Raw genomic sequence first — 230,686 nt, forward strand, 5'->3', positions numbered from 1 at the left:
GAGAAGCTGGATCGCACGTGAGGCAAGCGGTGCGGGATCAACAGCTGGAACAGCAGCAGCGCGCCTGGACAGCGCTGCGGAACCCACGGATGTGGGGCGCTCGGTGCGCTGCGGTCACTGACATGCGATCCAGGAGACCGAACCGGTGGGGGTGTTGTCAACCCAATGACCGATTTGGCGGCAATGTTTCACCTTATCCGGTTACTGGGGCCGGAGAAAGGTTTGTGCAGTCGCGGGGAGGGAGATGTGGCGCAGCAGGTGTGCAATCAAACACCGCTGCCTTCTCGTGATCTGAATGTGATCCGGGCCGCTTTCTGGGTACGGGCGCAACAAGATCCATATTCGTCTCGTCCTCCTCTGTGATCGGACCGTGATCACAGTCGAGCGGGAGTCGAGTGGATCTGTGCGGAGAGGCGGTGGCGTGAGCCAGTGGCATGTGTCAGCTTTTTGGCGATTTGAACACTTTCCGCATAGCCTTGGTTCCGCAGAGTGAATACGGGGCCCAATAGCAGATCTCGGCTTGACTGGCCCGGATCCACGCACTTGTAATTTCACTCGTGTCGTTCGGCCGGATTCGGTAACGGCAACATCACGGGGCAGCAAAGACAGACGAGGGGCGCACATGACCGAGCTGTTTCAGGAACTGCTGGTCGACGAGGCCGAAGAGGAGCTCGGCTGGCAGGAGCGGGCCCTCTGCGCCCAGACCGACCCCGAGTCCTTCTTCCCCGAGAAGGGCGGCTCCACCAGAGAGGCCAAGAAGGTCTGTCTCGCCTGCGAAGTCCGTTCCGAATGCCTTGAGTACGCACTCGCCAACGACGAGCGGTTCGGCATCTGGGGCGGCCTCTCCGAGCGTGAGCGCCGCCGTTTGAAGAAGGCGGCCATCTAGAGGCCATCTGGAGCGCGAAGACGGGCCCGAGCGGAGAGCCGGGCCTGCCGCTGGAGCCCGCGGGAGGGCTCACCCTCCGAGTCTGCGCGGACCCCCCGTTCGAGCCCAAGACGCAGGCATTCGAGCCCGTTCCGTAGAGGCAGGCGTTCGAGCCCCTGGAGGCAGGCGCTCTGGCCCGTTCCGTTGACGCGGGCGTTCGTGCCCTGGAGGCAGGCGTTCGAGCCCGCGGACGTTCGCCGTTCGTGTTCGACGAGGCCGTCGCCCGACCCCCGGCGGCCGGTGGGCGCTCAAACCGCCCAACTCCGTACACAACCAACGGTCCGCCGCCCGCGCCCCGTCCGCGGGCGGCGGACCGTCTGTGTGGCAGCCGTTAGTGTGGGGCGCTGTCCACGGCACTCCGGTCACGTCAGAGCCCGTCTCGCACCACCGGCCGCGCCGACCGCAGTTCGCACAGCAGCCTTCCGGGGCGGAGGGGCCCGTACCTCGATGTCCGTGCACAGCCAGTCGACGGCCCCGTACGAGGCGGCCGCGACACCCGAGTTCCCCCGGCACGTCGTCACCGCCGTCGTCGTCTCGCACGACGGCGCACGCTGGCTCCCCGACGTCCTGTCCGGCCTCCTGGGCCAGGAACGCCCCGTACAGAACGCGTACGCCGCCGACACCGGCAGCGCCGACGACTCCGCGCGCCTGGTCACCGAGGCGCTCGGCGCCGACCGTGTCCTGCACCTCGCCCGCCGCACCGGCTTCGGCGCCGCCGTCGAGGAGGCCGCCCGCACGGCGCCCGTGCTCGGCCCCGAGGAACTGACCTACCTCAAGCGCCCGAGCGGCTGGGACCCGGTCTCGCGCAGCTGGCGCGACGACAGCTACGACCTGCCCGAACTCCCGCACGGCGAGCCCGTGCAGTGGCTCTGGCTGCTCCACGACGACAGCGCGCCCGACGCCGGCGCGCTCGCCGAACTGCTCCGCGTCGCCGACTCCAACGCGCACGCCGCGATCGTGGGGCCCAAACTCCGCGGCTGGTACGACCGCAAACAGCTCCTCGAAGTCGGCGTCTCCATCGCCCACAGCGGACGCCGCTGGACCGGCCTCGACCGGCGCGAACAGGACCAGGGCCAGCACGACCAGGTCAGGCCCGTCCTGTCGGTGTCGTCGGCGGGCATGCTCATCCGCCGCGACGTGTGGGACGAACTCGGCGGCTTCGACCGCAGACTGCCCCTGATGCGCGACGACGTCGACCTGTGCTGGCGCGCCCACGCCGCCGGTCACACCGTCCTCGTCGCCCCCGACGCCACGGTCCGCCACGCCGAGGCGGCCGCCCGCGAACGCCGCACCGTCGACTGCGCGGGACGTTCCGTCGTCAACCCCCACCGGGTCGACAAGGCCGGCGCCGTCTACACCATGCTCGTCAACTCGCGTCCCGCGCTGCTCCCTTACGTGGTGCTGCGCATCGTGATCGGCACCCTGCTGCGCACCGTCGCCTACCTCGTGGGCAAGGTGCCGGGCCAGGCCGTCGACGAAGTCATGGGCCTCTTCGGCACCCTGCTGAGGCCCGGCCGGATCCTCGCCGGACGCAAGAAGCGAGGCAAGAGCGGCATCGAGGCGAGCGAGCTGCGTCCGCTCTTCCCGCCGCCCGGCGCCACCATCCGCGCCACCGTCGAATCGGTCGCCGCGAGCCTCGGCGCGGGCACCGAGGACACCGGCGGCTCCCGGCACGGCGCCGTCGAGTCGGGACCCGGCGGCGACGACGCCGACTTCCTGGAGATCGAGCAGTTCGCCCGCCTCAAGAAGGTCGCGCGCAAACCCGCTCCGGTCCTCTTCGCCCTCCTGCTCGTCGTCTCGCTGGTCGCCTGCCGCAACCTGCTCGGCTCCGGCTCGCTCATGGGCGGCGCCCTGCTGCCCGCGCCCGACCACATCGGCGACCTGTGGGGCCGCTACGCGGACGCCTGGCACCCCATCGGCGTAGGCGGCACCCAGACCGCGCCGCCCTACCTCGCGATCATCGCCGTGCTGTCCGCGCTCTGCTTCGGCTCCACCGGCTCCGCACTGACGCTGCTGCTCGTCTGCTCGGTCCCGCTGGCGGGGCTCACCGCCTACTTCGCCGCCCGCCCCCTCATCGCATCGCGCCAGCTGCGCTCCTGGGTGGCCATCGCCTACGCCTTCCTGCCCGCCGTCACCGGCGCGCTCGCCGCCGGCCGGGTCGGCACCGCCGTCCTCGCGGTCCTGCTGCCGCTGATCGCGCGGGCCGGGGCGTCCGCCGCCGGGTTCCGCGGCGACGGGGCCCGCGGCAGCTGGCGTGCCACCTGGACGTACGCGCTGCTCCTGACCGTCGCCATGGCGTTCACCCCCGTCGTGTGGCCCCTCGCCGCGCTGCTCGGCCTCGGCGTGCTCGCGCTGCGCCGCGCCGACATCACGGCGTACGGGCTGCGCTTCCTGGCCGCCGTCGGCACCCCGCTCCTGATGCTCGCGCCCTGGTCGCTCACCCTGCTCACCGGCCCGTCCGGCTTCCTGAAGGAAGCGGGCCTGGAGTACGGGGACGGCTCGGCCGGCGCGCTCGACCTGCTCGGCGCCGGGCCCGGCGGCCCCAAGACGGTCGGCGGGCTCGTGCTCATCGGGTTCGTTGGCGCGGCGCTCGCGGCCCTGCTGCGCTCGGAGCGCACCTTCGCGATCCGCACCGCCTGGGTGGTCGCGCTCACCGGGTTCTTCTTCGCGGCCCTGTCCAACCACAGCGCCTGGGCGGGCCCGGCGACCCTCGTGTACGGGCTCGCGCTGCTCGCCGCGGCCGCGCTCGGCGCCGAGTACGGCCGCACCCGGGTCGCGGGCCACGGCTTCGGATGGCGCCAGCCGGTCGCCGCCCTGATCGCGCTCGCCGCCGTGCTCGGCCCCGTGTACTCCGCCGCCCACTGGATGATCGGCGGCGCCGACGGCCCGCTGGAGCTGCGTGACCCGGTGCAGGTGCCGGCGTTCGTCGCCGAGGAGAGCGGCACCCGCGACCAGGCCCGCACCCTCGTCCTCGGCGGCACCTCGCCCGCCAAGGTCGCGTACACGCTGGTACGCGGCTCGGGCGGGCAGCTCGGTGACGCCGAACTCGCCGCGTCCGGCGGCGACGACACCCGGCTCGGCAAGGTCGTCTCCAACCTCGTCGCCGGCTCCGGCGCCGACCAGTCGAGCCAGCTCAGCGGATTCGCCGTGCGCTACGTACTGGTCCGTGACGGCGCCCCCCGCGCGTTCGCCCGCACCCTGGACTCCACGCCGGGCCTCAGCCGCCTCAGCCAGCTCGACGGCAGCGCGCTGTGGCGGGTGGACCGCCAGGTCGCCCGCGCCGTGATCGTGCCGGCGAAGGGCGGCGAGAGCCTCCCGGTCGCCGCCGACCCCGTCGACATCCACACCAAGGTCCCGGCCGGCGCGGCGGGCCGCGTCCTGCGCATCGCGGACGAGGCCGCCCCGGGCTGGACCGCGACGCTGGACGGCAGGACGCTCAAGAAGACCACCGTCGACGGCTGGGCCCAGGGGTTCGAACTCCCCGCCGACGCGGGCAGGCTCGACGTCACCTACGACGCGCCCTTCGTCCACACCCTGTGGATCTGGACCCAGTCCGCGCTCGCCGTCGTCCTGCTGGTGCTCGCCCTTCCGGGCCGCCGCCGCGAGATCGACGACGACCTGCCCGAGGCCGAGGCGGCGGCCGTCCCCGTCCCCGCGCAGGCCGTCGCGGGCGAAGGCCGCCGGGCCCGTAGGCTCCGCGCGCAGGCGGAGGCGGACCCCGAAACCCCGGCCGACGAGCAGCCCGGCCGGGCGGACCTCCCGCGGCAGCCGGCATACGGGGAGTGGGACGCGGCGCACTACGCCACCACCACCCCCTCCGACGCCGCGCAGCACGACGAGCAGGCGCAGCAGCAGTACGACCCGTACCAGCAGCAGTACGGCGCCTACCAGCAGTACCCGGAGAGCCAGTACCCGGAGGGCGGGTACCCGGAGGGCCAGTACCCCGAGGGTCAGTCCGCGCAGGACCCCTACCCCGGCCAGGGGTACCCCGAGCAGCCCTACCCCGGGCAGCCCTACCCTGAGGCCCCGCACGCCCAAGTGCCGGGCGCGGAAGGCCAGTTCGGCGCGGGGCAGTACGGCGAGGGCCAGTACGGCGAGGGCCAGTACGGTGACGGCCAGTACGGTGACGGCCGCCTCGGTGAGGGGCAGCACGCCGAGGCTCCGTACGCCGACGGGTCGTACGCCGAAGGGCCGTACCGTGACGGGCGGTTCAGCGAAGGCCAGTTCGGCGAGGGGCAGGCGCGGCCCCCCTACGACGCCTTCCACCAACCCCACGCCCACCAGCAACCGCACGCCCAACAGCAGCCGCAGGACGGCCCGTACGACCCGTACGGGTACGGATATCCGACCGAGCCGACCGAGCCGACCGAGCCGCCTGAGCAGCCCGAGCGGCCCGAGCGTCAGCCGCACCGCCCCGACGGGAGCCAGCAGTGAAGCGCACCACCCTCTCCCTCGCCGCGGGAGCGGTCGCGCTCGCCGCGCTGACCGGCTTCGCCTCGCTCACCGCGCCCGCGGGCACGGCGGACACCGGCGCCAAGACCCCGGCACGGCTGCCCGTCGAACGCTCCAGCCTGCTGTGCCCGGCGCCCAGCAACTCCGATCTCGCCCAGACCACGTACACGGCGTACACCCCCAAGGGCGCTGCGCAGGGCGCCTCGCAGGGCAAGCCGGGCACGGCGGTGCTGACCCCGGCGGTGCCGACACCGGCCGACGACGGTGGCACCCCGTCCGCCGACCCCGGCAAGGCCGGCAAGGACGGCAAGGGCAAGCAGCCGTCCGGCAAGCCCGCTTCCGGCAAGCCGGTCCTCGCCCTGAAGGAGCCCGGCACGCCGGCCGCCGCCACCGCGTCAGGCGCCGACGCGCCCGCGCTCACGGGCTCCGCCGACGGCCTCCTCGCCCCGGGCTGGGCCGCCCAGCAGACCACCCAGATCACCGGCGGGGTCGCACGCGCACTGCTCGGCACCAACTGCACCGCTCCGGACGCCGACTTCTGGTTCCCCGGCGCCTCCACGGCCAAGGACCGCCAGGACTACGTCCACCTGACCAACCCGGACGACACCGCGGCCGTCGCCGACATCGACCTCTTCGGCAAGGACGGCCCCGTCAAGGCCGACATCGGCGAGGGCATCACGATCCCCGCCAGGTCGAGCGTTCCCGTTCTCCTCTCCACTCTGACCGGCACGGTGGCCGACGATCTGACGGTGCACGTCACCACCCGGGCGGGGCGGGTCGGCGCGGTGGTCCAGGCCACGGACGCGAAGGCGGGCGCGGACTGGCTGCCCGCATCGGCGGAGCCGGCCGCATCCCAGGTGTTTCCCGGCATCCCGGGCGATGCCACCGACGTACGCCTGATCGTCCACGCCAAGGGCGCCGACGACGCGGACCTCAAGGTGAAGCTGGCGAGCAAGGGGGGCAGCTTCGCTCCTGCCGAACTCGACACCGTGCACGTGAAGTCGGGGATGACGGCGTCCTTCGATTTGAAGAACGTCACGAGAGGTGAGGCGGGTTCCCTGGTCCTCACACCAGATGCGGACGACGGCACTCCGGTCGTCGCTGCGCTCCGCGTGGTCCGCGGCACCGGCGACAAGCAGGAGATCGCCTTCATCCCGGCCGCAGGACCCGTCGGCACCCGGGCCACGGTCACCGACAACCGCGACAAGGCGTCCACCCTCGCCCTGACGGCCCCGGGCGCGAAGGACGCCACCGTGAAGGTCACCTCCTCCGCGGGTACCGAGGGCGGCGAGCCGCAGTCCAAGACGTACACGGTGAAGGCCGGCACCACGCTCGCCGTCGACCCGCCGGCCCCGGCCGGCCTCAAGGGGTCGTACGCGCTGACCGTGGAGCCCGATCCGGACGGCGGCCCGGTCTACGCCTCGCGCACGCTGGCCATCGCCCAGGACGGCGTTCCGATGTTCACGGTGCAGACGCTGACCGACGACAAGGGCACGGTCGCCGTGCCGGCCGCGTCCCAGGACCTCAGGGTCCTGGGCAAGTAGCGCGGGCGGGTCGGGCGGCCGGGTCAGGCAGGAGCAGCGGGAAGCAGGGCCGGTGAGAAGGGCGGGGCGGCGCGGCGGAAGCGGCACAGGGGCCGCGCCGGGTCACTCCTGGCCGTACCGCGGGTCGACCGACTCCGGCGCCAGACCGAGGAGTTCGGCCACCTGCTCGACGACGACCTCGTGGACGAGCAGGGCCCGCTCGTCCCGGTTCTTCGTACGGATCTCGACCGGCCTGCGATAGACCAGGATCCGGGCGGGCCGGTCCTTCCCCGCGGCGACGGCACGCCCGAGCGGCACCGCCTCGTCGCTCCACGCCGCCGAGTCCCCGTCGTCGTTCCCCGCGCCGGGAGACTCCTTGAACGGCACGTCGGTGACCAGGAACTCCACCTCCTGGAGCTGCGGCCAGCGGCGCTCCAGGCGCTCCACGGAGTCGAGCACGAGATCGCGGAACGTCTCAGCCCTGCTGACCGAGAGCGGCACCTGGGGCGGCGCCACGGGTCCGCGCATGCCGCGGCCGTGCCGGTCGCGGCGCCGGGGGCCCGAGCGGGAACCAGTGGCTTCGCCGGTCCCTTCGCCAGTGCCTTCGCCAGTACCTACGCCGGTGCCTTCGGCCGAGTGGGAGCTGTCCATCACTGACGCAGCGTAGCCCTCCGGGGCAGGTTGCGATCGCGGTGACGGCCGGGAAGGCGCCATGTCGCGGGATGACGGTTCCGGTCCCGCATGAGAGCGGTTACCGGCCCGGCCAAGGCTGAGATTTCACCTACTTTGACCGAATCGTTCCCAAGTGGCGCCCGCCAGAAGGCCGGTCACCACCGGCCACCCCCTGTTCCCCTGCAGGTCAGCGCAGTTGCTCAGCGGGCCCCTGTGCCCGAGCTCACACCGCGACACGGGGGAGTGAGCTGGGGGAGAGTCGTCGCGGCCCGGTCAAGAGTGAGGTACCGTCCAACGTCGTGAGCCCTGTACGTCGCTGTTCGCGCACCGCGTGCGGTCGCCCTGCCGTCGCGACGCTGACGTACGTCTACGCGGACTCGACCGCAGTCCTCGGTCCGCTCGCCACCTACGCCGAACCCCACTGCTACGACCTGTGCGCCGAGCACAGCGAGCGCCTGACCGCGCCCCGAGGCTGGGAGGTCGTCCGCCTGACGGACGGCTCCGCTCCGGCGCGCCCCAGCGGCGACGATCTGGAAGCGCTTGCCAACGCCGTACGGGAAGCGGCCCGCCCCCAGGAGCGTGCCGCGGAGGCCGGGGGCCGTTCGGCCGACCCGGTCGAGGTCGGCCGCCGCGGGCACCTGCGCGTCCTGCGCTCGCCGGAATCCTGACGACGCATCCCGGCCATCCCGGCCATCGCAGCAGCCGCTCATCCCGGCACACCCTCGCGCACCTCGGCACATCGCGGTACCCGCTCATCCCGGTACGCCCCTCATCCCGGTATCCCGGTACTCCTCGATGCGCCGAACGTGGCCCGGCCGTCGGTCCGGCCTTGCTCCAACCCCACAGGGGCGGCGGCCGAGTTGGCGAGGTCGTGCCCGCCGGGTCTCCGGAAGTCCACCGAAGCTGTGTTCGGCGCCCTGGTGGTGACCGGTAGTTTGGGAATCCGGCCGGCGCCCCGCGGAGGGCACCGGCGACGACATCAGGGAAGGTTGCCGTGGCTGCTGATCTGTCGCAGATCGTGAAGGCGTACGACGTCCGCGGAGTGGTGCCGGATCAGTGGGACGAGTCCCTCGCCGAACTGTTCGGCGCCGCGTTCGTCACCGTGACGCAGGCCGACGCCATCGTCGTGGGCCACGACATGCGGCCCTCGTCGCCCGGCCTCTCCACGGCCTTCGCGCGCGGCGCGGCCGCCCTGGGCGCCGACGTCACCCTCATCGGCCTGTGCTCCACCGACCAGCTGTACTACGCGTCCGGCGCGCTCGACCTGCCGGGCGCGATGTTCACCGCCTCGCACAACCCGGCGCAGTACAACGGCATCAAGATGTGCCGCAAGGGCGCCGCCCCGGTCGGCCAGGACACCGGCCTCGCCGAGATCCGCGCCCTGGTCGAGCGATGGTCCGAGCAGGGCGCCCCGGCCGTCGCGGCGAAGGCGGGCACGATCACCGAGCGCGAGACGTTGACGGACTACGCGGCCCATCTCAAGGCCCTCGTCGACCTCTCGGCCATCCGCCCCCTGAAGGTCGTGGTCGACGCGGGCAACGGCATGGGTGGGCACACCGTGCCCACCGTCTTCGACGGCCTGCCCCTCGACCTGGTGCCGATGTACTTCGAGCTCGACGGCACCTTCCCCAACCACGAGGCCAACCCGCTCGACCCGGCGAACATCGTCGACCTCCAGGCCCGCGTCATCGCGGAGGGCGCCGACCTCGGCCTCGCCTTCGACGGCGACGCCGACCGCTGCTTCGTCGTCGACGAGCGGGGCGAGCCCGTGTCGCCCTCCGCGATCACGGCCCTGGTCGCCGCCCGCGAGCTCGCCCGCCACCCCGGCGGCACCGTGATCCACAACCTGATCACGTCCTGGTCCGTCCCCGAGGTCGTCCGCGAGAACGGGGGCACCCCCGTGCGCACCCGGGTCGGCCACTCCTTCATCAAGCAGGAGATGGCGGCCACCGGAGCGATCTTCGGCGGCGAGCACTCCGCGCACTACTACTTCGCCGACTTCTGGAACGCGGACACCGGCATGCTCGCCGCGCTCCACGTCCTGGCTGCGCTGGGCGGCCAGGAGGGCACGCTCTCCGGGCTCGTCGCCCAGTACGACCGCTACGCCGGCTCGGGCGAGATCAACTCCACCGTCGACGACCAGGCGGCCCGTGCGGCCGCGGTCCGCGCCGCGTACGAGGGCCACGCCGGTCTCACCCTGGACGAGCTCGACGGGCTGACCGTGACCGCCCAGGACTGGTGGTTCAACCTGCGCGCCTCCAACACCGAGCCCCTGCTCCGCCTCAACGTCGAAGCGCGGGACGCCGTGACCATGGCCAAGGTGCGCGACGAGGTCCTCGCGATCGTGCGCAGCTGACGGGCGCGGGGCGGGGTTCTCGCGGTTGTGCGCGGCCGACGGCGCGGGCGGGGTTCTCGCGGTTGTGCGCGGCCGACGGGTGCGGGACCGGGAGCCCCGTGATCGTCCGCGGCCGGTGCATGCGCGGCGGGCTCGGCGCGATCGTGCGCGGCGCCGCATCCGCAGCGGTCCCGTACGTACGGGACCGAAGACGCCCGCCCCGGCCGCCGGGGCGGGCTCCCGCGGCTGCCGAACGGCGTCCGCGGGCCTCCCTCCCCAGTAGGCACGCACCCCACCCACCCCAGCGGTAGGCTGACCTGGCCCCACTCGTGCGCACCCGTTGGCGCACAACAACGCAGCACGCCGAAGGGAATCTCATGCCGCTCGAAGCCGGCCTCCTCCAGATCCTCGCCTGCCCGGCGTGCCACGCCCCGCTCACCGACGAGACCGCGGCGGACGAGCCGGAGCTGATCTGCACCGGCAAGGCCTGCGGTCTCGCCTACCCCGTACGCGACGGCATCCCGGTCCTCCTGGTGGACGAGGCCCGCCGCCCCGCGTAAACGGGCCGCGAGACCCCGCGCCCTCAGCCCCGGTCAATCCAGGGCCCCGGTCACCCCAGGGCTCGGGTCAATCCAGGGCCCCGTCACCCCAGGGCTCCGGTCAATCCCAGTGCCGGTGCCCCCAGTTCCCGTACATCCCGCGCCCCAGTCCCGGTAACCCGTCCCTGCAGAGCCGGAGGCCGACCCCCATGCTCGACGAGTCGTTGCTCGATGCACCGGAAGCCCTCGCGAGGGCGGACCGCCGAGGGCTGTTGCGCGGCGCGGCGGAGGCGGGCGCCCGCGTCCGTACCGCGGCCCGGCACGCGGCGGAGGCGGGCATCGCCGAGCTGAAACCGGAGGGCCGCCCCCGCTCCGTACTGATCGCGGGCCCCGGCACCGCCGCGGCCGGCGTCGCCGACCTGATCACGGCGCTCGCGGGCGCCTCCGCGCCGGTCACCCGCCTGGAATCGAGCGGCGTCGCACCCGCCGCGGGCGCCCTGCGCTGGACCCTTCCCGGCTGGGCGGGCTCCGTCGACCTGTTGCTCATCACCACCACCGACGGCTCCGAGCCCGGCCTCGCCCTCCTCGCCGAACAGGCGTACCGCAGGGGCTGCAACGTCGTCGCGGTCGCCCCGCAGCGCTCCCCGCTCGCCGAGGCCGTCGACGGGGTGCACGGCCTGGTCGTGCCGATGGCGTCGGGCCCCTTCGAGCCCGACGAGGCGGAGATGTCCGCCGCGAGCCCGGGTGCCCTGTGGTCCCTGTTCACCCCGCTGCTCGCGCTGCTCGACCGGGTCGGCCTGCTCAGCGCGCCTCCCGAGATCATCGAGAAGGTCGCGGCGCGCCTGGACCGCACCGCCGAGCGGTGCGGCCCGGCCATCGCGACCTACGGCAATCCGGCCAAGACCCTCGCCTCCGAGCTGGCCGAATCGCTCCCGCTCATCTGGACCGAGGGCGTGGGCGCGGCCCCCGCGGGGCGCCGGTTCGCCGCCGTGCTCAGCGAGTTGTCGGGTCACCCGGCGCTCGCCGCCGAACTCCCCGAGGCGCTGCCCGCCCACGGCGTGCTGCTCGCGGGCTCGCTCGCGGCGGGCGCCGACCCCGACGACTTCTTCCGCGACCGGGTCGACGAGCCGGAGCGGCTGCACGCGCGGGTCGTCCTCCTGCGCGACCGGCCCGCCGGCGGACTCTCCGCCGCCCCCGCCGCCCGTGAACTGGCCCTGAGCCACGACGCCCCGATCAGCGAGCTCGAACCCGAGGAGGGCAGCGAGCTCGAATGCCTCGCCGAGCTCCTGGCCATCGCCGACTTCGCGACCGTCTACCTCACGATCGCGTCCGCCTGACCCCGTCCGTCCGGAGCACATCCCGTCCGGAGCACATCCCGTCCGGAGCACATCCCGGCCGGAAACAGACCCCCACCCCCGCACGCCGGCCGGAGCAGACCCCGGCCGGAAACGGCCCCGGCCCGCAGGCCCGCCCGGCCGCCTCAGATCCCAGCAACCGAACCGCCCGGGTCCGCTCCCGGCAGCCGAAAGAGAACACAGGACCATGGACCGTCTCACCAACCCCATCCGTCCCTACGCCTGGGGCTCCACCACCCTCATCCCGGGTCTCCTCGGCACCGCGCCCACCGACGAGCCGCAGGCCGAGATGTGGATGGGAGCCCACCCCATGGCCCCTTCCCGCCTCGACCGGGGCGCGGGTACGACATCGTTGTCAGACGTGATCGCGGCGGATCCCGCGGGTGAACTGGGCCGTGCCTCCGTGGCCCGGTTCGGCCCCCGCCTGCCCTTCCTCCTGAAGCTGCTCGCCGCCGACGCACCCCTCTCGCTCCAGGTCCACCCCGACCTCGCGCAGGCGAAGGAGGGGTACGAGGCTGAGGAGCGGGCCGGGATCCCGCTCGACGCACCGCACCGCAACTACAAGGACACCAACCACAAGCCCGAACTGCTCTGCGCGCTCACGCCGTTCGAGGGCCTGTGCGGCTTCCGCACCCCCGAAGACGCCGCGCGGACACTGGCCGTCCTTGAGGTCGACTCCCTCAAGCCGTACGTCGACCTGCTGAGCGCCCACCCCGTGGAGGCCGCCCTGCGCGAGGTTCTCACCGCCGTCCTGGCCGCCGACCGCGAGGAGATGGCGGAGACCGTCACCGAGACGGCCGCCGCCTGTGCGCGACTCGGGGGCGCGCAGTACGCCGCGTACGCCTCGCTCGCGCACCACTACCCCGGCGACCCCGGCGTCATCGCGGCGATGCTCCTCAGCCATGTCCAACTCCAGCCCGGCGAAGCCCTGTTCCTCGGTGCGGGAGTGCCGCACGCCTACCTCGGCGGCCTGGGCGTGGAGATCATGGCCAATTCCGACAACGTCCTGCGCTGCGGCCTCACCCCCAAGCACGTCGACGTCCCCGAACTGCTCAAGGTCGTACGGTTCGAGCCGACCGACCCCGGGGTGCTGCGCCCCGAGGCCTCGGTGACGGGGGAGGAGCTGTACGAGACCCCGACCGATGAGTTCCGCCTGTCCCGCTTCGTGCGGGCCGAGGGCGCGGCCCCCACCCGGCTCACCGCGGCGACCCCGCAGATCCTCCTGTGCACCGCGGGCCGCCCCTCGGTCGGAGACCAGACGCTGACCCCGGGCGCGGCCGTCTTCGTACCGGCCGATGAAATGACCGAACTGTCCGGTACGGGAACGGTTTTCCGCGCCACCGTCGTTGCCTGATGTAACAATGTGCCGCCGCGGGGTCCGGGCACCGGCCGGCTCCCGCCGATGGCAACCGACGAAGGGAAGACGGCACCTCCATGAGCGCGTCAGGCGGAACCAAGGCCATCGTGGCGGCATTGAGCGCCAACCTCGCCATCGCGGCGGCGAAGTTCGTGGCGTTCCTGTTCAGCGGTTCGTCGTCGATGCTCGCGGAGAGCGTCCACTCGCTCGCCGACTCGGGCAACCAGGGCCTGCTGCTGCTCGGCGGCAAGAAGGCCAAGCGCGAGGCGACACCCCAACACCCCTTCGGCTACGGGCGCGAGCGCTACATCTACGCGTTCCTGGTCTCCATCGTGCTGTTCTCCGTGGGCGGCATGTTCGCCGTCTACGAGGGCTACGAGAAGATCAAGCACCCGCACGCGATCGAGGCCTGGTACTGGCCCATCGGCGTCCTGGTCTTCGCGATCATCGCCGAGGGCTACTCCTTCCGTACGGCGATCAAGGAATCCAACGTCACCAGGGGCCAGCTCTCCTGGAAGGAATTCATCCGCCGCGCCAAGGCTCCCGAACTCCCCGTCGTCCTGCTCGAAGACTTCGGCGCCCTGATCGGCCTGGTCCTGGCCCTCGCGGGTGTCGGCCTCGCGCTGGCCACGGGCAATGGCGTCTGGGACGGCATCGGCACGCTGTGCATCGGCATCCTGCTCATCCTGATCGCCCTCATCCTCGCCGCGGAGACCAAGTCGCTGCTGCTCGGGGAGTCGGCGGGCACGGACGAGCTGGAGAAGATCAAGACCGCGATCGTGGACGGCGCCGCGGTGACCTCCGTCATCCACATGCGCACGCTCCACCTGGGTCCCGAGGAACTCCTGGTGGCCGCCAAGATCGCCGTCCAGCACGACGACACCGCCCAGGAGATCGCCACGGCCATCAACGCCGCCGAGGCCCGCATCCGCGCGGCGGTCCCGATCGCCAGGGTCATCTACCTGGAACCGGACATCTACAGCGCCGAGGAAGCAGCGGCGGGCCCCGACCCGGCCGCCACCCCGGGCGGCCGCTGAGCCGGGCACCCCGGAGGCCGCTGATCCGGGCACCCCGGGGGCCGGAGCCCCGGAACGAGCCAAGCTTTGGCTGGGGACGCTGGGGTCCGCTGGGCCGATCGGTGTAGATTCGTGACCAGAGCCAGACGTCGCTGCTGATGGCGGTCGGTCGGTCGCCCCTTGCGGGCCCGGCCGAGGGAGAGAGGGCCTCCGACGGACTGCGCTGCGAGCGCGTTCGGGCACTCCCATGCCCGCTGCCGCCCGCAGACCAGCCGTACCCACCCTCGACCCCGATCCACGAGGAGCAGCTCACCATGACGACTGACGCCAACGGCGCCGGCCAGGACTTCAAGGTCGCCGACCTCTCCCTCGCCGCCTTCGGCCGCAAGGAGATCACCCTCGCCGAGCACGAGATGCCCGGCCTGATGTCCATCCGCAAGGAGTACGCCGCCACGCAGCCGCTGGCCGGCGCCCGCATCACCGGCTCCCTGCACATGACCGTGCAGACCGCCGTCCTGATCGAGACCCTGGTCGCCCTCGGCGCCGAGGTCCGCTGGGCCTCCTGCAACATCTTCTCCACCCAGGACCACGCCGCCGCGGCCATCGCGGTGGGTCCCAAGGGCACCCCGGACGCCCCCGCCGGCGTCCCGGTCTACGCCTGGAAGGGCGAGACCCTCGAGGAGTACTGGTGGTGCACGGAGCAGGCGCTGACCTGGCCGAACACCCCCACCGGCGGCCCGAACATGATCCTGGACGACGGCGGCGACGCCACCCTCCTGGTGCACAAGGGCGTCGAGTTCGAGAAGGCCGGCGCGGCCCCGGACCCCTCGACGGCGGACTCCGAGGAGTACGCCCACATCCTCACCCTGCTGAACCGCACCCTGGGCGAGAACCCCCAGAAGTGGACCCAGCTCGCCTCCGAGATCCGCGGTGTGACGGAGGAGACCACCACCGGTGTCCACCGCCTCTACGAGATGATGCGCGACGGCGACCTCCTCTTCCCGGCGATCAACGTGAACGATGCCGTGACGAAGTCGAAGTTCGACAACAAGTACGGCTGCCGCCACTCGCTGATCGATGGCATCAACCGCGCCACCGATGTCCTCATCGGTGGCAAGACCGCTGTCGTCTGCGGCTACGGCGACGTCGGCAAGGGCTGTGCCGAGTCGCTGCGCGGCCAGGGCGCCCGGGTGATCATCACGGAGATCGACCCGATCTGCGCGCTGCAGGCGGCGATGGACGGCTACCAGGTCACGACCCTGGACGAGGTCGTCGACAAGGCCGACATCTTCATCACCACGACCGGCAACAAGGACATCATCATGGCCGCCGACATGGCCAGGATGAAGCACCAGGCCATCGTCGGGAACATCGGCCACTTCGACAACGAGATCGACATGGCCGGCCTGGCCAGGATCCCGGGCATCGTCAAGGACGAGGTCAAGCCCCAGGTGCACACCTGGACGCACGCGGACGGCAAGGTCCTGATCGTGCTGTCCGAGGGCCGTCTGCTGAACCTCGGCAACGCGACGGGTCACCCGTCCTTCGTCATGTCGAACTCCTTCGCGGACCAGACGCTGGCCCAGATCGAGCTGTTCACCAAGCCGTCGGAGTACCCGACGGACGTGTACGTGCTGCCCAAGCACCTCGACGAGAAGGTCGCCCGCCTCCACCTGGACTCGCTCGGTGTGAAGCTGACCGAGCTCCGTCCGGAGCAGGCGGCGTACATCGGCGTCGAGATCGAGGGCCCGTACAAGCCCGACCACTACCGCTACTGACCGAAGGCGGGCCGCAGGCACCCCCTTCCACGCCATCCAGGTTCAGACGGTGGCGCCTGCGAACCCCACCCAGCTCCGGAAACGGCCTCCACCGCCTCGCCCCTCCACGAAGGATCGCGGGGCGGCGTGTGGCCTTCGCCCCCGGAACGTCCGAGCCGCGGCGCGTCGCGGCCCCAGGCCGTTCAAGTGGGCGGCCCGGCACAGGCGGCCCGGCCCCGGGGTGCCTGTGCCGACCCAGCCGACCTCCGGACAACGCGCCTTCGGCCTTTGAGCCGAGGGGCGTTGCAGCTTCGGTGCTTCGGTGCTTCGGTGCTTCGGTGCTCGGCGTTCCGCGGCCGCGAGACCTCGCGGTTTCGCGGCCCCGGAGCGCCAGGCCACCGCGGCCGGGATGGATTTCCTCGGCGTTTCAGACGAAGACATCGTCGCCCCAGGCGGACAGGCAGGGGACAGGCAGGGGACAGGCAGGCGGACAGACGGACAGACGGACAGACGGGCTGACAGGTGGGCGGAGAGGTGGCCGGGTGGCACATTGACCACTGGGCGCTGCCGGCCAGTCGGCATCCTGCCGGTCGTCGGGAACGGTCGTCCGGAATCCGAGTGGATCGCGGGGCATCGGGAACGGTCGTCCGGAACCCGACTGGACCGCCGGTCGTCCGGAACCCGGGCAGCCCCCCGCACCCCCGTGCCGGGGGCCTGCCCGTACCGCTACCGCTACCGCCCCCCACCGAGTCGGCGCCCGACTCCCGAGGACCTCGAGACCCCATGCCCCGCGGCCGTTATTCGCTTCACGATCCCCACGACCACACCTTTCTCGGCGAAGAACACTTCCACTGCGCCCCCGGCCCTTCAGGCTGGCGCTACGTCTCCCAGCTCACCACTCCCTCCGGAGATCCATCGGGCTCCGTAGACCTCGCGCTCGACGAACTCGGCCGCCCCATCCGCCTCGAACTCCACGCCGGCGGCTGGCAGGTTCGAGGCGCCGCGCTGGACGGCGTCACCTGGGTCCGTACGGACCCGTCCGGGATCCACGCGACCGAAGGCAATGTCCGCGCCCACACCTTCGCCGCCGGTTCCCCGTCATTTCTCGTCGCCACCTCCCGTCTGCTGCGGCTCACCCCCCAGTCCCCGACGACGCGCGTCCGCCTCGTCCTCTTCACGGACCCGGTCCTCGCCCCCCGCACGATCGACCAGTCCTGGGCCCTGATGAAGAGTGAAGCGCACGCCACTGACAACGGCCCCCTGACCGTGGACGAATACCAGGTCAACGCCCTGGACACGGGCGAGCAGCACACCGTCCACATCGCCGGAGACGTGGTGCTCGCGGCCCCCGGGATCGAGTTGGAAGCCCTGGAGTCCCCGCCGTCGACGTTCCCGGCGCTCTAGCCGTCAGCCGCGCGCCCCGGACACGGCATCGACGCCCGGAGCAGACCGAGCAGGCTGTACGCCCGCTAGGCACCCGCTGGTTGAGGCACGGGCCCCTCGGGCCTCTGGCGCAGGAGACGCAACGGCCCCCTCCGAGCCGAGCGAACGAGGCCGCAGCCGCGCAGCGTGGCGCCGACGCAACCCGGCTCCGCGCCAGAGCCCCGCCGAACGGACCCGCAGCCCCGGGCCAGACGGGTGCACAGCACCAATCTCCGCCCGCGGAGCGCTACTTCAGGACCTGACGACGCCCCGGGTCCCGGCGGCCCCGCGAGGGGCGTCGCAGCCTGGTGAGGGTGGCCCTTCGAGAGCTTTGAAGACGCCGCCTTCAGCCCGGGGCAGCCCAACTCCCCGCTGACGTCGGCCCCATGAGGCGATGAACACCCAGGCCCTGAATGGATGGGCCCTGCCTTTCGCTGACGCCCACGGGCGGGAGTCGACACCCACCCGATGTCCGGCCCCGATACCCGGCCCCCGACATCCGCCGACCCGGCATCCCCAACCCGTCACCCGCCGCTAGGCAGGCGGCGCAAACCCGGTCGAACGTCTCGGCGCCCCGCCCTCGCCCGTTCCCGTTCCCATTCCCACGCCACCCTGCGCCTCCGAGCCGCCCCGCCCGACAGCACCGGTCGAAGCCGAGAACCCGACCGGCTGGTCAGCCGGAGGGTGAGCGGTAGTGGGAGCCGGAGCCGAAACCGAAGCCGAGGCAGGTGCCGGAGCCGAACCCCGGACCGGACCGGAAACGGAACCCCAGGCCGACCCAGGAACAGAACCCGAGGGCGGCCCAGGAACAGTGCCCCAGGTCGGCGCCGCAGCCGGCGCCACGTATCCGGCAGGAACCCCCGCACCACCCGGCCCCGCACGACCAGGCCCTGCCACACCCGGCCCCGCCACCACCCCGGAACCCGAAGCGGAAGCGCCCGCCGTCATGCCGCCGTTCACGGCCCCGCGCTCGGCGAACGCCCTCCGGGAGTCCCGAGCCTGGCGTTCGCTCACCACGGCGGCCAGGTACGCGGCCGGCGGCACCCCCTCCGGACGCGGCACCCCGGTGCGGGCCGACATGTCCTCGGCCAAACGCGTAGCCATCGTCCAGCTCACCTGCGGATCGAGCTGCCGCATACGCGTCAGGTACTGCCGTACCGCGAGCCAGAGCTCGTCCGGCACCCGCGAGAGATCAAGTGCCCCGAAGCGTCCCACCAGCCACGGCGGCGGAGGCGGAACAGCCCGTGCCCACCCCGACGACACCCGCTCCCGCACGACCAGCGTCCCCGCGAACACGTCACCGATCCGCCGCCCGCGCTCGGACACGAGCGAGGCGACGCACGCCACGACACCAAAGGTCATGAGGATCTCGACCACACCCATGGCCCCGCGCATCAGCGCGTGCCGGAACCGGATCGGCCCGCCGTCGTCCCGCACGACCCGCAGCCCACAGGCGAGCTTCCCCAGGGACCTCCCACGACTCAGCGTCTCGACGGCGATGGGCGCCCCGACCAGTACAAGCAGGAACAGGGTCACACCGATTGCGGCGCGGGCAGCGGAATCCATGGAGGCGGTTGCGAACAACATCACCAACGAGATCAATATGTAAGCCGCCCACACCACCGCCAGGTCGATCACCAAGGCAAGTGCCCGACTCGGCAACCGCGCGGGCCGCAACCCCAATACGACCGCATCTCCCGTGACCAGCGCGCTCACCGATACCCCACCCTCCGCAGACGACGACCTTCCACACCCCTTGGCGCCCCCAGTCTGCCAAGCTGGCCCGCAGCGCGCCGCAGTAGTACGGACCGTCCGCACCCAGTGCCTGGAGCATCAGCAGAACATGGACCTCGACGTCTTCGTGACCGCCCACCACGCGGAGTGGGACCGCCTCGAACACCTCCTGCACCGAAATCGCCGCCTCGCGGGTGCCGAGGTGGACGAACTGGTGACGCTCTACCAGCGCACGTCCACCCATCTGTCCCTCATACAGTCCACCGCCCCGGACCCCGTCCTCACGGCCCGGCTGACGCAATTGGTGGCACGGGCGCGCTCCACCGTCACCGGCACCCGGCGTGCGACCTGGCGCGACGCCGCACGCTTCCTTACCGAGGGCTTTCCCGCAGCGGTCTACCGCTCGCGAAGCTGGTGGATACCCGCAGCCCTGATCTCGGTAGCGGTCTCCGTGGTCATCGGCTGGTGGATCGGCACCCACCCCGAGGTGCAGTCCGCCATCGCGGCCCCCGACACCCTGCGCCAGATGACCAGGCCGGGCGGCGAGTACGAGACGTACTACTCGAGCCACCCGGCCGGCTCCTTTGCCGCACAGGTATGGACGAACAATGCTCAGGCGGCGGCCACGTGCCTGGTCCTGGGCGCCTTCCTCGGCATCCCGGTCCTGTGGATCCTCTTCCTCAACATGCTGAACCTGGGCGTAGGCATCGGACTCATGTCCTCGGCCGGCCGCCTCGACACCTTCCTCGGCCTGATCCTTCCGCACGGCCTCCTGGAACTGACCGCGGTGTTCGTCGCCGCCGGTACGGGCATGCGCCTCGGCTGGACGGTCATCGACCCGGGCCCGCGTACCCGCCGTGCCGCCCTCGCAGAACGAGGCCGCGCAGCGGTGGGCATGGCCATCGGCCTGGCACTCGTCCTGTTCATCTCCGGCCTCATCGAAGGCTTCGTCACCCCCTCGGGCCTTCCGACCTGGGCCCGCATCACCCTGGGCGTCGCCGCCGAAGGGGCCTTCCTCACGTACGTGTACGTCCTCGGCGGCCGAGCCGTCCGCGCGGGCGAGCTGGGCGACGTCGAGGCGGGTGCCCGCAGCGCCGAGCTCCCGACGGCCGCGTGATGTGCGGGCGCCCCCTCTGACCTGCTAGTGTCCTCCTCGCCCACAAAAACCGTTGACACGGTTCGCGTGGGGAGGTAGATTCAAACGGTTGCCTCGAACTGGACAAGTTCGGGATCACTGACTAACATCTCTCTCGCTCTCACCGGAAATAATCTTCCCCGTGATGAGCCATTTCGATCGACTATTCGAACCAGCGAAGCCGATTCAATCGGTGGAAATGCTTCTGATAGAGTCGGAATCGCCGAAAAGGAAAACGCGAAAGCGAAGAATTCAAGGCGAACCCCAATTCGACGGGAAATCGGACACGAAAGTGTCTGGTAGAGTCGGAAACACGAAATACCGAAGGGAAGCGCCCGGAGGAAAGCCCGAGAGGGTGAGTACAAAGGAAGCGTCCGTTCCTTGAGAACTCAACAGCGTGCCAAAAGTCAACGCCAGATTGACAACCCCGACTCCATTTCGGTGGAGCGAGGTTCCTTTGAAAAGTCCTGTCGGTCCTTGTGGCCGGCAGGCGATTACACAGCGAGGACGCTGTGGACGGGCCGCCTTATTCCGGTGGTTCCGTCCCGCTCTTACGTGATGTGTGCACCCGATTACGGGTAAACATTCATGGAGAGTTTGATCCTGGCTCAGGACGAACGCTGGCGGCGTGCTTAACACATGCAAGTCGAACGATGAAGCCCTTCGGGGTGGATTAGTGGCGAACGGGTGAGTAACACGTGGGCAATCTGCCCTTCACTCTGGGACAAGCCCTGGAAACGGGGTCTAATACCGGATAACACTCCTCAAAGCATTTTGAGGGGTTAAAAGCTCCGGCGGTGAAGGATGAGCCCGCGGCCTATCAGCTTGTTGGTGGGGTAATGGCCTACCAAGGCGACGACGGGTAGCCGGCCTGAGAGGGCGACCGGCCACACTGGGACTGAGACACGGCCCAGACTCCTACGGGAGGCAGCAGTGGGGAATATTGCACAATGGGCGAAAGCCTGATGCAGCGACGCCGCGTGAGGGATGACGGCCTTCGGGTTGTAAACCTCTTTCAGCAGGGAAGAAGCGAAAGTGACGGTACCTGCAGAAGAAGCGCCGGCTAACTACGTGCCAGCAGCCGCGGTAATACGTAGGGCGCAAGCGTTGTCCGGAATTATTGGGCGTAAAGAGCTCGTAGGCGGCTTGTCACGTCGGATGTGAAAGCCCGGGGCTTAACCCCGGGTCTGCATTCGATACGGGCTAGCTAGAGTGTGGTAGGGGAGATCGGAATTCCTGGTGTAGCGGTGAAATGCGCAGATATCAGGAGGAACACCGGTGGCGAAGGCGGATCTCTGGGCCATTACTGACGCTGAGGAGCGAAAGCGTGGGGAGCGAACAGGATTAGATACCCTGGTAGTCCACGCCGTAAACGTTGGGAACTAGGTGTTGGCGACATTCCACGTCGTCGGTGCCGCAGCTAACGCATTAAGTTCCCCGCCTGGGGAGTACGGCCGCAAGGCTAAAACTCAAAGGAATTGACGGGGGCCCGCACAAGCAGCGGAGCATGTGGCTTAATTCGACGCAACGCGAAGAACCTTACCAAGGCTTGACATATACCGGAAAGCATCAGAGATGGTGCCCCCCTTGTGGTCGGTATACAGGTGGTGCATGGCTGTCGTCAGCTCGTGTCGTGAGATGTTGGGTTAAGTCCCGCAACGAGCGCAACCCTTGTTCTGTGTTGCCAGCATGCCCTTCGGGGTGATGGGGACTCACAGGAGACTGCCGGGGTCAACTCGGAGGAAGGTGGGGACGACGTCAAGTCATCATGCCCCTTATGTCTTGGGCTGCACACGTGCTACAATGGCCGGTACAAAGAGCTGCGATGCCGCGAGGCGGAGCGAATCTCAAAAAGCCGGTCTCAGTTCGGATTGGGGTCTGCAACTCGACCCCATGAAGTCGGAGTTGCTAGTAATCGCAGATCAGCATTGCTGCGGTGAATACGTTCCCGGGCCTTGTACACACCGCCCGTCACGTCACGAAAGTCGGTAACACCCGAAGCCGGTGGCCCAACCCCTTGTGGGAGGGAGCTGTCGAAGGTGGGACTGGCGATTGGGACGAAGTCGTAACAAGGTAGCCGTACCGGAAGGTGCGGCTGGATCACCTCCTTTCTAAGGAGCACAGCACCGTCTGCAGACAAATGTTCTGCACGGTCAGCTCATGGGTGGAACGTTGACTATTCGGCACTCTTGGTCAATTCGGGCCGCTAGTACTGCTCTTCGGAGCGTGGAATGCGGGTCGGTGCGACGGAGAGGGCCGGGCACGCTGTTGGGTATCTGAAGGCACGGGCTTTGCCCGCTGGTCTTCGGTCGCCGGCCCCAGTGCACTCACCAGGTTCTGGTGGGGTGATGGGTGGTTGGTCGTTGTTTGAGAACTGCACAGTGGACGCGAGCATCTGTGGCCAAGTTTTTAAGGGCGCACGGTGGATGCCTTGGCACCAGGAACCGATGAAGGACGTGGGAGGCCACGATAGTCCCCGGGGAGCCGTCAACCAGGCTTTGATCCGGGGGTTTCCGAATGGGGAAACCCGGCAGTCGTCATGGGCTGTCACCCATACCTGAACACATAGGGTATGTGGAGGGAACGAGGGGAAGTGAAACATCTCAGTACCCTCAGGAAGAGAAAACAACCGTGATTCCGGGAGTAGTGGCGAGCGAAACCGGATGAGGCCAAACCGTATGCGTGTGATACCCGGCAGGGGTTGCGCATGCGGGGTTGTGGGATCTCTCTTTCACAGTCTGCCGGCTGTGAGGCGAGTCAGAAACCGTATGGATAGGCGAAGGACATGCGAAAGGTCCGGCGTAGAGGGTAAGACCCCCGTAGCTGAAATTCATACGGCTCGTTTGAGAGACACCCAAGTAGCACGGGGCCCGAGAAATCCCGTGTGAATCTGGCGGGACCACCCGCTAAGCCTAAATATTCCCTGGTGACCGATAGCGGATAGTACCGTGAGGGAATGGTGAAAAGTACCGCGGGAGCGGAGTGAAATAGTACCTGAAACCGTGTGCCTACAAGCCGTGGGAGCGTCGCTGTATGTGCTTGCACATACAGTCGTGACTGCGTGCCTTTTGAAGAATGAGCCTGCGAGTTAGCGGTGTGTAGCGAGGTTAACCCGTGTGGGGAAGCCGTAGCGAAAGCGAGTCCGAACAGGGCGATTGAGTTGCACGCTCTAGACCCGAAGCGGAGTGATCTAGCCATGGGCAGGTTGAAGCGGCTGTAAGAGGTCGTGGAGGACCGAACCCACCAGGGTTGAAAACCTGGGGGATGACCTGTGGTTAGGGGTGAAAGGCCAATCAAACTCCGTGATAGCTGGTTCTCCCCGAAATGCATTTAGGTGCAGCGTCGTGTGTTTCTTGCCGGAGGTAGAGCACTGGATAGGCGATGGGCCCTACCGGGTTACTGACCTTAGCCAAACTCCGAATGCCGGTAAGTGAGAGCACGGCAGTGAGACTGTGGGGGATAAGCTCCATGGTCGAGAGGGAAACAGCCCAGAGCATCGACTAAGGCCCCTAAGCGTACGCTAAGTGGGAAAGGATGTGGAGTCGCAGAGACAACCAGGAGGTTGGCTTAGAAGCAGCCACCCTTGAAAGAGTGCGTAATAGCTCACTGGTCAAGTGATTCCGCGCCGACAATGTAGCGGGGCTCAAGTGTACCGCCGAAGTCGTGTCATTCCAGCACATACCCCCAACGGGGGCTGGGATGGGTAGGGGAGCGTCGTGTGCCGGGTGAAGCTGCAGCGGAAGCTAGTGGTGGACGGTTCACGAGTGAGAATGCAGGCATGAGTAGCGATACACACGTGAGAAACGTGTGCGCCGATTGACTAAGGGTTCCTGGGTCAAGCTGATCTGCCCAGGGTAAGTCGGGACCTAAGGCGAGGCCGACAGGCGTAGTCGATGGACAACCGGTTGATATTCCGGTACCCGCTTTGAAACGCCCAATATCGAGCCCATTAATGCTAAGGCCGTGAAGCCGCCCTGATCTCTTCGGAGTTGAGGGGAGTGGTGGAGCCGCTGATCCAAGGTGGTAGTAGGTAAGCGATGGGGTGACGCAGGAAGGTAGTCCAACCCGGGCGGTGGTTGTCCCGGGGTAAGGGTGTAGGCCGTGCGGTAGGCAAATCCGTCGCACATTAAGGCTGAGACCTGATGCCGAGCCGATTGTGGTGAAGTGGATGATCCTATGCTGTCGAGAAAAGCCTCTAGCGAGTTTCATGGCGGCCCGTACCCTAAACCGACTCAGGTGGTCAGGTAGAGAATACCGAGGCGTTCGGGTGAACTATGGTTAAGGAACTCGGCAAAATGCCCCCGTAACTTCGGGAGAAGGGGGGCCATCACCGGTGATGAGATTTACTCTCTGAGCTGGGGGTGGCCGCAGAGACCAGCGAGAAGCGACTGTTTACTAAAAACACAGGTCCGTGCGAAGCCGTAAGGCGATGTATACGGACTGACGCCTGCCCGGTGCTGGAACGTTAAGGGGACCGGTTAGTGACCTTTCGGGGTTGCGAAGCTGAGAACTTAAGCGCCAGTAAACGGCGGTGGTAACTATAACCATCCTAAGGTAGCGAAATTCCTTGTCGGGTAAGTTCCGACCTGCACGAATGGCGTAACGACTTCTCGACTGTCTCAACCATAGGCCCGGTGAAATTGCACTACGAGTAAAGATGCTCGTTTCGCGCAGCAGGACGGAAAGACCCCGGGACCTTTACTACAGTTTGATATTGGTGTTCGGTTCGGCTTGTGTAGGATAGGTGGGAGACTTTGAAGCGGCCACGCCAGTGGTTGTGGAGTCGTCGTTGAAATACCACTCTGGTCGTGCTGGATGTCTAACCTCGGTCCGTGATCCGGATCAGGGACAGTGTCTGATGGGTAGTTTAACTGGGGCGGTTGCCTCCTAAAGAGTAACGGAGGCGCCCAAAGGTTCCCTCAGCCTGGTTGGCAATCAGGTGTTGAGTGTAAGTGCACAAGGGAGCTTGACTGTGAGACCGACGGGTCGAGCAGGGACGAAAGTCGGGACTAGTGATCCGGCGGTGGCTTGTGGAAGCGCCGTCGCTCAACGGATAAAAGGTACCCCGGGGATAACAGGCTGATCTTCCCCAAGAGTCCATATCGACGGGATGGTTTGGCACCTCGATGTCGGCTCGTCGCATCCTGGGGCTGGAGTCGGTCCCAAGGGTTGGGCTGTTCGCCCATTAAAGCGGTACGCGAGCTGGGTTTAGAACGTCGTGAGACAGTTCGGTCCCTATCCGCTGCGCGCGCAGGAACATTGAGAAGGGCTGTCCCTAGTACGAGAGGACCGGGACGGACGAACCTCTGGTGTGCCAGTTGTCCTGCCAAGGGCATGGCTGGTTGGCTACGTTCGGAAAGGATAACCGCTGAAAGCATCTAAGCGGGAAGCCTGCTTCGAGATGAGTGTTCCCACCTCCTTGAGAGGGTAAGGCTCCCAGTAGACGACTGGGTTGATAGGCCAGATGTGGAAGCCCGGTAACGGGTGGAGCTGACTGGTACTAATAGGCCGAGGGCTTGTCCTCAGTTGCTCGCGTCCACTGTGTTTGTTCTGAAGCAATGAACTCCCGCATGCCTCTTTGGGTGTGTGCTGGTCGAGTTCAACTTCATAGTGTTTCGGTGGTCATAGCGTTAGGGAAACGCCCGGTTACATTCCGAACCCGGAAGCTAAGCCTTTCAGCGCCGATGGTACTGCAGGGGGGACCCTGTGGGAGAGTAGGACGCCGCCGAACAAATTTTAGGGGAAAGCCCCGCACCAGATCGTAGAAATACGGTCACGGTGCGGGGCTTTTTCGCGTTTTCGGGCCGGCACCAAGTGGAGCCTGTCCTGTTGGACTTGGAGAAGGGCCGCCTGCCCTCCCGGGTCGGCGGCCCCTCCCGTAAACCGTTCTCCTACAACCTGCCCGCCGCCTTCAGTTCGAGATAGGCATCGGCCAGGGCCGGGGCCAGTTCCTCGGGAATGGCGTCGACGACAGTGACCCCGTGCCGCATCAGCTTCTCCGCCGTGCGACGGCGCTGTTGCTGGGTCTGGCCGGCCGCGGCGGACTCGTAGACCGCATCGACATCGCCCCGGCCCGCCGCCATCTGCTGAATATGGGGATCCGCGACCGAAGCCACCAGCACGGTGTGCCGCTGGGTCAGTTGAGGCAGGACGGGAAGCAGCCCCTCCTCCGTCGCTGCCGTGTCCAGGCCGGTCAGCAGGACGATCAGAGACCTGCGGGGGGCGTGGGTGAGGGCCGCTGTGGTGAGGCCGCGCGCATCCGTCTCGACCAGCGAGGGCTCGAGCGGGGCCATCGTGTTGACGAGGGCGGCCAGAAGTTCGCCCGCGGACCGGCCCTGGACCTGGGCGCGGACCCGGCGGTCGTAGGCGAGAAGGTCGACTCGATCGCCGGCTCGTGATGCGAGGGCGGCGAGAAGCAACCCGGCGTCCATGGCCGCGTCGAGCCGGGGCACGTCGCCGACGCGGCCGGCCGATGTGCGGCCCGTGTCGAGGACGATCAGGACGTGGCGGTCGCGCTCCGGGCGCCAGGTGCGCACGGCGACATTGCCTTGGCGGGCGGTGGCGCGCCAGTCGATCGAGCGGGTGTCGTCGCCCGGCACGTACGCACGGAGGCTGTCGAACTCGGTTCCTTCGCCACGGGTCAACACGCTGGTGCGGCCGTCGAGTTCACGGAGCCTGGCCAAGCGGGAGGGCAGGTGTTTGCGGCTGGTGAACGGCGGCAGCGCGCGAACGGACCAGGGCACCTCGTGGCTGCCCTGGCGGGCGGCGAGGCCGAGGGGGCCGTACGAGCGGACCGTGACACGGTCAGCGTGGCGGTCGCCGCGTCGCGTGGGCCGCAGCACCGTGGTCAGGCGGTTGCGTTCGCCGGCGGGAATCGTCAACTGGTGCCGGGACACGGCCTCTTCGGCGCCTGCGGGCCAGCTGCTGGGCGGCCAGGCGTCTCTGAGCTGGGCGCGGAGGCGGCGGGGCGAAGGGTTGGTGACGGTGAGGCTGACTTCGGCCTTGTCACCGAGTCGAACTGACGTATCACCAGTTCGAGTGAACTGGAGCTTTCGCACTGGCGCGGCGCAGGCGTAGTCGCACAGAATTGCGAGTGCAAGGGGGGCGTTGACCGCCAGCATTCCGGTCCAGCCCGGGGCGAAGACGCCGACCGGGATGGACCCGAGGGCGGCCAGGAGTGCTGAGCGTCCGGTGAGGGCCATGGTGTCGCCTCAGCGGGGCACGGGGACGTGGGCGAGGACCGAGGTGATGACGGAGTCGGCGGTGACGCCCTCCATCTCGGCCTCGGGGCGAAGTTGGATGCGATGGCGAAGCGTGGGGAGTGCCAAGGCCTTCACATCGTCCGGGATGACGTAGTCCCGGCCGGTGAGCCAGGCCCAGGCACGGGCGGTGGACAGCAGGGCGGTGGCGCCTCGGGGAGAGACACCGAGGCTGAGCGAGGGGGATTCACGCGTGGCACGACAGATATCGACGACGTAGCCGGTGATCTCGGCCGAGACCGAGGTCTTGGCGACGGCGGCACGGGCGGCTTCGAGGTCGGCGGGGCCGGCCACCGGGCGTATGCCCGCTGCTGCGAGATCGCGCGGGTTGAAGCCGCTCGCGTGACGGGAGAGCACGTCTATCTCGTCCTGCCGTGAGGGCAGCGGGACCGTCAACTTCAGCAGGAAGCGGTCCAGTTGTGCCTCGGGCAGCGGGTACGTGCCCTCGTATTCGACCGGGTTCTGTGTGGCGGCCACCAGGAACGGGTCGGGCAGCAGGCGCGGGGTTCCGTCGACCGTGACCTGGCGCTCCTCCATCGCTTCGAGGAGGGAGGACTGGGTCTTGGGCGGGGTGCGGTTGATCTCGTCCGCGAGCAGCAGATTGGTGAAGACCGGACCGGGCTGGAAGGAGAACTCCGAGGTACGGGCGTCGTAGATCAGCGAGCCGGTGACGTCGCTCGGCATGAGATCGGGGGTGAACTGCACGCGCTTGGTGTCGAGTTCGAGGGACGCGGCCAGGGCGCGCACCAAGAGGGTCTTGGCGACGCCGGGCACGCCTTCGAGCAGCACGTGGCCGCGGCAGAGGAGGGCGACGACGAGGCCCGTTACGGCGGAGTCCTGGCCGACCACGGCCTTGGAGATCTCGGCGCGCAGGGCTTCGAGGGAAGCGCGGGCGCTGTCCGGGTTCGCTGCGGTCTCCGGGGTGCGGTCGCTCATGAAGTGCGTACCTCTCTTTCGAGGGCGTCCAGTTCGTCCGCGAGGCGGACAAGTGCGGTGTCGTCGGCCGGTGTCGGGCCGAAGAGCAGGGAAAGGGGGTCACGGCCTGCCGCGGGGAGCCGGGCGGAGACGGCCGGCACGAGGACCTCGCGAGAGTGCGCCGCAGAAGCGGCCACACCGAGGAGGGGAGCAAGCCGGGCGCGGGCGGCCGCACGCAGGGTGTCGGCGGCGCGGTCGCGTGCGTTGGCCTTGCGGTAGAGCCGGGCGCGTCCCTCCGTCGCCTCGGACGCGCGGATGGCGACCGGGAGTTGTTCGGTGACGAGGCGGCCCAGGCGCCGGGCTCGCCAGAGTGCGGCGAGTACGGCGGCGAGGGCCAGTTGGAGGGTGGCCCAGTGCCATCCGGACGGGATCAGATCGAAGAAGGAGCGTCGGCCGCCGTCGGAGGCCGATGTGTCACTCAGCGAGGGGAGGTACCAGACCAGATGCTGACGAGTGCCGAGGAGGTGGAGGGCGAGCGAGGCGTTGCCCTCGTCGTCGAGACGGTGGTTGAAGAGGATGTCGGGGGCACCGAGCAGGACGGTGTCGCCCCGGTCCTGAGCGGGGAGGGTCAGCAGGGTGGGGAGGCCGCCGGCCGGGTAGCAGCCGTCGCTGTTCTCGTCCGGGGCGATGTAGCGGATCCCGCCGGCGTCGGCGCGGCCCGCTAGTTCGGCGGCGGGCTGGGCGCAGCCGGGTTCGCGCGGCTTGACCGGCGTGGGGCTCTCGGAGCGGACGCCGGGGGCGAGGACGCGCAGGGAAGGCGATTCGGGGGCGATGAGGACAGTGCGGCCGCCGGAGTCGGCGGTCGCGCCGCGCAGGCGGCGCTGCTGGCCCTCGGTGAGGAGGTCGGGGACCGTGATCAGGAGGGTGGTGTCGGGGCCGGCCGCGGCTGCCGCCTCGTCGAGCGTGGTCACCACGCGCGTGGAGACGCCCTGGTCCTTGAGGAGTTGGGCGACGGCGCGGCTGCCGTAGTCGTCGGCGGAGCGCGGGTCGAGACTGCCGTGCTGGGAGTCGGAGTGCATCGCGGCGAGTGTGATGCCGCCCGCGATCAGGACGGCGAGGGCGAGCAGCAGCCCGCGGGTGCGGGTCCACAGGTGCAGGGGCGTGGCCGATGCGGAGGTGGGGGCGGCCGTGGTGGTGCTCATCCGGCGGCTCCCTGGGCCGCGTCGCTCAGCGCGGGCTTGGTGCGTTCGAGGTCGAGGTCCAGATCGCGCAGCCGGAGATACGCGCTCTCGTCGGCGGTGCGGCCGCCGTATGCGACGTCGTCGAACGTCCGGGCGGCCGCGCGCAGCCGGTCCGCGTGGCCGGGCAGGGGGCGGCCGGCTTCGGCTGCGGCTTCGTCGGCGGTGCGGCCGGGGCGCGGGTCGAGCAGGGCGCGTTCCTCAAGTGAGCGGACGATGGCGCGCATCCGTTCCTGGACGGCGTCGTTCCAGCGGCGTGCGGCGGCGTGCGTCTCGGCCGTGGCACGGTGGTCGGCGGCGCTTCGCGGGCGGTCGTCGAAGATGGTGCCGCCGGTGGTGAAGGTCCGCTGGGGTGTGCCGAGCCGCCACCACAGGGCGCCGATCAGCGCGAGGACGGCCACCGCGATGACGACGAGGCCGAGCGGGCCGCCGGGGGTGGCTCCGGACGCCGAGTCGAAGAGCGAACCGATCCAGTCCCAGAACTTGTTCAGGGCCCGCTGGAGGAGGCTCGGGTCGTGCTGGTGGTACGCCGGATCGGACAGTTCGCGGCGTGCGGCCTCGCGGGCCGCATCACGCGGAGTGTCCACCGGCGGGCCGCCGGATGCTCCGTTGAGCAGTCGTGCCGTTATGAAGCCCCCCGCTTCGGACACTGCATCAGCTCCCGGGATTCGCGTGGCCGGGGACGCCTGCGGCGCGGGCCAGTTCGAGGTCGAGGGCCTCGCGGCGGATGCGCTGGTCGATGTAGAGCAGAGCGGTGACGCCGCCGACGAGGGAGTAGGTGACCGCCGACGCGATCACACCTCCGAGGCCGGAGATGATCAGGTAGGACCAGCCGAAATCGGGGGTGCTGCCGTTGAGGATGGAGTCGAAGGAGGTGCTGTCCACGGCCATCGCGATGGCCGTGAAGGGCAACGCGATGATCATCGCGACGATCACCGCGAGGAGCCACGCCAGCGCGCTGATGCCGAAGATGCGCCACCAAGAGCCGTTGGTCAGCTTGGCGGAGCGGCGCAGGGACTGGCGGATGCCCTGCCGCTCCAGCATCAGGGCCTGGCCGGCGAAGATGAAGCGGACGTACAGCCAGAGGGTGACGGCACAGGCGGCGAGGCCGCCGAGCGCGGCGAGTGCGGCGCCGCCGCCTCCGCCCAGGAGCACCCCCGGGAGGACACCGACGGCGGTGACCGCGCTGAACATGACGATCAGCAGGCCGAGCAGACCGAACAGGCTCAGCAGCCGCGGGCGCGCCTCGGTCCAGACCTCACCGGAGCTCACCGGGCGCCCCAGTACGGAACGGCTCGCCACCAGGGCGAGCACGGCCGTCGTGAACAGGGTGGCGAACTGGCCGATGATCACGGAAGGCATCAGGGCGAGCAGGCTGGATTGCAGCGAGTCCAGGGCCTGGCTGAGGGCTTCGGGGCCGGTGGCACCCGGGTCGATCGTGGCGGGCTCGGGGAGGAGGAACCGGGTCGCGGCGAGCTGGGCGACCTGGGAGACCACCGCGACGGCCAGCGTCAGGCCGAGGACGGTGCGCCAGTGGGCGCGCGCCGTGGAGACGGCACCGTCGAGGATCTCGCCGACGCCCAGCGGGCGCAGCGGGATGACGCCCGGCTTGGCGGCGGGGAGGCGGCCGTAGTTCTGGTTCCAGTTGCCGCCCGGAGGCTGTCCCGGCACCTGTCCCCAGCCGCCGTGCCCCTGCTGGGGCCCGGCCCAGCCGGGGGGCGGAGGCGACTGGCCGGCGCCGGGAGAGGACCACTGGGCGGCCGGTGGCTGGTCCTGGGACCACTTCGAGGAGGCGTGGGCCCGCTCCGGCGGCTCGGACACCGGGGGTGTGCCGGAGTTGTCGCCGTCGGAAGGGGCAGATCCGGGCGAGGCCCAGCCCGGAGAGTCGTTCACGGTCGTCCACCTCGTGGATTGGTCGCGGGACCGGCCGTGCGAGCCGGTTCCTTCGGGTTGGCTGCCATCGTGCCATGTGGATCCCGGCCATGGTCGGGCCCCTGTATCTCGTTCGCACCTTCATTTGTCGGTGGCTCACGGGGCAGACTGGGCGGATGGCTGATCAGGACGTGCGAACGACCATGGGGCCCGGACCTTCGGGGATACCTTCGCTGCGCTGGGACGAGCCGCCGGAGGGCCCCGTGCTGGTCCTCCTGGACCAGACCCGGCTGCCCACCGAGGAGGTGGAGCTGGTCTGCACGGATGTGCCGGGCCTGGTGCGGGCCATCCAGACACTCGCGGTCCGCGGCGCCCCGCTGCTCGGTCTCGCGGGCGCCTACGGGGTGGCGCTCGCCGCGGCGCGTGGCTACGACGTGGACGAGGCCGCGGTGCACCTCGCCGGGGCGCGGCCCACCGCGGTCAACCTCGGATACGGGGTGCGGTTGGCAGCAGGGGCGTACCGGGCGGCCGTCGAGAAGGGCGCCGAACCGGCGGAGGCCGGGGCGGCGGCGCTGGCCGCGGCCAAGGAGCTGCACAGGTCGGACGCCGAGGGCAGCGTGCGGATGGCCCGGAACGGGCTGGCGCTGCTCGACGAGCTGCTGCCGGGCGGCAGCCATCGCATCCTCACCCACTGCAACACCGGCCGGCTCGTCTCCGGCGGCGAGGGGACGGCGTTCGCGGTGGCGCTGGCCGCGCACCGGGCGGGACGGCTGCGGCGGCTGTGGGTCGACGAGACGAGGCCGCTGCTGCAGGGCGCGCGGCTGACGGCGTACGAGGCGGCGGGCAGCGGAATGGCGTACAGCCTGCTGAGCGACAATGCGGCCGGCTCGCTGTTCGCGGCCGGTGAGGTGGATGCTGTCCTCATCGGAGCCGACCGGATAGCCGCCGACGGCTCGGTGGCGAACAAGGTGGGAAGCTATCCGCTCGCCGTGGTCGCCAAGTACCACCACGTGCCGTTCATCGTGGTCGCACCGGTCACCACGGTGGATCTGCGCACCCCCGACGGCGCTTCGATCGAGGTCGAGCAGCGTCCCGGCCAGGAGGTGACAGAGTTCACTGCCCCGCAGATCCCAGGGGGCGGCTGGGGGTCCGGAACCGGGCTCCCGGTGGCACCGCTGGGGACGCAGGCGTACAACCCCGCCTTCGATGTGACACCGCCGGAACTGGTCACGGCGATCGTCACAGAGGAGGGTGTCCTGTCCCCCGTGACAGGCGGCGGGCTGAGGGAGCTGTGTGCCAGGTCACGCCAGGTAACGATTAGCTAATGGGATGATGACGTTTATGAAGGGACGCGTCCTTGTCGTCGACGACGACACCGCACTGGCCGAGATGCTCGGCATTGTGTTGCGTGGAGAAGGTTTTGAGCCGTCGTTCGTAGCGGATGGCGACAAGGCACTGGCGGCATTCCGTGACGCCAAGCCCGACCTGGTGCTGCTCGATCTCATGCTGCCCGGACGGGACGGCATCGAGGTCTGCAGGCTGATCAGGGCCGAGTCGGGTGTGCCGATCGTCATGCTCACCGCCAAGAGCGACACCGTGGACGTGGTGGTCGGCCTGGAGTCGGGCGCCGACGACTACATCGTGAAGCCGTTCAAGCCGAAGGAGCTGGTCGCCAGGATCCGGGCCCGGCTGCGCAGGTCGGAGGAGCCGGCGCCGGAGCAGCTCGCCATCGGTGACCTGGTCATCGACGTGGCCGGCCACTCGGTGAAGCGGGACGGGCAGTCGATCGCGCTGACCCCGCTGGAGTTCGACCTCCTGGTCGCGCTCGCCCGCAAGCCGTGGCAGGTGTTCACTCGAGAGGTGCTCCTGGAACAGGTCTGGGGCTACCGCCACGCGGCGGACACCCGCCTGGTCAATGTGCATGTCCAGCGGCTTCGCTCGAAGGTCGAGAAGGACCCCGAGCGGCCGGAGATCGTGGTGACCGTCCGTGGCGTCGGTTACAAGGCAGGACCGAGCTGAGATGACCCAAGTGGCTGGGCGCAAGACGTCCTGGGGCGGCCGGTTGCTCCAGGACGGAGCGCCCGGCGGTCCGGTGCTGCGGCTCGTCGTGCGCTGGCTGCGGCGCCCGCTGCTGCCCGCCGCGCGGCTCTGGCGGCGCAACATTCAGCTGAGGGTGGTCGCCACGACCCTGCTGATGTCGGTCGGCGTGGTCGTGCTGCTCGGCTTCGTCGTCATCGGAGCGGTGCGCAACGGCCTTCTCGAAACCAAGGAGAAGGCGGCGGAGAGCCAGTCCGCCGGCGGGTTCGCGGTGGCGAAGGACAAGGTGGGCACGCCCGTCTCGTCCGGCTCCGACGACCCCGCATCGGGCGGGCGCGGCTCCGGCTCCTCGGTGAGCTGGCGCAACGACCTGGTGACCCAGCTCGCCAGCAGCGGCCAGGGCGCCTTCTACGTCGTCGCCCTCGGCTCGGCCTCCTCCGACTCGGCGTCCAGCAACCGCGGGCCGCGCGCCTCCGGGTACGTCGATCCCCGGGCGAGCGTTCCGCAGAGCCTGCGGGACGACGTCGACGCCGGCACCGGCGCGTTCAAGACGTACACCTCGATCAAGTTCACCGATGGCCAGGAGGCCGAACCCGGACTCGTGGTGGGCACCCGGCTCAAGGACGTCGACGGGCAGTCCTACCAGCTGTACTACCTCTTCCCGCTGGCGCAGGAGGAGAAGTCGCTCACGCTGGTCAAGACGACGCTGGCGACCGCCGGGCTGTTCGTCGTGGTGCTGCTCGGGGCGATCGCGTGGCTCGTGGTGCGGCAGGTGGTGACGCCGGTCCGGATGGCGGCCGGCGTGGCCGAGCGCCTGTCCACGGGCGTCCTCAGAGAGCGCATGAAGGTGACCGGTGAGGACGACATCGCCCGGCTCGGCGAGGCCTTCAACAAGATGGCGCAGAACCTCCAGATCAAGATCAACCAGCTGGAGGAGCTGTCGCGGATGCAGCGGCGCTTCGTCTCCGACGTGTCGCACGAGCTGCGCACCCCCCTGACGACCGTGCGGATGGCGGCCGACGTCATCCATGAGGCGCGCGTCGACTTCGACCCCGTCACGGCGCGCTCGGCCGAGCTGCTCGCCGGGCAGCTGGACCGGTTCGAGTCGCTGCTCGCCGACCTCCTGGAGATCAGCCGGTTCGACGCGGGCGCGGCGGCCCTGGAGGCCGAACCGATAGACCTGCGCGAGGTGGTGCGCCGGGTGATCTACGGCGCCGAGCCGCTCGCCGAGCGCAAGGGCACCCGGATACGCGTGTCCGGCGACGAACAGCCCGTGGTGGCCGAGGCCGACGCCCGCCGGGTCGAGCGAGTACTGCGCAACCTGGTCGTCAACGCGGTGGAGCACGGCGAGGGCCGGGACGTCGTGGTGCGCCTCGCGGCGGCGGGCGGCGCCGTCGCCGTCGCCGTGCGGGACTACGGCGTGGGGCTCAAGCCGGGCGAGGCGACCCGGGTGTTCAACCGCTTCTGGCGGGCCGACCCGGCCCGCGCCCGCACCACCGGTGGCACCGGGCTCGGCCTCTCGATCGCCGTCGAGGACGCCCGGCTGCACGGCGGATGGCTGCAGGCCTGGGGCGAGCCCGGCGGCGGATCCCAGTTCCGGCTGACGCTGCCGCGTACCGCCGACGAGCCGTTGCGCGGCTCGCCGATACCGCTGGAACCGGAGGATTCGCGGGCCGCCCGCGAACGCGCCAAGACCGAGGCGGGCGCGGGACAGGCGCAGGGAAACCGGCTGTCCACCGTGCCCACACCGCGCCTCGACCGTTCGACCCTCCCGGTGCCGCCGACGGCCCCGGCGCGCCCGCGCACCACGGGCCCGGCGGCCAGCCCGGCTGGTCTCCCCGGAGGCGGCGGGGCGCGGGTGGTGGCCCGCTTCGGCGACGCGGAACCGGGCGAGCGGCCGGGCGGGGAGCGTGCGGACGACAGGGCGGACGACAGGGCGGACGGCGGGACGGACGACAGGGCGGGCGAGCGGCTCGCGAAAGCCAGTGAGCAGGAGGGATCGGCCCGTGGGCGCTGACCGGGGGAGGGCCCGCGGCAAGCTGCTGGGGCCGGTGGTGGCGCTGGGCTGCGGCTCGCTGCTGGTGTCGGGATGTGCGTCCATGCCGAGCAGCGGCGACGTCCATTCGGTCTCGGCGTCCCAGCGGGCCGACTCGCAGGTGCAGGTGTACGCCGTGCCGCCGCGGCCCGGCGCCGAGCCCAACGAGATAGTCGCCGGCTTCCTCGAAGCGATGACCAGCGATGATCCGCAGTTCGCGATGGCCCGCCAGTACCTGACCGTGAAGGCGGCGAAGGACTGGCAGGCCGACCAGGTCACGGTCCTGGCCGAAGGCCCCGACCCGCAGCCGAACCGGTCGGGGGACCGGGGTGCGGACGCGACCGGCTTCACCTTCACGCTCTCCGGCAAGACCGTCGCGACCGTCGACAAGCAGCGCGCCTACCAGCCGGCCAAGCCGCAGGAGACGTACAGCCAGAGCATCCACCTGGTGCGGCAGAGCGGTCCTGACGGCACCGGCAAGGAGTGGCGCATCGACGCGCTGCCGGAGGGGCTGCTCCTCGGGCAGTCCGACTTCCAGCGCATCTACCGCTCCGTCAACAAGTACTACTTCGCGGCGGGCCAGGACCGCCTGGTCGCGGACCCGGTGTATGTGCGCCAGCGCACCGATCCCGAGACGCAGATGAACCTCATCACGCAGACCGTGCAGTCGGTCCTCGACGGACCGACCAGATGGCTGGAACCCGTCGTCACATCGAAGTTTCCGTCGGGAACGGCGCTGAAGGGCGACACCAAGACCCTGACGTTCGACGACCGCAACGCCCTGAAGATCCCGTTGAACGAGCGGGCCTCCAACGCCGGTGAGGCGCTGTGCAAGCGGATGGCGGCGCAGCTCCTGTTCACGTTGCGGGACCTGACGGCGACCCGGGTCGGCTCGGTGGAGCTCGACCGGGCCAACGGCTCCCAGCTCTGTGTGCTCAGCGGTGACCAGGCCGAGACGTACGCCCCCGACCGGATGTCGACCAGTCCCGGCCAGTACTTCGTGGACGCCGGCGGCCATGTGGAGCGCATGCGCGCCGACGCGGGCTCGGACGGGTCGGGCGGTCCCGCGCACGGGGCGAGCGGCCCGGAGGACGGCTCCGACGATGCGGACGACTCGGTGGTGACGGAGCCGGTGCAGGGCCCGTTCGGCAAGGGCGCGCAGCAGGTGCGTACGGTCGCGGTGTCGCGGGACGAGAAGCGTGCGGCCGGGGTGTCGACGGACGGCAAGTCGCTGTCCGTGGCCCCCCTCACGGCCGGTGGCGAACTGGTGCGTACGGCGGTGACCAGCGCCGACAAGGACGTGAACGGTGGCCTTTCGGCGCCGAGTTGGGACGGTCGCGGCGACTTGTGGGTCGCCGACCGTGATCCGGCCGCGCCGCGGCTGCTGCGCCTCGTGCAGGGCGCGGGGCAGCCCCAGGTGGTCGACGTGGCGGGTCTTGGCGACGGGCGCATCCAGCAGGTGCGCATGTCGGCGGACGGGGTGCGGGCCGCGCTGCTCGTCCTCCAGGGCGGACGTACGACGCTGCAGATCGGCCGGGTCGAGCGCAGTGGCGACGGCGCCGACAGCGTGCTCTCGGTGGTCGGACTGCGGCCCGCCGCGCCCCAGATGGAGGACGTGGCGGCGGTGTCCTGGGCGGGGCGCAGCCGTCTGGTGGTGGTCGGCAAGGAGATCGGCGGGGTGTCGCAGCAGCTGCGCTACGTACAGACGGACGGCTCGACCTCCGCGGCCGGCACCTTGCCGAGCGTCAACAAGGTCACGGACGTCGCCGCCACGGACGACGACCGGATGCCTCTGGTGGCGCACTCGCAGGAGGACGGCATCGTCCGGTTGCCGCCGGGCGCGAACTGGAAGACCGCGGTCAAGAAGGGCTCGGCGCCCGCCTACCCGGGCTGACGGGCCCAACCGGCCCCGCGCGTGGGCCGGTTGCCCGTACGTGAGGGCGGCGCGGCCCTGGCGCGTGCCCCTCGGGGCCCCCGGGGTTGCCCCCCTCAGGTTGTCCGCAGGGCGCCCCGGCTCGGCCCCGGGTTGTCCACAGGGGTGGCCCGTCCCGATTCCCGTTGGCACAGTGGAGGTCATGCGGGGGTGGTGGCGGGAGTTCTCCGGCCTTGTGCTGCCGACCGCCTGCGGCGGCTGCGGCAGGCAGCGTACGGCCCTGTGCGAGCGGTGCCGGGCGGCGCTGCTCGGCGCCAGGGTCCGGCGGGTGCGCCCGGCGCCCGAGCCCGCCGGGCTGCCCACGGTGTTCGCGGCGGCGCGCTACGAGGACGCCGTGCGCGCGGTGCTGCTCGATCACAAGGAGCGGGGCGCCCTCGGTCTTGCCGGGGTGCTCGGGCAGGCGCTCGCGGGCGCGGTGCGGGCGGCCGCGGGGCCCGGCGGGCAGGGGCGGCTCGTGCTGGTCCCGGTGCCGTCGTCGCGGCGCGCGGTGCGCTCGCGGGGGCACGACGCGACCCGCCGGATGGCGTTCGCCGCGGCCGCGGAACTGAGGCGGACGGGGACGGACGCGCGGGTGGCCGCGGTCCTGCGCCAGCGCCACGGGGTGGCCGACCAGACAGGCCTGAGCGCCCCGGAGAGGCTCGCGAACCTCTCCGGAGCCCTGACGGTGGCGGGCGGTGGCGTGGGCCTGCTGACGGGCGGCCAGGTGGTCCTGGTGGACGATCTGATGACCACGGGTGCGTCGCTCGTGGAAGCGGCGCGGGCGGTCCGTGGAGCGGGGGTACGGGAACCCCGTACGGGTTTCCCCGCGCGAGATGGATGCCTCAGGCAGGGAATTGCGGGATTTTCACTGCGGGAACCCGCGCATCATCTGCGGAGAACCGGGGAGGCGCAGAGCGATGCAGGACAACCGCCGCTCGTGGCAGCGGTTGTCGCGGCCACTCCGGAATCGTTCGCGATAAACCGGAACTGACCGAGAATCTGCATCGTTGCAGGTAGTGAGAGGACGGAAACACCTGACTGGGGGTACGTGCCAGTAGCGGGTGCCGACATCGCGTCGGGCGAGCTATGTTCGGTTGTGAGGAATGGCGAAAGCCCGTTCACTTAATGCACGACTGAGCTTCGGCGCGTTTTCACTTACCCCCGACGTGGTGGGGTGGGGATCTTCTCGACGGGGGAGGAGGAGGTGATACGTCACCGAGTCCGAGGCTCCGGCACTCACCGGGGCCTGGTGCAAAAGGGAGCAGCTCCGCGTTGAGGCGGGGCGATCCGGGAACGGAGTTCTGCGTGGACATCGTCGTCAAGGGCCGCAAGACCGAGGTGCCCGAGCGGTTCCGCAAGCACGTGGCCGAGAAGCTGAAGCTGGAGAAGATCCAGAAGCTCGACGGCAAGGTAATCAGCCTCGACGTCGAGGTGTCCAAGGAACACAACCCGCGGCAGGCGGACCGTTCGGACCGAGTGGAGATCACCCTCCACTCGCGGGGGCCGGTCATCCGCGCGGAGGCTGCGGCAGCGGACCCGTACGCGGCGCTCGACCTGGCGACGGGCAAGCTGGAGGCGCGGCTGCGCAAGCAGCACGACAAGCGGTACACGCGCCGCGGCAACGGCCGGCTCTCGGCCGCCGAAGTCGTCGACGCCGTACCGGGTGTGGCGGAGTTGAACGGAAACGGTGAGCTCGTGGCCATGGCCGACGAGCCCGTCCCCACCACCAGGATCGGCTCGCTCGAAGTGCAGGGCGAAGGACCGCTGGTGGTGCGCGAGAAGACGCACACCGCAGCCCCCGTCACGCTCGACCAGGCGCTCTACGAGATGGAGCTGGTCGGGCACGACTTCTATCTGTTCGTCGACGCGGAGACCAAGCAGCCCAGTGTCGTCTACCGGCGACACGCCTACGACTACGGCGTCATCCACCTGGAGACCGACCCGCTCGCCGGCGAGGACGCGGGCGGCGCGGGCGGTGCCCTGGGCGGCTGACCCCGGCCGGCGAAGCGCGCGACCGGAACGGCCGGCCCGCGCGCTGAACGGTCGCGGCCCGCGTGCCGTACCAACGAGTGGTGGTGCCCCTGGAGAGCGCTTGTGCGCCCCCAGGGGCATCATCGTGCGACCACTGGATCACCTTTCTGCGGGCCGGGCATGAAATCATGGCGTCGCACGCCAACCAAAGCTCCCTGGAGCGTGGTTGGTGCAGCACACCAACGCGGGCCACGGCCTTCAGGGGGAGGAACGATGGCGGACAGCTTCGGGCCGGTGCATGACGGTTCCCGTGCCGACAGCCCGAACGGTGGGGAGTTCGAGAACGGCACGGGCCCGGGGGGTTCCCGCAAGGAGCCGATCCGGGTCCTCGTGGTGGACGACCACGCCCTCTTCCGCCGCGGCCTGGAGATCGTGCTGGCCGCCGAGGAGGACATCCAGGTCGTCGGTGAGGCCGGGGACGGCGCGGAGGCGGTGGACAAGGCGGCCGACCTGCTGCCGGACATCGTCCTCATGGATGTGCGGATGCCCCGGCGCGGCGGCATCGAAGCCTGCACCTCCATCAAGGAGGTGGCCCCCAGCGCGAAGATCATCATGTTGACGATCAGCGACGAGGAGGCCGACCTCTACGACGCGATCAAGGCCGGCGCGACCGGCTACCTCCTCAAGGAGATCTCCACCGACGAGGTGGCCACCGCGATCCGGGCGGTCGCCGACGGGCAGTCGCAGATCAGCCCCTCGATGGCCTCCAAGCTGCTCACCGAGTTCAAGTCGATGATCCAGCGCACCGACGAGCGCCGCCTGGTGCCCGCGCCCCGGCTCACCGACCGTGAACTCGAAGTCCTCAAGCTCGTCGCGACGGGGATGAACAACCGCGACATCGCCAAGCAGCTGTTCATCTCCGAGAACACCGTGAAGAACCATGTGCGCAACATCCTGGAGAAGCTCCAGTTGCACTCCAGGATGGAAGCGGTGGTCTACGCGATGCGCGAGAAGATCCTGGAGATCAGGTAGCGAGCGCCGCAGTCAGCGCGGCTGCCTCCTGAGGCGTCCCGGCCCGCTCGATCCGTACGGCGTCGCAGTCCACCCACCGGGCCGCTTCCACCAGGGCCTGGGCCATGGGCAGGACGGCCTTCGGCGAGGCCAGCGAGACCTGCCGCGCGACCAGGGTGCGGCCCTCGCGCGCCGGGTCGACCCGGCCGACCAGCCGGCCGCCGGAGAGCAGCGGCATCGCGAAGTACCCGTGGATCCGCCGGGGTTTGGGGACGTACGCCTCCAGACGGTGGGTGAAGCCGAAGATCCGCTCGGTGCGGGCGCGCTCCCAGACCAGCGAGTCGAACGGCGACAGCAAAGTGGTGCGGTGGCGGCCGCGCGGCGGAGCGGCCAGCGCCTCGGGATCCGCCCAGGCCGGCTTGGACCAGCCCTGCACGGTGACCGGAACGAGCCCGGATTCGGCGACCACCGCGTCGAACTGCTCGCCCTTGATGCGGTGGTAGTCGGCGATGTCCGACCGGGTGCCGACGCCGAGCGACTGCCCGGCGAGCCGCACCAGACGGCGTACGCACTCCGCGTCGTCCAGGTCGTCGTGGAGCAGCGCGTCCGGAATGGCACGCTCCGCAAGGTCGTAGACCCGCTTCCAGCCGCGCCGTTCGGTGCACACCACCTCGCCGTACATCAGCGCGCGCTCGACGGCGACCTTGGAGGCCGACCAGTCCCACCACTCGCCCTTGTTCTTGGCGCCGCCCAAGTCCGTTGCCGTGAGGGGGCCTTCGGCGCGCAGCTGCTTGATCACCTGCTCGTAGGTGCCGTCCGGCAGGTCGTGGTGCCAGTGCGGCCGCGAGCGGTAGGCGCGGCGGCGGAAGGCGAAGTGCGGCCACTCCTCGACGGGCAGGACGCACGCCGCGTGCGACCAGTATTCGAAGGCGTGGCCGCCGCTCCAGTACGCCTCTTCGACGGTGGCACGGCCGACGGCGCCGAGGCGGGCGTAGGCGACGAGTTCGTGCGAGCGGGCGAGCACGGAGATGGTGTCGAGCTGGACGGCGCCGAGATGGCGCAGCACCCCGCGCACCCCGCCCTTGCGGTCGGCCGCGCCCAGGAGGCCCTGCGCGCGCAGGGCGATCCGGCGGGCCTCGTCGGCGGACAGTTCCACGGCGGGAGGCGGCTGGCTGGTCATGCTCCGCACGATAGTGGCCGCCACTGACAGCGCCCCCGGGTGCCGGGGCCGCGCCCGCGCGGCCCGCGTCGCTCACGGCCGCGCGGGCGCCGGCAGATGGGGAAGCGTGGCGGGCAGGCCCAGGTCGGAGGGGAGAAGGGAGCCGATCCAGGCGTCACGGCGGGTGCCCTTGTTGACCAGACCCGCGCGCAAGGTGCCCTCGATGGTGAACCCGGCCCGTTCGGCGACGGCCCGCGAGGCCGTGTTGCCGACCTCGGCCCGCCACTCGAGGCGGTCGATGCCGGCCTGGGTGAACGCCCAGCGGGCGAGCCGAAGCAGGCCCTCCGTCACGAAGCCGTGGCCGCGGTGCTCGGCCACCGCCCAGAAGCCGATCTCGGCGGCGCCCTGGCCGCGCGCCATGACGCCCATGACGGCGAGCAGCGGACCGGGTTCCCGGCCGAGCGCGTTCCTGGGGAAGATCGCGAAGCAGTACTCGGTGCCCGCCTTCCAGGACTGGGGCGCGATCTGTCCGGCGAAGGTCTCGGCGTCGGAGCGCGCGTAGGGGGAGGGGATGGTCGTCCAGCGCTGGATCGCCGGGTCCTGCGCGGCCGCGTGGACCGCGTCGGTGTCCTGGGGGCCGAGCGGACGCAGCAGCAGGCGCTCGGAGGTGAGCGTGACGGGTTCCATCGCCCGATTCTGCGGGGCCCCCGCCCGTCGGGCCATCCCATTTCGTCCTCAGCCCGGCACCTTCGGACAGTCCTGTCCGTTGTCGTAACAGCAGACCTCCCGGCGCGGCCGGGTCCTCGCATACGATGACCGTTGCTGTACCCCTACCCATAGCCACTCGACCGCGCCAGGCCCGACCGGCAAGGAGACCAACCCCCGTGTCCGTCCTCTCAAAGATCATGCGTGCAGGCGAAGGCAAGATCCTGCGCAAGCTGCACCGCATCGCGGACCAGGTCAACTCCATCGAAGAGGACTTCGTCAACCTCTCCGACGCCGAGCTGCGTGCCCTCACCGACGAGTACAAGCAGCGGTACACGGACGGCGAGAGCCTGGACGACCTGCTCCCCGAAGCCTTCGCGACCGTGCGCGAGGCCGCCAAGCGCGTCCTCGGCCAGCGTCACTACGACGTCCAGATGATGGGTGGCGCCGCGCTGCACCTCGGCTATGTCGCCGAGATGAAGACCGGTGAGGGCAAGACCCTCGTCGGCACGCTGCCGGCCTACCTGAACGCGCTGTCCGGCAAGGGCGTCCACCTGATCACGGTGAACGACTACCTGGCCGAGCGCGACTCCGAGATGATGGGCCGGGTGCACAAGTTCCTCGGCCTCGAGGTCGGCTGCATCCTCGCCAACATGTCGCCCGCCGAGCGCCGCGCGCAGTACGCCGCGGACATCACGTACGGCACGAACAACGAGTTCGGCTTCGACTACCTGCGCGACAACATGGCGTGGTCCCAGGACGAGCTCGTCCAGCGCGGCCACAACTTCGCGATCGTCGACGAGGTCGACTCGATCCTGGTCGACGAGGCCCGTACGCCGCTGATCATCTCCGGTCCGGCCGACCAGGCCACCAAGTGGTACGGCGACTTCGCCAAGCTGGTCACGCGCCTGACCAAGGGCGAGGCGGGCAACCCGCTGAAGGGCATCGAGGAGACCGGCGACTACGAGGTCGACGAGAAGAAGCGCACCGTCGCCATCCACGAGCCGGGCGTCGCCAAGGTCGAGGACTGGCTGGGCATCGACAACCTCTACGAGTCGGTGAACACCCCGCTCGTCGGTTACCTGAACAACGCCATCAAGGCGAAGGAACTGTTCAAGAACGACAAGGACTACGTCGTCATCGACGGCGAAGTCATGATCGTCGACGAGCACACCGGCCGTATCCTCGCCGGCCGCCGCTACAACGAGGGCATGCACCAGGCGATCGAGGCGAAGGAAGGGGTGGACATCAAGGACGAGAACCAGACGCTCGCCACGATCACCCTGCAGAACTTCTTCCGCCTCTACAAGCGGCACGACCAGGAGGGCAAGGAAGAGCCGGGCCTGTCCGGCATGACCGGTACGGCGATGACCGAGGCCGCGGAGTTCCACCAGATCTACAAGCTGGGCGTCGTGCCGATCCCGACCAACCGGCCCATGGTCCGCAAGGACCAGTCCGACCTGATCTACCGCACCGAGGTCGCCAAGTTCGAGGCGGTCGTCGACGACATCGCCGAGAAGCACGAGAAGGGCCAGCCGATCCTGGTCGGCACCACCTCGGTCGAGAAGTCCGAGTACCTCTCGCAGCAGCTCTCCAAGCGCGGCATCCAGCACGAGGTGCTCAACGCCAAGCAGCACGACCGTGAGGCGACCATCGTCGCCCAGGCCGGCCGCAAGGGCGCCGTGACCGTCGCCACCAACATGGCCGGCCGAGGCACCGACATCAAGCTCGGCGGCAACCCGGACGACCTCGCCGAGGCCGAGCTGCGCCAGGCGGGCCTCGACCCGGTGGAGCACGTCGAGGAGTGGGCCGCGGCGCTGCCCGCCGCCCTGGAGAAGGCCGAGCAGGCCGTCAAGGCCGAGTTCGAAGAGGTCAAGGACCTCGGCGGCCTGTACGTGCTCGGTACCGAGCGCCACGAGTCGCGGCGCATCGACAACCAGCTGCGCGGCCGTTCCGGCCGTCAGGGCGACCCGGGTGAGTCCCGCTTCTACCTGTCGCTCGGCGACGACCTGATGCGCCTGTTCAAGGCCCAGATGGTCGAGCGCGTCATGGCGATGGCGAACGTGCCGGACGACGTGCCGATCGAGAACAAGATGGTGACGCGGGCGATCGCGTCCGCCCAGTCGCAGGTCGAGCAGCAGAACTTCGAGACCCGCAAGAACGTCCTCAAGTACGACGAGGTGCTCAACCGCCAGCGCGAGGTCATCTACGGCGAGCGCCGCCGCGTCCTGGAGGGCGAGGACCTGCACGAGCAGGTCAGGCACTTCATGGACGACACGATCGACGCCTACATCCAGGCCGAGACCGTCGAGGGCTTCGCCGAGGAGTGGGACCTGGACCGGCTGTGGGGCGCCTTCAAGCAGCTCTACCCGGTGAAGGTCACCGTGGAGGAGCTGGAGGAAGCGGCGGGCGACCGGGCGGGCATCACGGCCGAGTTCATCGCCGAGTCCGTCAAGGACGACATCTACGAGCAGTACGCCTCCCGTGAGGAGCAGCTCGGCTCCGACATCATGCGCGAGCTGGAGCGGCGCGTGGTCCTCTCGGTCCTCGACCGCAAGTGGCGCGAGCACCTCTACGAGATGGACTACCTCCAGGAGGGCATCGGCCTGCGGGCCATGGCGCAGAAGGACCCGCTGGTCGAGTACCAGCGCGAGGGCTTCGACATGTTCAACGCCATGATGGAGGGCATCAAGGAGGAGTCGGTCGGCTACCTGTTCAACCTGGAGGTCCAGGTCGAGCAGCAGGTCGAGGAGGTCCCGGTCGCGGACGCCGCGCCCGCCGACGCCCCCTCGCTCACCAAGGAGGACACCATCCCGGCCGCGCGTCCGGAGATCCGCGCCAAGGGCCTCGACGCCCCGCAGCGCCCGGACCGGCTGCACTTCTCGGCGCCGACGGTGGACGGCGAGGGCGGCATCGTCGAGGGCGACTTCGACAACGGTGACGACGACCCGGCCCGCTCCGAGGGTGACGGCCTGACCCGCGCCGAGCGCCGCAAGGCGCAGAAGACGACGGGCGGCCGCCGCCGCAAGAAGTAGCGGACGCTACGTCGTCGAGGGGTATGTCGTCGAGGGGCCCGGCACCGGGAAGGTGCCGGGCCCCTCGCTATGCCGGGACGCGTTCGCCGCCCAGCTCCACCGCGGCGCACCGCCAGCGCAGGTCGGCGCCCCGCTCCAGCCGGAAGGCCATGGCCCGCACCTGCTCGCCCGCCGCGATGCAGGCGGCCGCCTCGACGATCCCGCGGTCCAGCGGGGCCGCGCGGCAGGACCGCACGACGGGCCGGGCGCCGCGGGTGCGGAAGGGGGTGCGCGGGGCGAGCCGCACCAGCTGCTCGTACGCCTCGCCGACGGTCAGGCCCAGCATCCAGTGCACCGGCCGCTCGCCGCTGAGCACCGCGAGCAGTTTCTGCGCGAACAGCTCGTGCGGGGTCAGCCGCTGGGGCCTTCGGCTCCCGGTGCCGCCGGGCCTGCGCTGATCGTCGCGTCCCGCCGGCCCGGTCGTGGTCCTGCTCATGGCTGCCGCCCCCTTCGATACCAGTGGGTCAATACCAGTGGGTCAATACCAGTGGGTAACCTCTGTTGGGGATCTTGTACGGGGACGGCGGCGGCGGCCGCAAGGAGCGTGCCCGGGGTGGGCGAGGGCGTACGGGTTCACCTATCCGGATGAGTGGTCCGCGCGTCATCCCAGGTGGAGGCGGGTGCGGTCGGCTCCGGAGGGGAGCGGCGCCGAGGAGGCACCGGCAGCTCGAAGGGGGACTCCCGCGCGTATCCTGAAGCCCGTCTCCCGACCCGATGAGACGACGAGAAGAGAGCGGTCTGTCATGCGCGTGTACGTACCCCTGACCATCTCCGGTCTCGCGACGGCGCACGGTGCCGGAGAGCTCGGCCCCGGGCCGCTCACCGCCTACGCCGTCACACCGGGCCTGCGCGAGTGGTACGTCTCGGACGACATCGAGGAGCTGGAGTACGCGGCGCTCAGCCGGGCCGCGGCCGCCTCGCTGCGCCTGCTCGCCGGCGAGCCCGGCACGGTCAGGCGCCGCGTCGTGATCGCAGCCGACGTGCCGGACGACGCCGCGACCGCCGACCCGGACAGCGCCCTGGACGCGAGCTCGCTCGGCGAGGTCAGGATCGCTTCCGCCGTGGCACTGGCCAAGGCGGCCGCCGTGCACGTGGACGCCGAGGACGCCGTGGCCGACGTGACGGCCGCGGCGGACGCCCTCGGCGCCGCCGACCACGGCGACGACGACGCCCAGTTCACGGTGGACGGGGCCGAGGACCACGAGCTGCTGTGGTTCGGGGTGCAGGAGATCCCCAACCTGATCGCCTGACCCCTGTCTCCCCCCTGTCTCCCCCTGCCTCGGCCATCCGCGGCCCTGACCAGGCGGTATACCGGCCCGCGGTCGATTGTCAGTCGGGGTGGGTACCGTTTGGGCATGGGGAACGGCAGGCAGGAAACGGGGAAGCGCCCGGCGCATCTCGTCTGGGACTGGAACGGCACGCTGCTCGACGACATCGCGACGGTCATCGAGGCGACCAACGCCGCGTTCGCGCAGCTCGGCATCGCGCCGATCACGCTGGAGCGCTACCGCGACCTGTACTGCGTGCCGATCCCCCGGTTCTACCAGCGGCTGATGGGCCGGCTGCCCACGGACGCCGAGTGGCTGGTCATGGACGCGGCCTTCCACGAGCAGTACTGGTCGCGGGCCGACGGCTGCGGGCTCACCGAGGGCGCCGCGGAGCTGCTCGCCGGACGCCGGGCGGCCGGTCTCGGCCAGTCGCTGCTGTCCATGGCCCCCCACGAACACCTGGTGCCGATCGTGCGCCGGCACGGCATCACCGAACACTTCCTGCGGGTGGACGGACGCACCGGGCCCTCGCACGGCAGCAAGGCCGAGCACATGGTGCGTCACCTGACCGCGCTGCGCGCGGCCGATCCCCAGATATCCGGCGAGCGGCTCGTCGTGATCGGGGACGCGGTGGACGACGCGGTGGCCGCGGCCGCGGTGGGCGCACGGGCCGTGCTGTTCACCGGCGGCTCGCACAGCCGGACCAGCCTCGCGGCCGCCGGGGTCCCCGTCGTCGACACCCTCGCGGAGGCGGTGGCGGTCGCCGAGGAACTCGTGGGCTGAGAAGCCTCGGGCTCGTGGGCCCGGCAGCCTCCGACCGGCCGGCCCGACACGGTGTGCCACCCGGGGGGCCGGCGGCCGGATCGTGCCGCCACACCGCCTCTGTCCAGAGTGTCCAACTACGGGCCCGGCTTTTGTACACAAGAGGCTCATGACGAGCCGGGGTGCAGGAGCGATAGCCTTGTCCCGTGATCAGCGCGATATGTCGCGGAGGCACTGCCGCCTCTGCCCTGCGCCCGGAGCGCCACGGCGTCCGGGCAGTCGCTGATTGCCTCCACCCGGAATCAAGGCCCGAGGCCACAAAATTGGCCGGTATGCGCCCGGGTATCTCTCATCGCGGCATAGCGTCGACACCGACCGGACACCCCGCGTCGTGGCGTTGCGTCGCTTCTTTCCCCTACGTCACGCAACGGCGCGCGACAGGAGCCAGAGGACATGCAGACCAAGCTGGACGAAGCCAAGGCCGAGCTGCTCGCACGGGCGGCCCGGGTAGCTGAGAACAGCCCGGCCGGGGGGCCCGGAGCCCTGGGGGACACCCCCAGGAGCGACCGGGCGGCCACGACCGAGGCCACGAGCGAGGAAGGTCCCGACCAGGGCGTCCTCCTCGGATACCTCCAGCGCTACTACCTGCACACCGCACCCGAGGACCTCGCCGACCGCGACCCGGTCGATGTCTTCGGCGCGGCGCTCTCCCACTACCGCCTCGCGGAGAACCGGCCACAGGGCACCGCCAACGTCCGGGTGCACACCCCGACCGTCGAGGAGAACGGCTGGACCTGCAGCCACTCCGTGGTCGAGGTCGTCACCGACGACATGCCCTTCCTGGTCGACTCGGTCACCAACGAGCTGTCCCGGCAGAGCCGCGGCATCCACGTGGTGATCCACCCGCAGGTCGTCGTGCGCCGTGACGTGACCGGCAAGCTCATCGAGGTGCTCGACACCGCGGCCCTGACCGCCGAGCTGCCGCACGACGCGCTCACCGAGTCCTGGATCCACGTCGAGATCGACCGCGAGACGGACCGGGCCGACCTGAAGCAGATCACCGCCGATCTGCTGCGCGTCCTGTCCGACGTGCGGGAGGCCGTCGAGGACTGGGAGAAGATGCGCGACGCCGCGCTGCGCATCGCCGACGAGCTGCCCAAGGAGCCGAAGGCCGGCGACCTCCTCGACGAGGACATCGACGAGGCCCGCGAGCTGCTGCGCTGGCTGTCCACCGACCACTTCACCTTCCTCGGCTACCGCGAGTACCAGCTCACCGACGACGACTCGCTGTCCGCCGTACCCGGCACCGGCCTCGGCATCCTGCGCTCCGACCCCAAGCACGGCGAGGACGACGCCCACCCCGTCTCCCCGTCCTTCAGCCGGCTGCCCGCCGACGCCCGCGCCAAGGCCCGCGAGCACAAGCTGCTCGTGCTGACCAAGGCCAACAGCCGCGCCACCGTGCACCGCCCGTCCTACCTCGACTACGTCGGCGTGAAGAAGTTCGACGAGCAGGGCAACGTGATCGGCGAGCGCCGCTTCCTCGGCCTGTTCTCCTCGGCCGCGTACACCGAGTCGGTGCGCCGGGTTCCCGTGGTGCGCCGCAAGGTCCAGGAGGTCCTCAAGGGCGCGGGCTTCTCGCCCAACAGCCACGACGGCCGCGACCTGCTCCAGATCATGGAGACCTACCCGCGCGACGAGCTGTTCCAGACCCCCGCCGACCAGCTGCGCTCCATCGTGACGTCCGTCCTGTACCTCCAGGAGCGCCGCCGGCTGCGGCTCTACCTGCGCCAGGACGAGTACGGCCGCTACTACTCGGCGCTGATCTACCTGCCGCGCGACCGCTACACCACGGGCGTGCGGCTGCGGCTGATCGACATCCTCAAGGAGGAGCTCGGCGGCACCAGCGTCGACTTCACCGCCTGGAACACCGAGTCGATCCTGTCCCGGCTCCACTTCGTGGTCCGCGTCCCGGCCGGCACCGAGCTCACCGCGCTCACCGACGCCGACTCCGAGCGCATCGAGACCCGCCTGGTCGAGGCCGCCCGCTCCTGGGCCGACGGCTTCTCCGACGCGCTGAACGCCGAGTGCGGCGAGGAGCGCGCCGCCGAGCTGCTGCGCCGCTACGGGCACGCGTTCCCCGAGGGCTACAAGGCCGACCACTCGCCGCGCGCGGCCGTCGCCGACCTCGTCCACCTGGAGCAACTCACCCACGGGCGCCGCGACTTCGCGCTCTCCCTGTACGAGCCGGTCGGCGCAGCCCCCGGCGAGCGCCGCTTCAAGATCTACCGGATCGGCGAGCAGGTCTCGCTGTCCGCGGTGCTCCCGGTGCTCCAGCGCCTGGGCGTCGAGGTCACCGACGAGCGCCCCTACGAGCTGCGCTGCGCCGACCGTACGCACGCCTGGATCTACGACTTCGGCCTGCGCATGCCGAAGCGGACCAACGGCGCCGGCGACTACCTGGCCGACGACGCCCGCGAGCGCTTCCAGGAGGCCTTCTCCGCCACCTGGACCGGCGCCGCCGAGAACGACGGCTTCAACTCCCTGGTGCTGCGCGCCGGCCTCAACTGGCGCCAGGCGATGGTGCTCCGCGCCTACGCCAAGTACCTGCGCCAGGCCGGCTCCACCTTCAGCCAGGACTACATGGAGGACACCCTCCGCGACAACGTCCACACCACCCGGCTGCTGGTCTCGCTCTTCGAGGCGCGGCTCTCGCCGGAGCGCCAGAAGGCCGGCACCGAGCTCATCGACGGCCTGCTGGAAGAGCTCGACGGCGCCCTCGACCAGGTCGCGAGCCTGGACGAGGACCGCATCCTGCGCTCCTTCCTCACCGTCATCAAGGCGACGCTGCGGACCAACTACTGGCAGAAGAACGCGGAGGGCAACCCCCACGCGTACGTCTCGATGAAGTTCGACCCGCAGGCGATCCCCGATCTGCCCGCCCCCCGCCCGCAGTTCGAGATCTGGGTGTACTCGCCGCGCGTCGAGGGCGTCCACCTGCGCTTCGGCAAGGTCGCCCGAGGCGGCCTGCGCTGGTCCGACCGGCGTGAGGACTTCCGTACCGAGATCCTCGGCCTGGTCAAGGCGCAGATGGTGAAGAACACCGTCATCGTGCCGGTCGGCGCCAAGGGCGGCTTCGTCGCCAAGCAGCTGCCCGACCCGTCCGTGGACCGCGACGCGTGGCTGGCGGAGGGCATCGCCAGCTACAAGATGTTCATCTCGGCGCTGCTCGACATCACCGACAACCTGGTCGCGGGCGAGGTCGTCCCGCCGGCCGACGTGGTCCGCCACGACGAGGACGACACCTACCTGGTGGTCGCCGCCGACAAGGGCACCGCGACGTTCTCGGACATCGCCAACGACGTGGCGATCAGCTACGACTTCTGGCTCGGCGACGCCTTCGCCTCCGGCGGCTCCGCCGGATACGACCACAAGGGCATGGGCATCACCGCCCGCGGCGCCTGGGAGTCCGTCAAGCGGCACTTCCGCGAGCTGGGCCACGACAGCCAGAGCGAGGACTTCACGGTCGTCGGCGTCGGCGACATGTCGGGCGACGTGTTCGGCAACGGCATGCTGCTCTCCGAGCACATCCGCTTGGTCGCCGCCTTCGACCACCGCCACATCTTCATCGACCCGAAGCCCGACGCGGCCACCTCCTACGCCGAGCGCCGCCGCCTGTTCGACCTGCCGCGCTCCAGCTGGGCCGACTACGACACGAAGCTGCTCTCGGCGGGTGGCGGCATCCACCCCCGCACCGCCAAGTCGATCCCGCTGAACGCCCACGTCCGTGAGGCCCTCGGCATCCCGGCCGGCATCACGAAGCTGACCCCGGCCGACCTGATGCAGGCCATCCTCAAGGCCCCGGTCGACCTGCTGTGGAACGGCGGCATCGGTACGTACGTGAAGTCCTCGGCGGAGTCCAACACGGACGTCGGCGACAAGGCCAACGACGCGATCCGCGTCAACGGCGAGGACCTGCGGGTCAAGGTCGTCGGCGAGGGCGGCAATCTGGGCCTGACCCAGCTCGGCCGCATCGAGTTCGACCGCAAGGGCGGCCCCGACGGCGAGGGCGGCAAGGTCAACACCGACGCCATCGACAACAGCGCGGGCGTGGACACCTCCGACCACGAGGTGAACATCAAGATCCTGCTCAACGGGCTCGTCACCGACGGCGACATGACCGTCAAGCAGCGCAACAAGATCCTCGCGGCGATGACCGACGAGGTCGGCCACCTGGTGCTGCGCAACAACTACGCGCAGAACGTGGCGCTGGCCAACGCGGTCGCGCAGTCGCCCTCGCTGCTCCACGCCCACCAGCGGTTCATGCGCCGCCTGGGCCGCGACGGCCACCTCGACCGGGCCCTGGAGTTCCTGCCCAACGACCGCCAGATCCGCGAGCTGCTCAACAGCGGCAAGGGGCTCAGCCAGCCCGAGCTCGCCGTGCTCCTCGCGTACACCAAGATCACGGTGGCGGACGAGCTGATCCACACGGACCTGCCGGACGCCCCCTACCTCGCCAAGCTGCTGCACGCCTACTTCCCCGAGCAGCTCCGCGAGAAGTTCACCGAGGCCGTCGACGGGCACGCGCTGCGCCGCGAGATCATCACCACGGTGCTGGTCAACGACACCGTCAACATCGGTGGTTCGACCTTCCTGCACCGGCTCCGCGAGGAGACCGGGGCCTCCCTTGAGGAGATCGTGCGGGCGCATGTCGCGGCCCGCGAGATCTTCGGCGTGAACAAGGTGTGGGACGCCGTCGAGGCGCTCGACAACAAGGTCGACGCCGACGTCCAGACGCGCATCCGGCTGCACTCGCGCCGCCTGGTGGAGCGCGGCACCCGCTGGCTGCTCAACAACCGGCCGCAGCCGCTCCAGATGGCCGAGACGATCGAGGACTTCTCGGCCGGCGTGGCCCAGGTGTGGGACGCGCTCGCGGGTCTGCTCAAGGGCGCCGACACGGAGTGGCACCAGAGCATCCTGGACGAGCTGACCGGCGCGGGCGTGCCGGAGGAGCTCGCGCGGCGGGTCGCCGGGTTCTCCTCGGCCTTCCCGGCGCTCGACATCGTGGCCATCGCGGCCCGCACCGGCAAGGAGCCGCTCGAGGTCGCCGAGGTCTACTACGACCTGGCCGACCGGCTGCGGATCACCCAGCTGCTCGACCGGATCATCGAGCTGCCGCGGGCCGACCGCTGGCAGTCGATGGCCCGCGCCGCCATCCGCGAGGACCTGTTCGCGGCCCACGCCGGGCTGACGCAGGACGTGCTGTCGGCCGGCAATGGCGCGGGCTCTCCGGAGGAGCGCTTCAAGGAGTGGGAGGAGAAGAACGCGGCGATCCTTGGGCGTGCGCGCACGACCCTGGAGGAGATCCAGTCCTCCGACGCGTTCGACCTGGCCAACCTCTCGGTCGCCATGCGCACCATGCGGACGCTGCTGCGCACGCACGTCTGAGCATCCGCACGCGGCTCGCTCTCCGCGCGCCGCGTGTGTCCGGCCGTGGAGTTCCCCGCCCTTTCAGGGGGTGCGGGTATCGCAGGTGAAGGGGCGCCCACCCTCCGGTGGGCGCCCCTTCACCGTAGTGGCCGACTCCGTCACCGTGGACGTCCACAACCGGCGGCAGGACACCAGCGCCGCAGCCACGAGCAGCGTGTTGCGGGCGGCCATGACGGCCGTGCCCAGGGCGCTCCCCGCGATGACCTCGTCGTACAGACAAGGGAAGGCCAGCGCGCTCAACGCGGCTGCCGGGAGCAGGAGTTGGGCCACCGGTCGCTGGGTGGTGCGGCCGGAGGTGAGGCAGACGGCGGCGAGGCCGAGGAGCCAGACGAGGTACTGGGGGCTGATCACCCGGCTCGTCACGGTGAACAGGAGGACCGCGCACAGCGCCGCGTCCAGCGGCACCGCCACCGTCCGGCGACGGGCCCGCACCCGCCAGAACAGCAGCCAGCAGACGGCGAGACCGGTCAGGGCGAGGCTGAGGGTGGCGAGCGCGGAGGCGTACGCCCCGGTGAACTCCATGGCGCCGTAGCGGTAGACGACCCGGCCGGGGTGGCCCGTCGCGAGGTGGGCGAGCTGGAGGGCGGTGCCGCCGAGGGACTCGATCTGGAGTCCCCGCCCGCCCTGTTGGCGCGCGAAGTCCAGGGAGTGGTCGAAGGCGAGAACGAGCACGGTGAGCAGCGCCGACACCGATCCCAGCGCGCCGAGCAGGGCGCGGCGGGTGCCGCGGCCGGGCGGGGCACCGACGAGGGCGAGCAGGGGCCACACCTTGACCAGCGCGCCCAGGCCCGCGAGGACACCGCCGAGCCCCGGCCTGCGGCGCAACGCGAGCAGCGCGCCCACCGCGAGGGCGGTGACCTGTACGTCGTAGCGGGCGTACGGGATGTGGAGCAGGAGCGGGAGCCCGCCGACCCACAGCCAGGCCCCGGCCGCGCTGCCACCGGGCCGCGCGCCGGCCCGCACCAGGGCGAGGGCGATCAGCGCGTCGCAGCCGAGGGTGACGGCGGTGAAGGCCTGGAAGAACGTGAGGAAGGGGAACAGGGAGGGGGTCAGCAGCACCGCGCCCGCGCCCGGCGGGTACTGCCAGGTGGGGTCCGCGAAGGGGAAGGCACCGGTGGTGAGCTGGTCGTACCAGCGGCGGTAGAGCACGTACACCTCGCCGCTCACGCCCCCGACGCCGAGCCGGTCGGTGACCAGGAGGTGGAGCATCAAGGCGCGGGTGGCGAGCCAGCCGACGGCGAGCGCGGCGTACCGGGTACGGCGGCCGATGGCACCCGGGTCGGGCGCGGTCGCGGGGGCCGGGATGCGGACCCGGGCGGGCGGCGGGGGCATCTGAGAGGGCGTCATCGCGCGAAGTTTATGCGCGCTATGTCCAGATTGCCGGGGGCGCCGCGAGGGCGATACGCGGCGCGGGGCGGGGGCGATACGCGGCGCGGGGCGGGGGCTGTGGTGCGGGCGTGGTGGGGCGGGCCGGGACGGCCTGGTGGGGGGGCGCCCCCGCACCAGGGGGAATTGCCCGGTCCTTCTGCTTGCGCCCGCTTCCGCCTACGTCACCTGCTACTTCTTCTTCTACTTCTTCTTCGTGTACTGCTCGTACGCCGCGAGCACCTCGGACGTGGGGCCGTCCATCCGCAGCGTGCCCGACTCCAGCCAGAGCGTCCGCTCGCAGGTCTCCCTGATCGAGGCGTTGCTGTGGCTGACGAGGAAGACCGTTCCGGCCTCCTTGCGCAGCTCGTTGATGCGCTCCTGGCTGCGGCGCTGGAACCGGGCGTCGCCCGTGGCCAGGGCCTCGTCGATGAGCAGCACGTCGTGGTTCTTGGCGGCGGCGATGGAGAAGCGGAGACGGGCGCCCATGCCGGAGGAGTAGGTGCGCATGGGGAGCGAGATGAAGTCGTCCTTCTCGTTGATCCCGGAGAAGTCGACGATGTCGTCGTAGCGCTCGCGCACCTCCTCGCGGGACATGCCCATGGCGAGCCCGCCGAGGGTGACGTTGCGTTCGCCGGTCAGGTCGTTCATCAGCGCCGCGTTGACGCCGAGCAGCGACGGCTGGCCCTGCGTGTAGATCTTGCCCCGGGCCGTCGGGAGGAGGCCCGCGACCGCCTTGAGCAGGGTCGACTTGCCCGAGCCGTTGGAGCCGATGAGGCCGATCGCCTCGCCGCGCCGGGCCACGAAGCTCACGCCCTTGACGGCGTGCACCTCGCGCATGCCGGGGCTCTCCTTGCGGGAGACGATCCGGTTGAGCGCGGCGGTGGCGCTGCCTCTGCCCTTGGAGCCCGCCCCGTTGACCTTGTAGACGATGTGTACGTCGTCGGCGATCACGGTCGGCGCGCCGAGCGGGTCGCCCGTGCCGGACGGGTCCGTCGCGGTGCCCAGGCCCGGAGCTTCGGTGTCCGCCATCTTGGTATCAGCCACGGCCGTACTGCTCCTCTGCCTTCCAGAAGTAGATGAAGCCCGCCGCCAGCGCGAGGACCGCCCAGCCGCCGGCCACCGCCCACACGTGCGGGGGTAGCTGCTTGGCGTGGAAGCTCTTGATCATCGAGAACCGGATCAGGTCGATGTAGACCGCGACCGGGTTGAGGCCGAGCAGCCTGCCCACGACGTGCGGCAGCTTGTGGAGCTGCGGCGCGAGGTTCCACATCACGCCGGACATGTACATCCACGTCCGCAGGACGAACGGCATCACCTGGGCGATGTCCGGGGTCTTCGCGGTGACCCGGGCCATCACCAGGGCGAGGCCCGTGTTGAACATCGACTGCAGGAGCAGGGCCGGGACGAGCATCAGCCAGGAGACGCTGGGCAGCTGGCCGAAGCTCATGATGATGATCGCCAGCGCGGCCAGCGAGAAGAGCAGCTGCTGGAGCTGCTGGAGGGCGAGCGATACGGGCAGCGAGGCGCGCGGGAAGTGCAGCGCCCGGACGAGGCCGATGTTGCCGGTGATCGCACGGGTGCCCGACATGATCGAGTTGGCCGTGAAGGTCCAGATGAACACGCCCGTGACCAGCCACGGGATGTAGTCCGGGGTGCTGGACTTGTTGCCCATCAGGATGCCGAAGATGAAGTAGTACACCGCCGCGTTGAGGAGCGGTGTCATCAGCTGCCAGATCTGGCCCAGCTTCGCCTCGCTGTACTGCGCGGTCAGCTTGGCGGTGGCGAACGCGGTGATGAAGTGGCGCCGGGCCCACAGCTGGCGCACGTAGTCGGGCAGCGTCGGGCGGGCGCCGCTCACCTTGAGGCCGTACTTGGCGGCCAGCTCGGCCGGGGTGAGGGCCTGGTCGCCGCCGGTGCGGCGGCCGGACTGCATCGGAATGGAGGCCGGTGCGGCCGGTGGTGCTGCGGTCGGGCGCGCAGCTGCGGTCTGGCTCACTACGGTCGCTTTCGCCGGGGCCCGGGAGGCTTCCCGGGGCGGAGGGATCACCCGCGACCGGGAGGATTCCCGGGGCGGGGGACGGGGGCGACGGGACGGAACCGTATCGTCGCTACGGCGAGAGTAGGACGCCTTGACGTCGCAACGCAACCGTCTCGTCGCAACGCTATGCTCAAGCCATGACCAAGACGGACCCGGAGACCGCCGCCACCAGCCGCCCGACGTCGCGCCGCGCACCCGCCGGCGCCGCCGTGCTGCGCGAGGACGTGACGGTCGCGATCCGGGGGGCCGTCTTCGAGGAACTCGCCGCGGTCGGCTTCGCCCGCATGTCCATCGAGGGCATCGCGCGGCGCGCGGGCGTCGGTAAGACGGCGGTCTACCGGCGCTGGAAGTCCAAGCTCGCCATGGTCCTCGATCTGGTGTCGGTCTTCGCGGAGCAGGGGCTTCCGGTGCCGCACACGGGGTCGCTGTACGGGGACATCCGGGCGCTGCTCGCGGTGGCCTCGATGGCCCTGCGCCACCCGATCGCCTCGCAGGTCATCCCGGACCTGCTCGTCGAGTCGGTGCGGCATCCGGAGATCGCCGACGCGATCAAGGCCGCGCTGCTGGACGGGCAGCAGGGGGTTGCGGTCGTGGTCGTACGGGAGGCGGTCGAGCGGGGGGAGCTGCCGGCCGGGGCGGATCCGGACCGGGCGCTGGATCTGATCGTGGGGCCGTTGTACTGGCGGCTCGTGGTGGTTAAGGGTGGGCTTCCCAAGGGGTATCTGGACGACTTGGCCAAGTCGGCCGTGGCCGCGCTGAAGGCCACGGCCTAGCCCTTGGGGGGGCCCACCCACCCGCCCGTGCGGCGACTTGAGGGCCTCAGCTCCCTGGGGCTGCGCCCCAGACCCCGGGGGGTTTTCCCACCCTCCCGCCCGTGCAAGGGGTTGAAGGGTTCGGCTCCCTGGGGCTGCGCCCCAGACCCCCTGAGGGGCTCCGCCCCTCGAACCCCGGCGGGGGCTCCGCCCCCTGCACCCCCGTTCGCGCCTGAAGGGCGCTCGTCCTCAATCTCCCCCAAGGCCTTAAGGGCCAGGGGGGACCCCCATGACGGGCTGAGGTTGCCTTGACTGGGCACCCTGCCAAGATCAGCCCCGTCAGGGGCGCGGGGAACTGCGCGAGAAGCGGGCACGGTTCGCAGGTGAACCGGGTTTTAAGGGGCGCGGGGAACTGCCGTCCGATCGGGCGGGCAAGTCCGTGGCGCGTGGCCCCCGTTCGCTTCCGCCCGGACCGCCGCGCCCGCGTCCTCGCCACTCACTTCACCGCGCCGGCCATCACCCCCGTCACGAACTGCCGCTGGAAGGCGAAGAAGACGGCGAGCGGGATGACCATCGAGACGAACGCGCCCGGCGCGAGCACGTCGATGTTGTTGCCGAACTGGCGGACCTGCTGCTGCAACGCCACCGTGATCGGCGGGTGCTTGGAGTCCGCGAAGATCAGCGCGACCAGCATGTCGTTCCAGACCCACAGGAACTGGAAGATGCCGAGCGAGGCGATCGCCGGGCCGCCGAGCGGCATCACCACGCGGGTGAACAGCCGGATCTCGCCCGCCCCGTCGAGCCGGGCCGCCTCGAGGAGCTCCCTGGGGATCTCCGCGAAGAAGTTGCGGAGCAGGAAGATCGCGAAGGGCAGGCCGAAGGCGACGTGGAAGATGATCACGCCGATCGTCGTCTCAAAGATCCCGATCTGCCCGAAGAGTTTGGCGACGGGCACGAGGGCGACCTGCACCGGCACCACGAGCAGGCTCACGACGACCATGAACCACCAGTCGCGCCCGGGGAAGTCCATCCACGCGAACGCGTAGCCGGCGAACGAGCCGATGACGACGACCAGGAGGGTGGCCGGGACCGTGATCGCGACCGTGGAGAGGAGGGAGTTGGTGATCGTGCTGTTGTCGAGCAGGTTCGCGTAGTTGTGGACGGTGAACTGGGACGGGTCGGCGAACGTCTTCCACCAGCCGGTCGAGGCGATGTCGGCGGGGCTGCGCACGGAGGAGAGCAGCAGCCCGATGGTCGGCATCAGCCAGAAGAGGCCCACCAGGATGAGGAACACCCGCAGGACACCGCCGCCCGCGCGCGACGCGATCCGCGCGGGCAGCGACTGCCGGGCCTTGACGATCCCTTCGACAGCGGTCATCCCTTGGCCTCCCTGCGCATGCGCCGGATGTTGCTGTGCTGTCCCGGGGGCCGACCCCCGGACCCCCGGCCGGAGGCGGTTGCCGTGCGGGCGGTCATCGCTTGGCCTCCCTGCGCATGCGCCGGATGTTGAAGAGCATCACCGGGATCACGAGGAGCAGCAGCAGGACCGCGATCGCGCTGCCGATGCCGAGGTCGGCCTCGGTGCCGAAGGACGAGCGGTAGAGCTGCAGGGCCAGGACGTTCGCGTCGGCCTGGCTGGAGCCTGGCGCGATGATGAAGACCAGGTCGAAGATCTTCAGGACGTTGATCATCAGAGTGACGAGGACGACCGCGAGCACCGGCGCGAGCAGCGGGACGGTGACCCGGCGGAAGACCTGCCACTCGTTGGCCCCGTCCACCCGTGCCGCTTCGAGGAGTTCGCGAGGCAGCCCGGCGAGGCCCGCCGCGATGAGGACCATCGCGAATCCGGCCCACATCCAGATGTACGAGCCGATGATGGCCGGGGTGACGAGCCCCGGGCCCAGCCATTCCACGCCGTTGTAGGGGGCGTGGAAGTTGCTTTCGGGGAGCCGGAGTTGGGCCCCGTCGGCCGAGGCGGGCAGCGCGAACGTGCCGTCGGCGGCGGCGGTCGCCGACGCGACCACCTTGCCGTTCCGCACGGCTTCGACCTTCATGCCCTTGAGGCCGAGCTCCTTGGGGTCGATGACGGTCGGATGCCCGCCGCCGCCCTTGGTGAAGTCGAGCCAGACCGTGCCGGTGACCTTGCCCGGGGTGCTCGGAGCGGCCTTCGCGGGCGTGGCCGATGACGGCATCGCGTCGGCGGCCACCCCCACCAGGGGCAGCAGCACGGGGGAGCCCGCACGCACCTGGCCCCGGGTGACGAACGTGCCGCCGCCGCCGTCCTTCAGCGGCGCGGTGGGCAGCGGATGCGCCTTGGGGTAGCCCGCCGCGTCGGTGAACGTGTCGTGCACGCCCACCACCACCGCGTTCGCGACCCCGCGCGCCGGGTCCTGCTCGTACACCAGGCGGAAGATGATGCCCGCGGCGAGCATGGAGATCGCCATCGGCATGAAGACGACGAGCTTGAACGCCGTTCCCCAGCGCACCCGTTCGGTCAGCACGGCGAAGATCAGACCGAGTGCGGTGGCGATGGTCGGGGCGCAGACGACCCAGATCGCGTTGTTCTTCACCGCGGTGCGGATGGTGTGGTCGGTGAACAGGGTCTTGTAGTTGTCGAATCCGGCGAACGAGTTCCCCGACTGGTCGAAGAACGACCGGTAGACGGAGAAGCCGATCGGATAGACGACGAGCGCACCGAGCAGCACGAGCGCGGGCAGCAGGAACACGGCCGCGATCCACTTGCGCGTGGCGGTGACGCTCTTGAGGGTCCTGGGCGCGGGAGGCGTGGCGGGAGGCGGGGCGCCTCCCGCCGTGGCGGTGGTCATCGCCGGATCAGTTCTTGAACGCCGCGGCCGCGTCGGCCTCCAGCTTGGACTGGGTGCCCGCGATGTCGGACGGGTTCTTCAGGAAGTCCTGAAGGTCCTTCCACTCACCCTTGCCGGGGGTGCCGCCGAAGGACTGCGGGGCCTGGTCCGACATGTCGAAGCGCACGTTGTCGCCCGCGCCGATCAGCGCCTTGGCGATGCCGCGCTGCACGTCGTTGGGGTACGCGCCGAGGTCCAGGGCCTTGTTCGGCGAGATGAAGCCGCCCGACCCGGCCGCGATCTTCGCGGCGTCCGTGGACCCCAGCCACGTCAGGAGCGCCTGCGCGCCCTTGGTGTCCTTCAGGGCCACCGCCGCGTCGCCGCCGGTGACGACCGGGGCCTTGTCGCCCACGGCCGGGAACGGGAACGCCTTGGCGTCGGTGCCGAGCTTGGCGGAGGTCTCCGCGATGTTGACCGCCGCGAAGTCGCCCTCGAAGACCATGCCCGCCTTGGGCTGGTCGCCGCCGGTGAAGGTCTGGGTGACGGAGGCGGGGAACTCGGTCTGGAGCGCCCCGTTGGCGCCGCCCGCGATCAGGTTCGGCTTGCCGAAGAGCTGGGCGAGCGTGGTGAGCGCGTCCTTGACGGACGGATCGGTCCACTTGATCGCGTGCTTGGCCAGCTGGTCGTACTTGTCGGGGCCGGCCTGGGAGAGATCGACGTTCTCGAACCAGTCGGTGAGGGTCCAGCCGTCCGCGCCGCCCACCGACACCGGGGTCACACCCGAGGCGGAGATCGTGTCGGCGGTGGCCAGGAAGTCCTTCCACGTCGCGGGCGGGGTGGCGCCCGCGTTGTCGAAGACCTTGGTGTTGTACCAGACGAGGGACTTGTTGGCGGCCTTGAAGTACACCCCGTACTGGGTGCCGTCGACCGAGCCCAGGTCCTGCCACACCTTCGAATAGTTCGCGGCGAGCTGCGCCTTGGCCTCGGGCCCGGCCGGCTTGGCCCACTTCTTCGCCACGGCCTGCTGGATCGCGCCGACCTGGGGGAGCATCGCCACATCGGGCGGACTGCCACCGGCGATCTTGGTGCCGAGGAAGTTGACGATCGGGTCCTGGGCGGGGACGAAGGTGACGGTGGCGCCGGTGCGCTTCTCGAACTCCTTGAGCACCTTGACGAAGTTGGTCTGCTCGGCCCCCGTCCACACCGCGGCGACCTCGATCTTCTCCCCGTCGAGCTTGGGGAGTTGGACGCCGCCCGCCGATGTCGTGGCGCCGCCGCTCGCGGACGGCGTGCTCTTCTTGCCGTCGTCGCTGCCGCCGCACGCGGCGGCACCGAGCGCGAGACCGCCGACGGCCAGGACGGCCACCAAGGTGCGGCCCGTCGTGGTGCGGCCTGTCGTGCCGGTGCGTGTGGTGGTGCGGCCTGTGCGAGTGGTGCGCATGCGTGCCCCGTCTCTCCCGTGCGCGTACGAACCGCCGCGCCCGGTGACGCAGGCGCCGCCGCTCTCGTCCCGTGCGACAGTCCTACGCCGGGTGCGGGGGCGCCGCAATACCGCCTTCGCCGTCACCCTGATGATCGTGATGGGCTTGTGACGTTGGGTGTTGCGGGATGTCCCAACTACCCTCCATTACTGCCGTGTTGATCACCGGAGCGGCCGGCGCCGGCCGCTCGCCCTCAGGACAGCGGCGCCACGGGGGCGGCGTTGACCAAGGACGCGGCACGGTCGAGGGCGCTCGCCAGCAGGGCGAGGTCGGTCGGGCCGTTGCCGAGCTCGCGGACCGGCCGGCGGGCCGGGGGGTCGCCCATCCGCTCCCACTCCAGGACCACGACCGTCGGCCGCTGCGTCGCCGTGCGCGGTATGCGCCCGGTGACCCGGCCGCCCTGGAACGGAACGGACACCCCGTCCGCCTGATGGAGCCGGCCACGGCCCGGGGACGGCTCGTCGGGCGACGGGGTGGCGGGCGGCGCGTCGAGGACCACCCGGTGCCGGGCGCCGCGCGCCAGCTCCGTGTCGGCCGTGCGCTCGGGCCGGGCCGAGGACGCCACGAGGTGCACCCCGAGCCGCTCGCCGTCCCTGGCCACCGCCTCAAGGGCCCGCACCACCGACCCCGCGGCCGGTCGGCCGGGGCTGCCGAGGGCGGGCGCGACCAGCGCGTCCAGATCGTCGACCAGGACCACGAGGCGGGGCAGCGAGGGGCCCTCCTCGGTGCGGCCGCGCGTGACCGGACGCAGCCGCAGGGTGCTGCTGCCCGGCGGGTCGAGGTCGCCGCGGGTCTCCGCCGCGGGCGCCTGCCGCTGGCCCACCAGGCGTCCCGCGACCTCGCGCTGGGACTGCCACTGGGCGAAGCCGAGCCCGCCGAGCAGCTCGGCCCGGCGCTTCAGCTCGGCCCCGAGCGCCTGGGCGAACTCCCGCATCCGGACCGGATCGGAGGCGATCAAGTGGGTGGACACATGCGGCAGTTCGGTACAGGGACGCAGTCCCTCGCCGCGCTCGCCGCCCGCGCCGTCGACCAGGATCATGCCGAGCCGGTCGGGCCGCGCACCTGCCGCGAGCGAGGCGGCGACGGCCCGGAGCAGCTCCGTACGGCCGCTGCCGGGCGGCCCTTCGATCAGGAGGTGGGGGCCGTCGGACGCGAGGTCCGCACCGAGTGGGCCGCGCGGCCCGGTGCCGAGCACGACCGCTCCGTCGGGCGCCGACTCCCAACGGGCCATCAGGGACGCGGGGGTGGCCCGCGCGAGCCCCAACTCGTCAAGGAGGCGGGAGGTGGCGGGCAGTGAGGAGGCGATGCGGCCGGCCGACGCGGCGGAGCCGTCCCCGCTGCGCAGCGGGGCGAGCGCGCGGGCGAACCGCTCGGCCCAGGGGCGCGACACCCCGTCCACCCGCGCCACCGTGCCGTGCCCCGCGGGGCGCCCGCCCGCGATGCGGACCAGGCGCAGGGCGGTGGCCACATCCCCGCTGAGCAGGGCGACCGCCCCGCACTCCCGGAAGGCGAGCGAGGCCGCGCACGCCGTCTCGTACGTGGCGTCGACGGGGGACGCGGCGGACGCGGCCGGGGTCTCGGCCAGGCACAGCAGATGGATGCCGGCGGCGGCGCCGGCCGCGGCGAGCCGCGCGGTGGTCTCGCGCAGCGGCGCCGAGCCGGGGTCGCCGTCCACCACGACCACCGTGAACGGGCCGGTGTGGCCCGCGGCCGCCTCGGCCACCGCCGCCCGGTCCGCCGAGGCCCAGCCCGGCCCGAGCGGGCCCGCGTCGAGCCGTCTGACCAGCTCGGAGGTGCGGGCCGTCGCCTGGTCGCGGTCGTAGGCGAGGAGCAGCCGGCAGTCCTGACCGTGGGCGGGGCGCGCCTGGGGGAGCCAGCCGAGCCACTCCCATTCGGCGGTGCGCGCCTGGAGGCCTCGCGCCCGGTCCGTGCTGATGAGGACGATCTCCAGGGTGGCCGGCGCGTGCAGCGCGGCGAGCTGGGCGATCACCGAGCGGGCCAGGCCGGACAGCCGCTCGCGCGGCCCCGCCAGGCCCAGCGAGCCCGCTTCGCGCAGCCCCACCGTGACCGGCACGGCCGCCAGTTCGCCCCGGTCGGCGGTGCCGACCCGGACCGCGAGCGCCTCCGGATGGCCGGGCTCGCGCTCCCACAGCCGGGGGCCGGGGCCGAGCGCGGTCAGCAGCAGCGCCGCCGGATCGGGCCAGCTCTCCGGGGCGGGCTCGGCCGGACGGTGCCGCCGTTCCGCGGGCGCCGGCTCGGGCAGCGGCTCGCCGCGGCCGCCGGTCAGCCGCCGCGCCCAGGCCCCTATCCCGCCCCGCCTGCGCCCGCCGTCCGGCAGGTCCGCGCGGGCGTGCTCGGCCTCGTCCGTCCCCGGCAGGCGCTCGGGCAGCCGGGTGCCGCGCAGCGGAGTGCCCTGGCGTGCGCTGGGCCGCGCATCGCGCCGGCCGTCCTCGCCGTCGTGCCCATGACCCTGCCGCGCCCCGGACGTGTCGGCGGGGCCTCCGTACGAGGGGTCGTACGGGCTCTCGTCCGTGATCCCGTACGCGCTCTCGTGCGACGGCTCCCCGTACGGCGGCCTCTCGTGCGGGCCGGCGGACGGCTCGCCGTGGAGCGGGGGCGGGGGCGTGGCCGAGGGAGGGAGGGCTTCGGGCCGCGGGGCGCCCAACTGGGCTGCGGAGCGCGCCTGTTGAACGCCCGGTGTGCCCCGTGTGCCCGGTGTGCGCGGGGCCGCCGGGGCCGGGGTGACGCGCAGATGACCCTCGCCGTCCGGCGTGGCCGCGAGCGACGGCTCCGCATCGGGGCCGCCCGGCGCGAGCCGCAGCGCCGACTCGCCGATCCGCAGCAGCGCCCCGGGGGCGAGCCGCACCGGGCGGGAGCCGATCTCCCTGCCATCGACACGGGTGCCGTTGGTGGAGTCGAGGTCGGCGACGGCCACGCCGCCGTCCTCGCCGATCGTCACCGTGCAGTGCCGGCGCGACACGTCCGGATCGTCGAGCGCGACGTCGGACTCGGTGGAGCGGCCGATGGTGACCCGGCCGCCGTGCAGCAGGTGGACGCCGCCCGCGTCGGGCCCCGCCACGACGTGGAGCCGGGCCGGCGCCGAGCCGTCGTGGGCCGGCTCGTCCTCGGCGGGTGCCGCGAGCGAGAGCACCGCGCCATCGACCAGGGGTGGCTCGCCCAGGACGCGGCGTTGGGCGTCGAGCCGCTCGCGGCCCGCGTACAGCACCACGGAGGCGCCCGAGACCTCGGCGCCGGACGCGGCCGACGCCAGGCCGGAGGCGACGGCCGCGAGTGCCGTCCCCGCCGGGGCGGTGACGAGCACGTCGCAGGCGCGCGCCACAGCGTGGCCGCTGCGCGGCGCGAGGACGGTCAGCCGGATCTGCATCGCCTCGGCGGTCCCTTCTGCGCGGGGGTGCCCAGAAGGGGGACCGGACCAGCCCTGTGATTCCCCCCACCCGGCACACAATTCGTGCTGAGGGCATCCTCGCACCTGCCACTGACAACACGCCCGTCGCCCGCCTCGAATTGATCTTGAATGGTCGGCTCGCGACGCAAATGTGGACGGAAAAGTGGCTGGTTGCGACCGAGTGAGGCATTCGCAGGAGATGCCGCGCACGACCGTTCGGCAACCTTCTGTGCGAGGACCGCGTCTTAGCGGATCCCCGGAGAAGCATGAGAAGACGGTGAACAACCTGGTGGCGCCGGAGCCACGACCCGTCGCCGCTCTGGGGAGCGGCACTAGAGTGGGCCGGAAACCCACAGCAATCGACGCGAGCAGCAGGGAGCGCATGACGTGCGGCCGGTAGGCAGTAAATACCTGCTTGAGGAGCCGCTCGGACGCGGCGCCACGGGCACGGTCTGGCGAGCCCGCCAGCGAGAGACCGCCGGCTCCGAGGCGTCCGTCGCGGGCCAGCCGGGCGAGACCGTGGCGATCAAGGTCCTCAAGGAGGAGCTCGCCGGCGACGCGGACGTGGTGATGCGCTTCCTGCGCGAACGCTCCGTGCTGCTGAGGCTGCGCCACGACAACATCGTGCGTACCCGCGACCTGGTGGTCGAGGGCGATCTGCTCGCCCTGGTCATGGACCTGGTCGACGGCCCGGACCTGCACCGCTACCTCCGCGAGAACGGCCCGCTCACCCCGGTCGCCGCGTCCCTGCTGACCGCGCAGATCGCGGACGCCCTCGCCGCCAGTCACGCCGACGGCGTCGTGCACCGCGACCTGAAGCCCGCCAACGTCCTCCTGGACGAGCGCGACGGCGCGATGCACCCGATGCTGACCGACTTCGGCATCGCCCGCCTCGCCGACTCCCCGGGCCTGACCCGCACGCACGAGTTCGTGGGCACCCCCGCCTATGTCGCACCGGAGTCCGCCGAGGGCCGCCCGCAGACCTCCGCCGTCGACATCTACGGCGCGGGCATCCTGCTGTACGAGCTGGTCACGGGCCGCCCGCCGTTCGCCGGCGGCACCGCGCTCGAAGTGCTGCACCGCCACCTGAGCGAGGAACCGCGCCGGCCCACCACCGTGCCGGCCCCGCTGTGGACGGTCATCGAGCGCTGCCTCAGCAAGGACCCCGAGCGGCGCCCCAGCGCGCAGAACCTGGCGCGCGGGCTGCGCGTCGTCGCCTCCGGCATCGGGGTGCACTCCACCCCGGCCCAGGTCGAGGCGGCCGACGGGGTGGGCGCGCTGCTCGCCCCCGACCCGGCGCCCGCCCCGGTCCCGGACGCGCCGGGCGCGGCCGACCCGACCCAGGTGCTGCCGAGCAACGCGGCCTCGTACGACCCGGCGGCGCGCACCTCGGTGCTGCCCCAGACCGGCCAGGGCGGCCACGCCGACCCGACGGCCGTCATGCCGCCGGTCCCGCCGGGGCAGCCCGCGCCGCAGGACCCGCACCCCTGGCAGTCCCAGCTCCAGGCGGCGCGCGACCGCAACGAGCAGACGCAGGTCGGCTACCTCTCGCCCGACGAGGACCCGCTGCGCCGCCGCCCGCACCGCCAGCAGCAGCCCCCGCAGGGCTACGGCCAGCAGGGCCGGCAGGGTCAGCAGGGCTATGACCAGCAGGGCCGGCGGCCCCAGCAGGGCTACGGGCAGCAGCCGCAGCAGGGTCAGCAGCGGCCGCCCCAGCACCAGCGGTACGCCCCGCCGCCGCAGCCCTACCAGCAGCAGCCGCAGCAGCACGTGCCGCAGCGTCAGCAGTACGCGCCCCCGCAGCAGCCCCAGCAGCCGCAGGCCCCGGCGCGGGAGCCGAGGGAGCCCCGCGAGCCTCGCCGGCGCAGCCCGAACCGGATGCGGATCCCCGGCCTCGGCTGTCTGAAGGGCTGTCTGTTCACGTTCGTGCTGCTCTTCGTGGCGGGCTGGCTGATCTGGGAGCTGACACCGCTCCAGGACTGGGTCGCCCAGGGCAAGAGCTACTGGCAGGCGATCGGTGACGGGATTTCGACGGTATCCGGCTGGATCAAGAGCATCGGCGACTCGACGGGCCAGTGATCACCGGGCCGTACGCGGGCCGCGCACGGGCCGCGAACACCCCGGCCAGGACGCGACTTCGGGGATTTGTCGACTTCCAGAGGGTGATTTCGGCGCCGGAAGTGAAGGTTGCCGTCCCGGCCGCGTAGCCTCAGCGTGCACAGCCAGCCGCTGAGGGAGCAGTCTTGGCACGGAATATCGGCAGCCGGTACACCGCCCACCAGATCCTGGGCCGGGGGAGCGCCGGCACGGTGTGGCTCGGCGAGGGGCCCGAGGGCCCCGTCGCCATCAAGCTGCTGCGCGAAGACCTCGCGGCCGATCAGGAGCTGGTCGGACGCTTCGTCCAGGAGCGCACCGCCCTGCTCGGCCTCGACCACCCGCACGTGGTGGGCGTCCGCGACCTGGTGGTGGACGGCAACGACCTCGCCCTCGTCATGGACCTGATCCGCGGCACCGACGTCCGCACCCGCCTCGACCGCGAGCGCAGGCTCGCCCCCGAAGCCGCCGTGGCCATCGCGGCCGACGTGGCGGACGGGCTCGCCGCCGCCCACGCCGCGGGCATCGTGCACCGCGACGTCAAGCCCGAGAACATCCTCCTGGACATGCAGGGACCGCTCGGCCCCGGCGGCGCCCACCCCGCGCTGCTCACCGACTTCGGCGTGGCCAAGCTCATCGACACCCCGCGCCGCACCAAGGCCACCCGCATCATCGGCACCCCGGACTATCTGGCACCCGAGATCGTCGAGGGCCTCCCGCCGCGCGCCGCGGTCGACATCTACGCGCTCGCGACCGTCCTGTACGAGCTGCTCGCCGGCTTCACGCCCTTCGGCGGCGGCCACCCCGGTGCCGTCCTGCGCCGTCACGTGACCGAGACCGTGGTCCCGCTGCCCGGCATCCCCGACGAGCTGTGGCAGCTGATCGTCCAGTGCCTCGCCAAGGCTCCGGCGTCCCGCCTGCGCGCCTCCGAGCTCTCGGTCCGGCTGCGCGAACTGCTTCCCCTGGTCGCGGGCATGCCCCCGCTCGACGTGGACGAGCCGGACGCCGAGGGCGCGGAGGACGAGGAGACGTACGAGGACCCGTACCCGAGCGCCCCCACCACCCCCCGCCGCGGTGCGGTCCCGCTGGTGCCCGGGGCGCCGCACGACTCCGCGAACCGCGACACCCACACCAGCATGCGCGTGCCCGCCCCCGACGAACTGGCCGGCGGCCCGCTCGGCACCGCCCGCGCGCCGCGCTCGGCCGGCGCCCCCCGGCCCGGCTCCGCCCGGCACCGGGCCGAGCAGGTGCGCAAGCGCCGCCTCGTCCTGACGACGACGGCGGTCGTCCTCGCCGCGGCGGTCGGCGTCGGCGGCTGGCTGGCCCTGAGCGACGACTCGGGGCCGCAGTCGCCCCCGCAGGACACCAAGAACTCGGCGCCCGTCCTTCCCTAGGGGTCCCGCGATCCGATGGCCCGGGGAACGCCGGAGCGCGCAGCCGTTACGCTGGACCCGTGGCAGTCGTCGATGTATCCGAAGAGCTGAAGTCCCTCTCCTCGACCATGGGGTCGATCGAGGCCGTCCTGGACCTCGACACGATGCGGGCGGACATCGCCGTGCTCGAGGAGCAGGCGGCCGCCCCGTCCCTGTGGGACGACCCGGAGGCCGCGCAGAAGATCACCAGCAAGCTTTCCCACCTCCAGGCGGAACTGCGCAAGACCGAGGCCCTGCGCTCCCGGATCGACGATCTCGCGGTGCTCTTCGAGCTCGCCGAGGAGATGGACGACCCGGACACCCGCACCGAGGCCCAGGCCGAGCTGGAGTCCGTGCGCAAGGCGCTGGACGAGATGGAGGTCCGTACCCTTCTGTCCGGCGAGTACGACTCCCGTGAGGCGCTGGTCAACATCCGCGCCGAGGCCGGTGGCGTCGACGCCTCCGACTTCGCCGAGCGCCTCCAGCGCATGTACCTGCGCTGGGCCGAGCGGCACGGCTACAAGACCGAGGTGTACGAGACCTCGTTCGCGGAAGAGGCCGGCATCAAGTCGACCACCTTCGTGGTCAGCGCGCCCTACGCCTACGGCACGCTCTCCGTGGAGCAGGGCACGCACCGCCTGGTCCGCATCTCGCCCTTCGACAACCAGGGCCGCCGCCAGACGTCCTTCGCGGGCGTCGAGGTGCTGCCGGTCGTCGAGCAGTCCGACCACGTCGAGATCGACGAGTCCGAGCTGCGCATCGACGTCTACCGTGCGTCGGGCCCCGGCGGTCAGGGCGTCAACACCACGGACTCCGCGGTCCGCATCACCCACCTCCCGACCGGCATCGTGGTCTCCTGCCAGAACGAGCGCTCGCAGATCCAGAACAAGGCGAGCGCCATGAACGTCCTGCAGGCCAAGCTCCTCGAGCGCCGCCGCCAGGAGGAGCAGGCGCTGATGGACTCGCTCAAGGGCGACGGCGGCAACTCCTGGGGCAACCAGATGCGTTCGTACGTCCTGCACCCGTACCAGATGGTGAAGGACCTGCGCACCGAGTTCGAGGTCGGCAACCCGCAGGCGGTCCTCGACGGCGAGATCGACGGCTTCCTCGAAGCGGGCATCCGCTGGCGCAAGCAGCAGGAGAAGTAGACCCCGCGCAGACCCCACGCACCCGAAGGCGCCGGCCCCCTCCTCAGGGGAACGGCGCCTTCGAGTTGTGCGGGTCGTGTGAACGGCAGCGGCGCGACCTGCTTCGCCGGTGCAAGCGGGAATTGAGCCGCGCGGCGCTTTGTCGACATGGGAACTCGCCTGTGGGATACGTCAGTTCGGGGTTTCTGTCACAGTCGTATTCCCGTACGCCCGGCAAGTGGGTCGATGTCGGACATTGCGTACGCAACGACCTTGACGCCCTCTTTAAAACTGGCAAAGCTAACGCGCGGCATGCGTAACTCTGGGGCGCGTGCGACGGGGGAGGGGCTTCATGGCCCGCCCGGTGTTGCCGCCCCGGGCGCTGCTCCATGACGAGATCGGCTACTGGGGGTAGCAAGCAGATGACCAAGAACACGCGGGTCCGCTTCGCGCGGATAGCTGCCGGTGCGGTGATTGCCGCCGGCGCGTCCTTGACCGCCGCGGGGGCGGCCCAGGCCGTCGGCTCCGACGCCGGCGACAGCAATACGCCCGCGATCACCCTGGGCGGCACGTGCGCCCCGACCGACCCGCTGTGCACCACGACGGGCGGTTCCGGTTCCACGGGCTCGACGACGGACGGCACGACCGGTTCGACGACGGACGGTTCGACCGGTTCGACGACGGCGGGCTCGACGGGCTCGACGACGGACGGTTCGACGGGCTCCACCACGGCGGGTTCGACCGGTTCGACGACGGACGGTTCGACCGGTTCGACGACGGCGGGCTCGACCGGTTCGACGACGGACGGTTCGACGGGCTCCACCACGGCGGGTTCGACCGGTTCGACGACGGACGGTTCGACCGGTTCGACGACGGCGGGCTCGACGGGCTCCACCACGGCCGGTTCGACCGGTTCGACGACGGACGGTTCGACCGGTTCGACCACGTCCGGCACCTCGGGTACGGCGGGTACGTCCGGGACCTCGGGCACGTCGGGCACCTCGGGCACGTCGGGCACCTCGGGTACGTCCGGCACCTCGGGCACCTCGGGTACGTCCGGCACCTCGGGCACCTCGGGTACGTCCGGCACCTCGGGCTCGACCGGCACCTCGGGTACCTCCGGCACTACCGGAACCACTGGTACCACCGGCGCCACCACCGGCTCGACCGGAACCACCGGCACCACGGGTAACACCGGCACCACCCCCGACAACGTCGGGTCGCAGCCCGTCGAGCAGGGGCAGCAGAAGGAGGAGCTGGCCGCCACCGGTGCGGGCGGGACCACCTTCCTGATCATCGGCGCCGCGACCATGATCGCGGGCGGCATCGGCTTCCGCTTCATGCCGCGCCTGGTCAACGGCCGTAACGTCGCGTAACCGCCAGCGGTAGCGACCGCCACGCAAGAGGGCCCCGGGTGCGATCACGCACTCGGGGCCCTCTTCGCGTACGAACGACGTGAGGACCGTCTCAGACGGTCTGGTGGGCCAGCAGGGCCAGGGCCCCGACCAGCACGATCAGCAGGGTGATCAGCGTGGCGGGGGTGAGGCCACCCCACTGGTTCTCCTGCTGGAGGCGCTCCCGGTTCGCCCGGCAGACGCTACAGCGGCCCTCGCTCACGGGCGCCGCGCAGTTGGCGCACACCAATCGGTCATAGGTCATGCGCTGTCCTCCTCCCGCGCGGCGGAGCCGACGCATCCAGCAGTCAAACCGCTATCTCTCCGCTCAACGCTCAGGGAAACGCAACCGTTCCCCCTACCACTGTGCCAGCTCCCGCGCGTTTCGGCGCGCCCCGCCGGATTCACGCCGTCCCCCACCCCGAGACCCGGGGGACATAAGGGGCATCCCCGGACGGGGCCTGCGCGGGCTCGTTCCGTTCGCGTAAGGTCACGCACACCTATACTCCCGGCCGACCCGTGGTGCACCCGTGATCCGATTCGACAATGTCTCCAAGACCTATCCCAAGCAGAACCGACCAGCCCTGCGGGATGTCTCCCTCGACATCGAGAAGGGCGAGTTCGTCTTCCTCGTCGGCTCGTCCGGTTCCGGGAAGTCGACCTTCCTGAGGCTCGTCCTGCGTGAAGAGCGCGCCAGCCAGGGGCAGGTGCACGTGCTCGGCAAGGACCTGGCCCGGCTCTCCAACTGGAAGGTGCCGCACATGCGGCGCCAACTGGGCACCGTCTTCCAGGACTTCCGACTGCTCCCCAACAAGACCGTCGCGGAGAACGTCGCGTTCGCCCAGGAGGTCATCGGAAAGCCGCGCGGCGAGATCCGCAAGGCCGTGCCGCAAGTCCTCGACCTGGTCGGACTCGGTGGCAAGGAGGACCGCAGGCCCGGTGAGCTCTCCGGTGGTGAGCAGCAGCGCGTGGCCATTGCCCGCGCCTTCGTCAACCGGCCCATGCTGCTCATCGCGGACGAGCCGACCGGCAACCTCGACCCGCAGACCTCCGTCGGCATCATGAAACTGCTCGACCGGATCAACCGGACCGGCACGACCGTAATCATGGCGACCCACGACCAGAACATCGTCGACCAGATGCGCAAGCGCGTCATCGAGCTGGAATCCGGCCGTCTCGTACGCGACCAGGCGCGCGGCGTCTACGGCTACCAGCACTGAGCGCCGTAGAGCACTCGTCGAGCACTGAAAGGCTGAAATAGTCGCCATGCGCGCCCAGTTCGTACTCTCGGAGATCGGGGTCGGTCTCCGCCGCAACCTGACCATGACGATCGCCGTCGTCGTGTCCGTGGCCCTCTCGCTCGCCCTGTTCGGCGGCACGCTGCTGATGCGGGACCAGGTCAACAGCATGAAGGACTACTGGTACGACAAGGTCAACGTCTCCCTCTTCCTGTGCAACAAGGCGGACGCCGAGACCGTCTCGCAGTGCGCCAAGGGCGCGGTGACGGCGCAGCAGAAGAAGGACATAGAGGCCGACCTCAAGAAGCTCGACATCGTGCAGAGCGTGGTGTACGAGTCGCAGGACGAGGCGTACAAGCACTACAAGGACCAGTACGGCTCCACCCCGATGGCCAGCTCCATCACCCCCGACCAGATGCCGGAGTCCTTCCGGGTCAAGCTCAAGGACCCGCAGAAGTACAAGGTCGTGGCGACCGCCTTCGCCGGCCGGGACGGCATCGAGTCGGTGCAGGACCAGCGCGGCACCCTGGACACCCTCTTCAAGATCCTCAACGGCATGAACGCGGCGGCCCTCGCGGTCATGGCGATCATGCTGATCGTCGCCGTGATGCTGATCGTCAACACGGTGCGGGTGTCGGCGTTCAGCCGCCGCCGCGAGACCGGCATCATGCGCCTAGTGGGCGCGTCCAGCTTCTACATCCAGGCCCCGTTCATCATGGAGGCCGCCTTCGCCGGGCTGCTCGGCGGCATCGGGGCGGCCGGACTCCTCGTCATGGCGCGCTACTTCATAATCGATCACGGCATGTCGCTGGCGCAGAACCTGAGCCTCATCAAGTTCATCGGATGGGACGCCGTGCTCGCCAAGCTGCCGCTGGTGCTCGCCTCCAGCGTCCTGATGCCCGCGGTGGCGGCCTTCCTGGCCCTGCGCAAGTACCTCAAGGTCTGACCGCGGCTCGACCCCGTGTGTGACGTACGCCCCGGGCGCCATAGGAGCAACACCCCCTATGGCGCCCGACGCTTGTCCTAGACTCGGCGCCATGCTCGGCCCGGACCTCTGTCCCAGGCCCCGCGGCGTGCGCCGCGGGGCTGCTCTGGCGTTGGTCTTCGTGACCGTTCTGGCGACCGCGGCCGCCACCAACTGCCTGCCGGGCGCCGAGCGCGAGCCCGTCGCGTTACCGGCCGGGGCCTCCGCCGCCCAGGGCGTGGACGCGCGGCAGGGGCACACGACGCGCGGCGGCGACCGCACCGCCGAGGACGTGGCGCGCGCGGCCGCCGAGGCCGAGGCCGACGGCAAGTCGGGCACCCGGGCCGCCGAGGAGGCGGTCGGGCGCAGCGGGGACCGGTGGGGCGCGGTCTACGACAAGGCGGAGTACGAGCAGTACGCGGACGCCCTCGAAGGCCGCTACACCGGTGTCGGCCTCTGGCTCGCCCTGACCGGCGACGGACGGACCCAGGTGACCCGGGTCGAGGCCGGCGGGCCCGCCGCCCGCGCCGGGATCGAGCCCGGGGACTTCCTGCACAGCGTCGACCAGTGGTCCGCGGACGGCCGCCCCGTCACCGACGCCGTCGCCCGGCTCCGCGGGGACGCGGCCGGCAGCAAGGTCGTGGTCGGCCTGAGCCGGGGCTCGCGCAGCTGGACCCGGACGCTGGACCGGGCGGTCCTCGGCACTCACGACGTGTCCGTCACCGACCTCTCCGCCAAGGCCGTGGTGATCAAGGTGGCCGCCTTCTCCAAGGGCTCGGGCGCGCTGGTGCGCGACGCGGTGCGCCGGGCCCCGAAGGGCGCCGGGATCCTGCTCGACCTGCGGGGCAACAGCGGCGGCCTGGTCACCGAGGCCACCGCCGCCGCCTCCGCCTTCCTCGACGGCGGCCTGGTCGCCACGTACGACGTGCACGGCCGTCAGCGCGCTCTGTACGCGCAGGGCGGCGGCGACGGCGCGAGGCCCCTGGTCGTGCTGATCGACGGCGGCACCATGAGCGCGGCCGAGCTGCTGACCGGCGCGCTCCAGGACCGCGGCCGGGCGGTCACCGTCGGCTCGCGCACCTTTGGCAAGGGCTCGGTCCAGATGCCCACCGGGCTGCCGGGCGGATCGGTGGCCGAGCTGACCGTGGGCCACTACCGCACCCCGGCCGGGCACGGCCTCGACGGCTCGGGCATCACCCCGGACCTGCCCGTCACCGAGCACGCCCTCGAACACGCCGAGACGGTTCTGAGCGGCCTCGGCGGCGCGACGTAAACCGCTTGCGCGGGGGTGAGAAAATGGCCGCACTATGGCTAAGAACACGGGCAAGGACAAAGAGAAGGACAGCAAGCGCAAGATCGTCGCGCAGAACAAGAAGGCACGGCACGACTACCTCGTCATCGACACCTACGAGTGCGGTCTCGTGCTCACCGGCACCGAGGTGAAGTCGCTGCGGCAGGGCCGGGCGTCGCTGGTCGACGGGTTCGTGCAGATCGACGGTGGCGAGGCGTGGCTGCACAACGTGCACGTGCCGGAGTACGCGCAGGGCACGTGGACCAACCACAGCGCGCGGCGCAAGCGGAAGCTGCTGCTGCACCGTGCCGAGATCGACAAGCTGGAGTCGAAGTCGGGGGAGTCGGGTCACACGATCGTGCCCCTCGCGCTCTACTTCAAGGACGGCCGCGCCAAGATCGAGATCGCGCTGGCCAAGGGCAAGAAGGAGTACGACAAGCGGCAGACCCTGCGCGAGAAGCAGGACCGGCGCGAGACGGACCGCGCCATCTCGGCGGTCAAGCGCAAGGAGCGGGCGAGCCTTCGCCAGGCCCGCCCGGAATAAGCTGGCACCGTCGGCCGTTGGTCACGTACGATGGGCCGTGCACCTCACAGCGGGTGCGCGTTTTGGAAACACCACATGGGGATGATCGGTTTCGACAGCGGATGTCGAAGCAGGGGAAGCGTGTCGAGGAAGCGACAATGATCTCGTAAACCATATGTCGCAAACAATAATCGCCAACACCAAGCGCGATTCCTTCGCCCTCGCTGCCTAAGTAGCGACTTGCGAAGTGTCAGCCCGGGGCTGTTCCCGACCCGGATCCTGGCATCAGCTAGGGAACTAAACTTCTAGACCCGGTCACGGGGTTTAGAAGGAAATCAAACAGTGGCTGGGCCCGTCGGCGACTTGTTCGCGTGATTGCCGGGGCCGAGAAAATCGCAGCGAACTGCACACGGAGAAGCCCTGTTTTTGCACCGTTGGACGCGGGTTCGATTCCCGCCATCTCCACCGTCGAGGAGAATCCGGATGATGTCCGGACCCCCTCGCCCCATGTAGGCAGAGGCCCGGTCGCTTTCGAGCGGCCGGGCCTTTGTCGTCGCTCCTGCCGGTCAGACGGTCGGCTGCCCGGTCAGCATGCCGAGGAGCTGGTCCATTTCGTTGCGCCATATGCGGTGCACGTTCATGCGGATCGGCTTCGGCTGGCCGGGCAGCTGGCAGCGGAACGAGCTCCACAGCGTGTTCCGGCGGACGTCGCTGATCATCTGCATCGCCTCGTGCGGCGGAATCGCGGTGACGATCTCCTGCGGGCGGTTGCTCATCCGGCTGGCCCGGTGCAGCAGCACGGCCTGCTGGGTCACGGTGACGAAGTAGTACGTCAGGAAGGCCTGGCCTATGACGCCGATGAGGCTCATCAGCCACACGCTCGGGCCGGCTATCGCCTGGATCGTGACGATCGGGCGGTCCTGGGGATTGGCCTGCGCGATCGCCTCGGCGACCTGCCGCTGAATCGTCGACTTCTTCATGGCCATGGGGATAGGCCTTTCCTGACACACGGTCATACTCAAGGGGGGACGTCCCGCTCATCAGCGGGGCGGTGCAGCGTACCGCCCGCGTCCGGCGGCGCTCACCACCAGGGCGAGGGCCGCCGCGCAGACCGGGACCACGTAGCCCACCCCGGGGCCCGCTCGCTCCACGACCTGCCCGCCGACGGCCGAGCCGGCCGCGATGCCGCCGAGGATCGCGGTGACGGCGAGGGTCATGCCCTCGTTCAACTGCCCCGGCGGGGTGAGCCGCTGCACCAGCGTCATGGCGGTGACCATGGTGGGCGCGGTGGCGGCGCCCGCGCACAGCAGCGCCGCCGCGAGCAGGGGCAGCGGTCCGCCGGAGCGCGCCGTGAGCAGCGGCAGCCACATCAGGAGGCTCATGGCGCCGACGCACCCGACGAGCCGGCCCGCCACGTCGCGCGCGGGCCGCGCCGCGCCATAGGCGAGTCCCGCGGCGCACGAGCCGGCCGCCTGGAGCGCGAGCACCGCGCCCGCGGCGGAGCGGTGGCCGAGACCGTCGGCGTACGCGATGGTCGTGATCTCCAGCGCGCCGAACACCGCGCCCGTGGCGAGGAAAACGGCCAGCAGCGGCGCGAACCCCCGTGCACGCACAGGGGAGTTGGAGCCGGCCGTACGCGGCGATGCGGGCGGCTCGGTCGTGCGCTGGGCGGCGAACAGCAGCACGCCCGTCATCAGCAGGACCGCCCCGACAAGGGTGCCGGCCTCGGGGAACAGTGCCGAGCACAGGAACGCGGCGGCGACCGGGCCGACCATGAAGCACAGTTCGTCGGCGGCCTGCTCGAAGGAATTGGCCGTGTGCAGGGCTGCCGCGTCGAGGGGCGAGGGGCCCCGGTGCAGATGGGCCCAGCGGGCGCGGGACATGCCGCCGGTGTTGGGGGTGGTGGCGGTCGCGGCGTAGGAGGCGAACAGGGTCCAGTCCGGGGCGCCGAAGCGCACGCACAGGAGCAGGGAGAGCGAGCCGAGTACCGCGACCGCCGTGGCGGGCACGGCGATCCTGGCCTGGCCGTGCCGGTCCACGAGCCGGGCCGTCCAGGGGGCGACCAGCGCGGTCGCGGCGAGCCCGGTCGCGGTGACCGCGCCCGCGAGGCCGTACGAACCGCGGGCCCCCGCGATCATGATCACGGCGCTGACGCCGAACATGCCCATGGGGAGCCGGGCGACGAGGTTGGGCAGGGTGAAGGCGCGGGCGCCGGGGGTGCGGAACAGGCATATGTACGGGTTCGGGCGGCGGGGGAGGAGGGTCGGATGCGGCATGCGCCAATCCTTTCCGGCGCGGCGCGAAGCGGTCCAACACCTGATCGGCGCCCATTCACGCACTCTTGTTGTCAACGCCCGCGGTGCGGTTGACTGCCCGCGTGCCCCGCGATGCCGACCCCCGCCTGCTGCGCTGCTTCGTCGCCGTCGCCGAAGAGCTGCACTTCACCCGCGCCGCCGCCCGGCTCTTCGTCGCCCAGCAGGCGCTGAGCCGCGATGTCCGGCGCCTGGAGCGGGAGTTGGGCGCCGAGCTCCTCATCCGCACCACCCGCGCCGTGGCGCTCACCCCCGACGGGGAGCGGCTCCTTCCGTACGCCCGCCGGGTGCTCGCCGCGCACGACGAACTGCGCGACGCCTGGACGGATCAGGGCCGGGAGCGGCCGCTCCTGGTCGACGTCTCGGCGCCCGTGGGCACCGGCGCGCGGGTGCTCGCCGCGGCCCGCGCGGCGGCTCCGGGCGCCGAGTTCGTGGCCCGGTTCATCAGCGGCCTCACCGGCGCGGCCGCCGAGATCCTCGCCGGGCGGCTCGACGTCTCGTTCGGCCGGGTGGCCGGCCTCGACCCGGCCGTCCGCGCGGCCCTCGGCCACCAGGCGGTGCGCTTCGAGCGGATGGCGGTGCTGCTCGACGCGGACCACCGGCTCGCGCGCCTCGCCGAGGTGGCGCTGGAGGCGCTGGCCGGCGAGACGCTGTACGTGGCGGCGGGCAACCCGGCCACCCTGGAGTGGACCGACCTGGCCGGGCGGCTCTTCGCGGGCCGCGGCATCGAGGCGGCCGCTCCGTTCCCGGAGATCGCGGGCGAGGAGGAGTTCGTACGGGTGGTGCGCAAGCGGGGCTGGTCGGTGCTTGCCAGTACCGACTTCATGGAAGTGCCCGGCATGGTCGTGCGTCCGCTGACCGCGCCCGTGCCGCTCTCGCCGGTGTCGATGGTGTGGCGCAAGGGGATCACCCATCCCGGAGTCCGCGTCCTGCGCAGGGCCGCGGCCGAGGCGTCGGCCGCGCACGGATGGCTGACGCGCCCCGCCGGCAGCTGGCTCCCCGAGCCCGACTTGTCCCTGATGATGGCCGATGCCCCGGATGTGGGCCGCCTAAGGCGAACATCACGCGATACGTGAACACATGTCCACAGCGGCGTGCGCTACATTCAACGCCCGGGTGCGGCGGGATGGTGGGGGCGCGAGGAACGGGTGGGGTTTCCCTGTTCCGGATGTGGCGCCCGGGAGTCGTGCGCGCAACCCGCGAAACACATCAGGGAGTGCGTACGAACATGGACAGTCGGATAGAGAACGGGCCGGGCGGTCAGACCCGCACCGGTCACACCGCCAAGGGACACCCGCAGCACGACGCGACGATGCAACTCGGCGTCTTCGCGGAGCAGTTGATCAAGCCCGGGGCGACGGAACGGGCCACCGAGCGGGCCACCGACCGGACGCCCGAACGGGCGACGGCGGGGCGCGAGCCGGCGGTCCTGCCGGTCAGGACCGAGTCGGTCAGGGCCGAGACGGTCAGGACCGAGACGCTGGACCGGATGGTCAAGCCCGCGCAGGCGGAACGGGCGGCCGAGCCCGAGCCGGTGGAGCGGTCCGCGACCCAGAAGATCCCCATCTTCCGGCCGCTCGCCGCCATCCCGAGCCAGCGGGGCCACGACCGGCCCGTATTCGTCGACTCCAGCGGGCGCCGGGGCAAGAAGCTGCGCTGGCTCGGCTGGATCTTCGGGCTCGCCGCGACCGGCTTCGCCGTGGCGCTCGTCGGATCGCTGCTCGGCGGAAGCGCCAGCGCCCCCGGCCTGACCATCCCCGACGGCAAGGCCGACGCCGTGACGGCCCCGCCCAAGGCGACCGCGACCGCGTCGCAGGCCGCCAAGTCCCCGCGGCCCAAAGCGTCCCCGAAGGAGATCGTGGCCCCCACGCACAGCGCCCCCAAGGCGCCGTCGCCCAAGGCCTCCAAGTCCTCCCGGTCCGCCGCGAGCTCGCACAGCGCGACCCCCGTCACGGGGCACAGCCCGGTGAACACCAAGGCCTCCCCGTCCGTCGGCGCCTCGACCAGGCCGACCGGCCACGTCGTCTCGCCCTCCGGCGGCGCGACCGGCGCCTGACGGGCGCCCGACGCGCCGTCGTCGCCGCCCCGCCCCGCCCACGGCGGCCGGGACCGCACCCCCAGCACTCCACCTCGCCGGCCCGTCCGGCGCAGCACCGCCGGCTCGTCCGGCGTCCGAACACCGCCCTTCAGGACCGCCCGCAGCGGTCCGGACCGGCGGCCCTGTGCACCAACCCCGTACGGCCTCCACGGCGTACCGGCCCGAAGGCGTAACGACACCTGCCATGAGAACCACCCAGGCCAAGCCGCGGCCGACGCGGCGCAAGCGGCTGCCCATGCGCTACCTGCTGCCGCTCCTGCTGCTCGTCGCGCTCGTCGCGATGCTGATGCTGCGCGGCTATGTGCACAGCGAGATCTCCGCGGACCACCGCGTGCGCGACCCCGCACCCACCGACCGGGTGCCGGACAAGATCATCGACGGCGGTCCGGTCATCGACGCGCGCGACCCCGCCAAGCCGGTCAGCCTCCAGATCCCGGACCACAAGATCGTCATCACCTTCGACGACGGCCCGGACCCCACGTGGACCCCGAAGGTCCTCGACGAGCTGAAGAAGTACCACGCGCACGCCGTCTTCTTCGTCACCGGAACCAACGCCTCGCGCTACCCGGACCTCATCAAGCGCATGGTCGCCGAGGGCCACGAGGTGGGGCTGCACACCTTCAACCACCCCGACCTGTCCTACCAGTCCAAGTCGCGCATCGACCGGGAGCTCTCCGAGAACCAGCTCGCGCTCGCGGGCGCCGCCGGCGTGCACAGCTCGCTCTTCCGGCCGCCGTACTCCTCCTTCGCCGACGCCATGGACAACGACACCTGGCCGATCGTCCAGTACGTCGGCAGCAAGGGCTACGTCGTGGCGCTCGACTCCACCGACAGCGAGGACTGGCAGCGCCCCGGCGTCAAGAAGATCATCCACAATGCCACCCCGGAGGACGACAAGGGCGCCATCGTGCTCATGCACGACTTCGGCGGCGACCGCTCGCAGACCGTGGCCGCGCTCGACAAGTTCCTGCCGGACATGCAGGAGTCGGGGTACACCTTCGTCAACCTCACCACCGCGCTCGGCGCGCCCAGTGCGCTGACTCCGGTCAGCGGGATGGACCTGTGGAAGGGCGAGGCGTTCGTCGGCGCCGTCCAGGTCGCCGAGCACACCACCGACTTCCTCGTCGTCGGCCTCGCCATCATCGGTGTGCTGGTCTTCGCCCGCTTCGGCCTGATGCTGGTGCTCTCCTTCGTGCACGCCCGCAGGGTCCGCAGGAAGGACTTCCAGTGGGGGCCGCCGGTCACCGAACCGGTCTCGGTGCTCGTGCCCGCGTACAACGAACGCGAATGCATCGCCAACACCGTCCGTTCGCTCATGGAGAGCGATCATCCGATCGAAGTGATCGTGATCGACGACGGTTCGAGCGACGGCACCGCCGACATCGTCGAGGCGCTCGGCCACCCCAATGTGCGCGTGGTGCGCCAGGAGAACGCCGGCAAGCCCGCGGCCCTCAACAACGGCATCGCGCACGCCCGTTACGAGATCGTCGTGATGATGGACGGCGACACCGTCTTCGAGCCGTCGACCGTACGCGAACTCGTGCAGCCCTTCGGCAACACGCGCGTCGGCGCCGTGGCCGGCAACGCCAAGGTCGGCAACCGCAACTCGCTGATCGGCGCCTGGCAGCACATCGAGTACGTGATGGGCTTCAACCTCGACCGCCGCATGTACGACCTGATGGGCATCATGCCCACCATCCCCGGCGCGGTCGGCGCCTTCCGCCGCCAGGCCCTGGAACGGGTCGGCGGCATGAGCGAGGACACCCTCGCCGAGGACACCGACATCACCATGGCCATCCACCGCGACGGCTGGCGCGTGGTCTACTCCGAGAACGCCCGCGCCTGGACCGAGGCGCCCGAGTCCGTCCAGCAGCTGTGGTCGCAGCGCTACCGCTGGTCGTACGGCACCATGCAGGCGATCTGGAAGCACCGCGGCGCCATCAAGGACCGCGGCGCGTCCGGCCGCTTCGGCCGCGTCGGCCTCCCGCTGGTCGCCCTGTTCATGGTGGTGGCGCCGCTGCTCGCGCCGCTCATCGACATCTTCCTGCTCTACGGCATCGTCTTCGGCAAGACCGAACAGACCATCGTGGCCTGGCTCGTCGTCCTCGCGATCCAGGGGGTGTGCGCGGCGTACGCCTTCCGGCTCGACAAGGAACGCCTCACCCACCTCCTCTCGCTCCCCCTCCAGCAGGTCCTCTACCGGCAGTTGATGTACGTCGTGCTGCTCCAGTCCTGGATCACCGCGGTGACCGGCGGCCGGCTGCGCTGGCAGAAGCTGCGCCGCACCGGCGTCGTCGAGGCGCCGGGCAACCCGGCCGAGCGGAAGGCCGCACGATGACCTCCTACGTGGAGGTGCCGGAGGCGGCGGCGACCCCGCCCGCCCCGGCACCCCGGACGCCCGTGCGCGACCGGTACTTCGACTTCCTGCGCGCCCTGGCCCTGTTCCGGGTGGTGCTCTACCACCTGATGGGCTGGGCCTGGCTGCCGCTCGCCTTCCCCTCCATGGGCGTGATGTTCGCGCTCGCCGGCAACCTGATGGCCCGCTCCCTCAAGCGTCCCGCCGTCCAGGTCGTACGCGGCCGGCTGCGCCGGCTCCTGCCGCCGATGTGGCTGCTCGGCGCCGTCGGCATCACCGGCATGCTCGCCCAGGGCTGGGGCCCCGACTCCGAAGGGCACCCCGCCTGGTGGTGGGGGCACCTGCTGTTCTGGGTGGTCCCGCTCAGCGATCCGCCGTACGCCGCAGGCCTGCCCGGCATCCACCACGTGCTCGGCGACGACTGGGGCGCCAACCTCGCCGAACCGCTCTGGTACCTGCGCGCCTACCTGTGGTTCGTGCTGCTCTCGCCGCTGTTCCGGGCCATGCTCCGCCGCGCCGCGTGGCCGACGATCCTGGCGCCGGTCGCGCTCTCCGCGCTCCTGGAGTTCGTCGACCTCGGGCTTCCCGAGCGCATCGACTCCGCGCTCACCGACTTCGCCACCTTCGGCGCCTGCTGGATCCTCGGCATGGCCCACCAGGCCGGAGTCCTGCGGAAGCTGCCCGGCTATCTCGTGCCGTCACTCGCGCCCATCGTGATGGCCGTCGGCTACGGGTGGGCGGTGCACGGCGGGTTCTCGATCACCGGCTCCACCGAACTCGACTCGATCCCGCTCGCCCAGGCCCTGTGGTCGCTCGGGTCGGTGCTCCTGCTGCTCCACATCAGCCCCTCGTGGGCCCAGTGGCCGGCCGCGCTGCGCCGCTGGGACCGGCTGATCACCCTGCTCAACTCCCGAGCCGTCACGGTCTACCTGTGGCACAACCTGTGCATCCTGGTCGCCGCCACCGTCTGGGACGACCTGTGGAGCATCGACGCGCTCGCGGGCGCGGGCGAGTTCCTCAACAGCTCGTGGCCGGTGCTCGCCGTGACCTGGGTCCTCATCGGCCTGTGCGTGCTGTGCTTCGGCTGGGTCGAGGACGTGGCGGCCAAGCGCCGCCCACGGCTCTGGCCCGTCTGACCCGAGGGCAGGGCGGCGGTCTCACCGCCGCCGCCCGCCCCGCGTGAACACACGGTTGCACCCCGGTCACCGGGCGGCACGCGGCCGAAACCCGCCCTTCCTACGGTCGCTCCCACGAGAGGCGAACCGACCGTGGAGGCAAGATGACCGGCCGCTGGATCGAACGGTGGGACCCGGAGGACGACACCTTCTGGCGCGAGGGCGGCGCACGCGTCGCCCGGCGCAACCTCGTCCTGTCCGTGTTCTGCGAACACATCGGGTTCTCCCTGTGGAGCCTGTGGTCGGTCATGGTCCTGTTCATGGGCCCGGCCTACGGCGTGGATCCGGCGGGCAAGTTCTTCCTCATCTCGCTCGCGACCCTCGTCGGCGCCCTCGCCCGCATCCCCTACACCTTCGCCGTCGCCCGTTTCGGCGGCCGCAACTGGAGCGTCTTCAGCTCCCTGCTGCTCCTGGTCCCGGCCGGCGCCGCCTGGTTCGCGATGGAGCCCGGCACCTCCTACGCCACGTTCCTGCTCGTCGCGGCCCTGGCCGGCGTCGGCGGAGGCAACTTCGCCTCCTCGATGACCAACATCAACGCCTTCTTCCCGCTGCGCGAGAAGGGCTGGGCGCTCGGCCTCAACGCGGGCGGCGGCAACATCGGCGTACCGGTCGTACAACTCGTCGGGCTGCTCGTCATCGCGACGGCGGGCGCCGCACACCCGCGCCTCGTGCTCGCCGTGTACCTGCCGCTCATCGTGGCCGCCGGGCTCGGCGCCGCCCTCGGAATGGACAACCTGGCGCCGGTGCGCAACGACACCGGGGCCGTCCGGGAGGCGCTGCGCGACGCGCACACCTGGATCATGGCCCTCCTCTACCTCGGCACGTTCGGCTCGTTCATCGGCTACAGCTTCGCCTTCGGCCTGGTGCTCCAGACCCAGTTCGGGCGCACCCCGCTGGGGGCCGCCTCGCTCACCTTCATCGGGCCGCTGATCGGCTCGGTGATCCGGCCGCTCGGCGGCCGCCTCGCCGACCGCTACGGCGGCGCCCGCATCACCCTGGGCACCTTCGCCGCCATGGCCGCCGCCACCGGCGTCGTCCTGTACGCCTCCGTCCACACCTCGCTGCCCGTCTTCCTCACCGGGTTCATCGCCCTGTTCGCGCTGAGCGGGCTCGGCAACGGCTCCACGTACAAGATGATCCCCGCCATCTTCCAGGCGAAGGCGTACGCCCGCGGCCTGACGGGTGAGACGGCCGCGGCGCACGGGCGGCGCCTTTCGGGGGCGGCCATGGGCCTGGTCGGGGCGGTCGGCGCGCTCGGCGGCCTCGCCGTCAACCTCGCCTTCCGCCAGTCCTTCCAGAGCTCGGGCACCGGCACCGCCGCCTTCACCGCCTTCCTCGGCTGCTACGCGGCGTGCTCAGCGGTGACCTGGGCCGTATACGTGCGCAGGCCCGCACCGGCCCCCTCCCGCGCCGAACCCGCGCCCGCAGGCGCCAAGGTGTGATCCTGGTCGGCGGGGCGGGACGTAACAGCGGGGAAACCGAGGTGAACCGCGCACGTCACGCCCCGTTGGCAGGCTCGGCCGTCACCGCACCACCTGGAGAGTCATGACCGCAGCACCACCAGCGGCCGCACCCCACGGGCCGCTCGCCGGGTTCACCGTCGGGGTCACCGCCGCCCGCCGCGCCGACGAACTCGCCGCGCTGCTCACCCGGCGCGGCGCCGCCGTCCTCCACGCGCCCGCACTGCGCATCGTGCCGCTCGCCGACGACAGCGAACTCCTCGCCACCACACGCCAGTTGATCGCCGACACCCCCGACACGGTGGTGGCCACCACCGCCATCGGATTCCGCGGCTGGATCGAGGCCGCCGACGGCTGGGGCATGGGCGACGCACTCCTCGACACTCTCAGGGGCGTCGAACTCCTCGCCCGCGGCCCCAAGGTGAAGGGCGCGGTACGGGCGGCGGGGCTCACCGAACGCTGGTCGCCCGCCTCCGAGTCGATGGCCGAGGTCCTGGACCGGCTGCTCGACGAGGGCGTGGCGGGCCGGCGCATCGCGATCCAGCTGCACGGCGAACCCCTGCCGGGGTTCGTGGAATCGCTGCGCGCGGGCGGCGCGCAGGTCGTCGGAGTACCGGTCTACCGGTGGATGCCGCCGCAGGACATGGCGCCGCTCGACCGGCTCCTGGACGCCACCGTCTCGCGCGGCCTGGACGCGCTCACCTTCACCAGCGCCCCCGCCGCGGCCTCGCTCCTGAAGCGGGCCGAGGAACGCGGCCTGCTCGACGCGCTGCTCGCCGCCCTGCACGACGACGTCCTCACGGTCTGCGTCGGCCCCGTCACCGCACTCCCGCTCCAGGCGCGCGGCGTGACCACGCTCGCCCCCGAACGCTTCCGCCTGGGACCCCTTGTCCAGCTCCTGTGCGCCGAACTCCCGGCGCGGGCACCGGTGTTGCCCCTGGCGGGAAGCCGCGTCGAGATCCGCGGCCAAGCGGCGCTCGTGGACGGCGAGTTGAAGCCGGTGCCGCCCGCCGGCATGGCCCTGCTGCGCACCCTGGCCCGCCGCCCCGGCTGGGTGGTGCCCCGCGCCGAACTGCTCCGCGCGCTGCCCGGCTCGGGCACCGACGAACACGCGGTGGAGACGGCAATGGCCCGCCTGCGCACGGCACTTGACGCCCCGCGCGTCATCCAGACCGTGGTCAAGCGCGGCTACCGACTCGCGCTCGACCCGGCGGTGGACGCGAAGTACGCGGACGACTGAGGCCACCTCGCGCGACGCGGCCGGCCGCGTCACGCGTTACCGTACGCCCATGACGACACTGCGCCCGGCCGAGCCATCCGACACCCCCGCGATAGCCGCCGCCCTGCTGCGCAACCGGGAGCACATGCGGCCCTGGGAGCCGTACCGGCCCGAGTCCTTCTACACCGCAGACGGTCTCGCGGAGCGGTTCGCCGAGCCGGGCGTGCGGCGCTGGCTGCGCGTCGACGGGGAGCGGGTGGTGGGGCAGTTCACGCTGAGCGGCATCGTGCTCGGCCCGCTGTGCAGCGCGAGCCTGGGGTACTGGGTCGACGCCGAATACAACGGACGGGGCATCGCCACCAGCAGCGTCGAGGAGGTCTGCCGCCTCGCCGTCGACGAGCTGGGCCTGCACCGGATCGAGGCGGGCACCGTGCTGCACAACCACGCCTCCCAGCGGGTCCTCGCCAAGGCCGGGTTCGAGGAGTACGGCCTCGCGCCGCGCTATCTGCACATCCACGGCGAGTGGCGCGACCACCGGCTCTTCCAGCGCATCCTGCACGACGGCCCGCCCGTGGAGGCCGCGGGCCGGTAGGAGGGCTACCGGGGGCGGCCCCGGACGGGCACTCTGGGTGTAGGCACTCACCGGTAACCCCTAGGCGGTGACAGGCGCATGGTGCGGTTCGACTCCGGGCGGATCTGTCTGGATCTGCTGGCGACCGGGGCGTACGAGAGGGAACAGCTGGGCAGCACCGAGGAGCTGGGCCGCTGGCTGCTCGGCGCCGGGCTCGTCCCGAGCGGCACCCCGCTCGCCGGCCTCGACGGCGACTGGCCCGCCCGGTTCGTCGAACTGCGGCGCTGCATCAGCCGGTTGGTCTACGTCGAGCTCGGCGGGCCGGCCCAGGGCGCGCCCGCCGCGCTGGACCGCATCAACGCGCTCGCCGCGGCCCCGACGCCGGGCGTGCGCGCGATCCGGGGCGCGGACGGCGCTCTCGTACGGGCCCTGGACCGCGCCCCCGAGTGCGGCGCGCTGCTCGCCGCGCTCGCCCGGGACGCCATCGATCTGCTCACCGACCCCGGCGCCCGTGCCCTGCTGCGCCAGTGCGAGGGCGACGCCTGCCGGCTGCTCTACCTCGACACCTCACGCGGGCGCAGGCGCCGCTGGTGCTCCAGCGAGGTGTGCGGGAACCGCGAGCGGGTGGCCCGGCACCGGCGCCGCGTGGCCGCGCCGTGAAGGACTGCCCGAGAAAATCGCCGCCGCTTTGAATGGTTCCCGACAACCGCCCGTATGGAGAGACGTACCGGCGCGCGGCCGCGCACCGGGATGGTCTCGACCTGGAGGTGCCGGTTGCGCAAGGATGCCGCCGTGGCCGATGACCGTCCGCGCGGCGCCCGACACCGCTCCGCGCCCGACGAGGAGCTGATGCGAGCGCTGTACCGCGAACACGCGGGGCCGCTGCTCGGGTACGTCATGCGTCTCGTGGCCGGCGACCGCCAGCGGGCCGAGGACGTCGTGCAGGAGACGCTCATCCGTGCCTGGAAGAACGCCGGTCAGCTCAACCGGGCCACCGGTTCGGTCCGCCCCTGGCTGGTGACGGTCGCGCGTCGCATCGTCATCGACGGCCACCGCAGCCGGCAGGCCCGGCCGCAGGAGGTCGATCCGTCGCCGCTGGAGGTCATGCCCGCGGAGGACGAGATCGACAAGGCGTTGTGGCTGATGACCCTCTCGGACGCGCTCGACGACCTCACCCCGGCCCATCGGGAGGCCCTCGTCGAGACGTACTTCAAGGGACGTACGGTCAATGAGGCTGCCCAGGCGCTCGGCGTGCCCAGCGGGACCGTGCGGTCCCGGGTGTTCTACGCCCTGCGCTCGATGAAGCTCGCACTGGAGGAACGGGGGGTGACGGCATGACGACCGGGGAGTACGCCGAGGGCTCGGTGCACGAGGCGGTCGGCGCGTACGCGCTCGGCATCCTCGACGACGCCGAGGCCACCGCCTTCGAGGCCCACCTCGCGGGGTGCGAGTGGTGCGCCGCCGAGCTGGACGCCCTGGCCGGCATGGAGCCGATGCTGGCCACCCTCAAGGAGTTCCCGGGCCCCGCCGCCCAGCCGCTGCGGCCGGTGCCGCCCGGGATGACGCAGGGCCTGATCAACGAGGTCGCGGCCCAGCGCGCCCGGCGCAGGCGCCGCACCACGTACCTGGTGGCGGCCGCGGCCGCGCTGATCGTGGGAGGGCCCGCGATCGCGGTGGTGGCGACCTCGTCGGGCACCGGCACCCACCAGAGCGCCTCGGCCGATCCGACGAGCCCGGCCGAGGACGCCTTCTTCAACCACATGACCCAGAAGGTCTCCGCGACCGACCCGACGACGGGAACCACCGCGACCGTCGGCACCGAGCCCAAGGCCTGGGGCACCCACACCGTCCTGGAGCTCAAGAACGTCAAGGGTCCGCTGAAGTGCAGCCTGATCGCGGTCGGCAAGAACGGCGACAAGGAGACCGTGACGTCCTGGGCGGTCCCCGCCTGGGGCTACGGCATCGCGGACAGCCCGCACGTGTCGGCGCGCTACCCGCTGTACGTGCACGGCGGCACCGCGCTGAACCGCGACCAGATCGACCACTTCGAGGTCCGTACGTTCGACGGGAAGGCGCTGGTGGACGTCCCGGCGTGAGCCACCTGCCGGGACATGGGTCCCGACATGCGGTGTCGCGCCGGATTGTGGCCTGACAAGGGGCCCCCCTTCGCGTACGGTTGACGGCTGCCCAATGCACGTCAGAAGGGGGCCTCGGTGGCCGCGCAGGATGCCGCTGTCGATTCCGCTGCCGGTACCTCCGAATCCGCGGTGGATTCGGTCCGGGAACGCGAAATCGCTGGTGAACAGGTACATCTGGACCAGGTGTACCGCCGCCTGGAGGAGAAGATCCATGAGGCGGAGTTCCTGATGAACGACGCCGCCAAGCGCGGTCAGGTCGGGACGCCAGGCGCCCTCGCCGAACGTGACGCCCAGGTCTTCCGGGCGGGGGTCCATCTGAACCGGCTCAACAACGAGTTCGAGGACTTCCTCTTCGGCCGGATCGACCTGCTGCTCGGAAAGGACGGCAAGAAGGGCCCGGACGGCGCGTACACCTCGATCGAGCCCGCCGAGGACGCGGTGCGTCCCGACGGCACGGCCGACATCGCGGAGACCCTGCACATCGGCCGGATCGGCGTTCTGGACGCCGACTACTCGCCGCTGGTCATCGACTGGCGGGCGCCGGCCGCGGCGCCCTTCTACCGCTCGACGCCGGTCGACCCCGGCCGTGTCGTACGCCGCCGCGTCATCCGCTCCAAGGGCCGCAAGGTGCTCGGTGTCGAGGACGACCTCATGCGCCCGGAGCTCACGGCGACCCTGAACGGCGCCGGGCTGCCCGTCATCGGCGACGGCGCCCTGATGGCGGCGCTCGGCCAGGCCCGCAGCCACACCATGCGCGACATCGTCGCCTCCATCCAGGCTGAGCAGGACATGGTGATCAGGGCGCCCGCCGCCTCCGTCACCTACGTCGAGGGCGGCCCCGGCACCGGGAAGACCGCCGTCGCGCTGCACCGCGCGGCCTACCTGCTCTACCAGGACCGGCGCCGCTACGCGGGCGGCATCCTGATCGTCTCGCCGACGCCGCTGCTCGTCTCGTACACCGAGGGCGTGCTGCCCTCGCTCGGCGAGGAGGGCCAGGTCGCGATCCGCGCGGTCGGCAACCTCGTGGACGGCGCGGAGGCCACCGAGTACGACGATCCCGCGGTCGCCCGCATCAAGGGCTCCTCCCGCATGCTCCACGTGCTGCGCAAGGCCGCCAGGGGCGCCCTCGAAGGGCCGGGGGAGCGCTCCGGGCGGTCCAGACGGCGCGGCGGCGAACAGCTCGCCCTCGGCGAACAGGCGCCCGCACCGGAACCCGCCCAGCGGCTGCGCGTCGTCGCGTTCGGCGCCCGCGTCGAGCTGGAGGCCGACGAGCTGCGGCGCATCCGGCAGACCGTGCTCAGCGGCACCGCGCCCGTCAACCTGCTGCGCCCGCGCGCCCGCAGGCTGCTGCTCGATGCCCTGTGGTCGAAGTCCGGCGCGAACGGCCGCCACACCGACCCCGAGCTGGCCGCCGAACTGCGCTCCTCCTTCGACGACGACATCGCGTCCGAGGACGCCTTCATCGCCTTCCTCGACGCCTGGTGGCCGGAGCTGACCCCGCGCGGGGTGCTCGCCGCGATGGCCGACGAGCGGCGCCTGGCGCGCTGGGCCCGCCGGGTGCTCAATCAGGGCGAGGTGCGGCGCCTGGCCCGCTCGCTCGCCCGGACCGCGAACGGCGCGTTCTCGGTGCACGACGTGGCCCTGCTCGACGAGCTGGAGACGCTGCTCGGCGCCCCGGCCCGGCCCAAGCGCAAGCGCGAGTACGACCCGCTGGACGCGCTCACCGGCCTCGAAGAGCTCATGCCCCACCGGGAGGAGACCCAGCGCGAGCGCGCCGAGCGGCTCGCCCTCGAACGCACCGAGTACGCGCACGTCATCGTCGACGAGGCGCAGGACCTCACGCCGATGCAGTGGCGCATGGTCGGGCGGCGCGGGCGTACCGCCACCTGGACGATCGTGGGCGACCCCGCGCAGTCCTCCTGGTCCGACCCGGACGAAGCGGCCGAGGCCCGCGACGAGGCGCTCGGCAGCCGCCCGCGCCGCCGCTTCGAGCTGACCGTCAACTACCGCAACCCCGCCGAGATCGCCGAACTGGCTGCGAAGGTACTGGAGTTGGCGATGCCGGGCATGAAGTCGCCGGCCGCCGTCCGCTCCACGGGCGTGGAGCCCCGGTTCGCGGTCGTGCGCGACGGGGACCTGGCCCGCTCGGTGCGCGAGGAGGCGGGTCGGCTGCTCGACCGGGTGGACGGCACGGTGGGCGTGGTCGTCGCGATGCGGCGCCGCGAGCAGGCCGCGCGCTGGCTCGCGGGGCTCGGCGACCGCGTGGTGGCGCTCGGCAGCCTGGAGGCCAAGGGCCTGGAGTACGACGCCACGGTGGTCGTCTCCCCGGCCGAGATCGCGGACGAGTCCCCGGCCGGACTGCGGGTGCTGTACGTGGCGTTGACCCGGGCGACGCAGCAGCTCACGGTCGTCTCGGGGGACCGGGACGAGCCCGACGCGGACGGGGTGCCGGACCTGCTCCGCGATTAAATTCGAGGTCAACTCGCGATGCGGGGATCACTTCCCGGGGTGGTTTGTTAGCCTGGTTGTGGCACCGGCTCGATCCAAGCCCCCGGGCCCAACCTTAGTCGCTCAGAGCGACCACTTGCCGCGAGGCGAGCATGGCGGGCCGGTGTCATCAACGTGAGAGACAGGCCCACGTCGTCTTCGGACGGCGTGGGCCTGTCGTCGTTGCCGGAGCCTTGAGCGCGGGCCCCCTCCGTCGTGGCCCTCCGGCGCGGCGCCTCGGGCCCTCCGGCCGAGGTCTCCCGGTTGGGGCTTCCGCCGGACCACCACTTTCTCGTATGGTGGAAACAACTTTCCGAAAAGGGCCGCCCATTATCGGCTACCAGCCAGTAGGTGCGACCATCGGATGGCACCGCCGCGCCACAGCCGAGGCGGTGCTAGCAACGAAGCTAGGGAAAGCAGAGGAACACGGTCATGGCAACGGCGCCCAGCGTCTCGTACTCGATGACGGTCCGCCTTGAGGTGCCCGCAAGCGGCACGGCGGTCTCCCAGCTCACCACGGTCGTCGAGTCCTCGGGCGGTTCGGTCACCGGCCTCGACGTGACCGCCTCCGGCCACGAGAAGCTGCGGATCGACGTCACCATCGCGGCCACCTCCACGTCGCACGCCGACGAGATCGTCGAGGAGCTGCGCCGCATCGAGGGCGTCACCCTCGGCAAGGTCTCCGACCGTACGTTCCTGATGCACCTCGGGGGCAAGATCGAGATGCAGTCGAAGCACCCCATCCGCAACCGTGACGACCTCTCGATGATCTACACCCCGGGTGTCGCCCGGGTGTGCATGGCGATCGCCGAGAACCCCGAGGACGCCCGGCGCCTGACCATCAAGCGCAACACCGTCGCAGTCGTGACGGACGGTTCCGCGGTGCTCGGCCTCGGCAACATCGGCCCGATGGCGGCCATGCCGGTCATGGAGGGCAAGGCGGCCCTCTTCAAGCGCTTCGCCGACATCGATGCCTGGCCGATCTGCCTGGACACCCAGGACACCGACGAGATCGTGACCATCGTCAAGGCGATCGCCCCCGGCTTCGCGGGCATCAACCTCGAAGACATCTCCGCGCCGCGCTGCTTCGAGATCGAGGCCCGGCTGCGCGAGGCCCTCGACATCCCCGTCTTCCACGACGACCAGCACGGCACCGCGATCGTGGTGCTGGCCTCGCTGACCAACGCACTGCGCGTGGTGGGCAAGGGAATTGGCGACGTACGCGTCGTCATGTCCGGTGCCGGAGCGGCCGGCACGGCCATCCTCAAGCTGCTGCTCGCCGCCGGTGTCAAGAACGCGGTCGTCGCCGACATCCACGGCGTGGTGCACGCGGGCCGCGCCGACCTCGTCGACGCGGACCCCGAGTCGGCGCTGCGCTGGATCGCCGACAACACCAACCCCGAGGGCCTCACCGGCACGCTCAAGGAGGCCGTGGTCGGCGCCGACGTCTTCATCGGCGTCTCCGCCCCCAACGTCCTGAACGGCGACGACGTCGCGGCGATGGCCGACGGCGCGATCGTGTTCGCGCTCGCGAACCCGGACCCCGAGGTGGACCCGGCGATCGCCCGCGAGACCGCGGCAGTTGTCGCCACCGGCCGCTCGGACTTCCCCAACCAGATCAACAACGTGCTGGTCTTCCCGGGTGTCTTCCGCGGTCTGCTGGACGCGCAGTCCCGCACCGTCAACACCGAGATGATGCTGGCGGCGGCCGGCGCGCTGGCCGACGTCGTCGCCGAGGACGAACTCAACGCGAACTACATCATCCCGTCGGTCTTCAACGACAAGGTGGCCGGAGCGGTCGCCGGGGCCGTCCGCAACGCCGCCAAGGCCGCCGGCGCCGCTGTGACGGGCCCCACGTCGGCCTGAGCTACGGCGCGTCGCGGGATGCGGGCCCAGTAACGCCCCCTTAGGGTGGCGGACCATGACCCGCATCCGCACCGGCCCTGGTCGGGGAGTCCCACCGTGTCGACGGAGCGTCACCTCGCTGAGGCGTTGGCGCTTTTCGTGTGACCCGGTGTGACTCGGGAGAGTGCCGGATTGGCTTTCCCGCCGTAGGTGGGGGCAGGATGCTTCCCCAAGGACTTCGTCCAGGGGGGACCCCCAGGACGCGAGGTCGTGCAAGCGGACCCGAGTCCGGGGACTGTCCGAGGGCCCTGGCAGCATCGGCTTCGCTGTATTCAACATGCGGCTTCCGCCGCGTGGCACGCCTCACAGGCAAGAAGAACACGGGAGTAAGAACATGAACCGCAGTGAGCTGGTGGCCGCGCTGGCCGACCGCGCAGAGGTGACCCGCAAGGACGCCGACGCCGTGCTGGCCGCTCTCGCCGAGACCGTCGGCGAGATCGTCGCCAAGGGCGACGAGAAGGTCACCATCCCCGGCTTCCTGACCTTCGAGCGCACCCACCGTGCCGCTCGTACCGCTCGTAACCCGCAGACCGGCGACCCGATCAACATCCCGGCCGGCTACAGCGTGAAGGTCTCCGCGGGCTCGAAGCTCAAGGAAGCCGCCAAGGGCAAGTAAGCGTCCTCTGCTCCGCAGGGTCGCTCAGCAGCAACACAGAGGGCGGCCACCCTGGAAACAGGGTGGCCGCCCTTTTGCGTACCCGCTTTCGTGTGCGGACCGTTCGCGCGGTTTCCCGCCCCTTACGGGGCTCGGTGGAGTCCACCGCCGGCGCGCACGGGGGCCGGGGCGGAGCCCCGGCGGGGTCAGATCAGGGAACCGTTGGGGAGTTCTACCTTCGCGCCGAGGCTTTCGAGCTTCTCCATGAAGTTCTCGTAGCCCCGGTTGATCAGGTCGATCCCGTGCACCCGGGACGTGCCCTGGGCCGCCAGCGCCGCGATGAGGTACGAGAACCCGCCCCGCAGGTCCGGGATGACCAGATCGGCGCCCTGGAGCTTCGTGGGGCCGCTCACGACCGCGGAGTGCAGGAAGTTGCGCTGGCCGAAGCGACAGTTCGAGCCGCCCAGGCACTCGCGGTACAGCTGGATGTGCGCACCCATCTGGTTGAGCGCCGAGGTGAAGCCGAGCCGCGACTCGTACACCGTCTCGTGGACGATGGACAGGCCGGTGGCCTGCGTGAGGGCGACGACCAGCGGCTGCTGCCAGTCGGTCTGGAAGCCCGGGTGCACGTCGGTTTCGAGCGCGATGGACTTGAGCGAGCCGCCGGGGTGCCAGAAGCGGATGCCCTCGTCGTCGATCTCGAAGGCGCCACCCACCTTCCGGTAGGTGTTCAGGAACGTCATCATCGAGCGCTGCTGGGCGCCGCGGACGTAGATGTTGCCCTCGGTCGCCAGCGCGGCGGACGCCCACGAGGCGGCCTCCAGGCGGTCCGAGAGGGCGCGGTGGGTGTACCCGCCGAGCACGTCGACACCGGTGACCCGGATGGTCCGGTCGGTGTCCATGGCGATGATCGCGCCCATTTTCTGCAGCACGCAGATGAGGTCCTCGATCTCCGGCTCGACCGCCGCGTTGGACAGCTCGGTCACGCCCTCCGCGAGGACGGCCGTCAGGAGCACCTGCTCCGTCGCGCCGACCGAGGGGTACGGCAGCGTGATCTTGCAGCCGCGAAGGCGCTGGGGGGCCTCCAGGTACTGGCCGTCCGCCCGCTTCTCGATGGTCGCGCCGAACTGGCGCAGCACCTCGAAGTGGAAGTCGATGGGCCGGCCGCCGATGTCGCAGCCGCCGAGGCCGGGGATGAAGGCGTGGCCCAGGCGGTGCAGGAGCGGGCCGCACAGCAGGATCGGGATCCGCGAGGAACCCGCGTGGGCGTCGATGTCGGCGACGTTGGCGGACTCGACGTGGGAGGGGTCGAGGATCAGCTCGCCCGGCTCGTCGCCGGGGCGCACCGTGACGCCGTGCAGCTGCAGCAGGCCCCGTACGACGCGTACGTCGCGGATGTCGGGCACATTGCGCAGTCTGCTGGGGCCGCTGCCGAGCAGGGCGGCGACCATCGCCTTCGGCACGAGGTTCTTCGCGCCGCGGACGCGGATCTCGCCCTCGAGCGGGGTTCCGCCGTGGACAAGCAGTACATCGTCTGTGCCGGTCATGAATCTCGCGTTCCGGAGTCGTCGGGCAGGGGGCAGGGATAAAGGGTAAGCGGCTTTCACCCGTGCCCCATAAGGCCGGGGACGGTTCACGTGTGTAATGAATTCGCTACAGCACGCTCCGCGCAGGTCAGCTCTGCGGAGTGTCACGGATACGGGCCGAATCCGGGCCGTTTCCCGGCGCGTGGCGGCGGCCACGTCTCCCGCGCGGGCCCGTTGTGCGGGATCATGTCGCCATGACCGAGGTGTCCTCGCTCACGGGGCGGCTGCTCGTCGCCACTCCCGCCCTGACGGATCCGAACTTCGACCGCGCGGTGGTGCTGCTCCTCGACCACGACGAGGAGGGCACGCTCGGCGTGGTCCTGAACCGTCCGACGCCGGTCGGCGTCGGCGACATCCTGGAGTCCTGGGCGGCTCTCGCGGGCGAGCCGGGGGTGGTGTTCCAGGGCGGCCCGGTCTCCCTCGACTCCGCGCTGGGCATCGCGGTGATTCCCGGCGAGGAGGGCCCTTCCCCGAGCTCTCGGCCTCGTCCGGGCGGGGGAGACCCCCTTGGCTGGCGGCGGGTGTACGGGGCGATCGGCCTGGTCGATCTGGAGGCGCCGCCGGAGCTGCTCGCGGCCGCCCTCGGCTCGTTGCGGATCTTCGCCGGGTACTCGGGCTGGGGGCCGGGCCAGCTGGAGGACGAGCTCTCGGAGGGGGCCTGGTACGTGGTCGAGTCGGAGCCGGGCGACGTGTCGTCCCCGGAACCGGAGAACCTGTGGCGGGCGGTGCTGCGCCGCCAGCGCAACGAGCTCGCGATGGTGGCGACCTATCCGGACGATCCCTCGCTCAACTGACACCGGGACCGGCACTCGGGCCGCCCGGACCGGCACCCGGACCCATGCCCGGACCGACGCCCGGACCGGCACCCGGTGACACCCCTCCACTCAATCCGGTTGCCTTCAGTACCCTTGGTGGTTATGAGCACTCTTGAGCCCGAGCGCGGGGCAGGTACGGGGACCCTCGTAGAGCCGACACCCCAGGTGTCGAACGGCGACGGCGACCACGAGCGCTTCGCCCACTACGTCCAGAAGGACAAGATCATGGCGAGCGCGCTCGACGGCACGCCCGTCGTCGCGCTCTGCGGCAAGGTCTGGGTGCCGGGGCGCGACCCGAAGAAGTACCCGGTCTGCCCGATGTGCAAGGAGATCTACGAGTCCATGAGCGCCGGCGGGGACAAGGACAAGGGCGGCAAGGACAAGAAGTAGCGAAGCAGCGAAGCGGCGAAGTAACGGAGTAGCAGGGAGCGACGTAGCAGGAAGCTCCTGCCGCCTCCACTTCAACGGCCCCCGGGGTGTGCGTGACGCACACCCCGGGGGCCGTTTTGCGTCGGTCGGCGGCTACGGGTTGTCCAGACCTCTTGCCGCGAGCTTTGCCTCCGCCATAACCTCCTCCCTGTTGTGCAGTATGCGAAACGCTCGTTGCGTATGTTGCAACGCCATGGGGAGGATTTCTGCCGTGAAGCTGCCCGAGACGTCCAAGCTGTCCGCCCGAACCGCCTTTCCACTGGCGGCCCTTGCCCTCGTCGCGCTCGCCGCGTGCGCCCCGCAGACGTCCGGCGACGGAGCGAAGGGGGACGACAAGAACGGCACCCTGCGGGTCTGGCTCTTCCAGGAGGTGAGCAACGGCCCCAAGCAGAAGGTGGTGGACAGGGCCGTGGCCGCCTTCGAGCAGGCCCACCACGGCGCCGACGTGCAGGTGGAGTACATACCCGTCGACACCCGGGCCCAGCGGATCAAGGCCGCCTTCAACGACCCCGGCTCCGCGCCCGACCTGATCGAGTACGGCAACACCGATACGGCCGGCTACGTGAAGGACGGCGGACTCGCCGACGTCAGCGCCGAGTTCGCGGCGTGGAGCGAGGCGAAGGACACCGACCCGACGGCGAAGCAGTCCGTCACGGTCGGCGGAAAGGTCTACGGCGCCCCGCTGTTCGTCGGCGTCCGAGCGCTGTACTACCGCACCGACGTCCTCAAGGACCTCGGCATCGCCGTGCCGAAGACCCAGGACGAACTGATCGCGACCGCCAAGAAGATCCACCGGGCCCAACCCGGCCTGTACGGACTCGCGGTGGGCGGTGCCTACACATACGGGGCGCTGCCGTTCCTCTGGGCCAACGGCGGCGAACTGGCCACCGAGAACGGCGGGAAATACACCTCCGCCCTCGACGGCGACGCCGCCCGCAAGGGCATCGCCGCCTACACCTCGCTCTTCGGCGACGACAACTGCCCCGCCGCCAAGTGCGCCCAGATGGGCGGCAACGCCACCGTCACCGCCTTCGCGAACGGCAAAGCGGCCATGGCGATCGGCGGGGACTTCAACCACGCAGCCGTCGAGGCCGGCACGGTCAAGGGCAAGTACGCCGTCGTGCCGCTGCCGGGCCTCGCGCCGGGCTCCGTCGCCCCGGCCTTCGCCGGCGGCAACAACATCGGTGTACTGAAGAGCAGTTCGCACCGCACGCTCGCCGTCGCCCTCATGGAGCAGCTCACCGGTAAGGCGACCCAGCGCGAGATGTTCGACGCGATGGGCTTCCTGCCGACCTACACCGACGTACGGGCCGATGTCGCGAAGAAGCAGCCGTTCGTCGAGCCCTTCGTCCGCACGCTCGCCGCGGGCGCCAAGTTCGTTCCCGCGTCGCCCGGTTGGGGCCAGATCGACTCCTCGCTCGTCCTGCCCACGATGTTCCAGGAGGTCGTCAGCGGAAAGAAGGACGTGGCCACGGCGTCGTCGGACGCGGCGAAGAAGATGAACGAGGCGTTCGGAGCGGCGGGTTGAGCCCCTTGACGGCCGAGCGCGGCGCGGCCGCACGGACGACGGCGGCGCCGAAGCCACCGTCCCGACGTCCGCGCGGCGGAGCGCGCGGCCGCGCGCTCCGGGGGGCGGGCTGGACGCCGTGGCTCTACCTGGCCCCCGCCCTCGCCGTCCTCGGCGCGCTGCTCGTCTACCCGGTCTGTCAACTCGGCCTGATCTCCTTCCTGCAGTACACCCAGGCCCAGGTCAGCGGCGGCGAGCCGACCCGTTTCCAGGGCCTGGACAACTACGCCACGCTGTTCTCGGACAGCCAGTTCTGGTCGGTTCTGCTCGCCACCCTCGTCTTCGCGGCGGCCTGCGTCCTGAGCACCCTCGCGATCGGCTGCGCGCTCGCCGTCCTCCTGACACGCGTACGGGCCCTGCCGCGGCTCGCGCTGATGCTGGCCGCGCTGGGGGCGTGGGCGACCCCCGCGATCACCGGCTCGACGGTCTGGATGTTCCTCTTCGACCCCGACTTCGGCCCCGTGAACCGGGTGCTGGGCCTCGGGGACCACTCCTGGACGTACGGCCGCTACAGCGCGTTCCTGCTCGTTCTGCTCGAAGTGGTGTGGTGTTCGTTCCCGTTCGTGATGATCACGGTGTACGCCGGGATCCGGGCCATTCCGGGCGAGGTGCTCGAAGCGGCCGCCCTCGACGGCGCATCGCAGTGGCGGATCTGGCGGTCCGTCATGGCGCCGATGCTCCGCCCGATCCTCACGGTCGTCACGATCCAGTCCGTCATCTGGGACTTCAAGGTGTTCACACAGATCTACGTCATGACCAACGGCGGCGGCATCGCGGGCCAGAACCTGGTCCTCAACGTGTACGCCTACCAAAAGGCGTTCGCCTCCTCGCAGTACAGCCTCGGCTCGGCGATCGGCGTCGTGATGCTGCTGATCCTGCTGGGGGCGACGCTGATCTATCTGCGGTTGCTGCGGCGGGAGCGGGACGGGGAGGAACTGTGAGGTGGCGTAGCGGTGTTGGCGAGCCGGGGGGTGAGGGTTCGGCTACGGCTACGGCTACGGCTTCGGCTTCGGCTTCGGCTTCGGTTACGGCTATGGGTTCAGGTACGGCTACGGCTTCGGCGCTGGCTGCCTGGAGACGCCGGCCCGGACGGCTGGTTGCCGAAGGGGTCGCGGTCCTCGTGGCCGTGGTGGTCGCCTTCCCCCTGTACTGGATGGTCCTTTCCGCCTTCAAGCCGGCGGGAGAGGTGCAGTCGGCGCACCCCAGGCCCTGGACCCTCTCCCCCTCCCTCGACTCCTTCCGGCGGGTCTTCACCCAGGAGGACTTCGGGCGGTACTTCCTCAACAGCCTCGTCGTGGCGGGCAGTGTCGTCGTCCTCTCCGCGCTGATCGCCTTCCTGGCGGCGACGGCGGTGACACGCTTCCGGTTCAGGTTCCGCACCACGCTGCTGATCATGTTCCTGGTGGCGCAGATGGTGCCGGTCGAGGCACTGACGATCCCGCTGTTCTTCCTGATGCGAGACATGGGACAGCTCAACACGCTGGGCTCGCTGATCCTGCCGCACCTCGCGTTCTCGTTGCCCTTCGCGATCTGGATGCTGCGGGGGTTCGTGAAGGGGGTGCCGGTCGCGCTGGAGGAAGCGGCGGCGCTCGACGGGGCGAGCCGTACGAGGTTTCTGTGGCAGATCCTGTTTCCACTGGTCTTCCCGGGGCTGGTGGCGACCAGCGTCTTCTCCTTCATCTCCGCGTGGAACGATTTCCTGTTCGCGAAGTCGTTCATCATCAGCGACACGTCGCAGTCGACGCTGCCGATGGCCCTGCTGGTCTTCTTCAAGCCGGACGAGAACGACTGGGGCGGGATCATGGCGGGGTCGACGGTGATGACGGTGCCGGTGCTGGTGCTCTTTGTCGTGGTGCAGCGGAGGTTGGTTTTGGGGGTGGGCGGTGCGGTCAAGTGAGCGCGGCTCGTTGCCCGGGGTCGCCTGTCCCCAACTCCCTGGGGCTGCGCCCCGGACCCCGGGGGGTTTTCCCACCCTCCCGCCCGTGCGGCAACTCCGAAGGGTGCGGCCCCCTGGGGCTCCGCCCCGGACCCCCCGAGGGGCTCCGCCCCTCCAACCCCGGCGGGGGCTCCGCCCCCTGCACCCCCGTTCGCGCCTAAAGGGCGCTCGTCCTCAAACGCCGGACAGGCTGAGGACGCCTCCACCGAGCCCCGCCAAGGGCGCGGGGAACCGCACGAGAAGCAAGCACGGCCCGCACACGACAACCGGCCGTTCAAGGGGCGCGGGGAACTGCGCGCCCAGCCGTCCACGGCCCGCACACGACAACCGGCCGTTCAAGGGGCGCGGGGAACTGCGCGACCAGCCGTCCACGGCCTGCGGCCGAAAGCGGGTTTCAGGGGCGCGGGGAACTGTGCGAGACGCGGGCACGGTCCGCGGACGAAAGCGAACCGGGGTTTTAGGGGCGCGAGCAACTACTCAACGGTCCGCGGCCGAAGGCCGACCCACCCCCGGAGGGTCTCGGGAAGGGGCGGGGTGGGGGAGGACAAAGACAGCAACCCATCCACCCATCAGCAACCCAACACCCCCAGCAACCCATCAACCCATCAGCCCGGCAACCCACCAGCACCCTCACAACACCCAAGGAACCCAACCCCAATGGACAGCAACACCCTCATCCCCACCCCCTCCTCCATCCACGCCACCCCCACCTCCACGGGCGCTCTCAGCTCCACTCCCACCCCCACCCCCACCCCCACCCCCGCCCTCACCCCCTCCACCACCCTCCACACCACCCCCGACACCCACCCCCTCGCCGCCCTCCTGCGAAGTACGGTCGGCGCCGCGACCGGGCTCGGGCTGGTGGATGGGGTGGATGGGGTGGATGGGGGCGAGGGAAGTAGTGGACCCGGTGGGGCCGATCGGGTTGTGCTGCGGGTCAGCCCCGACATCGCCGGGCGGCACGGCCCCGAGGGCTACCGGCTCTCGACCGACCGCTCCCTCGAAGACGTCGCCGTGCTCATCGAGGGCGGCACCCCCGCCGGCGTGTTCCGCGGCATGCAGACGCTCCGCCAACTACTCGGCCCCGACGCCTTCCGCAAGGCCCCGCTGCGCAGCGGACAGAGCGAACAGAGCGGCCAGCGCGGACAGAGCGGCCAGCGCGGACAGCACTGGCCGCTGCCCCCGGTCACCATCGAGGACGCACCCCGGTTCGCCTGGCGCGGGCTCATGCTCGACGTGGCACGGCACTTCATGCCGAAGGACGGCGTGCTGCGCTACCTCGACCTCATCGCCGCCCACAAGCTCAACGTCTTCCACTTCCACCTCACCGACGACCAGGGGTGGCGGATCGAGATCAAGCGTTATCCCCGGCTCACCGACGTCGGCGCGTGGCGCGGTCGTACGAAGTGGGGGCATCGCGCATCGCCGCTGTGGGACGAGAAGCCGCACGGGGGTTACTACACCCAGGACGACATCCGCGAGATCGTCGCGTACGCGGCCGAACGGCACATCCGCGTCGTCCCCGAGATCGACCTCCCGGGCCACTCGCAGGCCGCCATCGCCGCGTACCCCGACCTCGGCAACACCGACGTCGTCGACACCGCCTCCCTCTCCGTCTGGGACACCTGGGGCGTCAATCCGAACGTACTCGCCCCCACGGACAACACCCTCCGCTTCTACGAAGGGGTGCTGGAGGAGGTGCTGGATCTGTTTCCCGAGGACGTCTCGCCGTTCATCCACATCGGTGGGGACGAGTGCCCCAAGGAGCAGTGGCAGAAGTCGGACGTCGCGCAGGAGCGGATCCGTGAACTCGGGCTCGCGGGCGAGAACGAGCTCCAGTCCTGGATCATCCGGCACTTCGACGCCTGGCTGAGCGCCCGCGGGCGGCGCCTCATCGGCTGGGACGAGATCCTGGAGGGCGGCCTCGCACCCGGCGCCGCCGTCTCGTCCTGGCGGGGCTACGGCGCCGGGATCGCCGCCGCCGAGGCCGGACACGACGTGGTGATGTGCCCCGAGCAGTACGTGTACTTGGACCACCGGCAGGCCGCGGGCGCCGACGAGCCCGTGCCCATCGGGTTCGTCCGCACCCTTGAGGACGTCTACCGGTTCGAGCCCGTTCCGCCACAGCTCGGCCCCGAGGCCGCCGCCCACATCCTGGGCACCCAGGCCAACGTGTGGACCGAGGTGATGGAGAACCAGTCCCGCGTCGACTACCAGACGTTCCCGCGCCTCGCCGCCTTCGCCGAAGTCGCCTGGAGCGCGCTGCCCGCCCCGGCCCACCGCGACTTCGCCGATTTCGAACGGCGAATGGCCGTCCACTACAAGCGCCTTGACGCGCTCGGCGTCGACTACCGCCCGCCGACCGGCCCGTTGCCGTGGCAGCAGCGCCCCGGCGTGCTCGGACGCCCGATCGAGGGGGCGCCCCCAAACAGGTGAGCCCGTGCCCAACGTGGCCGCCGGGCGGCCCTCTCCCTGGGACCGTGGCCCCGGGGCACGGCCGCCCGGCCGCGACCGGCTGCGAGGAAGACCGCTGTGACCAACACCCGGTGTGCGGAACGAGGCGTACCGCATAAGTCGTACAAGGCTTGCGAAACCGGAACATTCCCCAGGTCGGGGACGGAAGCGCGCTTCGTGGACCCTCCCGTCGGGCGGCACGGAAGATGTGCCAGAGTTGCCACGTCCGGGCTGTGAGCACGTACGGTACGGCCATCAGCAGGTGGCCACAGACGGCACAGTCGTACGGCCGGGACACCGGGAAGGGGCAGCTGGGTTGACCACGCACGCACCGCAGGCGGCGCAGTCGGTGACGCTGCCTGCCTCACTGGACGAGGCCGTGGCGGCGCTCGCGGCCATGCCTGCCGCCGTGCCCGTGGCGGGCGGCACCGATCTGATGGCGGCGGTGAACCGGGGCCTGCTGCGCCCCGCGGGACTCGTCGGACTCGGCCGGATCAACGAGATCCGCGGCTGGCAGTACCAGGACGGCCACGCCCTGCTGGGCGCCGGTCTCACTCATGCCCGCATGGGGCGCCCGGACTTCGCGGCGCTCATTCCGGCGCTCGCCGCGGCCGCGCGCGCCGCGGGCCCCCCGCAGATCCGCAACGCGGGCACGCTCGGCGGCAACATCGCCTCCGCCGCCCCCACCGGTGACGCGCTGCCCGTGCTCGCCGCGCTCGAAGCCACCCTCGTCATCGCGGGCCGCGACGGCGCCCGGCGCGAGATCCCCGTGTCGCACCTGCTGGCCGGCCGGGACATGCTCGCCCCGGCCGAGTTGATCGGTTATGTCCGGGTGCCGCTGCTGCACGCGCCCCAAGTTTTCCTCAAGGCCACCGGCCGCACCGGCCCCGGCCGCGCCACCGCGTCGGTCGCCGTCGTCCTCGATCCGGCCCGCCGCGGAGTGCGCTGTGCGGTCGGCGCGATCGCGCCGATGCCCCTGCGCCCCCTCGAAGCCGAGCACTGGATCGCCTCGCTCATCGACTGGGACGGCGAGCGCGCGGCCCTCGCCCCGGAGGCGCTCGGCGCGTTCGGTGAGTACGTGGCCGCCGCCTGCATCCCGGACCCGGCGCCACCCGCGGACGGCTCACCGCCCCCGCCCCTCTCGCCCGCCGTACTGCATCTGCGGCGCACCGTCGCCGCGTTGGCCCGACGAGCACTGGGGAGGGCGCTGTCGTGACCGACCGCAACAACGAGCACGAGCACGAGCCCGAGCGCGAGCACGAGCCGGAGCGCACGCACGAGCCGGAGCGCACGTACGATCACGGGCCCGGCCAAGGGCATGGTTACGGTTACGGCCAGGCGTCCCGGCACGGTGCCTGGGAGCCGGTTCCGCACGGCGGCGAGTACGAGCCCGACGCGACGGCGTTCGTCCAGCTGCCCCCGGACATGGACCTGATGAGCGGCGCCCCGCTCGCGGCGCCCGGCCACGGCTACGTACCGCCGATGATCGTGCCGCTCACCCCGGCCGCTGCCACGGACCCCGGCGCGACCGGTGTCTGGCGCATCCCGACCGAACTGACCGGCCCCGGCCAGGATGCGCCCGGCGCGTCCGAGGGCGACCCCGCGCCCGGCGCGCAGACCGTCGTGTGGCCGGAGCCCCCCGCGCCCGCGCCGGTGCCGGCCACTGCGACCCAGCCTGCCCACGACCCGTCCACCACGGCCCAGTGGAACTTCGCCGACGAGCCCTCCCTCGCGGGTACCGGCCAGTGGACGATCCCGGTCGTCCGGGATGAACTCCCCGAAGAATCGGGCGAGTTCACCACGTCGTCGCTGATCGAGCAGTGGGGTTCGACCCCACCCGCCACCCTCCCGGGCGGCGCCCCGGCGCCCTGGGCCAACCAGTTCCCGGAGCCCGCGCCGGAGCCCACTCCGGAGCACGGCCCCGTGTCGGAGCACGCGTCCGTGCCCGATCCCGTTCCTGTTGCCGATCCCGAGCGCGAGCCCGAGCCCGATGGCTTCACGCCGGAGCATGCGCCGGGCACGGCCGACCCCGCCGGGCCCCCGGACGCGCCCCGAGCAGCTGAGGCACAGGAAGCACAGGAAGCATCGGCAGCACCTGCTGTGCCGGACGCGCCGGAGGCCCCCGCCCCCGAGCCGCTCCCGGACGAGTCCGTCGCCGTCGAGGCCGTTGAGCCCGTCGCGGCCGTTGAGCCCGTCGCCGAGCCCGCCCCGGACCCCTCCGCCCCGGCCGGCGAATCCGACGTACGCGATGCACCTGACCTTCTCGATGCACCTGGCCTACCCGACGTACCCGACGTACTCCCGGCCCCCGAAGCCGCGGCCGTCGCCCCGGGGCACGACCTGGAGCACCCCCGCGCCTCCTACGTGCTGCGCGTGAACGGCGCCGACCGGCCCGTCACCGAGGCCTGGGTGGGGGAGTCGTTGCTCTACGTGCTGCGCGAGCGGCTCGGGCTCGCGGGCGCCAAGGACGGCTGTTCGCAGGGCGAGTGCGGGGCGTGCAACGTCCAGGTGGACGGGCGGCTCGTCGCCTCCTGCCTGGTGCCCGCCGCGACCACGGCCGGCAGCGAGGTCCGTACTGTCGAGGGGCTCGCCTCCGACGGCGAACCCTCCGACGTGCAGCGGGCCCTGGCCGAGAGCGGGGCCGTGCAGTGCGGCTTCTGCATCCCCGGCATGGCGATGACCGTGCACGACCTGCTCGAAGGCAACCACGCGCCCACCGAGCTCGAAACGCGTCAGGCGCTCTGCGGCAACCTGTGCCGCTGCTCCGGCTACCGCGGCGTGCTCGACGCCGTGAAGGACGTCGTGGCGGGCCGCGAGGCGGCCGGAGCCCTGGCCGAAGAGGCCCGCATTCCGCACCAGGCACCCCCCGGGGCCGGCAGCGCCAAGCCCCCGCACACGCACGACGGAGGCATGGCGTGAGCAACGACGCAGCCACCGCGACGGTCGAAGGCGCCACCTCGGTGGCGGGGCCGGAGCAGCAGCCGCCCGCGCACGGGATCGGCGCGTCGCTCGCGCCCGTCGACGCGCGGGCCAAGACCGAGGGCACCTTCCCCTACGCGGCCGACCTGTGGGCCGAGGGCCTGCTGTGGGCGGCCGTGCTGCGCGCCCCGCACGCGTCCGCACGCATCGTCTCCATCGACACCACGGCCGCCGCCGCCATGCCGGGCGTACGGGCCGTGGTGACCCACGCCGACGTGCCGGGCGACCCGGCGTTCGGCCGGCGCATCGCCGACCGCCCCGTGTTCGCGGCCGAGTTCGTACGCCACCACGGCGAGCCCATCGCCGCCGTGGCCGCCGACCACCCGGACACCGCGCGCCTGGCGGCCGCGGCGATCGCCGTCGAGTACGAGGTGCTCGAACCGGTCACCGACCCGGAGAAGGCGTTCGCGGCCGAACCGCTGCACCCCGACGGCAACTTGATCCGGCACATCCCGCTCCAGTACGGCGACCCCGACGTGACCGGAGAGGTCGTCGTCGAGGGGCTGTACCGGATCGGCCGCCAGGACCCGGCCCCGATCGGCGCCGAGGCGGGCCTCGCCGTGCCGCGCCCCGACGGCGGCGTGGAGCTCTACACCGCTTCCACCGACCCGCACAGCGACCGCGACCTGGCCGCCGCCTGCTTCGGTCTTGAGCCGGACCGCGTCAAGGTCGTCGTCACCGGCGTGCCCGGCGCGACCGGCGACCGCGAGGACCTCGGCTTCCAACTCCCGCTGGGGCTGCTGGCGTTGAGGACCGGCTGCCCGGTCAAGCTGGCCGCCACCCGCGAGGAGTCCTTCCTCGGCCACGCCCACCGCCACCCCACCCTGCTGCGCTACCGCCATCACGCGGACGCAGAGGGCCGCCTGGTCAAGGTCGAGGCACAGATCCTGCTCGACGCGGGGGCCTACGCCGAGGCCTCGTCCGAATCCCTCGCCGCGGCCGTCGCGTTCGCCTGCGGTCCGTACGTCGTGCCGCACGCCTTCGTCGAGGGCTGGGCGGTGCGCACCAACAACCCGCCGTCCGGACACGTCCGGGGCGAGGGCGCGATGCAGGTGTGCGCGGCCTACGAAGGCCAAATGGACAAGCTGGCAGCGAAGTTGGGCATCGACCCGGCCGATCTGCGGATGCGCAACGTGCTCGCGACGGGCGATCTGCTGCCCACCGGCCAGACGGTGACGTGCCCGGCCCCGGTGGCCGAACTCCTCAGCGCAGTAAAGGACTTCCCGCTGCCGGTGCTGCCGAAGGACGCCCCCGAGGACGACTGGCTGCTGCCGGGCGGTCCGGAGGGCGCGGGTGAGCCGGACGCGGTGCGACGCGGAGTCGGCTACGCGCTCGGCATGGTCCACATGCTCGGCGCCGAGGGCACCGACGAGGTCTCCACGGCCACGGTCAAGGTCCACGACGGCGTCGCCACCGTCATCTGCGCGGCCGTCGAGACCGGCCAGGGCTTCACCACGCTCGCCCGCCAGATCGTCCAGGAGACCCTGGGTATCGAGGAAGTGCACGTGGCGCCGGTCGACACCGACCAGCCCCCGGCGGGTCCCGCCACCCACGGCCGCCACACCTGGGTGTCCGGCGGCGCGGTCGAGCGCGCGGCCAAGATGGTCCGCACCCAGCTGCTCCAGCCCCTGGCGCACAAGTTCGGGATGTCCACGGAGCTGCTCCAGATCGCCGACGGCAAGATCACCTCGTACGACGGTGTCCTGTCGACCACCGTCACCGAGGCCATGGACGGCAAGGAACTGTGGGCCACGGCCCAGTGCCGCCCGCACCCCACCGAGCCGCTCGACGAGACGGGCCAGGGCGACGCGTTCGTGGGCCTGGCGTTCTGTGCGATCCGCGCGGTCGTCGACGTCGACATCGAGCTCGGCTCGGTCCGCGTCGTCGAACTCGCCGTGGCACAGGACGTCGGCCGTGTCCTCAACCCCCGCCGGCTCGCGGCCCGCATCGAGGCCGGAGTGACCCAGGGCGTGGGTGCCGCCCTCACCGAGAACCTGCGCACCTCGCGCGGCCGGATCCGCCACCCCGACCTCACGGGCTATGCCCTGCCGACCGCCCTGGACGCCCCAGACATCCGCATCGTGAAGCTCGTCGAGGAACGCGACGTGGTCGCCCCCTTCGGTGCGAAGGCCGCGAGCGCCGTCCCGGTCGTCACCTCCCCGGCCGCGATCGCCTCCGCGGTCCGCGCCGCGACCGGCCGCCCGGTCAACCGCCTCCCGATCAGGCCGCAGGCGGCGGTGGTGCAGGGCTAGGGCCTGTCCGGCGGATCTGGTTGGCTGATGCAAAGATCCGGCCTGTACGGGGAGTTGGCATGGCCTTCGAGGACGAATGGCGCCGGTCGCACGCGAACGCCGCCATCTTCCTGTGCGAGCGCCCTGACCTTCCGAGGGGGCTCTCGCTGCCTCCGTCGGAGAGATATGTCGAGTGGGACATCCTCGGCAGGCCGGGCCCCGGACACGCCCCGCACCCGAGAGGTCCTGGCCGGCCTGCTCAAGCAAGTACGTGCGGTTCGCGCAGCAAAAACTCAAGTGCGCGCACGAATCAAGCAGTTGGAGGCCGTGGCGGGAATCGAACCCGCGTAACTCGCTTTGCAGGCGAGTCCCTGAGCCACTCGGGCACACGGCCATGTGTTGGTGCGTTGTGACGACCGTAGGGGCTGGGGTGCCGGCCGGGGAAGGGGAGGGGGCGGGCTGCAATGCGACTGCCATGTGGCGTTCACGGAAGGGCATGGGCAGGTGTGGGTGGCCGGCGGTGTCTCCGTCCAGCCGGCGGTGTCTCCGTCCATCGGACTAGGGCGGGATCCGTCTTTCGACAGGGGTCAGTGGCCCTTATGGCCCTTACGCTGGGCGGATGAGCGCCCTTGAACCGTCCGACGCCGCCCTCGTCGATCTCCCCTCCGGCGAGGCCGGTGGTGCCGGAGACGGCGGTGCGGGCGGGATCCTCGGGCGTGAGCGCCGCGCGCTGAGTTTCGGGATCATCACCGTCGTGCTGCTCATCGCGTTCGAGGCGACCGCCGTGGGTACGGCGATGCCCGTCGCGGCGCGGGAACTCGGCGGGGTGTCGCTGTACGCGTTCGCCTTCTCCGCGTACTTCACGACGAGCCTGTTCGGGATGGTCGTCGCGGGGCAGTGGGCCGACCGGCGCGGGCCGCTCGGGGCGCTCGGCGTAGGGATCAGCGGGTTCGCGGCGGGGCTGCTGCTGTCCGGGACCGCGCTGAACATGTGGACGTTCATCGCGGGACGTGCCGTGCAGGGGCTCGGCGGAGGTCTGGTCATCGTCGCGCTGTACGTCGTCATGGGGCGGGCCTACCCCGCCCGGCTCCAGCCGACGATCATGGCGGCGTTCGCGGCGGGCTGGGTCGTGCCCTCCGTGGTCGGGCCGCTCGTCGCGGGGACGGTCACCGAACAGCTGGGCTGGCGTTGGGTGTTCATCGGGATCCCGGTGCTCGTGGTGTTCCCGTTGGCGCTCGCGCTGCCCGCGACGCGGCGCATGGCGTCCGGCCCCGCCGATCCGACGGCGCCCGCCGAACCCCTCGACCGGCGCCGGATCAAGCTGGCGCTCGGGATCTCGGTCGGGGCGGGGCTGTTGCAGTACGCGGGGCAGGACCTGAGGTGGCTGTCCGTGCTGCCGTTCGCGGCCGGCGTGGCCCTGCTCGGACCCGCGGTCACCGGACGGCGCGCTCTGCTGCCGCACGGCACGTGGCGGGCGGAGCGGGGGCTGCCGGCGGTGGTGCTGCTGCGGGGGATCGCCGCGGGGTCGTTCATCGCGGCGGAGTCCTTCGTGCCGCTGATGCTCGTCACCCAGCGCGGACTGACCCCCACGATGGCCGGTCTCTCGCTCGCCGTCGGCGGGGCCACGTGGGCGCTGGGCTCCTACGTCCAGGCGCGGCCCCGGATGGAGGCGCACCGGGAGCGGCTGATGGTGACCGGGATGATCCAGGTCGCCCTCGCGATCGTGGCCGCGCCGAGCGTGCTCGTCGCGGCGGTGCCGGTGTGGGTGGTGGCCGTCGCGTGGGGCGTGGGGTGCTTCGGCATGGGCATGGTCATCACCTCGACGAGCGTGCTGCTCCTCAAGCTTTCGGCGCCGCACGAGGCGGGGGCGAACTCCGCGGCGCTCCAGATCTCGGACGGGCTGTCCAACGTGTTGCTGCTCGCGGCGGGTGGGGCGGGGTTTGCGGCGCTGGGGGGTGGGGCGGTGGCGGGGGCCGCGGGGGTTGCGGGGGCGCACCCGGGGGCGTTTTTGGTGGTGTTTCTGCCGATGGGGGTGGTGGCGGTGGGCGGGGTGTGGGTGGCGCTCCGGGTCAGGGAGGTGGGCCCCACCCCGCCCCTTCCCTAAACCCTCCGGGGGCGGGGTGGGTTGAAGTGGGTTCCTGGGGCTGTGCCCCAGACCCCGCGGACGGGTCGGCCGGGGCGGCGCCGGGTTTCTCGCGTCCGTGAACCCGGTTCGCTTTCGGGTGCGGGCCGGTGGGACCCGTTCGCGCAGTTCCCCGCGCCCCTGAAACCGGCCTTCGGGTGCGGACCGTGCGTGGTTGCTCGCGCAGTTCCCCGCGCCCCTAACCCCGCTTTCGTCTGCGGACCGTGCCCGCGTCCCGCGCAGTTCCCCGCGCCCCTGAAAACCCCGGTTCGTGTGCGGACCGTGCCCGCTTACTCGCGCAGTTCCCCGCGCCCCTGAAAACCCCGCTTTCGCCCGCGGGCCGTGGACGGCTGATCGCGCAGTTCCCCGCGCCCCTAACCCCGCTTTCGTCTGCGGACCGTGCCCGCGTCCCGCGCAGTTCCCCGCGCCCCTGTGGGGCACCCGGCGCCGGACGGCTCGCGCCCGCCGCGGCGGAGCCGCGCGATGTTACAGCCCCGCGCCCCTTAGCTGCTCGGTGCCGGGCGGCATGGGCATCCTCAGTCCGTCATGGGGGTCCCCCCTGGCCCTCAAGGCCTTGGGGGAGATTGAGGATGAGCGCCCTTCAGGCGCGAAACGGGGTCTGGGGCGGAGCCCCAGGGAGCCGAGGCCCTCAAGTAGCCGCACGGGATGGGGGTCCCCCCTGCTCATTAAGAGCTTGGGGGAGGGTGGGAAAACGCGTCGGGGGCTGGGGCGGAGCCCCGGGGTGGGTTGTGAGCCCGCTCTCACCGGCGCCCCGCCGCGAGACGTTCCGCCGGCCCCCGCACCCCGCGCCGGTAGGGTGGCCCGGTTGTCGTACGTAAGAGCCGGTGTTCCCGACCCCGCCTCAGCAACAGCCCGCCGGGCCCCGCGGCCCGGATGCCCGAGATCCCGTACACCGAGAGACCCGAACCGGAGACCGTGACTACTACCGCCTCCCACCACCTCTCACCCGCCTTCCCCGGCCGGGCCCCCTGGGGCACCGCCAACAAGCTGCGTGCCTGGCAGCAGGGCGCCCTGGAGAGGTACGTCCAGGAGCAGCCGCGCGACTTCCTCGCCGTCGCGACGCCCGGCGCCGGCAAGACGACCTTCGCGCTGACGCTCGCGTCGTGGCTGCTGCACCACCACGTGGTGCAGCAGATCACCGTCGTCGCGCCGACCGAGCACCTCAAGAAGCAGTGGGCCGACGCGGCGGCCCGCGTCGGCATCAAGCTCGACCCGGAGTACAGCGCCGGCCCGCTGAACCGCGAGTACCACGGCGTGGCCGTCACCTACGCCGGTGTCGGCGTGCGCCCGATGCTGCACCGCAACCGGTGCGAGCAGCGCAAGACCCTGGTGATCCTGGACGAGATCCACCACGCCGGTGACTCCAAGTCCTGGGGCGAGGCGTGCCTGGAGGCGTTCGACCCCGCCACCCGGCGGCTCGCGCTCACCGGCACCCCCTTCCGCTCCGACACCAACCCGATCCCGTTCGTCACGTACGAGGAGGGCAACGACGGGATCCGGCGTTCCTCCGCCGACTACACGTACGGCTACGGCAACGCGCTGGCCGACGGCGTCGTGCGGCCGGTCATATTCATGAGCTACAGCGGCAACATGCGCTGGCGCACCAAGGCCGGCGACGAGATCGCGGCCCGGCTCGGTGAGCCCATGACCAAGGACGCCATTTCGCAGGCCTGGCGCACCGCGCTCGACCCGCGCGGCGACTGGATGCCCAACGTGCTGCGCGCCGCCGACCAGCGCCTGACCGAGGTCAGGAAGGCCATCCCGGACGCCGGAGCGCTCGTCATCGCGTCCGACCAGGACTCCGCCCGCGCCTACGCCAAACTGATCCGCGAGATCACCGGCTCCAAGGCGACGGTCGTGCTTTCCGACGACACCGGAGCCTCGAAGCGGATCGACGAATTCAGCGAAAGCGACGACCGGTGGATGGTCGCCGTCCGCATGGTTTCGGAAGGCGTCGACGTGCCGCGCCTGGCCGTCGGCGTGTACGCCACCACCATTTCGACCCCGCTCTTCTTCGCGCAGGCCGTCGGCCGTTTCGTGCGATCGCGCAGGCGCGGTGAGACCGCTTCCGTTTTCGTTCCCACCATTCCGATGCTCCTCGCCTTCGCCAATGAGATGGAGGTCGAGCGCGACCACGTGCTCGACAAGCCGAAGAAGGAGGGCGAGGAAGACCCGTACGCCGAGTCCGAACAGGAAATGGACGACGCGAACAAGCAGGAGGACGAGGACACGGGCGAGCAGGACATGCTGCCCTTCGAGGCCCTCGAATCCGACGCCGTCTTCGACCGCGTCATGTACAACGGCGCCGAATTCGGCATGCAGGCCCACCCGGGAAGCGAGGAGGAGCAGGACTATCTCGGCATTCCCGGGCTCCTCGAACCCGACCAGGTGCAGATGTTGCTCCAGAAGCGGCAGGCCCGGCAGATCGCGCACAGCCGCCAGAAGCCGGCCGACCAGGCGGACCTGCTCGAAATGCCCGCCGAGCGGCGCCCCGTCGTTTCGCACAAGGAACTGCTCGAACTGCGCAAGTCGCTCAACACGATGGTCGGCGCGTACGTCCACCAGAGCGGCAAGCCGCACGGTGTCATCCACACCGAGCTGCGCCGGGTGTGCGGCGGCCCGCCGAGCGCCGAGGCGTCGGCCGGGCAGCTCCGCGAGCGGATCAAGAAGGTCCAGGAGTGGGCCACCCGCATGAAGTAGCGCCGGCGCGCGGGGCGGTGGGGAACGTGAGCGGGGCCCGGCGCGTGCTGCCGGGCCCCGCAGGACCCCGGGGGGCAAGGCCCACGGGATCGGATGTGTACGAGGACCGGCCCCCACGGACGCCCCTCGAACCACTGCCACGGTAATGTCCCGGCAAATCTGTCGTGCTCGCCCAAGGTCCCCGGTGATACGGACTTAGGTCCCGAAGGTGATCGAACAGGGATCAAATTCAGCGCTTCCGGCGTTTATTTGTCCATCCGTCGGGTCCGTTCCGCCCATTCCGCAGGGCTCCGAATTCTGCTCGCGCCCGGATTCTGGACGAGGTCTTCCGCTGAGCGGTGTCCGCTCGCTACTGTCCCGGCCATGCAAAACGCCCCGTGGCAGCGTCGCCGCGGAGCGCAGCCGGTGCCTTGGCCTCGCCGGCGGGCTCTGCGCGCGATGCCGATGGGACCGGTGTCGCGAACCACGTGAGAGTGCCGCCGCGACTCGCCATTTAAGGAGTGGGTCGTGACCGCGGAGACCTCCCAGACGCTCGACCGGGGACTACGTGTCCTCAAGCTGCTCGCCGACACCGACCACGGCCTGACGGTCACCGAGTTGTCCAACAAACTCGGCGTCAACCGCACGGTCGTCTACCGCCTGCTCGCGACCCTGGAGCAGCACACCCTCGTCCGCCGCGACCTGGGCGGCCGCGCCCGGGTCGGGCTCGGGGTGCTGCGGCTCGGCCGCCAGGTGCATCCGCTGGTCCGCGAGGCGGCGCTGCCCGCGCTGCGCTCGCTCGCCGAGGACATAGGCGCCACCGCCCACCTCACGCTCGTCGACGGGTCGGACGCGCTCGCCGTCGCCGTGGTCGAGCCGACCTGGACGGACTACCACGTCGCCTACCGGGCCGGTTTCCGTCACCCCTTGGACAAGGGCGCCGCCGGCCGGGCGATCCTCTCGGCCCGGCAGAGCGGGGGCCTCGGTGAGCCCGGCTTCACCCTCACCCACGGCGAACTCGAAGCCGGCGCGAGCGGAGCCGCCGCCCCGCTGGTCGGCGTGACCGGAATAGAGGGCAGCGTGGGTGTCGTCATGCTTGCCGACGCGGTGCCCGAACGGGTCGGCCCGCGCGTCGTGGACGCGGCCAAGGAAGTCGCCGACGCGCTGCGCTGAGCGCGCGGGGCTCCGGGGGCGAGCGCCCCTGGCGTGAGAGGCGTACGGGATCGTCGGCGCCCGGGGCGGAAGGCGTACGGGCCCGTCGGCGCCCGGGGGCGTGAGGGGCGTACGGTCGGCCGTGGCGGGCGTACGGCTAGATTGGAGCCGTGCTCTCTCGTCACCCCCGCCTCCGCAATCTCGCCATCGGCGCCGCGCCGGTCGTCGCGCTGCTCGCCGTCGCCTGCTTCGCTCCGCTGCCGTTCGCGGTGGCCCAGCCGGGGCCGACCGCGAACGTGCTGGGGAACGACGAGGGCAAGCCGGTGATCACCATCACCGGCGCGCCCACCCGCCCCACCAGCGGGCAGCTGCGGATGACGACGATTCTCGCGACGGGGCCGGACGCGGACGTCGGCATCTCCGACGTCGTCGACGGCTGGTTTCGCACCGACCGGGCCGTGATGCCCCGCGACTCGGTCTATCCCGGCGGCGGCAGCGAGAAGGACATCTCCGAGCACAACCAGGCGGAGATGAAGCAGTCGCAGGACGCCGCCTCCGTCGCGGCCCTCGGCTACCTCGGCCTCAGCCCCGACAAGGTCGAGGTCGATCTGCACCTCGCCGACGTCGGCGGCCCGAGCGCGGGGCTGCTCTTCACCCTCGGCATCATCGACAAGCTGAACGGCGACGGCTCGGGCGGTGACCTCACCGGCGGCCGCACCATCGCAGGCACCGGCACGATCGCCGGCAACGGGGAGGTCGGCGCGGTCGGCGGAGTCGCCCTCAAGACCCAGGCCGCCGCCCGGGACGGCGCGACCGTCTTCCTCGTGCCGAAGGGTGAGTGCTCGGATGCCAAGTCCGAACTGCCCAAGGGGCTGCGGCTGATCCCCGTCACCACGCTCAAGAGCGCGGTGTCCTCGCTCCAGGCGCTGCAGAAGGGCGCCCCGGTTCCGTCCTGCTGACGCCGCCCACGGCCTCAGCTGCCTCAGCGGCCGCAGGGGTCCCAGCGGGTGCCGGCCCCGCGGGCTCCCCGGCCTCCGCGTCGAGGTCCTTCCACGCCGGGAGGACCAGCGGGCTCAGCGTCGCCAGGAGGTACACCCCGCCGACCAGGAGCAGTGCGCCGCGCAGCCCCGCGCGCTCCACGAGGAACCCCGCCGCGAGGCCGCCGAGCGGCATCGCCAGTTCGCAGCCCGCCGTGAGCACCCCGGCGACCCGGCTGCGCAGGGCGTCCGGCACCCTCTCGTAGGTCACCGTCGTGAGGATCGGGTTCAGGGCGCCGCCCGCGAGCCCGGCCACCACCATCGTGACCGCGAGCGGCAGCGTGGTGCCGGTCAGCGCGGCCACCGCGTAGCGGGGCGCCCCGCACAGCAGCACGCAGACCGAGAAGACCGTACGGCGCCGGAAGCGGTGTCCGAGCAGGCCGTACAGGAGCGCCCCCGCCAGGCCGCCCGCTCCGAACAGCGCGGAGAGCAGGCCGAGTTGGGGCGCGCCGCCCAGGTTCCGGTCGGCGTGGACCGGGAGCAGCACGGCGTTCCATCCCTGGTCGGTGCCGTTCATCAGCATGACCATGGCGACCACGGCGAGCAGCAGCCGGGTGCGCGCCAAGTAGGCGTATCCCTCGCGCAGTTCGGCCTTGTAGGTGCGCGGTGTGACCGGTGGCGCCGTGCTCCGGGGCCCGGCCTCGGGGAGGCCGCGCAGGCCTGCCGTGACCAGCGCCGCCGAGACGGCGAAGGTCGCGCCGTCGATGAGCAGGACGTTGCCCGCGCCGGTCAGCGCGATGAGCACGCCGGCCAGGGCCGCGCCGGTCATCCGGGCGCCCCGCGCGACGGCGTCGTACCCGCTGGCCGCGCGCGCCAGGGACGTGCCGGACCGCTCGGCGAGGTCGGGCAGCAGGACGTAGCGCGCGGTGACGCCCGGGGTGTGGGCGAGTCCGCCGAGCGCCATCAGGGCGCACAGCAGCCAGAACGCGAGGAGCCCGGCGTGGTGCAGGAGCGGGATCGCGGTGACCGCGAGGCCGCACACGAGGTCGGAGCCGACCGAGATCCGGCGGCGCCCGGTGCGGTCGATGACCGGGCCGCCGACCAGCGACGACACGACGATCGGCAGCGTTGCGCAGAAGGCCACCACTCCGGCCCGTTCCGCGCTGCCGGTGGTCTGGAGCACGAACCACGGCACCCCGATGAGGGTGAGTGAACTCCCGGTCGCCGAGACGGCGTTGGCGGTCAGCACCGCCGTGAGCGGCCTTCTGTCGCGGTGTCCCCCCGGCCCGCTCATGCGAGGCGGGCTTGCCCACGTGGTGTCTGCTGGGCCATGCGAAGACCCAACTCAACCAGCATCCAGCCGACTTGGGTGCGCATCCGGTGCTCTGGTGGGTGCGCGGCGCGGACCTCGGCCGCCGACTCGGCGGCCCGCGCCCCGGCCGCAAGCTCGGTGGCGCGCAGGTGATGCAGCAGATGGTGGACGTCGCTGTGCATGACGCAGGTCCCTTCTATGGGCTGGATTGAGCGGGCTGGGTCGGCCGGACCGTGCGCCGGATCGGGCGGGCGGGTCGGCCGGACCGTGGGCCGCCGGATCGGGCGGGCGGAACCAGGCGCGGTTCAGCGGGGCGGGGCCGAGCGCGGGAAGGCGTGCAGGTGCACGCGGACCTGGGCGGTGCCGTTCTCGGCCGCGACGGATCGGTACGGCTCGATCACGGCGTGCAGCTTGTCGTTGAGCTCCTGCAGCTGGCCCGGGGTGAGGTCCAGGGTGAAGTCGCTCAGGTCGCTGCTGGCTACCCACGCCTGCGGCCAGTCCTGCTTGGTCCCGAGCCAGGTCGAGAGCTCCTGGGTGTGGATGGTGGCGACCTCGTGCAGGAACAGGTCGGCGGCGCCGCGCACCTCCGGGTCGCTGCTGGTATGCAGGTCCTCGGCGAAGGTCGTGCCGTGGTGGACGGGCTTCCACCAGCGCTCGCGGCCCTTGCCGCGCCCCGGGTCGTCCTCGACGAAGCCGTGCGCGGCCAGCTGGCGCAGGTGGTAACTGGTGGCGCCGCTCGACTCGCCCAGGCGCTCGGCGAGTTGGGAGGCGGTCGCCGAACCGTCGTGGCGCAGCGACTTCAGGATGCGCATCCGCAGCGGGTGGGCGAGGCCGCGCAGGGAGCGGGCGTCGAGGATGCGCTCCCCGGTGGCGTTCTCCAGGGGCGGCACGTGGGAGCGCTTGTTCTCGGGCATGGTCCAAAGATAGCTATGCAAAGGAAGCATTGCAACGCTTTCTTTGCATTGAGTTCTTGGCGACTCACGCCGGAAATGGGGGAGGGGCTGGAGCCCGGGGGGCGCCTCAGGCACCCCCCGGCGCGGAGTCCTGGCCCGCCTGCTCCACCAGCGGGATGATCCGCAGCGGGACCGGGTTCTCCATGACGATCGCCGTCGCGGCCCGGACGATGCCGTCGAAACCGACGACGCGGTCGATCACCCGCTGGAGATCGGCGTTGGAGCGGGCCACGAGGCGGCACAGCATGTCGCCCTGGCCGGTGGTCGTGTGCAGTTCGAGGACCTCGGGCACGGACGCCAAGTGGGCCCGTACGTCGGCCCCCTGGCCCTGTTTGATCTCCAGCGTGGCGAAGGCGGTGACCGGATAGCCGAGCGCCGCCGGATCGACGTCGGGCCCGAAGCCGCGGATGACTCCCTTCGACTGAAGCCGGTCGAGCCGCGCCTGGACCGTGCCGCGGGCCACCCCGAGCCGGCGGGACGCCTCCAGGACGCCGATGCGGGGTTCCCGGGCGAGCAGCACGATCAGCCGCCCGTCCAGATGATCGATCGCCATGGCCGCCTCCGGATGGTCATCGTGTACAGAACGCCCTCTCATCCTGTCCGTCCACTGTGCAGATTGACCAGTGAATGTGCGAACTATTGCGCAGCTTGCCGGACGGAGGGACTCTCCTGGCATGACTGAGACCCTGGATCAGACCCCCGGAACCGCGCGGCAGGCCGACCCCTTCCCGGTGAAGGGCATGGACGCGGTCGTCTTCGCCGTGGGCAACGCCAAGCAGGCCGCGCACTACTACTCGACGGCCTTCGGCATGAAGCTGGTCGCCTACTCCGGACCGGAGAACGGCAGCCGCGAGACCGCCAGTTACGTGCTGACCAGCGGCGGCGCCCGCTTCGTCCTCACCTCCGTCATCAAGCCCTCGACCGACCACGGCCGCTTCCTCGCCGACCACGTCGCCGAGCACGGCGACGGCGTGGTGGACCTCGCCATCGAGGTGCCGGACGCGCGGGCCGCGTACGCGTACGCCACCGAGCACGGCGCCACCGGCCTCGAGGAGCCGCACGAGGTGACCGACGAGCACGGCACCGTCGTCCTCGCCGCGATCGCCACGTACGGCAAGACCCGCCACACCCTGGTCGAGCGCACCGGCTACACAGGCCCCTACCTGCCCGGCTTCGTCGAGGCCGCGCCGCTGGTGGAGACGCCCAAGCGCTTCTTCCAGGCGATCGACCACTGCGTGGGCAACGTCGAGCTCGGCAAGATGAACGAGTGGGTGGCGTTCTACAACAACGTCATGGGCTTCACCAACATGAAGGAGTTCGTGGGCGACGACATCGCCACCGAGTACTCCGCGCTGATGTCCAAGGTCGTCGCCGACGGCACCCTCAAGGTGAAGTTCCCGCTCAACGAGCCGGCCATCGCCAAGAAGAAGTCGCAGATCGACGAGTACCTGGAGTTCTACGGCGGCCCCGGCGTCCAGCACATCGCGCTCGCCACCAACGACATCGTCGCCTCGGTACGCGCCATGCGCGCCGCCGGCGTCCAGTTCCTCAACACCCCCGACTCCTACTACGACACCCTCGGCGAGTGGGCCGGCGAGACGCGCGTGCCGGTCGAGACGCTGCGCGAGCTGAAGATCCTGGTCGACCGCGACGAGGACGGCTACCTGCTCCAGATCTTCACCAAGCCGGTGCAGGACCGGCCCACCGTCTTCTTCGAGATGATCGAGCGGCACGGTTCGATGGGATTCGGCAAGGGCAACTTCAAGGCCCTGTTCGAGGCCATCGAGCGCGAGCAGGAGCTGCGCGGCAACCTCTGACCTGCAACAGGTCACGTCCGTACGGTAATTGAGTTACCGTCATGAGTCACCGGCCCCACGGACCTGACCCGTGGGGCCGGGGCGTTTTCCGGCCGTTGCGGCGCCTGCTCGGCCGCGCTCAGCCGCGCCGCTGCGACGGCTTCGCCGGCTTGGCGGGCCGGGGCCGGGCCGGCCGCCTGGACCCCTGGCCCGACGACTGGTCCGACGACTGGCCGGACGCGGAGCCCCCGCCTCCCGAACCGGAGCCGGAGCCCGCATCCGAACCGGAGCCCGGACCGGCCTGCGCGGCGGCCGCCACCTGGCCGTACATGTCCCGCGGGCCGCCTCCCGGCGGCTCGCCCAGCGCGGCGAGCGCCTCCTTCGCCTTCGGGGCGAGCGCCGGCGAGAAGTACGGGTTGGTGCGCAGCGCGTCCTGAAGATGGCGCCGCGCCGCACCCGACTGCCCCAAGTCCCGCTCCATCATGGCCTGGTGATAGGAGAACAGGGCACTGCGCACCCCGGAGTCGGTCGCCTTCCGCACATGCGCCAGCGCCTCCTCCGTATCGCCCGCCCGGTACATCGCCCAGCCGAGCGCGTCCTCCGCGGCCGGGCTCGGATGCGCCTTCCACTCCGCGTCGAGCCGGTCCACCGCGGCGTGCACCGCCCCGTGATCGGCCTCGAACCGGCCGAGCACCAAGGCGTCGTCGACCCCGTTCGAGCCGTCCCGCGCGGCCAGCTCGCGCAGCTTGTCGAACCAGGTCCGCGCGTCGCCGTCCAGGCCCTGCGACTCGTACAACTCGCCCAGTTCCAGGACGTATTCGGGCCTCGGGAGCCGGGCGATCGCCGCCTGGTAGTCGCGCTGCGCGTCGGCCGTGCGGCCGAGTGCCGCCTTGGCCCGTGCCCGGCCCGCGAGCGCCGCGTGCGCACCCGGATCGGCGTGCAGCGCCGCCTCGTACCGCGCGAGCGCGCCGTCCGGCTCGCCCCGCTCCCAGGCGAGATCGCCCGCCGCCACCAGCGCGGCCGCCTTCTGCACGGGAGAGGTGGCGTGCGCGACGGCCTCGTCGGCGGCCACCGTCGCGTCCTCGCGCCAGCCGTGCGCCCGGTAGACCTCGGCGGCCTGCGTCAACGAGGCCGAGCCGTCCCGCAGTTCGAGCAGCCGCTCCACCGCCTTGGCCGCGCCCTTGGCGTCGCCGAGCCCGTTGTACGCCTCGATCAGCGGCGGGTACAGCGTCCACCGGTTCGCGGAGCGGGCCCGTACGCCCTCGGCCAGGGTGCGCGCCGCCGCGTAGTCGTGGCGGGCGTTGGCGAGGGACGCGAGTCCGATCTCCGCGTCCTGGTTGTCCTTCGGGCGCACCTCCAGGGAGCGCTTGAGCGCCCACTCGGCGCGCGGGTAGAACGACGGGTCGGCGGCCCGCTCCCCGCGCTCCACATAGGCCGCGCCGAGCACCGCCCAGGACGCCTCGTCCGTGGGGTGGGTGCGCACCCAGGCCGCCCGGTCGGTGATGAGCGCCGTCAGATCGCCCACCGAGGCGGGCGCGCCCGCGGTCACCGCGGTCAGGGCGCGCGCCGCGGGGCCCGGGGCGGGCGGCGCCGCCTTCGGCCCCCGGCGCTCCGGCATGATCAACAGGACGCCCCCGACCAGCACCCCCGCCGCCAGCGCCACCAGGGCCGCCCGCTTCAGGGCCGGCCGCGGCCCCGGCCGCCGCGCGGTCCGCTGAGCCTCGGCCGACGCCGAGAGCCAGGCCGCCCGCCGGGCAGCGTCCGGGTCCTGTTCGGTCTTAGCGATCTCCATGGCGTTCACTGTGCGTCAATAGGAAGAGCCCACCGCTCCCGCCCGACCGACCGGGGAAAGGGTTCACACCGATGGCCCCGGGTGCCAGGCTGAGAACATGGACGATCTTCTCGAACGGCTGCATGAGGGCCTCCCCGCGGACGCCGTCATCACCGACCCCGACATCACGGGCTCCTACGCCCACGACATGGCGAGCTTCTGCTCGGCGGGCAGCCCGGCCGTGGTGGTGCTGCCCCGCACGGTCGAGCAGGTCCAGCACGTGATGCGCACGGCCACCGCGCTGCGGGTGCCCGTCGTGCCGCAGGGCGCGCGCACCGGCCTGTCCGGCGCGGCCAACGCGAGCGACGGCTGCATCGTCCTGTCGCTCGTCAAGATGGACCGCATCCTGGAGATCAGCCCCGTCGACCGGGTCGCGGTCGTGGAGCCGGGCGTCGTCAACGCCGTGCTGTCGCGTGCCGTCCACGAACACGGGCTCTACTACCCGCCGGATCCCTCCAGTTGGGAGATGTGCACCATCGGCGGGAACATCGGCACCGCCTCCGGCGGCCTGTGCTGCGTGAAGTACGGGGTGACCGCCGAGTACGTCCTCGGCCTCGAAGTGGTCCTCGCCGACGGGCGGCTCATGAGCACCGGCCGGCGCACCGCCAAGGGCGTCGCCGGGTACGACCTGACCCGGCTCTTCGTCGGCTCCGAAGGTAGCCTCGGCATCGTTGTCAAAGCGGTCCTCGCGCTGCGGCCCGCGCCGCCGCCGCAGCTCGCGCTCGCCGCCGAGTTCGGCTCGGCCGCGGCCGCCTGCGACGCGGTCGTCGCGATCATGGAGCGCGGCCACGCCCCGTCGCTGCTCGAACTCATGGACCGCACCACCATCCAGGCCGTCAACCGCATGGCCAACATGGGCCTGCCCGAGAGCACCGAGGCGCTGCTGCTCGCCGCCTTCGACACCCCGGACGCGGCCGCCGACCTCGCGGCCGTCGGCGCCCTGTGCACCGCCTCCGGCGCCACCGACGTCGTGCCGGCCGACGACGTCGCCGAGTCCGAACTCCTGCTCCAGGCAAGGCGGTTGTCGCTCACCGCGCTGGAGACGATCAAGCCGGCCACGATGATCGACGACGTGTGCGTGCCGCGCTCGAAGCTCGCCGCGATGCTGGAGGGCACCTCGGCGATCGCCGCCAAGTACGGCCTGACCATCGGTGTCTGCGCCCACGCGGGCGACGGCAACACCCACCCCGTGGTCTGCTTCGACGACGCCGACGAGGACGAGTCGCGGCGCGCCCGCGAATCGTTCGACGAGATCATGGCGCTCGGCCTGGAACTGGGCGGCACCATCACCGGTGAACACGGCGTGGGCGTACTGAAGAAGGAGTGGCTCGCCCGCGAACTCGGGCCGGTGGGCATCGAGATGCAGCGCGCCGTCAAGCATGCCTTCGACCCGCTGGATCTGCTCAACCCCGGCAAACTGTTCTGACGGCGCCGCCCCGCACGCCGCCCCGCACGCCGCCCCGCGCGCCGCCCCGCGCGCCGTCCCGCGCGCTTCCTCACACGCCCTCCTCCGGGCGGGACTCGTCGCGGGGCCAGGGGTCGCGCAGCCACAGCTCGTCGGCGCGGCCGCGGCCGGTGGTGGTCGCCAGCAGCTCGGCGAGGCCGTCGTCGATGCCGAGCTGCTCCGTCTCGGAGCCCGGCGGCACCACCCGCAGCGTGCGTTCCAGCCACGCCGACACGGGCACGGCGGGGGCCTCCAGGAGCGCGTCCCCGTCCGGTGAGCTGAGCGCCATCAGGACCACGCTGCGGCCCTCGACCTTGGTCGGCCAGATCCGCACGTCGCCGTGGCCGCACGGCCGGAACACCCCCTCGACCAGGAGCTCGCGCGCGAAGGTCCAGTGGACGGGGGTGTCGGAGCCGATGTGGAAGGTGATGTGCACGGCGTAGGGATCCTCCGTGCGGTACGTGAGCCGGGCCGGCACGGGGATGCTCCGCTCGGGCGACAGCACCAGCTTGAGTTCCAGTTCGCGCTCCACGACGGTGTGCATGGCTTCCTCTTCTCTTCCCGGTGCGGGGACCGGTGCCGGGCCCCGCACCGGATGAGAGCAAGTTCCCCGGCGGTCATGACGCGACTTCGGGAAATTTTTTTCACACCCGCCCGGACCGCCCGCTACGGCGGGCCCGAGCCGCCCAGCCAGGTCGCCCCGTACACCGCCGAGCCCAGCGCGAGGGCGGCGACCACGGAGACCGCGCGCGAGGCCCGCACCCGGGACAGCGCCAGCGCCACCGGCAGCAGCAGCGGGAAGGCCGGAAGCAGCAGCCGCGGCTTGGAGCCGAAGTAGCCCGACGAGCACAGCGCGAGGGCCATCACGATGCCGGTGTAGACGAGCAGCGGCAGCGGCTGACGCCCGCGCACACACGCCGCGTACGCCCACAGCGCGAGCGCCGTGCCCGCGATCAGACCGAGCCCGGCGAGCACGACGGGCCAGCCGCCCAGGTGCGCCACGATGAACTTCGCGTACGCCAGGCCCCCGTCGAAGCCGTTGCCCCACTCGGCCTGCACGTCCAGATACGCGAGCGGGCTGCCGCGGCGCGCCCCCACCCACAGGATGTAGGCGACCGCGCCGAGCGGGGCGAGCAGCACCCCGGCGAGCATCCGCGCCCCGACGCTCCGGCCGCGGCGCGCCTCGACCACGGCGCCCGCCCACAGCGCGGCGGCCACCGCGAGCCCCACGGGCCGGGTCAGCCCGGCGAGCGACGCGAGGAGCCCGGCCTCGACCCAGCGCCGCCGGGCCACCGCGTACAGCGCCCACGCGGCGAGCGCCACGAACAGGGCCTCGCTGTAGGCCATCGACTGGACGATGCCGACCGGTACCGCCGCCCACAGCGTCACCAGGAGGAGCCCCGCCCGGTGGCCGTAGAGGTGATGGCCGATCAGATACATGCCCCAGGCGGCGACCGGCCCCGCCACCCCGCTGACCAGAAGACCCGCATCGCCGGGGCCCAGCGGGCTCACCGCGCCGACGGCCCGCTCGAGCCAGGGGAGCAGCGGGAAGAACGCCTGGTCGGACAGGACCCGCCCGTCCGGCGCGGTCAGCGTGAAGTCGTATCCCGACCCGGCGACCCGCGCGTACCAGAGCGAGTCCCAGCGGCGGGAGAGCAACGCATGGGCGTCGGCGCCGTTGGCGCGCGACCACAATCCGAGGACCAGCAGGCCCAGCGCGCGGACCGCCGCGAAGGCCGCGACCGCCGTCCAGGCCCGCCGTAGCGCGGGCGACGACGCCTCGGGGTCCACCGGGCTGTCATGACCGGTCCGACCGGGCCCCACGTGCATCGTTGACTCGCTTTCCTGACCGGCAGGGCCGGGGGCGTCGGTTCGACGCGCCACGACTGTACGCACTGCCGCGCTCCGCCCGTGCGGCGAGGACCCCGCTGCCGGGCGGCACCCCGCGTCGCTCGAACGCGGGCTTCCTGCCCGGCTTCCTCCTAACGGCCGCGCGTTCTTGGTTAGGGTTCGTCCCACGGGCCTGCCGGGGCGGGTGCGGGCGTGCGACGCGGCCCGGTCCGGCCGGGTGCCGCGGCGGACATCAAGTGTGCTGGATCGGAACGGAGTTGGGGACATGGCGACGGTTCCTCCTGACAGCGACGGGAGCGCAGCCAGGGAGGGGTACTACCCGGATCCCTCCATTCCCGGATATGTCCGGTACTGGAACGGTGTCTCCTGGGTGCCCGGCACGAGCCGGCCCGCTCCGGCCGCCGATGAGGCCCCGCCCACCCCGCCGCCGGGCGCCGCCCCCGCCCCGGCCCCCTCGCTCGCCGCCGTGCCCCCGGTCCGTTCCGCACCGGCCGAGGAGACGGGCCCGGTCTTCCTGGACGAGCCCGAGGCCGCGTCCGCGTCCGCTCCTGGCGCGCACGGGCAGGGCGGCCACCCGCAGCCCGCCTGGCACGCCGACGCCGCCCACCAGTCCGGATTCGGCGGCGATCAGGACCGCCGCGTCTCGTGGGGCCGGCCGGTCGATCCGCGCGGGCTGCCCGGAGCCGACCCCCGCCTCCCCGACCCCCGGCGCCCCGAACCGGACCGGGCGTCCGACGCCGGGCAGCCGTACCCCGGGCAGCCTTCGGCCCCCGTCCGCCCCGGTGGCCCGGTGCCGCACCAGCAGCAACAAGACCAGCAACACCACCAGCAGCACCAGAGCCAGCACCCGCAACACCCGCAGCAGCCCGGCCGGATCGCGGGAACCGTGCTGCCCGCCGCCGTCGAACCGCCTCCCGTGCGAGCCCAACTGCCCGCGTCCGGGGACCCGTTGGGGCAGTCGGCCACCGGCCGCGCGGACGGCTCGTACACCGCGGCCGGTCCGACACCCGCGCCCGCCGCCCCCCAGCCGACGGCTCAGCCGCCCGGCGCTCAACCCGCCCCCGTGCCCGGCTCGCCGATGACGGCCGGGCCGGGGGGCGGGGCCGCGTCGTGGGCGCAGCAGGTGCACCGGCTCGCGCAGCCCGATCCGCAGGGCCAGGCACAGGGGCAGGGGCAGGGGCAGGCTCAGACGCAGGAACCCGTCGTGCCGTGGAAGCCCCCGGTCGCCGACCCGTTCTTCGCGGCCGCCCAGGCGCAGGCCGCGGCACGGCCCGCGGGTCTCGTCAGGCGGCTGATCGCGCGGCTCGTCGACACCGTGCTGCTAGGCGCCGTCGTCGGGGGCCTCGCGGTGCCGCTGCTCACCCGGGTCGGCGACCACATCCAGGAGAAGGTCGACGCGGCGAAGCTGTCGGGCCGCACGGTCACCGTGTATCTGCTGGACGGCACGACCGCGGGTTTCCTCGGGATCGTGCTCGGCGCCTTCCTCGTCCTCGGCCTGCTGTACGAGGCGCTGCCCACCGCCAAGTGGGGGCGCACTCTCGGCAAGCGGCTGTGCGGGGTGCAGGTGCGCGGCATCGAGTCGTACGAGCCGCCGACGTTCGGCCAGGCGGCGCGGCGCTGGCTGGTCTACGGGGTGCTCGGGCTGCTCGTGATCGGCGTGGTCGACGTGGCGTGGTGCCTGTTCGACCGGCCGTGGCGCCAGTGCTGGCACGACAAGGCGGCCCGGACGTTCGTCGCGCGGGGATAGCGCGGGGATAGCGCGGGGACACAGCCGGGCCTGGCGGGGGCCAGGCGGAGGCCGGGCGGGGCCGGGGCGATGGAGAGGCCGGGGTCCGCCCGGATGCCCCCCGAACGGCGTCCCTCCGGTCGCGGAGGTCCCGCGCGCGCGGTGCACTACCGGCATGAGTACCGATCAGCCGCCGCCCGGTCAGCCGCCCGAGGACGACCCGTTCCTCAAGAGGCCGTCAGAGCCTCCGCAGAGCGGTTCTCCCTACGGCGGTGCCCAGCCGCCGCCCGCCGACGCGCCCCACGGTTCGGGCCCGCCGCCCGGCGGCGCCGGCCCTTACGGCGCTCCGCCCCCGCCCGGCGGGTCGGGCCCGTACGGCGGCGGTGGTGGTCCGTACGGCGGACCGCCTCCCCCCGGTGGCGGTTCGCCGTACGACAGCGCGCCGCCGCCCTCCGACCCGTACGGGGGTCAGTACGGCGGTGTCGACCCGCTGGCCGGGATGCCGCCGCTCGCCGACTTCGGCAAGCGGTTCCTGGCGCGCTTCATCGACTTCCTCATCATCGCGATCCCACTCGGCCTGATCGAGTGGGCGACGAGCAACCGGGTCGTCATCTCCACCACCGACAACGGCGATTCCGGCACCGAGGTGATCAGCAAGGCGTACTCCGGCAGTGGCCTGCTGTGGCTGCTGATCACGCTCGTGGTCTACATCGGCTACGACACCCTGATGGTGGCGAAGTCCGGGCAGACCCTCGGCAAGAAGTGGCTGGGGCTGCGGGTCGCGATGCTCAACGACGGCGCCGTGCCCACGACCAACGCGGCGCTCGCGCGGGCCGCCGTCCTGTGGGCGCCGTTCGTGCTCTGCTGCTACTGCCTGTGGGACATCGTCCTGATCATCACGATCGTGGCCGACAAGCCCTACCGGCAGGGCTGGCACGACAAGGCGGGCAAGACGGTGGTGGTGGTCTCAACTCCGCAGTGAGTGCGCACGGGTGGCGGGCCGCTGCCGGCGGGGGGCCGGCACGCTCTCCCACTGCTGAGACGGCGGGGCGGTCCCCGCGGCGGCGGGGGTCTCGACGACGGCCGCACGGTTCTCCGGTGCCGCATCAGCGGCCGGGGCCGTGCGGTCGTTCGCGTCCGCCCGCGTGCGGCGGGGCAGCGGCATGGGGACCGTCACGGCGACGAGCAGACCGAGCAGCAGCGCGGCGAGCACGATGACCGCCACCCCGATGCCGGACTCGGTGCGGGAGAGCAGCAGCATGGCGACGGTCGAGAACACGACGGTGGCCGAACCGTAGGAGAGCTGTGCGGCAGTGGGACGCGGCATGGCGTTATCCGTCCTCATGGTTCGGATAGGGGTGGAGCCCCTCGACCGTTCTCAACCGGCGGCCTCGGCCCCCGGATCGCACTGCCAAGCGACTCTACGTCCCACCATGCCCGAGCGGAACTGTTGGTAAGCGTGACCTAACCCACGGTGCCGGTGCACGGGGGGCGCACGGAGTCATTCCGGGACGCGCCCCGGTCCGGATGGTGAGACATGTGCACCTGTTGTCCCGGTCTGTTAGCACACCTGTCACGTTCGGATAGCGGAACTCGCCTTCTGCATAATGTACTTGGCACGAACAAGTCAAGATCTGTCTTTTCTTTGGTAACTCCGGTCCAATGTCGTCACTTGAGACGCGTGTCGTGACCGGAACCAGCCCCTCACCCCCCGGTTCCTGCCGGCCGCGGGGGAGGAAAACATCAAGTGACCAGCAGCAGGAGGGCGGCAAGAGCCGCCGCCGTGCTCGTGGCTCTCGCCACGGCCGGCGCCACGGGCTCGGCATACGCCACGGCCCAGGCGGACACGAAGGCCCCGGCGGCCGTCCAGCGTCAGGACCCGTCGACGGCCAACGGCCAGGAGCACAACCTCAAGGGCCCGTTCACCGACCAGCAGGCCCAGCAGCGCCAGGCCGCGCTCGAAGGCGTGCTGTCCGGCAAGAAGCAGGTCGAGAAGCGCGGCGGCTCCGACGTCGTCAAGCTCAGCGACAAGAAGTACGTCGAGCTCGGCCGGCAGAAGACCGACAAGATCTTCACGATCCTGGTGGAGTTCGGCGACCAGGTCGACAACACCACCATGTACGACCCGGACGGCCCGGACGGCCCCAAGCCGCCGCAGCCCAAGTACGGGGGCACCCCCGGCCCGGCGCACAACCAGATAGCCAAGCCGGACCGGTCGAAGGACAACTCGACCGCCTGGCAGGCCGATTACAACCAGAAGCACTACCAGGACCTGTACTTCGGTACGGGCAAGAACGTCAACTCGCTGAAGACGTACTACGAGAAGACGTCCTCGGGCCGCTACTCGGTCGACGGCCAGGTCACCGACTGGGTCAAGATCCCGTACAACGAGGCCCGTTACGGGTCCAACTACTGCGGCCAGACCAACTGCGCCAACGTGTGGGACACCGTCCGCGACGGCGTCAACGCCTGGGTCGCCGACCAGAAGGCCAAGGGCCAGACGGACGCGCAGATCAAGGCGACCCTGGGTCAGTACGACCAGTGGGACCGCAACGACTACAACAACAACGGCAACTTCAACGAGCCCGACGGCTACATCGATCACTTCCAGATCGTGCACGCCGGCGAGGACGAGTCGGCGGGCGGCGGCGCGCAGGCCACCAACGCCCTGTGGGCGCACCGCTGGTACGCGTACGGCACCGACGCGGGCAAGACCGGTCCGGCGAACAACAAGGCCGGCGGCACCCAGATCGGCGACACCGGGATGTGGGTCGGCGACTACACCATGCAGCCGGAGAACGGCGGCCTCGGTGTCTTCGCCCACGAGTACGGCCACGACCTCGGTCTGCCGGACCTCTACGACACCACCAACACCGCCGAGAACTCGGTCGGTTTCTGGTCCCTGATGTCGGCCGGCTCCTGGCTCGGCACCGGCAAGGACTCCATCGGAGACCTGCCCGGCGACATGACCGCGTGGGACAAGCTCCAGCTGGGCTGGCTCGACTACGCCTCGGTGAAGGCGGGTTCGAAGATCACCGCCAAGCTGGGCGTCTCGGAGTACAACACCAAGAACAACCAGGCGCTCGTCGTCGAGCTGCCCAAGAAGGAAGTCACCACCACCGTCGTCAAGCCCGTCGAGGGTTCGAAGCAGTGGTGGAGCGGCATGGGTGACAACCTCAACAACACCCTGACCCGCTCGGTCGACCTGACCGGCAAGTCCAAGGCGTCCCTGGACCTTTCGGGCTGGTGGGACATCGAGAAGGACTACGACTTCCTCTACACCGAGGTCTCCACGGACAACGGCGCCAGCTGGACCGCGATCGACGGCACCGCCGACGGCAAGGCCATCCCGCGCGACTCCAGCGACAAGCCGGCCCTGACCGACGCCTCGGGCGCGTACAAGAAGCTGTCGTACCCGCTCGACCAGTTCGCCGGCAAGCAGATCCAGCTCCGCTTCCGCTACCAGACGGACGGTGGCGCGGGCGGCAAGGGCTTCACCGCCGACGCGATCACCGTCACCGCCGACGGCACCGCCGTGGTCACCGACGGCGCCGAGGGCGGCGACAACGGCTGGACGGCGAAGAACTTCACCCGCATCGGGGAGTCCTTCACCAACGACTACCCGCAGTACTACCTCGCGGAGAACCGCCAGTACGTCTCGTACGACACGACCCTCAAGGTCGGCCCGTACAACTTCGGCTTCTCCAAGACCCGTCCGAGCTGGGTCGAGCACTACCCGTACCAGAAGGGTCTGCTCATCTGGCTCTGGGACACCTCCCAGAAGGACAACAACGTCTCGGCCCACCCCGGCCAGGGTCTGATCCTGCCGGTCGACGCGCACGCCAAGCCGCTGAAGTGGTCGAACGGCACGCTGCTCCGCAACAAGATCCAGCCGTTCGACGCGCCGTTCAGCCAGTACCGCACGGACGCCTTCACGCTCCACAACGCGGACGTGGCGACGAAGATCAAGTCGCAGCCCGGCGTCCCGGTCTTCGACGACCACAAGGGCACGTACTGGTACGCCGAGAACCCGACGGGGAGCGTCAAGGTTCCTGACACCGGGACCAAGATCTCCATCATCGACCAGCCGTCCAACGGCCAGACGATCACGGTGAAGGTCGGCACCTCCACCAAGTAATTGTCAAAACCGCAGGTCAAACCATGATCGGCCGTCGCCCTCTAGCGGGCGGCGGCCGATCGTGTTTAGGTGCGTCCTACGAGTCCTTATTGACAGCGAGTCCAACGCGTCGTCCTTCAGGGGGAGTGGTCCGGCATGCCCGGCGGAGGTTATTGCAAGTTGCCAGGAGGCAGCGTGGTCGTCGCGCTGACCCTGCCGAACCCGGCGGCACCGGGTACCGACGTGCGCGTCCTGGTGCACGCCGTGAACCGGGCGCGGGCCCTGACCAGGCTCCGCAATCTGGGCCTGCGGGCGGTCTATCTGCGCGGCCAGACCGCGCCGCCCACCCTGGACGAGATCACGGCCGTCCTGCACCACCCCGACGGCCTGCTGTGGCGCACGGCCCCGGAGACCACCGAGGAGCTCTGGCACCCGATACGGGCGCTGCTCAAGTAGCCGCGCGCTACACCACGGGCTTGCCGGACAGCTCGACGCCCGCCGCCCGCATCTCCTCAAGGGCCGCCGACGTGGTGTGCTGGGCCACTCCGGCCGTGAGGTCCAGCAGGACGGTGGTCACGAAGCCGGCCCGCACCGCGTCCAGGGCGGTGGCCCGCACACAGTGGTCGGTGGCGATGCCGACCACGTCGACCTCGGCCACCTGCCGCGAGCGCAGCCAGTCGGCCAGCGAGACGTCGTTCTCGTCGAGCCCCTCGAAACCGCTGTAGGCCGCCGCGTACGCGCCCTTGTCGAAGACCGCGTCGATCGCCCCGCAGGCGACGGCCGGCGCGAAGTTGGGGTGGAAGCCCACGCCCTCGGTGCCGGCCACGCAGTGCACCGGCCAGGAGTGCTCGTAGTCGGGCGTGTCCGAGAAGTGCGCGCCCGGGTCGATGTGGTGGTCGCGGGTGGCCACCACGTGGCGGTAGGCGGATCCGGCGGCCTGGCCCACCAGGTCGGTGATGGCGGCGGCGACGTCTGCGCCGCCCGCGACCGCGAGGGAGCCGCCCTCACAGAAGTCGTTCTGGACGTCCACGACGATCAAGGCGCGGTGCATGTCGGCTGTCCTTCGGTCTGCGGGCCCGGGGCCAAAGAGGGCTGTTCCTTGAGCGTAGAGACTTCGCGAGGCGCGCGGCAGGGGGCAAACGGGGGCGGAAATCCCTGCCGGGCGGCTCAGACGTACTCGGTCGGGATGACCGGCTCGCCGCGCGAGAGCTGGCTCGCGGACATGGGCAGCGCCGCGAGCGCGTCGATGTGCCGCTCGCGGGCGGTGTCCAGCGGCTCGCGAGCCACCACCGTGCCGCCCTTGACCAGCTCGACCAGGAGCTGGCGCTCGACGAGCCCGGTCGGCACGTCGCCGGTGCCGACGACCTCGGCCTCGGCGATCCCGTACGCGTCCGAGCGGCGCGCGGCCCACTTGCGGCCGCCCATCGAGGACTTCGCGCCGAGCGACTTCTTGGCGACCGGGACCAGCGGCGCCTTCGGGTCGGCGGACCGGGCGCGGGCGACCAGCTTGTAGACCATCGAGCAGGTCGGGTGCCCGGAGCCGGTGACCAGCTGGGTGCCGACCCCGTACGCGTCCACGGGGGCCGCGGCCAGCGAGGCGATGGCGTACTCGTCGAGGTCGGAGGTGACCACGATCTTGGTGTCGGTCGCGCCCAGTTCGTCGAGCTGCTGGCGCACCCGGTGGGCGACCAGGAGCAGGTCGCCGGAGTCGATGCGGACCGCGCCGAGCTCGGGCCCGGCGATCTCCACGGCGGCGCGCACCGCCTCGGTGACGTCGTACGTGTCCACGAGCAGGGTCGTGCCGCGGCCCAGCGAGTCGACCTGCGCCCGGAAGGCGTCGCGCTCGCTGTCGTGGAGCAGGGTGAAGGCGTGGGCGCTGGTGCCGACGGTGGGAATGCCGTAGCGGAAGCCGGCCGCGAGGTCGGACGTGGTGCTGAAGCCGCCGACGTAGGCGGCGCGCGCGGAGGCGACCGCGGACAGCTCGTGGGTGCGCCGGGCGCCCATCTCGATCAGCGGGCGGCCGCCCGCGGCGGAGGACATCCGCGATGCGGCGGCCGCGATCGCGGAGTCGTGGTTGAGGATCGAGAGGATCACGGTCTCCAGGAGCACGCACTCGGCGAAGGAGCCCTCGACGCGCAGGATCGGCGAGCCGGGGAAGTAGACCTCGCCCTCCGGGTAGCCCCAGATGTCGCCGCTGAAGCGGTAGGAGGAGAGCCAGCGCAGGGTGGGCTCGTCGACGATGTCGTTCTCGCGCAGGAAGCCGAGCACGCCCGCGTCGAAGCGGAAGTTCTCGACGGCGTCCAGGACGCGCCCGGTGCCGCCGACCACGCCGTAGCGGCGGCCCTCGGGCAGGCGGCGGGTGAAGACCTCGAAGACCGAGCGCCGCTCGGCCGTGCCGGCCTTCAGGGCGGCCTGGAGCATCGTGAACTCGTACTGGTCGGTGAAGAGCGCGGTCGACGGGACGTCCACCGGCAGACCGAGGTCCGGGGCATTCACAGCGAGCTACCTCGCCCTTTCGTCCGGGCCGGGCGCAGGCCGGCCGGGGGTCCTGGAGATCGCCCCGGTGACGGGGCATGCGGGGATGCTACCCCGAATACTCGTCACTCTGACGATTTCTAGGGGCCCGTTTGTGCGATGACCCGCCCCGGGTGGCAGCATGGAGGCCGTGGCTGTGATTTTTGGGGGCCCACCCCGGATCCCCGGCAGGCCGCACCGTCCGGGGGCAGGCCCTCGGACCCCCGGCAGAAGAGACGAAGGTCGCCCAGAGTCGTGAGCGTTGCCCCCGTAGAGATCGAACGCCCCGAGTCGGCGGAGTCGAGCCTTCCCGTCGTCGAGCCCGACGTGCCCTGGGTGACGCTCGTCCACAACGACCCCGTCAACCTGATGAGCTACGTGCAGTACGTCTTCCAGTCCTACTTCGGCTACTCGAAGGACAAGGCCCACAAGCTGATGCTCGACGTGCACCACAAGGGACGGGCCGTGGTCTCCAGCGGCAGCCGCGAGGAGATGGAACGCGACGTGCAGGCGATGCACGGCTACGGCCTGTGGGCCACGCTCACCCAGGACCGCGGCTGATGGCCGGGCACTTCGAGGCGCTGCCCCGCGGAGGCGCGGCCGTGGCGCTCGACGAGGTCGAGATCGCCATCCTGCGCTCGCTCGCCGTCCAGCTGCTCGAACTCATCGGTCCGGGCGACGAGCCCGCCGAGGACGCGGACCCGCTGGCCGCCCTGTTCGCCGAGGGCCCGAGCGAGCCGCCCAGCGATCCGGCTCTCGCCCGCCTCTTCCCCGAGGCGTACGCGAGCGAGGAGAGCGACGAACTGCGCGCCAATTCGGCCGAGTTCAGACGCTTCACCGAGAACGACCTGCGCGCGCGCAAGCGCGGCGACGCCCTCGCGGTCGTGCACGGCCTCGATGCCCTGACGCCCAAGGGCGACGGCGGGGCCGTCCTGAAGCTGACCTCCGAGGACGCGCGGCAGTGGCTGGGCGCGCTCAACGACCTGCGCCTGACGATCGCCACCCGGCTCGACATCACCGACGAGGACGAGAGCGGCGAGCTGTACCGGCTGCCGGACGACGACCCGCGCAAGCCGATGGTGATGGCCTATCTGTGGCTGGGTGTGTTGCAGGAAACACTCATCGAAACGCTCATGCCCTGAGCGATCGACCGGTTGAGGGGCGTTCGCTCAGCGGACGCTCAAATCCAGATAACGATCCTGTTACCACATCGACCTGCTTTGTCATATTGACGGACCTTTGTCCGCTTCTTCCTGTGGTCTGCGCCACAAAGCTCGCTGGGGATCACCCATAAGGCCGTGATAAATCTTCACGACCACCCGGGGACGCCACCCATGTTCCCGGGGGCGCTTCGACCGGCAGACCGCCGGTGGCACTCCATCCACATCCGGGGGGATCAGGACCTGATCCGACGCTTCGTGACCGAGGCGGACGGGTCAGCATGGAGAAAGGCGCACCACCATGACCTCAGCGCAGGTCGACCAGCACGGAGACCGTCCTGCCGGCATTGAGGCCGCGGGGACCGCCCAGGCTCCGGGCGACAGCTCGGGCGAGGGATACCAGCGGGGCCTCGGGGCCCGGCAGATCCAGATGATCGCGATCGGCGGTGCCATCGGCACCGGCCTCTTCCTCGGCGCGGGCAAGGCCATCTCGAAGGCCGGCCCCAGCCTCATCCTGGCCTACGCCATCGCGGGCCTGGTCATCTTCTTCATCATGCGCGCCCTCGGCGAGCTGCTCATGTACCGCCCGGTGTCGGGCTCCTTCTCGGAGTACGCCCGCGAGTTCGTCGGCCCCTTCTGGGGCTTCGTGACCGGCTGGACGTACTGGCTCTTCTGGGTCGTCACCGGCATCACCGAAGTCACCGCGGCCGCCCAGTACATGTCCTTCTGGACCCACAAGAGCTTCCCGCAATGGGCCTACGCGCTGATCTTCACGCTCATCCTGTACGCCGTGAACCTCATCTCCGTGAAGCTCTTCGGTGAGCTGGAGTTCTGGTTCTCCATGGTCAAGGTCACCGCCATCGTCGGCATGATCCTGATCTGCGCCGGCATCCTGACCGTCGGCTTCTCGGACGCCGCGGACACCGCCACCGTCGCCAACCTCTGGAACGACCACGGGTTCTTCCCCAAGGGCATCGGCGGCACGCTGATGACGCTCCAGATCGTGATGTTCGCCTTCCTCGCCGTCGAACTGGTCGGCGTGACCGCGGGCGAGTCCAAGGACCCCGAGAAGACCCTGCCCAAGGCCATCAACACCGTGCCGTGGCGCATCGCCGTCTTCTACATCGGCGCCCTGATCATGATCCTCTCGGTCGTCCCGTGGCACGAGTTCCAGCCGGGCGTGAGCCCCTTCGTCGCCGCCTTCCAGAAGATGGGCCTCGGCATCGGCGCGGCGATCGTCAACTTCGTCGTCCTGACCGCGGCCCTGTCCTCCTGCAACTCGGGCATGTACTCCACCGGCCGCATGCTGCGCGACCTCGCGCTCAACGGCCAGGGCCCGAAGGTCTTCACCAAGCTCACCAGGAGCGGCACCCCGCTCGTCGGCACCTCGGTCTCCGCGGCGCTCATGCTGGTCGGCGTGTGGATCAACTATGTGGCGCCCGGCAAGGCCTTCGACTACGTGGTCTCCTTCGCCACCATCTCCGGCATGTGGGCCTGGATCATGATCCTGGTCTGCCAGATCCGCTACCGCGCCAAGTCCGACCGCGGCGAACTGCCGAAGTCCGGCTTCCGCGCCCCCGGCGCCCCGTACACCAGCTGGTTCGCGCTGCTCTTCATCGGCATGGTCATCGTGATGATGGGCATCGACAAGGACTCCCGCGTCTCGCTGTTCTGCGCGCCGTTGTGGGCCCTGATCCTTGGCGTCTCCTACCTGGTCCTGAAGGCCAAGAACCCCGAGAACAAGGCGTTCGCCAAGCGCAGCTGAGGCTCTTCGCCGCCCCTGTTCTTCAGCTCCTCTGACCTGCGTCTTCTCACCATGCGGGCCGTTCCGTATCGCACCTCGATACGGAACGGCCCGCATGCTTATTCTTGCCGACATGCTGACCATCACCCAGGCCCTGTACGACCAGCTCGTCGCGCACGCCCGCGCCGACCACCCCGACGAGGCGTGCGGTGTGGTCGCGGGCCCGGCCGGCACCGGCCGCCCCGAGCGCTTCATCCCGATGCTCAACGCGGCCCGCTCGCCCACGTTCTACGAGTTCGACTCGCAGGACCTCCTCAAGCTCTACCGCGACCTCGACGACCGCGACGAGGAGCCGGTGATCGTCTACCACTCCCACACCGCGACCGAGGCCTACCCCTCGCGCACCGACGTGACGTACGCCAACGAGCCCGGCGCGCACTACGTCCTGGTGTCGACGGCGGACACGGACGGGGCCGGGGAGTTCCAGTTCCGCTCGTACCGCATCGTGGACGGCGTGATCACGGAGGAAGATGTAAGGGTCGTAGAGGCGTACTGACGAATACGCGTACGGACGAATCCCGGGCATACTGGCCGTACGCACTTTCGATCATTGGGCGGCAGGGCCCAGGAAGCCGGTGTGAATCCGGCACGGTCCCGCCACTGTGACCCGCACCGAGCTCCTCGGTGCGGGAAGCCAGGAACTGGCCTGCCGCCTTCTCCCGTCGACAGGGGACGCGGAATCCCCTTGGAGGAGCCCGGCCATGCTCTGGCGCCGCGCGGCACTCGCCGCCGCCCTGCTGTTCCCGCTCGCCGCGTGCACGACGCGCGCGCAGCCCGAGGCCGCGGGCGGCTCCGCCCCCGGCTTCCCGTACACGGTCACCAACTGCGGCGTCACGACGACGTACACCGCGCCCCCGAAGCGGGCGGTGACGATGAACCAGCACGCCACGGAAGTGATGCTGGAGCTGGGCCTCGCCAAGTCCCTCGCCGCGACCGCCTACATGGACGACGAGGTCCTGCCGAGGTACGCGGCGGACTACCGCTCGGTCCCCGTCCTGGCCGCCGAGTACCCCTCGTACGAGAAGCTCCTCTCGGTGAACCCGGACTTCGTCTACGGCGGCTACGCCTCCGCGTTCGCGGCGAGCGAGGGCCGCGGACGCGAGGCCCTCGCCAAGAGCGGCATCACCTCCCGCCTCAACGTGGAGAACTGCCCGCACGGCGCGGCGACCACGATGGACGACGTGTACCGGGAGGTCCGCGAGGTCGGCCGGACCTTCGGGGTGGCCGACCGGGCCGAGTCGTGGGTGACGTCGGCCCAGGCCACCAACGCACGCACCCGCACGGCCCGCGAGGGCGCGGAGCCCGTCCCGGTGTTCGTCTACGACAGCGGCGACAAGACGGCGTTCACGGTCGGCGGCAAGGGCATCGGCAACGACATCGTGACGCGGGCGGGCGGCCGCAACGTCTTCGCGGACGACCTGAGCACGACGTCCTTCGGCGACGCGAGCTGGGAGAACGTGGTGGCCCGCGCCCCCGAGACCATCCTGATCCTCGACTACGGGGGCACGAGCGCGGAAGCCAAGAAGAAGCGCCTGCGCGACGACCCGGCCCTCGCGTCCGTCCCCGCCGTCAAGAACAACAGCTTCGCCGTCCTGCCCCTGTCCGACATGGTCACGGGCGTCCGGGCACCGGACGCGGTGACCAAGCTGGCGACGCAGCTGCGGGCGGGGACGGGGGAGTGACCCCGCGCACGCGCTACTCCCTCCTCCTCGCGGGCCTTGCCCTCGTGCTGCTGGCCGCGGCGACCGCCGGGCTCGCGCTCGGCTCGGTGCGGATACCGGCCGGCGACGTACTGGCCATCGTCACCGGCGCCGCCGAACCCGGCCCGTACCGCACGATCGTCCTGGAGGTCAGGGCGCCCCGCGTGGTGCTCGGCGCCGTCACCGGAGCCGGGCTCGCCGTCATCGGGACCGTCCTCCAGGCCCTGGTGCGCAATCCGCTCGCCGACCCCTTCCTGCTCGGCGTCTCCAGCGGCGCCTCCGCCGGGGCCGTCGCCGTGATCGTGCTCGGCGCGGGGGCCGGGGCGGCCACCACCATCGCCCTCCCGGCCGCCGCGTTCGCGGGGGCGCTGGCCGCGCTCCTCCTCGTGTACGCCCTGGCCGGACGCGCCGGATCCATGACGGGCGGCCGTCTCGTCCTCGCCGGGGTCGCCGTCTCCTACGTCCTGTCCGCGCTCACCAGCCTGATCCTCGTCACCTCCGCCCGCGCCGAACACGTACAGGAAGTCCTGCACTGGACGCTCGGCGGACTCGGCGGCGCCCGCTGGGACATGCTCGCCCTGCCCGCCGCCGCCCTCACGATCGGCACCCTCGTCCTGATCGCCCTGGCCCGCCCCCTGGACCTGCTGCTCGTCGGCGAGGAGGGCGCCACCGTCCTCGGCCTCGACGCGGGCCGCTTCCGCGCCTCCGCCTTCGTGCTCACCTCGCTGCTCACCGGCGCCCTCGTCGCGTACACCGGGGCGATCGGCTTCGTCGGCCTGATGGTTCCGCACGCCGCCCGCATGGTGGCCGGCGCCGCCCACCGCACCCTCCTGCCCGTCGCGGCACTCGGCGGCGCCGCCTTCCTCGTCGTCGCCGACCTCGCCGCCCGCACCGTCGCCGCCCCGCAGGACATCCCCGTCGGCGTGCTCACCGCGCTCACCGGAGGCCCGTTCTTCCTGTGGATGCTGCGCGGCCGCGGCGCCCGCGCGGAAGGCGGCCCCGCATGACGACCCTGCGCGCCGAGTCGCTCGCGTACACCACGCCCCGGGGCCGCACCCTGCTCCACGACATCACCCTGGAGGCCGCCGACGGCGAGACCATCGGCCTGGTCGGCCCCAACGGCAGCGGCAAGACCACCCTGCTGCGCTGCGTCTACGCGACCCTGCGCCCCACCGCGGGACGCGTCCTGCTCGACGGCGCCGACCTGCACGCCCTGCCCGCCAAGGCCCGCGCCCGCCGCATCGCGACCGTCCCGCAGGACGCCGAGGCAGGCGGCATCGAGCTGAGCGTGCGCGAGATCGTCGCCATGGGCCGCTCCCCGCACCACCGCTTCTGGGAGGCCGACACCGCCGCCGACGGCGCCCTCGTCCGCGACGCGCTCGCCCGCGTCGGCATCGCGGACCTCGCCGCCCGCCCCTTCCCGTCCCTGTCCGGCGGCGAACGCCAGCGCGCCCTCGTCGCCCGAGCCCTCGTACAGCGGCCGGACGTCGTCGTCCTGGACGAGCCGACCAACCACCTCGACATCCGCTACCAGCTCGAAATCCTTTCCCTGGTAAGGGAGTTGGGCACGGTCAACCTCTTCGCGCTGCACGACCTGAACCTCGCCGCGTACTACTGCGACCGCCTCTGCGTCCTCGCCGCGGGCCGCATCGTCGCGACGGGCCCGCCCGCCGAGGTCCTCACCGCCGAGCTGGTGCGCGAGGTCTACGGGGTCGACGCCGAGGTGAGTGCCCACCCGGCCACCGGTGCCCCCACCGTCGTCTACCTGCCGCCGGGCGGGGCCGGGACCGCGCACCGGCGGGGCCCCCGACCCGGCTGACCACATCCTGAGCAAGATCGGTCCAGGATGCGAGATCACATTCCTGGAAGGGGGCCGGGAATCTATACGATGACCCCATGGTTTCGAACGACGTGAGCGACAAGACGCCGAGCAGCGGCCCCGCCCTGCTGCTCGTGGCGCGGCTGCACGTCGACCTGTGCCGCCTCGCCAGCGCGATCTGTACGGCCCGCGCAGCCGTCTGACGCCGCGCGCCCGGACCGGCACCACCGCACCGCGGCGGTCGCCACCCGCACCAACGCACCACCGCACGTCCCAGGACATGCGGCGCGCGGACCCGAGCCCGAGCCGCGCCCACCTGCCTCTCCCTTCCGATCAGGAGCCCACGCCATGGCCATCGAGGTCCGCATCCCGACCATCCTCCGCACCTACACCGACGGCGCCAAGGCCGTCGAGGGCAGCGGCGCCACCCTCGCCGACCTGCTCCACGACCTCGACGCCCGGCACACCGGCATCCGCGAGCGCATCGTCGACGGCGACAACCTGCGCCGCTTCGTGAACGTGTACCTCAACGACGAGGACGTCCGCTTCCTCGACGGCATCGACACCAAGCTGACCGACGGCGACAACGTCACGATCCTGCCCGCCGTCGCGGGCGGTTCCGTCTGACATGCGCTACGACTCCCCGCTCGCCGCGGTCGGCAACACCCCGCTGGTCCGCCTCCCGCGCCTGTCCCCCTCGGACGACGTACGCATCTGGGCCAAGCTGGAGGACCGCAACCCGACCGGTTCCATCAAGGACCGGCCGGCCCTGCACATGGTCGAACAGGCAGAGAAGGACGGCCGGTTGACGCCGGGCTGCACCATTCTCGAACCGACCAGCGGCAACACCGGCATCTCGCTCGCGATGGCGGCGAAGCTCAAGGGTTACCGCATCGTGTGCGTGATGCCGGAGAACACCTCGCAGGAGCGCCGCGACCTGCTCGCGATGTGGGGCGCCGAGATCGTGCCGTCCCCGGCGGCGGGCGGCTCCAACACGGCCGTCCGGGTCGCCAAGGAACTGGCGGCCGAGAACCCCTCCTGGGTCATGCTCTACCAGTACGGAAACCCGGACAACGCGGGCGCGCACTACGCCACCACGGGCCCGGAGATCCTCGCCGACCTGCCCTCCATCACCCACTTCGTGGCGGGCCTCGGCACCACCGGAACCCTGATGGGTGTGGGCCGCTACCTGCGCGAGAACGTCCCCGGCGTCCAGATCGTCGCCGCCGAACCCCGCTACGACGACCTGGTCTACGGCCTGCGCAACCTCGACGAGGGCTTCGTGCCGGAGCTGTACGACGCCTCGGTCCTGACCACCCGTTTCTCGGTCGGCTCGGCCGACGCGGTGACCCGCACCCGCGAACTGCTCCAGCAGGAGGGCATCTTCGCGGGCGTCTCCACGGGCGCGGCCCTGCACGCGGCGATCGGCGTCGGCAAGAAGGCCGTCAAGGCGGGCACGCCCGCCGACATCGCCTTCGTCGTCGCGGACGGCGGCTGGAAGTACCTGTCGACCGGCGTCTACACCGCGCCGACGACGGAGGCCGCGATCGAGACCCTGCACGGCCAGCTCTGGGCCTGACGGGTTCGGGCCTGACGGGTCAGGGCGTGACGGGTTCGGGCCTGACGGGTCCGGGCGTGATGGGTTGGCGCCTGACGGGTTCCGGCCCGACGGATTCGGGCCGGATACGACCCCGGGCCCGACGGCCCGTTCGGAAGGGACCGGGGTGCGTCACCCGGCGAGGTGGCGGACCTGGTCCCACAGGGCCGGGTCGACCACGCCCACCCGGCGCCGGAACGCCCACACCCCCACCTCGCGCAGCTCGTCCGTCTCCAGGAAACTGGGCCGGCCCTGCGCGTCGGCGACCGTGCCGGGCGCCAGCGGGATGACCCCCGCCCGCTCGTCGTGGTACTTGCTGGTGATCTTCGCGACGGTCGCCGTGTCGCCCCGCACCCGCAGCACCAGACACGGACGGTCCTTGGCACCGGGCACGTCCTCGTAGGGCACCTCCGCCCACCAGATCTCCCCGGCCCTCGGCACCCGCCCCGCGGCCCGCCGGGGACCCGCCGGCCGACCGGGCGGCCGCTTCCGCCCCCCGGGGCCGCGCCGCGCACGCCCCCGCCCGTCCGCGAGCGCCGCGACCAGCGCGAGCGCCACCACGGCGCCGAGCGCCAGCCACCACGACGTGTCCATGCCGCAGACGTTACCGGCTGCGCCACCGGCGCCGCGCCCTCCTTCGACCGGCGGTCGGACAGGCGACGAGGACCCCGCAGCGCCGACATGATCGAACCCCTGTGCTGACTTCGGGCCGCCCCGGCCCCACGCCCGTACACCTGCACCCTTGGCGCTACGGGGGAAGAGTGGACTTGGCGGTGACTTCCCCCACAACGGCCCGCTCCGAAGGAGCGAGCGGCCTTGACGCGCCTTACGCTCGACGCACCGCAAGCCCTTACCCGCGGTCTCACCCCGCCCCCGTCCGCCCCGCAGCGACAGGCTTCGCCTGGCCCCTCTGTTCCGGAGGTTCACGCTCCATGAAGCTCACCGTCGTCGGCTGCTCCGGGTCGTTCCCGTCCGCGGAATCGGCCTGTTCCAGCTACCTCCTTGAGGCAGACGGCTTCCGGCTGCTCCTCGACATGGGCAACGGGGCCCTCGGTGAGCTGCAGCGTCACATCGGCCTGTACGACCTCGACGCGATCTTCCTGTCGCATCTGCACGCCGACCACTGCATCGACATGTGCGGCTACTTCGTCGCCCGCTACTACCGCCACGAGGGCGGCCGCTGCGCCCCGATGCCGGTGTACGCACCCGAGGGTGCCGAGCAGCGCCTGACCACCGCCTACGCGGACACCCCCTCCGCCTCGTCGATGAGCGAGGTCTTCGACTTCCACACCCTGAAGCCGGGCTCCTTCGACATCGGCCCCTTCTCGGTGCGTACGGAACGGGTCGAGCACCCCGTCGAGGCGTACGGCGTCCGCGTCGAGCACGCCGGGCGCTCCCTCACGTACTCCGGGGACACCGGCCCGTGCCCCGCCCTCGACGAACTGGCCGAGGGTGCCGACCTGTTCCTGTGCGAGGCGTCCTTCACGCACGGCAAGGAGGACATCCCGGCGCTCCACCTCAACGGCCGCGAGGCCGGCGAGCACGCGGCGCGCGCCGGGGCCGGGCGTCTGGTGCTCACGCACATCCCGCCGTGGACGGACGGCGAGATCAACCTGGCGGACGCCCGGTCGGTCTACTCCGGTCCCACGGAGCTGGCCGCGCCGGGCGCGGTGTACGAGATCTGACCCCCCGCGTCTGGCCCCGCCGACGCGAAAGGCCCCCGGAACCGTGCGGTTCCGGGGGCCTTCGTGCGCTGGGGCGCGGGGCTTACGCCTTCGTGAGGTCCTCGACCTCTTCCTCGGGCTCGCGGCCCGGGGTGGTGAGGTTGAACTTCGTGATGGCGAAGCGGAACAGGACGTAGTAGATCGCTCCGAAGACGAGGCCGATCGGGATGATCAGCCAGGGCTTGGTCGCGAGGTTCCAGTTCAGCAGGTAGTCGATCGCGCCCGCCGAGAAGGTGAAGCCGGCGTGCACACCGAGGGCCCAGGTCACGAGCATGGAGAGCGCTGTCAGGACCGCGTGGATGGCGTAGAGCACCGGCGCGATGAACATGAACGAGAACTCGATCGGCTCGGTCACACCGGTGACGAACGAGGTGAGGGCCAGCGAGATCATCATGCCGAGGACGGCCTTGCGGCGCTCGGGGCGAGCAGCATGCGCGATGGCGAGCGCGGCGGCCGGAAGGCCGAACATCATGATCGGGAAGAAGCCCGACATGAACTGTCCGGCGGACGGGTCACCGGCGAAGAATCGGGTCAGGTCACCGTGGACGATGGTGCCGTCGGGCTTGGTGAAGTCGCCGATCTGGAACCAGGAGACGGTGTTGACGAACTGGTGCATGCCGATGGGCAGCAGACCACGGTTGATCAGGCCGAAGAGGCCGGCACCCGCGGCGCCGAGACCGGTGATCCACTTGCCGAAGCTGGTGATGACGTCACCGATCGGCTCCCAGCCCAGGACCACGAGGATGCCGAGGGCGGTGCCGACAAAGGCCATGATGATCGGGACGAGGCGACGGCCGTTGAAGAAGCCGAGCCAGTCGACGAGCTTGGTGCGGTGGAACTTCTGCCACAGCACGGCGCTCAGCAGGCCGAGGATGATGCCGCCGAGGACGCCCGGGTTCTGGAAGGTCGCCGCGGTGACTGCGCCGTCCTTCAGGTACGCCCCGCCGAACAGGCCGGTGCTGGTGTATTTGGCGCCCGCGACGTCGATCGGGAACTGGTGGATCACGGCGTAGTACGTCATGAAGCCGACCACCGCGGCGAGCGCGGTCGAGCCGTCGGCCTTCTTGGCGAAGCCGATCGCCACGCCTATGCAGAACAGCAGGGGCAGGCCGAACGAGGCGTCGAGCAGAGCGCCGCCGGCACCGCCGAAGACCTTGGCGACGTTGTCCCAGCCGAGGCCCTTGCTGCCGAAGACATCGTCCTGGCCGAGGCGGAGCAGAATGCCCGCGGCCGGCAGCACGGCGATCGGCAGCTGCAAGCTGCGGCCGACCTTCTGCAGACCCTGGAACAGGCCGGATCCCCGCTTCTTCGCGGGCGCCGCCTTCGCGGTGGCCGTACTCATCAACATCCTCCAGTAGGGCAAGGCGCCGCCCGGGGGCATGGGAAAATACGGGGGGACGGCGGCGTCTCAGGGGAACGCGGTCAAGCCCGCGTGGTCTACACCAATGAGTGGTGTAGACCAGTTGTAGCACGGTGAGGGTTAGATAAGGAACCTTCGTTTTTTGTGGCCTGAGCCATACCCGGCAATCAGGGCAACACCGACTTCGCGCCGTGACCATTTCGTTGTCGTCGGGGGGCCGTTGGGCGGCGCCGGGGCATGCCGAAGGCCCCCGGACCACGAGGTCCGAGGGCCTGACGGATGAGCGAGGAACGGCCCTGGCCGGGCCGGCGGGGGCTAGGCCCTGGTGTTCTCCTCCTCCAGCTCATCCGCGTCCGGCTCGCGCCCCGGCGTCGGCAGGTTGAACTTGGTGATCGCGAAGCGGAACAGGGTGTAGTAGACGACCGCGAAACACAGCCCGATCGGAATGATCATCCAGGGCTTCGTCGCCAGGCTCCAGTTGATGGCGTAGTCGATCAGACCCGCCGAGAAGCTGAAGCCGTCCTTGACGCCGAGCCCCCAGCTCACCGCCATCGACACACCCGTCAGTACCGCGTGGATCGCGTACAGCAGCGGCGCGATGAAGACGAAGGAGTACTCGATCGGCTCGGTGATGCCCGTGACGAACGAGGTCAGGCCGACCGAGAGCATCATGCCGCCCACCTCCTTGCGGCGGTGCGGCTTGGCGCAGTGCGCGATCGCGAGCGCCGCCGCCGGCAGGGCGAACATCATGATCGGGAAGAAGCCGGTCTGGAACTGTCCCGCCGTCGGGTCGCCCGCGAGGAAGCGCGGGATGTCGCCGTGCACGACCGTGCCGTCGGGCTTGGTGAAGTCGCCGAACTGGAACCAGACGAAGGTGTTCAGGAACTGGTGCAGGCCGATCACGAGCAGCGCGCGGTTGGCGACACCGAAGATGCCGGACCCGAGCGCGCCCAGGTCCACCAGCCACTTGCTGAAGCTGGTCAGCGCGTCACCGACCGGCGGCCACACGAACAGGCACAGCACCGAGAACACGATCGCGACCCCGGACATGATGATCGGCACGAGGCGGCGCCCGTTGAAGAAGCCGAGCCAGTCCACCAGCTTCGTACGGTGGAACCGCTGCCAGAAGTACGCCGTGAGCAGGCCCATCACGATGCCGCCGAACACGCCCGGGTTCTGGTAGGTGGCGAGAACCGCGGTGCCGTCCTTGGCCACACAGGCGCCCGCGGTGAGCGTGGAGCCGGCCGCGCAGTCCTTGGGGAACTCCAGAAGCACCCCGTAGTACACGAGGAAGCCGGCGACCGCCGCCAGCGCGGTCGAGCCGTCGGACTTCTTCGCCATGCCGATGGCGACACCCACGCAGAACAGCAGCGGCAGCCCGAGCGACCCGTTGAGCAGTGCGCCACCCGCGCCCGCGAACACCTTCGCCACGTCGTCCCAGCCGAGCCCGGTCTTGCCGAACATGTCGTCCTGCCCGAACCGGTTGAGGATGCCCGCCGCGGGCAGCACCGCGATCGGCAACTGGAGGCTGCGGCCCATCTTCTGCATTCCCTGGAACAGCCCGTTCCACCATGTGGGCCGGGGGAGTGCGGGCGCGCTGCTGCTGCTCATCGGCAACCTCCAGGCTTGCGGGAACAAGCCGGCTCGGACGGGCGTTGGCACACTGGTGTAGACCAGTTGCGGTATCGTCCGGAGGGGCCCCTCGTGGGACATGGCTCCGGTGATCGCCATCCTTGGCCAGGCAGAATGCGCCCGCGCGCATAGCTGGGCCAAACGTGGGTTACCGTGACAAAGCGGACCTACCGTGGGCCGACACAGCGTTCTTCAGAACCAGGAGAGACACATGGCCAGCAAGGCTGAGAAGATCGTCGCCGGCCTCGGCGGTATCGAGAACATCGAAGAGGTCGAAGGCTGCATCACGCGCCTGCGCACCGAGGTCATCGACCCGAGCAAGGTCGACGAAGCCGCCCTCAAGGCCGCCGGCGCCCACGGCGTCGTCAAGATGGGCACCGCCATCCAGGTCGTCATCGGCACCGACGCGGACCCCATCGCCGCGGACATCGAAGACATGATGTGAGTCGCTGAACCCACACCGCAAAGGCCGGCCCCCGACGGGGCCGGCCTTTCGCGTCCGCGAGCACCGTCACGTACACCGGCGCGCACCCCCCCGCCCGCCCGCGTACGCCCGACAGGGGGGACCCGCCCCACCCGAATCGCCTAGGCTCATGGCCATGTCTCGAATCGACGGCCGCACCCCCGAACAGCTCCGACCCGTCACCATCGAACGCGGATGGAGCAAGCACGCCGAGGGCTCCGTCCTCGTCTCCTTCGGCGACACCAAAGTCTTCTGCACCGCTTCCTTCAGCGAAGGCGTCCCGCGCTGGCGCAAGGGCAGCGGCGAAGGCTGGGTCACCGCCGAATACTCGATGCTGCCCCGCTCCACCAACACCCGCGGCGACCGCGAATCCGTCCGCGGCAAGATCGGCGGCCGCACCCACGAGATCTCCCGCCTCATCGGACGCTCCCTGCGCGCCGTCATCGACTACAAGGCGCTCGGCGAGAACACCATCGTCCTGGACTGCGACGTCCTCCAGGCCGACGGCGGCACCCGCACCGCCGCCATCACCGGCGCCTACGTCGCTCTCGCCGACGCCGTCACCTGGGCCCAGGGCAAGAAGCTCATCAAGCACGGCCGCCAGCCCCTCACCGGCACCGTCTCCGCCGTCTCCGTCGGCATCGTCGACGGCGCCCCCCTCCTCGACCTCTGCTACGAGGAAGACGTACGCGCCGAAACCGACATGAACGTCGTCTGCACCGGCGACGGCCGCTTCGTCGAAGTCCAGGGCACCGCCGAGGCCGAGCCCTTCGACCGCAAGGAACTCAACGCCCTCCTCGACCTCGCCACCGGAGGCTGCGCCGACCTCGCCGCCCTCCAACTCCGCGCGCTGGCCGCCGTCTCCGGAGAGTAGACAAGCAACCGAGCAGGGCGCTCCCCGCGTCCCTACGAGCACGGGCGTACGGGTCTGCCGTACGCCCGTCCGCACCTTCCGGAAGCGATGCCAGCCGCGCGGAACGCCATCCGGAACCCCTGGGGAGGACCCGTCCGATGCGCCGAACCGTGCTCGCCGTCGCCACCGCGGCCCTGGCCGTCACCGTCACCGCCGGCTGCGGGGCCATCGACAAGGCCATCGACTGCGTCAACACCGCACAGGCCATCGCCAACAGCGTCGACAACCTGGGCAAGGCGGTCGGCAACGCCACGGACAACCCCGCCCAGGCCGACCGGGCGCTCAACGACATCGACCGACAACTGTCGACCCTGAAGAACACGACCGGCAACGCCGACCTCTCCCAGGCCGTCGACGACCTCAACAAGGCCGTGGACAACGTCCGTTCCGCCATCAAGAACGGCGACAACACCCCCGACATCAGCGGTGTCACCGCCGCGGCCAAGGAAATCGGCAAGGTCTGCACGCCCTGATCCGGCGAGCCGGGGGCGGGCCCCGATACTGGTGGACATGACCCGCCTGATCCTCGCCACCCGCAACGCCGGCAAAGTCACCGAACTCCACGCCATCCTCGCCGCCGCAGGCCTGCCCCACGAACTCGTGGGCGCCGACGCCTACCCCGAGATCCCCGACGTCAAGGAAACCGGCGTCACCTTCGCCGAGAACGCCCTCCTCAAGGCCCACGCCCTCGCCCAGGCCACCGGCCTGCCCGCCGTCGCCGACGACTCCGGCCTCTGCGTCGACGTCCTCAACGGAGCCCCCGGCATCTTCTCCGCCCGCTGGTCCGGCACCCACGGCGACGACAGGGCCAACCTCGACCTCCTGCTCGCCCAGCTCTCCGACATCGCCGACGAACACCGCGCCGCCCACTTCGCCTGCGCCGCCGCCCTCGCCCTGCCCGACGGCACGGAACGCGTCGTGGAAGGCCGCCTCCTCGGCACCCTGCGCCACAGCCCCGCCGGCACGGGCGGCTTCGGCTACGACCCGATCCTCCAGCCGGACGGCGAGACCCGCACGTGCGCGGAGCTGACGGCGGACGAGAAGAACGCGATCAGCCACCGCGGGCAGGCGTTCCGGGCGCTGGTGCCGGTGGTGCGGGAGCTGGTGGGCTGAGGCAGCGTAAAGGGCGCCCCGTGACCGGGGCGCCCTTACGTGGGTGCGGCCGATGGGATTCGAACCCACATGGGCGAAAACGCCCAGAGGCACCTAAAACCTCCGCTTATACCATTCAGCAACGGCCGCCAGCCGCCTGCCATGGTACTGGCAAGCAGCTGTTCCGGCGCAGGAGTTCCTAGCGGGCTCCTCGGTGTTCCCCTCCTCGGCACCAGGTGCTGGTGATCGCGTGGCAGTTGGGGCAGAGCAGCCGCAGGTTCTCGCGCCGGTCGTCGCTCCAGTCGCCGTTGATGTGGTCGACCTCCAGGGTCATGGGCCTGCCCAGCCACTCGGGCCCCGTACCGCACTCGTCGCACCGTTCGGGGACGCCGACCTCGCGTAGTGCCTGTCGCAGATGGACGGTCCTGGTGCGACGCGTGCTGCTGTGCCTCGCCAGCACGCCCTCGCCTCTCCCCGGAATGGGCCGCGGCTTGCCGCGTTGGTGGGCCTGTCCGAGAAAGTGTTCCGTGGAGAGGGCTTCTTCGGCTATCCACTTGCGCAGGGCCGTCCGCTCACTCGTACGGTCCGGTCTGCCGAGGCGCCGAAGCACATCAGCGATCGAGACCGATGCGGCCACGGCGCTGCGAAGCTCCGTACTGCGGGGGCGAGGGCTCGTCCGCCGGTGGCTGCGCCGCCGAAAGTGCGAGACGTCGATGCCATAGTGCGCGAAGCGCTTGAACAAGTAGCGGCGCAGATGCCCGGCGGGCGGAGCGCCGAAGAACGCGACGACCTCGTCGATGTCCTTACAGGCCTGTGCCGCCTCCACGAGCCGTGCACGTGTGTACCGCGAGGTCGAGCTCACCGCGCCCCCGCTTTCCCGGCCTTGCCTCGACCGCGGTAACTGTCCGTTGTGGAATGGCAGTTGGGGCAGAGGAGCCGCAGGTTTTCGATGCGGTTGTTCCGCCAGTCCCCGTCGATGTGATCGACTTCGAGCGGGAGTGGCTTGCCTCGCCAGGCCGGTTCGGTGCCGCACATGGCGCAGAGTTCGGTCGTGCCCAGGATTGCCATCGCGCGCTTAAGCCGGTCGCTCGGTATCCGTCGCGCCGTGGCCGGTTCTTGCTCGACGAGCAGCGTTTCGGGTGCTCGCCGCCGCGTTTCCCCGGCTCGCGAGGGAGGCCGGAAGTGCGAAGTGTCGATCCCGTACGCCTTGACGCGCCGAGTGATGTGCGTGTGATGGCCGCCGACTACTTCGAGGCCCAGCCGGCGCAGTACCTCGCACATGTTCGTCGAGTTCGCGACCACCGGCTCAAGGACCTCCCGCGTCCAGCGGGCCCCCTCCCGCTCGAAGTGCGCGACGTCGATGCCCAGCCTCCGCATGCGCTCGCGTATGTACCGCCGCGATCCCCCCTTGGGGTCGACCCCCAGCTTGGCCAGCGCCTCCGACAGGGTGCGGGAAGAGCCGGCCGCCTCGGCCAGCCTCTCCCCGGTGTACGGGCTCGTGCCCACGATCCCTCCGTCCCGGCCGCACGTTCGCAGCCTCGTACGGAGTAACGAACCGAATAACGGACAGTCACACCCGAAATGCGGAAAGCCCCATCCCGCTTCCCCGTCGGGCGGGGCTGTGCAAGGGCGGGGCGGGGCGGGGCGCTGTGCAGGGCGGGGCCGCCCCGCCCGGGGTCAGACGCCCAGGTCCTTGATGATCTTGGCTACGTGGCCCGTGGCCTTCACGTTGTACAGGGCGCGCTCCACCTTGCCGTCCTCGTCCACGACCACCGTCGAGCGGATGACCCCGGTCACCGTCTTGCCGTACAGCTTCTTCTCGCCGTACGCCCCGTACGCCTCCAGGACCTCCTTCGACGGGTCGCCGACCAGCGTGACCTCGAGGGACTCCTTCTCGCGGAACTTCGCCAGCTTCTCCGGCTTGTCGGGGGAGACGCCGATGACGTCGTATCCGGCGCCGGTGAGCAGTTCCAGGTTGTCCGTGAAGTCGCACGCCTGCTTGGTGCAGCCGGGGGTCAGGGCGGCGGGGTAGAAGTACACGATGACCTTGCGGCCCTTGTGGGCGGCGAGCGAGACCTCGTTGCCGTCGGCGTCGGGCAGGGTGAAGGCGGGCGCGGTGTCGCCGGGCTGAAGTCGCTCGCTCATGGGGTTTCCTCCGGGATGGCCGAGGGCGGGGTGTACACCGACAGAGCCTAATGGGGGCCTGTGACAGTGCATGGGCGGCGGAGCTGACAGACTGTGGAGGACGGATGACCCCATACGACCACCGGAGGCGGCGCAGTGTCGGAAGCCAGGACCCCTGCGCAGATCGAGGCGGACATCAGGAGCCGGCGGGACCAGCTCGCGGTGACGCTCGACGAGATCGGGGTGCGGTTGCACCCGTCCACGATCGTCGGCGACGCGAAGGCGCGGCTCGCCTCGACCGTGGACCACACCGCGGGACGTGCGTACGTCGCGGTGAACCGCGCGGTGAGTGATGTGAAGGCGCAGTTCGTGTCCGAGGACGGGGCGCCCCGCGTGGAGCGCATCGTGCCGGTCGCGCTCGTCGTGGTCGGACTGGTGGGGCTGTTCGCCCTGTCGGCGAAGAAGCGGCGTTCCTGAGCGTGCCCGACCCTTCGGCGTACGCCCGGCGCGTGTGCGGGTAGGTTCGTCGTCGTGAGCGAGAACACCCACGACAAGCTGCCCATCCGGATGTTGCACGACCGTGTGCTCGTCCGGTCAGACACCCCTGAGGGCGAGCGGCGTTCGGGCGGCGGCATCCTCATTCCGGCGACCGCCGCCGTCGGCAAGCGGCTCGCCTGGGCCGAGGTGGTCGCGGTCGGCCAGAACGTGCGCACGGTGGAGCCGGGCGACCGGGTCCTGTACGACCCCGAGGACCGGGCGGAGGTCGAGGTGCGGGGCGTGGCGTACGTCCTGATGCGGGAGCGCGATCTGCACGCGGTGGCGTCCGAGCGGGTTTCGGTGGACGCGACCGGGCTGTATCTGTAGCCGGCCGGGGCTGAATCCGTAGCGGCGCGCGGCCCTGCCGCCGGGGCTCGCGCGAGGGCTGGTGACCGCGGTCACCAGCCCTTTCGCCTGCCCTTTGCTACGGTGGTGGGACCCCGACGAGACGCGTCGTACCGGGTCAGGACAAGACGACGCACCCGCTCAGTTCCTCACGCGTCTCGGAGGTGCCGTCATGGCATGGGTTCTGCTAGTTGTCGCCGGTCTGCTCGAAGTGGGCTGGTCGATCGGGATGAAGTACACCGACGGCTTCACGCGTCCGGTGCCCAGTGTGCTCACCGGCCTCGGGATCGTCGCTTCCATGGTGCTGTTGTCGCAGGCCGCCAAGACGCTGCCGATCGGTACGGCGTACGGCGTGTGGGTGGGGATCGGTGCCGCCGGTGCGGCGGTGCTCGGCATGGTGGTGCTTGGCGAGCCGGCCACGGCGGCCCGGATCTTCTTCGTCTGTCTGCTTCTCGTCGCGGTGGTGGGCCTGAAGGCGACGAGCGGCCACTGAAGGCCGTTGCCGGAGCCCGTGTGTCGGGCATTTCCCTTGTGCGGGTGGGGTGTTGCCCCTGGGGACGCGCTCCCCAGGGGGTGGCGCGGACGGTCAGCGGGAGTGGCGCGGACAGTCAGCGGAACAGGCGGAAGAACCCGCGCACCTGCTCGACCAGCGACTCCGGCTGCTCCAGCGCGGCGAAGTGGCCGCCGTGCGGCAGTTCCTCGAACCAGCGCAGGTCGGTGAACCGCCGCTCGGCCTCCCGCCTCGACGGGCGGGTGATGTCGCGCGGGTAGACGGAAAGACCGGACGGGGCGGTCACCTTGTCCCGGAAGGTGGCGAAGCTCTCCCAGTACAGGCGCGCCGACGACGTGGCCGACGCGGTGAACCAATAGACGGAGATCTCGTCGAGGATCGTCTGCCGCGACAACGCGTCCTCGAGACGGCCGTCGTTGTCGGTCCACGCCCAGTACTTCTCGGCGATCCAGGCGGCCTGCCCCGCCGGGGAGTCGGTGAGGCCGTAGCCGAGCGTCTGTGGCCGGGTCGCCTGGATCGCCGAGTACCCCCGGCCGGTGCGCCGCATCTCCCTCTCCGCCTCAAGATGGGCCAGCTCCGCGGGCGTCGGGTCGTCGAACGTGCCTGCCGGTACGGATCCCAGGTTCAGATGCACTGCGGCGACCCGCTCGGGCGCCACCTCGCCCAGTGCCCCGGACACCGCCGAACCCCAGTCACCGCCCTGCGCGCCGTAGCGTTCGTAGCCCAGCGAGACCATCAACGTGTCCCAGGCGCGTGCGGTGCGCGTGGTGCCCCAGCCGGTCGTCGACGGCTTGTCGCTCCAGCCGTACCCGGGCAACGACGGCGCGACCACGTGGAACGCGTCCGCCGGGTCACCGCCGTGCGCGCGCGGGTCGGTGAGCGGGCCGAGGACCTCAAGGAACTCGAGCACCGAACCCGGCCACCCGTGCGTCAGCACGAGCGGGAACGCGTCCGGCTCCGGCGAGCGGACGTGCAGGAAGTGGATGCCCAGCCCGTCGATCGTGTCGCGGTACTGGGGGAACGCGTTCAGCCGCTCGGCGAACCCGAAGTCGTAGTCCTCGGCCCAGCTGCGGCACAGCTCCTGCGCGTACGCCAGCGGCAAACCCTGTGACCAGTCGTCCACGGGCTCGCGCTCGGGCCACCGTGTCCGTCGCAATCGTTCACGCAGGTCCGCGATCTCGGCTTCGGTGATGCCGACCTCGAACGGTTCGGCGGGCATGGCGGGGCTCCTTACTGGTCGGGTCCGCGTCGTCCTCCTGCCGGACATGGCGTGACATGCTAAAGGGTCTGCGCCGAAGCCGCGTCACCCTGGCCCTGCGCCACGAGGACGGCCGCTGGTGGACCGCCCGCGCACACCGGGCCGGCGTCGCGGCCTACCGGAGTCGGCGCAGCCCGCGTCGAGCGCCGGTACCTGACCCCGCCAGCCCCACCGGGCCGGCTGCTCCCGAGGGCAGAGGCCTGATCCCCTTCGGGACGGTGACGGCGCAGTGGCTCGTTCCTCCGCCACCGCGACGCCCGTCCGTGCGGACCCCCGTTGTCACGGGCGGGTCGGGCTCCACGGGGTGCGGGGGCCCGGGGGCCGTTCGGCCGCGCCCGCCGTGGTGCCGCCGGCTCCGTCGGTCGTGCCGCCTTCGATGCCGCCGTTGTCGGTGCCTCCGGTGGCGCCGCCGTCGGTGGCACCACCCTGGGTCTGGCCTTGGTTCTGCCCCTGTGTCTGCCCCTGGTTCTGGCCGCCGTCGACTGCGCCTCCGTTGTCGGCGCCGCCCTGTGCCCCCTGGGACTGGCCCTGGGACTGGCCCTGGTTCTGCCCCTGGGTCTGGCCTTGGGTCTGGCCTTGGCTCTGCCCCTGGTTCTGGCCCTGGGTCCTGCCCTGTGTCTGTCCCTGCGTCTGCCCCTGGTCGCGGCCACCGGTGCGGCCCTGGTCCTGCCCCTGCGTCTGGCCCTGGTCCTGGCCCTGGTTCTGCCCCTGGTTGGTGCCGGGGGTCGGGGACTGGAACGGGTCCGGCGGGGACGGCGGTTCGACCGGGATGTTCGCGCCGTCCTGGAGTTCGAGGTCGAAGTCCTTGACCTCGCTGCCCTGGAGGGCGCCCTTGGTGTACTGGGCCCAGATCTGCGCGGGCGGTCCGCCGCCGTTCATCCGGGGCAGGCCGAGCGCCCCGTACAGCGGCTGCTGGACGGCCGTATCGGGGTCGGCGCCCATGACGGCGACGACGGTGGCCAGGTCGGGGGTGTAGCCCGCGAACCAGGCCGCCTTGTCCTGCTCGGCGGTGCCGGTCTTGCCGGCGGCGGGCCGCCCGGAGGCCTGCGCGGCGGTGCCGGTGCCGCCGTCGACGACGCTCTGCAGCATCGACGTCGTCGTGTCGGCGGCCTCACGGCTGACGGCCTGTTCGGTGTCCTGGGAGGGCAGCTCGGTCGTCTCGCCGTCCTTGGTGACCGATTCGACCATCGTGTACGTGCCGTGTCTGCCGTGTCCGGCGAGCGTCGCGTACGCCTGTGTCATGTCGAGCACGCTCGCCGTGGCCGGGCCGAGCGCGATCGAGGGGGAGGCCACGAGGTCGGGGGTGGTGGCGGGGATGCCGAGGCCGATCGCGGTCTGCTTGACCTTGTCGGGGCCCACGTCGACGGCCATCTGCGCGTACACCGCGTTGACGGACTTGTCGGTGGCGGTGCGCACGGTGATCTGGCCGTAGGAGACGTCGTCCTCGTTGGCGGGGGCGTAGTAGCCGCCCTTCCAGCCCTGGACGGGGCGCTTGTTGGTGCCGTCGTAGAGGGTGTTGGGGGTGATGACGCGTCCGTCCTGCGTGGTGGAGCCGTTGGCCACCGCCGAAGTGAACACGAACGGCTTGAAGGTGGAGCCGACTTGGAAGTCGCGGCGGGTCGCGTTGTTGACGTACTGCTTGGTGTAGTCGATGCCTCCGTACATCGCGACGACCTTGCCGGTCGCCGGGTCGATGGAGGCGCCGCCCACGCGCACGGTTCGGTCGGCCTTGCGGACGCTGCTGAGCTTGGAGTTGACCTTGTCGTCGACGGCCTTGACGAAGGCGTCCTGCTTGTTCTTCTCGATGGTGGTGGTGATGCGGTAGCCGCCGGTCGCGAGGGTGTTCTCCTCGATGATCTTGTTGCTGGTGAGGTAGTCCTTGACGGCCTCGACGAGATAGCCGCGCTGGCCCGCGAGTCCGGCGCGCGGCTTGACCTTTCCGGGGACGGGGAAGGTGGTCGCGGCCCGTTCGGAGGGGCTGAGCCACTTCTTCTTGACCATGCCGTCGAGCACGTAGTTCCAGCGGGCCAGCGCCCGGGGTTTGTTCTCGGGGTGGGAGATCACGTCGTAGGCGCTGGGGGAGTTGAGCAGCGAGGCGAGGTAGGCGCCCTCGCCGGTGGTGAGCTGCTCGACGTTCTTGCTGTAGTACGCCTGGGAGGCGGCCTGGATGCCGTAGGCGTTGCGGCCGAAGTAGCTGGTGTTCAGGTAACCGGCGAGGATGTCCTCCTTGGTCTCCTCGCGGTTGAGCTTGATCGCGATGAAGAACTCCTTCACCTTGCGGGTGACGGTCTGTTCCTGGCCGAGGTAGTAGTTCTTCACGTACTGCTGGGTGATGGTGGAGCCGCCCTGGGTTCCCTTGCCGTTGAGGGTGTTCCAGGCGGCGCGGACCATGGCCTTGGGGTCGACGGCGCGCTCGGAGTAGAAGTCGCGGTCCTCGGCCGCGAGCACGGCGTGCTGCACGGTCAGCGGGATCTGGGAGAGCTGGACGTTCTCGCGGTTCACCTCGCCGTCGGAGGCGAGCTGGGTGCCGTCGGCGTACAGGAACACGTTGGACTGCGCGGTGGCCACGGCGTTGGCGGGCGGGATCGACACGAGGGCGTAGCCGGCGATGAAGGCGCCGATGATCAGCAGGGCGCAGAGCAGGAAGAGGCCGAGCAGCAGGCGCCAGCGGGGGACGAAGCGGCGCCATCCGGTGCGGCGGGGGCGCTTGCCGTTGCCGCCGGCCGCGGGCACGCCGCCCTGGTGTGCGACCTCGCCGTCGGGTTCACCGTCGGCCGCGGCGGACTCCGGCCCCGTTCCGCTCCCGGAGCCGGCTCCGGCGGGTCCGAGATCCCGGGGCGTCCAGGTCTGCGGCGGCTGGGGTCCGGGGTGCGGTCGCTCCGGCTGCTCGTCGTCGCTCATGTCTCTCCGGCCAGTGCGTCTCGATCGCGTGCGGGGTGCGGGGTGCGGGGTGTGTGCGCGGGGTGTTCCGGTGCGGGGTGCGCGTGCGGGGTGCTGACGGGGCGGTCGGGCTCATTCGACCGATTCAGTTGATTGATGGCGATTCGTCTTATTAAAGCGTTTCGACCGATTCATCGGTAACGACATCCTGCACGCCGGGCCGGGGAAATTCCGTCGCGAGGGGCCGTAGCGCTGGGCTAGGCTCCTGCGCTTCGGTGCCGGCGCGGGGAAGGGGGCGTACGTGCGGCTGTATCTGGTCGTGGCCCGGGGCGGGTTCCGGCGCTATACGACCTACCGGGTCGCCACCGCGGCCGGGGTCTTCACCAACACGGTTTTCGGCGTCATCGTGGCGTACACCTATATAGCCCTGTGGGAGCAGCGCCCTCACCTCGGTGGCTACGACCAGTCCCAGGCGCTCACCTATGTGTGGGTCAGCCAGGCCCTGCTGATGACGGTGAACATGTTCGGCGGCGGCTTCGCGGACGAGCTCGTGGAACGCATCCGTACGGGTGACATCGCGATCGACCTCTACCGGCCGGCCGACCTCCAGCTGTGGTGGCTATCGGCCGACCTGGGCCGGGCGCTCTTCCACTTCCTGGGGCGCGGGGCGATCCCGCTCGCCTTCGGCGCGCTCGTCTTCGACCTCGCGCTGCCCGCCGACGCGGCGACCTGGCTCGCCTTCCTCGTCGCGGTCCTGTTCGGCGTGGTGGTGAGCTTCGCGCTCCGCTTCCTGGTCGCGCTCTCGGCGTTCTGGCTGCTGGACGGCGCGGGCGTCTCCTCGCTCGTCTCCATCGCCGGGCTGTTCTTCTCCGGGATGCTGCTGCCGCTCAACGCCTTCCCCGGCCTGCTCGGCGAGGTGGCCCGCGCGCTGCCGTGGTCCTCGCTGCTCCAGATCCCGGCGGACGTTCTGATGGGCCGTCACCGGGGCTGGGGGCTGCTCGGCGCGTACGGCTTCCAGCTCGGCTGGGCCGCGGCCCTGCTCGGCGCGGGCCGGCTGCTCCAGTCCGCGGCGGTGCGGAGGGTGGTGGTGCAGGGTGGGTGAGGCGAGCGAGGAAGCCGGGCGAGGGACGGCGGGCGTGCGGCGCACCGCGCCGGGCGCGGCGGATCCGGTGTCCGTGCCGCCGCCCGGGGCGAGCGCGGCGGGTCGGGTGTCCGTGCCGCCGCCCGGGGCGAGCGCGGCGGGTCGGACGGCGGCCGCGGCCGTGCGGGGGCCCGCGGCGAGCGCGGTGGATCGCATGGTGGCCGCACGGCCGCCCGCGCCGGGCGCGTGGAGTGCGTACCGCATGATCGCCGGGATGTGGATCCGCTCCACCCTCACCTACCGGGCGTCCTTCGCGCTGATGCTGTGCGCGAACTTCCTGGTGACCGCCTTCGACTTCGTCGTGATCGCCCTGATGTTCTCGCAGGTCCGCTCGCTCGGCGGTTACTCCTTCGCCGAAGTGGCGTTCCTGTACGGGACGTCGACGACGGCGTTCGGGCTCACCAACGCCCTCCTCGGCTCCATCGACAAGCTCGGCGCGCGCATCCGGGACGGCACGCTCGACACGCTCCTCGTGCGCCCGGTCCCGGTGCTCGCCCAGGTGGCGGCCGACCGCTTCGGCCTCCAGCGCCTGGGCCGGCTCCTGCAGGGCGTGATGGTCCTGGCCGGCTCGCTCGTCGCCCTCGACGTGCACTGGACCGTCCTGAAAGCGGCCCTGGTCCCGGTGATGCTGCTCAGCGGTACGGCGCTGTTCTGCGCCGTGTTCGTGGCGGGCGCGGCCTTCCAGTTCTGGGCGCAGGACGCGGCGGAGGTGCAGAGCGCGTTCACGTACGGCGGGCAGACCCTGCTCCAGTACCCGCCGACGGTGTTCGCCAAGGACATGGTGCGCGGCGTGACCTTCGTCCTGCCACTGGCCTTCGTCAACTGGCTTCCCGGGCTCTACGTCCTGGGCCGCCCCTACCCGCTCGGCGTCCCGCAGTGGCTCGCCTTCGCACCCCCGCTGGTCGCCGCCGGCTGCCTGGCGCTGGCGGGCCTGGCCTGGCGGACGGGTGTGCGGGCCTACCGCAGCACGGGGAGCTGAGGCGTGGCCGCACCACACCCAGCCGGGCCGGGCTCGCCCGAACCGGCCCCAACTCGTCCCGCTGTGAAGGAGGTTGACCGATGACGGACCAGACGGACCAGACGGGCCAGACGGGCCGCACGGGCCAGACGGGCCGCACGGACCAGACGGGCCAGACGGGCCAGACGGGCCAGACGGGCCGCACGGGCCACACAGGCCGCACGGGCCACACAGGCCGCACGGGCCAGACAGACCTCATCGAGCTCGACGGCGTCGAGAAGGTCTTCGACGTACGGCGCAGAACGGGCCGGCTGCGCCGCGAGAAACGGCAGGTCAGGGCGGTCGACGGGATCAGCTTCCGGGTGCCGCGCGGCGAGGTGGTCGGCTACATCGGGCCCAACGGCGCCGGGAAGTCCACCACCGTCAAAATGCTGACGGGCATCCTGACGCCGAGCGCGGGCAGGCTGCGGGTCGCCGGCCTCGACCCGTCCCGCGAACGCACCAGGCTGGCGCAGCACATCGGCGTCGTCTTCGGCCAGCGCACCACCCTGTGGTGGGACCTGCCGCTGTACGACTCCTACCGCCTCGCCCACCGCATGTACCGGATCCCCGACGCCCGCTTCCGCGAGAACCTCGACCGCTGTGTCGAACTCCTCGACCTGGCAAGCCTGTTGGACGTTCCCGTACGCCAGCTGTCCCTCGGGCAGCGCATGCGCGGCGACATCGCCGCGGCGCTCCTGCACGACCCGGACGTCCTCTACCTCGACGAGCCGACGATCGGCCTCGACGTCATCAGCAAGGCGAAGGTGCGCCAGTTCCTGCGCGACCTGAACGCCGAGCGCGCCACCACCATCCTGCTCACCACCCACGACCTGACCGACATCGAGCAGCTCTGCAAGCGGGTGATGGTCATCGATCACGGGCGTCTGATGTACGACGGGGCGCTCGCCGGGCTCCACGAGGCGGGCGAGAGCGAACGCACCCTGGTGGTCGACCTGGAGCGTGCACTCCCGCCGGTGGAGGTGCCGGGCGCCCGTGTGGTGAAGGTCGAGGGCCCTCGTCAGTGGCTCGCGTTCCCGGCGTCGGCATCGGCCGCGCCGCTGGTGGCGCACATCGCGGCGGCGTACCCGCTGGTGGACCTGTCGGTGCGGGAGCCGGACATCGAGGCCGTGATCGCGCGCATGTACGAGGGTGAGGGCGTTCACTAGTCTTCACGGCATGACGAGTGAACCAACGGGCGGGCTCCCGGAGATGCGCGCTTCGGACGCAGAGCGCGAGCGTGTCGCCGAGTCGTTGAGGGAGGCCGTGGCCGAGGGGCGGCTCGACATGGAGGAGTTCGAGCAGCGCCTGGAGGCGGCCTACACGGCGCGCACGCACGGGGAGTTGGCGCCGCTGGTGCGCGACCTCCCGGTCCCGGGCACGGCCGGGCCGGCCGCGGCGGCGCCCCGCCGGACGCAGGACGACGTCGAGGTCCACTGGCCCTCCCGCATCGGCCACCGGCCCACCTCCAAGGGAGGCTTCGCCTTCTGGGGCGGGTTCGCCCGCAAGGGCAACTGGACGGTGGCCAGGAAGTTCACCGCGTTCGCGATGTGGGGCGGCGGCGACATCGATCTGCGCGAGGCCCGCTTCGAGGACCGCCACACCGTGCTGCGCCTCTTCACGATCATGGGCGGCATCGGCGTGACCGTACCGCCGGAGCTGAACGTCCAGGTCAAGGGATTCGGCCTGATGGGCGGCGTGGGCGGCAGCAAGGCCAACGGCGAGGGCACGCCGGGCTCGCCCGAGGTCACGATCGTGGCGTACGCCCTGATGGGCGGCATCGGGGTGGACCGCAAGATGAGGAAGGCGCGGAAGGAGCGGCTGCGGTTGGAGAAGCGGGGGGAGGGGAGGAGCGACGGGAGGGGCCGCAAGGAGCTGAGCTGACGGGGCGGAACCGGGCTGCCCCGGGCCTTCTCCCTGCCCCCGTACGAGTGGCCTTGGGCACGTACGGCGCCGTACGGGAACTGAACGAGCGGCTCGTCAGTACTTCATGGGGAAGACGTCACTCCATGGAGCCCCCTGGGGAGGACGTCAGGGAGGACGCCAGGCGAACGGTGGAGCGAATGGAACGTAGGGGAACGGGGCCCGAGCGGCCGACCGAGGTGGATGCGGGGGCCGGGGCGACCCGCTCGTCGTCGTCCCCCTTCGCGTACACCGCCGCGGACGAGGAGAAGCGCCGCGGCGTGCGCCGCATGAAGGCCACGGCGACGGGCCTGCTGATCCTGGTCGCGGTGGTCTTCGCCCTCGCGACCTGGGCGGACCGTACGGGGGCGGGCGCCTGGGCGGGCTATGTCGCGGCGGCGGCCGAGGCGGGCATGGTGGGTGCGCTGGCCGACTGGTTCGCGGTCACGGCCCTGTTCCGCCGCCCGCTGGGCCTGCCCATCCCGCACACGGCGATCATCCAGAACAAGAAGGACCAGTTCGGCGCCTCGCTCGGCACGTTCGTCGGCGAGAACTTCCTGTCCGCCGCGGTGGTGCGCACCCGGCTGCACGCGCTCGGCATCGGACGCCGCCTCGGCACCTGGCTCGCGGAGCCCGAACACGCGGACAGGGTCACCTCGGAGCTGGCCACGGCGTTGCGCGGCGCCCTGACGGTGCTCAGGGACGCCGACGTCCAGGCGGTGGTGGGTGAGGCCATCACCCGCAGGGCCGACGCGGCGGAGATCGCGCCGGGTCTGGGTAAGACGCTGGAGCGCATCGTCGCCGACGGCAGCCACCGCAAGGCCGTGGACCTGGTGTGCGTACGGGCCCACGACTGGCTCGTGCTGCACGGGGACTCGGTGATGGACGCGGTGCAGGGCGGCGCCCCCGGCTGGACCCCGCGCTTCGTGGACCGCAAGGTGGGCGAGCGCGTCTACAAGGAGCTGCTGCGCTTCGTGACGGAGATGCGCGACATGCCGGCGCATCCGGCGCGCGGCGCGCTCGACCGCTTCCTGGCGGACTTCGCGACCGACCTCCAGTCGGACACGGAGACCCGGAGCAGGGTGGAGCGCTACAAGTCGGAGGTCCTGGCACGCCCCGAGGTGCAGGACATCATCGCCTCGGCGTGGTCCTCCGTCCGCTCGATGATCATCGCCGCGGCGGAGGACGACCACAGCGAACTGCGCCTGCGCGCGCGGGAGTCCCTCCTCTCCCTGGGCACCCGCCTGACCACGGACCCACGCCTGCAGGACAAGCTGGACGGCTGGCTGGAGGACGCGGCGGCGTACGTGGTGTCGACGTACCGCGCGGAGATCACGTCCCTGATCACGGACACGGTGGCGTCGTGGGACGCGAACGACACGTCCCGCAAAATCGAGGCGAACATCGGCCGCGACCTGCAGTTCATCCGCATCAACGGCACGGTGGTGGGGGCGTTGGCGGGGTTGCTGATCTATACGGTGTCGCACGGGCTGGGCGGGTAGGGCTCCGCCGGGCGGGGCTCTGCCGAGCGGGGCTCGGGGGTTCTGCACGGCGGGGCTCGACCGTGCGGGGGGAGCCGGGCGGGGCTCGGGGGTTCGACCGTGCGGGGGGAGCCGGGCGGGGGCGGGGCCGCGACGTGGCGAGGCTCGGCCGGGCGGGGCTCAGCCGAGTGGGGGCGCGGGGAACTGCGTGAACGGCCCCGGGCCGAGCTCGGGGTTTCGCCGGGCGCACGGCCGGACTGCCTGTCCATGCCGTACGGTCGTGCGCCCGGCCACTGCGGGGAGTTGCCCTTGGATACGGCCCCGGGCCGGCCCGCGTTCAGCGCCGCCGAAATCTCTTTTCCCCGCGCCCTCGCTACTTGGCGGCGTTGCGCGTGACGGCCCAGGAGGCCGCGGCGACGACCCCGGCGACACCGAACACGGAGGGCCAGGCACCGACCTTCTTGGCCAGCGGGTGCGACCCGGCGAACGCGGCGACGTACGCCCCGGTCAGCCCGACGGCGGCCCTGGTCCCGGCGGTCTGCTGCCACTGCCGGGCCGCCACCGCGCCGGCCGCGGCAAGCGCCACCCCGCCAAGCGGCCGCCTCTTGGTCCACCGGGCCACCCCATACCCCCCGACAAGCCCGCCGGTCGCGATCACAGTTGCGGGAACCTTTGCCATGGTTTGCCTCCTGAGGTGTGGGTTTTCTTGAGGCTAGCGCGGGGGCCTTGGGTGCCTTGAAGCGGCCCTGGTCAGTGACGGTGCCGAGGAGCCGCGGAAGTGCCGAGCCGCAGCTCGATGGTCACCAGGGGCCAAGTTCGATCGAATTCGGCCAACGAGTGGTACGGGCGTGAGTTAGGTTCCGACCATGGGGATTCGGGAGCTTCTTCGCGATGTCGCAACCACGTACGACCGATCCGCTGGTTCGCGGAGGGATGTGCCGGGGCAGCGCGTGCTTCGGTCGGTCGCCAAGCGGACTGACCTGGTGCTTCCAGATGGGTTCACCGCGCAGGGCCACGGAGGGCAGACCACTCCTGCGGCGACCCCGTGGATCGGGCTCTTCGATTCCAGAGGCAACAGCGATCCGAAGCAGGGTTTGTACTTGGCGTACATCTTCAGCGCGGACCTCAAGACCGTCGCCCTGACCTTGCAACAAGGCATTACCTCGCTGGAGAAGCGTCTCGGTAAGGGGCAGGCGCGGGAAGCACATCTGCGATGGCACGCCGCGCGGCTCAGGCGAGCGGTGGCGGCTCAGCGGCGACAGGGGTGGGCTGATGAGCCGTCGCTCCGTGATGGTAGTACCAGGCCGAAGGCCTATGAGGCGGCTAGTGTCATCGCGCGTCCCTATGCGACGGATCGGCTGCCTCAGGAAGTCGACCTACAAGGCGATTTGTTGCACGCCGTCGACCTTCTTCGCAGTGCGGAGGTGGCCAACCAGGCATGGTGGATCGCGGATAGTGGCTCGTCGCTAACGGTTGGCTATGACGTGTCCAGCCATGGGTACAACGCTGATCCGTTGGCTGGGTTTAAGCCGAAGGACAGTTCCGACTATCTCGCCAACATCAGATCCAAGCAGCAAGTGAAGCGCCGGAGCCACGAGAAACTCATCGAGGACTTCGCCCTTCACTCCGTTACGTGTGGCTATGCCCCGAGGACGGACGGACAGCATCCCAAGGACCTCGTGCTCTCACGTCATGGAGCGGACGTGACCGACGCGGACGAGTGGTTGGTCGAGGCGAAGGTTGTCCGCAATGGCAACCCGACGGACGCCGTTAGGCAGGCGGTTGGGCAACTCTTCGAGTACAGGCACTTCCTGTATCAAGGGCGGCGTCCGCCCCACCTTGTCGGCCTCTTCTCAGAGGAGATAGGGGTGTATTCGGGTTACCTGGAGCAGCATGGCATCGCCTCTATCTGGCAGACCGATGCGGCCTGGGGTGGCTCGCCCCTCGCTCGTGAGTGGGGCCTCGCGGGCTAACTGGATGCCGCCCAAGCACGGCCGATGACGTGAGGTCACCGGCCGCGACAAAGCGGATCAAGCCGCCCCGTGGCAGTCCCCGTAGTTGACGCCCGAGCCGCACCAGCAGTCCGCTCCGCGGCCCGGGGGCCAGGAGGTGGCTCGGCCTCGGGCGGCGAGGGTGGTGGCGTACTGGGGGAGGAGGTCGGCGTTGGCGGGGGAGGAGGACTCGGAGGCGGCGAAGGCTTCGTAGGAGGGGACGGTCGCCGTCACGATGCCCAGGTTCGGGGTGCCGGCCGCGGCCAGTTCGCGCAGGGAGGCCTCGATGTCCAGCAAGTGGGCCGCGTGGGTGGGGTATTCGGACTGGAGCTCCGGATACGCGGTGAGGAGTTCGTCCAGCTCCGGCTCCGGCCAGTGCAGGACCGCGACCGGGAACGGGCGGGACAGGGCCAGGCGGTAGTGGCCCAACTCGGCGCGCAGACGGGCCAGTTCGGCCTGGAGTTCGGCCGGGTCCTCCGAGCCGAGTGACCACAGGCGCTTGGGGTCGTGGAGTTCGTCCAGGGAGATCGGCGCGGTGTGCAGCTCGTCGGCGAGGGTGTCCCACGTGTCGTGCGGCAGCGCGAGCAGGCGGCGCACCCGGTGGCGGGTGGTCAGCAGGGACTGGGAGCTGTAGGGGAGGGCCGCCGCCTGGTCGATGGTCGCCTCGGCGACGCCGAGCAGTGTCAGGGCCGTGGTCAGGGAGGCGTGGGCCAGGTCCAGCTCGTCGTGGGACTCCAGCGTCTCGGCGACGATGCCCCACGCCGCAGGGTCGAGGGGGGCCGCCGCACGGATGCCGTCGATGATGGCGCGGGCCTCCGGCTCGTGGCCGTACTCCCACAGGTTCGCCGCCTTGAACGCCTTCACCAGATGAGGGTGGTCCATCTTCGTGGACGAGGACAGCAGGCGGTCGTAGAGCGTGGTGGCCCTGGGGCGGTCGCCGGCGAGCTCCAGATGGGCCGCGGCCTGCAGGAGCAGGGGCTCGTGGTCCTCGGGGTACTGCTCCGCGGTGCGCAGCAGACGCTCGGCTTCGGCGGTGTGATCGGCAGGCGTGTCAGGGCGCATGAGGGACACCGTACTGCTGTACGGGGGCGCGGCGGAGGGCGCTTTTGGCCCTGGGGAGTCGACTCCGTCACGTTGCGGGCCTGGTGAGTTGTGGGGGCGGCGCCTACCCTGCGCCCGTGCGCAGACGGATGCGGGTGGTGGTGCGGGGCGGGCGCGGGCGGCGGGCCTGGGCGGCCCGGGGGCTGTGGGCCGGGGCCGAGCTCGCCGTGACCTGCGGGCTCGTCGTCCTGCTGCTCGTCGTGCACCAGCTGTGGTGGACCAACAGGGAGGCCCGCGCCGAGGCCGGGCACACCGTCCACTCCCTGGAGGAGACGTGGGACACCCCGGGAAGGGCCGGGGGCGAAGGGGACACGCGGAGCACGGGCGCCGGGGACGAGCAGGTCTCGGTGGGGGAGGGGGATCCTGCCGCTCCCCGCGCTTCCGGCGACCGCGAGACGGGCGGCGGCGGGAGCGCCAGTGGTACGCGTGCCCCGCGCGGCGACCAGGCGTACGCCGTCGTCCGGATCCCCCGGATCGGCGTCACCGCGCCCATCGCGCAGGGGATCAGCAAGGCCGGGGTCCTCGACAAGGGGTACGTCGGTCACTACGTGCAGAGCGCCCAGCCCGGACAGGAGGGCAACTTCGCGCTCGCCGGGCACCGCAACACCCACGGGGAGCCGTTCCGCTACATCAACAAGCTGCGGCCGGGCGACGAGGTGGTGGTCGAGACGCGGGACACCGTCTACACGTACGTCGTCGATTCCGTGCTGCCCCAGACGTCCGCCCGCGACAGCGGGACCATAGCCGCCGTTCCCCGGAGCGATGTCAAGCCCTCGTACGGGTACAGCGAGGCCGGTCACTACATCACGCTCACCACCTGCACGCCCGAGTTCACCTCCACCTACCGGCTGGTCGTGTGGGGCAAGTTGCGGGCGAGCCGGCCGCGCTAGCGTTCGGGTATGCGCCGTCGTCGATCTCAACTCCTCTGGCTGGGGGTGCCCTATCTGCTGTATCTGGGGGCGCTGCCCTTCGTGAACAAGGTGCGGCCCGTGGTGTTCGGGGTGCCGTTCCTCTTCTTCTGGCTGCTGATCGCGACGCTGGTCACGCCCCTCGCCATCTGGCTGACCTGGCGGGGCGACAAGCGGAGCCGCGCGGCGGGGGGCGAGCGATGAGCAGCGCAGCCGTCGCCACCACCATCTTCGGCGTCTTCATGGTGGGCGCCGTCGCGCTGGGGCTCTTCGCCGTACGGGGCCGAGGGGGTGGGGGCGGCGGCCTCGCCGAATGGTCCGTCGGCGGGCGGAGCCTGGGCACGGTGTTCATCTGGGTGCTGATGGCGGGCGAGAGCTACACGAGCTTCAGCTATCTGGGGGCCGCTGGCTGGGGATACAACTACGGCGCCCCGGTGCTGTACGTGGTCGCCTACATGTCGTGCGGCTACGCCGTGGGCTATGTGGTGGGACCCATGTTGTGGGCCTACGCGAAAAAGCACGGCCTGGTGGGGATCACCGACATGGTGGCCCATCGGTACGGGCGGCCCTGGGTGGGGGCGCTGGTCGCGCTGCTCGCCACCGTCTTCCTGCTGCCGTACATCCAGTTGCAGATCACCGGCATGGGCGTGGTGGTGTCCACCATTTCCTATGGGGCGATCTCCCTCAACTGGGCTTATTTCATCGCCTTCGCGGTCACCACGGGATTCGTGGTCGTCAGCGGGCTGCGCGGCAGCGCGTGGGTGTCGGTGCTCAAGGACGTCCTCGTCATCGCCACCCTGGCCTTCCTCGCGATCTATGTGCCGCTGCACTACTTCGCCGGTTACGGGGACTTCTTCCACCGGATCGTGAGCGAGAAGAGCGACTGGCTCACGTTGCCCGGCCACGGCGGCGCCTTCGGGGAGGCGTGGTTCGCCACCACATCCGTACTCAACTCCCTCACGGTCGTCATCTTCCCGACCACGGTGGCCGGCTACCTCGGGGCCCGCAGCGCCGACGCCCTGCGGCGCAACGCCATGCTGCTGCCCGCCTACAACGTGCTGCTCTTCGTGCCCATGCTGCTCGGGATGGCGGCGGTCTTCGTCGTGCCGGGGCTCGTCGGCGCCGACTCCAACCTCGCGCTCTTCAAGCTGGTCGTCGACTCGCTGCCCGCCTGGACCGTCGGGCTCATCGGGGTGGCCGCGGCCCTGTCGTCCATCGTGCCGATGGCGGTGTTCATGCTGGTCATCGGCACGATGTGGGGGCGCAGCGTGCTCTCGCTCGTGCCCCGGCTGCGGGAGCGGCAGAAAGGCGCGTCGCAGGTCGTGGTGGTCGTCGCGGGCGCCCTCGCGCTGCTCATGACGTACACCGTGCCCAACACGCTCGTACGGCTCTCGCTCATCTCCTACGAAGGGATGGCGCAGCTCCTGCCCATGCTGCTTCTGGGGCTCGTGTGGCGGAAGTTGACGCTGGTGGGCGGGCTCGCCGGGCTGGCGGTCGGGGTCGGGACGGTCTGCGGCTTCGTGTTCACCGACCACGATCCGGTGTGGGGAGTGAACGCCGGGATCGTCGCTCTGGGGCTCAACCTCCTTGTGGCACTTGCCCTTTCCTTCGCCGGGCCGAAGGGGGCGCCGGTGTCGGACGACGTACTGGCCCGCGATCCCATCCATGAGGAGGCGGCGACGGAGGGCGAGGCGGGCGGCGTTCTGCCGGCGTGAGCGCGGCATCAAGATGCGGCCGCACCAGCGGTCCCGAGTCGAGCGCGCCCGGCATCGTGAGGACGCCGGCCGCGTGCGGTACGAAGCCGACGGCCAGCTGGTGGCGCGCGGCGATGCCGAGATGCGGCCCGGCGCGATGCGGCCCGGCGCGATGCGGCCCGGCGCCGGGCTCGGGCCGGCCGAGGACGCGGTGAGCCGCCCACCGCGCGAGCCGAGGCGGCTGCTGGCACCGCTCGGCCTCCGGGCGGGGTGGGTGCTCGGCGTCGTGTATAACGGCTGAAGGTATGGTCGCCGAAAGAAGCGGTTCACGAGTGACCGGGACGAGGGAGGGCAGCGACATGAGCGGCGTCATCGCACGCGGTACGCGCGTTGCCCGGCCCCTGCTGGGTCTCTTCCTCTTCCTGCTCGCCCAGGTCGTCCTCGTCGAGGGCGGCATGCTCTCCGCCGCCGTCGCGCTCGCCGCGACCGCCGCCGCGGGATCCGCGCTCGCCGTCTGCGCCACGCTCGCATCGCGCGCGGTGCCGCACGTGGCGCGCACGAGGGTGCGTACCGCGATCCGCGACCGGGAGCGGCGTACCGCCTTCCTTCCGCAGCGCGATCCGGACGCCTCCGGGCGGCCCCGGCCCCGAGCGCCCGGCCGTCTCGTCCCGACGGCCGCGTAGGGCACCCGTACCCCTCGTACCACCGCCCCCGCCGGCTCGTCACCTCACGCAGAACCGCACGTCACACGCGTGCGCTCACGTGCTCTTTCCTGACGAGACGCCCCGGAGGGCCTCCTCATGTCCAGCTCCCTTTTCAGCGCTTTCGCGAGCCTCGCCGAACACCTCGCCGCCGTACTCGAGCCCGTCTTCCACGGTGCCTCGACGGCCGCCGCGATCGTGCTCTTCACCGCTCTGGTACGTCTGGCCGTGCACCCGCTGTCGCGGCAGGCGGCGCGGGGCCAGAAGGCGCAGGCCAGGCTGAGGCCGCAGATGAACGCGCTGCGCGCGAAGCACGGCAAGGACAGCAAGGCGCTCCAGAAGGCGGTCATGGAGCTGCACGCCGCGGAGAAGGTGTCGCCGCTGTCCGGCTGCCTGCCCGGCCTGCTCCAGATGCCCGCGTTCTTCCTGCTCTACCACCTGTTCTCCAGCACCAGCATCGGCGGGAAGGCGAACGGTCTGCTCGACCACACCCTCTTCCAGGCGCCGCTCGGCGGGCACTGGGCGGACGCGCTCGCGCACGGCGGGGTCTTCGGGGCGCGTGGTCTTGTGTACGTGGTGCTGTTCGCGGTCGTGGCCGCCGTCGCCACCTTCAACTACCGGCGCATGAAGCGGCAGATGGCGGCCACGCCCGTCATGGCGGCCGGCGGGCAGGACGCGGTGCCCGGGATGGCGGCGATGAGCAAGTTCATGCCGCTGCTCTCCTTCGGCACGCTGATCTCCGTCGCCGTGGTGCCGCTTGCCGCCGCGCTCTACCTCGTCACCAGTACGACGTGGACGGCGGTCGAGCGAGCGTTCCTCTACAAGGACATGGTGCCGGCGCCCGCGGCACTGGCGACCGCCGCGTAGCCCCCTCGGACACCGGCGCATAGCACCTCGCGCCCCGGTTACGGTCCAGTTTGTGAACGGGGTCTTGCGGAGTGGACGTCTTCCTTGGAGGATCGGACGATCCTCCGATGGCCGCTACCCATCGGCCGGGCCCCGCTCGACCAAGGGAGACTGACCATGAAGCTGCTGCGCGTAGGCGACGCCGGTGAAGAGCGTCCGGCGCTGCTCGACGCCGACGGGACCCTGCGGGACCTGTCCGGGCTCGTGACGGACATCGACGGCGAGCTGCTCGCCGACGAGTTCGCCCTGGACCGGATACGGGCCGCGGCCGGCAGCGGCGTGCTGCCCGCCCTCGAAGACACCGGTGCGCGCATCGGGCCGCCGGTCGCGCGGATCGGGAAGGTCGTGTGCATCGGGCTGAACTACCACGACCACGCCGAGGAGACGGGCGCGGCCACCCCCGCCGAGCCGGTCATCTTCTTCAAGGCGGCGGACACGGTGGTCGGGCCGGACGACACGGTGCTCGTGCCGCGCAAGTCGGTCAAGACCGACTGGGAGGTCGAGCTCGCCATCGTCATCGGGCGCACCGCGCGGTACGTGGGCGACGACGAGGACCCGATGGCGTACGTCGCCGGGTACGCGGTGTCGCACGACGTGTCCGAGCGCGAGTTCCAGATCGAGCGCGGCGGCACGTGGGACAAGGGCAAGAACTGCGAGACGTTCAACCCGCTCGGGCCGTGGCTGGTCACCCGGGACGAGGTGCCCGACCCGCAGGCGCTCTCGCTGAAGCTCTGGGTCAACGGGGAGCTCAAGCAGGACGGCACGACGGCTCAGCAGATCTTCCCCGTCGCGGAGGTCGTGCGGTACGTCAGCCAGTTCATGGCGCTGTACCCGGGTGACGTCATCAACACGGGTACGCCGGCGGGCGTGGCCATGGGGCAGCCGGAGCCCAAGCCGTATCTGCGGGCGGGGGATGTCGTGGAGCTCGAAGTTTCCGGGCTGGGGCGGCAGCGGCAGGTGCTCAAGGACGCGTAGCGCTTCCAGCGGGGGTGGGGGTGGCGGTGGGGGGTGCGGGCTTGGGCCTGCGGCCCTTGCCCGCCGGCCCGCCCGTGCGGCGGGGCCAGGGGGCTTGGCCGCCTGTGGGTGGTTGCGGTTTCGGTGGCGGCCGGCGGGCCGGTGGTCGTGTCCCCCGCCTGCGGCGGGCCGCTTCACCCACCCGCCCGCCCACCCGCCCGTGCGGCGGGGCCGGGGGGCTCGGCCACCCGTGGGTGGTTGCGGTTTCGTCGGCCACCGTACGCCGGTGGATCGCGGCGTCCGCCTGACGGCGGGCCGGGATCGGCCGGTGCGGCCGGGGTGGAGGGCCCGCCGGGATCCCCCCCCGGATCGGCAGGTGCGCCGAGGTGCCGAGCTCGTCGGGATCGGCCGACGCGCCGGGGGAAGGTTGCGTCGGGATCGAGGGCGCGCCAGGGCGAAGGTCACGTCGGGGTCGGAGGGCGCGCCGGGGGGCCCTGCGCCGGATGGGGCGCATCCGTGCGTGTCTCAAGGGATCCGTGCGGCAAATTTCGCATATTGCGTAAATGCGAAATACGTCAGGTATGCGGAAAAGGGCGGCCACCGCCTCGGCCGTTGTCGTGGGGGCGGCCGTCGTCGTCGGGGCCCTGGCCACGCTCGGAGTCGCCGATCCGTTGCCGGACGGGCTCGGGCCCTGCAAGGGCAGCAACTGTCCGGTGGTGCCCTACCCGGATCCGAACAACGGGGCGCTCGCCGGGCGGGACAACAACATCAACGTGTTCGTCGGCGGGGACTTCCTCGTGCGGCAGGCCGCCGCCGAGGCGGAGGGCAAGATCGTCGTGCTCGGGGAGTTCGACCAGCACAAGGCCACCGGCGTCTCCCAGGTCTACAACGTGGGCGTCGCCGGCGTCGGCTCCCGCGTGCCGCCGGACAACGGCACCGACTTCCTGACCACCGGCAAGGGTGTCACCGTCGCCCCCGGCCAGCGCCTCCTCGCCGAGGAGGGCTCGGTCTCCGGCGTCGTACGCCACGGCGGCACGCTCAGCGGCACCGTTCGGCCCAAGACCGTCCACGACGCCGACGCGGCCGCCCCGTACGCCCGGCTCAGACCGAACCTCGCGGCCGCCAGCCACTGTTACGCCTACGTGGACGGCAAGCCGAGGACCGCCACCGGCACGGCCAGGAACAACGGCAACGAGACCCTGTTCACCGGCGACGGCAAGTCCGCCGTCCAGGTCTTCAACGTCGACTTCGACCTCGCCGGTTCGGGCGGCGGCGCGCAAGGGTTCCTGTTCACCGGCATTCCCGCCGGAGCCACCGTCCTGGTCAACCTGACCGGCGAGGCGCGCGAGATCAACACCTACATGGGCATGCTCCCGGCCGCGCTCCGCGACCGGCTGCTCTGGAACTTCCCCGACGCCGAGGTCGTCCGGCTGCGCGGCAGCGGACAGTTCTCCGGCAGCGTCCTGGTCGGCAACACCGACAGCACGACCACCGTCACCCTGCCCGGAGTCAACGGGCGCTTCTTCACGGTCGGTTCGCTCGTCCACACCTCCGTGGCCGGGGGCGGGGGCGGGCAGGAATTCCACGCCTACCCCTTCAACGGGGACCTCCCCACCTGCCGGGGGGACGAGCCGACCCCCACGCCCGAGCCTCCGACGCCCACGCCGGACCCGCCCACGCCGACGCCGACGCCCGAACCGCCCACACCCACGCCCGACCCTCCGACCCCCACCCCCGAGCCGCCGACCCCGAGCCCCACGGACTCCGAGGGCACGACGACCGGCGGCACATCGGGCGGGGACACCGGCGGGGACACCGGCGGGAACACCGGTGGCGGTGACTCCGGCGGGTACGGCACCGAGGGCGGCACCGACGGCGGCGGTGAACTGCCCGACACCGGTACGCCCTCCGACACGATGGTCCTGTTCGGCGGTCTCGCGGTGGTCCTCGTCGCGGCCGGCGGCATCACCTTCGTGGTCACCCGCAAGCCCAAGGGGCTCGGCTAGTCCGTGCTCGCCCGCCGGTCCGCGCTCGCCCGGTGCGGCCGGGCGCGGGCGGCCAGTTCGCCGAGCGCCTCGGCCACCAGGGCGTGGTCCTGCGCCTGCGGCAGGCCGGACACCGTCGCGGTCCCCACGACCCCGACTCCTTCGACCGTCACCGGATACGAACCTCCGTGTGCGGCAAAGGAGTCGGGGTCAAGGCGGGACGCCGCCTCGAACGTCGTGCCCTTGGCCCTGAACCGGGCGCCGACCAGGAAGGAGGGCGCCGCATAGCGTTCCGCCACCCGGCGCTTGCGGTCGATCCAGGCGTCGTTGTCGGCGCTGGATCCGGGCAGCGCGCACCGGAACACCGTGCGGGCGCCGTGCCGTACGTCGATGACGACCGGCGCGCCGCGCTCCACGGCGCGCGTGCGCAGCAGCATGCCCAGGGCCCACGCGTCCTCGTACGTGAACCGGGCCAGAACCAGGCGCTGTTGCTCGGCTTCGAGGGCGGCCACATCGTCCGGGGCCACGGTGCCGATGGCGGGGGTGCCCGTGGTGGGGGTGCCCGTGGTGGGGGTGCCGACGGCGGAGGCGCTCGCGGCCGCGCCGCCCTCCGCGGTCTCCGGCCGGGCCGACGTGTCCCGCGCCCTCACAGCGCGATCTCCACCGTGACGCCCTCGCGGGCCGAGCGGCGGGCCGCCTCAAGGACGTCCAGCGCGGCCGCGGCCTCGTGCGCGGTGACCGGCGGCTCGCCGCCCTCGCGCAGGGCCTTGTTGATCGCCGCGTAGTACGCCGGATAGTCGCCCGGCGCCGTCCGCACCGGGCATCCGCCGCCGGTCAGCGGGGAGTCGCCGCAGCCGATCCGGCCCCACAGCGACTCGGGCTCCTCGCCCCACGGCTCGCCGGCCGCCGGGCGCCGGCCCTCGCGCAGCGCCGCCTCCTGCGGATCGAGGCCGTACTTCACATAACCGGCCGACGATCCCAACACCCGCATGCGCGGGCCGAGTTGGGCGGCCGTCGCGCTGACGTACAGATGGGAGCGGACGCCGCTCGCGTGCGTGATCGCGATGAAGGTGTCGTCGTCGGCCTGGGCGCCGGGGCGGCGCACGTCGGCCTCGGCGTAGACGCGCAGCGCCGGGCCGAACAGCACGAGCGCCTGGTCGACGACGTGGCTGCCCAGGTCGTACAGGAGGCCGCCGATCTCGGCCGGGTCGCCGGACTCGCGCCACCCGCCCTTGGGGTGCGGCCGCCACCGTTCGAAACGCGACTCGAAGCGCTGGACCTCACCGAGCTCGCCGTCCGCGAGCAGCCGCTGGAGGGTGAGGAAGTCGTTGTCCCAGCGGCGGTTCTGGAAGACCGAGAGCAGCAGGCCGCGCTCCTCGGCGAGGGCGGCGAGTTCGCGCGCCTCCGCGGCCGTGCCGGCCAGCGGCTTGTCCACGACGACGGGCAGGCCCGCCGTGAGCGCGCCGGTCGCGATCTCGACGTGCGTCTTGTTCGGCGAGGCGATCACGATCAGGTCGAGCCCCGCGTCGTACAACTCATCGGGCGAGCCCGCGGAGCGCAGCGCATCGCCGTGCTCGGCGCGGGCCTGCGCCTGGCGATCGGGGTTCGAGGTGACGATCGTGTCGAGAACCAGGCCGTCGGTGGCGGCGATCAGCGGGGCGTGGAAGACGGAGCCCGCCAGGCCGTAGCCCACGAGTCCCACACGGAGGTCGGCGCGCGACGCCTTCCCGGCGCTCCCGGTGTGCGGCGCGTTCGAGGCGGTCGCGGGGGTCTTGGGGGTTACGGGGCTCACGGGGGGCGTGGCGTTCATGGGGTCCTTGGGGTCCTTCATGCGATCCACTTAAGCAACGCTGTTGCCAAAGTGCAAGCAAGAGAGACAATGGGTCGGTGAACAGGAGCAATACGGGTGTGAATCTGTCGGCGCTGCGCAACCACAATGCCGCGCTCGTCCTCGACCTGCTGAGGGACGCGGGCGAGAGCGGCATCAGCCGCCTGGAGCTGGCCGAGCGCACCGGGCTCACCCCGCAGGCGGTCAGCAAGATCACCGGGCGGCTGCGGGACGAGGGCACGGCCACCGAGGCGGGCCGCCGCGCCTCCACCGGGGGCAAGCCGCGCACCGTGCTCAAGCTGGTCCCTTCCGCCGCGCACGCCATCGGGCTGCACCTGGACCGCGACGAGCTGACCGCGGTCGTCGTCGACCTCGCGGGCACCCTGGTCGGTGCCAGGACCGTACCGCTCGACCTCGGCGCGGAACCCGAGCGCGTGGTGGAGGCCGCGGCCGCCGAGGCCGAGGCGCTGACCGGCAGCCGCCGCGTGCTCGGCGTCGGCGTCGCCATGCCGGGCCCGCTCGACCACGACAGCGGGGTACTGCACCGCGTCACCGGTTTTGCGCACTGGAACGGCTTCCCGCTGCGGGACGCGCTCGCGGCGCGGCTCGGCCAGAAGGTCTTCCTCGACAAGGACACCAACGCGGCCGCCCTCGGCCTCGCGCTGCGCGACAACACCGGGGCAGGCTCCTTCGCCTACCTCCACCTGGGCAGCGGGCTCGGCGCCGGGCTCGTGCTCGGCGGCTCCCTGCATCGCGGGGCCCGTACCGGCGCGGGCGAGTTCGGGCACCAGACGATCCTGCTCGGCGGCCCGGTATGCGGCTGCGGCGGCCGCGGCTGCATCGAGGCGCTCTGTCTGACGGCGGTCGCCCGCGGGGACATCGCGGCCGCGGCCCGCTTCCTCGGGGTGGGGGCGGCCAACATCGTCGGCCTGCTCGACATCGACGAGATCCTGCTCGGCGGCCGCACGGTCAGCGCCGATCAGGACACCTTCGTCCGGGGTGTGAGCGCGGTCGTGGAGGAGCGGGCCCGGCGCGGCGGCGCCGCCGCGATCCCGGTCCGCCCGGCGGCCGGCGGGCCCCACGCGGTGGCGGAGGGCGCCGCTCAGCTCGTCCTCGTCCCCGTGTTCGGCCGCGCGAACGTGGCGTATCCGAAGGCGTAATCGGAGCTGTAGCTGTAGCTGTAGCTGTAGCTGTAGCTGTAGCCGGAGCCGGAGCCGGAGCCGGAGCCGGAGCCGGAGCCGGAGCCGGAGCCGGAGCCGGAGCCGGAGCCGGAGCCGTAGCCGGAGCGGTAGTGGTAGCCGTATCCGTATCCGTATCCGCAGTTATTGGGCTGATAGGGCGGTCTTACCGGCACCGGCGGGGCTCGCCGGGCCACGTCGCGCGGGTGGCGGGGCGGGTGCGTGGCAGGCTCGCGGGCCACGGCCGCGGCCGACCGGAGGGTGCCGACCGGCTCCGGTGCGGGCGCCGGCGGCCGAACCGAAGTCCGAACGCCGCGAGCAGCAAAGGTCCCGCATGCGACTGCGCACCGCCCTCGTCACCGCGCTGGCCGCCGCCGCGGTCGCTCCGCTCGCCGCGTTCACCCCGCTCGCGGGGGTCGCCGTGGCCGACGGCGGCGGGTTCCCGTACGGGCGTCACGACGTCGTGCCGCGCAAGCCCGTCGTCGCCCCGCGGCCCGTCGCGCGGCCGCTCGCCGAGAAGGTTCGGGCAACCTCCTGCGAGCTGAGGACCGGGTCCGCGTTCCCGCTGGACACGCAGGTCCGTGGCGGGCCGGACGAGTACGTGCCCGGCGACGGCGACCAGGAGTGGTTCCTCGACCTCACCAACACCTCGGACCGGCCGTGCGACAGCATCCACCCGGTGCTCGTCCTGGTCGACCGCGACCGCACCCTCAAGAACTCCCAGCTCCGGATGGAGTTCGACGACCCGGCCACCGGCCGCACCCATCCGGTGCCGTTCATCAAGACCGACGAGGACGAGCACATCGGCGTCTTCGACGACGGCTTCCCCGGGTTCGTCGTCGGCGCGGGCGGCACCGTCACCGTGCGGGTGCGGCTCGGCTTCGCCGCGGACACCGTGCCGGGGCCCATCACCGCGACCGCCGCCATCGTGCAGCGCAGGGGCGGCGACGGGCAGTGGGTGGGGGAGTCGGGGGAGTACCGCTTCGACGTCGTGGACGAGGGCGACCTGCTGGACGAGCTGGACAGCGAACTCGCCGCGACGGGTGCGGGCGGCGCGCTCACCGGGCTCGGCGCAGGCGCCGCCGTACTCGTCGCCGCGGGCGGGACGCTGGTGACGGGGGCGCGGCGGATGCGTGCGCGGGGCCGCTGAGGAGAGGGGGGTCCGAGGAGAGGCCCGCTGAGGCGGGCGCCCTTGCCGGGGCGGGCCGACCTGCCTGCCCCGGTCGTTCACCTGCGCGTGCGAGCATCGGCCCCGTGGCTCACCCGAACGACTCTCCGCCCGCTTCCCCGAACGGCTCCCCGTGCGAATCCCCGCACGAATCCCCGTACGACGACGGTTACCCGGCGAACCAGGCGCCCGGCGCCCCCGTCCGCTCCGGCATCCCCGAGCACGGGCGCATCCCCAAGTACTACGCCGTCAAGGCGCAAGTGGCCCTGCTCGTCGATGAGTTGGGGGAGGGCGGGCTGCTGCCGACCGAGCGAGAACTGGCGCTGCGGTACGAAGTCGCGCGGGAGACGGTACGCCAGGCGCTGCGCGAGCTGATCCTCGAAGGGAGGCTGCGCCGCCGGGGCCGGGGCACGGTGGTCGCGGGGCCCAAGCTGGAACAGCCGCTCTCGCTGGCCAGTTACACCGAGGGGGTGCGCCGCCAAGGCCGAACGCCCGGCCGTCACCTCATCACCCTCGAACGGTTCCCCTGCCCGCCCGTGCTCGCCGCCGAGACCGGGCTGCGCCGCGGGGAGCCCGTCTGGCACATGGAGCGGGTGCTGCTCGCGGACGAGGAGCGGGTGGGGCTCGAGAGTACGTACGCGCCGGTGGCCCGTATGCCGGACCTGGACCGGGAGTTCACCCCGGACTCCTCCTTCTACGCGTATCTGCGGGACCGGCTCGGTGTGACCCTCGGCGGGGTCGACGAGCGCATCGAGACGGTGCTGGCGACTCCGCGGGAGGCGTTGCTCATCGGTACGCCGCCGGGGTTGCCGATGCTGCTCATCCACCGGGTGTCGCGGGATGCGGAGGGTGCGCCGCTGGAGCGGGTCCGCACGCTGTACCGGGGTGACCGGTTCTCCTTCACGACCCACCTCGGCGGGGCGGAGGACGGCGTCCCGCGCAGTTCCCCGCGCCCCTGAAAACCCCCGTTCGCTTTCGGGCGCGGGCCCGGCGTGGGCTGGCCGCGAAGTTCCCCGCGCCCCTCAGGGGGCTTGGCGGAGCCCCAGGATCCCTCTTCACCCGAGCGGGGTGATAACGAAAAGGTAACGGGTCTAGGCCAAGTTTGGGGGGCCGTTCACGCGCGCGTTGCCGGTCGGACCGGCCCGGGACACCCGCCCCGACGACCGTTGCCGCCGTGAGAGTCATCGTCGTAGGAGCCGGCGTGCTGGGAACCATGCACGCCTGGCACGCAGTGGAACGCGGCCACGAGGTCGTACACATCGAGCGCGAGAGCGAGGCGCGCGGAGCCTCGCTCCGCAACTTCGGCCAGATATGGGTCAGTGGCCGGGCCGGCGGCGAGGAGCTGGACACCGCGCTGCGCGCCCGCGAGCTGTGGGAGGGCATCGGCGCCCGCGTCCCCGGTATCGGGTTCCGGGCCAACGGCTCGCTCACCCCCCTGCGCACCGCCGCCGAACTCGCGGTAGCGGAAGCCGCGTTGGCTCGTGAGGACGCTCCCGCCCGCGGCTACAAGCTCCTCACCGCCGCCGAGGCCCGCGTCCTCAACCCTGCCCTGCGCGGCGACTTCACGGCCGCTCTGTGGTGCGAACGCGATGCCGCCGTCGAGCCCCGTATCGCGCAACTCGCCCTGAAAAAAGCACTGTTGGCGTCCGGAAAGTACAGCTTCCTGGGCGGGCGGGAAGTGCGTGACGTCGTCGAGGGAGTGCACGGCCGTGCCGTCCGCGACGACCACGGCGACCTGCACACCGGCGACACCGTGATCCTGTGCACGGGCGCCTGGCTCGGTGGGCTCGCCCGTGAGCTCGCCCCCGACCTGCCGGTGCGCCGCGTACGCCTCCAGATGATGCAGACCGCGCCGCTCGGTGAGCCGCTGGCCACCTCCGTCGCGGACCCCGACAGCTTCCGCTACTACCCGGCGTACGCGGGCGAGGCGCTCGACGCGCTCAACGCCGCGCAGGCCCAGGACCCGATCGCGGCAGCGCACAAGATGCAGCTCCTCATGGTGCAGCGCGCGGACGGCGGCCTGACCATCGGCGACACCCACGAGTACGAGCACCCCTTCGCCTTCGACGTGGCCGAGGAGCCGTACGACCACCTCGTCCGGGTCGTCGAGTCCTACCTGGGCAGGCCGCTGCCCAAGATTCAGCGCCGCTGGGCCGGGGTCTACGCCCAGTGCACCGACTCCTCGCGCGTCGTGCACCGCCAGCAGGTGCGAAACGGGGTGTGGCTGGTGACCGGGCCCGGCGGACGCGGCATGACCTGCTCGCCCGCCATTGCCGAGCGGACCGCCAACGAGCTGGAATGGTAAGGAAGTTGACCTCGATGAACACGTACAACCTGGTCGTGCTCGACATGGCGGGCACCACCGTCGCCGACGGCGGGCTCGTCGAGCGGGCCTTCGCGAGCGCGGCCGACCGCCTCGGCGTCGAGCCCGGCTCGGCGGAACACGCCACCATGCTCGACTACGTCCGGGCCACCATGGGCGAGTCCAAGATCTCGGTCTTCCGTCACCTCTTCGGCGACGAGGCCAAGGCGCGGCGCGCCAACACCGCCTTCGAGGAGGCGTACGCGACCCTCGTCGACGGCGGGCTCATCGCGCCCGTGCCGGGGGCTCGCGGCGCGATCGAGCGGCTCACCGCCGAAGGCCGGACCGTGGTCCTGACCACCGGATTCGCCCGTGTCACCCAGGACGCGATCCTCGCGGCGCTCGGCTGGCAGGACGTCGTCCCGCTCACCCTGTGCCCGGCCGACGCGGGCGGCCGCGGCCGGCCCTTCCCCGACATGGTGCTCAGCGCCTTCCTGCGCACCGGCGCCGTCGGCTCGGTGCGCGACATCGCGGTGGCCGGCGACACCTCGTACGACATGCTCAGCGGCGTGCGGTCCGGGGCGGGAGTCGTCGCGGGCGTGCTGACCGGCGCCCACGACAAGGAGGCCCTCGCCGGGGCCGGGGCCACTCATGTGCTCGGCTCCGTCGTCGAACTTGCGCACACACTGGCCGAGTTGGAGGCGGCGCAGTGAGCGGCGCCGCCCCGCCGGGCGCGCCGCACCGCGGCGGCATCCGCTTCGACGGCGTCACCGTCGCCTACCACGGCACCGTCGTCCTCGACGCGCTCGACCTGACCGTCGAACCCGGCGAGGTCATGGCCCTGCTCGGCCCCTCGGGGTCCGGCAAGACCACCGCGCTGCGGGCCGTCGCCGGGTTCGTCCAGCCGGCCGCGGGGCGGGTGTTCATCGGCGGGAGCGACGTGACCCGCCTGCCGCCCCACCGGCGCGGCATCGGCATGGTCGTCCAGCAGTACGCGCTCTTCCCGCACCTGCGGGTCGAGGACAACGTCGCGTTCGGGCTGCGGGCGCAGAGGGTTCCCCGGGCGCGGATCCCCGCCCGGGTCGCCGAAGCCCTCGCCATGACCGGCATGGACAGCTACGCCAAGCGGTATCCGCGCGAGCTCTCCGGCGGCCAGCAGCAGCGCGTCGCCATCGCCCGCGCGCTCGCCATCCGCCCCGGTGTCCTCCTCCTCGATGAGCCGCTCTCGGCGCTCGACGCGCAGCTGCGCTCCGGCATGCTGGCCGAACTCGCGCGCCTGCACCGCGAGTTGCCCGACGTCTCCATCCTGTACGTCACACATGACCAACTGGAGGCGCTCACCCTGGCCGACCGCATCGCCGTCATGGACCGGGCCCGCCTCCAGGACTGCGGAACCCCGCAGGACCTGTACCGCAGGCCGCGTTCGGAGTTCACGGCGTCGTTCGTCGGCAACGCGAACCTCCTCCCGGTGCGGGTGGGGGTGGGATCCGTACGGTTCGGGGACACCGAGCTCTCCGTCGCCACCGACCAGGTCGCCCGCGGGGCGAGGGCCACGCTGTGCGTGCGGCCGCACCTGGTGCGGCTCGGCGCCGGGCCGAACGCGCTGCGGGGAAGGATCGCGGAGGTGCAGTGGCGGGGGGCCACACATCGGCTGGAGGTCGATGTCGATGGGCACCACGTGAAGGCGGACGTGCGGGAGCTGCGCACCACCCCCGCCCTGGGCGACGAGGTCACCCTGCACTTCGCCCGCGAGGACGCGGTGCTCATTCCCGCGGGGGTGACCGGTGGGTAGGCGCGAGGCTGCGGCGGGGGCTGCGGCGGGGGTATGGCCGGGTGAAACAGCACCCGGCGGCCCGGCGTCCGGCGGCCTGGCACCCGCTGGTCCGGCGTCCGGCAGCCCCGCGCCCACCGGCCCCGTACCCGGCAGCCCGGCACCCGCTGGTCCGGCGTCCGGCAGCCCCGTACCCACCGGCCCCGTACCCACCGGCCCCGCACCCGGCAGCCCCGCACCCGGCAGCCCCGCACCCCCTGGCCCAGCGCCCGGATGGGCGCGTCAACTGGGCGCCCGCATATGGGCGTTGCCCCCCGTCCTCGTCCTCGTGGCCGTCTTCCTCTACCCCCTCGCCCTCGTCGTCCGGCAGTCGTTCTCGCCGGACTCGGGCGGTACCTCCCTCCGGCCCTACGCGGACGTGTTCTCCTCCACCGCGTTCCGGGAGGCGCTCACCACCACCGTGTGGCTCGCGGCCGGGGCGACCGCCGGATGCCTCGTGCTCGGGTTCGTGCTCGCGCTGGTCATCGCCTTCGTGCCGTTCCCCGGCGGGAAGGCCGTCGCCAAGTTCATCGACGTCTTCCTGTCCTTCCCGTCCTTCCTGATCACGCTCGCCCTGCTGTTCGTCTACGGCAGCGTCGGCATGGCCAACGGGCTGTGGACGGACATCAGCGGCGCGCCCAGCGGGCCGTTCCAGTTCCTGACCACGCCGTGGGGGGTACTGCTCGCGGAGATCACGTACTTCACGCCGTTCGTGATGCGCCCCCTGCTCGCCGCGTTCTCCCAACTGGACACCGCCCAGCTGGAGGTGGCGTCCTCGCTCGGGGCCCGGCCGGCCAGGATCGTGCGGCAGGTGATCCTGCCCGAGGCGCTGCCCGCGCTCGCGTCCGGCGGCGCGCTGGTCCTGGTGATGTGTCTCAACGAGTTCGGCATCGTCCTCTTCACCGGCGCGAAGGGCGTCACCACGCTGCCGATGCTCGTCTACAGCAAGGCGATCCTGGAGTCGGACTATCCGGCCGCCTGCGTCGTCGCCGTCGTCAACGTCGTGATGTCCGTGGGCCTCTACGGCCTCTACCGGGTGGTGAGCCGTCGTGTTGGTGCATAGCCGCGGCGGCCGCCGGGCCGTCTGGACCGTCTTCCTCGTCCTGTTCCTGCCCGTCTTCGCGCTGCCGCTGCTCGTCATCGTGGCCGCGTCGTTCGCGACGAACTGGTCGAGCGCCTTCCCCTCCGGGTTCACCACCTCCCACTACGCCGCTGCGACCACGGGCGAGACCCTCCAGGCGCTCACCACCAGCCTGGTCACCGCCCTCACGGCGAGCGTTCTCGCGCTGACCGTCGGAACGTGGGCGGCGCTCGCCGCGGCCGCCCTGAAGAAGGGCGGACGGCGGCTCATGGACGCCCTGTTCGTGCTGCCGGTCGCCGTGCCGTCGGTGGTCGTCGGGCTCGCCGTCCTCGTCGCGTTCTCCAAGCCGCCGGTGCTCCTCAACGGGACGCGCTGGATCGTGATCCTGGCGCACACCGTTCTCGTCATGGCGTTCGCCTACCAGTCGGTTTCGGCCGCCATCCTGCGTCTGGACCCGATGTACGAGCAGGCCGCCGCCAGCCTGGGCGCCCGCCCCCTGCGGGTGCTGTGGCGGGTGCGGCTACCCCTGCTGCTGCCGTCCCTGACCGCGGCCGCCGGGCTCTGCTTCGCCCTGTCCATGGGCGAGTTGAGCGCCACGATGATGCTCTACCCGCCGGACTGGACACCGCTCCCGGTGCGGATCTTCGCGGCGACCGACCGTGGCTCGCTGTTCACCGGAGCGGCCGTCGCCGTGGTCCTCATGGGGACGACGCTGCTCGTCCTTCTCGCCGTCTCCCGCATCCGCACCAGAGCGTCCTTCCGCTGACCGCTGACCGCTGAACCCAGCCGGACGACCACCCCCTGACCGACCCGAAAACCTCAGGAGCCCCGAACGTCATGCACAGAAACACCCTCACCACGCTCAAGCCGCTCGCCGCCGCCGTCGGCACCCTCGTCCTCGCCGCCACCCTGTCCGCCTGCGGCGGCGACTCCGCGGCCGACTCGAACGCGAAGACCGTCACCGTCTACAGCGCCGACGGCCTCAAGGGCGAGAAGGGTGACGGCTGGTACGACACTGTCTTCAAGGAATTCGAGGCGAAGACCGGCATCAAGGTCAAGTACGTCGAGGGCGGCTCCGGCGAGATGGTGCAGCGCGCTGTCCGCGAGAAGTCCAACACCCAGGCCGATGTGCTCGTCACCCTGCCCCCGTTCATCCAGCAGGCCGAGGGCAAGGGGCTGCTCCAGAAGTACGTGCCGGCCGGCGCGGACAAGGTGGACGGCGCCGCCAAGTCGCCCGACGGCACCTGGACCTCGGTCGTCAACAACTACTTCGGGTTCGTCTACAACAAGAAGGAGCTCAAGGAAGCCCCCAAGAACTGGGAGGACCTCCTGGGCGCCCCGTACAAGAACAAGATCCAGTACTCCACGCCGGGCGTCGCGGGCGACGGCACCGCGCTCGTCATCAAGGCCATGCACGACTTCGGCGGCAAGGAGGCCGCGATGGAGTACCTGCGCAAGCTCCAGGCCAACAACGTCGGCCCGTCCGCCTCCACCGGCAAGCTCGCACCCAAGGTCGACAAGGGCGAGCTGCTCGCCGCCAACGGCGATGTGCAGATGAACTACGCCCAGTCCAAGACCATGCCCAACCTCGGCATCTGGTTCCCCGGCACCGCGAGCGGCACCAAGCCGTCCTCCTTCGCCCTGCCGTACGCGGCCGGCCTGGTCAGCGGCGCCCCGCACAGCGCCAACGGCAAGAAGCTCCTGGACTTCATGCTGAGCGAGCCGGCGCAGAAGCAGGTCAGCGCGATCGGCGGCGGTTTCGCGGCGCGCACCGACATCAAGGCCACCGACCCGGACGCGGTCGCGCTCGGCAAACTGATGCGGGACGTCGACGTCTTCCAGCCCGACTGGATGGACATCTCGAAGAACCTGCCGAAGTACGTCGACGCGTGGAAGACGGCCACCGGCAGCTGAACCGTGAGCGGCCGGGTCGCGGTGGCCGGTACCTGACTAGGCTAAGGGCGTCGGCAACGCACAGTGCGGTGCGCCGGCGTCCCCAGCTGATCGCTCATCAGCGCGAGAAGACCGCGCAGAACGCAGGAGTCCGCACCCATGGCAGAGCGCAAGCCGATCGAATCCTGGCTCACCGACATGGACGGTGTCCTCATCCACGAGGGCACCCCCATCCCCGGTGCGGACGCCTTCCTCAAGACGCTCAAGGAGTCGGGCCGCCCCTTCCTCGTCCTCACCAACAACTCGATCTACACCCCGCGCGACCTGCACGCCCGCCTGATGCGGATGGGGCTCGACGTGCCGGTCGAGAACATCTGGACCTCCGCGCTCGCCACCGCGAAGTTCCTCGACGACCAGCGGCCCGGCGGCACCGCGTACGTCATCGGCGAGGCGGGCCTGACCACCGCGCTGCACGACATCGGGTACGTCCTGACCGACCACGAGCCGGACTACGTGGTGCTGGGCGAGACCCGCACGTACAGCTTCGAGGCGCTCACCAAGGCGATCCGGCTGATCAACGCCGGAGCCCGGTTCATCTGCACCAACCCGGACGAGACCGGGCCGAGCCAGGAAGGGCCGCTGCCCGCCACCGGCGCGGTGGCCGCGCTGATCACCAAGGCGACCGGCAAGAAGCCCTACTTCGCGGGCAAGCCCAACCCGCTCATGATGCGCACCGGCCTCAACGCGATCGGCGCGCACTCCGAGACCAGCGCCATGATCGGCGACCGGATGGACACCGATGTGCTCGCCGGTCTTGAGGCGGGCATGCAGACGTTCCTGGTCCTGACGGGGCTGACCCGGCCCGACGACGTGGAGACGTACCCCTTCCGGCCCTCCAAGATCGTCGACTCGATCGCCGATCTGGTGAAGCTCGTCTGATGCGCGACTGATCCGATGTACAGCCGATCCGACGCGGATCGGCACCCCAGGGCGGGCGTGTCGTGCGCCCGTCCGGCGCAGTGGTCCTGCCTCCCGGGATGCGAAACCGGGCGTCACGCGTGACGCTCGGTTGCAGGAGGTTCACGATGCGCATCCGTCCCATGACATTCTGTGCGGCCATGGCGGCCGCCGCCCTGACCGTGCTGCCCGCGTCCCCCGCGGTGGCCGAGTCCGAGCCGCACGGATCGGTGCGGGTGACCCCTGGCACCACGGCCCCCGGCGGGGAGGTGGATCTGCGGGTCAGCGTGTGCAGCGGCCGCGAGGCGGTCGGCTCCTCGGACGCCTTCGTCTCGGAGGCCCGCTTCACGCCCGCCGCCGACGGCGGTCTCTACGCCCAGGCCCGCATCCGCTCGGACGCCCAGGACCGTGACTACGACATCTGGGTCAACTGCAAGGACAGCTCCGGCAAGGCGAGCGGCCGGTTCACCGTGGTGCACGGCGAACGCCGCGATCACGACCACGATCGCGACCACGACCAGGACCACGGCAGGCCCACCCCGTACCGGCCCGTGCACGCGGGCGGCGGCGGCGCGGCGACGCTCGCCGCCGACGAGGCCAAGGAGCAGGGCCCCGGCACCCGGCACGCGGTGATCGGTCTGGCGCTCGCGGCGGTCGCGGCGGTCGCCGTGGCATCGCGCAGCGTACGCCGTCGTCGCGGCGGCGACTGACATGTCCTCGGCGCGCGGCAGCGGGCGGTTCGTCACCGGCCTCGCCTGGGCCGTCCTGCTGCTCGGCCTGTGGCTGTGGGGCCGGGACGTCTCCGGAGGCACCGGCAGCACGTCGGCGCCGACCACGGGTGACATCGCGGCCGTGGGCCGCCCGCTCGGTATGCCGCTGCCGCCGGCGCACGACCCGCTCAAGGGCGCGGCGCCGCAGCGCGTGGAGATACCGTCCATAGGCATCGCGGCGCCGGTCGTGCCGCGCGGCCTCGATGCCGACGGCGCGGTCGATCCGCCGCCCTTCGCCCAGGCCGGCACGGTCGGCTGGTTCGACAGCGGGGCCCGGCCGGGTCAGGCGGGAGCCGCGCTGCTCGTCGGGCACGTGGACACCCAGAGCAGACCGGCCGTGTTCTACGGGCTGAGCGCCGCGCGCCCCGGCGAGCGGATCAAGGTGACCGGCGCCGACGGCACGATCGCCGAGTTCACCATCGACGACGTCCAGGTCTTCTCGCGCCGGCACTTCGACGCGGCGAAGGTGTACGGGCCCCGCCAGCGGGGCCGCGCCGAGCTGCGCCTGATCACCTGCGGCGGCACCTACGACCACAAGACGAAGGCCTACACCGCGAACGTGGTCGTCTCGGCCTATCTCACCGACGCGAGGGACCCGGCCCCTTCCAAGCCGCGGGCGTCCTGACCGCCCGCCACGGCCGGCCCGGTTCGAACCTCGGGTCCGGTCCCGATTCCGGTCCCGCGCACGCGCCGCGCACCTGGCCCGGCCGATGGCCCGCTTCCCCCGGAACCGCCGGCCGGGCCGGTCCTCGACCGCGGGTGCACGGGCTGCGGGAGAAGTCCGGCACCGCCGCGGGAGGTTCGGAGCCGCCGGGTCGCCGCGGGGCGGCCGACGCGGAGTCCGGCCACACCACTGTAGAACCGCCGCGCGCCACGGGCCCAGGCCCGGATGACGCCAAGTCCGCCGGCCGGCACACCGGTCCGGCAGGGCCGCGCGGCGGCCGGCAGGGCTCAGCCGGGCCGGCCGTGCGGGCACGAAGCGGGGTCAAGGGGCAGCGCATGTACGGGAGTTGGGCAGGGGCAGGCGTACGGGTCCGGGTGCCGGCCATCGCGATGGCGCTCCTCGCGGCGGGCTGCGGCAGCGGCGACGTGGGCCACGGAGCGGACGCGGGGGGCAGCCCCGAGCCGTCCGGACTCGCTCAACTCGGCTCGTCCACCAGCCCGTTCTGGGTGGACCCGGACACCAACGCGGCACGTCAGCTCGCCGCCTACACGCGGGCCGGCGACAGCGAGAAGGCCGCGCTCATCAGGAAGATCGCCGAGCAGCCGGCGGGTGAGTGGATCGCGGGGAGCGACCCCGAAGGGGTGGTCCGCGGCTACACCGAGTCAGCCGCGAAGGCCGGGCGCACGGCGCTGCTGGTCCTCTACAACATCCCGCACCGCGACTGCGGCCAGTTCTCCCGGGGCGGCGCCCCCGACGGCGACGCCTACCGAGGCTGGGTCGACCAGGTGGCGCGGGGCATCGGCGAGCGCCCCGCCACGATCGTCCTGGAACCGGACGCGCTCCTGCACGTCGTCGACGGCTGCACGCCGGCCGAGTTCCGCGAGGCGCGGTACGCGCTGTTGAAGGGCGCCGTCGAGCGGCTCAAGCGGCAGCCCGCGACGAAGGTGTACGTGGACGCGGGCAACGCCGGGTGGCGCTCGCCGGAGGCCCTGGACGAACCGCTGCGGCGGGCGGGCATCACGGGCGCCGACGGCTTCGCGGTCAACGTCTCCAACTTCCAGACGACGGGGGCGAGCCGGGAGTTCGGCGAGCACCTCTCCGCCAAGGTCGACGGCAAGCACTTCGTGATCGACACGAGCCGCAACGGCAACGGCCCCTACACCGGTGGCGATCCGCAGGAGAGGTGGTGCAATCCGCCCGGCCGTGCGCTCGGCGAACGGCCGACGACGGACACGGGCGGCGGCCCGGTCGACGCCTATGTGTGGGCGAAGCGGCCGGGGGAGTCGGACGGCCCTTGCAAGGGCGGCCCCCCGGCGGGCAAGTGGTGGCCGGAATACGCCCTGTCCCTCGCGGGCAACACCCGCTGACGTTCCCGTCGGCAACGCCCGCCGACCGGCCGGCGGCCACCGGCTGCGCGGACACGCCCGGCCCGGCTCCGGGAACGACCGAGGCCCCCTCGCGCTGGGCGAGGGGGCCTCGGTGGTGCGTGCGCCGCCAGGGACTCGAACCCCGGACCCGCTGATTAAGAGTCAGCTGCTCTAACCAACTGAGCTAGCGGCGCCTGCTGACTCGGAAAACTTTACCGGACTCCTGAGGGTGGTTTTGACCAGCGCCACGCTGTCAGATGTTCGTTTTATCGGTACTAATCGGTCAAAATGTGACGTGTTTGGGCAGTACCAACGCTGTCCTGCGCGTGGAAGCGCGGAAACGATCGCCGAAGTCTCCGATTGCGGAACGAACGGGAGAGGCAGCGGATGGAAGCCAGTACACCCGGACCGGTGTTCGAGGACTATGAGCCCACGGCCGAGTGCGGCTGCGCCGGCTGCGCCGACCGGCGGCGGCTGCGGCTGCTCCCGGTGCGCGACGGCGGCCACCCCGCGGCACACGGCGGAGCCCGCCGCGCACTGGTGGCGGCCACGGCGGCCTCCATGGTGCTCGGCGCGGGCACGGCGGCCGCGGCCGCCCCGCTCCCGGCGCCCGAGGGCCCCGGCGCGAACAGGGCCGCCGACCCGGGCCCGCCCAACGGGCAGGGCAGCACCAGCGGACTGCACGGAGCGCCCGGCCACGCCGCACCCGAGACGCCGCGGCCCACCACCCGGGCCGAGATCATCAACCGGGCCAAGACCTGGGTGACCGCGTCCGTGCCGTACGACATGGAGGCGTACTGGAAGGACGGGTACCGGCAGGACTGCTCCGGCTACGTCTCGATGGCGTGGGATCTCGGCACCAACGAGTGGACGGGGAGCCTCGCGCAGTTCGGGGTGCGGGTGACGCGCGACGAGCTGCAACCCGGCGACATCCTGCTCTTCCACAATCCGAGCGACCCCAACAAGGGCTCGCACGTCGTCCTCTTCGGCGGCTGGACCGACTACACGCACACCTACTACACCGCCTACGAGCAGACGCCGCCGCACTCCCGCACCCAGGCCACCCCGTACGCGTACTGGAAGAACTCGGCCAGTTACGTGCCCTACCGCTACAAGGGGATCGCCGCGGGCAGCGCGGGCGCGGTGCCCGCCGCCGACCGTGACAACGGCACGGGCGCCGACAGCGGGAGCGCGGCGTTCCCCGGGGCGGACAAGTTCGGGCCCGGCGCCGACAACGCTTACGTCACGCGGCTCGGCCAGATGCTGGTGCGGCGCGGCGGAGGCCGCTTCTACGCACAGGGCCCCGGGCCCCGCTGGGGGACGGCGGACCTGAACGCGACCCGGGCCTTCCAGGAGGCCCAGGGATGGACCGGCGCCGACGCCGACGGGATTCCCGGGGCGCGCACCTGGGCGCTGCTCGTGCAGGGGACCGGCAAGAACATCCCGCCCGTCCCGGCGGGTCCGCCGCCCTCGGGTTCGCTCTCCTCGGGTGCGGTGCCCGCCGCGGCGGTGCCTGCGGCCGCAGCCGGTGCGCAGGCGGCGCGGCCCGCCTACCCCGGTGCGAGCACCTTCCGTACGGGACAGAGCGGTCCGTACGTCACCCGGCTCGGCCGGCAGCTCGTGCTGAAGGGCTTCGGCACGCACTACACCTCGGGTCCCGGGCCGCGCTGGGGCGAGGCGGACCGGCGCAACGTCGAGGCGTTCCAGCGCGCACAGGGCTGGCGCGGCGCCGAGGCCGACGGCTACCCCGGCCCCGAGACGTGGCGGCGGCTCTTCGCATGAGGACATGAGGAAGGGACACACCAGCATGCAGACCCCGACCCCGACCCAGACCCAGACCCCGACCCCGGGGCCGGCCGCATCCGGTGGCGGCGAGTCGCCGCCCCGGGGCCCGGCCGTGGGGCCCGCCCAAGCTGTCGCCCCCGCCCAAGCTGCCGCCCCCGGCGCGCCGGACACCGGTCGCAGGGTGGCGGTGATCCGCGGCGAGAGCACCGCCGAGATCCCCGTCCATCTGCTGTTCCGCGACGACACCGGTCCCGGCCCCGTGGTGCACGCGGCGGATCCGCGGGCCCCGCGCCCGGCCGCCGCACGGCCGCCTCAGCAGGCCGGACCGCGGAGCGTGGTCGCCGCGCCCGCGCGGCCGGCCACACCGGTGGATCCCCGCATCGCGGAACGGCCGGGCCCGGCGGTGCCGGGCGGCGTCGCGGTGGCCGCCGGGATCATCGCGCTCGCCGGGTGCGGCGCCGTGACCTGGTGGGCCGGGGTCCTGCCGCGTGCCCTCACCGCGTTGCTGCGGCTGCCCGCGCATCCGTACCACGGGATCCGGCTCGAACAGTGGGGGCTGCTCGCGCTCGGGGCGACCGTTGCGGTCCTCGCCTTCGGAGGCCTCGACCGCGGACACGTCGGCTATGCCTGGGTGCTTTCCCTGTTCGGCGACTACCGGGGGAGCGTGCGGCGCACCGGCCTCGTGTGGATGAGCCCGCTGCTGCTGCGGCGCCGCGTCGACCTGCGGCTGCGGCACTGGCGCAGCGAGCCGATGGGCGCCGTCGACGCGCGGGGCACCGCGCTCCAGGTCGTGGTCCTCGTGGTGTGGCGGATCAGGGACACCGCGCGGGCCACCCTCGCCGTCGCCGACCACGAGAGGTATCTGCGCGAGCAGGTGGAGGCGGCGATGGCCCGCGTGCTCTCGCAGCTCCCGGCCGACGCCTTCCACGAGGACGCGCCGACGCTCAGGAACGCGGAGGCCGTCGGCGAGGCGCTGACCCGGATGCTGAAGGAGGAGGCGGAGCCCGTCGGCATCGAGCTGTACGCGGCGCAGCCGACCCGGATCGAGTACGCGCCCGAGGTGGCCGCGGCGATGCGCAGACAGCGGGTCGCGGCGATCGACGCCCAGCACCGCGACTCGGTGCTGACCTCGGTGGTCGACGCCGTGGACGACACCGTGCACCGGCTGACCTCGCGGGGCCTGGTGGAGCTCGACGCGTACGAGCGCAAGGCGTTGGTGAAGGACCTGACGGTCGCGTTCTACACGGGGCGCGGGGCGGGGGAGGGCGTCTGAGGGGGCGTGGGCCGGGCGGTGGCCGAGGGCCCGCACGCCGGAAAGACGTCGAGGGATTGGCCTGGACCAGGATCTGGACACGCCCAACTCCCTTCCATAGTCTGTTAGTTGGTCTAGACCGGAACATGACATACCGCACGCGTGCAGCCCATCCCCAGGAACTCCCCACGTTCTCCAGGAGTGTCAGCATGCGAAAGAAGCAGCGGCTCGGTGCCGTCGTGGTGGGACTCGCCGTCGCCGGCGCGTCCCTGCTCGCGACCGGCAGCGCGAGCAGCCACGGCTACACCGACCAGCCGATCAGCAGGCAGAAGGTCTGCGCCAACGGCACGGTCAAGAACTGCGGCGACATCCAGTGGGAGCCGCAGTCCGTCGAGGGCCCCAAGGGCTTTCCCGCGTCCGGCCCGGCCGACGGCACCATCTGCGCGGGCGGCAACAGCAGGTTCGCCGAGCTGGACGACCCGCGCGGCGGTACCGGCTGGCCCACGACACAACTGACGGGTGGCCAGACCTACACGTTCCGCTGGCAGTTCACCGCCCGCCACGCGACGACCGACTTCCGGTACTACCTCACCAAGCAGGGCTGGAACCCGGCCCAGAAGCTGACCAGGGCCGCACTCGACACCCAGCCGTTCCTCACCGTTCCCTACGGCGGCAAGCAGCCGCCCGCCACGGTCTCCCACCAGGGAACCATCCCCACCGGCCGGACCGGGCGCCAGATGATCGTCGCCGTGTGGACGATCGCGGACACCGGAAACGCCTTCTACGCCTGCTCGGACGTTCAGTTCTGACGCTCCATCAACTACGGTGCGGCGCCATGACGAAGAGGGCGTCGATCGCCGCGTACGTACAGCGCCAATGGGGCGACCGGCGGACCGCGCTGCGCTGCGGCGACCTGGAGCTCACCCACCACCAGGTCGCCGCGGGCGCTGCCGCCCGTGCGGCCCTCCTCGCCGAGCTGCTGCCCCGGGGCGCCGAGCCGCACCTCGGAGTACTGCTCGACAACACCCCCGAATTCGCGCTCTGGCTCAGCGCGGCGGCCCTCGCCGGGGCCGCCGTGGCGGGCATCAACCCGACCCGGCGCGGGCCCGAGCTGGCCCGCGACATCCTGCACACCGAATGCGCGGTCCTGGTCACCGGCCGCGCCCACCTTCCCCTGCTCGACGGGCTCGAACTGCCCGGCGTACGGGTCCTGGTGACCGACACCGAGGCGTACGACCAGCTGCTCGCCCCGTACCGGGGGGCGACGCCGGGCGATGCGACGGTGGGGCCGGTCGGGCCGCGGAGCCGGCTCCTGCTGTACTTCACGTCCGGCTCGACCGGCGCCCCCAAGGCCGCGATCTGCACCCAGGGCCGGCTCGCGGCGGCCGGCGAGTCGCTCGCCTCCCACTTCGCGCTCGGCCGCGAGGACGTCCACTACATCTGCATGCCGCTGTTCCACGGCAACGCGGTGATCGCCAACTGGGCCCCGGCGCTGACGACCGGCGCGACGGTGGCGCTCCGCGACCGCTTCTCGGCGTCGGGCTTCCTCGACGACGTACGGGCGTACGGCGCCACGTACTTCACCTATGTGGGCCGGGCGGTCCAGTACCTGCTGGCCACCCCGGCCCGGCCGGACGACCGCGCGCACACCCTGCGGACCGGGTTCGGCACCGAGGCCGGGGCGGCCGACGCGGACCGGTTCGCCGCACGGTTCGGCGTGCGGCTCGTCGAGGGGTACGGGTCCTCCGAGGGCGGGGCGGCGATCCAGCGCACCCCGGGCACACCGCCGGGCGCGATCGGCGGGGCCGCGCCGGGCAGCGACCTCGCGGTGGTCGACCCCGAGACGGGCCGCGACTGCGAGACGGCCCGCTTCGACGCGGCCGGCCGGCTCCTCAACGGGGCCGCCGCGATAGGGGAGTTGGTGAACCGTGCGCCCAACCCCTTCGAGGGCTACTGGCGCAACCCGGCCGCGGAGGCGGAACGGCGCCGGGGCGGCTGGTACTGGACGGGTGACCTGTTCTTCCGCGACGCGGACGGCTTCCTCTACTTCGCGGCGCGCGCCGACGACCGGCTGCGGGTCGACAGCGAGAACCTGGCCGCCGCGATGATCGAGAACATCCTCGCGCGCTGGGAGCCGGTGCGCGGCGTGGCGGTGTACGCGGTGCCCGACCCCGTGACGGGCGACCAGGTGATGGCGGCCCTCGCCCTGCCGGACCCGACCTCCTTCGACCCCGCCGCCTTCGCCGAATTCCTCGCCGCCCAAACCGACTTGGGTACGAAGATGGCGCCGCGGTTCGTGCGGGTGATGGCGGGGCTGCCGGTGACGGCGACGAACAAGGTGTGGCGGGCGGGGTTGCGGGGGGAGGGGTTCTGGTCGGGCGGGATCGTCTGGTGGCGCCCCCCGGGAGACTCGGCGTACCGCCGCCTGACCTCCACCGACCTGGCCGCGGCTCTGCCCCGGTCCTGAGCGGGGCGGTTGCCCGACCGTGCGGCGCCGCCCTGGACCTTGGTGCCTGTCGTCCCCCGACCGCGGTGCACCGTCGCCCCCCGGGCAGGCGGTCCGCCGGGAATCAGGAATAGAGCGGGACCGCCCACCACTTGCTCGATCATGAGATTCATCGATGTTCCGACCAGGGACGGATCCGTCCTGCGGGGAATCCACTACGCATCGTCCCGGCCCCAGCCCGGACCCGTGGTGCTCGTCCTGACACCGTACGGAGCGGACCGGTACCACCCGGACGGGCAGTTCTTCGCCGGGCGGGGCTTCCACTTCGTGAGCCTCGACTCACGGGGGCGTGGCGATTCGGACGGAGTGTTCAGACCGTTCCACGACGACGGTGACGACGGGCACGACGCGGTGTCGTGGCTCGCGGACCAGTCGTGGAGCACCGGCGACGTCGTCACCTACGGCGGGTCGTACAGCGGATTCGTCCAATGGGCGGTGGCCGGCACCCGACCGCGAGCGCTCCGCGCGATCGCACCCGTGGCATCGGTCTGCCCGGGGGTCGACTTTCCCATGGTCGGCAACGTGCCCACCGCGTATGCCGTCCAGTGGCTGGCTCTCAACCACGGGCGGCGGATGAACACCGGCCCGTGGAGCGACAGCCAGTACTGGCGCGACGTGCACCGCGGCCTCGGCGACCGGCCGTACCGGGACCTGGACATCGCGTCGGTGGGTGAACGGCTGCCGGCGTTCCAGGAGTGGCTGGACCATCCCGTGTACGACGCGTACTGGGCGTCGTTCGTGCCGCCCGAGCCCCTCACCCTCCCCGCGCTGACCATCACCGGCCAGTACGACGACGACCAGACGGGCGCACTCACGTACTACGAGCGGCATGCGAAGACCCATCTCGTGATCGGCCCGTGGGACCACGGTGCCACACGGTCGTCCGCGCGTTCCATCGGCGGCCTGACCTTCGCCGCGGACAGCGCGGTCGACCTGCGCGCGCTCCACGCCGACTGGTACGACTGGGTGCTGGGCCGCGGCCCGAGCCCGGACTTCCTCGCGGACCGGGTCGCGTACTACCACATCGGTGAAGGGTGGCGTCACGCTCCGTCATTGCCCCAAGGGCCCACGATCGAGCTGTGCCTGCCCGGGACGGCACTCGACCTGGAGCCCTCGCTGGTTCACCAGGCGCCCGACGGCTTCCAGGAACACCTGGCAGAGGACGAGTTCGTGGCCACGGCCCCGGCGCACAGCGTTTCCGGCCGCCCGCGCGCACGCCTCGCGCTGTCGTCCGACCTGCCGGACTTCGACCTGCTCGTCGGGCTCTACTTGCTGCGTGACGAAGCGACGCTCCTCGGCGAGGCGGTGCTCCGTGCCCGCCACCTCGACCTCACGCGGCCCGTCGACCTGACGTTCCCGTTCATCTCCCGGCAGACGGAGCCGGGTGATCGCTTCGCGGTGCGGGTGCGGGCCCCTCACACGCGGTACCAGACCAACCGCCATGCGCGGGGCCAGGTGCGGCTTGGCGCGCAATCGTACGTCTCCATGCCTTCGGCGTGATGTGCGTGACGACACGTCAGCCGCCCCCGGCACCGGGCCCGTTCGGAGGGTGTGGGGTGGGGGTGGGGTGGGGGTGCCTGGTCGGCGGACCAGCTGCCGCATCCGGGTCGGAGGGACGGGGATGGGGCGGCAACACCGCCTCGCCCGTCGCGCGGGCGAGTGAATCCTCGGCCAGCGTCCCCCCTCCACCCGCCCCGCAATGGGTGGATGGGCCCGTGAACCCCCGCCTCTTCCTCGCCGCGATGGCCGCCGCCTCCGCCCTGCTCGTCGTTCCCGTCACGCCCGCCGCGGCTGCTGCGGACACGGCACTCCCCGCTCCGCGAGCCGCGCGCGTCGGCGCGACGACGCCCGCCGGGCAGCAAGCCCGCGAACACACCCGCGCCCACCCCCGCTTCCGCGAGTACGTCGCCCTCGGCGACTCCTGGTCCGCCGACGTCACCGTGCTCGGCATCGATTCCACGTACGCCCCCAGCGGTTGTGCCCAGAGCACCTGGAACTACCCCAAGCAGGTCGCCGCCCAGCTCCACATCGACGTGCTCCGGGACGCGACGTGCGGGGGCGCCACCACCGCCGAGATGACCGCGCCGCAGAACGTCGGCCGCGTACCGCTGCTCGCGCAGGGCGTGAACCCGGCCCAGTTCGACCGGCTGACCCCCACCACCGATCTCGTCACCGTCGGCATCGGCGGCAACGACATCGGGCTCGCCACCGCCGTCATGGGCTGCGTCAACCTGCTGCCCGCGCCCGTCGGCAGCCCGTGCCGCAACCGGTACACGCGGGCCGACGGCGCCGACATCATGTCCCAGCGGATCGCCGACACCAAGTCCCGGATCACGGACGTCCTGACCGGCATCAAGCGCCGCTCGCCGCACGCCACGATCCTGGTCGTCGACTACCTCGCCGGGGTCGCCGCCGACCGCGGCTGCTACCCCCTGGTGCCGATCCTCGACCAGGACATGACCTGGTTCGGCGCGCGGCTGCGGGAGTTGAACGGCATGCTCGCCGACGCCGCCGCCGAGAACGGGGCGTCCTTCGTCGACACGTACGACGGAAGCCGCGGCCACGACGTCTGCGCGCCCGCCGGCACCCGCTGGGTGGAGGGACTGGTGCCCCTGTCCACCAACCCGCCGGGCCTCGCCGTCCCGTTCCACCCCAACCGCCTCGGCGCGGATCACCAGGCGGCAACCGTGATCAGCGCGTTGGGTGAGTAGCCGAAGAATCCGGGTCAGCTGGGAGTCGTAGGGCGAATCCGCCGACCTGGTAGTCCAGCCCTTCCCGGAACTCCAGGCGTGGGACGGCGGCCCGCATCGCCGGGTACAGCGCGGGCGGCACCTCGTAGGCGCCCGCCACGAGGAAGTTGTCGTCCCCGCGGGGGAACAGGTCCCTGATCCGCAGGATCTCCGCTCGGTCGAGGTCGGCGACATGCGCGGCGTCGTCGTCGCCGGCCCAGCCGATGAGTTCCCAGCCGAGGGTTTCGGTATTGGTGTCGTTCATGCGCCCACGGTAAGCGCGGAGCGGGCCCGGACCAACAGGGTTTCAGTAGCCTCGGGGGCCTGCACGCGCGCCGCCAGGAGTACGTACTGGCCCGGCTTGCCGCATCAGCGCACCGCCCAAGAGTCAGGCGTAGCGCTCCCAGGCGTGACCACCACGGTGGCCGACCGGGAGCCAGCACGCCAGCTCCTTCGTGGGGCTGGTGGACCGACAGATGGGGAGGCACCGAACCTCCATGTCAATCATGTCGACGCCCTCGCCCCATGCCACCCACAGCGCGCGGTCGGGGGCCTGGGCCATGTAGAGGAGCTGCGCCACGTGAGCGCCGTGAGCGTGTGAATCCAGCTCGCATGTGACGCGTTCCGGCAGGTCGTCGACCTCGGCCCCAGGGTATGACCGTGCCAGACTCCACAGCGCCTCAGACAACCGCACGCATTCCGAGCACTCCACAGGTCATACCTCTTCATGGAGTTCCTGGAGGCGGGCGTCGCCCTCGCTCCGGACGTGCGGATGGCTGACGATCGCGGCGTTGGCCGCCTCGATCTCTTCGGCGTCGCCGCTCTTGCGGGCCGACTGCCGCTTCGCACCCCATGCGCGGCACACGTCATGCTCACTCGGCTCCGACGCGCGCAGTCGGTCGAGCAGGCCTGGAAGGGGCGGTGGCTGGAGGGCCCACATCAGCGGGTCACCACCGGGGTGCCGTATACCCGCGCCACCCGCAACTCCGTCGCGGTCGGGGGCCGGAGGCGGCCGGGGTCTACCGCCCACTCCCGACCGCCGCCCGGTGGCCGCAGGAACACCGATCCAGGGTGCACCTCCATGATCTCGCCGAGCTTGTTCGTGTCCAGGTCGACCGCGTATTGCGTCGGGCTCATGGCGTTGGGTCCTTCCACGATGGGATGTGGCGTGAGCCACACCACATAGATTGGACCGGTGGACCGGTCCAGTCAAGTTGCTGAACTGAACTCAACGCTCCCGCGCATCAGGTGACGACGCGTCAGCGACTGGTGCCCATGGCGTAGGTGTCGGTCTCCTCCCACAGATCGCCAGGCGTCACGCCGTACTCGACCACCACCGTCCGCCCGTCCATGTCCGATGCGGTGTGCAGCACCGTCTGCACGGCGAACGGGCCTTCCCGCTCCAAAAGGACCGCTTCCTCGGCGGTGCCGAGCCGGGCGGTCTTGATGTCGGTACCGCGCGCTGGGCTGCGCCCCGTCATGCGCTGGATGTAGCGGGTGGTGCCCTCGACGATCTGCTTCGTTCCCTCCAGGCGCGGGCACTGGTCAGCGATGTCCAGCGGGAACCAGGCCTGTACCACCGTGAGGGGTGAGCCGTCGGCCAGCTGCATGAGCCGGTCGCGGCGCAGCGCCACCTGCCCGTCCGTGATGCCGAGCGCGCTGGCAATGCGCCCCGGCGGGGCCTCGCGCACAGGGGTGCCGAGGATCCGGAAGGCGCGGCCGGTGCCCGCCCGGGTGGTGCCGGTCTTGCGCCCGCCGGCCGCCCGCGCGAGCGGCGCGGGGACGACGCGGAACCCCTGCCCCTGCCGTGCCACCACCAGGCCGTCCTGGACCAGGATGTCGTACGCCTTGATCACGGTCGCGCGCGAGACGTCCCACTGCGCGCACAGATCGCGCTGCGAGGGCAGCAGGTCTTCCGGGGCGAACTCCCCGTCTGCGATGCGCTGCCGCAGAGAGTCGGCGATCAGCTCGTACTTGAGAACGGCCATGTGTGCGAGCCCCTTACTTCTCTGGACAGGTGGACCGGTCAAGGTAGACCATCCCCGCTATGACACCAGACCCGCAAGTCGCGCCGGAAGTCCTCGCCTTCTACTCCGAGACGATCGACGAATCCGAGCGGCTGACCACCAGCGCGGACGGTGCGCTGGAACTGGCCCGCACACAGGAGATCCTGCGTCCCCTGCTTCCGCCCGCCCCCGCCCGGATCCTGGACGTCGGAGGTGGCCCCGGAATCCACGCCCGATGGCTCGTCGACGACGGATATGCGGTGCACGTCGTCGATCCCGTGCCCCGCCACATCGAGCAAGCGGCGTCCACCGGCGCGACAGCCGAGCTGGGCGACGCGCGCAAGCTCACCGCCGACGACCACTCCTATGACGCCGTGCTCGTCCTCGGGCCGCTCTACCACCTCTTGGAGCGCGCCGATCGCGACCAGGCACTCGCCGAAGCGGTACGCGTTGTCAAGCCGGGCGGCCTGGTCGCCGCGGCCGCGATCGGCCGCTACGCGTCCCTGTTCGAGCACGTGGCCACCACCATGCTCGACCGTGACCGCGTGCACGATGCCGTCGTCGACATCCTCGCCACAGGCATTCACGAGCCGGGCCGGAAGGGATTCACCGCCGCCTATTTCCACACCGCCGAGTCCCTCGCCGAGGAAATGACCGCCGCAGGCCTGACCGGTGTCACGGTGCGCGGCATCGAGGGGCCCGCCTGGGCCGTACTCAAGGGCGCCGAGCAGCACACCGGGGAATCGGTGACGGGAACCCCCATGTTCCGGGCGGCCCTGCGCGCCGCCCGACTTGCCGAGCCCTACCCCGAACTCCTCGCCGCCTCCTCCCACATGCTCGCTCTCGCGACCGCCGCCAGGACCTGACGGTGCACCAGCGCAAGGGGCCGGCCCTCTCCCGTGCGAAGGAGAGGGCCGGCCCCTCGACCGCACCGTGCCGTGCCGTACGCCTGGCTCACACCGCCGGTTCCGTGAGCCGGGCCGGCGTCGCTCCGGGCTCCCCGGCGGCCTCGGGCGCGGTCTCCTGGGCGTCCCCGCCCGCCGGGGTGGGGATGCCCGCCGCGCCCACGCCGCGCAGCATCCCCGCCGCCAGCACCGCCGCGGCCATCAGGACCAGCGTGCCGGCGAGCGACGCGTACTGCATGCCGTGTACGAAGGCCTCCCGGGCCAGCGTCGTGAGGCCGTGGTCGGTGCCCGCGACCGCCCCGCCCAGGGTCTGTCGGGCGGTGGCCGGCGCCGTGGCCGGCATGTCGGCGCGGTAGACCGCCGTGCCGATCGAGCCGAGCACCGCCATGCCGAGCGCCCCGCCGAACTCCTGCCCCGTCTCCAGGAGCGAGGCCGCCGAGCCGGCCTTCGCGACGGGGGCCGCGGCCAGCCCCATGTCGGAGACCAGCGCCATCACCGTGACGATGCCGCTCCCGATCACCGCCGCGCCGGCCAGCACCATCCACAGGGAGTCCGTGCCGGACAGGGCGAGCAGGACGTATCCGGCGGCCGCCAGGACGAAGCCCGCGGCGACGACGTACGCCCGGTTCACCTTGCGCGCCACGGCGTAGGCGGTGGGGGCCGCGGCGCCGACGGCGAGCGAGGGGGCGACGCTCCACAGCGCGGCCCGCATCGTGCTCATGCCGAGCACCGACTGGAGGTACTGGGTGGTGAAGTACGCCGAGCCCATCATCGCGAACGCGGCGATGGTGTTGAGGGAGATCGCGGCGCCGAACCGGCCCCCGGGACCGAACAGTTCGCGGCTGATCAGCGCGGAGCGCCGGGTCATCTGACGGCGTACGAAGACCGCGCCGACGACCACACCCACGGCGACGCTCGCCGCGTACGAGGGGGCGAAGCCGTCGGCCGCGAACTCCTTGAGCCCATACACCACCGGCAGCACCGCGCCCATCGACAGCGGCACGCTCAGCACGTCGAACTTCCCCGGCGCCGGGTCCTTGAACTCCGGTACGAGCACCGGAGTCAGGACGAGCAGCAGCACCATCGCGGGCACGTTGATCAGGAAGACCGAGCCCCACCACAGGTGTTCCAGCATGACTCCGCTGAGCACCGAACCCAGCGCGATCCCGCCGGCCATGGCCCCGGACCAGATGCCGATCGCCTGCCCGCGCTGCTTCTCGTCGTGGAACATGTTGCGGACCAGGCCCATGGTCGAGGGCATGAGGGTGGCCCCGCCGACGCCGAGCAGTGCGCGGGAGGCGATGAGCATCTCGGCGCTGGTGGCGTACGCGGCGGTGACCGAGGCGATGCCGAAGGCGGCGGCGCCGAACAGGAGAAGTCTGCGCCGCCCGATCCGGTCGCCGAGCGAGCCCATCGTGATCAGCAGCCCGGCCAGCGCGAAGGCGTACACATCGATGATCCACAGCTGCTGGGTGGCCGAGGGGTGGAGCTCGCGGCTGATGGAGGGGAGCGCGAAGTACAGGACGGAGACGTCCATCGAGACCAGGAGGAGGGGCAGCAGCAGGACCACGAAGGCGATCCACTCCCTGCGTCCGGCGCGGCGGGAGTCGCCGCCGGTGGTGCTCGCTGTGGTGCTCGTCGAGTTCGTCATGGCAGCAATGTACGAGCGTCTTAAACAGTTGTCTAGTACTCCCGTTTAAGACGCTCGTATGAATCGGGGGGCGAGGTCTGGGTGACGCCCGGCTACAGACCCGTGCGGGACAGGTCCGCGTCCGCGTAACGGGCGCCCGCCGCCGGCGTGAGCGCGTCGAGCCGCGCCAGCTGCCCGGGGCCGAGCACGACCGCGTCGGCGGCGGCGTTCTCCTCGATCCGCGCGACCCGGCGCGTGCCGGGAATGGGCACGATGTCGTCGCCCTGGGCGAGAAGCCAGGCCAGGGCCGTCTGCGCGGGGGTCGCGCCGACCTGTTCGGCGACGGCCGACACCTCCTCCACGAGCCGCAGGTTCCGCTCGAAGTTGCCCGCGGCGAACCGTGGTGTCGTCATCCGGAAGTCGTCCGCGTCGAGCTGGTCGGTCGACCGGATCGTCCCGGTCAAAAAGCCCCGTCCGAGCGGCGAGTACGCCACGAGGCCGATGCCCAACTCGCGGAGCACCGGCAGGAGTTCGTCCTGCGGGTCGCGCGTCCACAGCGAGTACTCGGTCTGCACCGCGGTCAGCGGGTGCACCGCGTGGGCCCGGCGGACCGTGGCGACGCCGGTCTCCGAGAGCCCGATGTGGCCGACCTTGCCCTCCCGCACCAGATCGGCGAGGGCGCCGACGGTCTCCTCGACGGGGACGTCCGGGTCCAGACGGTGCTGGTAGTACAGGTCGATGCGGTCGGTGCCGAGCCGCCTGAGCGAGCCCTCGACCGCCGTACGCACATTGGACGGTGAGCTGTCGAGGACGTTGGGGCCGCCGCCCGCGTGCGACACGAGCCCGAACTTCGTGGCCACCACGACCTCGTCGCGCCGGCCCGCGATCGCGCGGCCGACGAGTTCCTCGTTGGTGAACGGGCCGTAGACCTCGGCGGTGTCCACGAAGGTGACGCCCAGGTCGAGCGCCCGCCGGATCGTGCGCAGCGCCTCCTGCTCGTCGCTGCCGGCTCCGGTGTAGTAGTCCGACATGGACATGGCACCGAGGCCGAGCCGCGAGACGTCGAGACGGCCTAGTGAAGTGCGCCGCATGACACCCTCAACTTTCGTTCTGGGGAAGGGAGATGGGAGGTAGGGGGGAGGGGTGGAAGAGGTAGGGGATGGAAGGGGAAAGGGGCTTGGGGGCGGGGCCGGGCGTCACGGGCGTGGTGTTTCCCAGGGCACGCTCCGGTCACGGATGCCGTCGGTGTCCAGGGGCAGCGCGTCCAGGCCGCGCAGGACGACGTTGCGCCGGTAGCGCAGTGGCCCGGCGGTGAGCCGGGGTGCGACGACCCGCTGGGCGAAGCGGGTGAACGCGAGCCTCGCTTCCAGCCGGCCCAGGGGGGCGCCCAGGCAGAAGTGCGGGCCGAGTCCGAACGAGAGGTGGTCGCGCGGCGTCGCGCGCCCCGCGTCGAGCCGCCCGGCGTCGGCGACCGCGGCCTCGTCGCGGTTGGCCGCCGCGAGGAGCAGCACCATCGTGGTGCCCCGGGGCACGTGCGTACCGAGCACGTCCATGTCGGTGCGGGCGTGACGGTGCACCAGTTGCAGCGGCGGATCGAGGCCGAGGATCTCCTCCACGGCCGCGTCCGCCGCGCCGGGGTCCCGGCGGATCAGGTCGAGCTGGTCCGGCGCGCGCGTCAGGGCCAACAGGCCGTTGCCGACAAGGTTGACGGTGGTCTCGTGGCCGGCGTTCAGGAGCAGCCGGCAGGTCGTGACCACCTCGGCCTCGTCGAGCCCGCCCTCGTCCTGCGCGCGGACCAGCGCCGACACCAGGTCCTCGCGTGGCGCCGCGCGCCGGTCGGCCACAAGGCGCGTGAAGAACGCGGTCAACTCCCGCTCCGCACGCACCCGTTCGGCGAGGCCCGGGGTCTGGGTCCCGGCGAACGCCGGATAGGGATCGACGGACTCGCCGAGCAGTGCGGAACGGGTGCGGTACCAGTTCCGCTCACCGGTGTCGATGCCGAGGACGCGGCAGATGACGGTGACGGGGAGCGGCGATGCGAAGTCGTCGATGGCTTCGAGCGTGCCCTGCGCGGCCGCCTCGTCCAGCAGGTCGTCGATGAGCTCTTTGATCATCGGTTCGAGCCGGAGTACCGCTCGTGGGGAGAACGCGTGCGACACCAGGCGGCGCAGCTCGGTGTGCCGGGGCGGATCCATGAAGAGGAACGAGGGAATCTCCGCCACGGGCGCCACCGCTCCCTCGGGGCCACCCGCAACATCCGCCTCGCCCGGCGCGCCGCCCCCCGCTGCGTACAGCAGCGCGTGCCGGCGCTCGTTGCTGGCGCGGGGGTCCCGCAGGACGCTGCGGCAGGCCTCGTACGAGCCGAAGACCACCACCGGCCGGCCCTCCACCCACACCGGCTCCGCCCGGCGGGCCTTCTCGTAGAGGGGGTAGGGGCAGCCCCTCGCCCGGGGCGACAGGATGCGCAGCAGGGTCTGCTCGTCCGACTCGGTGTCGATGTGCGGTGTCGTCATCGCTCGGCCCTCCGGGGCGAATCCGGGGTGAAGAAGACGGGGCTCCGGTCGCCGTCGACGATGCCGCGGCGGGCCGCGAGCCGCTGGTAGTGGCGCATTCCGTCGAGTGCGGCGGCGGACAGGTCGTAGCGCAACGTCCGGTAGTAGAGGGCGAGTTGGTCGGGTGTGAAGGAGGAGCCCTCGGCGGCGTCGGCGCTGACCGATGCCGGTTCGCGCAGTGCGTGGTCGCGGGCCGCCACCAGTTCCCGATGGATGTACGCCACCATCGCCGGGTGCCGTTCGGCGAACTCGCGCCGCACCGCCCACACCGCGAACACCATGGGCAGCCCCGTCCACTCCCGCCACATCGCCGCGGTGTCGTGCACCTGGTGCACCTGGCGCACCCCGCCGTGTCCGACGCCCCGCCCGGGAGCGGCGGCGCCGGGCGCGGCACCGGGCGTGCGCACAGCGGGTTCGGCCGCGTCGAAGTGGGCGCGCAGCGCCGGGTCGCCGATGACGACGCCCGCGTCGCCCCGCGCGAGCATGGCCGGCACGCTCGGTTCGCAGGGGAAGTAGCGGGGCCGCAGCCCCATCCGGTCCTCCAGGAGGAAGCGGGCGAGCAGCGTGGTGGTCCGGCTGGTCGAGCCCAACGCGACGTCACGGCCGCCGAGTTCGGTCAGCGGCACCCCGCTGACGATGGCGCAGGACATGACCGGACCGTCCGCGCCGATCGCGAGGGCCGGGAGCAGGAGCAGCTCGTCGATGTGGCGCAGATACTCGACGAGGGTGATCGGCCCCAGGTCGAGCCGGCCGTCGACGAGCCGGTCGCTGACCTGCTCCGGGGTCCGGGAGACCAGGTCGATCCGGTGGAGCAGCTCCGAGCGTTCGAGGCCCCACTGGATCGGACGGCAGTTGAGGAACGAGATGAACCCGACCCGCGGGCGCCGCACGGACCGCGCCGTCCGCGTGAGTGGTGCGTCGGTGAGCCTGACGGCGGGCATGAGCGGGGTGCTCCCTGTCTTCACTTCCGGGGACGTTCTCGGACCTGATGTGCGGGGCTACTTGCGGCCCCAGGACTGGACCAGGGCCGGTGCCAGGTCCCAGAACGCGCCGTCGTTCAGGAGGTCGTAGAACGCGGTCAGCTCCTCCTCGGTGAGGTAGCCGCCCGCCAGCAGCCGCTCCCGCGACATGTCGACGGTCAGCCGCCAGAAGTCCGCGAGGGCCGTGCCGCCGCGCAGGTTCTGGGTGAGGGTCCGCGCACCGACCTCCGCGAATCCGTACGTCCGGAAGGAGCCGGGCTGGGAGCGCGACCACCAGCTGTCCGTGCCGAGCGTGCCGCAGATCAGATCGCTCCACCGCTGCATCGCCCGTGCGTAGGCGTCGTTGGGCGAGCTGTCGATGGGGAACCAGCAGAACGATTCGATCAGGACGAACCCGCCGGGCCGCAGCCACTGGGTCATGCGCCGCAGCACCTCGTCGCGCTGCGGCAGGTGGCTGAGGACGAGACGGGCGTGGATGACGTCGAAGGACTCCGCGGGGAACGGGTCCGACGTCACGTCGTGCACCATGGGGACGAGGTTGGGCTCCGCGGCCCCTTCGAGCATCGAGACGTCGAGATCGGTGGCCACCACCTGACCGTTCGGCGCCTGCCGGCTCAGCCATCTGGCCACCGAGCCCGAACCGGCTCCGACCTCCAGACAGCGGGCATCGGGCGCGATCCCCAGGCCGGTCATCATCTCGGCGCACAGCGGGTCGAAGACCTCGCCGAGCAGGGTCAGCCGTGTTTCCTCGTCGCGGTCGAGTGCGAAGAGGGTCTCGCCGTACTTTTCCATCGGTGCGTACTCCCTGTGCGCGGAATGAGGACCGGGCATGCGCCGCCGGGCGGCACGCCGCGGTCGGGGGTCGCCGGTCGAAGCCTCCTGGCGAAGGCCGTCGGTGCTGGTGAAGGCCGTCGGTCGAAGCCGGCAGGAGAAGATGGAGGAGCGGCGGGCCGACGCGCGAACGCCTGCCCGGGGTTGGCCGGACCGCTCGACTCGCATCCCTGACCGTCACGTAGGCAATCACGACCGGGTCGGCATTTCCATGCGGGAGGCGCCCACTGACAGCAACCTGCCAGCCACGCACGGGCGTTGGGGAGCCCGGCTCCCGGGCGCGGAGGCGGCCCGGGAGCGGGGTCGGGGTCGGTGTCGGTGTCGGGCCGGGTCGGTTCAGCCGGTGGCGGCGGGCGCGAGGGTGACGACGGAGCTGAAGACCCGGCGCTCGCGCTGATGGGCGTCGACCCGCACCCGGGGGCGGCCGTGGAGCTCGGGGCCCAGGCGTGTGGTGGTGAGCAGGCAGGGGGCGTCGAACTCGACGTACCGGTCGAAGGCCGTGTCGAAGCCGAGCGGGACGGCCGGCCGCGGCAGGCTCGCCCGCGCCGCCTGGCCGGCCGCTTCGAGGAGCACCATGCCGGGAATGTGGTCGTGCGGGTGGTCGTAGAGCACCGAGTGGCCGGTGTCGACGCGTATCTGCCAGCGGTCGGGGCTGTCGGTGGGGGAGAGGACCACGTCGCGCGCGTGGTCGCGTCCCACTCGCTCGGGGGCGACGGCGGGGCCGGGCGGCGGGGCCTGGCCGAAGGCGGCGCGGGCGTCGGCGTACGAGCCGCGCAGCCGGTTGTAGATGGCGCCCGGGTGCGTGCTGTAGTGGACCTCGGCGGACCCCGCGTACCGGCCGTCGATGCTGCCCTCGATGTGGGCGACCAGCTGCACCGAGCCGAGCCTGCGGCGCTTGACGGCCGAGTGGACGACCCGCATCCGTACGGTCGTCGGCCGCGTGGTGGTGCGCAGGGCGTCCACGGTGACGTCCGAGCACAGGTACTCCCAGCCCAGCCGGTGGTCCGTCGGTATGTCCAGCGACATGTGGCAGGAGACGGCCAGCGACTGGCGCACGCTCTCGGTGAAGAGCAGCGAGCTGTGGGCCTGCGGATCCGGCGTGTAGAAGGCGTGGGCCCCCGGCCATTCCAGGGTGACGGTCTGCTCGGTCTCGCACAGGTGCTGGTAGTCGACGACCAGGGCCTCCGACAGGTCCTTCTTGCCGACAAGTTCCTTGAGACGGAGAAGGGTTCGGCTCTGCGACGATATGGGCGCTGCTACGACGGTGGTACGGGACATGGCGCTGACTCCCCCTGAGACTGCTTCCGTCCGGCCGTGCGGCTGGACGCCTGCATGATCGAATAAATAAAATAGTGTTCGTTGTTTTCTTTGTCGAGTGGCGAGCGAGGGACCCCCGATGGCGAGAGTCGTGAAGCAGGAGCGTGCGGTACGGACGAGGGAGGCGCTTCTTCACGCCGGGGCGGAGGTCTTCGGCGAGTTCGGCTTCGTCGGCGCGAGCGTCTCGAAGATCGCCGATCGGGCCGGTCTCACGCTCGGCGCGATGTACTTCCACTTCAAGTCCAAGGAGGAGCTGGCCCGCGAGATCGTCCGCGCCCAGCCGGGCCGGGTCAGCCCGCCGCACGACTCGCACGGTTTGCAGCATGCCGTCGACACCACGCTGACCTGGGCCTACGGGCTCAGCGACGACCCCATCCTGTTCGCGGGCACCCGGCTGGTGATGGACCAGGAGAACTTCATCTCGCCTGAGGAGAACTCGCACCGGCAGTGGAGCGACGTCCTCGCGTCGGACTTCCGTGACGCGCAGGCCAAGCGGGAACTGCGCAAGTCGGTCGACCCCGAGGCGCTGTCCCGGCTGATCGTCAACTCCTGTACCGGCGCGCAGATGCACTCCTCCATCGAGTCGGGTCAGGCCGACCTGCCCCACCGCATCGAGGAGATGTGGCGCATCGTGCTGCCGGCCGTCGCCCCGCCGAGCGCGGTCGCGCGCCTGGAGTTCGGCGAGGCGCGCGGGCGCGGCACGCGCGGCTGACCCCGGGGGGCGGGGGCAGGGGCCCGGCCCCGACGCGCTCGGTGGTAGGACGGTGTGCTGTCCTGACGATGATCAATTGTGCGAGCAGTCCACAACGGACGGACGGATGGTGGGGGGATGACCGTGGTGTCGTCGTCAAGCAAGGGAGCCGGCGGTCTCGATGGCAGGACGGTGATGATCACCGGCGCCTCCAGCGGGATCGGGGCGGCGGCCGCGGCGCTGTTCGCGGCCGGGGGCGCCAACGTCGTCCTCATGGCCCGGCGGGAGGACCGGCTGAGGGAACTGGCCGCGCGGATCGGCGCGGAGGGCGGGGCCGTGGCGCTCGCTCCCGGCGATGTGACCCGGTCGGACGATGTCGAGCGCGCGGTCGCCACGGCCGTGGACACGTTCGGCTCGCTCGACGCGGCGTTCAACAACGCGGGCTGGGGGGTGATGGGTACGCCCCTGCACCTCATCGAGGACGACGTCTACGACCGGATCATGGACGTGAACGTCCGGGGTGTGTGGAACGGTCTGCGCCACCAGATCCGGGCGATGCGGGCCCAGGGGGGCGGCGGCGCGATCGTCAACACCTGTAGTACGGCAGGGCAGTTCGCCACCGGCGCCGCCGCGCCGTATGTGGCGGCCAAGCACGCGGTGCTCGGCCTGACCCGGGCCGCGGCGGCCGAGAACGGCGCGCACGGCATCCGCGTCAACGCGCTGATGGTCGGCACGACGCGTACCGAACTCATCGAGCGGGCGATGGAGAGCCTGCCCGGCCTCGAAGAGGCGGCCGTCGCCCGCGCCGTGCAGAAGCGGCTCGCCGACCCGGCGGAGATCGCCCGGGTCGCCGTCTGGCTCTGCGGCCCGGAGGCGTCCTTCATGACCGGAGCGGCCGTGCCGGTGGACGGCGGCTGCAGCGCCGTGTGAGCCGGCTCGGGGGCGGGTCGGTGCCGGTGGGGCTGCCGCCCTGGCATGGGGTGATGCCGGTGGGTAAGCCGGGTGCCCGGGGGTGATGCCGGTGGGTAAGCCGGGTGCCCGGGGGTGATGCCGGTGGCGGGTCTGCCGCCCTGGGGCGGTCGGTGCCGGTGGGCCGGTCGGCCCCGCGTGCGTCCGTGCCGGTGGGGCCCAGCGTTCAACTCCCGGAGGGCCGGGCCCCCGCGCACGGCTCCACGGCGGGAAGGATCGCCTCCCACATGCGGGTGACCAGATCGGACACCCCGCCCGAGCGCGCCTTGCGCAGACCCGCGGCGGGCTGGGAGCGCAGGTCCGCCTCCGCGCCGTGCACCAAGTACATGGCGAGGGCCAGGACCAGCGAGGGCTCGGCGCCCGCGCGGGTCATGGTGTCCGTGCCCTGGGCCAGTTCCTCCTCCATCGACGTGGCCCAGGCCGACGTCCAGCTCGCGCCGTCGCCCGCGTGGTCGTGGTCGAGGCGCGCCGCCGCGCGCACTTCGACGTCGTTCTCCAGACATCGCACCACCGCGACGGCGATGGCGATCGCGGTGCGCAGCGGGCTGGCCTGCCGGTCGACCCGCTGGACCGCGCGCCGCGTGGCCGCCACGCCCTGCGCGTGCACCGCCTCGGCGAGCTCCGCCTTCGAGGAGAAGTGGAAGGTCACGGCGCCGACGGTGGTGCCGGCCGTCCTGCTGATGCCGGAGAGGGACGCCGCGGTGTAGCCGCTGTGGTCGAACTCCTGGGCCGCGGCACGGATAAGGGCCTGCCGGGTGCGGGCAGCTCGTTCCTGCATCGCGTTGACCTTTCCTCGACACGCGCACCTGTGTGCGGCGGTTCCATGGGCCCGGCCGGTCCCACACGATGGACACGGCCTCCACCTTGCAAGAAGAAGGTAAAGAGATACCCATCTTGATGCAAAGGTCGAAGGGTTCGGCGCGATCGTTCCGGGAGGTGGAACGGCCGGGACCGGTGTGCCGGGTGCGCTCGGCCCAGGATAGGCCGGGGCTGGGTTTCCTATAAAAAAAAGATAGCTACCACTATGCTTTGTGTCCTGAAGTGATCGGGACGTCGGAGCTGGGGGAGTTGCGAGTCATGATGGTGTCAATTCAGGCGGCGAGGGGGGCGCACCAGCGTCCGCTGCCGACCGCGCGCGACGTGCTCGCTTCGCTCGCCCTGCTGGGCCGGTTGGCCACCCGGGAGCTGTGCCTCGTCCTGCCGAGACAGTCGTGCGACCGGCAGATCGGGCAGTACGTGACGTCGCTCGTGGAGAAGCTCGCAGGTCAGGGGGTGCGGCTGCGGGTGATCGCGGCGTCCGGATCCGGTGGCGACCCGGCCCCCGGTGGCGACCCGGCCCCCGAGGAGAGCGTGCGCCGGGTGGTGTTGGCCGGGGCCCGGGTGCGCACCGTGCCCCGTGTGCCGCTGTGGATGTGCGTCGTGGACGGTCAGAACGCGCTGGTGCCCGCGGACCCCGCGGGCGGCGCCGGCGCCGTCCTGCTGAGAGGTGCGGCGCCCGTCGCCGGCTACGTGGCGCTCTTCGAGCAACTCTGGTCGCAGAGCGCGTCATTGGCCGGTTCCCTTCCACCGTCCCCGGCGCAGGCCCTCGACGAACGCGAGCAGGAAGCGCTGCTCCTGCTCGCCGAGGGCCTGACCGACGACGGGATCTCGCGCCGCACGGGGCTCTCGATACGCACCAACCGGCGGACCATCGCCAAGCTCATGGACCGGCTCGGTGCGCGCAGCCGGTTCCAGGCCGGGGTGGAAGCGGCCCGGCGGCAGTGGATCTGAGCGCCGGGGCGGCCGAATCGCCCTGTGGGCACGGCAGTTGGGGCGGTCGGCGTGCGGCTGGGTCGTCGGCAACGGGGTCGGCGGCGCCGGGGTTGGCAGCAGTGGGCCATGTGCTTGTTCGCCCCCCACGCCCCCTGTTTCACTGAAGTCGTTCGCCGGAGACCGGCTCGAAGGAGCGCGGCGGCGACGGCGGGGGGATTCCGCGGGCAGCGTTGCCCGCCGGAGCGACGTCTCGGTACACACGCTACCCAGAGCGCGGCCGGCCCTCCTTCTCTCATCCTTTGCGATGCCCGGGTCGACGTACCCGGGCCAACGGAGACCTTGATGAAGCAGATGGCTCTCGGGCCGGTCGCTGTCCGCTCCGGCTACGAAACCGAACAGCTCGTCGAGCGCATGGGAGTGAAACTGCTCCTGTGCCAGCCGGGACTCGTGGTCGGCACCCTGCCCGTCACGGGCAACCGCCAGCCGTTCGGCGTGCTGCACGGCGGCGCCAACGCGGTCCTCGCCGAAACCCTCGGCTCGGTGGCCGCCTACCTCCACGCCGGACCCGGCGGCAACGCCGTGGGGCTCGACCTGTCGTGCACGCACCACCGGTGGGTGTCCTCGGGGACGGTCACCGGGGAGTGCCGCCCGCTCTTCGAGCGCCGCACCATCGCCTCGTACGAGATCGCCATCCTGGACGAGGCCGGGCTGCGCACCTGCACCGCCCGGCTCACCTGTGTCATCCGGCGCGGCGCCGTGAGCGGCCGGCCGACGCCGCCTTCCGCGACTCCGCCCACCGCCCCACCGTCCGGCCGGTCGGCCGTCCCGCGCGATGCCCCAACTCCCCTCCACAGTCCGGGAGTTCCACGCCCCCACTCCTCACAGTCGGAGAACTGATGGCTACCACCTCCACGCGCACGGCGCTGTCCTCGGTCGACGACCATCTGGGCCCGGCCGACCAGCGCTTCTTCGGCCGTGGCTTCCGCCGCGTCGGATACGACATCGGCGACGTGCGGATCGCCGCCGCCGAGGACGGCGGGCTCCGCTCCGGCGCCACCGTCGGGGTGCGCTACCCGGTCGACTGGTCCAAGAAGGCCGCGTCGGGTGACCTGCGCCCGCACTTCAGCACCATCGACGCCCTGGTCGTCGCCGCCCAGCTGACCGAGGTCTGCCTGGCCGGATCGGCCGACGGCGGCGCCGACCTGACGACGGCCTGGCTGCGCCGGGTACGGATCGGGGCCGGCGGCAAGCCGCAGGAGGACCTCGAAGGTCTGGCGGCGAGCGCCGTGCGACGCGGCGTCGGCCCGGTCGAGGACGCCGCGGGCGAGCCCGCCCCCGGGCTGAGCGCCTCCGTCTTCGACTGTGCCATCGGCGCCATGCGCGTCCAGTGCGAGGTCGTCCACCCCAGCCTGCGGCCGGTCCCGGGCGAACGGCGCTTCGCGCACCCCGACGATCTCCTCGGCCCGGCCGCCGACCGCTACTTCGGCACGGGGTTCACGGCCAGGCGCCAGCACGTCCGTGACGTCGAGGTCGACCAGGCCGGCCTCGGCGCCACCGCCCGCCTCACCCTGGCACCCGACGGCCCGCAGCCGCGCACACCGGCCGGCATCGCGGCCGCCCACCAGCCGTCGGTGTCCATGGTGGACGCCTTCGTCACCGCACTCCAGCTCGCCCAGGTGATGCTCTACGAACACGACGGCGTACGCCGCCAGGACAGCAACACCCTGTGGATGCGGCAGACCGTCATGTCGGCCGGGCACCCGGAGCGCATCGGCGCCGACGGCGTGCCCGTCACCACCCGGCTGGCCGCGCTCGACCTGCTCCGCATGCGCGGCGCCACCTGGCGCACGCTCGACGTGCTGGGCGAGATGGCCGGCATCCGGCTGAAGTCGTCGGTCACCCACCAACTCCCCGAAGGGCACCGCCTCGTGCCCCACACCTCGGCGCACTGACGCCCACCATCCCCAAGGAGAGTGACATGACGCGAACGGCAGTGGTCGCCGGCCTCGGCGGGACCGTACCTCCCCGTGTGGTGACCAACGACGAGCTCGCCAAGCGGCTCGACACCTCGGACGAATGGATCCGCAGCAGGACCGGCATCTCCCAGCGCCATGTGATCGACCCCGGCATGACCACCAGCGACCTGGCCGCGGAGGCGGGGCTGCGGGCGCTCAAGAGCGCGGGCGCCGAGAGCGTCGACCTGGTCGTCGTCGCCACCACCACCCCCGACCGGCCCTGCCCGGCCACCGCCCCGACGGTGGCGACCCGCATGGGCCTCACCGATGTGCCGGCCTTCGACATCGCGGCCGTCTGCTCGGGATTCGTCTACGCCCTCCAGGTCGGCACCGCCGCGATCGTGGCCGGATTCGCCGACCGCGTCCTGGTCGTCGGTGCCGAGTCCTTCAGCACCCTGCTCGATCCCGACGACCGCACCACCGCCGCCATCTTCGGCGACGGAGCGGGCGCGGTGGTCCTGCGGGCCGGGGAGGAGCACGAGCCGGGCGCGATCCGTGACTTCCACCTCGCGAGCGACGGCAGCCAGGCCGACCTGATCACCGTCCGCGGCGGCGGCGCCGAGCAGCGCGCGAGCGGCCGTCCGCTGCGCGTGGAGGACACGTACTTCCGGATGGAGGGCAAGTCGGTCTTCTTCGCCGCGGTGCGCAGCATGGCCGAGTCGTCGCGGACCGTCCTGGCCAGGACCGGCTGGGACATCGACGACGTGGACCGGCTGGTCGGGCACCAGGCGAACGTCCGGATCCTGCACGCGGTCGCCGACCGGCTCGGCCTCGACCCGGAGCGCGCCCTGGTCAACATCGACCAGGTGGGCAACACCTCCGCCGCCTCCATTCCGCTCGCCCTGGTCGACGGCACGGCCGACGGCACGCTGAAGCCCGGCGACCGGATCCTGCTCACCGCCTTCGGCGGCGGAGCGACCTGGGGCTCCGCAACCCTGACCTGGCCCGAGCTGCAACTCGCCTGATCCGTACGGAAGGTGGTCCGTGCCACCGGCCCGCGGTCCCCAACACCCTTACCCCATAAGCCCTTTGTGCGGCTTTCCCGGATGTTCCGGCACGACCCCGAGGTGGGACAGATGAACGACACCCTGATGAGTCAGATCGTCGAGATCCTGACCGAGAAGTTCGAGATACCGGCCGAGGACGCGACCCCGCAGACGGTCTTCGACGACCTGGGCGTGGACTCCCTCGCCCTGCTCGAAATGTCGCTGATCCTGGAGAAGCGGCTCGGCATCTCCATCGCGGAAGGCGTCCTCGAATCGGGCCAGACCATCCAGCAGGCGGCCGGGGCGCTCGACGTCCTGGGCGCGGCGGCCTGATCGGGCGGGGGACCGGACACGCCATGCGCATGATCCTGCTGCGCCACGGAGAGACCGGCCGCAACGCCGAGAACCGCTTCCAGGGCCAGTCGGACATCCCGCTCAACGAAGCGGGCGTCCGGCAGGCCGAGCGGGTGGCGCGCTCCCTCGACCCCGCCCGATGGACCGCCGTCTACTCCTCGACCCTGGACCGGGCCGTCCGGACCGCCGAACCGATCGCCGAAAACCTGCGGGTGCCGCACTTCCGCTTCGAAGCCCTGCGCGAACGCGACCTCGGCGAACTCGACGGCCTCGACCGGGCCGCGTACGCCCGGCGCTACCCCGCCCGGATGCGGCGACTGCTGACCGACCCCTTCTACGCACCCGAGGGCGGGGAGACCGGGGCGGCCGCGCGGTCCCGCTTCAGCCAGGGCCTGCGGCGCATCGCCGAGGTCACCCGTGACGACCCCGCGCGGCCCGTCCTCGTGGTGACGCACGGCGGGGTGCTGCACCTGCTGGCCCGGTGGATCCTCGGTGAGCACGACACGCGGCGCGACATGATCGGCAACTGCCGGGCGGCCGCACTCGACGTCGAGTGGAGCGCCGACGGCGCGCTGCGGGCGGACCTGCTGAGGTGGAACGTCGAGGCGTACGAGTGCGAGGGCCCGGCCCCGGCCCAGGGCAGCCCCCGGATCGCGCTGCCCCTCATGCCCGCCATCCCCATCCCGCGCGGAGCGGCCTGACCGGCCCGCCCCACCCGCCGGCGGGCCACCCGCCGGCACGCCCCGCACCATGCGTCGGCCCGCCACGTCCGCCGCCCCACCCGCCGACCGACCCTCGAAGGAAACCCATCCCCATGACCCTTCAGATCACCGTCCTGTTCGACGTCCTGCCCGACCGGATCGACTCCATCGCACCGGCCTTCGCCGAACTCGCCGAGCACACCCGCCGCGAAGCGGGCGCCCTGCGCTTCGACGCGTTCCTCTCGGAGAGCCGCGAGAACACCGTCGTGCTGATCGAGGAGTGGACCGACCAGGACGCCATCGACCAGCACATGAAGCAGCCCTATACCCAGGACTTCCTCGACCGGTCCACCGGCGCCTTCGCCCGGCCCGCCGAGGTCCACCGGATGCGTCTGCTCGACGGGGCCGGAGCCGGCCGGTGAGCGAGCGGACGCCACGGGTCCTCGTCGTCGGCGCCGGGCCCGTCGGCCTGGTGCTCGCCGCCGAACTGCTGCGCCACGACGTCCAGGTCGACCTGATCTCCAAGACCCGCCGCGAGAGCCCGCACTCACGGGCCACCATCCTGTGGCCGCGGATCCTGGAACTCCTCGACCGCATCGGAGTGGCCCGCAAACTGGTCGAGGACGGGCACTACTTCGACCAGATGAACTACTACTCCAACAAGAAGATGATCGGGCGCGTCCGCTTCGACCGGCTGCGCGGCGTGGGCTATCCCTTCGCCATCACCATCCCGCAGTGGCGCACCGAGGCGATCCTCGAGTCGCATCTGACCTCGCTCGGCGGCACCGTCCACTACGACCGCACGCTCGTCGGCGGCACCCAGCTGCCGGCCGGCGTCGCATGCGAGGTACGGGGCCCCGACGGCGAGGTCACCCACCAGGTCTACGACTGGGTGGTGGGCACCGACGGCTACAACAGCACCGTCCGTGAGGTGTTCGGTTTCGAGTTCGCCGGCCGTACGATGCGCACCCGGCTCGCCATCACCGACGCCGAGATCGTCGGCGAAGTCACCAGCAGCGAGGCCGCGTACTACCTGACGAGGACCGGGAACATGGTCCTCGCGCCGCTCGGCGGCGGGATCTTCCGCGTCGGCGCCAGCGTGCCCGACGGCTATCACGGCGACACCCCGGACCGCTCCTTCTTCGAACGCCTCCTGGCCCAACGGGTCCCAGGACAAAGGAGATTGGGCGAGATGAAGTTCAGCGGGATCTTCACCGCGCACGTCCGCTCGGCCGGTACCTACCGGCGCGGCCGGGTCTTCCTCGCCGGGGACTCCGCGCACGCCATGAGCCCGTCCGGGGCGCAGGGCCTGAACACCGGCATCCAGGACGCCGTCAACCTCGGCTGGAAGCTGGCCGGCGTCGCCGCGGGCCGCTACCGGTCCGAGCTGCTCGACAGTTACGACCCCGAGCGCCGCCCCGCGGTCGAGGAGGTGGCCGGGCTCTCCACGCGCCTCGCGCGGGTCGGCCTGTACTCCAAGCTCCATCAGACCGTGGCGCGGGACGCCGCCTACCGGCTCGGCTCCACCACCCAGCTCTTGGAGAACGTGCTGGCACCGCGGCTCGCCCAGCTCGACACCCACTACGGTGCGCGGCCGAGGCGCCGCTCGCTCACCGTGGGCGAACGGCTGCCGCTCGGCTGGCGCGCGTCGGACATCACGCCGGTGCTCGCCGTCGACCAGTTCACCGTGCTGCTGTGGCCGGGCCAGGAGTACCGCCACGAGCGGTGGACCGCGGCCGTGGAACGGCTGCGCCGGGGCGTGAGCGGCGTCGCCGTGCGCGACCTCGGCGGCCGCCCGCCGGGACCGCTCCTCGCGAAGCTCGGCAAGCGGGCGACGGCCCTGGTCGTACGCCCCGACGGCCACCTGGACGCCCTCGTGGACCTCGACGAGAACGCCCCCGACGCCAACGTGCGTGCGGTGAAAGGCCGGTTGGCCCGCCACCTCACCACCGCCGCGGCCGGTGTCACCGCGGCGGGTACCACCGCGACCCCCGCCGCCGCGACCACCGCGGACGACGCGGTCGTGAACGCCCCCGCCTGACCCGGCGCCGGCCCCCGACTCGACCCGTTCGACCCGTTCGACCCGTGGCAGCGCCCCTGCTCGCCACCCGTCGACCCATCCGTCACCCCGTACCGACTCCCAGCAAGGAACCCGACATGACCAGCCGCGTCACCCTCACCGAAGTCGCCGACATGACGCCCGAGCAGCAGGCCGTCTACGAGAAGTTCCAGTCGAACCTGACCCGCGCCCTCCTGCTGACCAAGGGGTCGGCGGCGCCCCACCTCGCCCTCGGCGGGTCCTTCACCGTGGGGCTGCTCAGCCTGCTCGACCGGGAAGTGATCGTGCTCCGCGTCGCGAAGCTGCGGGACAGCGAGTTCGAGCGGCTCCTGCACTACCCGCTCGCCCTGAAGGCGGGGCTGAGCGAGGCCGAGATCCACGCCATCGAGGAGGGGCTCTTCGACGAACTGCCGCCGTCCCGCGCGGCGCTCGTCCGCTACGTCGACGACCTGATGCTCCTGCACAAGGCCGGCGAGGAAGCGTACTGGGCGCTGCGCGAGCACTACTCGCAGAACGAGATCGCCGAGGTGACCCACCTCGCCGGACACAGCGCGATGACGGCCATGTACCTGGCCAGCCTGGAGATCCCGCTGGACGAGGGCGTCGCCTCGTGGGGCCGGCTGACCGAGGTCCAGGGCTCGGCCGCCTGACCGGCCCCACGAAACAGGGCGGCCGGGCCCCTCCGAGCGCCCGGTCCATCTCACCCCCCGCCGGACCGGGCGCATGGCCCGGCCGCCCGACCCGCCGGCGACGGCGACAGCACACGGCGCAACGGAAGGAAGAGCGTGGAGTACGCACGGCTGGGAACGTCCGGCCTGAAGGTGTCGCGGCTGGCGCTGGGATGCATGAGCTACGGCGAGCCCGGCCGCGGCACCCACCCGTGGTCGCTGCCGGAGGAGGAGAGCCTTCCGTTCATCGCGCAGGCGCTCGACCTCGGCATCAACTTCTTCGACACGGCGAACATCTACTCGCTCGGCAGCAGCGAGCAGATCCTCGGCCGCGCCCTGAAGAAGCTGGCCAGGCGCGAGGACGTGGTCGTCGCGACCAAGGTGTACGAGTCCCTCGACGCGGGCCCGCGCTCGGGCGGCCTGTCCCGGGGCGCGATCATGCGGGAGGTCGACGCCAGCCTCGCTCGCCTCGGCACCGACTACATCGACCTCTACATCGTTCACCGCTGGGACTACGAGACCCCGATCGAAGAGACGATGAAGGCCCTGCACGACCTGGTGACGGCGGGCAAGGTCCGCTACATCGGGGCCTCGTCGATGCACACCTGGCAGTTCGTCAAGGCGCAGTACACCGCCGATCTGCACGGCTGGACGCGCTTCGTGAGCATGCAGAACCACTACAACCTCATCAACCGCGAGGAAGAGCGGGAGATGCTGCCGTACTGCCTCGACGAGGGGATCGGCGTGACGCCGTGGAGCCCGCTCGCCCGGGGCCGGCTCACCAGGGACTGGGACGAGACGTCCGCGCGGACCGCGGGCGACCCCATCCAGGACCGGTTCTACGGGCCGACCGAGCGGGCCGACCGCGCGGTCGCCCAGGTGGTCGCCGACATCGCCGCGGAGCGGGGCATCCCGCGGGCGCGGGTGGCGCTCGCCTGGGTGCTGCGGCGGCCCGAGGTCACCGCGCCGGTCATCGGCGCGACCAAGGAGCACCACCTGACGGACGCCGTGGCGGCCCTCGACGTGGTGCTCGACAACAGCGAACTCGCCCGCCTGGACGCGCACTACGTGCCGCACCGGGTCGTGGAATACGTATAGGTGAAGAGGTAGGTGGAGAAGCCATGGGAATAGCAGACTTCGCGATCGAGATGGCGAGCGGAAAGCGCAGCGTCGACGAGGTGGCCCGCGAGTCCGGATACGGGCTCGACAAGCTTGCCACCATTCTCCCCTCGGGGAAGTTCTCCGTGCTGGCCGGCGACGAGAGTTCCTGGAGTCTCGGCCGGGACGCCGCGAAGCGGGTCCTCGCGAGAAACGCGGTGCCGGCCGAGGAGATCGGTCTCGTCATCTACGCGGGATCCAGCGAGTGGGGCAGGCCGTTCTGGTCTCCCGCCGCGAAGATCGCCCTGGAACTGGGCATCGAGAACGCGCACTGCTACGAGCTGTCGAACTTCTGCAACGCGGGGCTCGCCGCGGTGCGGATCGCCGACAACCAGGTGAAGGCGGGCGTCCACAGGTACGCCCTCGTCATCGTCGCCGACCGCCTCAGCGAACTCGTCGACTACGGCACCGGCCACATCGAGCTGTTCAACTTCGCCGACGGCTCCGCGGCGGTGCTCGTGTCCGCCGCGTCGCGCTACGAGGTGCTGGGCTCGGCCATGCGGACCGACCCCACCTGGGTGGACTCGTACTACGGCACGATCAAGAACAACGAGGTGAAGGTCGAACGCGGCAACAAGGGCGAGGGTCTCAGCGACGCCTTCATCGACAACTTCACCTCGCTGACCCGCACGGTGCTCTCCGACATCGGCCGCTCGATGGACGAGGTCGCGTATGTCCTGGTCACCCACGGAAACCGCGACACGCACCGCCAATACCTCGACGCGCTGGGCGTCTCGTGGGACCGGAGCGTCTTCCTTTACGAGGAGGACGGACACCTGGGCGGCGTGGACCCGCTGCTCGCTCTGGAGGTTCTCGAACGCGAAGGGCGCCTCAAGACGGGGGACTTGGTGCTGATGGCGACGGCGGGATCGGGATTCACCTGGGGAGTGACCGCGGTCGAGACCGTCTGACGAACGGGAACGCGAACACGAACGCATCCCCCGCATATGAAGGTGCCCGCCCGGTCGATTCGACCGGGCGGGCACCTTCATATGCGGGTCACCGGGTGTGGACGGAATCCAGATCGACCGTGAGGAGATTCAGGGCGTCCTCGTGGGAGGAGCCCTTTTCCGCGTGGTAGAACTTCAGGATATTGCCGTCCTGGAGCTCCGCCGACTGGTACATCAACTCCAGTTCACCGACCACGGGATGGTCGAACACCTTCGTTCCCTCGGTGCAGTTGGCGACGCGTTGGCGGCCCCAGAGCTTCGCGAACTCAGCGCTCTGGATCGTGAGTTCACCGATCAGTTCCGCCAGTTGCGGGTCGTGGCGGTGGTTGGCCGCGATGAACCGCAGATAGGTGACATTGGCGAGGGATTCGGTGGACCAGTCGACGTACAGGTCGCGCACGTCCTCGTCGAGGAAGTTGAGCTTGACGATATTGGGCCGGAAATCCCCCGATTCGGGCGCGGAGAAGTCCAGGTGCGGGGCGAAGAGCCGGTGGTACAGGGGATTCCAGGAAAGAATGTCGCACCGGTAGTTGAGCACTGCCACCGCCACGTTTCCCAGCGATTCGACCAGCATCCGGGTGTAGGGGCTGACCTGGTCGAGCTTGGGGGCCGGCACGAACCGCTCCGACTTCGGCGTGCCGATCTTCAGCAGGTACTCCTCCTCGTCCGGGCTCAGTTCGAGGGCCCGGGAGATGGAGAGCAGGATCGAGGGCGAGGCGTGGGCGGTCTGTGCCTGCTCAAGGCGGGTGTAGTACGTCTGGCTCACGCCGGCGAGCGCGGCGACCTCCTCGCGCCGCAGCCCCGGCACGCGCCGCGAGCCACGGCTCACCAGGCCGATCTGCTCGGGTCGGATACGCTCCCGCATCTGCCGCAGATAGCTTCCGAGATCCGTGTTCACGTATTCGTCCACCCCTTCAGTATCACAGTAGGAATCGGCCCCGGCAACAATGGATTGCCGCCGTGGACAACCGAGTTGACGGTGCGGTCCGGGGAATGAATTCCCGGACCGCACCGCGCATGGTGTGCCGTGTGTGCGTGCGTGTTCGTTCAGCCTGCTCAGTGCCGCGCCGTGCGCCGCAGCACAAGCCACAGCAGTACGCCGCCGAGGATCAGGGCGATGGAGTCCACGGCGAGGGCGACGTGGATGCCGGACAGCTGTGTGGCGACGCCGGCGTCACCGTCCCCGATGACCGCGGTGAACACCGCGCTGAGCAGCGGGATGCCGATCGCGATGCCGACCTGCTGGCTCTGCGTGGCCATTCCGGTCGCCATGCCCTGCTGTTCGGTGTCGACGGCCGACGTGGAGATCACCATGAAGGCCAGCATCGCCAGCATCGAGAAGATGGCATTCACGAACTGGGTGGCGATGAGCGGAAGCAGCCAGTGGGATTCGGCCGACATCCAGATGGCGGGCAGCATGAACGCGCCCTGGCCGACCAGTGCGATGCCGAGAAGCGCGCGCGGCGACGTCTTGGCGAGGACCCGGGGGCCGATCGTTCCGCCGAGGATCTGGCCGACGCCGATACCGAGCAGGACGAGTCCGGCGGCGAGGGAGGAGTAGCCGAGCACGTTCTGTACGTAAAGGCCGGTGAAGAAGATGAGCGCGGTTTCGCCGCCGAAGATGAACAGCGCGGCGATGTTTCCGAAGGCAATGTCGGGCTTGCGCAGGATGCGGACCGGAACCAGGGCGTCGGCGGTGCGGCTCTCGACGGTCCAGAACACGACGAGCAGCACCGCGGCCGCGATGAGCGAGGCGGCGGAAAGGGCGTCCATGCCGGACTCGGCGGCCCGCGTGATGCCGTAGATCAGGGTGAAGAGGCCGGCGGTGATGAGCAGGGCGCCGGGGGCGTCGAGCTTGCTCTTGCGTTCGGCCTTGCTTTCGGCGACGACGATCGGCACGACGATGATGGCGGCGACGGCGACCGGAATGTTGATGAAGAAGGCCCAGCGCCAGGAGAGCGTGTCCGTGAGAACACCGCCGAGAATCGACCCGACGGTGAATCCGGAACTCATCATGACGCCGTTGAGGCCCAGCGCCTTGGTGCGCAGCTCCGGCTCGGTGAACGCGGTGGTGAGCATCGCGAGGGCGGCCGGGGTGACCGCCGCGGTGGCCAGGCCCTGAAGGGCGCGCGCCACCAGGAGCAGCGAGGGGGCGGTGGCGATTCCGCCGATCACCGAGGCCACGGCGAGCAGGGCCATGCCGGCGATGAAGATGCGCCGCCGTCCCAGGTAGTCACCGACCCGCCCGAACACCAGCGTGCAGCCGGCCGCGCAGAGCGCGAACACCGTGGTGATCCACTGAAGATTCCCCGCCGTGAATCCGAGGTCCACGCCGACGCGGGGGAGCGCGACATTGAGTACGGAGAAGTCGGCGGCCATCATGAACTGCGAAGCGAGAAGCACCAGGAGCACGGCGACCTGCCGCCCGGTCATCCGCACCGACTGCTTGGGTACCGCCGCTGTAATCGTTGTCATGCGACCAGGCTGGTGCGAGCGCGAAAGGTTAGCCAGATCCCAGTGGTGGACAGCCCCGGCGAGAGTAGTCCTGCCAGTGACAGGTTCGCGGAGGGGCCGGACGCCGGACCGGGAACACGAAGAAGCCCCCCGCTTGCGCGAGGGGCTTCTTCCGTCTGTGCGCCGCCAGGGACTCGAACCCCGGACCCGCTGATTAAGAGTCAGCTGCTCTAACCAACTGAGCTAGCGGCGCGTGCTGACAGAGAAAATACTACCTGGTCCCGCGGGGTGCTGATGACCACCCGGGGGCGGGGCGCGCCGGGGGTGTCAGATGGCCAGGGAGAGCACTACGGGGGCGGCCCGGCGGTTGAGGGTGTCGGCCGCGGCGCGCAGCCGGTGGGCGTGCTCGATCGGCAGCGACAGGGCCAGGCAGCCGACGGCCGAGCCCGCGGTGAGGGGGACCGCCGCGCAGACCGTGCCGACCGCGTACTCCTGGAGGTCGAGGACCGGGACGGTGGCCGGCTGGCTGTCGAGCTTGGAGAACAGGACCTTCTCGCTGGTGATCGTGCGCGAGGTGAGCCGGGCGATCTTGTGGCGCGAGAGGTGGTCGCGGCGGCCGTTCCGGTCGAGCTGGGTCAGCAGGCACTTGCCGACCGCGCTGGCGTGGGCCGCCGACTTGAAGTCGACCCATTCGTTCACCTTGGGCGCGCGCGGACCGTCCGCGTACTGGGTGATCTTGACCTCGCCGTCGATGTAGCGGCTGATGTAGACCGCCGCGCCCACCGAGTCGCGCAGCGACATCAGGGTGTCCTGCAGCTTGATCTCCAGGGCCTCCTTGCGGGCGGCGCCCGAGCCGAGGAGCACCATCGAGTCGCCGATGACGTAGGCGCCGTCGGTCACCTGCTCGACGTAGCCCTCGCGCCGCAGCATGAGCAGCATGGAGGTCAGATGGGCGGTGGGCAGACCCGTCTCGCGCGCGATCTGGACATCGGTGACGCCCCCGCCGTGCCTGGAGATCGCCTCCAGGACCCGCAGGACGTAGTGCACCGAGTGGAACGGCGCGGTCGGCTCCGGCTTCAGCGCCACGGTTTCCCCCTAGCAGGTCGAGCTGCGAAGGTGGCAGGTCTGCCCCTCCACGATAGCCGCCAAGAGCCGTTTGCGGTGGGGGTGTTGACAACATTGGTGGCGCGCGCCAGGGCTCTGTTCTGGGACGCGCCACCGTGGCATATGCCAGAGGCATGAGTGCCGGAGGGTCCGGGTGACGGGAGTGTGAGGTCAGCGCCGTGTACGGTGCGTGCTCACGCGATCGCGCCGAGGAACTCCCGCGTGCGCTCGTGCCGCGGAGCGCCGAAGATCTGCTCCGGCGGACCCGACTCGATGACCTTGCCGGCGTCGAACATCATCACCTCGTCGGAGATGTCCCGCGCGAAGCTCATCTCGTGCGTGACGCAGAGCATGGTGATGTCCGTGGTGCGGGCGATGTCGCGCAGCAGGTCGAGCACGCCGGCCACCAGCTCCGGGTCGAGCGCGGACGTCACCTCGTCCAGGAGCAGCACCTCCGGCCGCATCGCGAGGGCCCGCGCGATCGCGACCCGCTGCTGCTGGCCGCCGGAGAGCTGCGCGGGCTTGGCGTCGCGCTTCTCGCCGAGGCCCACCAGGTCGAGCAGCTCGCGCGCCCGCTGCTCGGCCTCGTCGGCGGAGAGCCCGAGCACCCGGACCGGCGCCTCGGTGATGTTGCGCAGCACGCTCATGTTGGGGAACAGGTTGAACTGCTGGAAGACCATGCCGATCTTCTTGCGGGCCTTTCTGCGCTCCTTCTCGTCCGCCGGGAACAGCCGGTTCCCGTTGACCTGGATGATGCCGGAGTCCGGGGTCTCCAGCGTCATGAGCAGCCGCAGGATCGTGGTCTTGCCGGAGCCGGACGGGCCGATCAGGGTGACGTGCTTGCCCTTGCGGGCGGTGAAGCACAGGTCGTCGAGGACGGTGTTGTCACCGAAGCTCTTGGTGACGTTCTCGAAGCGGATCAGCTCGCCGGCGCTCTGCTTCTTCACGGGCTTCTCGATCTGGGTGTCAGCGGACAAGGCGGCGCTCCAGGGCTCGTACGAACAGCGAAGCCGGATAGGCGATGAGGATGAAGGCGACGCCGACGACGGTCAGCGGCTCGGTGTACTGGAAGGTGCTCGCCCCCGCGAGGCGGGACTGCTGGAGCATCTCCAGGACGCTGATGCCGGCGAGCAGCGGCGTGTCCTTCAGCATGGAGATGACGTAGTTGCCGAGCGCCGGCGCGATGCGGCGGACGGCCTGCGGCAGGATCACCGCGAACCAGGTGCGGTGCGCGGGCAGGCTCAGCGCGGTCGCCGCCTCCCACTGGCCCTGGGGTACGGCGTCGATGCCGGCCCGGTACACCTGCGCGGTGTACGTCGAGTAATGCAGGCCGATGGCGAGGATGCCGGTGGTCAGGGCGGAGAACTTCACGCCCCACTCCGGCAGCACGAAGAACAGGAAGAACAACTGCACCAACAGCGGGGTGGTGCGGATGAACTCCGTGATCAGGTTGACCGGCCAGCGCACGAAGCGCGTCGGGGCGCGGAAGGCGAGCGCCCATACCAGGCCGAGGGTGAAGGAGATGAGGGAGCCCAACGCGAGGATCTCCAGCGTGGTGAGCACGCCGTCCCAGAAGCGCGGCATGAAGTCCCGGACGGCGGACCAGTCCCAGTTCACTTGACCGTCACCCCCAGATTGGCCTTGGTGCGGCGTTCCAGCGCCTTCATGCCGCGGGTGAGGCCGAAGGCGAGCACGAAGTAGATGACCAGCGTGACGGTGTAGATCTGCGCGCTGTCCTGCGTCGCGAGCCGCACCAGGTACGCCGCGAAGGACACGTCGCCCACGCCGAGCAGGGAGACCAGCGCGGTCCCCTTGAGCAGCTCGACCAGCAGGTTGCAGAACGGCGGGATCATCTCCGGCACCGCCTGCGGCAGCAGCACGAGACGCATCCGCTGCCAGGGCGTGAAGCTGAGCGCGATGCCCGCCTCGCGCTGGGCGGGCGCCACCGCGTTCAGGGCGCCGCGCACGATCTCGGCGCCGTACGCCCCGTAGGACAGGCCGAGCGCGAGCACCGCCGCCCACATCGGGACCAGCTGCCAGCCGGCCAGCGGCGGCAGCACGAAGAACAGCCAGAACATCAGGACCAGGGCCGAGGTGCCCCGGAAGATCTCCGTGTACGCCGCCGCGAGGAAGCGCACCAGGCGCGAGCGGTGGGTGCGCGCGATGCCCACTCCGAAGGCGACGGCGGCCGCGAGGGCGGCGCTGTAGAGGGTCAGTTGGACCGTGATCCATATGCCGGGCAGCACCCAGTGCTGCCACAGTCCCGCCGTCATCGGCACAGCTCCTTGGCGGTCAGGGTGGTCATCTCGGCCTGGGTGAACCCGAAGGGCCTCAGGATCCGGAAGAGTTCGCCGCTCCGCTTCATGCGGTGGATCTCGGCGTTGAAGGCGTCGCGCAGCGCGCCGTCGGTGGGGCGGAAGGCGAAGCCGCCGCCGTCGATCTTCTTCTTGCCGTCGACGACCGCCGCGAACGGCTGGGTGGCCTCGGCCTTGCTGCTCTTCTTCACCACTTCGCGCACGGTGAGCGCGGTGCCCGCGAACACGTCCACACGGCCGGACTCCACGGCGTTCAGGCCCGCCACCTGGTCCTGGAGGATCACGATGTCCTTCTCGGGATATCCCGCGGCGGTGGCGTAGGCGATCTCCGCGTAGCCGGTGCCGCTCGCGAACCGCGCCTTGCTGCGGACGACGTCCTCGTAGGTGTGCAGGTTCTTCGGGTTGCCCTTGCGGACGATGAAAGCGTCCAGCATCTGGTACTCGGGGTCCGCGAACAGAACCTGCGCGCAGCGCTCCTTGTTGATGTACATACCGGCCGAAACGACATCGAACTGCTGGGAGTTGAGGCCGGGGATCAGCGAGGAGAAGTCGGTGGCCACGGGTTGTACGCGGCCGATTCCGAGCCGTTTAAAAATCACCTTGGCGAGTTCGGGGGCCTCGCCGGTGAACTCGCCCTGGTCGTTGACATACCCGTAGGGGACTTCACCGGCGATGCCGAGGCGGACCGTGCCCTGCGACTTGAGCCGGGCAAGGGCGTTGCCATCAGGGACTCGGGAGCAGGCGGCGGCGCCGGTGAGGGCGACGGCGGCGGCGCCGGCGAGCAGGGTCCGCCTGGGTATGGCGGGTCTGGGGCGTGAGGTAGCTCGGGCCATGGCGGCGCGGCTACCCCTCTTCATCCGGCCCATGCCTCTTATTTTTTCGGACACCGCCCCGGCCCGCGCCCGGGGTTCACCCCATGGGGGAGCCCGGGAAGGCGGCGGCGGCCCGCAGCACCACCGCGTCGCCGTGGCGCGCGGCGATCAGCTGGAGGCCGATCGGTAGCCCGTCGGCGTCGAAGCCGACGGGGACGGTCGCCGCCGGCTGCTGGGTCAGGTTGAACGGGTAGGTGAACGGCGTCCACCCCGTCCAGCGGTTCGGTGCGGCGCTCGCCGGCGACTCCCGGCCCGCCTCGAACGCGGTGATCGGCAGGGTCGGCGTCACCAGCAGGTCGTAGCGCCGGTGGAAGCGGGCCATGCGCCGGCCGATCTCCAGGCGGGCGTCGTGCGCGGCGAGCAGGTCGAGGGCCAGGAGACGGGCGCCGCGCGCCGCGATCACGCGCAGCCCCGGGTCGAGCAACTGGCGTTGTCCCGGGCTCAGTTGGTGCACCATGCGGGCCGCCCCGGCGTCCCACAGGGTGTGGAAGACGTCGACCGGGTCGGCGAAGTCGGGGTCGGCCTCCTCCACGTACGCGCCGAGCGCGGCCAGCCGGGTCACGGCGGCCCGTACCGCGGCGGTCACCGCGGGCCGCACCGCGACCTGGCCGCCCAAGGAGGACGAGTAGCCGATGCGCAGGCCCTTGACGCCCGCCGCCGCGTCCTCGGCGAGGGCGGCGGTGTAGGAGTGGGCGGGGGGTTCGAGGGCGGTGGGGTCGCGATGGTCCGCGCCGCTGATGACATCGAGCAGCAGTGCCGCGTCCGCCGCGTCCCGGGCCATCGGGCCGACGTGGGAGAGGGTGCCGAACGAGCTCGCCGGGTGCAGGGGGACCCGGCCGTAGGTGGGCTTCAGGCCGACGACCCCGCAGAACGACGCCGGTATGCGGATCGAGCCCCCGCCGTCCGTGCCGAGCGACAGCGGCGCCGCCCCGGTCGCCACCGCCACCGCGCTGCCTCCGCTGGATCCGCCCGCGGTGCGCGCGGGGTCGTAGGGGTTGCGGGTGACGCCGGTGCGGGGGGAATCGGTGACGCCCTTCCAGCCGAACTCGGGGGTCGTGGTCTTGCCCACGAGTACCGCCCCGTGCTCGCGCAGCCGCGCGACGGCCGGCGAGTCCTCGGTCCAACTCCCCCTTTCTGAAACGGCGTTGGATCCGCGCAGGGTCGGCCCGCCCGCTTGGAGGAGCGTGTCCTTGACCGAGACGGGCACCCCGTCGAGCAGTCCCATGGGCTCGCCGGCGTGCCAGCGCCGCGTGGCGGCGTCGGCCTGGGCGAGGGCGGCCTCGGTGTCGACGCGTACGAAGGCGTTGAGGCGGGGCTGTACTTCGTCGATCCGGGCCAGCACCGCGCGGGTGGCCTCGGTGGGCGAGAAGGATCCCGCCCGGTATCCGGCGAGGAGTTGACGTGCCGTCAGGTCCGTGAGTTCGCTCGGCTCAGTCATGGGGGGTGTCGTACCCACCTTTGCTCCCGCCCACGTGGCCGGACGCCCCGGGGCCGGGCGGGAATAAAACGGAGCATGCCTCCTGTTCGGCTTGAGGAACGGGGAAGAGGTACGTGGAACGCGTACGGACGTGATGATCTGGAGGCGTGGAGCGGTGGACGTGGATGCGATGCGAGGAACGGCGCTCGGGAGCGCGCCCGTGCCCCTGTCCGTACTCGACCTGGTGACGGTGGGTGCCGGTTACACCGCACACCGTGCGCTGCGCACCAGCGTGGAGATCTCCCGGCTCGCCGAGCGGCGCGGCTACCACCGGCACTGGGTGGCCGAGCACCACTCGATGCCCGGGGTCGCCTCGTCCGCGCCGGCCGTGATCCTCGCCCACCTCGCCGCGCACACCTCGCGCATCCGGCTCGGCTCGGGCGGCGTGATGCTGCCCAACCACGCCCCGCTGGTGATCGCCGAGCAGTTCGGCACGCTGGAGGCCATGGCCCCCGGGCGCATCGACCTCGGGCTCGGCCGGGCGCCCGGCACGGACGGCGCGACGGCCGCGGCGCTGCGCCGCACCGACAGGCTGAACGAGGGCGCCGAGGACTTCCCCCAGCAGCTGGCCGAACTGACCCGCTTCCTCGACGACGACTTCCCCGACGGGCACCCCTACGCCCGCATCCACGCGGTGCCCGGTCCCGTACAGGGCCCCGCGGCCCGTCCGCCGATCTGGCTGCTCGGCTCCTCCGGCTTCAGCGCCCGCCTGGCCGGCTCGCTCGGCCTTCCGTTCGCCTTCGCGCACCACTTCTCGGCGGCCAACACCGTGCCCGCGCTCGACCTCTACCGCGACTCCTTCCGGCCCTCGGCGGCCCTGGACGCGCCCTACGCCCTGATCGGCGTCTCGGCGCTGGCCGCGGACGACGAGCGCGAGGCCAGGCGCCAGACGCTGACCAACGCGCTGTCGATGGTCCGGCTGCGCACCGGGCGCCCCGGCCTCGTCCCGACGCCCGAAGAGGCCGAAGCCCATCAATTCAGCCCGCTGGAGCGGGAGTTCGTCGACAGCTGGCTCGCCAATGTGATCTCCGGGACCGCCGATGAGGTCCGGGCGGGCCTGGACGGTCTCCAGAAGCGGACGGGGGCGGACGAGCTGATGATCACGGCGAACGCGCATGCGCCGGAGGCGAGGGTGAGGTCGTACGAGCTGATCGCCGACGCGTACGACTTGCCCGACCTGACGGCCTGACCCGCTTCCCTTCGCGGGCGGGCCCGCCCGCACCCGCCCGCGCAGGGCGATCAGTACGCCGATCAGAGAGAGCAGCACGATCGCCGCACCCACGGGAGCCAGTGCGGTCAGCGCGGCGCCGGACCCGAGCAGGCGCGAGCCGGCCCAGGAACCGGCGGCGTTGCCGAGGTTGAACGCCGAGGTGTTGGCGGCGATGACCAGGGCCGATCCGCTGCCCGCCGCGTTCAGGGCCCACGCCTGCAACGGGGGCACGAGGGCGCCCGACGCCAGGCCGATCAGGAGCACCGCCACGACCGTGGGCGCCCGGTGGCCGGCGCCCACTCCGAGGAGCAGCAGCATCGCGGCGAGGACTGCCAGCATCACGACGAGGGTGCCGCGCAGGGAGGTGTCGGCGAACCGTCCGCCGAGGGCGTTTCCCACGAAGCCGCCCGCGCCGAAGACGAACAGCATGCCGGCGCAGGCTCCTGCGCCGAAGCCGGTCACCCGGCGCAGCAGTGGCGTGATGTAGCTGTAGAGCAGGAACCAGCCGGTCTGTGAGACGACGGTGATGCCCATCGCCCACAGGACCTGGGGCCTGCCGAGCGTGCCGGTCCCGGAGCGCGGCGAGAGCGGCCGCCCGCCGCCCGGACCGCCGGGGACCAGGAAGCCGATCGCGGCGGCGCCGACGACCGCGGCGACGGCCACGGTCCAGAAGGTGGCGCGCCACCCCCAGTGTTCGCCGATGACGGTGCCGAGGGGGCCGCCGAGCACGGTGGCGAGGCCGAGGCCGCCGGCCACCCACGCGATCGCGGTCGCCTGGCGGCCGGGCGGTGAGAGCCGGATGGCCAGCAGGATGCTCACCGCGGCGAAGGTGCTGTGAGTGAGCGCGCCGAGCGTTCGGGCCGCCATGAGGGTGTCGAAGGTCGGCGCGAGAGCGCCGAGCACATTGGCCAGTGCGAAGACCGCGAGCAGGGCGAGAGCCAGCCTCTTCGGCGCCGTGCGGGCCGTCAGGACCCAGCAGTTACTTCTACGACGGTGACCGCCCGCTCGGCGCGCAGGAGGTCGACGACCCGTTCCGCAAGGGCATGCTGACCATCGCCCGAGCAACCTCCCGGGCCGAACTGGCCTGGCTGCGCGAGACGTTGAAGTCCCTGGGAGAGGCCCGCCAGCGGGTTGAGGACCCGGGGGCGGGGGGTGGGGCGAAAGGGCCGGGGTGTGGGTCACTTCGTCGATGCCGCGCGGGTAAAACCTGGTCGGTCGGCGCGGGTCTGGTCCAGCCGTCCGGAGCCGGGCCGGAGGGCTCGCATGGCCTGTCCTGGCGGGTGCGGGACGGGCCAAAGCGTCCCAACTCCGCCCCTGACGAGGGGATTCGCCAGCCAATTGGTCTAGTCCTCAATTTGGTTCAGACCATTGACGTGGCCGGTATCCGATCGCTATCACTTCCTCAACCGCTCTTCCCCGCACCCCCTCGTGCCCACCCCCCCGGAGGCCCGTCTTGCAACGCCGCAGACCCCTTGTTGCCGCCCTGAGCACCGCCGTGCTCGCCGCCGGCGCCCTGGCCGCCTTCGCGGGCCTCGGCACGGCGTCCGCCGCCGACGCCGCCCAGAGCGCCGCCGCGCCCTCGACCGGCGGCGTGAAGATCGCGTACTACGACCAGTGGAGCGTGTACGGCAACGCGTTCTACCCCAAGCACCTCGACACGCGCGGCATCGCCGGCAAGCTCGACGTCCTGAACTACTCGTTCGGCAACATCGACCCCACCAACCTCACCTGTTTCGAGGCGAACAAGGCGGCGGGCGACGACAACAACCCCAACGCCGGTGACGGCGCGGGCGATTCGTTCGCCGACTACCAGAAGTCGTTCGGGGCCGCCGACAGCGTGAGCGGCGTCGCCGACACCTGGAACCAGCCGATCGTGGGCGTCTTCAACCAGTTCAAGGAACTGAAGGCGAAGTACCCCAAGCTGAAGATCAACATTTCGATCGGCGGCTGGACGTACTCCAAGTACTTCCACGACGCGGCCCTCACCGACGCCAGCCGCAAGAAGTTCGTCTCCTCCTGCATCGACCAGTACATCGCAGGCAACCTGCCCGTCGAGGGCGGCTACGGCGGCGCCGGCGCCGCGGCCGGGATCTTCGACGGCGTCGACATCGACTGGGAGTACCCGGGCTCGCCCGACGGCCACCTCGGCAACCACTACGGCGCCGAGGACAAGGCCAACTACACCGCTCTGCTCGCCGAGTTCCGCAAGCAGCTGGACGCGTACGGCAGCGCGCACGGCGGCAAGCACTACCTCCTGACGGCGGCGCTCCCGGCCGGCCAGGACAAGATCAAGAACATCGAGACGGACAAGATCGGCGCGTCCCTCGACTACGCGAACATCATGACGTACGACATGCACGGCGCCTGGAACGCGACGGGCCCGGCCTATCACCAGTCCCCGCTGGTCTCGCCCGCCAACGACCCGACGGACGTCATCAAGCCCGGCACCCAGAAGTACTCGATCTCCAACGCGATCGACTCCTGGATCGACGGCAACCCCGCCTACGGCATAGCGGGCGGCTTCCCCGCCAACAAGATCACGCTCGGGTACGAGTTCTACTACCGCGGCTGGAAGGGCGTCCCGGCCACCAACAACGGGCTCGGCCAGAGCGCGACCGGCCCGTCCAACGCCCGGCCCACCAGCCAGGTCGCGGGCACCGCGCTCTACAAGGAGCTCGGCGGCATCGTCGACAACCCGGCGACCACCTTCTGGGACGCCGACGCGAAGGCCTCGTACTTCTACAAGGACGGCGAGTTCTTCACCGGCCTCGACAAGCAGTCCATCCAGGCCCGCGCCGACTACGCCCACCAGCGCGGTCTGGCCGGCGCGATGATGTACAGCCTGCTCGGGCTCGATGACAGGACGACCCTGCTCAACCAGATCGTGGACGCGGTCGGCTCCTCGCCCTCCTCGACCCCGGACCCGACGCCGACGGCCACCAACTCCCCGTCCCCGTCGCCGACACCGACCGCCACCACCAGCCCGTCCCCGACCCCCGGCGGCTGCACCGCCGCCGCCTGGAACAGCGCCGCGACCTACACCGGCGGCAACCAGGTCTCCTACGGCGGTCACACCTGGAAGGCCCAGTGGTGGACGAAGGGCGAGCAGCCCGGCACCACCGGACAGTGGGGCGTCTGGCAGGACCTCGGCGCCTGCTGAACCCTGCCGGACCGAAACGGCACCCGCCCCGAAACGGCACCCGCCCCGCACGACCGGCCGCCCCGTCCTCCTCCCGGAGGGCGGGGCGGCCGCGTCGCCTGGTGCGGTTTCAGACCCGCTGGGGGCTGAGGGCGATCATCTTGGCGATCCGGTCCGGCGTGACCGCGCGCGAGTACAGCCAGCCCTGGCCGGTGTCGCAGCCGATCCGGGCCAGCCGGGACGCCTGCTCGTCGGTCTCCACGCACTCGGCGGTGACGGTGAGGCCGAGCCGGTGGGCGAGCTGGACCATGGCCTCGACGATGGTCTCGTCGGCCGGGCTGGGGTGCGCGCCGCCCTCGTCGTACTGGAAGCCGCGCACGAAGGACCCGTCCAGCTTGAGGACGGAGACGGGCAGCCGGCTCAGGTAGGCGAGGTTGGAGTAGCCCGTCCCGAAGTCGTCGATGGCGATGTGCACGCCCATGTCGGAGAGCGCCTGGAGGGCCTGGAGCGGGCGGCCCGCCGAGCCCATCACCGCGGACTCCGTGAGCTCCAACTGCAGTAGTTCCGGCGGCAGTTGGGTCTCTTCGAGGATCTCCGCGACATCTGCCACCAGGTCGGAGTCCCACACCTGGCGCACCGCGACATTGACGCTGACGAAGACCGGCGGCACGCCGGGGTGCTCGATCTGCCAGCGCCTGGCCTGCCGGCACGCGGTGCGCAGCACCCAGCGGCCGAGCTGCACCACCGAGCCGTCCTCTTCGGCGATCCCGATGAACCGATTCGGCGGAAGCGTCCCGAATTGTGGGTGGTTCCAGCGCACCAGCGCCTCGACGCCGTGCACGACCCCGTCGGCCATGCCCACCAGCGGTTGGTACTCCAGCGTGAACTCGCCGCGTTCCACGGCCGGACGCAGCGTGGAGGAGAGCGCCTGCCGGGTCATGCGGTGGGCGTTGCGCTCGGGGTCGAAGAGCGTCCAGCGGGCCTTGCCGTCGGCCTTCGCCCAGTACAGCGTGGTGTCGGCGGCCTGCATCAGACCGGTCGCCGAGGTCCCGGCGCCGGCCCGCTCCACCACCCCGATCGAGGCCGACACCGAAAGGCGCTGGCCCGCCAGGTCGAACGGGCGTTGCAGCGCCTTCAGTACGGAACGGGCGAGCTCGGCCAGCTGCTCCGTACCCGTGGAGTCCTCGACCAGGACGGCGAACTCGTCGCCGCCGAGCCGCGCCACCAGGTGGCCGCCGCTGCGCGCGTACCCGGACTGGTCGGCGCACTCCGTCAGACGGGCCGCGACGGCGCCGAGCAGCCGGTCGCCCACCCGGTGGCCGAGCGTGTCGTTGACCGCCTTGAACCCGTCGAGGTCGAGGTAGCAGATCCCGATGCGGCCGGTGCCGCCGTTGTCGTACGCGGACGCTTCGAGGGCGGAGGTGAGCCGCTCGAAGAACAGGGTGCGGTTGGGCAGCCGGGTGACCGGGTCGTGCATCTGGAGGTGACGCAGGCGTGCCTGGAGTTCGCGCCGGTCGCTGATGTCCGCGATGGACAGCAGCACGCTGGAGCCGTCCGGTACGGGCGAGACGGTCACCTCGGCCCAGAGCGAGTGCCCGTCGGGGTGCTTGAGGCGGCGGGTGCAGCGGAACCGGTTGCGGGCGCCGCGCAGCACCTCGCGGTAGGCGTGCCAGGTGCGGTGGTCGGCGGCGAGGTCGACGAGGTCGGCGGCGTCCTGGTCGCGCAGCGCCGCGGGGTCGGTGCCGAGGAGCTCGGCGAGCGCGTCATTGGCCGAGACGACGACGCCCTCGCGGTCGACGACCGCCATCGCGAGGTGGGCGGCGTTGAACGCGGCGCGGTAGTCGCGCACTTCGGAGGCCGAGCGCCCCGCCGCGTGACGCTCGGCGAGTGTGGCGCGCCCGGTCCGCGGGTCGGGGTTCTGGGCGTGTTCCGCGGGGCGGTCCGCCAGGACGCCCGCGATCCGGTCCGTATGACGCTCCGTGACGGGCGGCCGG

196 protein-coding genes, 4 tRNA genes, 3 rRNA genes, 1 other RNA gene, 2 pseudogenes and 2 riboswitches (1 of these 208 running past the window's edge) are annotated in these 230,686 nt (G+C 71.3%); of the genes and pseudogenes, 136 read left to right on the forward strand and 70 right to left on the reverse strand.

Annotation, left to right across the window (positions count from 1 at the left end):
• Positions 1–622 precede the first annotated feature (622 nt).
• From OG432_RS20940 to OG432_RS20950, 3 genes are all read left to right on the forward strand, one after another.
• Positions 623–886 (forward strand): WhiB family transcriptional regulator, encoded by a 264-nt coding sequence (locus tag OG432_RS20940; RefSeq protein ID WP_267052898.1) that lies wholly within the window; start codon positions 623–625, stop codon positions 884–886.
• Positions 887–1,372: 486 nt separating this feature from the next.
• The gene (locus tag OG432_RS20945; RefSeq protein ID WP_328312489.1) at positions 1,373–5,359 is read left to right on the forward strand and encodes a glycosyltransferase family 2 protein; all 3,987 of its coding nucleotides are present in this window, start codon (positions 1,373–1,375) and stop codon (positions 5,357–5,359) included.
• On the forward strand, positions 5,356–6,921 hold the full coding sequence (locus OG432_RS20950) for a DUF5719 family protein (RefSeq protein WP_328312490.1): 1,566 nt from the start codon (positions 5,356–5,358) through the stop codon (positions 6,919–6,921). The genes OG432_RS20945 and OG432_RS20950 overlap by 4 nt, the downstream gene beginning before the upstream one ends.
• Before the next feature lie 102 nt (positions 6,922–7,023).
• Here the strand turns inward: OG432_RS20950 and OG432_RS20955 are convergent, their stop codons facing one another.
• A complete protein-coding gene (locus OG432_RS20955; RefSeq protein ID WP_328312491.1) occupies positions 7,024–7,614 on the reverse strand; it encodes a metallopeptidase family protein in 591 nt (196 codons plus the stop codon).
• 206 nt (positions 7,615–7,820) lie between these two features.
• Here OG432_RS20955 and OG432_RS20960 point away from each other — a divergent pair, with 206 nt between their 5' ends.
• From OG432_RS20960 to OG432_RS20995, 8 genes are all read left to right on the forward strand, one after another.
• Positions 7,821–8,240: a DUF3499 domain-containing protein gene (locus OG432_RS20960; RefSeq protein WP_328315182.1), complete on the forward strand. Its 420-nt coding sequence runs from the start codon at positions 7,821–7,823 to the stop codon at positions 8,238–8,240.
• Positions 8,241–8,566: 326 nt separating this feature from the next.
• Positions 8,567–9,928, forward strand: coding sequence for a phosphomannomutase/phosphoglucomutase (locus OG432_RS20965; protein ID WP_328312492.1), 1,362 nt, complete (start codon positions 8,567–8,569; stop codon positions 9,926–9,928).
• 356 nt (positions 9,929–10,284) lie between these two features.
• Positions 10,285–10,467, forward strand: coding sequence for a Trm112 family protein (locus OG432_RS20970; protein ID WP_328312493.1), 183 nt, complete (start codon positions 10,285–10,287; stop codon positions 10,465–10,467).
• Between the two features lie 188 nt (positions 10,468–10,655).
• Positions 10,656–11,783: an SIS domain-containing protein gene (locus OG432_RS20975; RefSeq protein WP_328312494.1), complete on the forward strand. Its 1,128-nt coding sequence runs from the start codon at positions 10,656–10,658 to the stop codon at positions 11,781–11,783.
• 205 nt (positions 11,784–11,988) lie between these two features.
• Entirely contained in the window at positions 11,989–13,155 is a 1,167-nt protein-coding gene (gene manA, locus OG432_RS20980) for a mannose-6-phosphate isomerase, class I (protein ID WP_328312495.1), read from the forward strand.
• A gap of 80 nt (positions 13,156–13,235) precedes the next feature.
• On the forward strand, positions 13,236–14,195 hold the full coding sequence (locus tag OG432_RS20985; RefSeq protein ID WP_328312496.1) for a cation diffusion facilitator family transporter: 960 nt from the start codon (positions 13,236–13,238) through the stop codon (positions 14,193–14,195).
• Positions 14,196–14,488: 293 nt separating this feature from the next.
• Positions 14,489–15,952 (forward strand): adenosylhomocysteinase, encoded by a 1,464-nt coding sequence (ahcY, locus tag OG432_RS20990; protein WP_328312497.1) that lies wholly within the window; start codon positions 14,489–14,491, stop codon positions 15,950–15,952.
• A gap of 762 nt (positions 15,953–16,714) precedes the next feature.
• Positions 16,715–17,335, forward strand: a complete 621-nt coding sequence (locus OG432_RS20995) for a hypothetical protein (protein WP_328312498.1) — start codon at positions 16,715–16,717, stop codon at positions 17,333–17,335.
• A 552-nt stretch (positions 17,336–17,887) separates the two neighbouring features.
• On the opposite strand, the gene OG432_RS21000 is transcribed toward OG432_RS20995, so the two are convergent.
• Positions 17,888–19,069 carry an RDD family protein gene (locus tag OG432_RS21000; protein WP_328312499.1) on the reverse strand — a complete coding sequence of 394 codons (1,182 nt, stop codon included), beginning with the start codon at positions 19,067–19,069 and terminating at the stop codon, positions 17,888–17,890.
• A 127-nt stretch (positions 19,070–19,196) separates the two neighbouring features.
• On the opposite strand from OG432_RS21000, the gene OG432_RS21005 reads away from it, so the two are divergent.
• From OG432_RS21005 to rrf, 4 genes are all read left to right on the forward strand, one after another.
• The gene (locus tag OG432_RS21005) at positions 19,197–20,204 is read left to right on the forward strand and encodes a stage II sporulation protein M (RefSeq protein WP_328312500.1); all 1,008 of its coding nucleotides are present in this window, start codon (positions 19,197–19,199) and stop codon (positions 20,202–20,204) included.
• Positions 20,205–20,807: 603 nt separating this feature from the next.
• Positions 20,808–22,333 (forward strand): 16S ribosomal RNA (locus tag OG432_RS21010).
• A gap of 288 nt (positions 22,334–22,621) precedes the next feature.
• Positions 22,622–25,746: ribosomal RNA gene (locus tag OG432_RS21015) — 23S ribosomal RNA — on the forward strand.
• A 90-nt stretch (positions 25,747–25,836) separates the two neighbouring features.
• Positions 25,837–25,953, forward strand: a 5S ribosomal RNA gene (gene rrf, locus OG432_RS21020).
• Together the 16S, 23S and 5S rRNA genes form the textbook arrangement of a ribosomal RNA operon.
• 160 nt (positions 25,954–26,113) lie before the next feature.
• Here rrf and OG432_RS21025 read toward each other — a convergent pair.
• Genes OG432_RS21025 through OG432_RS21045 form a run of 5 tightly spaced genes read right to left on the reverse strand, consistent with a single transcriptional unit; the run spans position 26,114 to position 31,527 of the window.
• On the reverse strand, positions 26,114–27,424 hold the full coding sequence (locus tag OG432_RS21025) for a DUF58 domain-containing protein (protein WP_328312501.1): 1,311 nt from the start codon (positions 27,422–27,424) through the stop codon (positions 26,114–26,116).
• Between the two features lie 9 nt (positions 27,425–27,433).
• A complete protein-coding gene (locus OG432_RS21030; RefSeq protein WP_328312502.1) occupies positions 27,434–28,417 on the reverse strand; it encodes an AAA family ATPase in 984 nt (327 codons plus the stop codon).
• Complete coding sequence (locus OG432_RS21035) at positions 28,414–29,598, reverse strand: DUF4350 domain-containing protein (RefSeq protein ID WP_328312503.1); 1,185 nt, start codon at positions 29,596–29,598, stop codon at positions 28,414–28,416. Before OG432_RS21035 ends, OG432_RS21030 begins: the two co-directional genes overlap by 4 nt.
• Positions 29,595–30,284, reverse strand: a complete 690-nt coding sequence (locus OG432_RS21040; protein ID WP_328312504.1) for a DUF4129 domain-containing protein — start codon at positions 30,282–30,284, stop codon at positions 29,595–29,597. The genes OG432_RS21035 and OG432_RS21040 overlap by 4 nt, the downstream gene beginning before the upstream one ends.
• 4 nt (positions 30,285–30,288) lie before the next feature.
• Positions 30,289–31,527 (reverse strand): glycerophosphoryl diester phosphodiesterase membrane domain-containing protein, encoded by a 1,239-nt coding sequence (locus OG432_RS21045; RefSeq protein WP_328312505.1) that lies wholly within the window; start codon positions 31,525–31,527, stop codon positions 30,289–30,291.
• Positions 31,528–31,682: 155 nt separating this feature from the next.
• Between OG432_RS21045 and mtnA the strand changes: the two genes are divergently transcribed.
• The 7 genes from mtnA (at position 31,683) to OG432_RS21080 (ending at position 40,493) form a co-directional block, all read left to right on the forward strand.
• On the forward strand, positions 31,683–32,831 hold the full coding sequence (gene mtnA, locus OG432_RS21050) for an S-methyl-5-thioribose-1-phosphate isomerase (RefSeq protein WP_328312506.1): 1,149 nt from the start codon (positions 31,683–31,685) through the stop codon (positions 32,829–32,831).
• 4 nt (positions 32,832–32,835) lie between these two features.
• On the forward strand, positions 32,836–33,525 hold the full coding sequence (gene mtrA, locus OG432_RS21055; protein WP_189389435.1) for a two-component system response regulator MtrA: 690 nt from the start codon (positions 32,836–32,838) through the stop codon (positions 33,523–33,525).
• Position 33,526: 1 nt separating this feature from the next.
• Positions 33,527–35,560, forward strand: coding sequence for an MtrAB system histidine kinase MtrB (gene mtrB, locus OG432_RS21060; protein ID WP_328312507.1), 2,034 nt, complete (start codon positions 33,527–33,529; stop codon positions 35,558–35,560).
• Positions 35,550–37,472 (forward strand): LpqB family beta-propeller domain-containing protein, encoded by a 1,923-nt coding sequence (locus OG432_RS21065; protein WP_443058427.1) that lies wholly within the window; start codon positions 35,550–35,552, stop codon positions 37,470–37,472. The genes mtrB and OG432_RS21065 overlap by 11 nt, the downstream gene beginning before the upstream one ends.
• 181 nt (positions 37,473–37,653) lie before the next feature.
• A complete protein-coding gene (locus tag OG432_RS21070; protein WP_328312508.1) occupies positions 37,654–38,481 on the forward strand; it encodes a ComF family protein in 828 nt (275 codons plus the stop codon).
• 314 nt (positions 38,482–38,795) lie between these two features.
• Positions 38,796–39,482 (forward strand): ribosome hibernation-promoting factor, HPF/YfiA family, encoded by a 687-nt coding sequence (gene hpf / locus OG432_RS21075; protein ID WP_328312509.1) that lies wholly within the window; start codon positions 38,796–38,798, stop codon positions 39,480–39,482.
• 252 nt (positions 39,483–39,734) lie between these two features.
• The gene (locus tag OG432_RS21080) at positions 39,735–40,493 is read left to right on the forward strand and encodes a response regulator transcription factor (RefSeq protein WP_328312510.1); all 759 of its coding nucleotides are present in this window, start codon (positions 39,735–39,737) and stop codon (positions 40,491–40,493) included.
• On the opposite strand, the gene OG432_RS21085 is transcribed toward OG432_RS21080, so the two are convergent.
• Together OG432_RS21085 and OG432_RS21090 are read right to left on the reverse strand one after the other, a co-directional pair.
• Complete coding sequence (locus tag OG432_RS21085) at positions 40,486–41,652, reverse strand: winged helix-turn-helix domain-containing protein (protein WP_328312511.1); 1,167 nt, start codon at positions 41,650–41,652, stop codon at positions 40,486–40,488. The two genes, OG432_RS21080 and OG432_RS21085, sit on opposite strands and share 8 nt — an antisense overlap.
• A 72-nt stretch (positions 41,653–41,724) precedes the next feature.
• Positions 41,725–42,318 (reverse strand): GNAT family N-acetyltransferase, encoded by a 594-nt coding sequence (locus OG432_RS21090; RefSeq protein WP_328312512.1) that lies wholly within the window; start codon positions 42,316–42,318, stop codon positions 41,725–41,727.
• A gap of 197 nt (positions 42,319–42,515) precedes the next feature.
• On the opposite strand from OG432_RS21090, the gene secA reads away from it, so the two are divergent.
• Positions 42,516–45,371 carry a preprotein translocase subunit SecA gene (secA, locus tag OG432_RS21095; RefSeq protein ID WP_328312513.1) on the forward strand — a complete coding sequence of 952 codons (2,856 nt, stop codon included), beginning with the start codon at positions 42,516–42,518 and terminating at the stop codon, positions 45,369–45,371.
• A gap of 67 nt (positions 45,372–45,438) precedes the next feature.
• On the opposite strand, the gene OG432_RS21100 is transcribed toward secA, so the two are convergent.
• Positions 45,439–45,846 (reverse strand): Rv3235 family protein, encoded by a 408-nt coding sequence (locus tag OG432_RS21100; RefSeq protein ID WP_328312514.1) that lies wholly within the window; start codon positions 45,844–45,846, stop codon positions 45,439–45,441.
• Positions 45,847–46,153: 307 nt separating this feature from the next.
• On the opposite strand from OG432_RS21100, the gene OG432_RS21105 reads away from it, so the two are divergent.
• The 3 genes from OG432_RS21105 to OG432_RS21115 all read left to right on the forward strand — a co-directional run bounded on the left by OG432_RS21105 (position 46,154) and on the right by OG432_RS21115 (position 52,885).
• Positions 46,154–46,660, forward strand: a complete 507-nt coding sequence (locus OG432_RS21105; protein ID WP_328312515.1) for a DUF6912 family protein — start codon at positions 46,154–46,156, stop codon at positions 46,658–46,660.
• Positions 46,661–46,765: 105 nt separating this feature from the next.
• Positions 46,766–47,461 carry an HAD family hydrolase gene (locus OG432_RS21110; protein ID WP_328312516.1) on the forward strand — a complete coding sequence of 232 codons (696 nt, stop codon included), beginning with the start codon at positions 46,766–46,768 and terminating at the stop codon, positions 47,459–47,461.
• Positions 47,462–47,893: 432 nt separating this feature from the next.
• Complete coding sequence (locus OG432_RS21115; RefSeq protein ID WP_328312517.1) at positions 47,894–52,885, forward strand: NAD-glutamate dehydrogenase; 4,992 nt, start codon at positions 47,894–47,896, stop codon at positions 52,883–52,885.
• A gap of 63 nt (positions 52,886–52,948) precedes the next feature.
• On the opposite strand, the gene OG432_RS21120 is transcribed toward OG432_RS21115, so the two are convergent.
• The 3 genes from OG432_RS21120 to OG432_RS21130 all read right to left on the reverse strand — a co-directional run bounded on the left by OG432_RS21120 (position 52,949) and on the right by OG432_RS21130 (position 56,228).
• Complete coding sequence (locus tag OG432_RS21120; RefSeq protein ID WP_328312518.1) at positions 52,949–54,274, reverse strand: glycosyltransferase 87 family protein; 1,326 nt, start codon at positions 54,272–54,274, stop codon at positions 52,949–52,951.
• 222 nt (positions 54,275–54,496) lie between these two features.
• Positions 54,497–55,324, reverse strand: coding sequence for an ABC transporter ATP-binding protein (locus OG432_RS21125; protein WP_443058595.1), 828 nt, complete (start codon positions 55,322–55,324; stop codon positions 54,497–54,499).
• Positions 55,325–55,331: 7 nt separating this feature from the next.
• On the reverse strand, positions 55,332–56,228 hold the full coding sequence (locus OG432_RS21130) for an ABC transporter permease (protein ID WP_328315184.1): 897 nt from the start codon (positions 56,226–56,228) through the stop codon (positions 55,332–55,334).
• A gap of 242 nt (positions 56,229–56,470) precedes the next feature.
• On the opposite strand from OG432_RS21130, the gene OG432_RS21135 reads away from it, so the two are divergent.
• Positions 56,471–57,106: a TetR/AcrR family transcriptional regulator gene (locus tag OG432_RS21135; RefSeq protein ID WP_328312520.1), complete on the forward strand. Its 636-nt coding sequence runs from the start codon at positions 56,471–56,473 to the stop codon at positions 57,104–57,106.
• A gap of 475 nt (positions 57,107–57,581) precedes the next feature.
• On the opposite strand, the gene OG432_RS21140 is transcribed toward OG432_RS21135, so the two are convergent.
• From OG432_RS21140 to OG432_RS21155, 4 genes are all read right to left on the reverse strand, one after another.
• Positions 57,582–58,463, reverse strand: coding sequence for a carbohydrate ABC transporter permease (locus OG432_RS21140; RefSeq protein ID WP_328312521.1), 882 nt, complete (start codon positions 58,461–58,463; stop codon positions 57,582–57,584).
• 94 nt (positions 58,464–58,557) lie between these two features.
• Positions 58,558–59,910, reverse strand: a complete 1,353-nt coding sequence (locus tag OG432_RS21145; protein ID WP_328312522.1) for a carbohydrate ABC transporter permease — start codon at positions 59,908–59,910, stop codon at positions 58,558–58,560.
• A gap of 7 nt (positions 59,911–59,917) precedes the next feature.
• Complete coding sequence (locus tag OG432_RS21150; RefSeq protein ID WP_328312523.1) at positions 59,918–61,330, reverse strand: ABC transporter substrate-binding protein; 1,413 nt, start codon at positions 61,328–61,330, stop codon at positions 59,918–59,920.
• Positions 61,331–61,563: 233 nt separating this feature from the next.
• Positions 61,564–64,755 (reverse strand): FtsK/SpoIIIE domain-containing protein, encoded by a 3,192-nt coding sequence (locus OG432_RS21155; protein WP_328312524.1) that lies wholly within the window; start codon positions 64,753–64,755, stop codon positions 61,564–61,566.
• Positions 64,756–65,163: 408 nt separating this feature from the next.
• Here OG432_RS21155 and OG432_RS21160 point away from each other — a divergent pair, with 408 nt between their 5' ends.
• The 4 genes from OG432_RS21160 (at position 65,164) to OG432_RS21175 (ending at position 70,785) form a co-directional block, all read left to right on the forward strand.
• Entirely contained in the window at positions 65,164–66,855 is a 1,692-nt protein-coding gene (locus OG432_RS21160; protein ID WP_328312525.1) for a serine/threonine-protein kinase, read from the forward strand.
• 164 nt (positions 66,856–67,019) lie between these two features.
• Entirely contained in the window at positions 67,020–68,264 is a 1,245-nt protein-coding gene (locus OG432_RS21165; RefSeq protein ID WP_328312526.1) for a serine/threonine-protein kinase, read from the forward strand.
• A gap of 59 nt (positions 68,265–68,323) precedes the next feature.
• Positions 68,324–69,430: a peptide chain release factor 2 gene (gene prfB / locus OG432_RS21170; protein WP_328312527.1), complete on the forward strand. Its 1,107-nt coding sequence runs from the start codon at positions 68,324–68,326 to the stop codon at positions 69,428–69,430.
• Between the two features lie 401 nt (positions 69,431–69,831).
• Positions 69,832–70,785 carry a hypothetical protein gene (locus OG432_RS21175; RefSeq protein ID WP_328312528.1) on the forward strand — a complete coding sequence of 318 codons (954 nt, stop codon included), beginning with the start codon at positions 69,832–69,834 and terminating at the stop codon, positions 70,783–70,785.
• A gap of 91 nt (positions 70,786–70,876) precedes the next feature.
• Here the strand turns inward: OG432_RS21175 and OG432_RS21180 are convergent, their stop codons facing one another.
• Entirely contained in the window at positions 70,877–71,068 is a 192-nt protein-coding gene (locus OG432_RS21180) for a hypothetical protein (protein ID WP_328312529.1), read from the reverse strand.
• Between the two features lie 265 nt (positions 71,069–71,333).
• Here OG432_RS21180 and ftsE point away from each other — a divergent pair, with 265 nt between their 5' ends.
• The 5 genes from ftsE to ssrA all read left to right on the forward strand — a co-directional run bounded on the left by ftsE (position 71,334) and on the right by ssrA (position 75,287).
• Complete coding sequence (ftsE, locus tag OG432_RS21185) at positions 71,334–72,023, forward strand: cell division ATP-binding protein FtsE (RefSeq protein WP_267052939.1); 690 nt, start codon at positions 71,334–71,336, stop codon at positions 72,021–72,023.
• Between the two features lie 46 nt (positions 72,024–72,069).
• Positions 72,070–72,987, forward strand: coding sequence for a permease-like cell division protein FtsX (gene ftsX, locus OG432_RS21190; RefSeq protein WP_328312530.1), 918 nt, complete (start codon positions 72,070–72,072; stop codon positions 72,985–72,987).
• A 91-nt stretch (positions 72,988–73,078) separates the two neighbouring features.
• Entirely contained in the window at positions 73,079–74,278 is a 1,200-nt protein-coding gene (locus OG432_RS21195; RefSeq protein ID WP_328312531.1) for a S41 family peptidase, read from the forward strand.
• Positions 74,279–74,312: 34 nt separating this feature from the next.
• Complete coding sequence (gene smpB, locus OG432_RS21200) at positions 74,313–74,840, forward strand: SsrA-binding protein SmpB (RefSeq protein ID WP_328312532.1); 528 nt, start codon at positions 74,313–74,315, stop codon at positions 74,838–74,840.
• Positions 74,841–74,917: 77 nt separating this feature from the next.
• Positions 74,918–75,287, forward strand: a transfer-messenger RNA (tmRNA) gene (gene ssrA, locus OG432_RS21205).
• Positions 75,288–75,385: 98 nt separating this feature from the next.
• On the opposite strand, the gene OG432_RS21210 is transcribed toward ssrA, so the two are convergent.
• Positions 75,386–75,799 carry a hypothetical protein gene (locus tag OG432_RS21210; RefSeq protein WP_328312533.1) on the reverse strand — a complete coding sequence of 138 codons (414 nt, stop codon included), beginning with the start codon at positions 75,797–75,799 and terminating at the stop codon, positions 75,386–75,388.
• Between the two features lie 60 nt (positions 75,800–75,859).
• Positions 75,860–77,095 carry an MFS transporter gene (locus OG432_RS21215; protein WP_328312534.1) on the reverse strand — a complete coding sequence of 412 codons (1,236 nt, stop codon included), beginning with the start codon at positions 77,093–77,095 and terminating at the stop codon, positions 75,860–75,862.
• 101 nt (positions 77,096–77,196) lie between these two features.
• Here OG432_RS21215 and OG432_RS21220 point away from each other — a divergent pair, with 101 nt between their 5' ends.
• From OG432_RS21220 to OG432_RS21280, 13 genes are all read left to right on the forward strand, one after another.
• On the forward strand, positions 77,197–78,207 hold the full coding sequence (locus tag OG432_RS21220) for a LysR family transcriptional regulator (RefSeq protein WP_328312535.1): 1,011 nt from the start codon (positions 77,197–77,199) through the stop codon (positions 78,205–78,207).
• Between the two features lie 152 nt (positions 78,208–78,359).
• The gene (locus OG432_RS21225; RefSeq protein WP_328312536.1) at positions 78,360–79,187 is read left to right on the forward strand and encodes a hypothetical protein; all 828 of its coding nucleotides are present in this window, start codon (positions 78,360–78,362) and stop codon (positions 79,185–79,187) included.
• Between the two features lie 277 nt (positions 79,188–79,464).
• Positions 79,465–81,567 (forward strand): bifunctional polysaccharide deacetylase/glycosyltransferase family 2 protein, encoded by a 2,103-nt coding sequence (locus OG432_RS21230; RefSeq protein ID WP_328315185.1) that lies wholly within the window; start codon positions 79,465–79,467, stop codon positions 81,565–81,567.
• A complete protein-coding gene (locus OG432_RS21235; protein WP_328312537.1) occupies positions 81,564–82,721 on the forward strand; it encodes an acyltransferase family protein in 1,158 nt (385 codons plus the stop codon). Before OG432_RS21230 ends, OG432_RS21235 begins: the two co-directional genes overlap by 4 nt.
• A gap of 143 nt (positions 82,722–82,864) precedes the next feature.
• Positions 82,865–84,202 carry a nitrate/nitrite transporter gene (locus OG432_RS21240; protein WP_328312538.1) on the forward strand — a complete coding sequence of 446 codons (1,338 nt, stop codon included), beginning with the start codon at positions 82,865–82,867 and terminating at the stop codon, positions 84,200–84,202.
• A gap of 103 nt (positions 84,203–84,305) precedes the next feature.
• Positions 84,306–85,460: a uroporphyrinogen-III synthase gene (locus OG432_RS21245; RefSeq protein ID WP_328312539.1), complete on the forward strand. Its 1,155-nt coding sequence runs from the start codon at positions 84,306–84,308 to the stop codon at positions 85,458–85,460.
• 49 nt (positions 85,461–85,509) lie between these two features.
• The gene (locus OG432_RS21250; protein WP_328312540.1) at positions 85,510–86,031 is read left to right on the forward strand and encodes a GNAT family N-acetyltransferase; all 522 of its coding nucleotides are present in this window, start codon (positions 85,510–85,512) and stop codon (positions 86,029–86,031) included.
• A gap of 78 nt (positions 86,032–86,109) precedes the next feature.
• Positions 86,110–86,670 carry a CGNR zinc finger domain-containing protein gene (locus OG432_RS21255; RefSeq protein WP_328312541.1) on the forward strand — a complete coding sequence of 187 codons (561 nt, stop codon included), beginning with the start codon at positions 86,110–86,112 and terminating at the stop codon, positions 86,668–86,670.
• A 90-nt stretch (positions 86,671–86,760) separates the two neighbouring features.
• Positions 86,761–87,348 carry a sigma-70 family RNA polymerase sigma factor gene (locus OG432_RS21260; RefSeq protein WP_328315186.1) on the forward strand — a complete coding sequence of 196 codons (588 nt, stop codon included), beginning with the start codon at positions 86,761–86,763 and terminating at the stop codon, positions 87,346–87,348.
• Complete coding sequence (locus OG432_RS21265) at positions 87,345–88,106, forward strand: anti-sigma factor family protein (RefSeq protein WP_328312542.1); 762 nt, start codon at positions 87,345–87,347, stop codon at positions 88,104–88,106. Before OG432_RS21260 ends, OG432_RS21265 begins: the two co-directional genes overlap by 4 nt.
• 117 nt (positions 88,107–88,223) lie before the next feature.
• Positions 88,224–90,617, forward strand: coding sequence for a HelD family protein (locus OG432_RS21270; protein WP_328312543.1), 2,394 nt, complete (start codon positions 88,224–88,226; stop codon positions 90,615–90,617).
• Positions 90,618–91,067: 450 nt separating this feature from the next.
• Positions 91,068–92,501 (forward strand): NAD-dependent malic enzyme, encoded by a 1,434-nt coding sequence (locus tag OG432_RS21275; protein WP_328312544.1) that lies wholly within the window; start codon positions 91,068–91,070, stop codon positions 92,499–92,501.
• Positions 92,502–92,874: 373 nt separating this feature from the next.
• Positions 92,875–93,156, forward strand: a complete 282-nt coding sequence (locus OG432_RS21280) for an HU family DNA-binding protein (protein ID WP_003968811.1) — start codon at positions 92,875–92,877, stop codon at positions 93,154–93,156.
• A gap of 185 nt (positions 93,157–93,341) precedes the next feature.
• Here OG432_RS21280 and murA read toward each other — a convergent pair whose 3' ends face one another.
• On the reverse strand, positions 93,342–94,682 hold the full coding sequence (gene murA, locus OG432_RS21285; protein ID WP_328312545.1) for a UDP-N-acetylglucosamine 1-carboxyvinyltransferase: 1,341 nt from the start codon (positions 94,680–94,682) through the stop codon (positions 93,342–93,344).
• Positions 94,683–94,915: 233 nt separating this feature from the next.
• Here murA and OG432_RS21290 point away from each other — a divergent pair, with 233 nt between their 5' ends.
• The 9 genes from OG432_RS21290 (at position 94,916) to OG432_RS21330 (ending at position 107,153) form a co-directional block, all read left to right on the forward strand.
• Positions 94,916–95,515 (forward strand): YqgE/AlgH family protein, encoded by a 600-nt coding sequence (locus tag OG432_RS21290; protein ID WP_328312546.1) that lies wholly within the window; start codon positions 94,916–94,918, stop codon positions 95,513–95,515.
• A 123-nt stretch (positions 95,516–95,638) separates the two neighbouring features.
• Positions 95,639–95,926 (forward strand): DUF3039 domain-containing protein, encoded by a 288-nt coding sequence (locus tag OG432_RS21295; protein ID WP_267052954.1) that lies wholly within the window; start codon positions 95,639–95,641, stop codon positions 95,924–95,926.
• 232 nt (positions 95,927–96,158) lie between these two features.
• The gene (locus OG432_RS21300) at positions 96,159–97,493 is read left to right on the forward strand and encodes an extracellular solute-binding protein (RefSeq protein WP_328312547.1); all 1,335 of its coding nucleotides are present in this window, start codon (positions 96,159–96,161) and stop codon (positions 97,491–97,493) included.
• 5 nt (positions 97,494–97,498) lie between these two features.
• Positions 97,499–98,473: a carbohydrate ABC transporter permease gene (locus OG432_RS21305; protein ID WP_328315187.1), complete on the forward strand. Its 975-nt coding sequence runs from the start codon at positions 97,499–97,501 to the stop codon at positions 98,471–98,473.
• A gap of 92 nt (positions 98,474–98,565) precedes the next feature.
• On the forward strand, positions 98,566–99,429 hold the full coding sequence (locus OG432_RS21310) for a carbohydrate ABC transporter permease (RefSeq protein ID WP_328312548.1): 864 nt from the start codon (positions 98,566–98,568) through the stop codon (positions 99,427–99,429).
• Between the two features lie 696 nt (positions 99,430–100,125).
• Entirely contained in the window at positions 100,126–101,904 is a 1,779-nt protein-coding gene (locus OG432_RS21315; protein WP_328312549.1) for a beta-N-acetylhexosaminidase, read from the forward strand.
• Between the two features lie 334 nt (positions 101,905–102,238).
• Entirely contained in the window at positions 102,239–103,138 is a 900-nt protein-coding gene (locus tag OG432_RS21320) for an FAD binding domain-containing protein (protein ID WP_328312550.1), read from the forward strand.
• Positions 103,135–104,841: a 2Fe-2S iron-sulfur cluster-binding protein gene (locus OG432_RS21325; RefSeq protein WP_328312551.1), complete on the forward strand. Its 1,707-nt coding sequence runs from the start codon at positions 103,135–103,137 to the stop codon at positions 104,839–104,841. The genes OG432_RS21320 and OG432_RS21325 overlap by 4 nt, the downstream gene beginning before the upstream one ends.
• Complete coding sequence (locus OG432_RS21330; protein WP_328312552.1) at positions 104,838–107,153, forward strand: xanthine dehydrogenase family protein molybdopterin-binding subunit; 2,316 nt, start codon at positions 104,838–104,840, stop codon at positions 107,151–107,153. The genes OG432_RS21325 and OG432_RS21330 overlap by 4 nt, the downstream gene beginning before the upstream one ends.
• Before the next feature lie 298 nt (positions 107,154–107,451).
• Here OG432_RS21330 and OG432_RS21335 read toward each other — a convergent pair.
• A tRNA-Cys gene (locus OG432_RS21335) sits at positions 107,452–107,526 on the reverse strand.
• Between the two features lie 225 nt (positions 107,527–107,751).
• Between OG432_RS21335 and OG432_RS21340 the strand changes: the two genes are divergently transcribed.
• The 4 genes from OG432_RS21340 to OG432_RS21355 all read left to right on the forward strand — a co-directional run bounded on the left by OG432_RS21340 (position 107,752) and on the right by OG432_RS21355 (position 114,065).
• The gene (locus OG432_RS21340) at positions 107,752–109,236 is read left to right on the forward strand and encodes an MFS transporter (protein WP_328312553.1); all 1,485 of its coding nucleotides are present in this window, start codon (positions 107,752–107,754) and stop codon (positions 109,234–109,236) included.
• A 912-nt stretch (positions 109,237–110,148) separates the two neighbouring features.
• Positions 110,149–111,975, forward strand: coding sequence for a DEAD/DEAH box helicase (locus OG432_RS21345; RefSeq protein WP_443058428.1), 1,827 nt, complete (start codon positions 110,149–110,151; stop codon positions 111,973–111,975).
• Between the two features lie 507 nt (positions 111,976–112,482).
• Positions 112,483–113,127 carry an IclR family transcriptional regulator gene (locus OG432_RS21350; RefSeq protein ID WP_328312555.1) on the forward strand — a complete coding sequence of 215 codons (645 nt, stop codon included), beginning with the start codon at positions 112,483–112,485 and terminating at the stop codon, positions 113,125–113,127.
• A gap of 149 nt (positions 113,128–113,276) precedes the next feature.
• Positions 113,277–114,065 carry a YlbL family protein gene (locus OG432_RS21355; protein WP_328312556.1) on the forward strand — a complete coding sequence of 263 codons (789 nt, stop codon included), beginning with the start codon at positions 113,277–113,279 and terminating at the stop codon, positions 114,063–114,065.
• Here the strand turns inward: OG432_RS21355 and OG432_RS21360 are convergent.
• From OG432_RS21360 to OG432_RS21375, 4 genes are all read right to left on the reverse strand, one after another.
• Positions 114,004–115,377 carry an MFS transporter gene (locus OG432_RS21360; RefSeq protein WP_328312557.1) on the reverse strand — a complete coding sequence of 458 codons (1,374 nt, stop codon included), beginning with the start codon at positions 115,375–115,377 and terminating at the stop codon, positions 114,004–114,006. The genes OG432_RS21355 and OG432_RS21360 overlap by 62 nt on opposite strands.
• Positions 115,374–115,577, reverse strand: a complete 204-nt coding sequence (locus OG432_RS21365; protein WP_328312558.1) for a hypothetical protein — start codon at positions 115,575–115,577, stop codon at positions 115,374–115,376. The genes OG432_RS21360 and OG432_RS21365 overlap by 4 nt, the downstream gene beginning before the upstream one ends.
• 123 nt (positions 115,578–115,700) lie before the next feature.
• Positions 115,701–116,309: an ArsR/SmtB family transcription factor gene (locus tag OG432_RS21370; protein ID WP_328312559.1), complete on the reverse strand. Its 609-nt coding sequence runs from the start codon at positions 116,307–116,309 to the stop codon at positions 115,701–115,703.
• Between the two features lie 106 nt (positions 116,310–116,415).
• Entirely contained in the window at positions 116,416–116,901 is a 486-nt protein-coding gene (locus OG432_RS21375) for an Lrp/AsnC family transcriptional regulator (RefSeq protein ID WP_328312560.1), read from the reverse strand.
• A gap of 121 nt (positions 116,902–117,022) precedes the next feature.
• Between OG432_RS21375 and hppD the strand changes: the two genes are divergently transcribed.
• Positions 117,023–118,165: a 4-hydroxyphenylpyruvate dioxygenase gene (gene hppD, locus OG432_RS21380; RefSeq protein ID WP_328312561.1), complete on the forward strand. Its 1,143-nt coding sequence runs from the start codon at positions 117,023–117,025 to the stop codon at positions 118,163–118,165.
• Between the two features lie 118 nt (positions 118,166–118,283).
• Here hppD and OG432_RS21385 read toward each other — a convergent pair whose 3' ends face one another.
• The gene (locus tag OG432_RS21385; RefSeq protein ID WP_328312562.1) at positions 118,284–119,936 is read right to left on the reverse strand and encodes a tetratricopeptide repeat protein; all 1,653 of its coding nucleotides are present in this window, start codon (positions 119,934–119,936) and stop codon (positions 118,284–118,286) included.
• A 97-nt stretch (positions 119,937–120,033) separates the two neighbouring features.
• On the opposite strand from OG432_RS21385, the gene OG432_RS21390 reads away from it, so the two are divergent.
• Positions 120,034–121,401, forward strand: coding sequence for an FAD-binding oxidoreductase (locus OG432_RS21390; protein WP_328312563.1), 1,368 nt, complete (start codon positions 120,034–120,036; stop codon positions 121,399–121,401).
• Between the two features lie 70 nt (positions 121,402–121,471).
• On the opposite strand, the gene OG432_RS21395 is transcribed toward OG432_RS21390, so the two are convergent.
• Both OG432_RS21395 and OG432_RS21400 read right to left on the reverse strand, forming a co-directional pair.
• Positions 121,472–121,963: an SsgA family sporulation/cell division regulator gene (locus tag OG432_RS21395; RefSeq protein WP_328312564.1), complete on the reverse strand. Its 492-nt coding sequence runs from the start codon at positions 121,961–121,963 to the stop codon at positions 121,472–121,474.
• Between the two features lie 122 nt (positions 121,964–122,085).
• Positions 122,086–123,249: a hypothetical protein gene (locus OG432_RS21400; RefSeq protein WP_443058429.1), complete on the reverse strand. Its 1,164-nt coding sequence runs from the start codon at positions 123,247–123,249 to the stop codon at positions 122,086–122,088.
• Positions 123,250–123,535: 286 nt separating this feature from the next.
• On the opposite strand from OG432_RS21400, the gene OG432_RS21405 reads away from it, so the two are divergent.
• Together OG432_RS21405 and OG432_RS21410 are read left to right on the forward strand one after the other, a co-directional pair.
• On the forward strand, positions 123,536–125,017 hold the full coding sequence (locus OG432_RS21405) for an RDD family protein (RefSeq protein ID WP_328312566.1): 1,482 nt from the start codon (positions 123,536–123,538) through the stop codon (positions 125,015–125,017).
• A 154-nt stretch (positions 125,018–125,171) separates the two neighbouring features.
• Complete coding sequence (locus OG432_RS21410) at positions 125,172–125,978, forward strand: RDD family protein (RefSeq protein ID WP_328312567.1); 807 nt, start codon at positions 125,172–125,174, stop codon at positions 125,976–125,978.
• Here OG432_RS21410 and OG432_RS21415 read toward each other — a convergent pair.
• Entirely contained in the window at positions 125,964–126,323 is a 360-nt protein-coding gene (locus tag OG432_RS21415; protein ID WP_328312568.1) for a hypothetical protein, read from the reverse strand. The two genes, OG432_RS21410 and OG432_RS21415, sit on opposite strands and share 15 nt — an antisense overlap.
• A 420-nt stretch (positions 126,324–126,743) precedes the next feature.
• On the opposite strand from OG432_RS21415, the gene OG432_RS21420 reads away from it, so the two are divergent.
• A complete protein-coding gene (locus tag OG432_RS21420; protein ID WP_328312569.1) occupies positions 126,744–129,134 on the forward strand; it encodes an immune inhibitor A domain-containing protein in 2,391 nt (796 codons plus the stop codon).
• Between the two features lie 135 nt (positions 129,135–129,269).
• Positions 129,270–129,569 carry a hypothetical protein gene (locus tag OG432_RS21425; RefSeq protein ID WP_328312570.1) on the forward strand — a complete coding sequence of 100 codons (300 nt, stop codon included), beginning with the start codon at positions 129,270–129,272 and terminating at the stop codon, positions 129,567–129,569.
• Between the two features lie 7 nt (positions 129,570–129,576).
• On the opposite strand, the gene OG432_RS21430 is transcribed toward OG432_RS21425, so the two are convergent.
• Together OG432_RS21430 and OG432_RS21435 are read right to left on the reverse strand one after the other, a co-directional pair.
• Positions 129,577–130,164 (reverse strand): isochorismatase family protein, encoded by a 588-nt coding sequence (locus OG432_RS21430; protein WP_328312571.1) that lies wholly within the window; start codon positions 130,162–130,164, stop codon positions 129,577–129,579.
• Between the two features lie 116 nt (positions 130,165–130,280).
• Positions 130,281–131,609 carry a nicotinate phosphoribosyltransferase gene (locus tag OG432_RS21435; RefSeq protein ID WP_328312572.1) on the reverse strand — a complete coding sequence of 443 codons (1,329 nt, stop codon included), beginning with the start codon at positions 131,607–131,609 and terminating at the stop codon, positions 130,281–130,283.
• A 273-nt stretch (positions 131,610–131,882) separates the two neighbouring features.
• Here OG432_RS21435 and clpS point away from each other — a divergent pair, with 273 nt between their 5' ends.
• From clpS to OG432_RS21485, 10 genes are all read left to right on the forward strand, one after another.
• A complete protein-coding gene (gene clpS / locus OG432_RS21440; protein ID WP_328312573.1) occupies positions 131,883–132,188 on the forward strand; it encodes an ATP-dependent Clp protease adapter ClpS in 306 nt (101 codons plus the stop codon).
• Positions 132,188–132,769 (forward strand): DUF2017 domain-containing protein, encoded by a 582-nt coding sequence (locus OG432_RS21445; protein ID WP_328312574.1) that lies wholly within the window; start codon positions 132,188–132,190, stop codon positions 132,767–132,769. Before clpS ends, OG432_RS21445 begins: the two co-directional genes overlap by 1 nt.
• Positions 132,770–133,088: 319 nt before the next feature.
• Positions 133,089–134,552 carry an amino acid permease gene (locus OG432_RS21450; protein WP_328312575.1) on the forward strand — a complete coding sequence of 488 codons (1,464 nt, stop codon included), beginning with the start codon at positions 133,089–133,091 and terminating at the stop codon, positions 134,550–134,552.
• Between the two features lie 112 nt (positions 134,553–134,664).
• The gene (locus OG432_RS21455; RefSeq protein ID WP_328312576.1) at positions 134,665–135,087 is read left to right on the forward strand and encodes a M67 family metallopeptidase; all 423 of its coding nucleotides are present in this window, start codon (positions 134,665–134,667) and stop codon (positions 135,085–135,087) included.
• Between the two features lie 45 nt (positions 135,088–135,132).
• Positions 135,133–135,285, forward strand: a riboswitch (adenosylcobalamin (AdoCbl) riboswitch).
• Between the two features lie 7 nt (positions 135,286–135,292).
• Positions 135,293–136,273 (forward strand): ABC transporter substrate-binding protein, encoded by a 981-nt coding sequence (locus tag OG432_RS21460; protein ID WP_328312577.1) that lies wholly within the window; start codon positions 135,293–135,295, stop codon positions 136,271–136,273.
• A complete protein-coding gene (locus tag OG432_RS21465) occupies positions 136,270–137,298 on the forward strand; it encodes a FecCD family ABC transporter permease (RefSeq protein ID WP_328312578.1) in 1,029 nt (342 codons plus the stop codon). Before OG432_RS21460 ends, OG432_RS21465 begins: the two co-directional genes overlap by 4 nt.
• Entirely contained in the window at positions 137,295–138,110 is an 816-nt protein-coding gene (locus tag OG432_RS21470; RefSeq protein WP_328312579.1) for an ABC transporter ATP-binding protein, read from the forward strand. The genes OG432_RS21465 and OG432_RS21470 overlap by 4 nt, the downstream gene beginning before the upstream one ends.
• Before the next feature lie 77 nt (positions 138,111–138,187).
• A complete protein-coding gene (locus OG432_RS21475) occupies positions 138,188–138,313 on the forward strand; it encodes a putative leader peptide (protein ID WP_262985321.1) in 126 nt (41 codons plus the stop codon).
• Between the two features lie 145 nt (positions 138,314–138,458).
• The gene (locus tag OG432_RS21480; RefSeq protein WP_328312580.1) at positions 138,459–138,737 is read left to right on the forward strand and encodes a MoaD/ThiS family protein; all 279 of its coding nucleotides are present in this window, start codon (positions 138,459–138,461) and stop codon (positions 138,735–138,737) included.
• Position 138,738: 1 nt separating this feature from the next.
• Positions 138,739–139,689, forward strand: coding sequence for a PLP-dependent cysteine synthase family protein (locus OG432_RS21485; RefSeq protein ID WP_328312581.1), 951 nt, complete (start codon positions 138,739–138,741; stop codon positions 139,687–139,689).
• A gap of 150 nt (positions 139,690–139,839) precedes the next feature.
• Here the strand turns inward: OG432_RS21485 and OG432_RS21490 are convergent, their stop codons facing one another.
• Complete coding sequence (locus OG432_RS21490) at positions 139,840–140,301, reverse strand: type II toxin-antitoxin system PemK/MazF family toxin (RefSeq protein WP_328312582.1); 462 nt, start codon at positions 140,299–140,301, stop codon at positions 139,840–139,842.
• 338 nt (positions 140,302–140,639) lie between these two features.
• Here OG432_RS21490 and OG432_RS21495 point away from each other — a divergent pair, with 338 nt between their 5' ends.
• A complete protein-coding gene (locus tag OG432_RS21495; RefSeq protein WP_328312583.1) occupies positions 140,640–141,392 on the forward strand; it encodes an MBL fold metallo-hydrolase in 753 nt (250 codons plus the stop codon).
• An 82-nt stretch (positions 141,393–141,474) separates the two neighbouring features.
• On the opposite strand, the gene OG432_RS21500 is transcribed toward OG432_RS21495, so the two are convergent.
• Together OG432_RS21500 and OG432_RS21505 are read right to left on the reverse strand one after the other, a co-directional pair.
• A complete protein-coding gene (locus OG432_RS21500) occupies positions 141,475–142,773 on the reverse strand; it encodes a PTS transporter subunit EIIC (protein WP_328312584.1) in 1,299 nt (432 codons plus the stop codon).
• Between the two features lie 333 nt (positions 142,774–143,106).
• Positions 143,107–144,402, reverse strand: a complete 1,296-nt coding sequence (locus OG432_RS21505; RefSeq protein WP_328312585.1) for a PTS transporter subunit EIIC — start codon at positions 144,400–144,402, stop codon at positions 143,107–143,109.
• 232 nt (positions 144,403–144,634) lie between these two features.
• Here OG432_RS21505 and OG432_RS21510 point away from each other — a divergent pair, with 232 nt between their 5' ends.
• The 4 genes from OG432_RS21510 (at position 144,635) to rdgB (ending at position 146,912) form a co-directional block, all read left to right on the forward strand.
• Positions 144,635–144,868, forward strand: a complete 234-nt coding sequence (locus OG432_RS21510) for a glucose PTS transporter subunit EIIB (protein ID WP_018517946.1) — start codon at positions 144,635–144,637, stop codon at positions 144,866–144,868.
• A gap of 154 nt (positions 144,869–145,022) precedes the next feature.
• The gene (rph, locus tag OG432_RS21515; RefSeq protein WP_328312586.1) at positions 145,023–145,760 is read left to right on the forward strand and encodes a ribonuclease PH; all 738 of its coding nucleotides are present in this window, start codon (positions 145,023–145,025) and stop codon (positions 145,758–145,760) included.
• A 137-nt stretch (positions 145,761–145,897) separates the two neighbouring features.
• Positions 145,898–146,272, forward strand: coding sequence for a hypothetical protein (locus OG432_RS21520; RefSeq protein WP_328312587.1), 375 nt, complete (start codon positions 145,898–145,900; stop codon positions 146,270–146,272).
• Positions 146,273–146,309: 37 nt separating this feature from the next.
• Positions 146,310–146,912 carry an RdgB/HAM1 family non-canonical purine NTP pyrophosphatase gene (rdgB, locus tag OG432_RS21525; RefSeq protein WP_328312588.1) on the forward strand — a complete coding sequence of 201 codons (603 nt, stop codon included), beginning with the start codon at positions 146,310–146,312 and terminating at the stop codon, positions 146,910–146,912.
• A gap of 44 nt (positions 146,913–146,956) precedes the next feature.
• On the opposite strand, the gene OG432_RS21530 is transcribed toward rdgB, so the two are convergent.
• The 4 genes from OG432_RS21530 to bcp form a co-directional block, all read right to left on the reverse strand.
• Positions 146,957–147,041: transfer RNA gene (locus OG432_RS21530), tRNA-Leu, on the reverse strand.
• 49 nt (positions 147,042–147,090) lie between these two features.
• Entirely contained in the window at positions 147,091–147,753 is a 663-nt protein-coding gene (locus tag OG432_RS21535; protein ID WP_328312589.1) for an HNH endonuclease signature motif containing protein, read from the reverse strand.
• A complete protein-coding gene (locus OG432_RS21540) occupies positions 147,750–148,397 on the reverse strand; it encodes an HNH endonuclease signature motif containing protein (RefSeq protein WP_328312590.1) in 648 nt (215 codons plus the stop codon). Before OG432_RS21540 ends, OG432_RS21535 begins: the two co-directional genes overlap by 4 nt.
• 171 nt (positions 148,398–148,568) lie before the next feature.
• The gene (bcp, locus tag OG432_RS21545; RefSeq protein WP_328312591.1) at positions 148,569–149,036 is read right to left on the reverse strand and encodes a thioredoxin-dependent thiol peroxidase; all 468 of its coding nucleotides are present in this window, start codon (positions 149,034–149,036) and stop codon (positions 148,569–148,571) included.
• Positions 149,037–149,171: 135 nt separating this feature from the next.
• Here bcp and OG432_RS21550 point away from each other — a divergent pair, with 135 nt between their 5' ends.
• From OG432_RS21550 to OG432_RS21560, 3 genes are all read left to right on the forward strand, one after another.
• Complete coding sequence (locus tag OG432_RS21550; protein ID WP_328312592.1) at positions 149,172–149,492, forward strand: DUF3618 domain-containing protein; 321 nt, start codon at positions 149,172–149,174, stop codon at positions 149,490–149,492.
• A gap of 54 nt (positions 149,493–149,546) precedes the next feature.
• Entirely contained in the window at positions 149,547–149,879 is a 333-nt protein-coding gene (locus OG432_RS21555; protein ID WP_114036654.1) for a GroES family chaperonin, read from the forward strand.
• 85 nt (positions 149,880–149,964) lie between these two features.
• Positions 149,965–150,035: riboswitch (guanidine-III (ykkC-III) riboswitch) on the forward strand.
• 34 nt (positions 150,036–150,069) lie between these two features.
• Positions 150,070–150,390: a DMT family transporter gene (locus OG432_RS21560; RefSeq protein ID WP_328312593.1), complete on the forward strand. Its 321-nt coding sequence runs from the start codon at positions 150,070–150,072 to the stop codon at positions 150,388–150,390.
• A 115-nt stretch (positions 150,391–150,505) separates the two neighbouring features.
• Here the strand turns inward: OG432_RS21560 and OG432_RS21565 are convergent, their stop codons facing one another.
• Positions 150,506–151,627 (reverse strand): epoxide hydrolase family protein, encoded by a 1,122-nt coding sequence (locus OG432_RS21565; RefSeq protein WP_328312594.1) that lies wholly within the window; start codon positions 151,625–151,627, stop codon positions 150,506–150,508.
• Between the two features lie 318 nt (positions 151,628–151,945).
• Complete coding sequence (locus OG432_RS21570) at positions 151,946–154,567, reverse strand: transglycosylase domain-containing protein (protein WP_328312595.1); 2,622 nt, start codon at positions 154,565–154,567, stop codon at positions 151,946–151,948.
• A 280-nt stretch (positions 154,568–154,847) separates the two neighbouring features.
• Between OG432_RS21570 and OG432_RS21575 the strand changes: the two genes are divergently transcribed.
• The 5 genes from OG432_RS21575 (at position 154,848) to OG432_RS21595 (ending at position 160,088) form a co-directional block, all read left to right on the forward strand.
• Positions 154,848–155,648 carry an ABC transporter permease gene (locus OG432_RS21575; protein ID WP_328312596.1) on the forward strand — a complete coding sequence of 267 codons (801 nt, stop codon included), beginning with the start codon at positions 154,848–154,850 and terminating at the stop codon, positions 155,646–155,648.
• Between the two features lie 193 nt (positions 155,649–155,841).
• Positions 155,842–156,666, forward strand: a complete 825-nt coding sequence (locus OG432_RS21580) for an ABC transporter permease (RefSeq protein WP_328315188.1) — start codon at positions 155,842–155,844, stop codon at positions 156,664–156,666.
• An 80-nt stretch (positions 156,667–156,746) separates the two neighbouring features.
• On the forward strand, positions 156,747–157,853 hold the full coding sequence (locus tag OG432_RS21585) for an ABC transporter ATP-binding protein (protein ID WP_328312597.1): 1,107 nt from the start codon (positions 156,747–156,749) through the stop codon (positions 157,851–157,853).
• 43 nt (positions 157,854–157,896) lie between these two features.
• Entirely contained in the window at positions 157,897–158,568 is a 672-nt protein-coding gene (locus OG432_RS21590) for a DUF1707 SHOCT-like domain-containing protein (RefSeq protein ID WP_328315189.1), read from the forward strand.
• Positions 158,569–158,747: 179 nt separating this feature from the next.
• Positions 158,748–160,088, forward strand: a complete 1,341-nt coding sequence (locus tag OG432_RS21595) for a DUF445 domain-containing protein (RefSeq protein ID WP_328312598.1) — start codon at positions 158,748–158,750, stop codon at positions 160,086–160,088.
• 352 nt (positions 160,089–160,440) lie between these two features.
• On the opposite strand, the gene OG432_RS21600 is transcribed toward OG432_RS21595, so the two are convergent.
• Positions 160,441–160,746 (reverse strand): hypothetical protein, encoded by a 306-nt coding sequence (locus OG432_RS21600; protein WP_328312599.1) that lies wholly within the window; start codon positions 160,744–160,746, stop codon positions 160,441–160,443.
• Between the two features lie 187 nt (positions 160,747–160,933).
• Between OG432_RS21600 and OG432_RS21605 the strand changes: the two genes are divergently transcribed.
• Entirely contained in the window at positions 160,934–162,040 is a 1,107-nt protein-coding gene (locus OG432_RS21605; RefSeq protein ID WP_328312600.1) for an MrcB family domain-containing protein, read from the forward strand.
• Between the two features lie 57 nt (positions 162,041–162,097).
• Here the strand turns inward: OG432_RS21605 and OG432_RS21610 are convergent, their stop codons facing one another.
• Positions 162,098–163,120 carry an SEC-C domain-containing protein gene (locus tag OG432_RS21610; protein WP_328312601.1) on the reverse strand — a complete coding sequence of 341 codons (1,023 nt, stop codon included), beginning with the start codon at positions 163,118–163,120 and terminating at the stop codon, positions 162,098–162,100.
• 128 nt (positions 163,121–163,248) lie between these two features.
• Between OG432_RS21610 and OG432_RS21615 the strand changes: the two genes are divergently transcribed.
• The 8 genes from OG432_RS21615 (at position 163,249) to OG432_RS21650 (ending at position 170,328) form a co-directional block, all read left to right on the forward strand.
• Positions 163,249–164,049 (forward strand): class E sortase, encoded by an 801-nt coding sequence (locus OG432_RS21615; protein WP_328315190.1) that lies wholly within the window; start codon positions 163,249–163,251, stop codon positions 164,047–164,049.
• 9 nt (positions 164,050–164,058) lie between these two features.
• On the forward strand, positions 164,059–164,271 hold the full coding sequence (locus tag OG432_RS21620; protein WP_328312602.1) for a DUF3311 domain-containing protein: 213 nt from the start codon (positions 164,059–164,061) through the stop codon (positions 164,269–164,271).
• A complete protein-coding gene (locus OG432_RS21625) occupies positions 164,268–165,782 on the forward strand; it encodes a sodium:solute symporter family protein (protein ID WP_328312603.1) in 1,515 nt (504 codons plus the stop codon). Before OG432_RS21620 ends, OG432_RS21625 begins: the two co-directional genes overlap by 4 nt.
• Before the next feature lie 73 nt (positions 165,783–165,855).
• Positions 165,856–166,062, forward strand: coding sequence for a hypothetical protein (locus OG432_RS21630; RefSeq protein WP_328312604.1), 207 nt, complete (start codon positions 165,856–165,858; stop codon positions 166,060–166,062).
• A gap of 58 nt (positions 166,063–166,120) precedes the next feature.
• Positions 166,121–166,444, forward strand: a complete 324-nt coding sequence (locus tag OG432_RS21635; protein ID WP_328312605.1) for a DUF6412 domain-containing protein — start codon at positions 166,121–166,123, stop codon at positions 166,442–166,444.
• A gap of 117 nt (positions 166,445–166,561) precedes the next feature.
• Positions 166,562–167,329 (forward strand): YidC/Oxa1 family membrane protein insertase, encoded by a 768-nt coding sequence (locus OG432_RS21640; protein ID WP_328312606.1) that lies wholly within the window; start codon positions 166,562–166,564, stop codon positions 167,327–167,329.
• Positions 167,330–167,485: 156 nt separating this feature from the next.
• A complete protein-coding gene (locus OG432_RS21645) occupies positions 167,486–168,343 on the forward strand; it encodes a fumarylacetoacetate hydrolase family protein (protein ID WP_328312607.1) in 858 nt (285 codons plus the stop codon).
• Positions 168,344–168,885: 542 nt separating this feature from the next.
• Positions 168,886–170,328: a choice-of-anchor A family protein gene (locus tag OG432_RS21650; protein WP_328312608.1), complete on the forward strand. Its 1,443-nt coding sequence runs from the start codon at positions 168,886–168,888 to the stop codon at positions 170,326–170,328.
• Here the strand turns inward: OG432_RS21650 and OG432_RS21655 are convergent.
• Positions 170,325–170,843 (reverse strand): heme-degrading domain-containing protein, encoded by a 519-nt coding sequence (locus tag OG432_RS21655; protein ID WP_443058596.1) that lies wholly within the window; start codon positions 170,841–170,843, stop codon positions 170,325–170,327. The two genes, OG432_RS21650 and OG432_RS21655, sit on opposite strands and share 4 nt — an antisense overlap.
• Before the next feature lie 110 nt (positions 170,844–170,953).
• Positions 170,954–172,138 (reverse strand): Gfo/Idh/MocA family protein, encoded by a 1,185-nt coding sequence (locus OG432_RS21660; RefSeq protein ID WP_328312609.1) that lies wholly within the window; start codon positions 172,136–172,138, stop codon positions 170,954–170,956.
• Positions 172,139–172,194: 56 nt separating this feature from the next.
• Here OG432_RS21660 and OG432_RS21665 point away from each other — a divergent pair, with 56 nt between their 5' ends.
• Positions 172,195–173,295: an ROK family transcriptional regulator gene (locus OG432_RS21665; protein WP_328312610.1), complete on the forward strand. Its 1,101-nt coding sequence runs from the start codon at positions 172,195–172,197 to the stop codon at positions 173,293–173,295.
• On the opposite strand, the gene OG432_RS21670 is transcribed toward OG432_RS21665, so the two are convergent.
• Complete coding sequence (locus OG432_RS21670) at positions 173,238–173,510, reverse strand: hypothetical protein (protein ID WP_328312611.1); 273 nt, start codon at positions 173,508–173,510, stop codon at positions 173,238–173,240. The two genes, OG432_RS21665 and OG432_RS21670, sit on opposite strands and share 58 nt — an antisense overlap.
• A gap of 137 nt (positions 173,511–173,647) precedes the next feature.
• Between OG432_RS21670 and OG432_RS21675 the strand changes: the two genes are divergently transcribed.
• From OG432_RS21675 to OG432_RS21730, 12 genes are all read left to right on the forward strand, one after another.
• Positions 173,648–174,463, forward strand: a complete 816-nt coding sequence (locus OG432_RS21675) for a hypothetical protein (RefSeq protein WP_328312612.1) — start codon at positions 173,648–173,650, stop codon at positions 174,461–174,463.
• Positions 174,464–174,693: 230 nt separating this feature from the next.
• Positions 174,694–175,440: a GntR family transcriptional regulator gene (locus OG432_RS21680; RefSeq protein ID WP_328315192.1), complete on the forward strand. Its 747-nt coding sequence runs from the start codon at positions 174,694–174,696 to the stop codon at positions 175,438–175,440.
• Between the two features lie 215 nt (positions 175,441–175,655).
• The gene (locus tag OG432_RS21685; RefSeq protein WP_328312613.1) at positions 175,656–176,786 is read left to right on the forward strand and encodes a TIGR03364 family FAD-dependent oxidoreductase; all 1,131 of its coding nucleotides are present in this window, start codon (positions 175,656–175,658) and stop codon (positions 176,784–176,786) included.
• Positions 176,787–176,800: 14 nt separating this feature from the next.
• Positions 176,801–177,496, forward strand: coding sequence for an HAD family hydrolase (locus OG432_RS21690; protein WP_328312614.1), 696 nt, complete (start codon positions 176,801–176,803; stop codon positions 177,494–177,496).
• Positions 177,493–178,575, forward strand: coding sequence for an ABC transporter ATP-binding protein (locus tag OG432_RS21695; protein WP_328312615.1), 1,083 nt, complete (start codon positions 177,493–177,495; stop codon positions 178,573–178,575). Before OG432_RS21690 ends, OG432_RS21695 begins: the two co-directional genes overlap by 4 nt.
• A 265-nt stretch (positions 178,576–178,840) precedes the next feature.
• Positions 178,841–179,656 carry a 2-aminoethylphosphonate ABC transporter permease subunit gene (locus tag OG432_RS21700; RefSeq protein ID WP_328315193.1) on the forward strand — a complete coding sequence of 272 codons (816 nt, stop codon included), beginning with the start codon at positions 178,841–178,843 and terminating at the stop codon, positions 179,654–179,656.
• The gene (locus tag OG432_RS21705; RefSeq protein WP_328312616.1) at positions 179,643–180,440 is read left to right on the forward strand and encodes an ABC transporter permease; all 798 of its coding nucleotides are present in this window, start codon (positions 179,643–179,645) and stop codon (positions 180,438–180,440) included. The genes OG432_RS21700 and OG432_RS21705 overlap by 14 nt, the downstream gene beginning before the upstream one ends.
• Before the next feature lie 71 nt (positions 180,441–180,511).
• Complete coding sequence (locus OG432_RS21710) at positions 180,512–181,588, forward strand: 2-aminoethylphosphonate ABC transporter substrate-binding protein (protein ID WP_328312617.1); 1,077 nt, start codon at positions 180,512–180,514, stop codon at positions 181,586–181,588.
• 138 nt (positions 181,589–181,726) lie between these two features.
• Complete coding sequence (locus tag OG432_RS21715; protein ID WP_328312618.1) at positions 181,727–182,506, forward strand: HAD-IIA family hydrolase; 780 nt, start codon at positions 181,727–181,729, stop codon at positions 182,504–182,506.
• A gap of 146 nt (positions 182,507–182,652) precedes the next feature.
• On the forward strand, positions 182,653–183,234 hold the full coding sequence (locus OG432_RS21720; RefSeq protein ID WP_328312619.1) for a hypothetical protein: 582 nt from the start codon (positions 182,653–182,655) through the stop codon (positions 183,232–183,234).
• 1 nt (position 183,235) lies between these two features.
• Positions 183,236–183,919, forward strand: coding sequence for a class F sortase (locus tag OG432_RS21725; protein WP_328312620.1), 684 nt, complete (start codon positions 183,236–183,238; stop codon positions 183,917–183,919).
• A 374-nt stretch (positions 183,920–184,293) separates the two neighbouring features.
• A complete protein-coding gene (locus tag OG432_RS21730) occupies positions 184,294–185,325 on the forward strand; it encodes a glycoside hydrolase family 6 protein (protein ID WP_328312621.1) in 1,032 nt (343 codons plus the stop codon).
• Between the two features lie 120 nt (positions 185,326–185,445).
• On the opposite strand, the gene OG432_RS21735 is transcribed toward OG432_RS21730, so the two are convergent.
• A tRNA-Lys gene (locus OG432_RS21735) sits at positions 185,446–185,519 on the reverse strand.
• Positions 185,520–185,712: 193 nt separating this feature from the next.
• On the opposite strand from OG432_RS21735, the gene OG432_RS21740 reads away from it, so the two are divergent.
• The 6 genes from OG432_RS21740 (at position 185,713) to OG432_RS21765 (ending at position 193,579) form a co-directional block, all read left to right on the forward strand.
• Entirely contained in the window at positions 185,713–187,107 is a 1,395-nt protein-coding gene (locus OG432_RS21740; protein WP_328312622.1) for a peptidoglycan-binding protein, read from the forward strand.
• Between the two features lie 25 nt (positions 187,108–187,132).
• Positions 187,133–188,383: an SPFH domain-containing protein gene (locus OG432_RS21745; RefSeq protein WP_443058430.1), complete on the forward strand. Its 1,251-nt coding sequence runs from the start codon at positions 187,133–187,135 to the stop codon at positions 188,381–188,383.
• Positions 188,384–188,571: 188 nt separating this feature from the next.
• Positions 188,572–189,171: a lytic polysaccharide monooxygenase auxiliary activity family 9 protein gene (locus tag OG432_RS21750; protein ID WP_328312623.1), complete on the forward strand. Its 600-nt coding sequence runs from the start codon at positions 188,572–188,574 to the stop codon at positions 189,169–189,171.
• 26 nt (positions 189,172–189,197) lie between these two features.
• Complete coding sequence (locus tag OG432_RS21755; RefSeq protein ID WP_328312624.1) at positions 189,198–190,829, forward strand: AMP-binding protein; 1,632 nt, start codon at positions 189,198–189,200, stop codon at positions 190,827–190,829.
• 141 nt (positions 190,830–190,970) lie between these two features.
• Positions 190,971–192,368, forward strand: a complete 1,398-nt coding sequence (locus tag OG432_RS21760; protein ID WP_328312625.1) for a CocE/NonD family hydrolase — start codon at positions 190,971–190,973, stop codon at positions 192,366–192,368.
• 215 nt (positions 192,369–192,583) lie between these two features.
• Positions 192,584–193,579: an SGNH/GDSL hydrolase family protein gene (locus tag OG432_RS21765; protein WP_328312626.1), complete on the forward strand. Its 996-nt coding sequence runs from the start codon at positions 192,584–192,586 to the stop codon at positions 193,577–193,579.
• On the opposite strand, the gene OG432_RS21770 is transcribed toward OG432_RS21765, so the two are convergent.
• From OG432_RS21770 to OG432_RS21790, 5 genes are all read right to left on the reverse strand, one after another.
• A complete protein-coding gene (locus OG432_RS21770) occupies positions 193,560–193,862 on the reverse strand; it encodes a hypothetical protein (RefSeq protein WP_328312627.1) in 303 nt (100 codons plus the stop codon). The two genes, OG432_RS21765 and OG432_RS21770, sit on opposite strands and share 20 nt — an antisense overlap.
• A gap of 123 nt (positions 193,863–193,985) precedes the next feature.
• Positions 193,986–194,177 (reverse strand): hypothetical protein, encoded by a 192-nt coding sequence (locus OG432_RS21775; RefSeq protein ID WP_328312628.1) that lies wholly within the window; start codon positions 194,175–194,177, stop codon positions 193,986–193,988.
• 135 nt (positions 194,178–194,312) lie between these two features.
• Positions 194,313–194,462, reverse strand: a complete 150-nt coding sequence (locus OG432_RS21780; RefSeq protein ID WP_328312629.1) for a hypothetical protein — start codon at positions 194,460–194,462, stop codon at positions 194,313–194,315.
• 74 nt (positions 194,463–194,536) lie between these two features.
• Positions 194,537–194,734 (reverse strand): hypothetical protein, encoded by a 198-nt coding sequence (locus OG432_RS21785; protein ID WP_328312630.1) that lies wholly within the window; start codon positions 194,732–194,734, stop codon positions 194,537–194,539.
• A gap of 122 nt (positions 194,735–194,856) precedes the next feature.
• Positions 194,857–195,585, reverse strand: a complete 729-nt coding sequence (locus tag OG432_RS21790) for a GntR family transcriptional regulator (RefSeq protein WP_328312631.1) — start codon at positions 195,583–195,585, stop codon at positions 194,857–194,859.
• Between the two features lie 59 nt (positions 195,586–195,644).
• Between OG432_RS21790 and OG432_RS21795 the strand changes: the two genes are divergently transcribed.
• Positions 195,645–196,469, forward strand: a complete 825-nt coding sequence (locus tag OG432_RS21795; RefSeq protein WP_328312632.1) for a class I SAM-dependent methyltransferase — start codon at positions 195,645–195,647, stop codon at positions 196,467–196,469.
• An 88-nt stretch (positions 196,470–196,557) separates the two neighbouring features.
• Here the strand turns inward: OG432_RS21795 and OG432_RS21800 are convergent, their stop codons facing one another.
• The 6 genes from OG432_RS21800 to OG432_RS21825 all read right to left on the reverse strand — a co-directional run bounded on the left by OG432_RS21800 (position 196,558) and on the right by OG432_RS21825 (position 203,779).
• Complete coding sequence (locus OG432_RS21800) at positions 196,558–198,159, reverse strand: MFS transporter (protein ID WP_328312633.1); 1,602 nt, start codon at positions 198,157–198,159, stop codon at positions 196,558–196,560.
• A gap of 92 nt (positions 198,160–198,251) precedes the next feature.
• Positions 198,252–199,229: an aldo/keto reductase gene (locus tag OG432_RS21805; RefSeq protein WP_328312634.1), complete on the reverse strand. Its 978-nt coding sequence runs from the start codon at positions 199,227–199,229 to the stop codon at positions 198,252–198,254.
• A 105-nt stretch (positions 199,230–199,334) separates the two neighbouring features.
• Positions 199,335–200,651, reverse strand: a complete 1,317-nt coding sequence (locus OG432_RS21810; protein ID WP_328312635.1) for a cytochrome P450 — start codon at positions 200,649–200,651, stop codon at positions 199,335–199,337.
• A complete protein-coding gene (locus OG432_RS21815) occupies positions 200,648–201,631 on the reverse strand; it encodes a menaquinone biosynthetic enzyme MqnA/MqnD family protein (RefSeq protein WP_328312636.1) in 984 nt (327 codons plus the stop codon). The genes OG432_RS21810 and OG432_RS21815 overlap by 4 nt, the downstream gene beginning before the upstream one ends.
• A 57-nt stretch (positions 201,632–201,688) precedes the next feature.
• On the reverse strand, positions 201,689–202,462 hold the full coding sequence (locus OG432_RS21820; RefSeq protein ID WP_328312637.1) for a class I SAM-dependent methyltransferase: 774 nt from the start codon (positions 202,460–202,462) through the stop codon (positions 201,689–201,691).
• A gap of 375 nt (positions 202,463–202,837) precedes the next feature.
• The gene (locus tag OG432_RS21825) at positions 202,838–203,779 is read right to left on the reverse strand and encodes a ScbA/BarX family gamma-butyrolactone biosynthesis protein (protein ID WP_328312638.1); all 942 of its coding nucleotides are present in this window, start codon (positions 203,777–203,779) and stop codon (positions 202,838–202,840) included.
• A 118-nt stretch (positions 203,780–203,897) separates the two neighbouring features.
• Here OG432_RS21825 and OG432_RS21830 point away from each other — a divergent pair, with 118 nt between their 5' ends.
• Positions 203,898–204,530 carry a ScbR family autoregulator-binding transcription factor gene (locus tag OG432_RS21830; protein WP_328312639.1) on the forward strand — a complete coding sequence of 211 codons (633 nt, stop codon included), beginning with the start codon at positions 203,898–203,900 and terminating at the stop codon, positions 204,528–204,530.
• 174 nt (positions 204,531–204,704) lie between these two features.
• A complete protein-coding gene (locus tag OG432_RS21835) occupies positions 204,705–205,439 on the forward strand; it encodes an SDR family NAD(P)-dependent oxidoreductase (protein ID WP_328315194.1) in 735 nt (244 codons plus the stop codon).
• A gap of 205 nt (positions 205,440–205,644) precedes the next feature.
• Here the strand turns inward: OG432_RS21835 and OG432_RS21840 are convergent, their stop codons facing one another.
• On the reverse strand, positions 205,645–206,256 hold the full coding sequence (locus tag OG432_RS21840) for a TetR family transcriptional regulator (RefSeq protein ID WP_328312640.1): 612 nt from the start codon (positions 206,254–206,256) through the stop codon (positions 205,645–205,647).
• A gap of 299 nt (positions 206,257–206,555) precedes the next feature.
• Here OG432_RS21840 and OG432_RS21845 point away from each other — a divergent pair, with 299 nt between their 5' ends.
• The 11 genes from OG432_RS21845 (at position 206,556) to OG432_RS21895 (ending at position 216,082) form a co-directional block, all read left to right on the forward strand.
• A complete protein-coding gene (locus tag OG432_RS21845) occupies positions 206,556–207,248 on the forward strand; it encodes a LuxR C-terminal-related transcriptional regulator (protein WP_328312641.1) in 693 nt (230 codons plus the stop codon).
• A 324-nt stretch (positions 207,249–207,572) separates the two neighbouring features.
• Positions 207,573–208,127 carry a hotdog fold thioesterase gene (locus OG432_RS21850; RefSeq protein ID WP_443058431.1) on the forward strand — a complete coding sequence of 185 codons (555 nt, stop codon included), beginning with the start codon at positions 207,573–207,575 and terminating at the stop codon, positions 208,125–208,127.
• Positions 208,127–209,182: an AvrD family protein gene (locus OG432_RS21855; RefSeq protein WP_328312642.1), complete on the forward strand. Its 1,056-nt coding sequence runs from the start codon at positions 208,127–208,129 to the stop codon at positions 209,180–209,182. Before OG432_RS21850 ends, OG432_RS21855 begins: the two co-directional genes overlap by 1 nt.
• Before the next feature lie 26 nt (positions 209,183–209,208).
• Positions 209,209–210,210, forward strand: coding sequence for a beta-ketoacyl-ACP synthase III (locus OG432_RS21860; RefSeq protein ID WP_328312643.1), 1,002 nt, complete (start codon positions 209,209–209,211; stop codon positions 210,208–210,210).
• Positions 210,211–210,321: 111 nt separating this feature from the next.
• On the forward strand, positions 210,322–210,564 hold the full coding sequence (locus OG432_RS21865) for an acyl carrier protein (protein WP_328312644.1): 243 nt from the start codon (positions 210,322–210,324) through the stop codon (positions 210,562–210,564).
• Between the two features lie 23 nt (positions 210,565–210,587).
• Positions 210,588–211,286, forward strand: a complete 699-nt coding sequence (locus tag OG432_RS21870; protein ID WP_328312645.1) for a histidine phosphatase family protein — start codon at positions 210,588–210,590, stop codon at positions 211,284–211,286.
• A gap of 113 nt (positions 211,287–211,399) precedes the next feature.
• Entirely contained in the window at positions 211,400–211,708 is a 309-nt protein-coding gene (locus OG432_RS21875) for a putative quinol monooxygenase (RefSeq protein ID WP_328312646.1), read from the forward strand.
• Positions 211,705–213,327 (forward strand): FAD-dependent monooxygenase, encoded by a 1,623-nt coding sequence (locus tag OG432_RS21880; protein WP_328312647.1) that lies wholly within the window; start codon positions 211,705–211,707, stop codon positions 213,325–213,327. Before OG432_RS21875 ends, OG432_RS21880 begins: the two co-directional genes overlap by 4 nt.
• A 116-nt stretch (positions 213,328–213,443) precedes the next feature.
• A complete protein-coding gene (locus tag OG432_RS21885) occupies positions 213,444–213,995 on the forward strand; it encodes a carboxymuconolactone decarboxylase family protein (protein WP_328312648.1) in 552 nt (183 codons plus the stop codon).
• Positions 213,996–214,130: 135 nt separating this feature from the next.
• A complete protein-coding gene (locus tag OG432_RS21890) occupies positions 214,131–215,111 on the forward strand; it encodes an aldo/keto reductase (protein WP_328312649.1) in 981 nt (326 codons plus the stop codon).
• Between the two features lie 23 nt (positions 215,112–215,134).
• Positions 215,135–216,082, forward strand: a complete 948-nt coding sequence (locus OG432_RS21895) for a 3-oxoacyl-ACP synthase III family protein (RefSeq protein ID WP_328312650.1) — start codon at positions 215,135–215,137, stop codon at positions 216,080–216,082.
• Between the two features lie 88 nt (positions 216,083–216,170).
• Here the strand turns inward: OG432_RS21895 and OG432_RS21900 are convergent, their stop codons facing one another.
• From OG432_RS21900 to OG432_RS21940, 9 genes are all read right to left on the reverse strand, one after another.
• Positions 216,171–217,031: a helix-turn-helix transcriptional regulator gene (locus OG432_RS21900; RefSeq protein WP_328312651.1), complete on the reverse strand. Its 861-nt coding sequence runs from the start codon at positions 217,029–217,031 to the stop codon at positions 216,171–216,173.
• Between the two features lie 146 nt (positions 217,032–217,177).
• Positions 217,178–218,596 (reverse strand): MFS transporter, encoded by a 1,419-nt coding sequence (locus OG432_RS21905; RefSeq protein WP_328312652.1) that lies wholly within the window; start codon positions 218,594–218,596, stop codon positions 217,178–217,180.
• Positions 218,597–218,754: 158 nt separating this feature from the next.
• Positions 218,755–218,828 (reverse strand) — tRNA-Lys (locus tag OG432_RS21910).
• Positions 218,829–218,902: 74 nt separating this feature from the next.
• On the reverse strand, positions 218,903–219,661 hold the full coding sequence (locus OG432_RS21915) for an IclR family transcriptional regulator (RefSeq protein WP_328312653.1): 759 nt from the start codon (positions 219,659–219,661) through the stop codon (positions 218,903–218,905).
• A gap of 212 nt (positions 219,662–219,873) precedes the next feature.
• A complete protein-coding gene (locus OG432_RS21920) occupies positions 219,874–220,656 on the reverse strand; it encodes an amino acid ABC transporter ATP-binding protein (protein WP_328312654.1) in 783 nt (260 codons plus the stop codon).
• A complete protein-coding gene (ehuD, locus tag OG432_RS21925) occupies positions 220,646–221,296 on the reverse strand; it encodes an ectoine/hydroxyectoine ABC transporter permease subunit EhuD (RefSeq protein ID WP_328312655.1) in 651 nt (216 codons plus the stop codon). Before ehuD ends, OG432_RS21920 begins: the two co-directional genes overlap by 11 nt.
• Entirely contained in the window at positions 221,293–221,952 is a 660-nt protein-coding gene (gene ehuC, locus OG432_RS21930) for an ectoine/hydroxyectoine ABC transporter permease subunit EhuC (RefSeq protein WP_328312656.1), read from the reverse strand. Before ehuC ends, ehuD begins: the two co-directional genes overlap by 4 nt.
• Entirely contained in the window at positions 221,949–222,827 is an 879-nt protein-coding gene (ehuB, locus tag OG432_RS21935; RefSeq protein WP_328312657.1) for an ectoine/hydroxyectoine ABC transporter substrate-binding protein EhuB, read from the reverse strand. Before ehuB ends, ehuC begins: the two co-directional genes overlap by 4 nt.
• A 76-nt stretch (positions 222,828–222,903) precedes the next feature.
• Complete coding sequence (locus OG432_RS21940; protein WP_328312658.1) at positions 222,904–224,304, reverse strand: amidase; 1,401 nt, start codon at positions 224,302–224,304, stop codon at positions 222,904–222,906.
• 133 nt (positions 224,305–224,437) lie between these two features.
• On the opposite strand from OG432_RS21940, the gene OG432_RS21945 reads away from it, so the two are divergent.
• Positions 224,438–225,532, forward strand: a complete 1,095-nt coding sequence (locus OG432_RS21945) for an LLM class flavin-dependent oxidoreductase (protein ID WP_328312659.1) — start codon at positions 224,438–224,440, stop codon at positions 225,530–225,532.
• 210 nt (positions 225,533–225,742) lie between these two features.
• Here the strand turns inward: OG432_RS21945 and OG432_RS34950 are convergent.
• Positions 225,743–226,522: pseudogene (locus tag OG432_RS34950) on the reverse strand (MFS transporter); the annotation flags it as partial.
• Between the two features lie 2 nt (positions 226,523–226,524).
• Between OG432_RS34950 and OG432_RS21955 the strand changes: the two are divergent.
• Together OG432_RS21955 and OG432_RS21960 are read left to right on the forward strand one after the other, a co-directional pair.
• Positions 226,525–226,668, forward strand: a pseudogene (locus OG432_RS21955) (PadR family transcriptional regulator); the annotation flags it as partial.
• 338 nt (positions 226,669–227,006) lie between these two features.
• Positions 227,007–228,713: a glycosyl hydrolase family 18 protein gene (locus OG432_RS21960; protein WP_328312661.1), complete on the forward strand. Its 1,707-nt coding sequence runs from the start codon at positions 227,007–227,009 to the stop codon at positions 228,711–228,713.
• A 109-nt stretch (positions 228,714–228,822) separates the two neighbouring features.
• On the opposite strand, the gene OG432_RS21965 is transcribed toward OG432_RS21960, so the two are convergent.
• A protein-coding gene (locus OG432_RS21965) for a putative bifunctional diguanylate cyclase/phosphodiesterase (protein WP_328312662.1) crosses the window boundary here: on the reverse strand, positions 228,823–230,686 show its 3' portion. Its footprint extends 44 nt past the window's final position; only the last 1,864 of its 1,908 coding nucleotides appear in the window; the start codon falls outside the window, past its right edge — the gene reads right to left on this strand; it ends in the stop codon at positions 228,823–228,825.

This window comes from Streptomyces sp. NBC_00442 (assembly GCF_036014195.1).
Taxonomy (GTDB): Bacteria; Actinomycetota; Actinomycetes; order Streptomycetales; family Streptomycetaceae; genus Streptomyces.

Bases quoted from the DNA above. Each gene is read 5' to 3' on its own strand.
- OG432_RS20940 (WP_267052898.1), top strand. From the start codon at position 623: ATGACCGAGCTGTTTCAGGAACTGCTGGTCGACGAGGCCGAAGAGGAG.
- OG432_RS20945 (WP_328312489.1), top strand. From the start codon at position 1,373: ATGTCCGTGCACAGCCAGTCGACGGCCCCGTACGAGGCGGCCGCGACA.
- OG432_RS20955 (WP_328312491.1), bottom strand. From the start codon at position 7,614: ATGGCGCCTTCCCGGCCGTCACCGCGATCGCAACCTGCCCCGGAGGGC.
- OG432_RS20970 (WP_328312493.1), top strand. From the start codon at position 10,285: ATGCCGCTCGAAGCCGGCCTCCTCCAGATCCTCGCCTGCCCGGCGTGC.
- OG432_RS20975 (WP_328312494.1), top strand. From the start codon at position 10,656: ATGCTCGACGAGTCGTTGCTCGATGCACCGGAAGCCCTCGCGAGGGCG.
- manA (WP_328312495.1), top strand. From the start codon at position 11,989: ATGGACCGTCTCACCAACCCCATCCGTCCCTACGCCTGGGGCTCCACC.
- OG432_RS20985 (WP_328312496.1), top strand. From the start codon at position 13,236: ATGAGCGCGTCAGGCGGAACCAAGGCCATCGTGGCGGCATTGAGCGCC.
- ahcY (WP_328312497.1), top strand. From the start codon at position 14,489: ATGACGACTGACGCCAACGGCGCCGGCCAGGACTTCAAGGTCGCCGAC.
- OG432_RS20995 (WP_328312498.1), top strand. From the start codon at position 16,715: ATGCCCCGCGGCCGTTATTCGCTTCACGATCCCCACGACCACACCTTT.
- OG432_RS21005 (WP_328312500.1), top strand. From the start codon at position 19,197: ATGGACCTCGACGTCTTCGTGACCGCCCACCACGCGGAGTGGGACCGC.
- OG432_RS21025 (WP_328312501.1), bottom strand. From the start codon at position 27,424: ATGGCCCTCACCGGACGCTCAGCACTCCTGGCCGCCCTCGGGTCCATC.
- OG432_RS21030 (WP_328312502.1), bottom strand. From the start codon at position 28,417: ATGAGCGACCGCACCCCGGAGACCGCAGCGAACCCGGACAGCGCCCGC.
- OG432_RS21035 (WP_328312503.1), bottom strand. From the start codon at position 29,598: ATGAGCACCACCACGGCCGCCCCCACCTCCGCATCGGCCACGCCCCTG.
- mtnA (WP_328312506.1), top strand. From the start codon at position 31,683: ATGGCTGATCAGGACGTGCGAACGACCATGGGGCCCGGACCTTCGGGG.
- mtrA (WP_189389435.1), top strand. From the start codon at position 32,836: ATGATGACGTTTATGAAGGGACGCGTCCTTGTCGTCGACGACGACACC.
- mtrB (WP_328312507.1), top strand. From the start codon at position 33,527: ATGACCCAAGTGGCTGGGCGCAAGACGTCCTGGGGCGGCCGGTTGCTC.
- OG432_RS21070 (WP_328312508.1), top strand. From the start codon at position 37,654: ATGCGGGGGTGGTGGCGGGAGTTCTCCGGCCTTGTGCTGCCGACCGCC.
- OG432_RS21080 (WP_328312510.1), top strand. From the start codon at position 39,735: ATGGCGGACAGCTTCGGGCCGGTGCATGACGGTTCCCGTGCCGACAGC.
- OG432_RS21085 (WP_328312511.1), bottom strand. From the start codon at position 41,652: ATGACCAGCCAGCCGCCTCCCGCCGTGGAACTGTCCGCCGACGAGGCC.
- OG432_RS21090 (WP_328312512.1), bottom strand. From the start codon at position 42,318: ATGGAACCCGTCACGCTCACCTCCGAGCGCCTGCTGCTGCGTCCGCTC.
- OG432_RS21100 (WP_328312514.1), bottom strand. From the start codon at position 45,846: ATGAGCAGGACCACGACCGGGCCGGCGGGACGCGACGATCAGCGCAGG.
- OG432_RS21105 (WP_328312515.1), top strand. From the start codon at position 46,154: ATGCGCGTGTACGTACCCCTGACCATCTCCGGTCTCGCGACGGCGCAC.
- OG432_RS21110 (WP_328312516.1), top strand. From the start codon at position 46,766: ATGGGGAACGGCAGGCAGGAAACGGGGAAGCGCCCGGCGCATCTCGTC.
- OG432_RS21115 (WP_328312517.1), top strand. From the start codon at position 47,894: ATGCAGACCAAGCTGGACGAAGCCAAGGCCGAGCTGCTCGCACGGGCG.
- OG432_RS21120 (WP_328312518.1), bottom strand. From the start codon at position 54,274: ATGACGCCCTCTCAGATGCCCCCGCCGCCCGCCCGGGTCCGCATCCCG.
- OG432_RS21125 (WP_443058595.1), bottom strand. From the start codon at position 55,324: ATGGCGGACACCGAAGCTCCGGGCCTGGGCACCGCGACGGACCCGTCC.
- OG432_RS21130 (WP_328315184.1), bottom strand. From the start codon at position 56,228: ATGCAGTCCGGCCGCCGCACCGGCGGCGACCAGGCCCTCACCCCGGCC.
- OG432_RS21135 (WP_328312520.1), top strand. From the start codon at position 56,471: ATGACCAAGACGGACCCGGAGACCGCCGCCACCAGCCGCCCGACGTCG.
- OG432_RS21140 (WP_328312521.1), bottom strand. From the start codon at position 58,463: ATGACCGCTGTCGAAGGGATCGTCAAGGCCCGGCAGTCGCTGCCCGCG.
- OG432_RS21145 (WP_328312522.1), bottom strand. From the start codon at position 59,910: ATGACCACCGCCACGGCGGGAGGCGCCCCGCCTCCCGCCACGCCTCCC.
- OG432_RS21150 (WP_328312523.1), bottom strand. From the start codon at position 61,330: ATGCGCACCACTCGCACAGGCCGCACCACCACACGCACCGGCACGACA.
- OG432_RS21155 (WP_328312524.1), bottom strand. From the start codon at position 64,755: ATGCAGATCCGGCTGACCGTCCTCGCGCCGCGCAGCGGCCACGCTGTG.
- OG432_RS21175 (WP_328312528.1), top strand. From the start codon at position 69,832: ATGACCAAGAACACGCGGGTCCGCTTCGCGCGGATAGCTGCCGGTGCG.
- OG432_RS21180 (WP_328312529.1), bottom strand. From the start codon at position 71,068: ATGACCTATGACCGATTGGTGTGCGCCAACTGCGCGGCGCCCGTGAGC.
- ftsX (WP_328312530.1), top strand. From the start codon at position 72,070: ATGCGCGCCCAGTTCGTACTCTCGGAGATCGGGGTCGGTCTCCGCCGC.
- OG432_RS21195 (WP_328312531.1), top strand. From the start codon at position 73,079: ATGCTCGGCCCGGACCTCTGTCCCAGGCCCCGCGGCGTGCGCCGCGGG.
- smpB (WP_328312532.1), top strand. From the start codon at position 74,313: ATGGCTAAGAACACGGGCAAGGACAAAGAGAAGGACAGCAAGCGCAAG.
- OG432_RS21210 (WP_328312533.1), bottom strand. From the start codon at position 75,799: ATGAAGAAGTCGACGATTCAGCGGCAGGTCGCCGAGGCGATCGCGCAG.
- OG432_RS21215 (WP_328312534.1), bottom strand. From the start codon at position 77,095: ATGCCGCATCCGACCCTCCTCCCCCGCCGCCCGAACCCGTACATATGC.
- OG432_RS21225 (WP_328312536.1), top strand. From the start codon at position 78,360: ATGGACAGTCGGATAGAGAACGGGCCGGGCGGTCAGACCCGCACCGGT.
- OG432_RS21230 (WP_328315185.1), top strand. From the start codon at position 79,465: ATGCGCTACCTGCTGCCGCTCCTGCTGCTCGTCGCGCTCGTCGCGATG.
- OG432_RS21235 (WP_328312537.1), top strand. From the start codon at position 81,564: ATGACCTCCTACGTGGAGGTGCCGGAGGCGGCGGCGACCCCGCCCGCC.
- OG432_RS21240 (WP_328312538.1), top strand. From the start codon at position 82,865: ATGACCGGCCGCTGGATCGAACGGTGGGACCCGGAGGACGACACCTTC.
- OG432_RS21245 (WP_328312539.1), top strand. From the start codon at position 84,306: ATGACCGCAGCACCACCAGCGGCCGCACCCCACGGGCCGCTCGCCGGG.
- OG432_RS21250 (WP_328312540.1), top strand. From the start codon at position 85,510: ATGACGACACTGCGCCCGGCCGAGCCATCCGACACCCCCGCGATAGCC.
- OG432_RS21255 (WP_328312541.1), top strand. From the start codon at position 86,110: ATGGTGCGGTTCGACTCCGGGCGGATCTGTCTGGATCTGCTGGCGACC.
- OG432_RS21260 (WP_328315186.1), top strand. From the start codon at position 86,761: ATGGTCTCGACCTGGAGGTGCCGGTTGCGCAAGGATGCCGCCGTGGCC.
- OG432_RS21265 (WP_328312542.1), top strand. From the start codon at position 87,345: ATGACGACCGGGGAGTACGCCGAGGGCTCGGTGCACGAGGCGGTCGGC.
- OG432_RS21275 (WP_328312544.1), top strand. From the start codon at position 91,068: ATGGCAACGGCGCCCAGCGTCTCGTACTCGATGACGGTCCGCCTTGAG.
- OG432_RS21280 (WP_003968811.1), top strand. From the start codon at position 92,875: ATGAACCGCAGTGAGCTGGTGGCCGCGCTGGCCGACCGCGCAGAGGTG.
- murA (WP_328312545.1), bottom strand. From the start codon at position 94,682: ATGACCGGCACAGACGATGTACTGCTTGTCCACGGCGGAACCCCGCTC.
- OG432_RS21290 (WP_328312546.1), top strand. From the start codon at position 94,916: ATGACCGAGGTGTCCTCGCTCACGGGGCGGCTGCTCGTCGCCACTCCC.
- OG432_RS21295 (WP_267052954.1), top strand. From the start codon at position 95,639: ATGAGCACTCTTGAGCCCGAGCGCGGGGCAGGTACGGGGACCCTCGTA.
- OG432_RS21300 (WP_328312547.1), top strand. From the start codon at position 96,159: ATGGGGAGGATTTCTGCCGTGAAGCTGCCCGAGACGTCCAAGCTGTCC.
- OG432_RS21310 (WP_328312548.1), top strand. From the start codon at position 98,566: ATGGGTTCAGGTACGGCTACGGCTTCGGCGCTGGCTGCCTGGAGACGC.
- OG432_RS21315 (WP_328312549.1), top strand. From the start codon at position 100,126: ATGGACAGCAACACCCTCATCCCCACCCCCTCCTCCATCCACGCCACC.
- OG432_RS21340 (WP_328312553.1), top strand. From the start codon at position 107,752: ATGAGCGCCCTTGAACCGTCCGACGCCGCCCTCGTCGATCTCCCCTCC.
- OG432_RS21345 (WP_443058428.1), top strand. From the start codon at position 110,149: ATGCCCGAGATCCCGTACACCGAGAGACCCGAACCGGAGACCGTGACT.
- OG432_RS21360 (WP_328312557.1), bottom strand. From the start codon at position 115,377: ATGAGCGGGCCGGGGGGACACCGCGACAGAAGGCCGCTCACGGCGGTG.
- OG432_RS21365 (WP_328312558.1), bottom strand. From the start codon at position 115,577: ATGCACAGCGACGTCCACCATCTGCTGCATCACCTGCGCGCCACCGAG.
- OG432_RS21370 (WP_328312559.1), bottom strand. From the start codon at position 116,309: ATGCCCGAGAACAAGCGCTCCCACGTGCCGCCCCTGGAGAACGCCACC.
- OG432_RS21375 (WP_328312560.1), bottom strand. From the start codon at position 116,901: ATGGCGATCGATCATCTGGACGGGCGGCTGATCGTGCTGCTCGCCCGG.
- hppD (WP_328312561.1), top strand. From the start codon at position 117,023: ATGACTGAGACCCTGGATCAGACCCCCGGAACCGCGCGGCAGGCCGAC.
- OG432_RS21385 (WP_328312562.1), bottom strand. From the start codon at position 119,936: ATGGAGATCGCTAAGACCGAACAGGACCCGGACGCTGCCCGGCGGGCG.
- OG432_RS21390 (WP_328312563.1), top strand. From the start codon at position 120,034: ATGGACGATCTTCTCGAACGGCTGCATGAGGGCCTCCCCGCGGACGCC.
- OG432_RS21395 (WP_328312564.1), bottom strand. From the start codon at position 121,963: ATGCACACCGTCGTGGAGCGCGAACTGGAACTCAAGCTGGTGCTGTCG.
- OG432_RS21400 (WP_443058429.1), bottom strand. From the start codon at position 123,249: ATGCACGTGGGGCCCGGTCGGACCGGTCATGACAGCCCGGTGGACCCC.
- OG432_RS21405 (WP_328312566.1), top strand. From the start codon at position 123,536: ATGGCGACGGTTCCTCCTGACAGCGACGGGAGCGCAGCCAGGGAGGGG.
- OG432_RS21410 (WP_328312567.1), top strand. From the start codon at position 125,172: ATGAGTACCGATCAGCCGCCGCCCGGTCAGCCGCCCGAGGACGACCCG.
- OG432_RS21415 (WP_328312568.1), bottom strand. From the start codon at position 126,323: ATGCCGCGTCCCACTGCCGCACAGCTCTCCTACGGTTCGGCCACCGTC.
- OG432_RS21425 (WP_328312570.1), top strand. From the start codon at position 129,270: ATGCCCGGCGGAGGTTATTGCAAGTTGCCAGGAGGCAGCGTGGTCGTC.
- OG432_RS21430 (WP_328312571.1), bottom strand. From the start codon at position 130,164: ATGCACCGCGCCTTGATCGTCGTGGACGTCCAGAACGACTTCTGTGAG.
- OG432_RS21445 (WP_328312574.1), top strand. From the start codon at position 132,188: ATGGCCGGGCACTTCGAGGCGCTGCCCCGCGGAGGCGCGGCCGTGGCG.
- OG432_RS21450 (WP_328312575.1), top strand. From the start codon at position 133,089: ATGACCTCAGCGCAGGTCGACCAGCACGGAGACCGTCCTGCCGGCATT.
- OG432_RS21455 (WP_328312576.1), top strand. From the start codon at position 134,665: ATGCTGACCATCACCCAGGCCCTGTACGACCAGCTCGTCGCGCACGCC.
- OG432_RS21460 (WP_328312577.1), top strand. From the start codon at position 135,293: ATGCTCTGGCGCCGCGCGGCACTCGCCGCCGCCCTGCTGTTCCCGCTC.
- OG432_RS21470 (WP_328312579.1), top strand. From the start codon at position 137,295: ATGACGACCCTGCGCGCCGAGTCGCTCGCGTACACCACGCCCCGGGGC.
- OG432_RS21475 (WP_262985321.1), top strand. From the start codon at position 138,188: ATGGTTTCGAACGACGTGAGCGACAAGACGCCGAGCAGCGGCCCCGCC.
- OG432_RS21480 (WP_328312580.1), top strand. From the start codon at position 138,459: ATGGCCATCGAGGTCCGCATCCCGACCATCCTCCGCACCTACACCGAC.
- OG432_RS21485 (WP_328312581.1), top strand. From the start codon at position 138,739: ATGCGCTACGACTCCCCGCTCGCCGCGGTCGGCAACACCCCGCTGGTC.
- OG432_RS21490 (WP_328312582.1), bottom strand. From the start codon at position 140,301: ATGGACACGTCGTGGTGGCTGGCGCTCGGCGCCGTGGTGGCGCTCGCG.
- OG432_RS21495 (WP_328312583.1), top strand. From the start codon at position 140,640: ATGAAGCTCACCGTCGTCGGCTGCTCCGGGTCGTTCCCGTCCGCGGAA.
- OG432_RS21500 (WP_328312584.1), bottom strand. From the start codon at position 142,773: ATGAGTACGGCCACCGCGAAGGCGGCGCCCGCGAAGAAGCGGGGATCC.
- OG432_RS21505 (WP_328312585.1), bottom strand. From the start codon at position 144,402: ATGAGCAGCAGCAGCGCGCCCGCACTCCCCCGGCCCACATGGTGGAAC.
- OG432_RS21510 (WP_018517946.1), top strand. From the start codon at position 144,635: ATGGCCAGCAAGGCTGAGAAGATCGTCGCCGGCCTCGGCGGTATCGAG.
- rph (WP_328312586.1), top strand. From the start codon at position 145,023: ATGTCTCGAATCGACGGCCGCACCCCCGAACAGCTCCGACCCGTCACC.
- OG432_RS21520 (WP_328312587.1), top strand. From the start codon at position 145,898: ATGCGCCGAACCGTGCTCGCCGTCGCCACCGCGGCCCTGGCCGTCACC.
- rdgB (WP_328312588.1), top strand. From the start codon at position 146,310: ATGACCCGCCTGATCCTCGCCACCCGCAACGCCGGCAAAGTCACCGAA.
- bcp (WP_328312591.1), bottom strand. From the start codon at position 149,036: ATGAGCGAGCGACTTCAGCCCGGCGACACCGCGCCCGCCTTCACCCTG.
- OG432_RS21560 (WP_328312593.1), top strand. From the start codon at position 150,070: ATGGCATGGGTTCTGCTAGTTGTCGCCGGTCTGCTCGAAGTGGGCTGG.
- OG432_RS21565 (WP_328312594.1), bottom strand. From the start codon at position 151,627: ATGCCCGCCGAACCGTTCGAGGTCGGCATCACCGAAGCCGAGATCGCG.
- OG432_RS21570 (WP_328312595.1), bottom strand. From the start codon at position 154,567: ATGAGCGACGACGAGCAGCCGGAGCGACCGCACCCCGGACCCCAGCCG.
- OG432_RS21580 (WP_328315188.1), top strand. From the start codon at position 155,842: ATGGTGGCCGCACGGCCGCCCGCGCCGGGCGCGTGGAGTGCGTACCGC.
- OG432_RS21585 (WP_328312597.1), top strand. From the start codon at position 156,747: ATGACGGACCAGACGGACCAGACGGGCCAGACGGGCCGCACGGGCCAG.
- OG432_RS21590 (WP_328315189.1), top strand. From the start codon at position 157,897: ATGCGCGCTTCGGACGCAGAGCGCGAGCGTGTCGCCGAGTCGTTGAGG.
- OG432_RS21595 (WP_328312598.1), top strand. From the start codon at position 158,748: ATGGAACGTAGGGGAACGGGGCCCGAGCGGCCGACCGAGGTGGATGCG.
- OG432_RS21600 (WP_328312599.1), bottom strand. From the start codon at position 160,746: ATGGCAAAGGTTCCCGCAACTGTGATCGCGACCGGCGGGCTTGTCGGG.
- OG432_RS21605 (WP_328312600.1), top strand. From the start codon at position 160,934: ATGGGGATTCGGGAGCTTCTTCGCGATGTCGCAACCACGTACGACCGA.
- OG432_RS21610 (WP_328312601.1), bottom strand. From the start codon at position 163,120: ATGCGCCCTGACACGCCTGCCGATCACACCGCCGAAGCCGAGCGTCTG.
- OG432_RS21615 (WP_328315190.1), top strand. From the start codon at position 163,249: ATGCGGGTGGTGGTGCGGGGCGGGCGCGGGCGGCGGGCCTGGGCGGCC.
- OG432_RS21620 (WP_328312602.1), top strand. From the start codon at position 164,059: ATGCGCCGTCGTCGATCTCAACTCCTCTGGCTGGGGGTGCCCTATCTG.
- OG432_RS21625 (WP_328312603.1), top strand. From the start codon at position 164,268: ATGAGCAGCGCAGCCGTCGCCACCACCATCTTCGGCGTCTTCATGGTG.
- OG432_RS21635 (WP_328312605.1), top strand. From the start codon at position 166,121: ATGAGCGGCGTCATCGCACGCGGTACGCGCGTTGCCCGGCCCCTGCTG.
- OG432_RS21640 (WP_328312606.1), top strand. From the start codon at position 166,562: ATGTCCAGCTCCCTTTTCAGCGCTTTCGCGAGCCTCGCCGAACACCTC.
- OG432_RS21645 (WP_328312607.1), top strand. From the start codon at position 167,486: ATGAAGCTGCTGCGCGTAGGCGACGCCGGTGAAGAGCGTCCGGCGCTG.
- OG432_RS21650 (WP_328312608.1), top strand. From the start codon at position 168,886: ATGCGAAATACGTCAGGTATGCGGAAAAGGGCGGCCACCGCCTCGGCC.
- OG432_RS21660 (WP_328312609.1), bottom strand. From the start codon at position 172,138: ATGAAGGACCCCAAGGACCCCATGAACGCCACGCCCCCCGTGAGCCCC.
- OG432_RS21675 (WP_328312612.1), top strand. From the start codon at position 173,648: ATGCGACTGCGCACCGCCCTCGTCACCGCGCTGGCCGCCGCCGCGGTC.
- OG432_RS21690 (WP_328312614.1), top strand. From the start codon at position 176,801: ATGAACACGTACAACCTGGTCGTGCTCGACATGGCGGGCACCACCGTC.
- OG432_RS21710 (WP_328312617.1), top strand. From the start codon at position 180,512: ATGCACAGAAACACCCTCACCACGCTCAAGCCGCTCGCCGCCGCCGTC.
- OG432_RS21715 (WP_328312618.1), top strand. From the start codon at position 181,727: ATGGCAGAGCGCAAGCCGATCGAATCCTGGCTCACCGACATGGACGGT.
- OG432_RS21720 (WP_328312619.1), top strand. From the start codon at position 182,653: ATGCGCATCCGTCCCATGACATTCTGTGCGGCCATGGCGGCCGCCGCC.
- OG432_RS21725 (WP_328312620.1), top strand. From the start codon at position 183,236: ATGTCCTCGGCGCGCGGCAGCGGGCGGTTCGTCACCGGCCTCGCCTGG.
- OG432_RS21730 (WP_328312621.1), top strand. From the start codon at position 184,294: ATGTACGGGAGTTGGGCAGGGGCAGGCGTACGGGTCCGGGTGCCGGCC.
- OG432_RS21740 (WP_328312622.1), top strand. From the start codon at position 185,713: ATGGAAGCCAGTACACCCGGACCGGTGTTCGAGGACTATGAGCCCACG.
- OG432_RS21745 (WP_443058430.1), top strand. From the start codon at position 187,133: ATGCAGACCCCGACCCCGACCCAGACCCAGACCCCGACCCCGGGGCCG.
- OG432_RS21750 (WP_328312623.1), top strand. From the start codon at position 188,572: ATGCGAAAGAAGCAGCGGCTCGGTGCCGTCGTGGTGGGACTCGCCGTC.
- OG432_RS21755 (WP_328312624.1), top strand. From the start codon at position 189,198: ATGACGAAGAGGGCGTCGATCGCCGCGTACGTACAGCGCCAATGGGGC.
- OG432_RS21760 (WP_328312625.1), top strand. From the start codon at position 190,971: ATGAGATTCATCGATGTTCCGACCAGGGACGGATCCGTCCTGCGGGGA.
- OG432_RS21770 (WP_328312627.1), bottom strand. From the start codon at position 193,862: ATGAACGACACCAATACCGAAACCCTCGGCTGGGAACTCATCGGCTGG.
- OG432_RS21785 (WP_328312630.1), bottom strand. From the start codon at position 194,734: ATGAGCCCGACGCAATACGCGGTCGACCTGGACACGAACAAGCTCGGC.
- OG432_RS21790 (WP_328312631.1), bottom strand. From the start codon at position 195,585: ATGGCCGTTCTCAAGTACGAGCTGATCGCCGACTCTCTGCGGCAGCGC.
- OG432_RS21795 (WP_328312632.1), top strand. From the start codon at position 195,645: ATGACACCAGACCCGCAAGTCGCGCCGGAAGTCCTCGCCTTCTACTCC.
- OG432_RS21800 (WP_328312633.1), bottom strand. From the start codon at position 198,159: ATGACGAACTCGACGAGCACCACAGCGAGCACCACCGGCGGCGACTCC.
- OG432_RS21805 (WP_328312634.1), bottom strand. From the start codon at position 199,229: ATGCGGCGCACTTCACTAGGCCGTCTCGACGTCTCGCGGCTCGGCCTC.
- OG432_RS21810 (WP_328312635.1), bottom strand. From the start codon at position 200,651: ATGACGACACCGCACATCGACACCGAGTCGGACGAGCAGACCCTGCTG.
- OG432_RS21815 (WP_328312636.1), bottom strand. From the start codon at position 201,631: ATGCCCGCCGTCAGGCTCACCGACGCACCACTCACGCGGACGGCGCGG.
- OG432_RS21820 (WP_328312637.1), bottom strand. From the start codon at position 202,462: ATGGAAAAGTACGGCGAGACCCTCTTCGCACTCGACCGCGACGAGGAA.
- OG432_RS21825 (WP_328312638.1), bottom strand. From the start codon at position 203,779: ATGTCCCGTACCACCGTCGTAGCAGCGCCCATATCGTCGCAGAGCCGA.
- OG432_RS21830 (WP_328312639.1), top strand. From the start codon at position 203,898: ATGGCGAGAGTCGTGAAGCAGGAGCGTGCGGTACGGACGAGGGAGGCG.
- OG432_RS21835 (WP_328315194.1), top strand. From the start codon at position 204,705: ATGATCACCGGCGCCTCCAGCGGGATCGGGGCGGCGGCCGCGGCGCTG.
- OG432_RS21840 (WP_328312640.1), bottom strand. From the start codon at position 206,256: ATGCAGGAACGAGCTGCCCGCACCCGGCAGGCCCTTATCCGTGCCGCG.
- OG432_RS21845 (WP_328312641.1), top strand. From the start codon at position 206,556: ATGATGGTGTCAATTCAGGCGGCGAGGGGGGCGCACCAGCGTCCGCTG.
- OG432_RS21850 (WP_443058431.1), top strand. From the start codon at position 207,573: ATGAAGCAGATGGCTCTCGGGCCGGTCGCTGTCCGCTCCGGCTACGAA.
- OG432_RS21855 (WP_328312642.1), top strand. From the start codon at position 208,127: ATGGCTACCACCTCCACGCGCACGGCGCTGTCCTCGGTCGACGACCAT.
- OG432_RS21860 (WP_328312643.1), top strand. From the start codon at position 209,209: ATGACGCGAACGGCAGTGGTCGCCGGCCTCGGCGGGACCGTACCTCCC.
- OG432_RS21865 (WP_328312644.1), top strand. From the start codon at position 210,322: ATGAACGACACCCTGATGAGTCAGATCGTCGAGATCCTGACCGAGAAG.
- OG432_RS21870 (WP_328312645.1), top strand. From the start codon at position 210,588: ATGCGCATGATCCTGCTGCGCCACGGAGAGACCGGCCGCAACGCCGAG.
- OG432_RS21875 (WP_328312646.1), top strand. From the start codon at position 211,400: ATGACCCTTCAGATCACCGTCCTGTTCGACGTCCTGCCCGACCGGATC.
- OG432_RS21885 (WP_328312648.1), top strand. From the start codon at position 213,444: ATGACCAGCCGCGTCACCCTCACCGAAGTCGCCGACATGACGCCCGAG.
- OG432_RS21895 (WP_328312650.1), top strand. From the start codon at position 215,135: ATGGGAATAGCAGACTTCGCGATCGAGATGGCGAGCGGAAAGCGCAGC.
- OG432_RS21905 (WP_328312652.1), bottom strand. From the start codon at position 218,596: ATGACAACGATTACAGCGGCGGTACCCAAGCAGTCGGTGCGGATGACC.
- ehuC (WP_328312656.1), bottom strand. From the start codon at position 221,952: ATGACGGCGGGACTGTGGCAGCACTGGGTGCTGCCCGGCATATGGATC.
- ehuB (WP_328312657.1), bottom strand. From the start codon at position 222,827: ATGGCCCGAGCTACCTCACGCCCCAGACCCGCCATACCCAGGCGGACC.
- OG432_RS21940 (WP_328312658.1), bottom strand. From the start codon at position 224,304: ATGACTGAGCCGAGCGAACTCACGGACCTGACGGCACGTCAACTCCTC.
- OG432_RS21945 (WP_328312659.1), top strand. From the start codon at position 224,438: ATGATCTGGAGGCGTGGAGCGGTGGACGTGGATGCGATGCGAGGAACG.